Below are 230,686 nucleotides of genomic sequence, written 5' to 3'. Positions count from 1 at the left end.
CATCCGGCGCCGGTGGTGGCGGCGGCACAGCACCTCGTAACCGACCTCGCCCGCCTCCTGGTTGACGTCCCCGACGACCACCTGGGCGCCCTCGACCACCATCTCCCCGCCGACCGTGCGGGCGTTGTGCGTGGCGCGGGCGCCGCACCAGCACAGCGCCTCCACCTGGAGCACCTCGATGCGGTCGGCCAGTTCCACCAGCCGCTGGGAACCGGGGAACAGCTTGGAGCGGAAGTCGGTGGTGATGCCGAAGGCGAAGACGTCCACGCCGAGGTCGTCCACCACGCGAGCGAGCTGGTCGATCTGGGCGGGCGCGAGGAACTGCGCCTCGTCCGCGATCACGTAGTCGATCCGGCCGCCCTGCGAGAGGTGGTCCACGACGTAGACGTACAGGTCCTGGTCGTCGGCGACCTCGACGGCGTCGGTGACCAGGCCGAGGCGGGAGGACAGCTTGCCCGCGCCGGCGCGGTCGTTGCGGGTGAATATCATGCCGGCCAGGCCGCGCGCGGAGCGGTTGTGCTCGATCTGGAGAGCCAGCGTCGACTTCCCGCAGTCCATCGTTCCGGAGAAGAACACCAGCTCGGGCATGAGGAGTTGAGCACCTTTCGGCGAGGGGAGGAAAGCGGTGGGGGGTCAGGAGCGTACTTCGAGCAGCGGGACCAGCTGCTCGTCGGGGGTCATCGAACCGTGGTTGCCCACCAGCGCGGACTCCTTCGGCTCCCGCTCGGAGGCGATGATCAGGACGTCGTCGTACGCGGCCGCGATCACGTCCCCGAGCCGGGCGTACACCCGCTCGTCCACGTGCGGCCCGAACCAGCCGGCCTGGATCGCCTCGTCCCGCGAGGCCACCCAGAACTGCTCCCCCAGCACCTCGCGCCAGCAGGTCAGCACGTCGTTGTGGGCGCCCGGCACCGCGTACACGTGCCGGGCCCGCCCCTCGCCGCCCAACAGGGCGACACCGGCGCGCAGTTCCCAGTCCGTGTCGAAGTCGATGCGGTGCTCGTCGTCGAACGGCACGTCGATCATGCCGTGATCGGCGGTGACGTAGAGCGCGCTGCGCGGGGGCAGCTGCTCGGCGAGGCGCTGGGCCAGCCGGTCGACGTACATCAGCTGGCCGCGCCAGGTGTCGGAGGCGACGCCGTAGCGGTGGCCGGAGCCGTCGAGTTCGGCGTAGTACGTGTACACCAGCGAGCGGTCCCCGGCGGCCAGCTGCTCGGCGGCCAGGTCCACCCGGTCCTCGCCGGACAGCCTGCCGTGGAAGCTGCCGCCGCTGAGCGCGACCTTGGTGAGCGGGGTGCGCTCGAAGGCGGGCGAGGACACCTGGGCGGCGTGCACCCCGGCGTCGTGGGCCAGCTGGAAGACGGTGGGGTACGGCTGCCAGCGGCGCGGGTCGGTGTACGGCTGCCAGCGCAGCTGGTTCATCAGCGCGCCGGTGGCCGGGTCGCGGACCGTGTAGCCGGGCAGGCCGTGCGCGCCGGGCGGCAGGCCGGTGCCGACGGAGGCCAGGGAGGCGGCGGTGGTCGCCGGGTAGCCCGCGGTGAGCGGGCGGCCGGTGCCGCCGCGGGAGCTGCCGAGCAGCGAGGTGAGGAAGGGGGCCTCGTCGGGGTGGGCGCGCAGCTGCTCCCAGCCGAGACCGTCGACCAGGAAGACACAGGCCCGGTCGACCGGGGCCAGCTCGGTGATCGTCGCGGACATGCCGGGGACGCCCATGCCGGCGGCGAGGGTCGGCAGCAGGTCGGCGAGGGAGCCGGTGCCGTACTGGGGCAGCGGCGCGGTGTCGAGGGCGAGGGGTTCCGGGTGGTCCCAGGCGGAGAGCTGGGACATCAGCGGGCGATGTCCGCGGTCGCCTCCGAGATGGCCTGCGCGAAGGCGAGCGCCTCGCGCACCGTCTCCGGGCCGTCCCCGGCCTCGCTGACGCGCAGGCTGAGGTCGTCCGCCGTGGAGTTGCCGGTGTAGCCGTGGTCGGCGTCGCAGTTGGGGTCGCCGCAGGCGGCGGGCTCCAGGTCGATCCGGCTCACCGCGCCCCAGCCGATGGTCAGCACGACCTCGCGGGGCAGGGTGCCCGGGGTGTACTGCTCGGGGTTGGCCACCACCCGGCTGACCACGACGGAGGAGATCCGGCTGAGCTTGACCGACTCGGTGGAGGTGGTGGCGTACGGCGTCGGGGAGGTGCCGTCGGCGGCCTGCTCGTCGGTGTGGCTGACGATGAAGCGGTTGGCGGTGAGGACCAGGACGGTCACATGGCGGCGTACCTCGTTCTGGTCGAACGTGGTCTCCTGGTGGACCAGGTACGACCGGATGGGCTCGCCGCCCACCGCGGCCTCCACCGCCTCGGCCACGAGGGCCGGGTAGTAGCCGCTGCGCTCGATCGCCGCGCGCAGCCCCTGGGTCGTCGTACTGGTCTTGGCCATGGCGTCCATCCTAGTCCGTGGCCAAGGGGGGTCAGGGCCGCCCGCGACCACGGGACACGCCGCGGTCACGGGACCGCGGGCCTCCCGGGGACACGCGGAGGAACACCGGGGCACCGGCCCGTGGCGGACCGTCCGCGGGAGGGCCGGGGGCGGGGCGCGGGGCGCGGGGCGCGGATGTCCGCGACGGGGGCGGGCGGGGAGGGAGTCCAGGCGGGGCCTCGGGGCCTCGGGGGCCGAGAAGCCGGACGGCGCGGGAGCCGCAAGGCCCGGAGGCCGGAAGGCGGAGGCCGGGAGCGTCGAGGTGGTGGAAGGAGCGGCGGGCCCGCTCCCCTCCCCCGTCAGTACACGGGCATCGTGCGGGGCCCGTGGTCGTCCCGGGCCGGGGGTGGGGCGAGGCGGACGGTCGCGCCGAGGACGTTGGCGCCGCGGGGGGCCACGACGACCGGTTCCAGGGTGACCGCGACCACCTCGGGGTGGTCGTCGACCAGCCGGGACACCCGCAGCAGCAGTTCCTCGAGGGCGGGGGTGTCCACGGGGGTGGAGCCGCGCCAGCCGAAGAGCAGGGGCGCGGTGCGGATCGTGCGCACCAGCGCGGTCGCGTCCCGGTCGGTGACCGGGATCAGCCGGTGCGCCGTGTCGTCCAGCAGCTGGGAGACCGCGCCGGCCAGGCCGAAGGACAGCACGGCCCCGGCCGCCGGGTCGATCACGGCCCGTACGACGGTGTCGACGCCCCTGGGCGCCATCCCCTGCACCACCGGCCGCAGCTCCTCGGGCTTGCCGAACAGTTCGGACAACTCGGCGTAGGCCCGCCGCAGTTGGTCCTCGTCGGCCAGGTCCAGGCGGACCCCGCCCAGGTCGGCGCGGTGCCTGAGGTGGGGGGCGGTCGCCTTCAGGGCCACCGGGTAGCCGAGATCGCGGGCGGCCTCGGCGGCGGCGTCGGGGGTGGGCGCGGGCAGGGCGCGGCGCACCCGGATGCCGTACTTGCCGAGCAGCTCGCAGGTCTCGGCCTCGGAGATCGTGAGCCCCTCGCCGCGTGCCAGCAGTTCCCCGATCAGCCGCGCTACGCCCTTCTCGTCGATGTCCTCGTACTCCGGCACCCTTCCGGGGTCCATCGCCTCCCTGCGCCACTGCCCGTAGCGGACGGCCTCGGCGAGGGCCCGGACGGCGCGTTCGGCGGCGGGGTAGGCGGGGATGAGCCGGGCTCCTTCAGGCGGGGAGACCGCGGTGGGCGGTCGTTCCGCCGGGCGGGGCGGCCGGGCGCCGCCCGGGTCGCCGGGTGCCCTGTCCGCGGCGGTCGGCGCGGTGCTCGCCGCCGCCGACAGCGCCTGCGCCAGTCCGCCCAGCTCCACGTGCACCACCAGCACCGGCTTCCCCGGCGCCGCCGCCGCGGCGGACCGCAGCGCCTCCGCCAGCTCCGCGTCCCCCGGCGACGCCTCGCCGATCGCCGGGATCGCCGTCACCACGACGGAGTCGTTGGTGTCGTCGGCCAGCGCCGCGCTCAGCGCCCGGTGGAAGTCCTCCGCGCTCGCCCCGGTCGTCAGGTCCAGGGGCCGCGCCGGCCGCAGCCCCTCCGCCAGGCAGCGGTCGTACGTCAGGACGCCCAGCGACTCGGAGTTGCCGAGGATCGCCACGCGCGGTCCGGCGGGCAGCGGCTGGCGGGCGAGCAGCAGCCCCGCGTCGACCAGTTCGGTGATGGTGTCGACCCGGATCACCCCGGCCTGGCGGAGCAGCGCGGACACCGTCGCGTGCGGCAGCCGGGTGGCACGCACCGCGTGGCCCTGGGGCGCCGTGCCGGTGCCCTGCACCACGACGAGGGGTTTCGCCGCCGCCGTCCGGCGGGCGAGCCGAGTGAACTTGCGGGGGTTGCCGATGGTCTCCAGGTACATCAGGACGACATCGGTGTCCGGGTCCTCGTACCAGTACTGGAGGACGTCGTTGCCGGAGACGTCGGCGCGGTTGCCGGCGGAGACGAAGGTGGAGACGCCGCTGACCCCGGTGACGCCGCCGCCGCGCCGGTGCAGCCGGGAGAGCAGCGCGATGCCGATGGCGCCGGACTGGGCGAACATGCCGATGCGGCCGGGGCGTGGCATCTCGGGCGCGAGGGAGGCGTTCAGCCGTACGCCGGCGGCGGTGTTGATGACGCCGAACGCGTTGGGCCCGATGATCCGCATGCCGTACGCCCGCGCCTGCCGCACGAGCGCCCGCTGCCGCTCCTTGCCCTCGGGCCCGCTCTCGGCGTACCCGGCGCTGAGCACGACGAGCCCCTGGACGCCGTGTTCCCCGCACTCGGCGACCACGGCGGGCACGTACTCGGCCGGTACGGCGACGACGGCGAGGTCCACCGGGCCGTCGATGTCCCGCACGCACTGGTACGCGCCCACCCCGTCGACCTCCGCGAGGTCCGCGGGGAAGGCCTTGTTCACGGCGTACAGCCGGCCCGCGTACCCGCCGTCCCTGATGTTGGCCAGGACACTGCGGCCCACCCCGCCGGGGGCGCGGCCGACGCCGATCACCGCGACGGAGCCGGGGGCGAGGAGCCGCTGCACCGAGCGGGCCTCGGCGCGCTGCTCGCGAGCGCGCTGCACGGCGAGCGAGCGGTCGGTGGGCTCGATGTCGAACTCCAGGCGGACGACGCCGTCCTCGAAGCTGCGCTTCTGGGTGTAGCCGGCGTCCGTGAAGACCTTGATCATCTTGGTGTTGGCGGGCAGCACCTCGGCGGTGAAGCGGCGGATGCCCCGCTCGCGGGCGACGGCCGCGATGTGCTCCAGGAGCGCGGAGGCCACTCCCCTGCCCTGGTGGGCGTCCTGCACCAGGAAGGCGACCTCCGCCTCGTCGGCGGGCGCGGACGCGGGGGTGCCGCCGGCACCGATGCGGTCGTAGCGCACCGTGGCGATGAACTCGCCGCCCACGGTGGCCGCTAGGCCGACCCGGTCGACGAAGTCGTGGTGGGTGAAGCGGTGCACGTCCTTGGCGGACAGGCGGGGATAGGGCGCGAAGAAGCGGTAGTACTTGGACTCGTCCGACACCTGCTCGTAGAAGTGGACCAGGCGGTCGGCGTCGTCGACGGTGATGGGCCGGATGCGGGCGGTGCCCCCGTCCCGCAGCACCACGTCCGCCTCCCAGTGCGCGGGGTACTCGTACCGGCCCTGCGGTTCCGCCGAGGTTCGCATGCGCCCCAGAGTACGGCTAGCGTCCGGCAACGGCGCGGGGCAGTCTGTGGAGACGGCCGCCGGGCCGAGGGGCGGTCACGACGGCACCGTGGAGGGGGTGCGCAGCCCCTCTCCAGGCATGGTTCACCATATGGAAGACTGGTCTAGACAACCTTGAAGAGTGAAGGGCAGCAACACATGGCTGAGCGCCGCGTCAACGTCGGCTGGGCCGAGGGCCTCCACGCCCGCCCCGCCTCCATCTTCGTCCGGGCCGCGACGGCCGCGGGCATCCCGGTGACGATCTCCAAGGCCGGTGGCACCCCGGTCAACGCGGCCAGCATGCTCGGCGTCCTGGGTCTGGGCGCCCAGGGCGGCGAGGAGATCGTGCTCGCCTCCGACGCCGAGGGCGCCGAGGCCGCCCTGGACCGGCTGGCCAAGCTGGTCGCCGAGGGTCTGGAAGAGCTGCCCGAGACCGTCTGAGCGGCATCGGACCTTCGAGGAACCGGGCTTCGGCGCGGTGGCGTGACGCCCGGTTCTGCACTGCCGTGACGCCCGGTCCGGGCCGGTCCGCCGGCTCGGACCGGGCAGGGTGGCGGGCCGCCCCGCTGCCGCCCCGACCGCACGACGCCGGTCGGGCAAGACGGGTACGGGCGACCGCGCCGGTGCGGTGGGCGCACGGAGGCGTATTTCGCGATTTCCGGCGTTTTCACGACGGAACGCCCACCCCATTCACCCGGGTCGGTAATTAACGGCACCGAAGAAATAGGGGAATACCGGCCCACGAAATACCCACCCCTTTGTATACGGCACCCGTGTTAATTCTGTGCGCCGGACATGTTTACGGCATGTTGCGAAGTCCTCACACGCTCGGCGCCACCGGGCACGCGCAGCCGGTGCTCGGCCGCCGCCCGCTCGGCGTGCAGCGCGGTCACCGCGCGGGCGCGCGCTCCGTCGCCGCGCGCCACCGCGTCCACGATCGCGCCGTGCTCGGCCCAGGTGCCGACCGGGTCCGACGGCGCGTCGAGCACGTACATCCAGGCGATCTTGTGGCGCAGCTGGAGGAGGGTGGAGGTCAGCGAGGGGCTGCCGCAGGCCTGGGCCAGCGTCTCGTGGAACCAGCCGTCCAGTGCGCGCAGTTCCTCGCTGTCGCCCCGCCTGGCGCGCTCCTGCCCCAGCCTGACCAGCCCGCGCAGCACCTTCAGGTGCGCCCCGGTGCGCCGCCGGGCGGCCCGGGCGGCGCCGAGCGGTTCCAGGAGCAGGCGCATCTCCAGCAGGTCGGCGGCCTCTTGCTCGCTCGGTTCGGCCACACAGGCGCCCGCGTGCCGGCGCGTCACCACGAAGCCCTCCGCCTCCAGGGTGCGCAGCGCCTCGCGCACGGGGACGCGCGAGACCCCGTAGCGGCGGGCCAGCACCTCCTCGGTGAGACGGCCGCCGCGTTCCAGGACGCCGGCGACGATGTCGTCCCGGATCGCCGTGCACACCGACTGCGCCGGAATACGCATGACCGACCTCCGCCTTGATCCCCGCGACACGACGCCGACGACGGACGCGTTTTTCCCATGACTCTATTCCGGTGACTCTATTCCACCGCGCCGCCTTTTCCGACGGCGGGCCGGAATCCGGGGATATTTTTTGGACAACGGCGACCGGAACACCGCGGGAAAGGCGAAAGCCCCGGCTCGGTGGCCGGGGCTTCGGATGCCGTGCGGGGGCGTGCGGGCTCGTCAGACGTCCACGCCGTGGTTGCGCAGGTAGGCGACGGGGTCGACGTCCGAGCCGTAGTCGGGGCTGGTGCGCGCCTCGAAGTGCAGGTGCGGACCGGTGACGTTGCCGGTGGCGCCGGACAGGCCGATCTGCTGGCCCGCGGTGACCTGCTGGCCCACCGTGACGCCGATGGACGACAGATGGCCGTACTGGGTGTACATGCCGTCGGCCATGCGGATCACTATCTGGTTGCCGTACGCCCCGCCCCAGCCGGTGGAGACGACGGTGCCGACGCCGACCGCGTGCACCGGGGTGCCGCTGGCCGCGTGGAAGTCGATGCCGGTGTGGGACCCGGAGGACCACAGCGAACTGCTGGCCTCGTAGCCGGTGGACACGTAGGAGTGCGCGATCGGGGCGACGAAGGCGTTCAGCCGCCTGCGCTCGGCCTCGCGGGCGGCGCGGGCCTCCGCCTCGCGCGCCTCCTCCACCCGCTTGGCAGCGGCCTCCTGGGCCGCCTTGCGCTCGGCGGCCCGCTGCTGGGCGCTGGCCTGCGCGTCGATCTGCTGGGCGACGTCGTCGCTCGCGGCGAGTACGGGGGTGAGACCGGTCTGCTCCGCGGGGCGCTCGGCGGCGAGCGCCGGAGAGGCCGCGAGGGTGCCGATGACGCCGGTGGTCGTCAGGGCCGCGACGCCGGCCGCCTGGGCGGTGGTTCGCTTGACCCGGCCGGGCTTGCGGTGCTTCCCGGTGGCGCACATGAACGCCATGGAGTGGCTGGTCCTTTCCTTCCCTCTCGCCTACCGGGTTAGCTGACGGGTTCGGAGCAGGAAGGTCTCCTACGGGCTCCCTCGCGTCACGCGCGGGTGCCCGATTCACCCCAGGGACGTGTGGGTCCCCGGCTCCCCTGGCTCGCGCCGTACGGGGACTCGGCGATGGCTGCCCGGTGCCGCGGGTGCGGCGCACTGCCCGACGAACAGCCTGGACGAAGCTATGCGGACCGGCTCCCGATTCCCAAACAGATCGGGGTTTTTGTAGCGCATCCCACAGGGCAGACGGGCAACCTCCGCCCCAATTCGGACATCTGAGGGAGAGAGTGGAACAACAGGGGCCCTGACGACCCGTAGGTCGCCAGGGCCCCGTCCCCTGTGTGCCGTTACTGCCGCTACTCGGCCGCCACCACGGTGACGTCGCCGATGCCCAGCGCCTCGACCGGCGCCTTGATCTGCGCAGCGTCACCGACCAGGACGGTCACCAGGCGGTCCACCGGGAAGGCGTTGACGACGGCCGCGGTCGCCTCCACCGTGCCCGTGGCGGCCAGTTGCCGGTACAGCGTCGCCTGGAAGTCGTCGGGCAGGTGCTGCTCGACCTGGTCGGCGAGGGTGCTCGCGACGGCCGCCGCGGTCTCGTACTTCAGCGGCGCGACCCCGACGAGGTTCTGCACGGCGACGTCCCGCTCGGCGTCGGTCAGGCCCTCCGCCGCGAGGGTGCGCAGCACCTTCCACAGGTCGTCGAGGGCGGGGCCGGTGTTGGGCGTGTCCACGGAGCCGCTGATGGCGAGCATCGACGCGCCGGTGCCGTCCGGGGCGGAGCGCAGGACCTGGCCGAAGGAGCGCACCCCGTAGGTGTAGCCCTTCTCCTCGCGCAGCACGCGGTCCAGGCGGGAGGTGAGGGTGCCGCCGAGGCAGTAGGTGCCGAGCACCTGGGCGGGCCACACCCGGTCGTGCCGGTCCGGGCCGATCCGGCCGATGAGCAGCTGCGTCTGGACGGCGCCGGGCCTGTCCACGATGACGACGCGTCCGGTGTCGTCGGCCGTCACCGCAGGCACGGGCCGGGGCTCGCCGGGCGTGCCGGTCCAGGCGCCCAGGGTGTCGGCGAGCAGCGCGTCCAGGTCGATGCCGGTGAGGTCGCCGACCACCACGGCGGTGGCCGTGCCGGGGCGCACATGGCGCTCGTAGAAGGCGCGCACGGCGGGCGCGTCGATCTTCTCGACGGTCTCCTCGGTGCCCTGGCGCGGCCGGGACATGCGCGAGGCCGCCGGGAACAGCTCCTTGGACAGCTCCTTGGCGGCACGGCGGGCGGGGTTGGCCAGCTCGTGCGGGATCTCGTCCAGGCGGTTGCGGACCAGGCGCTCGATCTCGCTCTCGGCGAAGGCGGGAGCCCGCAGCGCGTCGGCGACCAGGCCGAGGCCCTTGGCCAGGCGGGAGGCGGGGACCTCCAGGCTGAGCCGGACGCCGGGGTGGTCGGCGTGCGCGTCGAGGGTGGCGCCCGCGCGCTCCAGCTCGGCGGCGAACTCCTCGGCGGAGTGCCGGTCGGTGCCCTCGGAGAAGGCGCGCGCCATGATGGTGGCCACGCCGTCCAGGCCGGCCGGCTCGGCGTCCAGGGGCGCGTCGAGCAGCACCTCCACCGCGACGACCTGCTGGCCGGGGCGGTGGCAGCGCAGCACGGTCAGGCCGTTGTCGAGCGCGGCGCGCTCGGGGGCCGGGAAGGCCCAGGGCCTGGCCTCGCCGGGCTGTGGCCGGGGGTGGAAGTCCATGGTGGCGAGCTGCTCGGTCACTTGGCCGTCTCCTCGTTCTCGTTCCCGGCCTCTACGGTGGCTTCCGACTCGGGGTCCTCGGGCAGGTCGGCGTCCTCGACGTTCTCCGGGGACTTGGGCTCGTAGACCAGGACCGCGCGGTTGTCGGGGCGCAGGCGGGCCTTGGCGACCTCCCGGACCTCCTCCGGGGTCACCTCCAGGATGCGCGGCACGGCGTTCAGGGCGAGCTGCGGGTCGCCGAACAGGACGGCGTAGCGGCACAGTTCGTCGGCGCGGCCCGCGACCGTGCCGAGCCGGTCCAGCCACTCGCGCTCCAACTGGGCCTGGGCGCGCTCCATTTCCTCGGCGGTGGGGCCTTCCTCGGCGAACCGGGCCAGCTCCTCGTCGATGGCGGCCTCGATGACCGGCACCTCCACGTCGCCGGAGGTCTTCACGTCCAGCCAGCCCATGGAGGGCGCGCCGGCCAGGCGCAGCAGGCCGAAGCCGGCCGCGACGGCCGTGCGGTCGCGGCGCACCAGCCGGTTGTAGAGCCGGGAGGACTCGCCGCCGCCGAGGACGGTCAGGGCGAGGTCGGCCGCGTCGCAGGCGCGCGTACCGTCGTGCGGCAGCCGGTAGGAGGCCATCAGGGCGCGCGCCGGGACCTCCTCGACGACGACCTCGCGCAGCTGCTCGCCGATGACGTCCGGCAGGGAGCCGTCCCGGGGCGCGGGCTTGCCGTCGTGGGCCGGGATGGAGCCGAAGTACTTCTCCACCCAGGCGAGCGTCTGCTCGGGGTCGATGTCGCCGACCACGGAGAGCACCGCGTTGTTCGGCGCGTAGTAGGTGCGGAAGAACTGGCGGGCGTCCTCCAGGGTGGCCGCGTCCAGGTCCGCCATGGAGCCGATCGGCGTGTGGTGGTAGGGGTGGCCCTCGGGGTACGACATGGCGGTCAGCCGCTCGAAGGCCGTTCCGTAGGGAACGTTGTCGTAACGCTGGCGGCGCTCGTTCTTCACGACGTCCCGCTGGTTCTCCATGGACTCGTCGTCCAGGGCGGTCAGCAGGGAGCCCATGCGGTCGGCCTCCAGCCAGAGCGCCAGCTCCAGCTGGTGGGCGGGCATGGTCTCGAAGTAGTTGGTGCGCTCGAAGCTGGTGGTGCCGTTGAGCGAGCCGCCGGCGCCCTGCACCAGTTCGAAGTGGCCGTTGCCCTTGACCTGCCCCGAGCCCTGGAACATCAGGTGCTCGAAAAGGTGGGCCAGGCCGGTGCGCCCCTTGACCTCGTGGCGGGAGCCGACGTCGTACCAAAGGCAGACGGCCGCCACGGGGGTCAGGTGGTCCTCGGAGAGCACCACGCGCAGACCGTTGGCCAGGCGGTGCTCGGTCGCTGTCAGGCCCCCGGAGCCTGCCTCGGCTGTGGTCGTGTGACCCATGGGCATGTACGTCCCTTCGCGAGCGGAGGCGGTTGTGGAAACCGCGTTTTTCCTGCCGTTCCTGCCACTGTATGCAAAGCGTGCGAGGCCCCGGCGAAGTTCCCGCGGCACGTACGCCCACAGCGGATCGCGTAGCCTGCGTCGGACCCGGATCCGTGATCGCCCGGGGCGCCGGGCGAGCCGCGCGGGCCGGGGTGCGGACAGGGGGCCGGGCGGAGCGCCGTCCGGCCCCGCGGCCGGACGCGGCAGGGTCGGGGGCCGTTCGCGGACGGGTCGTGGAGCCCGCCGGGGACGGCTCGTGGACCGGGTCGCGGCCCGGCTTGTCAGTGCCCCGGTCCACAATGGTCCGCGACAGATCCGTCAACCGCTTCAGCAAGAGCGAGCCGAAGGGTGCGCGCCCCGAAGGCGAGCGACCAGATCAGGAGGAGCCGGCAGCGATGGCCCGCCGCAGCACGAAGACCCCGCCGCCCGACGATTCGTACGAGGAGAAGATCCTCGACATCGACGTCGTGGACGAGATGCGTGGCTCCTACCTCGAGTACGCGTACTCGGTCATCTACTCGCGCGCCCTGCCGGACGCCCGTGACGGTCTCAAGCCGGTGCACCGCCGGATCGTCTACCAGATGAACGAGATGGGCCTGCGCCCCGAGCGCGGCTATGTGAAGTGCGCCCGTGTCGTCGGCGAGGTCATGGGCAAGCTGCACCCGCACGGCGACGCGTCGATCTACGACGCCCTGGTGCGCATGGCCCAGCCCTTCTCCATGCGCGTGCCGCTGGTCGACGGCCACGGCAACTTCGGTTCGCTGGGCAACGACGACCCGCCGGCCGCCATGCGGTACACCGAGTGCCGGATGGCCGAGGCGACGAGCCTGATGACCGAGTCGATCGACGAGGACACGGTCGACTTCGCGCCGAACTACGACGGCCAGGAGCAGGAGCCGGTGGCGCTGCCCGCCGCCTTCCCGAACCTGCTGGTCAACGGCTCCTCGGGCATCGCGGTCGGCATGGCCACGAACATGCCGCCGCACAATCTGCGCGAGGTCGTCGCCGCCGCCCGCCATCTGATCAGGCACCCGAACGCGGACCTGGACGCGCTGATGAAGCACGTCCCGGGCCCCGATCTGCCCACCGGCGGCCGGATCGTCGGCCTGGACGGCATCCGGGACGCGTACGCGACCGGCCGCGGCACGTTCAAGATGCGCGCGACGGTCTCGGTCGAGCCCGTGACCGCCCGCCGCAAGGGCCTGGTGATCACCGAACTGCCGTTCGCGGTCGGCCCGGAGAAGGTCATCGCGAAGATCAAGGACCTGGTCAACGCCAAGAAGGTCCAGGGCATCGCGGACGTCAAGGACCTCACCGACCGCGAGCACGGACTGCGCCTGGTCATCGAGATCAAGAACGGCTTCGTGCCCGAGGCCATCCTGGAGCAGCTCTACAAGCTGACGCCGATGGAGGAGTCCTTCGGCATCAACAACGTGGCCCTGGTGGACGGCCAGCCGCTCACCCTCGGCCTGAAGGAGCTGCTGGAGGTCTACCTCGACCACCGCTTCGACGTGGTGCGCCGCCGCAGCGAGTTCCGGCGCGGCAAGAAGAGCGACCGGCTGCACCTGGTCGAGGGTCTGCTCACCGCCCTGGTCGACATCGACGAGGTCATCCGGCTGATCCGGTCCAGCGACAACTCCGCGCAGGCCAAGGAGCGCCTGATGGGGCGCTTCTCGCTGAGCGAGGTGCAGACGCAGTACATCCTCGACACGCCGCTGCGCCGGCTCACCAAGTACGACCGCATCGAGCTGGAGGCGGAGAAGGACAAGCTCACCGAGGAGATCGCGGAGCTGACCCGGATCCTGGAGTCCGACGCGGAGCTGCGCAAGCTGGTCTCGGCCGAACTGGCCGTCGTCGCCAAGAAGTTCGGCACCGACCGGCGCACGGTCCTGCTGGAGTCGGCGGGCGCCCCCGCCGTGGCCGTGCCGCTCCAGGTGGCCGACGACCCCTGCCGGGTGCTGCTGTCCTCCACGGGCCTGCTGGCGCGTACCGCGACGGCCGAGCCGTTCCCGGAGCAGGCGGGCGCCAAGCGGGCCAAGCACGATGTGATCGTCTCGGCGGTGCCGGCGACCGCGCGCGGGGAGATCGGCGCGGTGACGTCGGCGGGCCGGCTGCTGCGGATCAACGTGGTCGATCTGCCGCAGTTGCCGGACACCGCGGGCGCGCCGAACCTCTCCGGGGGCGCGCCGCTGGCGGAGTTCGTCTCCCTGGAGGACGACGAGACGGTGGTGTGCCTGACCACGCTGGACGAGTCGTCCCCGGGCCTCGCGCTCGGCACCGAGCAGGGTGTGGTCAAGCGTGTGGTGCCCGACTACCCGTCCAACAAGGAGGAGTTGGAGGTCATCACGCTGAAGGAGGGCGACCGGATCGTCGGCGCGGTGGAGCTGCGCACCGGCGAGGAGGACCTGGTCTTCATCACGGACGACGCGCAGTTGCTGCGTTTCCAGGCCTCCATCGTGCGTCCGCAGGGCCGCCCGGCGGGCGGTATGGCGGGCATCAAGCTCGCCGAGGGCGTGCGGGTCATCTCGTTCACGGCCGTCGATCCGGCCGTCGACGCGGTGGTGTTCACCGTGGCGGGCTCGCGCGGCACGCTGGACGACTCGGTGCAGACGACGGCCAAGCTGACCCCGTTCGACCAGTACCCGCGCAAGGGCCGGGCGACCGGCGGAGTGCGCTGCCAGCGGTTCCTGAAGGGCGAGGACTGCCTCGCGCTGGCCTGGGCGGGCCCGGCGCCCGCCCGCGCGGCGCAGAAGAACGGCAGCCCCGCGGAGCTGCCGGAGCCGGACCCGCGCCGGGACGGCTCGGGCACCTCGCTGCCCAAGACGGTCTCGGTGGTCGCGGGTCCGGTGTTCTGACCGCCGCGGGCCGCGTTCTAGCCCTCGTAGGTCTCCTCCGTGTCCGGCTCCTCCTCGGAGCCCTGGACGTAGCGCAGGACGCCCCACATGCCGTGCTCGTCGGCGTGTGGGGCGTCGCTCGCGCAGCCCCGCAGTTCCTTGCCGAGCGTCTCGGTGTCGATGCCGGAGCCGATCAGCACCAGTTGGGTGCGGCGGTCCTCGGCGGGCGGCCAGGGCTCGGGGTAGAAGCGCAGGAACCGGCCGACGGCGTGCACGGCATAGCGGTTGCGGGGGTCGCACGGGCCGAAGTCGACATGTCCCTTGATCCGGTACAGCCCCTCTGGCCTGCTGTCCAGGAAGCGCATCAGGCGGCGCGGATCCATGGGGGCGCCGGAGGTGAAGGACAGGCTGTCGTAGCCGGTGTGCAGATGCCCGGTGTGCTCGTGCGCGCCGCGGTCGTGCAGGTCGTCGAAGGACAGCTGGCCGATGCGCTCCTCGCTCGGCCGGCAGTCGAAGAGGAACTCGGGGTCGACCCGGCCGTAGGTGGCGGGAGCGACGGCGGCCCGGTCGGTCAGGGAGCGCACCAGGGTGAGCACCCGTTCGGGGTCGGCGGCCCGGTCGAGCTTGTTGACGACCACCAGGTCGGCGAGGGCGAGGTGCCGGTCGATCTCGGGGTGCTTGGCGCGGGTGTCGTCGAACTCGGCCGCGTCCACGACCTCGACCAGGCCGCCGTAGACGATGTCGGGGTGCTCGCTGGCGAGCACCATGCGCACCAGTTCCTGCGGTTCGGCGAGTCCGCTGGCCTCGATGACGATCACGTCGATGCCGGCGGCGGGCGCGGCGAGCCGGTCCAGGTAGCCGTCGAGTTCACTGGCGTCCACGGCACAGCACAGGCAGCCGTTGCCGAGGGAGACGGTGGAGTCGCCGAGGGCGCCGGCGACGGCCAGGGCGTCGATCTCGATCGCGCCGAAGTCGTTGACGATCGCCCCGATCCTGCTGCCCGCGCTGTGGTGCAGCAGGTGGTTGAGGAGCGTGGTCTTCCCCGAGCCGAGGAAGCCGGCCAGTACGACGACCGGGATCTGCCGAGGACGACGGCTGCCGTCCGCACTGTGCGCCAAGCTGTTCCCCAAGGGGCGACCTCTCTCCTGTGAACCGGCTGCGGACCAGGATAAAAGGGTTCCCGGGGGCGGCTCGTCTAGGCCGCGGGAACCGCGACGGGCGCCTCGGGGCCGACGTAGCGGGCCACCGGACGGATGATCTTCGGGTCGGCCGCCTGTTCGAGGAGGTTGGCGCTCCAGCCGACGACCCGTGCGGCCGCGAAGGTGGGGGTGAACATCTCGCGGGGCAGGCCGCACAGTTCCATGACCACCCCGGCGTAGAACTCCACGTTGGTGTGGAGTTCGCGGCCCGGCTTCAGCTCGGCGAGGATGGCCTCGACCCGGCGTTCGACCTCGACGGCGAAGTCCACCCGGGGGCCGCCGAAGCCGAGGGCGATCTCCCGGAGCATGCGCGAGCGGGGGTCCTCGGTGCGGTAGACCGCGTGTCCGAAGCCCATGATCCGGTCGCCGGCCAGCACCCGTTCCCGGATCCACGGGTCGATGCGCTCCGGGGTGCCGATCGCGTCCAGGGTGTCCAGGGCCCGGCTGGGCGCGCCTCCGTGCAGCGGGCCGGACAGTGCGCCCACGGCCCCGGTGAGACAGGCCGCGACGTCGGCGCCGGTGGAGGCGACGACCCGCGCGGTGAACGTTGACGCATTGAATCCGTGGTCAATGGTGGAGATCAAGTATTGCTCGACGGCACGGGCCCGGCGCTCCTCGGGTTCCGAACCGGTCAGCATGTAGAGGTAGTTCGCCGCGTACGACAGGTCGTCGCGTGGCTCCACCGGGTCGAGCCCCCGTCCCAGCCGGTACAAGGCGGTGAGCAGGGTGGGCACGGCCGCGCACGCGGCCAGCGTGTCGGCGCGGCGCCGCTCGGCGTCCAGGTCGTACAGCGGCCGGAAGCCGCGGGCGGCACCCAGCAGGGACAGTGCCGTGCGCAGGCCGGCCAGTGGGCCGGAGCGGCGGCTCGCGGCGGCGATCGCGGGCAGGGCGGCCCGGACCTCCTCGGGCAGCCGGCGCAGTGCCGCGGTCTCGGCGGCGAAGGGGGCGGCGCGTTCGGCGCCGGGCAGCGCCCCGTGCACGAGGAGATGCCAGACGTCCTCGAAGCGCCGGGTGCGCGCGAGGTCGACGGCCGAGTACTGCCGGTAGTGGTAGAAGCCCTCCCGCCCCCGGACGTCGCCGATCTCCGTCTCGGTGACGACGACGCCGGCGAGGCCCCGCGGCACGTCGACAAGGGGCGTCGCGGTCCTGTTGATGGCCATGTCTCTCCTCCTGTGGACTTGATCCGACTGTCCATGCTTGACGAATATCCTGTCAATATTGATTGGATCAATGCTCAGCGAGATGTCCATCAAGATGTGCAGAGGCCGCTACCGTGACCCTCATGCGCGATCACGAACCCGTTCCCAACCGCCCCGGGCGAAGGCTGACCACCAAGGAGACCGCCGAGCTGCTCGGCGTGAAGCCCGAGACGGTCTACGCGTATGTGAGCCGCGGCCTGCTGAGCAGCAGGCGCGAGCCCGGCGGCCGCGCCAGCACCTTCGAGGCGCGCGAGGTGGAGGAACTGGCCCGGCGCAACCGCCGCGAGAGCGCCGGGGTCCCCGGCTCGGGCGGCGACCTCTCGGTGCGTACCCGGATCACGCTGATCGAGGCGGACCGGTACTACTACCGCGGTGTCGACGCCACCGAACTGGCCGCCCGCCACTCCTACGAGGAGGTCGCGGAGTGGCTGTGGACCGGCCGGCTCGCCCCCGGGACGGCCTTCACCGCGCCGGAGGAGACCCTGCGCGTCGCCCGCCGGGCCGTCAAGGCACTGCCCGAGCACACTTCCCCCACCGATCGGCTGCGGGTCGCGACGATCGCCGCGTCGGCCGAGGACCCGCTGCGCTTCGATCTGTCCGGGGACGCCGTGCTGAACACGGCGCGTGTGCTCATCCCCACCATGGTGGCCGCGCTGCCGCCGGTCCTGCGCGATCCCGGTGACGACGTACCGCTCGCCCACCGCCTGTGGGCGCGGCTGACCGGCCTCCCGGCCGACGAGGACGCCCTGCGCGTGCTGGACGCCGCGCTCGCCCTGCTCGCCGACCACGACCTGGCCGCCTCCACGCTGGCCGTCCGGGTGGCCGCCTCGGCCCGGGCGCACGCGTACGCGGCCGTCTCCGCCGGGCTCGGCGTCCTGGAGGGCCCGCTGCACGGCGCCAGCAGCGGCCTCGCCCACCGGATGCTGCTGGACGTGCTCGAACTGGGCACCGCCGCCCCGGTGATCGCCGACGAACTGCGCGCCGGCCGCCGCATCCCCGGCCTCGGCCACCGTCTGTACACCGGCGAGGACCCCCGCGCCCGGGTCCTGTTCGGCCTGCTGGAACGGCTTCCGCGCGCGGAGTCCGCGCTGCTCGCGGCCCGCGACATCGTCGCCACGACCGCCCGGCACACCCCGCTGCACGCCAACGTCGACCTGGCGCTCGCGGTGTTCACCGCCTCCTTCGGCATGCCGGCCACCGCCGGCGAGACGATCTTCGCCGTGGCCCGCACGGCCGGCTGGATCGCGCACGCCCTGGAGGAGTACGACGAGCGCCCGCTGCGCATGCGCCCCGTGGGCCACTACGTCGGCCCGCGCCCGCCCCAGCCCTTCCCGGGACCGCGCTAGCCGAGCCTCCCGCCGGGCCCCGTCCCCCACCCCTCTACCGGACACGACACGGCCCGGCCGGAAGTCGACCTACCGCAAGTCAGGTTAGGCTCACCTCTGTGAGTAGGTGCGCGACCGTCTCCCGAAGCCTCGACGAGCCCCTTTCGGCAACGGCAGCCACGGCGACGACATGGCTGCTGCTGGAACAGCCCGGCCCGTGGGGCGCCAAGGCGCTCACTTCCAGCCATCTGGACCCGGCGGTGGGCCGGGCCCTGGAGGCGGCGGCCGACGGCACTGGCGTGCGCGTCGCCCTCATCCGGCGCCCCGGCCGCCACGCCGACCCCGGCCCCTCCGAGATCCGGCGGGTGTACGCCGCCCACACCGTGCCGGGACGGGTGTGGCTGCACGGCGCCGTCACCCGCGATCCGCGCCGGCTGCTCGACCTGGACCTGCCCGCCCTCGCAGCGGGCGACCACCGTTCCTTCGCCGCGGTGCTCGGCGGGCGCCCGCACACCGGCGACCCGCTCGCCCTCGTGTGCACCAACGGCAAGCGCGACCGCTGCTGCGCCCTCCAGGGCCGCCCGCTCGCCGCCGAGCTGGCCGCCGCCGGGGAAAACGGGGTCTGGGAGGTCACCCATCTGGGTGGACATCGCTTCGCGCCGACGGTGCTCGTCCTGCCGTACGGCTACGTCTACGGACGTGCCGGGACCGCCACCGTCAAGGCGGCCCTGGACGGGGTCCGGGAGGGCCGGGTGGCGGTCGAGGGGTGCCGTGGCTGCTCCGCCTTCGAACGGCCGGGGCAGGCCGCCGAACTGGCGGTGCGTTCGGTGGCGGGCGAGCACCGGGCGGGCGTGCTGGGCGTCGTGCGCACGGATGGCGCGGCGCCGCGCTGGGAGGTCACCGTCGTCCATGCCGACGGGCGCCGCTGGCGGGTCACCGTGGCGCGCGGGGCGTCGTTGCCGCCGCGCCAGGAGAGCTGCGGCGCCGCGGTGCTCGGCACTCCGGCCCGGATGAACGTGGTGGCGGTGCGCGAAGTGCGGCCGACGGCGCTGGCGAGCTGAACCGCGCGCCGGGCGGAGCCCGTACTGTCCTCCCATGAGCCACACTCCCTCCGCACGCCGTCTGCGTCTCGGTATGCCACGGCGGGTGTTCTCGCAGGTGCTGCTGATGCAGGTCACGCTCGCCGCGGGAGTCGCGGTGCTGGCGACCGGCCTGTTCCTCGCGCCGCTGAGCAAACAGCTGGACCACGAGGCGATGCGGCGCGCGCTGGCCATCGCCGAGACCACCGCCCAGGACCCGCAGATCGCCCAGGGACTGCTGAGCACCCCGCCGACCAAGGACGGGCCGGTGCAGCAGGAGGCCGAGCGGATCCGGCGGGCCACCCACGCCGAGTACATCGTGGTGCTGGACCGGCACTGGGTGCGCTGGTCGCACCCGACGACCTCGCAGATCGGCCACAAGGTCTCCACGAGCCCCTCCGACGCCCTGGCGGGCAAAGAGGTCATGGAGATCGACCGGGGCACCCTGGGACGCTCCGCACGGGGCAAGGTGCCGCTGTACGACGCCGATCACCACGTCATCGGGGCGGTCTCGGTCGGCATCGCCTACGACAGCGTGCGCGCCCGCCTGATCAGCGCCATCCCCGGGCTGCTCGCCTACGCCGGGGGCGCGCTCGCGGTGGGCGCGCTGGCCGCCTGGCTGATCTCCCGCAGGGTGCAGCGGCAGACCCGTGACCTGGCCTTCTCCGACATCTCGGCGCTCCTCGCCGAACGCGAGGCGATGCTGCACGGCATCCGGGAGGGCGTGGTCGCGCTGGATCGCGGCGGCCGGATCCGCCTGCTCAACGACGAGGCGCGGCGGCTGCTGGGCATCGGCGACGAGGCGGTGGGCCGCACTCCCGACGAGGCGCTCGGCGCGGGCCGCACGACCGATGTGCTCGCCGGGCGGGTGACCGGGACCGATCTGCTGACGGTGCGCGGCCGACGGGTGCTGGTCGCCAACCGGATGCCCACCGACGACGGCGGTGCGGTCGCCACCCTGCGCGACCGCACCGAGCTGGAGCAGCTGGGGCGCGAACTGGACTCCACGCGCGGGCTGATCGACGCCCTGCGTGCCCAGGACCACGAGCACGCCAACCGCATGCACACCCTGCTCGGGCTGCTGGAACTGGAGATGTACGACGACGCGGTGGAGTTCGTCGGCGAGGTGGTCGGGGACCACCGGGTCACGTCCGAACAGATCACCGAGAAGATCCACGACCCACTGCTGGCCGCGCTGCTGGTCGGCAAGGCGACCGTGGCGGCCGAGCGCGGGGTGGCCCTGTGGGTGTCGGAGCGCAGCCGGCTCCCGGACCGGCTGGTCGATCCGCGGGGGCTGGTCACCGTGGTCGGCAACCTCGTGGACAACGCCCTGGACGCGGTCGCGGGCACCCCGCACGCGCGCGTGGAGGTCGAGTTGCGCACCGACGGCCGCACGGTCGTGCTCCGGGTGCGCGACACGGGCCCCGGGATCCCGCCCGACCAGCGGGAGTTGGTGTTCACCGAGGGATGGTCGACCAAGCGGCCACCCGCGCACGGCAAGCGGGGCCTCGGGCTGTCGCTGGTGCGCCGGCTCGCCGAGCGCCAGGGCGGCAGCGCCACCGTGGGCACCGCCGGCGGGGGCGGCGCGGAGTTCACGGTGGTGCTGCCGGAGGCGCTGAGCGAACCGGAGCTGGAGCCCCCGGCGCACGGCGGGCGACAGCTGACCGCGGAGCCGCCCGCAGGCCGTGCGGGTTGACGGCCGGTCGGGCTTACTTGGCCGCCTTGGCGAACTCCGTGGTGTACGTCTTGCTCAGGTCGACGTTGGCGTTCTTGATGTTGGGGTTGAACGCCTTGAGCACCTTCTCCACGGTCTCCGGCCCGTTCTGCGGCATCACGCCGTCGTCGGTGAACATCGGCAGGGTGCTCTTGATGGACTGGGTGTAGAGCGCCTTGTCGCCCTGGGAGTAGTCGGCGGGCATCTTGGCGGCGATCTCGTCGGCGCTGTGGGTGGACATCCACTTGAGCGTCTTGACGAATGCGTTGACCAACTTCTGGACGGTGTCCTTGTGTCCGTTCACCCAGTCCGTCTGCATGTACAGACTCGACGACGGGTACGGCCCGCCCAGCGCCTGCTGCGACCCCTCGGGGGTGCGCATGTCGAGCAGGATCTTGCCCGCCTTCTTGTCCAGGATCGTCGCCACCGTCGGGTCGGTGGTCATGCCGCCGTCGATCGAGCCCTTCTGCAGGGCGGCTATGAACGTCGGGCCCGCGCCCACGGCGACCGGGGTGAACTCGCTGACCTTCACGCCGTTCTTGACCGCCAGGTACTTGGTGAGGAAGTCGGTCGAGGAACCGAGTCCGGTCACGCCCAGCTTGCGGCCCTTGAAGTCCTTGGGCGAGGTGAGGTCGCCCGCGGCCTTGTCGGAGACGACCTCCACCTCGCCCGGCGCGCGCGAGAACTGGACGACGGACTCGACCGACTTGCCCTTCGTCTGGAGGTCGAGGGTGTGGTCGTAGAAGCCGACCGCGCCCTGCACCTGCCCGGCGACGAGCGCGGTCTCGGCCTGGACACCGGCGGGTTCGGTCATGAGCTGGACGTTCAGACCCTCGTCCTGGAAGTAGCCGAGGCGCTGCGTGAGCATCGCGGGCATGTAGATGACCTTGTCCAGCCCACCGACCATGATCTTGACGGTCTCGCCCTTGCCGCCGCCCCCGCTGCCGGTGTCGGCCGAGGAACCGGCCGCGTCGTTGGCGCAGGCGGTGAGCGAGGTGAGGGCGAGCAGGCCGGCGGCCAGGCAGGCGTGTCGGGCGGTCTTGCGCATGGCGGTTCACGTCCTTGTGAGTGGGCGGTGCGGGGAGGGCGTGGGGGGTGGTGCGGGGCGCCGGCGGATCAGCTGTCGGAACCGGCGGGCTTCCAGCGGAAGATGCGGCGCTCGGCGAAGGTCAGCAGGCCCTCCGCGGCGAGTGCGACGACGGCGAGGATGACCATCGCGGCGTACACACCGGCCGCGTTGAAGGTGTTCTGCGACTGCGCGACGAGCAGGCCGATGCCCTTGGTCGCACCGATGTACTCGCCGACGATGGCGCCGATCAGCGCGAAACCGAAGCTGACATGGAGGCTGGTGAAGATCCAGGAGGTGGCCGACGGAATGACCACCTGGAGGGTCACCCTGCGGTCGGTCGCGCCCAGGATGCGCGCGTTGGACACCAGGTTGCGGTCCACCTCGCGGGCTCCCTGGAAGGCGTTGAAGAACACTGGGAAGAAGACCAGCACCACGGCCGAGGCGACCTTGGAGGAGGGACCGAGCCCGAACCAGATCAGGAAGATGGGCGCGAGCACGATCCTCGGTATGGAGTTGAGCACCTTGATGTATGGACCAAGAACCTCGGCCAGCAAGCCGATCCGCCCGAGCGCGATGCCGAGCAGCACACCGGCGACCACACCGATCACCCAGCCGAGCAGGGCCTCGTAGAGCGTGTACCAGATCTGCTCGCCCAGGGAGCCGAGCGCGGTGCCGTGCATGACCCAGGTGGAGATCTGGTCCCAGATCTTGGAGGGCATCGAGAAGTTGAACGGATCGATGACCTTCGCCCGGGACAGCACCTCCCACAGCCCGAGGACCGCGACCAGAAGGACGCCCCGCGCGGTGTTGACGAGGAGCCTGCGGCGGCGGGCGGCCTGGGCCCGGCTGCGGGCGCGGTCGGAGACCTGGGCGCCGTCGGCGACCGGGGTGGTGAGAACCTCAGGCGACATGCGCGGCACCCCTCTCGCGGGTGATGCGGACCTCTTCGCCGAGGGACTCCCAGATCTCCCGGTAGATCTCGATGAAGCGCGGCTCCAGACGGACCGACTCGACCTTGCGCGGCCGGGGCAGGTCGATCTCGAAGACCTGCTTCACCGTCGCGGGCCCGGCGGTCATCACGACGACCTTGTCGGCCAGCGCGATGGACTCCTCCAGGTCGTGGGTGACGAAGACGACGGAGGCGCCCGTGCCCTCCCACAGCTCCAGCAGCTCGTCCGACATCAGCGCCCGGGTCTGCACGTCGAGCGCTGAGAAGGGCTCGTCCATCAGCAGGATCTCGGGGTCGTTGACGAAGGTGGCGGCGAGGGCGACACGCTTGCGCTGACCGCCCGAGAGCTGGTGCGGATAGCGGTCCTCGAAGGCCGCGAGCCCGACCCGGGCGAGCCATTCGCGGGCCTTCTCACGGGCCTCCGCCTTGGGCACTCCCCGGAACCGCGGGCCGGCCATCACGTTGGACAGGACCGTGCGCCAGGGGAAGGTGGCGTCCTGCTGGAAGACGAAACCGACCTTGCCGCCGACACCGTCGACCGGCTCCCCGGCCACCAGCACGTCGCCCTCGGTGGGCTCCTCGAGCCCGCTGACCAGGGTCAGCGTGGTGGACTTGCCGCAGCCCGTCGGCCCCACGACGGCCACGAACTCACCGCGCTCCACGGTGAGATCCAGGCCGCGCACGGCCGTGTGCAGTCCCCCGGACGGGGTCCTGAAGGTCTTGCTCGCGCCCCGCAGCTCGATGGCGGGGCTGGTGTGTGCGCTCATGGCCCGGGACGGTAGGTGCGGCCCGGCCCGTGCAGCAGTCTTGTGTGCGCAAGCCGTTCTTTTGCTCGCAAGCACCTGTTGTGCTCTTTTTGCTCGCGCTACAACTGCGGAGCCGCAAACACAGGCTTGGTGCTCGCCGGCCTTGGAGGAGAGGCCTGATGATCGACGTCCTGGTGGTCGACGACGACTTCCGTGTCGCTGAGATAAACGCGAAGTACGTGGGAAAGGTTCCCGGGTTCCGGGTGGCCGCCCGCGCGCACAGTGCCGCCCAGGCGCTGGCCGCCGTCGAACGCGGCGCCATCGACCTGGTGCTGCTCGACCACTATCTGCCGGACCGTACCGGCCTGGAACTCGTCCACCGCATGCGGGAGCAGGGCCAGGGCACGGACGTCATCATGATCACGGCGGCCGGGGACGTCGCCACCGTGCAGCAGGCGATGCGCCTGGGCGCCCTGCACTATCTGGTCAAACCGTTCACCTTCGCCGCGCTGCGCGCCCGACTGGACTCGTACGCGGCACTGCGCCGCACGGTCGACCGGGTGGGCGGCCGGGGGGTGACCGGCCAGGAGCAGGTGGACCGGATCTTCGGCGCGCTGCGCACGGCCCCCGTCCCCTCCGCACCCGGACACACCGCTCCCACCGCGGACCTGATATGCGACGTCCTGTACGGCGCCGACCACCCGCTGTCCGCCCACGAGGTCGCCGCCCGCACCGGCCTGAGCCGCTCCACCGCCCAGCGCTACCTCCGCCATCTGGAACAGGCCGGCCGGCTGCGCCTCTCCCTGAAGTACGGCGACACCGGCCGCCCGGAACACCGGTACGCGTGGGTGGCGCCGTGACCGCTCACCAGGGCCTGTCTTCCGGATCCTGCCGAGCCGAGCCGACCTGATCCGGAAGAAGGACGCTAGGCCGCCCCCGCACCGGTGAGGGAACGCACTTCCGTCTCGGCGTACTTGGCGTCGTCCGGGGTTTCGTCGGAGGTGACCGTGCCCAGCCAGCCGGCCAGGAAACCGAGCGGGATGGAGACGATGCCCGGGTTCTGCAACGGGAAGTACTGGAAGTCCACGCCCGGGAACAGCGAACCGGGGCAGCCGGACACCATCGGGGACAGCAGCACCAGTCCGAGCGCCGGTACCAGTCCGCCGTACACGGCCCACACCGCGCCGCGGGTGGTGAAGCCGCGCCAGAACAGCGAGTACATCAGCACCGGCAGATTCGCCGACGCGGCGACCGCGAAGGCGAGTCCGACCAGGTAGGCGACGTTGAGGTCCCGGGCGAGCAGGCCGAGCGCGATCGCCACGGCGCCGATGCCCACGGCGGCGAACCGCGCCACCGCCACCTCGCCGCGGGCCCCGCCGCGCGGGCGCCGCAGCGACGCGTACAGGTCGTGGGCCACGGAGGCGGAGGAGGCGAGCGTGAGGCCGGCGACCACCGCGAGGATGGTGGCGAAGGCGACGGCGGCGACCACCGCGAACAGAACCGTTCCTCCCGTGGAGCCCGCGCCGCCGCCCAGATCGAGGGCGAGCAGGGGCACCGCCGTGTTCCCTGCCGCGTTGGAACGGCGCAGCGCCCCCGGCCCCACGATCGCCGCGGCCCCGAACCCAAGGAGGACGGTCATCAGATAGAAGCCGCCGATCAGAGCGATGGACCACACCGCGGACCGGCGGGCGGCGCGCGCGGTCGGCACCGTGTAGAAGCGGGAGAGGATGTGCGGCAGCCCGGCCGTGCCCAGCACCAGCGCGAGGCCCAGGCTGATGAAGTCGAGACGGGCGGTCCAGTCGCCGCCGTACTTCAGGCCTGGTGCCAGGAAGGCGTCCCCGTGCCCGCTGCGCTGCGCGGCCGTGAGCAGCAGCCGGTCGGCGTCACCGTGGAAGCGCAGCAGCAGGAGCACGGTCAGCGCGGCGGTCCCGCCGAGCAGCAGCACGGCCTTGACGATCTGGATCCAGGTGGTGGCCCGCATTCCGCCCAGCGACACATAGACCACCATCAGCGCGCCGACCCCGACGACCGTCCACGCCTGCGCGGCCCCGCCGGTCCGCCCGAGCAGCAGTGACACCAGGCTGCCCGCGCCGACCATCTGCGCCACCAGGTACAGCACGGACACCGTGACCGAGGAGGTGCCGGCCGCGATCCGCACCGGGCGCTCGCGCATCCGCGCGGCCAGCACGTCGGCCAGGGTGAACCGCCCGCAGTTGCGGACCAGTTCGGCCACCAGGAACAGCACGACCAGCCACGCCACGAGAAAGCCCACCACATACAGCAGCCCGTCGTAGCCGTAGAGCGCGATCAGCCCGGTGACGCCGAGGAAGGAGGCGGCCGAGAGGTAGTCGCCCGCGATGGCAAAACCATTCTCCATCGGGGAGAACAGCCGCCCGCCGGCGTAGAACTCCTCCGCCGAACCGCGCCGCCGCCGGCTCGCCCATGTCGTGATCCCGAGGGTGACCGCCACGAAACCGCTGAACAGCAGCAGTGCCAGGGTCTGGTGGTCGCCGGTCACAAGGCGCCTCCCCGCGCCTCCCGGGCCAGCTCCTGGGTGTCCCAGCGCAGCTCCAGCGCGGCCCGGTCCCGCCGCAGCCGGGCGTGCCGGGAGTAGGCCCAGGCGAACAGGAACGTGGTGAGGAACTGCCCGAGCCCCGCGAGCATCCCCACGTTCACCGCGCCCGCGACGGGCCGTGCCATCAGTCCCGGCGCGGTGGTCGCCGCGATCACATAGGCCACATACCAGCCGAGGAAGACCGCGACGCCCGGCACCACGAACCGCCGGTACCTGCCGCGCACCTCCCGGAAGGCCGCGCTGCGCTGCACCTCGGCGTACACCTCGCGGGCGTCCCTGGCCGCGGCCCGCTCCCGCCCGCGCGGGGGCGGTACGGCGGACACGGGCGCCTCGGTGCGGTCCGGCTCTCCCCAGCCCGGCTCCGGCGCGGTGGACCAGGGGTCCTCGTGCCGCGCGGCCCGGGCGGTGCTTCCGTGGTCGTTCGCGTGCTCGGCCGAGCTCCCGGGACCGCTCCCCGCTTCGTGGGCGCGATCGTTGCTTGACTGCATGTCCCAGGATGGGCAGACCGGGAAGTTCCACGACTCTTCTTCTCCGGGCTCTTCACCCCATCAGGTGACTCATCCCGTGGGCGGCCGCACCAGGCCCTTGCCATAGGCGTAACGCACCGCCTGCGCCCGGTCCTTGAGGCCCGTCTTCGCGAACAGGTTGTTGATGTGGGTCTTCACGGTCGCGGTCGAGACATGCAGCCGACGGGCGATCTCCTGGTTGCTGAGCCCCTCGGCGATCAGCACCAGGACCTCGGTCTCGCGCGTGGTCAGCCCGTCCGGCGGGGCGGGTGCGACCGTGACCGGCGCGTGGGGCTCGGGCTGCGACAGCCGCTCCAGCAGCCGGCGCTGGACGCTCGGCGACAGCCCCGCCTCCCCCGACAGCACGCTCTCCACGGCCCGTACGATCTCCTCGCCGCCCGCGTCCTTGGTCAGATACCCCCGGGCCCCGGCGCGCAGCGCGGGGAACAGCGACTCGTCGTCCGCGTACGTGGTGAGCACCACGACCTGGGTCCCGGGGTACCGCTCCCGGATCCGCCGGGTGGCCTCCACGCCGTCGCAGCGGGGCATCCTGAGGTCCATCAGGACCACGTCCGGGGCCAGCTCCCCGACCAGCCGCACCGCCTCCTCGCCGTCCCCGGCAGCGCCGATGACCTCGATCCCGGGCAGCAGCCCGAGCAGCATGACGATGCCTTCCCGGACCACGGTCTGGTCGTCGGCGACCACCACGCGCGCCGGCTTCTTCTCCCCCTCCGTCCCGGTCATACGGGCACCTTCAGCGTCACCACGAACCCCTCCTCGTCCGGCCCCGCGTCCAGCGAACCGCCCAGCAGTTCGGCGCGCTCACGCATACCGAGCAGACCGTACCCGCCTCCGGAGCCGGTGAGATCGCCAGGCCGTCCACCCGAGTCCCGCACGTTCAGCGTCACTTGGTGTTCGCTGTAGTCGAGCCGCAGGTCCACCTTGGCGCCCTGGGCGTGCTTGCGGACGTTGGTCAGCGCCTCCTGGGCGACCCTGCGTACGGCCTGGGAGGCCTCGGCGGGCAGGGGCCTGGGCTCACCCGTGACGGTGACCGCCGCGCCCTCGGCTCCGCTGACGAGTTCGCCGAGGAAGTCCTCCAGCGGCGTCAGTTCGCCCCGCAGCGCGGACAGGGCCTGTCTGGTCTCGGCGAGGCCGTCGCGGGCCATGCCCCGGGCGGCCACCACCCGCTCCAGGATCCGCTCACGGTCGGCGCCCGTCTCGATCAGCAGCCGCGCCGCTTCCAGGTGCACGAGCTGCGCGGAGAGGCTGTGGGCGAGCACGTCGTGGATCTCGCGGGCGATCCTGGCGCGCTCGCCGAGTGCCGCCGACTGGGCTTCCGCGGCCCGGGCGGCCCGCTCCTGGTCGAGCAGCCGCTGCGCGTTGCCGCGGGCCTCCGCGTCCAGGCGCATGACGTAGCCGGCGAGGGCCATGCCCGTCACGGAGGCGGCCGTGGTCAGCCAGACGTCGTGGTTGAAGGCGGAGTAGGCGGCGAGCCCCACCGAGGTCACGGGGGTCGCGGCGGCGAGCGGCAGCCGCTCCAGGGCGGTGATGCCGCAGCCGCACCAGACCACGAGGGCCAGCGCGGTGAATCCGGAGGCCTCGGCTGCGACGGCGAGGCCCATGAGGGCGGCCAGCAGTACGAGGGAGGGCACCAGGCGGTGCTGGTAGGTGGTGCGGAAGAAGCCCCAGGCGAGGAAGCCGGCGGCGACGACCCCGGCGGCCGCGGCGAGCCCGGTCCAGACACCGGCGTGCTTCTGGTTGTAGGCGCCCCACAGCAGCAGACCGATCACCAGGACCCGGACGGCCCAGGCGAGCAGACGGCGGGGCCGGGTGGTGCCGGCGCGGCCGAGCGCTTCTCTCGACGGCCACCGCGTCCAGGCGTTCTCACTCACGCGCGCTCCTTCTCCGCGGGCCTGCTGCCGTCACCGTACGCCGTGGTGAAACGGGGCGAGGCGCCGAGCGGCGGGGTGGACAGGGCGGCCGGGGCGAAGAGGGTACGCGCTCGCCAGGTCAGGATCCCGCCGCGGACCAGCAGGGAGCCGGCGAAGCCGAGCATCAGGGCGGAGCTGTGCTGGTGCAGGCCGAGCGCGGCGCCGAGGCCGTAGACGCCGATGCGCAGGGCGATGCCCGCGATCCACACGGCCGCGCTCGCCTTGGTGCTCTTGGTCCACACGACGCCGTCCGGCTCCGTCCAGACGCGGGTGGTCCAGGCCCAGCCCGCGCCCATGGCCAGGCCGATGAGGAGTTCCACGGCGAGCAGCGCGGCGGATTCCGCCCGGTGGTGCACGTCCAGGAGGCCGGGCTCGCGCAGCGCTATGACACCGAGGATCACCGGCAGCAGCCACCAGCGTCGGTCCGTGTTGATCGGGCGGGCACGGAACTGCCGTACCAGCACGAGCGCGACGACGGCCACGACCACCACTGCGTTGGTGAGCCCCACCATCGGATCCTCCGTGAGCTTGAAGACGGTGCCGGCGGCGGGCGCTGCCGACGCTTCGAAGTTACGGAAATCCGCAGGTCGGGAGATCGGAGCCCGGGTGGATCACAGGTGGAGATCTTCGACGGCTGTTCTCCACCCCCGGGTGGAGAAGAAGTGCCGAGGGCTCCGGGCGTGCCCGGCCCGGGGCCCGAGGCCCGTTCCGGCCACCGCTCCCGGCCCTGGCCCCGGCACACCCGGCCGCCCTGTGCCCCGGCCGACGCGGTGCGGCGGGCGGTCCGGGCCCGCCGCCGCGTCAGCCGGCGCGGCGCGTCACGCGTCGATGCGGGAGCGGTCCAGGGTGGCGGCGGAGCTGGAGATGAACTCCTTGCGCGGGGCCACGTCATTGCCCATCAGCAGGTCGAAGACCTTCTCCGCGGCGTCCAGGTCGGACAGGTTGATGCGCCGCAGGGTGCGGTGGCGGGGGTCCATCGTGGTCTCGGCCAGCTGGTCGGCGTCCATCTCGCCGAGGCCCTTGTAGCGCTGGATGGAGTCCTTGTAGCGGATGCCCTTGCTCTGGAACTCCATGAGCTTGTCGCGCAGCTCCCGGTCCGAGTACGTGTAGACGTACTTGTCCTGGCCCTTCTTCGGCTGGACGATCTCGATGCGGTGCAGCGGGGGCACCGCGGCGAAGACCCGGCCGGCCTCGACCATGGGCCGCATGTAGCGCTGGAACAGTGTGAGCAGCAGACAGCGGATGTGGGAGCCGTCCACATCGGCGTCGGTCATCATGATGATCTTGCCGTAGCGGGCCTGGTCGATGTCGAAGGTGCGGCCCGAGCCCGCTCCTATGACCTGGATGATCGCGCCGCACTCGGCGTTCTTGAGCATGTCGGTCACGGACGACCGCTGCACGTTGAGGATCTTGCCGCGGATGGGCAGCAGGGCCTGGAACTCGGAGTTCCGCGCCAGCTTGGCCGTACCGAGCGCGGAGTCGCCCTCGACGATGAACAGCTCGCTGCGGTCGACGTCGTCGCTGCGGCAGTCGGCGAGCTTGGCCGGCAGGGACGAGGACTCCAGGGCGGTCTTGCGCCGCTGGGCGTCCTTGTGCTGGCGGGCCGCGACACGGGTGCGGGCGGCGGCGACCACCTTCTCCATGACCACGCGGGCCTGGGCCGCGGCGTCCCGCTTGGTGGCCGTCAGGAACGCCTTCAGTTCCTTGGAGACCACGTTGTTCACGATGCGGCGGGCCGCCGAGGTGCCGAGGACCTCCTTGGTCTGGCCCTCGAACTGCGGCTCGGCCAGGCGCACGGTGACGACCGCGGTGAGGCCCTCCAGGGCGTCGTCCTTGACGACGTTGTCCTCGGCGACGCGCAGCAGCTTCTTGGCGCGCAGCACGTCGTTCATCGTCTGAGTGAGGGCCTGCTCGAAGCCGGAGACGTGGGTGCCGCCCTTGGGGGTGGCGATGATGTTGACGAAGGAGCGCACGGTGGTGTCGTAGCCGGTGCCCCAGCGCAGCGCCACGTCCACGCCGAGTTCGCGGGCGACCTCGGTGGGCGTCATCTGGCCGTGTTCGTCCAGGACCGGCACGGTCTCCTTGAAGGTGCCCTTGCCGGAGAAGCGGAGCACGTCGCAGACCGGCTTGTCGTTCGCCAGGTACTCGCAGAACTCGCTGATGCCGCCGTCGAAGCGGAAGGACTCCTCGCCCTTGCTGCCGCCCTCGCCGAGGCCGTACTCGTCGCGGACGACGATGGTCAGGCCGGGCACCAGGAAGGCGGTCTGCCGGGCGCGCTGGTGCAGCGTGTCCAGGGACAGCTTGGCGTCCTTGAGGAAGATCTGCCGGTCGGCCCAGTAGCGCACGCGGGTGCCGGTGCGGGTCTTGGGGATCTTCTTGGCCTTGCGCAGACCGCTCTTGGCCTCGAACTTCGCGTCCGCGCCGGCGCCCGAGAAGGCGCCCGGCACACCGCGCCGGAAGCTGATCGCGTGCGTGCTGCCGCTCCGGTCCACCTCGACGTCCAGGCGGGCGGAGAGCGCGTTGACCACGGAGGCGCCGACGCCGTGCAGGCCGCCGGAGGCCGCGTAGGAGCCGCCGCCGAACTTGCCGCCCGCGTGGAGCTTGGTCATGACGACCTCCACGCCGGACAGGCCGGTCTTGGGCTCCACGTCCACCGGGATGCCACGGCCGTTGTCGCGCACCTCCACGGAGCCGTCGTCGTGGAGGATCACCTCGATGTGGTCGCAGTAGCCGCCGAGGGCCTCGTCCACCGAGTTGTCGATGATCTCCCACAGGCAGTGCATGAGACCGCGGCTGTCGGTCGAGCCGATGTACATGCCGGGGCGCTTGCGCACGGCTTCGAGGCCCTCAAGGACGAGCAGGTGCCGCGCGGTGTAGTTGGAACCGTCCCGGTCTGCTCCTGCCAGCAGCGCTGTGGACGGCACGGACGTATCGGCGGTCACGCGGTTCGCTCCTCGCTGAATTTCAGATTGCCCCCTTCTGGGTAAGGGGGAGGCTTCGGTCGCCGGACAGAGGGTACCGAGGCCTGGTAGAGCCGGTGTAACGCCACCCTCGTCGGCAACTCAGACTAGTCCAGACTCGCATGCACGTTCGATCCCTCGTTGGGGTGAAGTGCATATCACGTTCCCTTGGAGGCATGAACCATTTAGGCTCCGGGCACGTCCTCATGAACAACCGGCAACCCGGCCGGGAGGACCGAGATACTAGACAGCGCGAAACCGTAAGCACCCAAGAGACGCACTACGGCACATTCGCCGCCAACCGGCAGCAGACAGCCGCCCCGGAAAAGTTTTTTCGAAAAAAAGCCACGAGCGGGAACGTTTTCGGGCTGGTTGGATGTTGACCCTGGTACGACAGCTCGTCGAGCTAGAGAAGAGGCGACGTGACTACTGTTCTGACCCCCGCGAGCCCGCTGACGGCCGCTGACCGCTGCGACCGCTGCGGCGCCCAGGCATACCTGCGCGTCGTCCTGCTCAGCGGCGGAGAGCTGCTCTTCTGCGCCCACCACGGTCGCAAGTTCGAGCCAGAACTCAAGAAGATCGCCGCTGAGATACAGGACGAGACGGAGCGGCTCACCTCCGCTCCGAACACCGCTTCCGAAGAAGAGCGCTGAATCTCGCGCAGACGACGAGCCAGCCCCGGCCCAGGCCGGTGAACGGGCGGCCGCTCCCTCTGGGAGCAGCCGCCCGTGCTCGTACGTCGCGCAAGGCCCTCAGGAGACCCTCTGGGGCCTCCCCGGGGCCTTGGCGGACGATTTACCGCCCCGGCCGTCCTCCGACGCCAGGGCGCGTACGACCTCGGAGACCCGCGTGTAGACGCCGGGGCTCCCCGGCCGCCCGCAGCCGCTGCCCCAGGACACGAGCCCGATCAGCCGCCCGTCGGCCACCAGCGGGCCTCCACTGTCCCCCTGACACGCGTCCGGGCCTCCGGCGGCCTCTCCGGCGCACAGCATGCTGCCGGCCCGGTAGACGCCCTCTGGGCCGCCCGGATAGGCCCGGCTGCAACGGTCGTCGGCGAGCACGTGCACGTTCGCGGCATGCAGCCGGTGCGCGTAGGCACCGCCGCCCGTCAGGTCACCCCAGCCGGTGACCAGAGCCTTGGTGCCCGGCTTATAGGCCGCGTCCCCCGGGCCCGCCATCCCGATGACCGCGCTCTGCGGCAGCGGCTCGGCGAGGGTGACGACGGCGAAGTCGCCCGAGTTCGTCGCACTGTCGAAGCCCGGGTTGGCCCGGACCTCCCGTACGGCGATCTCCTGCCCCTCGTCCGACAGCAGGTCCGTGCGGCCCGCGATGACCTTCAGGTCGCGCACGCGGTCCGGCGGTGCGCCGAGGACGTCCTCGGTCATGCAGTGGGCGGCCGTGAGCACGGTGGTGCGGGCGATCGCCACCCCGCCGCAGAACTGGCCCGCCCGGGTGCCTCCGAACCGGTCACGGCTCGACAGCGCCACCGTCCACGGGGCCTGCGAGACATCGATCGGGAATCCCCCGACGACCACGCTTGCGGGCGCCGCGGGGGACGCCGGGGACGCGCCCACCAGGGGTATGGCGGCGACGGCGGCCGCCAGGACCAGCGGCCGGATCAGTGCGCGGACAAGGGAACGGCGCATCTGCACTCCTCACTCAGGGTGGGTACCGGAGAACCCAGAGTGATCCACAAGAGCGCCGCTCGCAGCCCGAAGGCCCGATTCCCCCCAGGGGAACCGGGCCTTCTTCGTCGTACGAGCGGACTAGTCGAGGTAGTCGCGCAGCACCTGGGAGCGCGACGGGTGGCGCAGCTTCGACATGGTCTTGGACTCGATCTGACGGATGCGCTCACGCGTCACGCCGTAGACCTTGCCGATCTCGTCGAGGGTCTTCGGCTGACCGTCGGTGAGACCGAAGCGCATGGAGACGACGCCGGCCTCGCGCTCGGAGAGGGTGTCCAGGACGGAGTGCAGCTGCTCCTGGAGGAGGGTGAAGCTGACGGCGTCGGCGGGGACGACGGCCTCGGAGTCCTCGATGAGGTCACCGAACTCGCTGTCGCCGTCCTCGCCCAGCGGGGTGTGCAGCGAGATGGGCTCACGGCCGTACTTCTGGACCTCGATGACCTTCTCCGGGGTCATGTCGAGCTCCTTGGCCAGCTCCTCCGGGGTGGGCTCGCGGCCCAGGTCCTGGAGCATCTGGCGCTGCACGCGCGCGAGCTTGTTGATGACCTCGACCATGTGCACCGGGATACGGATGGTGCGGGCCTGGTCGGCCATGGCGCGGGTGATCGCCTGACGGATCCACCAGGTGGCGTACGTGGAGAACTTGTAGCCCTTGGTGTAGTCGAACTTCTCGACCGCGCGGATCAGACCGAGGTTGCCCTCCTGGATGAGGTCCAGGAAGAGCATGCCGCGGCCGGTGTAGCGCTTGGCCAGGGAGACCACCAGACGGAGGTTGGCCTCCAGCAGGTGGTTCTTGGCGCGGCGGCCGTCCTCGGCGATGATCTCCAGCTCGCGCTTGAGCTTCGGGGCGAGCTTGTCCGAGTTGGCCAGCTTGTCCTCGGCGAACAGACCCGCCTCGATGCGCTTGGCGAGCTCGACCTCCTGCTCGGCGTTGAGCAGGGGGACCTTGCCGATCTGCTTCAGGTAGTCCTTGACCGGGTCGGCGGTGGCGCCGGCCGCGGCGACCTGCTGGGCGGGCGCGTCGTCCTCGTCCTCGTCGGAGAGGACGAAGCCGGCGCTCTCGGTACCCTCGGGCTCGTCGCCGACCTTGGTGTCCTCGAGGACCTCGTCCTCGAGAAGCTCGACGTCGTCCTTCTTGGCCGTGGTCTTCTTCGCGGCCGTCTTCTTGGCCGTGGTCTTCTTGGCGGTCGCCTTCTTCGCCGTGGTCTTCTTGGCGGCGGCCTTCTTGGCCGCGCCTTCCTCGGTGGGGTCGGCCGACGCGGCGGACACCGCGGGGGCGGCCGTGGTGGCGGTGGCCTTCCTGGTGGTCACCGTCTTCGCCGCGACCGTCTTGGTGGCGGTGCGCTTGGCCGGGCTCTTCGCTGCGACGCTCTTTCGGGTGCGCTTGGGCTCTGCTGCACTGACCATCAGCGTCACACCCTCTTCCTCAAGAATCTGGTTGAGGCTGCGCAGTACGTTCTTCCACTGAGTGGCCGGGATCTGGTCAGCTTCGAAGGCCCGACGCACATCGTCGCCGGCGATCTGCCCCTCAGCCTTTCCCCGCTCAATGAGCGCCATGACAGAGACGGACTCGGCGATCTCCGGCGGGAGCGTACGGGATGTGCTGGCCGACACGAACAACCTCTCGGAACGTTGGAAAACGGCTTCCGGCACCGTCCACTGCGGACGGGAGCCGACCACCGGCCTGGGGATGGGCCGACGGCGCGGGCGCGGGCCGGGAGGATTCACAGCGCCTTGTCCGGCGTCCGTATTCCCTCCGCGGCTGTCACCTCTTAGGTCATCGCGCTGTCCCCATGAGTGTTACGCCCATTCTGCGTGGCCCGAGTCACACCCCGTAAGCGAACAAAACCAGTCGGACATGGGCAAAAGAGAACGCCTGACGCGTCGGCCGGGTCAGGGAGGTCGCACGTGAGGCCGGGCCCGTGCGGGGCAGCGCCGGGTCCTGCCGGACCGCCTCGCACCACGGAGTCCCGTCGGACCACGGCGCACCGCCGGGTCCCGTCGGGTCGCATCGCACCGCCGGGTCCCGCCGGACTGCTGAGGATCCGGCGGGCACCGGCGACGGCCACGGCAACCGGGCCCGGCACGTCATGGGAACCGACGTCGCACACCGGCGATCACACCGCCGCGCGGGTCAGTGCTCGCGCGGGGCGGGGACCACCCGCTCCACCTCGGGGTGGACCGTGAGCAGTTGCCGCATGGCCGTCTCCGCCGCGCCGCCGTCGCCGGTCCCGAGGGCGTCGACGATCCGCGCGTGCTGCGCGAGGGACGCCTCGTTCGGCCGGTCGCACGCCGTGACCGGGCCGCCGGAGACCTGGAGGGCGGCGGCGACGATGCCGGAGAGGTGCTCCAGCATGCGGTTGCCGGCGATCTGGATGAGCAGCGTGTGGAACTCGTTGTCGGCGCGCGAGTAGGTGAGCGCGTCGCCCTGCGCCATGGCGTGGCTCATGATCTCGACCATGTCGCACAGGCGCTGCTGCACCTCCTCGCGGCCGTGTCCGGCGGCGAGACGGGCGGCGAGCGGCTCGATGGTCCAGCGCAGCTCGCTGAGCTCGCGCCGCTGGTCGTCGCGCTGGGGGCCGAAGGCCCGCCACTCGATGATGTCCGGGTCGAGGAGGTTCCAGTCGCTGACCGGACGCACGCGTGTGCCGACGTTCGGGCGGGCGCTGACCAGGCCCTTGGCCTCCAGGACACGAAGGGACTCGCGGACGACGGTGCGGGAGACCTCGAAGCGCTGGCCGATCTCCTCGGGCACCAGCGGACGGTCCGCGCCCAGATCGCCGGAGACGATCATCTGACCGAGTTGCTGGACGAGTTGGCCGTGCAGCCCCCGGCCGCGGTTGCCCGCGGCCCGCCGGCCGACCCGGCCCAGCTCGGATTCCCCTCCGTCCCAGGCGGGCGCTCCGACGCGTTCGCCCACCGGGGCGTCGCCGTAGGAGTAGCGGTCGAGTTCGCCCGGGCCGGCCAGACCGGAGTCTGACGAGCGGGCGGCGGTCATCATGGTGTGCGCAAGGGTACTCACGAGTCCTTTGTCGGCGCCGTCTCCAACTCCCTTGAGGTCTTTGGTGAAAAGCACACGAAAGGGTGATCGCTCACACCGTCGCAATTGACGCCTTATCGGAAGGAAACGAGCCATCGGCGAGGAGTTGTGGGCACAAGCCGGATCAGAAGCGTAAGGGCAACGGTCATCAGGTCCTGGTTCGCAGCGTCGTGAACAGATACGCGCACAGCAGTGCCGTCAGGGACAACACCAGTGCGCCGCCCACGGGTTGGACGAGCAGTCGCGCCATCGCCAGCAGGTAGCGGTCCCCTCCGAACGGCCACTGGAGCAGGAACACCTCCCGCGAGCGCGCGGGGAGATCGGCCGCCATCCCCACGGCCGCGCCCCGAAGTCCCCGGTGGACAAGGGGTACGACGACCACGGGCACGGCGAGGACGGCGGCGAGGCCGGCCGAGGTGGACCGGAAGACACCGGCGGCGAGCACGCCGGCCCACGCGCACCCGGTCATGAGGGCGAACCAACTCGCGGTCAGCGAAAGCCAGTCCTCGGGGACCTGTGTCGCCTCCCGGCCGTGGACCAGGTGGAGCGCCTCGGCGTCGCAGCCCACGGTGAGGAAGGCGAGCAGGGCAGCGGTGGTTCCGGAGACGAGGAGTTTGGCGGCCAGCAGCCCGAGCCTGCGGGGCACGGTGCCGCGGTCGGCCGCCAGTGCGGGGTGGCGGAACTCGTCCCCGAAGGCCAGCGCGCCGAGCAGTCCGGCCGCGAGCGCGGCGGGCGGCAGCGGCAGTTCGCGTGGCCACGCGGCGAACAGCCGGGCCTGCGGGGTGTGGCCGATTCCGGCCAGCACCACGGCGGTGAGCACGGAGATCACGAGCGCGGCGCCGCAGACGAAGAACCCGGTGCCGACACCCGCGGCCCGCCGGAGTTCGTAGCGCAGCGGGCACAGCGGGGCGGGGGCGGGACGAACCGAGATGAGGGGCGGAAGGGCGGAGGTGTCGAGGGCGCGGGCGCCTTCGGTCCGGGCGTCCGCGGTGCGTGGCGTCCGGAAGCCGGGCTTTCTGGCTCCTGGCAGGTAGGCGCGCAGGGCGGAGAGGCCCGCCGCGGCCATGCGGCCGCCGGCGGTCTCCGGCCCCCGGCCGTGCGGCTTCCCGGAGCGGGACGTGCTCTCGGTACCTGCCGTCACCGGATGCCGTCGCGCGTCGGGGTGCTCGGGCGCGGAGGACCGGGCGGGGGCTTCTGCGGGCGCCGTCCGGTCGTCGAGGACGGTCCGCACCTGCGGCACCGCTTCCGGTCGGCGGGAGGTGTGCGGTCCGTCCTCGGCGGGACCGGCCGGCTCGCCGGACCCGACGGACGCGACCAGATCGGCCCGCCGGTCCTGCGGCGACGGGTCCGGTGCGGAGAAGCCGAACACGATCTTCCCGCTCTTCGCCGTGGCCCGCCGTTCCCCGGGCCCGGAGCCGGGCGCGGTCCGGGGCATGCCCGGCGGCGGGCCGGGGACGACCGGTCCGTGGTCGGTCGCGGCGCCGTCCGCACCGGGTCCGCTGTCGGCGCCCGGCCCCATGTCGCCCACCTCGTCGGCGAGTTGGTGGACGAGGATGCCGTGGCGGAAGGCCGTCTCGCCGATGTCGGCGGTCGTGGTGCCGTACACGGAAAGGCGGTTGCCGCCCTCGTGCACGACCTCGACGGAACGGCGGCCGGTGCGCGCCTCCTTGGCGAGTACGGCCGCGAGGCGCCGGGCGTACGGGGTGCGTACGGCCACACGCGGCCGCAGCCGGGTACGGGCGAACTCCTCGGCCACCTGGTCGGCGACGAGCCGGCCGGCGTCGAGGGTGACGACCCGGTCGGCGGTGCGCGCGGCCTCCCTCGGGTCGCCCGTGGCCAGCAGCACGGTGCCACCCTGGTCGGCGTGGGCACGCAGCATGTCGTGCAGCCACTGCGCCTCCCGGGCGCAGAGGCCGCGGGCGGGGTCGTCCAGGACGAGCGTGTGCGGGTCGGGCAGCAGGGCGCAGGCCAGGCCGAGCCTGCGGTCCATGCCGCGGGACAGCGTGCCGAGGCGTTCCTCGCGGAAGCTGACGAGTCCGACGGCTTCGAGGAGTTCGTCGGCTCGGCGTGCCGGGACGCCCGACGCCGCGCAGAGCATGCGCAGATGACCGCGGACCGTACGGGCCGGGTGCCCCGGCACGTCGCCGAGGAGCACGCCGACCTCACGCGCCGGGTGGGCGATCCGGTGCAGGGGCCACCCCCTGAAGTAGGTGATCCCGCGCCCGTGCTCCAGGGCGAGCATCAGCCTCAAAGTGGTGGTCTTGCCCGCGCCGGCGGTACCCAGGAGCACGGTGATCTGCCCGGCGCGCGCCTCGAAGGAGACGTCGTCGACGGCGGGCGGCTGCGCCTTGCGGGAGGTGCTGGTCAGTCCGAAGGCCTGGATCACCTGCAGCAAGATAGCGTGCGTTGTCCGGTTTTTTCGTGTATGGGCGGATTAGGGGGCGGGTGCCGCTCCCGCGAGCCGGTCCGTGTCCTCCGTTCGGTGCAACAAGGCCCCCCCAGCCCCGCCCGGCCGGGTCCGCGCCGGTCAGACCTCGGGGCGCAGCATCGGGGGGTTGAGCAGGGTGGCGCCCCCGGCCCTGAAGAGCTGGGCGGGGCGGCCGCCCTGGCGTGTGGTGGTGCCCCCCGTCGGCACGAGGAACCCGGGGGTCCCGGTGACCTTGCGGTGGAAGTTGCGCGGGTCGAGGGCCACCCCCCACACGGCCTCGTACACCCGGCGCAGCTCTCCGACGGTGAACTCGGGCGGGCAGAACGCGGTGGCCAGCGACGAGTACTCGATCTTGGACCTGGCCCGTTCGACGCCGTCGGCGAGGATCCGGGCGTGGTCGAAGGCCAGTGGGGCGAGGGGCTCGCCGTCCCGGCCGTAACCGCCCTGCTGGAGCAGTTCGTCGACCGGCGCCCAGCGCGCGTTGCTGGCGTCGCCGCCCGCGCGGGGTGCGGGCAGGTCGGGGGCGAGCGCCAGGTGCGCGACGCTGACGACCCGCATCCGGGGGTCGCGGTCGGGGTCTCCGTAGGTGGCCAGCTGCTCCAGGTGCGCCCCGTTGTCCTGCGCGGGGGACGAGGGGTCGTGCGCCCGCAGCCCGGTCTCCTCGGCCAGCTCGCGCGCCGCCGCCTGGGACAGGTCCTCGTCGGCCCGTACGAAACCACCGGGCAGCGCCCATCGTCCCTGGAAGGGGGACTCGCCCCGGCGTACCGCCATCGCGCACAGCGAATGACGGCGAACGGTCAGCACGACCAGGTCCACGGTGACAGCGAAGGGCGGAAAGGCTGACGGGTCGTAGGACATGCCGCGATCATAGTCGTCTGCCTGACGATAAACACGTCGTTCGCCGGGCCCGCACGCGCTGCTTCCGCTTCGTCGGATTATGGACGGCGACCGCCGCTCCCGTCCAGGTCAGGCGGTGATCATCCTGCGTCCTCCGCCTCCGGTTCCCGGGAGAGTCCTGCCGCCGGGGCGCCGGTGACGGTGGTCTCGCCGGGGCCCTTGGCGCGGCCGCGCGTGCCGCCGGGGTGCCGGGCGGCACGACTCGGGGGCTGGTCGGTGGCCGGGCGGGAGGCGGCGGGCCGACGTCGGCCTCCTGCCGCGCGGCTCGCGGTCGTTCGGGGCGCGGGCGTCCGGGTCGCGGGCGAGCCGTCGCCGCCGGTGGTCGCGGAACGCGTCCGGCGCCGTCGGCGACCGCTCGCGCCGGCGTCCGGCTCGCCGGAGGGTCCCGAAGCCCTCGGTTCCGCGGATTCCGCGGGCTTGTCGACTTCCATGGGCTCCACGCCCTTCGCCTTCACCGCGGCTCCCGGGGGTTCCGCGCGCGTACCGGCAGGGTCTGGTTTCGCGTCGGGCGCGTCCCCGGGCCGCACACCGCGCAGGCAGCGGCGGATGGACTCCGGGTCGAGTCCTTCGTTGCAGGCCTGGTGCAGGAGGCGGGCGAACAGGTAGTCCGGGTCGGCGCCGAGGGCCATGGCCAGTGCCTCGCGGGCCTCGAGTTCGTCGCCCGTGGACCAGGCGACCCAGCCGGCCAGGGTCAGCGGGGCGGCGGCGTGCTCGCCGTAGGGGCCGACGCAGCGGCGAGCGAGGGAACGCCAGAGGCGCAGCGCCGGCTGGGCCGCGTCGCCCTCCATCCACGCGGCGGCCCGGTCGCGGGTGTTGCGGTCCTGGAGGCCGAGGATCAGCAGGGCCGCCTCGTCGTGCCCGATCAGGCCGTCGTCGCGCAGGTCTGCCGGGAGCGTCCCGGCGACCGGGGCCGCCGCCGACAGACGGCGCAGGAGGCGCTCGGCGAGGGCGAGGGTCTCCTCGGCCACCTGGGCGCGCCCCGACTCGTCGAGGATGCGGGGCACGAGGTCCATGCCGGCCGTGTCCAGGGCCATCTCCTGCTCCAGTGCCGCGGTGGTCTCCCAGGGCTGGAGCCGGGCGCGCAACTCCTTGAGCGTGCCCCGGACTTGGAAGCCGGCGTAGGTGGCCGCGGCGGCGAGCACGGAGGTGCCGGGCAGGCCCATCGGGGTGCCGTCCTGCGGGCAGCAGTCCGCGACGGGGCAGCAGTACGACCAGAAGCGGCCGTCCGAGATGCACAGGGCCTCGATGACCGGCACGTCGAGGTCGCCGCACTGGACGCGCATCAGATGGGCGAGGCGGGCGAGCCGGCGTTTGACGTCGCGGCCGGTCTCCCCCGGGGCCGGCTCCTGGCAGACGTAGGCCACCATCTGCTCGGGCTTGGCGCCGCGCCGTTCGCTGCCGGTGACCAGGCCGCGGGCCAGTTGGCGGGCGGCTTCCTCCCAGTCCTCCTCGTGGGCGGGGATGCCGAGCCGGGCCCGGCCGCCGAACCTGCCCTTGCCGCCTCGGTCGTGCAGCGCGACCAGGATCATGCTGTCCTCCGGGCGGTAGCCCAGCAGGTAGGGCAGGGCGTCGGCCAGCTCGGCCGGGGTGCGCAGGGTGACCTGCTCGGTGTGCGCGGACGGATCGGCCGGGGATTCATCGCCCGGGATACCACTGTTTTCGAAGGATCCGGTGGTTTCGCTGTGATTCGTCATGCGCCGACGATCTCGCGGATCCCGGATTCCCGCTGGAGCCTGTGGACAACTCGAATCAGGGACACGACAACCCTCGGGCGGTTGTCCACAGATCCGCGTCCGGCCGGTCCGTTCGGGGACGCCACGGGCGCCGCCCGGCCGCGTGAGGACTTCGCAGGGCGTGGTGGAGCGGCCGGCGGCCTGGGCGGTCCGCGGCACGGCGGGGATGCGTGATCGCGCGGGAGAGGGCAGGGGTTCTCCCGCTGCCCTGCGCGGCGGCGAGCGCCTCGGTCGGCTCCGGGACCTTTCAGCCCGCCGCCGCGAGCACCAGTGGCAGGACCTGGTCGGCTCCGTTCTGCCTCAGCAGGCGGGCGGCGACCGCGAGGGTCCAGCCGGAGTCGGTGTAGTCGTCCACGAGCAGGACCGGTCCCGGGGTGCGGGCCAGGGCGTCGGCCAGGTCCTCGGGGAGGGTGAAGGCGCCGGCCAGCGCGCGGAGCCGTTGGGCGGAGTTGCTGCGTCGCGCCGCGTGCGCGCCGTTCGGCCCGGTGTACGCCAGGCTGCCGAGGTAAGGGAGCCGCCCGATGTTCGCGACTCCCTGGGCGAGGGACGCGACCAGCCGGGGGCGGGTCAGGGACGGTACCGCGACGACTCCGACCGGCCTGGAGGAGGCGTCCGGGCCGTCCGACATCCAGCCGCCCGGAGAGCGCGCCCAGTCCGCGAGGACCGTCACCACCGCCTTCAGCACATCCTCGGGGACCGGCTCGTCGGGCGCCTGCTCGGACAGCAGTGGCCGCAGCCGATTGCCCCAGCCGATGTCGGAGAGCCGCCCCAGCGCCCGGCCGGTGGAACACTGCTGCTGGGCCGGGATGCGCCCCTTGAGGTCGACGCCCAGCGCGGGCATGCCCGTCGGCCACATCCGGCGCGGCTCGACCTCCACCCCCGGGCGGCCGAGTTCCTTCGTCGCCCCCGCGAGGGTCTCCGCCGAGACGGCGGGGTCGGCCCAGGCACCCGCGCAGTTGTCGCAGCGACCGCACGGCGCGGCCTCCTCGTCGTCGAGCTGGCGACGCAGGAACTCCATGCGGCACTCGCTGGTGGTGACGTAGGAGCGCATCGCCTGCTGCTCGGCCGCGCGCTGCCGGGCCACCCGTGCGTACCGCTCGGTGTCGTACACCCAGCCGGAACCCGTGGCCGTCCATCCGCCCTTCACCCGCCGCACGGCGCCGTCCACGTCCAGCACCTTCAGCATCGTCTCCAGCCGGCTGCGCCGCAGATCCACCGAGCCTTCCAGGGCCGGCACGGACAGTGGCCGTCCCGCCTCGGCGAGGGCCGCGAGGGTCTGGCGCACCTGTTCCTCGGGCGGGAAGGCGGTCTCGGCGAAGTAGCGCCAGATCGCCTCGTCCTCCTTGCCCGGCAGCAACAGCACCTCCGCGTGCTTCACGCCGCGTCCCGCGCGACCCACCTGCTGGTAGTAGGCGATCGGTGAGGACGGCGAGCCGAGGTGGACCACGAAGCCCAGGTCCGGCTTGTCGAAGCCCATCCCCAGCGCGGAGGTGGCCACCAGCGCCTTGACCCGGTTGTGCAGCAGGTCGTCCTCGGCCTGCTGCCGGTCCGCGTTCTCCGTCCTGCCCGTGTACGAGGCCACCTCGAGACCGCGCTGCCGCAGGAACGCGGTGGCCTCCTCGGCGGCGGCCACGGTGAGTGTGTAGATGATCCCGGAACCGGGCAGCTCGTCCAGGTGCTCGGCCAGCCACGCCATCCGGTGCGCCGCGTCCGGCAGCCGCACCACGCCCAGCCGCAGGCTCTCCCGGTCGAGGGGACCGCGCAGCACCAGTGCCTCGCCGGCACCGGTGCCCAGCTGCTCGGCCACGTCCGCCGTGACCCGGGCGTTGGCGGTCGCCGTGGTGGCCAGCACCGGCACCCCCGGGGCGAGCTCGGCCAGCATCGCCCGCAGCCTGCGGTAGTCGGGGCGGAAGTCGTGGCCCCAGTCGGAGATGCAGTGCGCCTCGTCCACCACCAGCAGGCCCGTCGTCGCCGCGAGCTTGGGCAGCATGTGCTCACGGAAGTCCACCGAATTGAGGCGTTCCGGGCTCACCAGGAGAACGTCGACGTCACCGCGGTCGACCTCCCCGTGGATGGTCTCCCACTCCTCCGGATTGGCCGAGTTGATGGTCCGCGCATGGATACCGGCCCGCGCCGCCGACTCGACCTGGTTGCGCATCAACGCCAGCAGCGGGGAGACGATCACCGTAGGTCCGGAGCCGCGTCGGCGCAGCAGGGCGGTGGCCACGAAGTACACCGCGGACTTGCCCCACCCCGTGCGCTGCACCACCAGGGCGCGGCGGCGCTCCACCACCAGCGCCGCCACCGCCTGCCACTGGTCCTCCCGCAGCCGCGCCGCCCCCGTCGGATCACCGACCAGCTCGGCGAGGATGGCGTCGGCTTCGGCACGCAGCTCCAGATCGTTCATGCCTCCATGCAACCCGACGGCACGGACAATCGGCCACTTCACCCGGCGTGACGGACGGCATGCCCTCCGGTATCGTCCGCGCGCCCGGGCCCATGCGTCAGCGGCCTGACCTGTGGGTAGGGATATAAGCGACGCACCATCCGATAACCGGCGGCGGCCCCAATTGCTCGTTGCCGCATCCCAGTTCGACAGGAAGAATTGAGATCCGCTCCCCGCACGGTCCGCCCGTGATCCGGCCGGGCTCCACTGTGGTGCGCGCTCCCGAATCCGACCTCGCCCGCAGTGTGGGCGCGTAGCCGAAGGGAGGAACGTGACCTTCGGATTCGCCTCGTCCTCGGCGGCCTCGTTGTCGACCTCCACCGCTTCCGCGGGCCGCCTGCTGGAGCCGGCGGAGTGGGCCGCCGCCGGAATTCCCCTGCTGCGCAACCCGCGTGAGGTCGTCAGCGGGCTCCACGCCCGTCATCATCCGAGGCCGTCCACGGCGATCGTGGCCGTCCTCGATCCGGAGGAGCGGCTGTGCGCCAGCGCCTCGTTCAGCCCCCGCGCCGCCCCGGCGGACGGCTGGATGTTGCGCAACGCGCTGCTGTCCCAACTGCGCCGGGTCATTCCGCATGATCTGCGCCGCCGTACCCCGGTGCGCACCGCCGTCCTGCTCTACTGCCGCGAGGGCGACGCGCGTTGGACCGAGGAGGACGGCGCCTGGATGTGGGGGCTGCGCGACGCCTGCACGCTGCACGGGCTGCGCTGCGGGGCGTACATCACGCTGACCCACGACGGCTGGCAGGTGCTCGGCGAGGGCCGCGGCGGCCGTCGCCCCAACGCCCATTCGGCGCCGGAGCCCTTCGCCACGGCGGACGCCCCGCCGCCCGCGCCGCGTACCGGCGGACCGGTCTCCGAGGTGCTGCGCCGGGCCGCTGCCCGCTGAGGGTACGGCCGCACCGGGCCGGTCGGCGTAGGCGCGGTACCGGCTCGTGGCCGATCCGCGTACGCCCGGCGCCCACGCGGGACGAGCCCATGGGCGCAGGGCGCCCCCTACGAGCCACCGACCGCGTCATGGACATACGACACCCATAACGAACGGTGCGCGGACGCACGACGCCCGCTCGGGCGACCGACCGATCCGCGGCCCTACGGCACCGGCACCCGCTCTGCCCCCACCGGCCGGGCCGGACGCCGCCGACGGAAGGTCCCCCCTCCCGCTGCGGGCGTCCTGGGCACCAACCGGGTGGTACCGCGGGGCAGTCGGAGCGCGCCGGGCGCGGCCGATCCGGTGGGCGCGGCCCGAGGGCCGTACCGCCTTCCGGCGATCATTCCCACCCGGGGCGATCCGGCGCGGCGCTCCCGTTGCCCGGGGACGCCGGAGGCCGCTTCGTGCGGTGACCGCTCGGACGGCTCGCCGCCCGGGCTCGCCGAGCCCCGGCCCCTGGCTGCCTCCCGGCCGCCCGGGTTTCCGGGTGCCCGGGGTGCCTGGGCGCGCCGGGTCAGACGCCGATGCCCAGCACCCCGTTGATCTGCTGCGGGTCACCGCAGACGATCAGCAGGGCACCGGCCCGGGAGTGGGCCAGCGGGAGGGCGGTGCCGGCGGCGGAGGCCGGGCCCCCGTTGACGGCCACGACGACCACCGGACGGGACGCGGCACGGGAGGCGATGGCGGCGTCCGTGTAGAAGACGTCGTCACCGGCGTCGTGCTGCGCCCAGTAGGACGCTTCGCCGAAGGACAGTTCGTGCTCGGCCCACGGGTGCTGGGCACCGGTGGTGATCACGAGTACGTCGCCGGGGGCCCGGCCCGAGTCCAGCAACAGGTCGACGGCCTCTTCGGCGGCGTCGAGCGCACCCTCGGCCGAGGCCGGGATCAGCTGGATCTGCGGGCCGGCCACGGCGGCGGGAGCGGCCGGACCGGACGGGCCCGGCTTGGCCGGAGCCACGTCACGCGGCGTGCGCTGCACCGGCGGCGTGGGCCGCTGAGGGCCGGGACGACCGGGGCGGGACGGCGCCGCGGGGCGGGGGCCGGGTACGGGGCGAGGGGTCGGCGCGGTGCGGCCGCTGGCCGGTGTGGCGCGGGGACCCTGGGCACTCTCGTGAATCTGAGGCTCCTCGGGAATGAGAGGCATGAGCTGATTTTTATCAAACGTTGAAACGGCACTGACGACGGGGTGGCACATCAGTGCGAGCGGAACGATCAGAAATCGAAGCCGAGCTGACCCTCGATCTCCGGAACGTTTCCGTCCGCCCACGTGCGGGCCTTCTTGAGATGCCGCCACTGGGGCAGCGCATCAAGATACGCCCACGACAAACGGTGGTGCGGGGTGGGGCCCCGCTCTTCCAGTGCGGCTTTGTGCACGGGCGACGGATACCCGGCGTTGTCCGCAAACCCGAAGTCTGCATGGTCGGCACCCAGTTCGGCCATCATTTTGTCGCGCTGAACCTTGGCGATCACGGAGGCCGCCGCGACGGCGACGCACGACCGATCGCCCTTGATCACCGTGCGCACCCGCCATGGGGCACCGAGGTAGTCGTGTTTCCCGTCGAGGATGACGGCGTCGGGACGGACGGGCAAGGCCTCCAGGGCGCGGACCGCGGCGAGCCGCAGCGCGGCCGTCATCCCCATGCCGTCGATCTCCTCCGGGGAAGCATGCCCCAGCGCGTACGAGGTCACCCATGCCCGCAGGATCTCGTCCAGTTCGGTGCGTCGCTTGAGGGTCAGCAGCTTGGAGTCGGTCAGGCCCGCGGGCGGTCGGCGCAGTCCGGTGACCGCCGCGCAGACGGTGACGGGTCCGGCCCAGGCGCCGCGCCCCACCTCGTCGACACCGGCGATGACCTTCGCTCCGGTCGTGGCGCGCAGGGAGCGCTCGACGGTGTGTGTAGGAGGTTCGTACGGCATGGCGCCCTTAGGTTACGCCGCCGGGATGGCCCGGCGACACCCCGGTCTCCCCCGCGGCCACGGGAGCGCCGCGAGGGAGACCGACGTTCCGGAACCCGGGTCACCATATTTGCAGGTGCATATCGATCAGTGGGTTCGGAATCCGGCGGAGGGCAGGGGCGCCGGCTTGCCTCGGATCAATAGCAACTTGCGCTCGACCGAGGGGGATTCCGGTTGCCGGGCGACCCGCTCCACAAGGGCGTTCCTCGTCTTCGGGATCGCGCTCGTGAATTACTCCTTCTTCTCGGCGGTGAGGGCTCGGTTCGCCTCCCTCAGCCTGGTGATCTCGTCCCGGATCGGTTGCAGCACCTCGTCCAGTTCGGCCGGGGTGAAGCGGGGGGTGATGTGTTTGGGGCAGTTCCAGCTGAGGCCCTCGACGGTGATGGTGACGAGCCGTTCCAGGCGGCCGTCGGTGCGTGGCCGGGCGAGCCGGCCGGCCAGGGCAGGGGCCTCGTCGGCGTCCTGCCAGCGGGCGCGGCCGAGCAGTTTCAGCCGGGTGCGGTAGGCGTAGTCCATCAGGAAGAGGGCGACCCGGTCGTTGTGCCGCAGGTTTCCGGCGGTGATGAACTGCCGGTTGCCGCCCACGTCGGCGAAGGCCACGGTGTGCTCGTCCAGCACGTGCAGGAAGCCGGGCGGGCCCCCGCGGTGCTGGATGTAGGGCCAGCCGGTCTCGCTGACGGTGGCCATGTAGAAGCTGTCGCGTTCGGCGATGAACTGCTGCTCCACCGGTCCGAGCGGGTCGGGTTCGTCGGGTCCGTCCAGTTGCCGCAGCATGGCCTGGCCGCTGCCGTTGCGTTCTTGGACGTCGCGGACCGAGCCGGTGTACGCGATGCGGGCGAAACGGGTCATGGAGTGTCTCCGTTCCTTCGGCTGTCCTCCGGTCCGCGGGCCGCTCAGTGCCCCGGCTGGAGGAGGAGTTTGCCGGTGGTGGTGCCGGACTGGAGGTCGGCGTGGGCGCGGGCGGCCCGGTCGAAGCCGTACCGGCCGCCGATCGTGGTCTTCAGCACGCCCTCGCGCAGCCAGCCGAAGACGTCGGCGGCGCGGTCGGCCAGTTCGGCGGGGTCGGTGGCGTGGTCGACCAGGGTGGGGCGGGTGAGGAACAGCGAGCCGCGGGGCGCGAGCGACTGCGGGTCGAGCGGTGGGACGGGCCCGGAGGCGGCGCCGACCAGCACGAACATCCCACGGGGCCGCAGCGCGGCGAGGCCCGCCTCGAAGGTGTCCTTGCCGATGCCGTCGTAGACGACGTCCACTCCCCTGCCGTCGGTGCGGTCGAGGACCTGCCGGGTCAGGTCGTCGGCGGCGCCGCGGACGATGACGTGGTGGGCGCCGGCCGCCTCGGCCGCGGCGGTCTTGCCGGGCGTGGAGACGGTGCCGATGACGCGGGCGCCCCGGCGGACGAGCAGGCGCACCAGGTGCTGTCCGAGGCCGCCGGCCGCGGAGTGCACGAGCGCGGTCTCGCCCTCGGCCGCCCGGTAGGTGGAGGTCGTCAGGTAGTGGGCGGTCAGCCCCTGGAGCATGGCCGCGGCGGCGTCGCTGTCGGAGATGCCGTCCGGGACGCGCACCGCGGCGCGGGCGGGCACCGCGACGAGTTCGGCGTAGGAGGCGGGGGCCGCGCACCAGGCGACGCGGTCGCCGGGCCGGAACCCGGCGACGTCCGCGCCGGTGGCCACGACCGTGCCCGCGCCCTCGCTGCCGGGGACGAAGGGGGCGCGCAGCGCGGCGCGGCCCTCGCGTTCGTAGACGTCCTTGTAGTTGACGCCGGCGGCGGTCAGGCGGACCAGCAGGTCGCCGGGGCCCGGCCGGGGGTCGGGGCGTTCGGTCTCGGTGAGTACGTCGGGGCCGCCGTGCCGCTCGGCCACTACTGCGCGCATGGGGGCGCTCCTTGCCGTTCTGTCGCTGGGTTTGCGGAGGGGCGGCGGGGCCGTGCCGTCGGTGGTCCGTCCGGCACGGCCCCGCCCGGTGCGGGTTGGTCAGGCGGTCTCCTTGCGCGGCACGTACGCGACGCTCAGGCCGATGATGGCGAAGAAGCAGAGCGCCACCAGGACGACACTCACGCGCAGGCCGAGCATGGTGTCGTGCATGCCGATCAGGGAGCCGAGCAGTGCCACGCCCATCGCCATGCCGACCTGGCGGGCGGTGTTGAGGACGCCGGAGCCGAGGCCGGCGTAGGCCGGGTCGATGGCCAGCAGGGCGGCGGCGTTGAGGCTGGGCGAGAACACTCCGCAGCCGAGGCCGGTCAGGCCGGTGCCGATGGCGAACAGCGGCCAGGTGCTCTGGTCGGTGACGCCGAGCAGCAGGGCGCTGCCGATGAAGGAGGACAGGGCGCCGGTCCACAGCAGGAACCGCGGACCGCGGTGCACGAGGCGGCGGTTGAGGACGATGGTGCCGAACACCCAGGCGATGCCGAAGGGCAGGAAGTACACGCCGGTCTTCTCCGCGCTCAGGCCCCACTGCTGCTGGAGGTAGATGGCGAGCATGAACTGGAGGCCGTATCCGCCGAACTGGAAGGCGAAGCCGTTGGTGATGGAGGCGGAGAACGCGGCGCGGCGGAAGACGGCCAGCGGCAGCATCGGGTGCTGGGAGCGGGACTCGACGGCGACGAAGGTGATCGCGGTGACGACGGCGACGGCGAGCAGGACGAGCGGGACGGGGGCGAGCCAGCCCAGCGAGCCGCCCTCGATCAGGTAGGCGACGATCGCGGAGAGGGCGATGATGCCGGTCAGCTGGCCGGGCAGGTCGGCGGCGCGGGCCTCGCGCCGGGGGGTCTCGCCGGCGTAGCGCTGGGCGAGGTAGAGGGTGATCAGGCCGACGGGCACGTTGATGAGGAAGATCGAGCGCCAGCCGAGGAGTTCGGTCAGCGCGCCGCCGCCGATCGGGCCGGCGACGAGGGCGAGTCCGCCGGTGGCGCCCCACACGGTGATGGCCTTGGCGCGCTCGATCGGGTCGGGGTAGGTGCGGGCGATGATCGCCAGGGTGGTGGGCAGCAGACCGCCGGCCGCGATGCCCTGGAGGAAGCGGGCCACCACCAGGACCGTCAGGTTCGGGCTGAGCGCGCACAGCAGGGACGCGGCGGTGAACGCGGCGAGCGAGGAGACGAACAGCCGGCGGGCGCCCCAGCGGTCGCTGATGCTGCCGGCGGTGAGCAGGATGCTGGCCAGCGGGATGGTGTAGATGGTGACGACCCACTGGAGGGCGGCCATCGAGCCGTGCACGTCCCGCTCGATGGCGGGCAGGGCGATGTTCAGGGCGCTGCCGTCCAGCAGGATCATGAAGAAGCCGAGGCAGACGGCGGCGAGGGCGAGGGCGGTGTGGCGCGCGCTGCGCACCGGCGCGGCGGGAGCGGCCGGCGTGGCGGGCGTGCCTATCGGCTGGCGTGCCGTGCTCGTCGGCGAGTCGGGGACGGTGGTCATGGGGTGAACCTTCTTTCGGCGGTGCCGGGGCGGGGTCCGGCGAGCGGGGTGGTGCGAGGGTTCGGCGGGGTGGTGCGACGGTTCGGCAGGGCGGTGACCCTGTTCGCGAGGGGTGCCGCGCCCCGGGCAGCGGGGGTTGGCGGCGGACGGTCGGGTCACGCCCTGAGATGGGCCAGGGCGCTCTTCGCGGCCTCGGTGGCGCGGCGGAACGCCGCCTGGTCCTGCTGGGCGCGGGCGAGCACATAGCCGCCCTGGACGGTGGCGATGACGAGCGAGGCCATGGCCGCGACGTCGGTGTCCGGGCGCAGTTCGCCGCTGCGCACGCCCTCGGCGAGCACATCGGCGATGCGCTGCTGGAGCCAGGTGAAGAACTCCTCCACGGGGGCGCGCAGCCGGTCGTCGGCGACGACGTCGGGGTCCTGGACGAGCCGGCCGACACGGCAGCCGGCGAGCGGGGTGCGTTCCATGTCGAGGTAGGCGCCGACCCGTTCCAGGGCCGTCGTGCCGCTGTCCAGCGCCGTCTCCGTGGCGAGCCGCAGCTGGCCCGCGGAGTGCCGCATGGCGGTGACGGCCAGGTCGGCCTTGCCGGAGAAGTGGTGGTACATGCTCCCCTGTCCGGCGTGGGAGCGCTTCTGGATCATCGCCGGGCTGGTCGCCGCGTAGCCGCGTTCCCAGAGCAACTCGGCGGCGGCCTCGACGAGGTGTTCCTTCGTCGCCTTCATGACTCGACTGTACATACTAGTAGGTACAGAGCGCAAGGCAGAGCCCCCACCGACTTGCGGCAGGGGCTCTGACGTGCGGTTTCCATGGAAGATCAGGCGGCGCTCAGCCGCACGGCCAGCTCCTCCCGCAGCACCAGCAGCGCCACCTTGCCCGCGCTGTTGTACGGGATGCGCTCGGCCTCGGTGACCCTGGCCGGGCCGGCGAACCGCCCGAGGACCTCACCGGCCCGGGCCAGGGCCCGGTCCCGCAGCTCGGGGGCCAGTCCGGGCCGCAGCACCACCACCGCGACCGCGCCCGTGTCCGCGCCGTCCAGACCCGAGGTGACGCACACATCGCGCACCGCCGGGTCCTCCTTGATGGCCCCCTCCACGCGTACGACGTCGAGGCGGGGCTCGGAGCGTGCCGTGATGTAGAGCCGCCCGTCGTCGCCGAGGTAGCCGTAGTCGCTGGTCAGGATGTGCCGACGGCCGTCCAGTTCGACGGTGTCCAGCGGCCGGTGCACGTACTCGTCCATGGCGTACGCGCTGTCGATCGCCAGCAATCCCACCCGGCCGGGCGGCAGTTCGCCGAGGGTGTCGGGGTCGAGCGCGCGGACCGTCACGCCCGGCATGAAGCGGCCCGCCGCGTACGGGGCGGCGGCCAGGTCGGCCGGATCGGCCATGGTGTTGATGCCGGTCTCGGTGGTCGCGTAGTACACGTACAGCAGGTCGCCGAGGCGGGCCCGGGTCTGGTCGATGGTGCGCGGGCTGATGTGCCGGCCGCCGGTGAGCAGGAAGCGCAGCGCGGTCAGATCGGCGCCCCGGTGGGTGGTGGTGGCCGCCTCCAGCACCCGGTCGAGGAACGGCGGCACGAAGAACGCGCCGGTCAGCCGCTCCGTGGCCAGCACCTCCACGGCCGCCTCGGCGTCCGGCGGGCCGAGCCGCACCGTGGCGCCGAGCGCGAGGGCGGCGCCCGCCCACACGTGTCCGGAGGCGAAGGCGAGGGGCGAGGTGATCAGGAAGGAGTCGCCGGGGCCGAACGCGAAGCGGTCCCGCAGGAAGGCGACCCGCTGGTTCTCGGTGCGCTTGCGGCGCACGAACAGCTTCGGGGTTCCGGTGGTGCCGCTGGTGAAGCCCAGTGCGCTGAACGGGGGTTGGACCCAGGGGGCCGGCTGGTGTTCGCCCTCGGCGACGGCCAGGTAGTGCGTGACCCGGGTGTCGAACGCGGGGAACGCCACCAGGTCGAGCAGTACGGCGGTGTCGCCCCAGCGCGGCCAGAAGTCCTGCGGCAGGTTCGGCAGCGAGCTGTCCACCACGATGAACGTGGGCTCCACGGCGGCCAGTTGCTCGCCGATCGTGGCGCCGTCCCGCTCCGGGTCGACCCCCACCCACGGGATGCCCAGCGAGGTCAGCGCGGCGGTGGCCACCACGACGCGCACGGTGTTGCCCGCGATCACCATCGCCCGGTGGGACTCGTCGGCGTCCAGCGAGCGGGTCAGCCAGGCCCGCACCGCCGCCACCCGGTCCGCCAGCTCCGCCCAGGTCAGCGTCTCCTGGCCGTCGCTGACCGCCACGCGGTCCGGTGCCGTCGCGGCATGCTTTCGTACAGCCTCAAGCGTGATCATTGCCGTCTCCTCGGGGGGTGTCAGCCGGCCAGCGGGACAGTGGTCGCCGTCTCGCGGCGGGCCGCGTCGTCGGCGTCGAGACGGGCGAGCCGCGCCATGCCCTGGCGCAGGCACGAACGGGCGATGGAGTCGCCCTGGAGCAGCGTGCGGGAGTTGACGTGCGGACGGGCGCCGATGGCCGTGACCCACTGCACGGACTCGACCGGCGGGCCGTAGCTGAAGCGGGCCGGGTGCGGGGTGCCGTCGCCGCGCACCACCTGGAACGTCGACTCGGTCACGTCCAGGCCGCCGGTCTCGTACCCGCCGCCGTCGGCGTCCGGGATGAAGTGCGCCCGGCACTCCCCCGCCGCGCGCAGCGAGGCGAGCAGCGGATCGGTGGCCCGGCGGACGTCGGTGAGCGGCAGATGCGCCTCCACCAGCGCGGTGGCCCGCACCTCGGTGCCGGGCACGTCCGGGGAGGAGGCCAGGAAGACACCGTCGTCCTCCTCGGCGCTCACCTTCATCCGGGGGCCGAGCGGTTCGACGATCCCCGCCCGCACCAGCGCCAGCAGCTGGGCCACCCGGGTGGCCGGCGGGCCGCTGGCCGCGTAGTTGTTCAGGCCGCTGAACCAGCGGTCGATGTGGTCGCGGTACGAGGCGCCGCTGATGCCCTGGTGGGAGATGACCGCCCGCACCTCCTCGCGCAGGTCGCGCATCACCGCGGCGGCCGCCTTCACCGCGCTGCGCTCCGGGCCGAGCCTGGAGTGCCGCAGGTCCTCGGCCAGTTGGGCGGTGATCCAGTCCCGGAAGGCGGCCTGCCCTGCGAAGCCGATCCCGTCCGCCGGACGGTCCAGGCGCTTCCAGTCGAACCTCAGCTCCGGGTCGGGCACCAGTTCCTCGATGAGCCGCTCCATCCGGGGGCTGCCCCACCGCAGGCCGGGGAACTCGGCCACCAGCCGGGCGTGCCCCTCGGGTGCGGTGTCCTTCAGCAGCGCCCGGTAGTACACCCAGGCGACCTCCTTGGCGACCAGCGGGAACAGGTCCCGCAGGAAGTCGGTGCGTCCGGTGCCGGCGCCGAGCCGCAGCTCGGCTATCTCGGTGGCCGTGATGAAGTCCGGCTTGTAGCGGGGTACGACCTCCTGTTTGATCTCCGCCCGGGCCCGGTAGGGCATGCCGCGCCCGGAGCCCGCGTACATCACCGGCTCCTCGCCGCTGGGCAGGTAGCGCAGGCCGTCGCCCTCGGTGACGAAGTGACCGCCGCGGCCCTCGCTGAGCAGGATCATGTAGTCGTAGAAGTTGAGGCCGAGGCCGCGCACGATGACCGGCTCGCCGGCCGCGACCCAGGAAAGGTCCGCCTCGGCGGGGCTGTTGGGGGCCACGTAGTGCAGTCCGTGCCGGGCCGCGAAGTCGATGAGGTGCTGCTCGCGGGTGGTGGGCGCCACGTCGTAGTGGCCCTGGGCGAGCACCACGGCGTCCACCCGCAGCGGCAGGTCCTCGCCCGCCAGCCGCACCTCCTGCATCCCGTCCGGGGACTCCGTGACGGAGACCGCCCGGGTCTGGTGCACGCTGACGGACACCCCGGCCGGGGCGCGCTCCACGATGTGCCGGAACGACCAGCCCAGGTACTCGCCCTGGAAGGCGCGGGAGGCGTACGACCAGGCCTCCATCTGCGCCGCCTCGGCCTTCGCCTCGTCGCTGACGTCGGTCACCAGGCCGTCCGCGACCATCCGGGCCCACTGGTACTGGGTGGGGCCGGGGGTCAGCGGCCCCTCGCAGGTGACGGTCTGGTCGGTGAAGACGGTGACGTCGCCGGCGACGGTGTTCATCAGCAGCTCGCGCGGCTGGTCGAACTTCCACACCCGGCCGCCGCCGACCGGGTAGGGATCGACGACGTGGACGTGGACGTCCTGGCCCGGGCTGAGCAGCAGCGCGTTGGCGCAGACGCGTTCCAGCGCGACGGTGCCGCGGGGGCCGGCGCCGACGATGCAGATGTCGATGGTGCGAGTGGACATGGCGGTCTCCCTGCGAAGTGGGTGGGGGCGGGATCAGGCGAGGACGGTCCAGGTGTCGGTGCCGGTCAGGAGGCTGGTCAGGTCGCCCTTGCCGTGCCGGTCGACCGCGGCGTCCAGCTGGGCGTTGAGGGCGGCGTCGTAGACGGTCCTTTCGGTGTCGCGGAAGACGCCGACGGGGGTGGGGTCGGTCAGGCGGGAGAGGGCGAAGGCGGTGGTGGGGTCGTGCGCCCCGCTGTCGTGGACGACGAGGTCCGCCTCGTTCTCCGGGGTCACGGTGACGACGTCGAGGCCCCCGGTCCGCGGGTCGCGCACGACGCCGCGCGTGCCGTCGGCGCCGAAGCGGATGGGCCGGCCGTGTTCCAGCCGGATCAGCGCCTCCTCTGCCCGCTGGCGGTCCTTGAGGGCGTCGAAGGCGCCGTCGTTGAAGATGCTGCAGTTCTGGTAGATCTCGACCAGGGCGGTGCCCGGGTGTTCGGCGGCGGCGCGCAGCACGCCGGTGAGGTGCTTGCGGTCGGAGTCGATGGTCCGGGCCACGAAGGTGGCTTCGGCGCCGAGGGCCAGCGAGACGGGGTTGAAGGGCGCGTCGACCGAGCCCATCGGCGTGGACTTGGTGATCTTCCCGGTCTCGGAGGTGGGGGAGTACTGGCCCTTGGTCAGGCCGTAGATGCGGTTGTTGAAGAGCAGGATCTTGAGGTTGACGTTGCGGCGCAGGGCGTGGATCAGGTGGTTGCCGCCGATGGACAGCGCGTCGCCGTCGCCCGTGACCACCCACACCGACAGGTCGGGGCGGGAGCCGGCGAGGCCGGTGGCGATGGCGGGGGCGCGGCCGTGGATGGAGTGCATCCCGTAGGTGTTCATGTAGTACGGGAAGCGGGAGGAGCAGCCGATGCCGGAGACGAAGACGATGTTCTCCCGGGCCAGGCCGAGTTCGGGCATGAAGCCCTGTACGGCGGCGAGGATCGCGTAGTCACCGCAGCCCGGGCACCAGCGCACCTCCTGGTCCGACTTGAAGTCCTTGGCCGTCTGCCTGGCCTCGGCCTTGGGGACCAGCTGCAGCAGTGGGTTGCCGGTGTCAGTCATCGATGGCCTCCTTCAGCGCCGTGGCGAGCTGCTCCGCCTTGAACGGCATGCCGTTGACCTGCGTGAGCGCCCGGGCGTCCACCAGCCAGCGGGCGCGCAACAGTTGGGTGAGCTGGCCGAGGTTCATCTCCGGCACGAGCACGGTGCGGTAGCCGGACAGCACGGTGCCGAGGTTCGCGGGGAAGGGGTTCAGGTGCCGCAGATGGGCCTGGGCGATCCGGCCGCCCTCGGCGCGCACCCGCCGTACCGCCGCCGTGATCGGCCCGTAGGTGGAGCCCCAGCCGAGCACCAGGGTGTCCGCCGCGCCGCCGGGGTCGTCCACGGTGACATCGGGTACGGCGATGCCGTCGATCTTGGCCTGGCGGGTGCGGACCATGAAGTCGTGGTTGGCCGGGTCGTAGGAGATGTTGCCCGTGCCGTCCTGCTTCTCGATGCCGCCGATGCGGTGCTCCAGGCCCGGGGTGCCCGGCACCGCCCAGGGACGGGCCAGCGTCACCGGGTCGCGCAGGTACGGCCAGAACTCCCCGTCGTGGTTGGGCTCGGTGGCGAACGGCACCCGCAGGTCCGGGAGTTCGCCGGGCTCCGGGATCCGCCAGGGCTCCGAGCCGTTGGCGAGGTAGCCGTCGGACAGCAGGAACACCGGGGTGCGGTAGGTGAGGGCGATCCGGGCGGCGTCCAGGGCGGCGGTGAAGCACTCCCCCGGGGTGGCCGGCGCCACCACCGGCACCGGGGCCTCGCCGTTGCGGCCGTACATCGCCTGCAGGAGGTCGGCCTGCTCGGTCTTGGTCGGCAGTCCGGTCGAGGGGCCGCCGCGCTGGATGTCCACGATGACCAGCGGCAGTTCCAGGGAGACGGCCAGCCCGATCGTCTCCGACTTCAGGGCGACGCCCGGTCCCGAGGTGGTCGTCACCGCCAGGGAGCCCCCGAAGGAGGCGCCCAGCGCGGCACCGATCGCGGCGATCTCGTCCTCCGCCTGGAAGGTCCGCACGCCGAAGTTCTTGTGCTTGCTCAGCTCGTGCAGGATGTCGGAGGCCGGGGTGATCGGGTACGAGCCCAGGAACAGCGGGAGTTCCGCCTGGTGGGAGGCGCTGACCAGACCGTAGGACAGGGCGAGGTTGCCGGAGATGTTGCGGTAGGTGCCGGGGGTGAACGCCCGGCTCGCCGGGGCCACTTCGTACGAGACCGCGAAGTCCTCCGTGGTCTCGCCGAAGTTCCAGCCCGCGCGGAAGGCGGCGATGTTCGCCTCCGCTATCTCGGGACGCCGCGCGAACTTGGTCCGCAGGAAGCGTTCGGTGCCGTCGGTCGGCCGGTGGTACAGCCACGACAGCAGGCCGAGCGCGAACATGTTCTTCGCCCGCTCCGCCTCCTTGCGGGTCAGCGGGAAGCCGGACAGCGCGCCCACCGTCAGCGTGGTCAGCGGCACCGGGTGCACCGTGAACGCGGCGAGCGAGTCGTCGTCCAGCGGCGAGCCGTCGTACCCGGCCTTGGCCAGGTTGCGGGGCGTGAACTCGTCGGTGTCGACGATGATCTCGGCGCCGCGCGGCAGGTCGCCCGTGTTCGCCTTCAGGGCGGCCGGGTTCATCGCCACCAGCACGTCGGGCGCGTCACCCGGGGTGAGGATGTCGTGGTCGGCGAAGTGCACCTGGAACGAGGAGACGCCGGGCAGGGTGCCCGCGGGGGCACGGATCTCCGCCGGGAAGTTCGGCAGCGTCGACAGGTCGTTGCCGAACGACGCGGTCTCGGAGGTGAACCGGTCCCCGGTCAGCTGCATCCCGTCGCCGGAGTCGCCCGCGAAGCGGATGACCACGCGGTCGAGGGTCCGGGTCGTCTTGCGGTCCCCGGTGTCTTCGGTGTGCTGTTCCCGCGGCGGCGCGGCGGGTTCCGCGGCGATGGTCACGACGTCCCCTCACGGTCGCTCTCCCCGAACAGGGTGAGGAAGTAGTTGATGTCTCCGGTCAGATCCGCCAGCAGGGAGCCGAGTCCCGGGTCCGCGCCGCCGGCCTCGGCGCGGCGCAGCAGTTCGTCGTTGCGGCGCACCGCGCGCCGGGACAGGGGCAGCGAACCGGCGGACAGATAGCGGATGGCGCCTTCGGCGTCCCGCTTCGGGATGATCTCCGACTTCGCGTACCGGCTCGCGCTGAACGGGATGTCCAGCGTGCCGCGCTCCAGCGCCTGCGCCACCGCGGCCTTCAGGTCCGGCTGCTCCAGCAGGGGTTCGACGATGTCGGCGACCTCGGCGAGGATCCACTCCTGTTCCTCGGCGACCCGGTCCGCGTCCACCGCGACGAAGTCCAGCAGCGGGGAGTTGGCGCGGGCGGCCAGGCGCAGTCCCTCAACGTTGGCGCGGGTGTCGGGGATGCCGTACGCCTCCTGGTAGGTCTTGGTGATCAGCTTGGAGGCGCCGCCGAGCCGGGCGACGAGCGCGCCGTAGAAGATGAGGTCCTCGGCGTGGTCGCGGCCCCTGGGGAAGACGCCCATGAACTCGTGGAACACGGCGTGCACCTGGACGCCCTCGGGCAGGTAGCGGCGGGCCAGCAGCGGGATGGTGCGCAGCGCCGCCACGTCCTGCACCAGGTGGCCGCTCTGCGGGTAGGCCACCGAGATGCAGCGCACCCCGGCCCGGGCGGCCAGCACGGCCTCCACCACGCTGATCGCGAGGCTGATCGACGGCGGGACCAGGACGGCGGTCAGCGTGCCGAACAGCTCCCGGTCGATGATCAGCCCGAGTTCGGCGAGCCGGCCGCACACCCGGTCCACGTCCTCCCAGGCGGCGAGCGACTCCGCGACCGGCACCGCCTTGGAGTAGGGCAGGTTGTAGGAGATGCCGCCGCCCTCGAAGGAGGTGATGCCGGAGGCCACCGAGACGTCGAACAGGGCGCGGGCGTCGGGCGAGCCGTGGCGGATCTCCAGCGGCGCGGCGACGGCTTCGTTGAGGTCCCGGCCGCGCTGCCAGCCGTGGGTGACCAGCGGATAGCCGTTGAGGTCCCGGGGGTCGCGGTTGAGGGTGCGCAGCGCCTGCTCGAACCGCTTGAGGCGGGTGTGCGCGTCGATGGTCAGGGTCAGGATGTCGGGCGCCGCCTGGGCCTCCAGGTCCCGCAGCAGGGCCTTCATCTCCTCGTGGCCGCCGACTCCGCAGCGCGGCTGGATCGCCACCCGGCCGGACTCGCGGGCGTCCTGGAGCACCTGGGCGGCCGTGGGCTTGCCGAGGGACGCGACGTAGGCGACGGAGTCCTCCAGCGGCGGGAGGGACTCGGCGCCGGGGACGCTGTGGGGGGCCTCCCCGGCGCGGTCCGCGCCGAGGAGGACGATCTTGCTCGTCATGACACGGCCAGCAGCGGCTCGGCCACCGGGCGGGTGGCGCGCAGTTCGTCGAGCACGGCGGGCAGGGCGGCCGGGTCGTTCACGATGCGGTCGACGCCGAGCCGGTAGAGCCGCTCCAGGGCAGCGGGGTCCTTCTTGCTGCCCACCGAGAGGTTGCCGCCGACGATGACGGGGCACCGGATCGCGCCCTCGGCCTTGGTGGCGGCCAGGTCACGGAGGTCCTCGTGGATATGGCCGTTGAGACTCCCGATGACCACCGCCTCGGCATCGGGATGCTCCCGGCAGGCTTCCGCGAACTCCTCGACCGGGGTGCAGGTGCCGAGATTGACGACGGTGTAGCCGATGCCGCGAAGGGCGTGGGCGATCAGGTGGTTGGCCACGGCGTGTGCGTCGCTCGCGGCCACACCCAGGATGATCTTCCGCTGCTGCATGGGGGCTCCTGTGGGTGGGAGGTGGCGGGTGGGGCGGGTCTCGGGTCGGTACGGGGTCTCAGTCGTCGAAGGCGGCGAAGAGCTCGCGCTTGCTGACGTGCGGGAGCCGGGCGATGTCGTACTCCGCCGGGTCCGCCACGGCCAGGGAGTCGAAGACGTAGTTGATGGCGGGGACCAGTCCCCACACCTCGTGGTACTCGGGCCAGCCCTTGTGGCCGGCCTCGATGTCGCGCTTGCGGGCGAAGAGGTAGTCGGCCCACTCCCGGCTGGAGGGGTAGCGGTGGTGGTAGTCGTGGACCACGGTGTCGCCGGTGAGCACGAGGTAGCGGGTCGGGGCGTGCACGAACAGCATGCGCAGCGCCCAGCGGACCCAGGCGAGGGCGCGGCGGCCGGCCGGCAGTGTGGCCGAGGGGGCGGGTTCACCGATGAAGATGGCGTTGGTGAGACCGGCGAAGTAGTCGCGGCCGCGCCGGACTTCGGTGCCGGCCACCGGGAAGGTGTGCTTGACGCACAGCCGCAGGGTGTTGCTGACCTGGAACAGCGGCAGCAGCGGCACGAACCACGCGAGCAGCAGGGCCGGCCAGGTGCCGGTGGCGATGGTGGCGGCGGCCAGGGCGGTGTAGAGCACGACCGCGGTGACCCGCTCGCTGCGGGCGGCGGTGCTCCAGAAGGAGCGCACGCGGGAGACGGAGAAGGCCAGGTGGAAGCGCGGGGAGAGGAGCTTGCCGACGACCCGGCGCCACATCTGGCGGCGCGTCATCCCGGGGCTCAGTTCGAGGCTGACGAGGAACGCCTGGACGGTGGGGTCCCGCAGCGTCATGTGGTGGGCGGCGTGGTGGTCGCTGACGTGCTCGCGGCTGTAGCGCTCGAAGTTCTGGATGACCAGCAGGCTGGAGATGGCCCGTCCGATGACGATGTCCAGGCGGCGGCGCCGGTACATGTTCCGGTGCGAGCACTGGTGGTAGACCATCATGCGCAGGTTGCGCAGGCCGTGCAGGGTGAGCGCCCAGCCGGGGAGCAGGGCGAGGAGCCACCAGCCGCCGAGCGCCCAGGCGGCCGAGCCGACGGCGGTGCCGGCGAGCATCGCGAGCACCGCGGCGGCCAGGTGGAAGGTCGGGGTCCACGGCAGCCCGGTCTGCTCGGACAGCGGTTTGCCGGTGAAGACGGTGAGCGGGTACTGCAGGAAACCGGGCAGGGCCCGCATGGTTTCCCGGGGATCGGCGGGGTCGGGTGCGCCCTGTGCACGGGCGCTTCTTGTCTCGACATCGGTGAGGGACACGCGTCATCTCCTTGTCCGGGGAGTGGGCGTTCCGGCAGCGCAGGCCGAAATGGCTGCGGAATTCCGCGGGGGAATGGGAAAGTGGACTTCGCCGACGGCGTGCTGTACACGGTGCCGCGGCAAAGCGGAGGCCAGCAGGGCATGGTGAACCCCCTGGCCGCCACGGGGACGGCTCAGCCTCTCCGGCGCGATCCGGAGCGGTGCGCCGGGAACTTTTCTATCCCGAGTGGCCCTGGCTGTGAATTGGACTTTCGTTCATGACGCGGTAGGCGTGGGCGACGAGACCCGCCTGCAGCCTGGATTCCACCTGGAGTTTGCTCAGCACTTGCGCGACATGCGCCTTGACGGTGCGTTCGGTGACCCGGAGCCGGGCGGCGATGCTGCGGTTGGAATGGCCGGCGCCGAGCATCAGGAACACCTGGCGCTCGCGCACCGACAGGTGGACGACCCCGGCCAGCGCCTCGGACCAGTCCGGCAGTACGTCGATGGGATCGGTGCCGTCGTCGGCGTACGCGACGGCTCTGGACCTTAACGGTGCGTCGGACATCTCTGCTCCCCCGTCGTGCCCTGATGATCATTTATGAACGACAAGACAAGAGTAGACTGACATGCATAAGAAGACGCAAGTACAAGTATTCGGTGACCTGGATCACAGCCAACAGGGAAGAAATGCGGACAGACACCCACCAACCAGGCCACACTGTCTCGCGATTCGGGACAGCGCCCGAGACACAGTTATGAGCCTCTGGGTCAATCTTGGTTGGGCGTGTAAGTTTGCATCGCACTTGCACCGCGCACCCCAACCCGCCTTGTCCGATTCCGGGCGAGGCGGTCGTGTTTGTTCTCAATCGGCTCTGATCGAAGGTGAACGTACGTGGAGCGCTTCTCGAGCGCAGGTGGCACTCCCATAGCCGTCATCGGTATGGGATGCCGTTTTCCCCGCGCCAACAGCACCGGCGAATTCTGGGACCTCCTCATGGCCAACTCCGAGGCCGTGACCCGGATTCCCGAGGACCGGTTCAACATCGACGACCATTACTCCGGCCGGGCACCCCGTCCCGGCAAGACCGTCTCCCGGGACGGCGGCTTCCTCGACGGGGCCTTCTCCTTCGACGCGGGATTCTTCGGGATATCCCCGGTCGAGGCCAGAAGCATGGATCCCCAGCAGCGGATCCTGCTGCACGTCGTATGGGAGGCACTGGAATCGGCGGGAATCGCGCCGTCCAGTCTTGCCGGTTCGCGTACCGGCGTCTTCGTGGGCCAGGCCACCGCCGAATACGGCGAATCCGGGCAGCCGGCCGAAGGGCCCGGCGTCCGCGACACCGTGGGCGGACGGCTGCGCGCGGTCACCGCCGGCCGGGTCTCCTACGCGCTCGACCTGCGCGGACCGAGCCTGGTGCTGGACACCGCGTGCTCCTCCTCGCTGGTGGCCGTGCACACCGCCCGGCAGAGCCTGCTGACCGGCGAGAGCGGCCTCGCGATCGCGGCCGGCGTCAACATCATCGTGTCCCCGCAGGACTCCATCGCCTACTCGCAGGGCGGCATGCTGTCGCCGGACGGGCGGTGCCGGTTCGGGGACGCCTCGGCCGACGGGTTCGTGCGCAGCGAGGGCATCGGCGCGGTCGTCCTCAAGCCGCTGCCCGACGCGCTGCGCGACGGGGATCCGGTGCTCGCCCTGCTGCTCGGCAGCGCGGTCACCAACGACGGCCAGGGCAGTGGCCTGTTGCTGAAGCCGTCGGTGTCCGGGCAGGCCCAGATGCTGCGGGACGCCTGCCACAGCGCGGGGATCGAGCCCGCCCGGCTGGACTACGTCGAGGCGCACGGCACCGGGACGCCGACCGGCGACACCGTGGAACTGAGCGCGCTGGCGGAGGCGACGGGCGGTGAACGGCCCCTGCGCTGCGGCTCCGTGAAGACCAACATCGGGCACGCCGAGGCCGCCGCCGGCATCGCCGGGCTGATCAAGGCGGTGCTGATCGCCCGCCACGGCGTCATCCCCGCCTCGCTGCACCTGACCGAGCCGCACCCGCTGCTCACCGGCGAGCGGCCGGCCGTCCGCGTCGTCACCGAGAACACCCCGCTCGACAAGGCCGGTCCCCAGGCCCTGCTGGGCGTGAGCTCCTTCGGGCTGTCCGGCACCAACGCCCATGTCGTCATCGGCGAGTTCGTCGACGACCGGCAGTCGGCCGAGCCGGTGGTGCCCGCGGTCCCCGGCCCCCGCCTCCTGGTGCTCTCCGCCCGCTCGGCCGCGGCCCTGCGCCGCCTGGCCGCGGCGTACGCGGACCACCTCGGCCCGGACGGCGCGGGCCGCGGCCAGTCGCTGGCGGACATCTGCGCGACCGCGGCCACGCGCCGGGACGCGGGCCCGCACCGGCTCTGGGCCACCGGCACCTCGCACGACGAACTCGCGGACGTGTTAAGGGCGTTGGCGGCGGGCGAGCAGAGCCCGCACGGCGGCGTCGGCGAGGCGGGGTTCAGCGGTCCGCGGCGCGCCGTGTTCGTCTTCTCCGGACAGGGCTCGCAGTGGCTCGGCATGGGCCGGGGCCTGCTCGCCTCCAACGAGGCGTTCCGGACCGTCCTGCGCGCCTGCGACCAGGCCATTCGCGAGGAACTCGACTGGTCCGTCGAGGAGTTGCTGACCACGGACGCCGATCGCTTCCCCGGCGGGGTGGAGATCGTGCAGCCCGCGCTGTGGGTGGTGCAGGTGGCGCTGGCGGCGGCCTGGCGGGACCTCGGCGTGGTGCCGGAGGTGTGCGTCGGGCACAGCATGGGAGAGGTGGCGGCGGCCTGTGTCAGCGGGGCGCTGTCGCTGCGGGACGCGGTGGCGGTGATCTGCCGTCGCAGCCGACTGATGCGACGCGTGGCGGGCGGAGGCGCCATGCTCGTCGTGGAGTTGTCCGCGGACCGGGCCCACGAGGCCGTCTCCCGGATACCGTCGGTGTGCGTGGCCGCGGAGAACTCCCCCACCTGCACGGTGCTCGCCGGCGACCCGCGGGCCCTCGCGGAGCTGACGGCCCGGCTGGAGGCGGACGGGGTGCTGTGCCGGCCGGTGAACGTCGACGTCGCCTCGCACTCCCCCCAGATGCGTCCCCTGCATCCCGAACTGGCCGCCGAACTGGACGGGTTGACGCCCGGCCCGGCCGCCACCGGTCTGTTCTCCACCGTCCGCTGCACCGAGCTGGCGGGACCGGAACTGGACCCCGGCTACTGGGCGGACAACCTGTGCGAGCCGGTGCGGTTCCGGGAGGCGGTCTCCGGCCTGGCCGCCACCGACCCGGTGGAGAACGTCTTCCTGGAGATCAGCCCCCACCCGGTGCTCACCGCCTCGGTCGCCGACACCCTGGCCCACGACGGCGCGCCCGGCACCGCCGTGCCCTCGCTGCGCCGCGACACCGACGAGACGGCCGAACTGGTGCGCGCGGCGGGCCGGTTCTTCGCCGCCGGCGGCCGGATCGACTGGACGCGGTGGTACGGCCATCCGGTGCGGCCGGTGCCGCTGCCCCACTACCCGTGGGAGCGCACCGAGTTCCGGCAGGCCCCGGCCGCCCCGCGCCCGGCGCGGACCGTCCTGGAGACCCGGGTGGAGCTGGGCCGGTGGGGCATCGCCGCGTGGGCGGAGCAGCTGAGCGTGGCCGGGCTGACCGTGCTGCCGCCCGCCGTGCAGATCGCCGCCGTGCTCGACGCGGCCGCCGAGAAGCTGCCCGGCACGATGTACGCGGTGCGCGACGTCCGGCTCGCCCCCGCTCCGGTCCTCCTCCCGGACCCGTCGGCCGCCGTGCTGGCCGTCGCCCTGGAACGGGGCGGGGACGGGTGGCGGGCGGTCGTGGAACTGGAGCAGCCGGACGGCACCGAGCGGACCTTCTGCGCCACCGCGTCGCTCACCCCGGTGGACGACAGCGACGGCCGCCGGGCACTCCGCGAGCTGGACGGCGCCCTGGCCCGCTGCCACACGTACCTGTCCGCCGCCGGGTTCCGGGAACTGGCCGGGACGTGCGGGCTGGAGATCGGCGAGACGTCCGGCGCAGTGGAGCAGGTGTGGCGCCGGCGCGGTGAGGCGGTGGCCCGGATCCGGCTGGCCAAACCGGCGCCGGGACTGTGGGAGGCGGTGCTGCTGCCGCTGGTCGCGGCCTGGCCGCAGGCGCGCCGCGGCGAGGAGGACCGGGGCTTCGTGCCGACCGGCTTCGACAGTGTGCAGCTGTACGGCGAGCTGACGGACGACCTGTGGAGCCTGGCCGTCGTCGCCCCCGGGTCCGACGCCCGGCAGGCGCGCGGCGACGTGCTGGTGCTCGACGGGGACGGGCGGGTGCTGGCGGAGTTCCGCGGGATCGCCCTGCGGCGCCCGGGGCGGCCGGCCGGCCCGGCGGCCTCCCTGATGCGCGCGCTGCCGGCCCGGCTGGGCGCGCCCCGGCGCGGTCCCGCGCGTCCGCTGCTGTCCCGGTTCGCCACCATGATCCGTCCGCCGGCGGCCCGGCATGCGCCGCGGTTCGGCGAGGCTCCGGTCCGGCCCGCCGCGCCGCCGCGGGCGGAGCACCGCGCCGTGGTCCCGGCCGCGGTGCCGTCGGCCGGGGTGAGGGAGGAGGCGGTCACGCCAGACGCGGTCACCGCGCGCGTGGACCCGGCGGACGCGATCCTCACGGCGGCGTCCGAGGTACTCGGGGTGTCCCGGGCCGATCTGGACCCGCGCCGTTCGCTGCGCGATCTGGGGCTCGACTCGCTCATGGCCCTCCAGCTGCGCAAGCGGCTCCAGACCGGCTGCGGTGTGGAGATCACCGCGGGCCGGCTGCTCGGCGCGGAGAGTCTGGAGCGGATCGTCCGGGGCCTGGCGGCGCCCACGCCCGTGTGATCCGTCCGGCAGCCGGCTTCGGGGCCGTCACGTCCAACGGGCGTGACGGCCCCGGCACTTATCCGGAAGTGATACTCGCCCCCATAGTTAGACTGTGGTATAAAAATCAGTGTCAAAGCCTAGACGCTACTCAGCGTGGGCAGCCCCGTGAAGCGGAGATGAACATGGCTCCTGGTCCGTCAGGCGGGACGCAGTCGCCCGGTCGACGCGAACGCAACAAACAGCGCGTCAAAGAACGCCTCTACTCATCCGCGTTGTCCCTGTTCACGGAGCAGGGCTACGACCGCACCTCGGTGGACGAGATCGCGGAACGCGCCGATGTCGCCCGGGGGACGTTCTTCAACTACTTCCAGCGCAAGGAAGACGTCATCAGTGCCTGGGGGGAGGAGCGGCGAACCAAATTGCTCACCTATCTGGAACAGGAAGACGTCCACGGTTCGCACGCCGTCGCCCAGCTGGTGCGATGTATGTCGGTGCTGGCCCGGATCAACGAGGAGGAGCAGGAGGTCACCGCGGCCATGCTCTCCGCCTGGGTGAAGGCGGGCCGGCCGCTGAGCGAGGAACCGTACGTCGCCGAGATATTCGCCGACATCGTCGCCTCCGGCGCTCGCTCCGGTGAACTCGACCCCGACCTCGTACCCGAGCGCGTCGGCAATCTGCTGCGCGACGTCTACTTCGGCGCCCTGTACCGCTGGTCCCAGCACGCCCACAACGAGCGGCCCGGGGAACTGGACGACGAGTTGCAGGCGGTACTGAAGGTGCTTCTGCACGGCATCGCCACCGTGGAGCACGCCCACCACGTCTGACGGGGGCGCGGCAGCCGGTGGGATCCCCGCCGTACCCGGGGAGCCCGGGCCCGCCGCGACCGAGCCGGACCCCACTCCGGCCCCTCCCGGCCGCTGTCCGTCACAGCTCCCGCGGCACCCAGTCCGGCAGGGCCTCGGCCCGCTGCGCCCACTCCGCGGGCGGCGCCGCCTTCCCCGCCGCGAGCACGCCGCCCACGATGGCGCAGGTGGTGTCCACATCGCCACCGACCCGGGCCGTCGTCCAGAACGCCGCCTCGAAGTCGCCGAGGCACCGCGCGGCGGACCACAGGGCGAAGGGCACGGTGTCATGGGCCGTCCTGCGGCGCCCGCACCCCAGTACGGCGGCGACCGTGGTCGCGTCACCGTAGTCGAGCATGTCCCGGGCACGGCGCAGCCCCTGCCCGACCGCGCTCTTCGGCACGAGCGCGATGACGCCGTCGAGCAGTTCCCCGGGTCCGGGCGGACCGTCCGGCGCGCCGGCCAGCGCCGCGGCCGCCGCCACCGCCATGGCACCGACCACCGCCTCCCGGTGCTGGTGCGTGGGATAGGCGGAGATCTCCGCCTGATGGGTGGCCTGCTCCGGGTCGTCCGCGTACCAGGCGCCCAGGGGCGCGGTCCGCATCGCCGCGCCGCTGCCCCAGGAGCCCTGCCCGTGGAAGAGCGCCGCGGCGGGCCCGCGCCAGTCCTCGCCCGCGCGCACGAGTGCCAGCAGCCGGCTCGCCGTGGGGCCGTAGCCCCGGTCCGGATCGTGGTGATCGGCGAAGGAGCGGGCCAGGGCGTCCTGGTCGACGCGCTGGTGGGCGGCGAGCACGGCGAGGACGGAACAGGCCATCTCGGTGTCGTCGGTCCACCGCCAGGGCCCCGGCGGCAGCTCGCGCCGCTTCAGCAGGGCGTGCTGGGCGGGCACGAAGAACTGGGCACCCAGGGCGTCCCCGACGGCCAGTCCGCGCAGGCTCGCCAGGGCGCGCTCATGGCGTTCACGGGGTGAGAAAGGTGCGGTCATGGCTCTGCCACTCTATCCGGTGGCCCAGTCCGGCACCGGTTCGCGCCAGCGCTCGAAGGGCCGGTCGAGCGTGTACTTGCCGTCGTCGCCGAGCAGCAGCATCCGCATCTCGGCGTTCCCCGGGTTGGACAGCGACTCGAACTCGGCGACCGTCCAGTGGAACCAGCGCATGCAGAAAAGCCGCATCGCGAGCCCATGGGTCACCAGCAGCACGTTGGGCGGGTGGTCCGGCGCCTCGAAGCTGCGGAAGAGACTCTCCAGGAAGCCACCGACCCGGTCGTAGACGTCGGCGCCGGACTCGCCCTGCGGGAACCGGAAGAAGAAGTGGCCGTAGGCGTCGCGGTAGGTCTTCTGCAGCCGGACGTCGTCACAGTCCTGCCAGTTTCCCCAGTCCTGCTCGCGCAGCCGGGGTTCCTCGCGCACGCGTATGAGGTCGGGGTCGAGCTGGAAGGCGCGCAGTGTCTCGTGGGTACGGCGGTACGGCGAGACGTACACGCTCACCCGCTCCGGGCCGAACAGCTCCCGGAGCCGTTTGCCGGTCTCCTCGGCCTGCCGCCGGCCGCGCTCGGTCAGCGCCAAGGCGTGGTCCGGCTCCCGCTCGTACACGGAGTCGTCGATGTTGCCCGTCGACTCGCCGTGCCGGACAAGAACAATGCGCCGTGGTCGTGCCATGCCAAAACCCTAGAGCGAGCGGCGCACGGGCGGGCACTCGGACCGGGCCCGTACAGCGTAGATCACACGTTTGATTCGCCGACCCGCTCGGTGGGAAATCCAAACCGGCCGCCCGAGCCGGCCGGGCCGGCCCGAAGGGGCGGCTCGCTCACACCGTCCAGGTCGGTTCCATGTCCACGATGTCCCCGGTGAGCGCCGCGATGTCCGCCTCGGTCTGAGCGCGCAGCGCGAGCCGTTCCACCCGTTCGGTGCGGTACTTGCCGTGCTCGGCCGCCGCCCGCCACATCGACAGGATCAGGAACTCCTGCCCGGGCGCCTCGCCGAACATCCCGCGGATCATGCCGGGCGAGCCCGCCACGGCAGGGTTCCAGACCTTCTCCTGCATCAGCGTGAAGTGCTCCGCCCGCTCCTCGTGGACCCGGCAGTGGGCCAGCCTGAGCAGGTCGGCGTCGGTGAACCGCGGCTCGAAGCCCGTCTTCACGTCGAAGCGGTACTCGAACAGCTTGACCTGGGCGTCCTTGAACGTGCCGGACTGGGCCGCCGCCAGCCGGTCGTGGGAGCGGGCCATGAAGGAGTCGTAGAAGGCGCGGCTCTCCCAGAAGGCGACGATGTGCGCCACCCCCGGCCGATGCCGGCTCCATCCTCCGCCCTGTCCCCGGAATCCCGGCTCACCCAGAAGCCCCGCCCATTTCCGCTGCCCTCGCTCGAACCCCCGGCGGTCCACCACGGTGCAGCGAGTCCACTTGACCAGCACCGCGCCATCGTAAGGCCACCGGACGTGGCGCCGGTCACGCTCCGCGGGAGTTCGCCCGCGCACTCACCCTCGTGTGCATGGCACGATGGGCAAGCATCCCCGACCTCACGGGAGTTGGGGACGACGTGCCCACAGGGAAGGGGAGGCCCGGTGACCGGATTCGGCAAGGGACTGCACAAGGTCGAGGTCGCGCTCAAGTGGGACCCCAGTCCCACGGGACAGGCGCCCACCGATCTCGACATCATCGCCGCGACGTTCGAGTCGGGCGACGCCTACGGCACTCCGGCGTACCTGGTGCACTTCGACAGCCGGTCGCCGGACGGCACCATCTTCCTCAACCGGGACAGCACCGACGGCCGCGGCTTCGGCTGGGACGAGGTCATGACCCTGGAGGTGGACCGGCTCAGCGAGCGATACACACGCGTGGTGGTGGGCGTCGTCATCCAGCAGCAGCCCGTGCGCCGCACGTTCGGCGAGGTGCTGAACCCGGCCATGCGCGTGCGGGAGGGCTACACGGTGCTGTCCGAGGACGACTTCACCTCGGTCCGCGACGCCACGGCGGCCACCATCGCGGAGTTCGTGCGCAACGAGGCCGGCGAGTGGAACTTCCGGCCGGGCGTCCACGGCTTCGACGAGGACCCGGACACGTTCACCCATGTCATGGGGCGGGCCCACCAGTCCTGAACGACACCTCGGGCACGGGTGAGGGGCGCCGACCACCGGTCGGCGCCCCTCACACTCGGGTACTTCGGCGCCTCAGCGCCTCAGCGGCAGGCCGTCAGCTGCAGCCGCTGGTGGAGCCGCAGCCCTCGCAGATGTAGCAGGAACCGGCGCGCTGCATCTTCGTACCGCAGGAGAAGCACAGCGGGGCGTCGGCCTGGATGCCCAGCTGCATCTCGACCAGCTCGGCGCTGGTGTGGGCCTGCTTCGGGGCGGGCTTGGCCGCCTCGCTCTCGGCCTTCGGCGCGGCGACGGCCTTCAGCTCCTGGGCGCGCGGCGCGGACTGGGCCAGGCCCTCCACGTCGACCTCGTCGTCGGCCGGCTCGTACGAACCGGTCTCCAGGTGACGCTGGCGCTCCTCGGCGGAGTGGATGCCGAGCGCGGAGCGGGTCTCGAAGGGCAGGAAGTCCAGCGCCAGGCGGCGGAAGATGTAGTCCACGATGGACTGCGCCATCCGCACGTCCGGGTCGTCCGTCATACCGGCCGGCTCGAAGCGCATGTTGGTGAACTTCGAGACGTAGGTCTCCAGCGGCACGCCGTACTGGAGGCCGACGGAGACGGCGATGGAGAAGGCGTCCATCATGCCGGCGAGGGTGGAACCCTGCTTCGACATCTTCAGGAAGACCTCGCCGAGACCGTCGTCCGGGTAGGAGTTCGCGGTCATGTAGCCCTCGGCACCGCCGACGGTGAAGGACGTGGTGATGCCGGGACGTCCCTTCGGGAGGCGCTTGCGGACCGGACGGTACTCGACGACCTTCTCGACCGCCGTGCGGATCGTGTCCTCGGCCTTCTCGGCGATCTCGGCCTTCTCGTCCTTCTTCTTGGCGGACAGCGGCTGGCCGACCTTGCAGTTGTCGCGGTAGATCGCGAGCGCCTTGACGCCGAGCTTCCAGGCCTCGAAGTAGATCTCCTCGACCTCCTCGACGGTCGCCGTCTCCGGCATGTTGACCGTCTTGGAGATGGCGCCGGAGATCCACGGCTGGATCGCGGCCATCATGCGGACGTGGCCCATCGGGGAGATGGCGCGCTCGCCCATGGCGCAGTCGAACACCTCGTAGTGCTCCTGCTTGAGACCGGGGGCGTCGATCACATTGCCGTTCTCGGCGATGTGGGCGACGATCGCCTCGATCTGCTCCTCCTGGTAGCCCAGGCGGCGCAGGGCCTGCGGGACGGTGCCGTTGACGATCTGCATCGAGCCGCCGCCGACCAGCTTCTTGAACTTCACCAGCGCGAGGTCGGGCTCGACACCGGTGGTGTCGCAGGACATCGCCAGACCGATGGTGCCGGTCGGGGCGAGGACGGACGCCTGGGCGTTGCGGAAGCCGTTCTTCTCGCCGAGGCGCAGCACATCCTGCCAGGCCTCCGTGGCGGCGGCCCACACCGGGGTGTCCAGGTCGTCCATGCGCACGGCGGTGCCGTTGGCGTCGGCGTGCTGCTTCATGACGCGCTTGTGGGCGTCGGCGTTGCGGGCGTAGCCGTCGTAGGTGCCGACGACCGCGGCCAGTTCGGCGGAGCGGCGGTAGGCCGTGCCGGTCATCAGGGAGGTGATGGCGCCGGCCAGGGCGCGGCCGCCGTCGGAGTCGTACGCGTGACCGGTGGCCATCAGCAGCGCGCCGAGGTTGGCGTAGCCGATGCCGAGCTGGCGGAAGGCGCGGGTGTTCTCGCCGATCTTCTGGGTCGGGAAGTCCGCGAAGCAGATCGAGATGTCCATCGCGGTGATGACCAGCTCGACGACCTTCTGGAACCGCTCGGTCTGGAAGGACTGGTGGCCCTGACCGTCGTCCTTGAGGAACTTCATCAGGTTCAGCGAGGCCAGGTTGCAGGACGTGTTGTCCAGGTGCATGTACTCGCTGCACGGGTTCGACGCGGTGATCCGGCCGGACTCGGGGCAGGTGTGCCAGTTGTTGATCGTGTCGTCGTACTGGATGCCCGGGTCGGCGCAGGCCCAGGCGGCCTCGGCGATCTTGCGGAAGAGCGCCTTGGCGTCGACCTCCTCGATGACCTCGCCGGTCATCCGGGCGCGCAGCCCGAAGTTGCCGCCCTCCTCGACCGCCTTCATGAACTCGTCGTTCACCCGGACCGAGTTGTTGGCGTTCTGGTACTGGACGGAGGTGATGTCGTCCCCGCCCAGGTCCATGTCGAAGCCCGCGTCGCGCAGGACGCGGATCTTCTCCTCCTCCTTGACCTTGGTCTCGATGAAGTCCTCGATGTCGGGGTGGTCGACGTCGAGCACGACCATCTTGGCCGCGCGGCGGGTGGCGCCACCCGACTTGATGGTGCCGGCGGAGGCGTCGGCGCCGCGCATGAAGGAGACCGGGCCGGAGGCGTTGCCGCCGGAGGACAGCAGCTCCTTGGAGGAGCGGATGCGGGAGAGGTTCAGGCCGGCACCGGAGCCGCCCTTGAAGATCATCCCCTCTTCCTTGTACCAGTCGAGGATCGACTCCATGGAGTCGTCGACGGACAGGATGAAGCAGGCCGAGACCTGCTGCGGCTGCGCCGTGCCCACGTTGAACCACACGGGGCTGTTGAAGCTGAAGATCTGGTGCAGGAGGGCATAGGCCAGCTCGTGCTCGAAGATCTCGGCGTCGGCGGGCGAGGCGAAGTACTTGTGGTCCTCGCCGGCCTTCCGGTACGTCTTCACGATGCGGTCGATCAGCTGCTTGAGGCTGGTCTCGCGCTGCGGGGTGCCGACGGCGCCCCGGAAGTACTTGCTGGTGACGATGTTGACCGCGTTCACCGACCAGAATTCGGGGAACTCGACGCCACGCTGCTCGAAGTTGACCGAGCCGTCGCGCCAGTTGGTCATGACGACGTCACGGCTCACCCACTCGACCTCGTCGTACGGGTGTACGCCGGGCGTGGTGTGGATGCGCTCGATGTGCAGTCCCTTGCTTCCCGCCTTGCCGCCCTTGGCGCGGGAACCTCGTGCCGGACCGCTCGCCGTCTCTGTCATGCCGCCTCCCTGTACGGGCAAAAACGCCCTGAAGTGCCCCGTTTGTTCCCGTGGCACGGTGTTCTGTCATGTGTCGCGGGCACCCTCAGCTGCCGCCCGCAACAGGTCTTGGTCGCCGCCTCGCGGCAGGAGTCCGGGCCCTCTCCCGGTCTCCGGCGCGCCGCTCAGTCGGCGGCGTGCGCGGGTTCGGGGACCTGGCCGGCCCCGCCCGTCCCGCGCTTGTCCTCCCGGCATCCCGCCGCCGTGTCCGTCTCGCCGTCCTCGTCCGCTGCGGGACCCTGCGCCGTCCGCCTCAGCTCCGCGATGGCGGCCTCGAAGTCCTCGAGCGAGTCGAACGCCCGGTAGACCGAGGCGAACCGCAGATAGGCGACGAGGTCGAGCTCCTGCAACGGGCCGAGTATGGCCAGACCCACGTCATGGGTGGTCAGCTCGGCGCTGCCGGTGGCCCGCACCGCCTCCTCGACCCGCTGGCCGAGCTGGGCCAGCGCGTCCTCGGTGACGGGACGCCCCTGGCACGCCTTGCGCACACCGTTGATGACCTTCGTACGGCTGAAGGGCTCGGTGACTCCGGACCGCTTCACCACCATGAGCGAGCACGTCTCCACGGTCGTGAAACGACGGGAGCAGTCGGGGCACTGGCGGCGCCTGCGGATCGACGTGCCGTCGTCGGTCGTACGGCTGTCGACCACGCGGCTGTCGGGGTGCCTGCAGAAGGGGCAGTGCATGATCTCCAACCCTCCTCACAGCAGACTCGATGACCTCACGAGTCCCACAGGACCCGCGAAGCAGCCCTAAGCATAGGCGATCGTGGAACCGCCTCGAACCGGGGGGACCACAACTTGTGGGCTGCTGTAGCCATCCAACCACTACATGTGGGGATCGACTCATTCTTCGAGGCCGGATCGCGTGTCGCGCGGGAAAGGCCGCGGAAAGCGGCCCGAAGGACACGCGGGCGCGTGTCCGTACCGCTGTGACGCTTACGAAGATACGGTGAGCGCCGCACGGAGGATGCGTAGGACTCCGGCGCAGAAACGGCCCCCTGGTCCCGGCGGGCCGGGCTCCGGATGGCAGACTGGGGAAGCACCCACGAGGTCGGCGACCCCGGCGGGGCGGACCATCAACGTACAACGAAGAACGCTTTCGTCCGCCCGGTGCCGCGTCAGCTCATACACCGAAACACGCGATCGCAACAGGTGAATCGCACTTTTTCACTCGAACGTGTGTTTGGCGCAACCTTTCGAAAGCAACTACCGTTGTCCAGCAGGGAGACCATCGAGAGGGGCCGACGTGACCACCACCGCAGACAGTGCCATCATCACCGCCCAGGACCGCTCCCAGGGCCGGGTCGAGCCGGTACACGCGATGAACGAAGCCACGAATCCCGAGGGACCCAAGCGCTCCCTGCCGGGCCGACCTCCAGGCATCCGGGCGGACAGCTCGGGGCTCACGGACCGGCAGCGCCGGGTGATCGAGGTCATCAGGGACTCGGTGCAGCGGCGGGGCTACCCGCCGTCGATGCGGGAGATCGGCCAGGCCGTCGGCCTCTCCAGCACCTCCTCCGTGGCACACCAGCTGATGGCACTGGAGCGCAAGGGCTTCCTGCGCCGCGACCCGCACCGCCCGCGCGCCTACGAGGTGCGCGGCTCCGACCAGGCCGTGTCCATGCAGCCCACGGACACCAGCGGCAAGCCCGCCGCGTCGTACGTCCCGCTGGTCGGCCGGATCGCCGCCGGTGGCCCGATCCTCGCGGAGGAGTCCGTCGAGGACGTCTTCCCCCTCCCCCGCCAGCTCGTCGGCGACGGCGAGCTGTTCGTCCTCAAGGTCGTCGGCGACTCCATGATCGAGGCGGCGATCTGCGACGGCGACTGGGTCACCGTCCGCCGCCAGCCCGTCGCCGAGAACGGCGACATCGTCGCCGCCATGCTCGACGGCGAAGCCACCGTGAAGCGCTTCAAGCGCGAGGACGGCCACGTCTGGCTCCTCCCGCACAACGCGGCCTACGAGCCCATCCCCGGCGACGACGCCACCATCCTGGGCAAGGTGGTCGCCGTACTGCGGCGCGTGTGACGCCCGCGGCGAGCGGACCCCGCTCGCCCTCCCTGACCGGGCCCCGGAACCCCTGCGCCGGTTCCGGGGCCCTGCCTTGTGCCGCGGGCCCCGCTCACTCGGCTCCCGCGGCCTCCGACTGCTTCGCCGCCGCGTCGATCGCCGCGAGCGACCTGCGCACCTGGTCGCGGTCCGTGGTGTACCAGAAGTCCGGCAGCGACGCCTTGAGATACGAGCCGTAGCGCGCCGTGGCGAGGCGCTGGTCCAGTACGGCGACCACGCCCCGGTCGCCCGAGGCGCGCACCAGCCGGCCGGCGCCCTGGGCCATCAGCAAGGCGGCATGGGTGGCGGCCACCGCCATGAAGCCGTTGCCGCCCGCGTCCTCCACCGCCTTCTGCCGGGCGCTCATCAGCGGGTCGTCGGGACGCGGGAACGGGATCTTGTCCATGACGACCAGCTGGCAGCTGGGTCCGGGCACATCGACGCCCTGCCACAGCGACAGCGTGCCGAACAGACAGGTCCTGGGGTCGGCCGCGAAGTTCTTGATCAGCTCGCCGAGCGTCTCCTCGCCCTGGAGCAGGATCGGGTACTCGGGGATGCGCGCACGCAGCTCCTCCGCGGCGAGCTGGGCCGCCCGCATGGACGAGAACAGCCCGAGGGTGCGGCCCCCGGCCGCCTGGATCAGCTCCGTCAGCTCGTCGAGCATGTCGCCCCGCTCGCCGTCCCGCGCGGGCCGGGCCAGATGCTTGGCGACGTACAGGATGCCCTGCTTGCGGTAGTCGAACGGCGAACCGACGTCGACGCCCTTCCACTGCGGCAGGTCGTCGCCCTCCATGCCCTCCGGGCCGAGCCCCAGCGAGGCGCCGACGCCGTTGAAGTCGCCGCCCAGCTTGAGCGTGGCGGAGGTGAGGATCACGGCGCGGTCGGCGAACAGCTTCTCCCGCAGCAGGCCCGAGACCGACATGGGGGCGACGCGCAGGGAGGCGCCGAAGCGGTCGTGGCGTTCGTACCAGACGACGTCCCACTCGGAGCCGTTCAGCACCCGTTCCGCCACGTCGTGGACCGTCTCGACCGAGGCCAGGGCCTGCTTGCGGACGGCGTCCTCGTCCTGGACCGACTTGTCGCGGGTGGCGCCGATCGCGGAGATCACCGTACGGGCGGCGTCCCGCAGCGTCATCAGGGCGTACCCCAGGTCCTCCGGGATCTCCTCCAGCCGTCCGGGCAGCGCCAGCTCCATCAGCCGCTCGAAGCCCTCGGCGGCGGTCTGCAACTGGTCGGCGGCCTTCTCGTTGACGAGCTTCGCGGCGCGGCGCACGGCACGGTTGACCTGGCCCGGGGTCAGCTCGCCGGTGGCGACGCCGGTGACCCGGGAGACCAGTTCGTGCGCCTCGTCCACGATCAGCACCTCGTGCTGGGGCAGCACCGGGGCGCCCTCGATGGCGTCGATGGCCAGCAGCGCGTGATTGGTGACCACGACCTCGGCGAGCTTGGCGCGCTCCCGGGCCGCCTCCGCGAAGCACTCGGCGCCGTACGCGCACTTCGTGGCGCCGAGGCACTCCCGCGAGGACACCGACACCTGCGCCCAGGCGCGGTCCGAGACGCCCGGGGTGAGGTCGTCACGGTCGCCGGTCTCCGTCTCGTCCGACCAGTCCCGAAGCCGCAGCAGGTCCTGGCCCAGCTTGCTGGTGGGCGCGGCGGCCTCGAACTGGTCGAAGAGGCCGTCCTCCTCGTCCTGCGGCATGCCCTCGTGCAGCCGGTGCAGGCACAGGTAGTTGGAGCGGCCCTTGAGCATCGCGAACTCCGGGCGGCGGCGCAGCAGCGGGTGCAGGGCGTCGACCGTGCGCGGCAGGTCCCGCTCGACCAGCTGGCGCTGGAGCGCGAGGGTGGCCGTCGCCACGATCACCCGTTCTCCGTGCGCGAGCGCGGGCACGAGGTAGCCCAGCGACTTTCCGGTGCCGGTGCCGGCCTGGACCAGCAGATGGGATCCGTCGTCGATCGCCTCGGCGACCGATTCGGCCATGGTCACCTGGCCGGGGCGCTCCGTGCCGCCGACGGCTGTGACGGCGGCATGCAGGAGTTCGGAGAGTGAGGGCTTCGTCATAGCCCGACCAACCCTACGGCCCGGCACCGACAAACGGATGCCGTTCCCACCCATGGTGACCCCCCGATCACGTGTCGCTACAGCACATCGCGCAGCTCCCGGTCCCTGATCATCAGCGCGGCCCGCTTGCCGGGCAGGTCGGCCTCGGCCGCGTACCGGAAGCCGGCGCGCAGGAACGCGGCGACGGAGGGGGTGTTGCGCAGGTCCGGTTCCGCCACGACCCGCGCGCAGTGCGGCCGCCGGTCCAGGATGAGGTCGGCCACGGCCCGCAGCAGGGCGGAGCCCAGCCCGCGGCCCCGGTCGCCGGCGCCGCCGAGGAGGAGGTGGATCCCGGTGTCGTGCGGTCCGACCGGGCAGTGGCGGGCGAGCGGGTCCAGGTCCGCGCGGTAGATCTCCCAGTAGCTCATCGGGGTGCCGTCCAGCACGCCCAGGCACGGCACGCTGCGTCCGTCGCCGTCGAGTTGGGCGCGCACGTGGTCCTCGGTCAGGCACCGGGGCCCGGCCAGTTCCCAGAACTCGGCGACGGCGGGGTCGCACATCCAGCCGTGCACCAGGGGCAGGTCCCGGTCGAGGAGTACGGGCGTCAACCGGAACACGCCGACGGGGGTGGCCACGGGACCCCAGTCGTGGAGGCGGTCGAGGAGATCGGTGGCCGCGAGGGTGGGAGACACGGTGCGCTCCGCTCTGCGCTGACGAAGTGGCTCAAGGGTGCAGGGGGTTGTCGATGGTGACGTAGACGGACTGGGTGTCGACCGGTCCGACGAGTTCGTCCATGCCGTGCAGCCGCGTCAGCAGATTGGCCTTGCAGCGCAGGGTGGGCGAGTCGAGCAGCCGGCCGGGCACGGGGGTGCGCAGGGCCGCGGGCCCGGTGGCGAGGCCGGCGAGGAAGCGGCGGAAGGCGGCGAGGAGCAGCCGCTCGTCGGCGAGGTGCTGGGAGCCGAAGGCGCCGATCAGGCCGAGGACGTTGTTGACGGCGAGGTAGTAGGCGAGGCGTTCGTCGGCGACCTCGTCGGCGACGAAGGTGTCGCTGTGCTCGCCGATGCCGGGCAGCCGGGCGGCGAGTTCGGCGCGCCGGGAGTCGCGGAAGTAGTAGCCCTGGTTGTCGCGGTAGCGGCCGCCCGCCGGCCAGCCGTCGCCGTCGAGCAGGACCAGGGTGTTCTGCTGGTGGGCTTCGAGGGCGACGCCGGCCTCCGCGTCCAGCCAGAACACCGGGCGGACGACCTGTTCCAGATAACGCAGGAACCACTCGGTGGCGACGGCGGCCCGGGGCCGGCCGGTGCGCACGGCGAGCCGCGCCACCAGTACGGACAGCCGGGACCGCATGGCCGGCGGCTGCCCTTCGGCCGCGGCGTGGGGGGCCGGTTCGGCGAGCGGCCGGGGCGAGACGAGCCCGGCGAGGCAGCAGGCGTCGTCGGCCGGGGTGAACGGGTTGTGCCGGATCACCACGTCCAGGCCGGGTACGGGCCGGCCGTCCGGGTCGTCCACGGCGAGCCATGCCGGGTCGCGCACGATGTCGAAGCCGGGGTGGACGGCGGCCCACTGCCTGGACAGTCCCGTGCGCAGCAGCCGGTGCACCTCGACGCCGCGGCGCAGTTCCTTGCGCAGGTTCTCCCGGCGGGAGTTGGTGATCCGCAGGCCCAGCGACAGCTTGAGCATCGCGGGGGCGCCGCGGCGGTGGACGGTACGGACGGAGGAGGTGGGGCGCCAGGCGGGTCCGTGCGGGCCGAGGTCCCTGAGCAGTCCCGAGTCGAGCAGGGCGGCGACGGCGGGGCGGTGCCGTACCTCGCGGGCCTGCCAGGGGTGCAGGGGCAGGGCGGTGTGGCCGTCGGGCAGGGGCAGCGCGGTGCCCGCGAGGTGCCGGGTGAGGCGGCCGGCGGGGACGGGGCGCCCGCGCTCCGTCCAGGCCGAGTCGGTGGCGAGCAGGGCGGGGGCCACGGCCATCCAGTGCAGCGGAAAGGCTCCGCGCGACTCCGGTGAGTACAGCTCGCCCTCCGCCTCGGTCAGTCCCTCCCGGCTCTTGGGTGTCGGGTGCAGGGGGTGGCCGAGGAGGAGTGCCTGTTCGGCGTTCAGGAAGAGGTCGGGGCCGTCGGCGGGGTGCTCTCGCCGGTCGCGGATGAAGGTGGCGGTGCGGCGCAGGCTGTCGGCGACCCGGGCCACGAGGTCGCCGTCGTCTGCGGCGGGGCCCTCCCTGGTGAGCAGCGCCGCGAGGGTGACGGCGTCGACGGGCGGGGCGGTCTCGGGCGCGCCGGCGAGCCGGGGCGGTCCGAAGCGGTGCCAGCCGGTCGGGGACCAGTAGCGCACCGGGACGAGCAGACCGGCTCCGCTGGCGGGGAGGGCGATGCGCAGGGTGCCGTCGGCGGGGGCGCGCAGACCGGTCTCGCGGACCCAGCAGCGCAGCAGGTTCTCCACGGCGGCGGCCTGCGCCGCGGCGCCCGGTGCGCGATCGTCCAGCGCGTCGGCGCCGGGCTCGGTCCGCCGGGCGGGGTCCGCGTGCCGCCTGCGCTGCTGCGGAACCGACTCGGCGACGGGGGTACGGGAGCCGGACTCGCCGTGTTCGTCGGGGGCGGGGGTGGCGTTCATGGGGGTCCTCGGGACGGGGCGGATGACGGAGCGGTCTGGAAGGCGGGTCGGGCGGCTTGGGAGGGCGGCCCCCGCGCGGGCCGGGGCGGGGCTCGGCTCGCAGCGGCCGGACGGCGCGGGCCGCGGGCTGCCCTCGCGGGGCGCCGGGACGCGTCGCGGGTCCCGGGCCTCGGGCGGGCGGACATGCCGGTCGGTCGCGCCGCTCAGGCCGCGCGCGGCGCCGGACCGCCTCGGCGGTCCGGCGCGCCGTGGCCGGCGAAACCGTCGGGTGGGTCCGGGGTGACCGCATCCCGCCGACGGCGCCACTGCGGACCGGGGGTCCCGGCCCCGGCCCGGCGCGGCACGGTCGCCCCGGACGCTCCGGGCGAGGCGGGCCGGCCGGGCACCGTCACCCCCGGCACGGCGCCGTGTCCCCTTTTCGGGGTCCGGGCGGGCCGCAGGTCTCGTGGTCGCGGGCCACCGTCGCCACCGCGTCGGTCAGCCGGTCCAGTACGGCCGTCGCCTGTTCGTCGCTGATCGTGAGCGGTGGCAGCAGCCGGACCACGGCGCCGTGCCGGCCGCCGAGTTCCACGATGAGCCCGCGCCGCAGACACTCCCGCCGCACGGCCTCGGCGAGTTCGGGCGCGGCGGGGCGTGGCATCCGGGCGGCCTGCGGTCCGGGCGGGGGCGTGTACGGGCCGTGCGCGGCGAAGTCCCCGCCGCCCGGCCCGGCTTCCGGGCCCGGGGCGTCGCCCTGCCCGCGGGCCACCTCCTCGGCACCCGGCTCCACCATCTCCACCCCGATCATCAGCCCCCGCCCCCGCACCTCGCCCACGCACGCCGACCCGCCGATGTCCGACCGGAGTCGTGCCAGCATTCGGGCGCCCAGCCGCCCCGCCCGTTCGGCGAGCCCGTGCTCACGGACGTACGCCAGCGTCGCGGTCCCCGCGGCCATGGCCAGCTGGTTGCCGCGGAAGGTGCCCGCGTGGGCGCCGGGTTCCCAGACGTCGAGGTCGTCGCGGTAGACGAGCACGGCCAGCGGAAGGCTGCCGCCGATGGCCTTGGACAGCACCATGACGTCGGGGGTGATCCCGCTGTGGTCGACGGCCCAGAAGGCGCCGGTGCGGCCGACGCCGGTCTGCACCTCGTCGGCGATCAGCGGGACGCCCCGGTCCGCGGTGATCCGCCGCATCCGGCGCAGCCAGTCGTCCGGGGCCGGGAGCACCCCACCCTCGCCCTGCACCGGTTCGAGGATCATCCCGGCGGGCAGCGGCACACCGGACTTGGGGTCGTCCAGCAGCGACTCGGTCCAGCGGGCGGCGAGTTCGGCGCCGCGCGGGCCGCCGACGCCGAACGGGCAGCGGTAGTCCTGCGGGTAGGGCAGCCGGACGGCCCGGACCTCGCGCGCACCGCCGGAGACGGCGAGGGCGCCGGCGGTCATGCCGTGGTACGCGCCGGTGAAGGCGAGGAGTCCGCTGCGCCCGGTCGCGGCCCGCACCAGTTTGAGCGCGGCCTCCACGGCGTCCGTGCCGGCCGGTCCGCAGAACTGCACCCGGGCGCGGTCGGCGAGGCCCGGCGGCAGGGTGCGGAACAGTTCGGTGACGAAGGCGTCCTTGACCGGTGTCGCGAGGTCCAGGACGGTCAACGGTGCGCCGGAGTCGAGGACTTGGCGGATGGCCTGCAGCACCACCGGGTGGTTGTGGCCGAGGGCGAGGGTGCCGGCGCCGGAGAGGCAGTCCAGGTAACGGCGGCCGTCGGCGCCCTCGATGGTGAGGCCGCGCGCCCGCACCGGCACGATGGGCAGGGCCCGCGCATAGGTGCGCGCCGAGGACTCGCGCGCCGACTGGCGCCGCAGGATCCCCTCGTGCGCGTCTTCCGCCCTCGACTCCGTAACGGCCACGACTCGCTGTCCTCCCGCTGTGCGCCCATCGCCTACAACCGTTCATCGCGCGGCGGGTTACGGCTTTCCTCCGGATCGATGCGCGTCAGGGGCGCGCGCTCGTAGCGAAACCGTTGCCGTTCCGGCGGAAGTCCCGCACGGCGAACGCATAGGGTGTGATGCCGTTCCGAGAAGGTCGTGGGCCGGCCCGAACTCGCCACCGGCGGGCGGCAGGTGCCACGGCCGAGCGCCGAGTTCCGTCATCACACGGGGAGTCAAGAGCATGCGATCCATACGGCCGTCGTCCACCGCCCGGCAGGGGAGGGGCCGCCGCACCCGCCGCGCCTCGTCCTCGCTGGCGGCGGTCGCCCTCGCCTCGGCGCTGGCGCTGACCGCCACCGCCTGCGGTGGCGACGACCAAGCCGACGGCAACCCGTCCGCCTCCGCCGCCGCGGCGGGCAGCGGCGACGGCAAGGTCAGGATCCCGGACGACCTGAGGCAGAAGCTGAAGGAGCACGGGATCGACGTCGACAAGTGGAAGAACGGCGCCTGGAAGGACTGGAACAGGAAGGACTGGCTGCGCGAGGCCAACGACTTCGTCAACCCGATCATCAAGGGGCTGTGGGACCCGAACCGGATGCGGCACGCGGGCGACCCGGACAAGGGCGTCGACGACAACGACATCTCCGGTGACCAGGGCGTGACCGATCCGACGCCGGCACCGGTGCAGGCGCGGCAGGTCGCGGCGCCGTACCACGTGAACGCGGCCACCTCGGGCAAGGTGTTCTTCGACTCCCCCGAGGGCCACATGGTGTGCTCGGGCACGGTCGTGGAGGACCCGGCGCACCCGGGCAAGTCCAACCTCGTCTGGACGGCGGGCCACTGCGTGCACGCGGGCAAGAGCGGCGGCTGGTACCGCAACCTCGCGTTCGTGCCGTCGTACAACAACGCGGCCCGGTCCGTCGACCAGTTGCAGAACGCCGCCCGGTCCGACATCGCCCCGTACAGCGTCTGGTGGGCGGATGCCGCGCAGACCTCCCAGCAGTGGATCGACCAGGGCGGCGAGACGGGCGGCAACGGTGCCCCGTACGACTTCGCGGTCATCCATGTGACGCCGGAGCAGGGCAGCGGCGGCAAGTCGCTGGAGGAGACGGTGGGCGGGGCGCTCCCGGTGGACTTCGACGCGCCGGCCGTGCCGAAGGTGCGGACCATGACGGCGTCGGGGTACCCGGCTGCGCCGCCGTACGACGGTCAGCTGCTGTACCGCTGCGAGGACAAGCCTGGCCGGCTGTCGATCGACCAGTCCGCCCCGACGATGTACCGGATCGGCTGCTCGATGACCGGTGGCGCCTCCGGCGGCGGCTGGGTGGAGACCGGTGCGGACGGCAAGCCGAAGCTGGTGTCCAACACCTCGATCGGACCGGTGACCGCGGGCTGGCTGGCCGGTCCCCGGCTGGGCGACGTCGCCAAGGGCGTGTACCAGTCGGTGAGCGAGAGGTTCGCCGGGCGGTAGCCCCGGCGGAGGCCGCGCCGGCCACGGCCGCGCGACGACGAAGGCCCGCCACCCCGGGGGGTGGCGGGCCTTGGTGTCGCGGTGGGTCAGCCCGCGGAGACCGGCGTGTACGGCGCCAGGTCCGCGGCCAGTTCCTCGTGCACCCGGACCTTGAGCAGGGTGCCCTCCGCGGTGTGCTCCTCGGAGATCACCTCGCCCTCGGTGTGGGCGCGGGCGACGAGCTTGCCGTGGGTGTACGGCACCAGCGCCTCGATCTCGACCGAGGGTCGGGGCAGCTCGTCGTCGATCAGGGCGAGCAGTTCGGCGATGCCCTGGCCGGTGCGGGCCGAGACGGCGATGGCGCGCTTCTCGACCCTGAGCAGCCGCTGGAGGACCAGCGGGTCGGCGGCGTCCGCCTTGTTGATCACGACGATCTCGGGCACGTCGGTGGCGCCGACGTCCCGGATGACCTCGCGCACGGCGGCCAGCTGCTCCTCCGGGACGGGGTGCGAACCGTCCACCACGTGCAGGATCAGGTCGGAGTCGCCGACTTCCTCCATGGTGGAGCGGAACGCCTCGACCAGGTGGTGGGGCAGGTGCCGGACGAAGCCGACGGTGTCCGCCAGGGTGTACAGCCGCCCGCTCGGGGTCTCCGCGCGGCGCACGGTCGGGTCCAGGGTCGCGAACAGCGCGTTCTCGACCAGGACGCCCGCGCCGGTGAGCCGGTTGAGCAGGGAGGACTTGCCGGCGTTGGTGTAGCCCGCGATGGCGACGGAGGGCACCTTGTTGCGGCGGCGCTCCTGGCGCTTGATCTCGCGGCCGGTCTTCATGTCCGCGATCTCCCGGCGCATCTTCGCCATCTTCTCGCGGATCCGGCGCCGGTCCGTCTCGATCTTGGTCTCACCGGGACCACGCGTGGCGAGGCCGCCGCGACCGCCACCCATCTGCCGGGACAGCGACTGGCCCCAGCCGCGCAGCCTCGGCAGCATGTACTGCATCTGGGCGAGCGCGACCTGCGCCTTGCCCTCGCGGGACTTGGCGTGCTGGGCGAAGATGTCGAGGATCAGGGCCGTACGGTCGATGACCTTGACCTTGACGACGTCCTCCAGCTGGATCAGCTGGCCGGGGCTCAGCTCACCGTCGCAGATCACGGTGTCCGCGCCGGTTTCGAGGACGATGTCACGCAGCTCGGCGGCCTTGCCGGAGCCGATGTAGGTGGCCGCGTCGGGCTTGTCGCGGCGCTGGATGACGCCGTCGAGCACGAGCGCGCCCGCGGTCTCCGCGAGGGCGGCCAGCTCCGCGAGGGAGTTGTCCGCGTCCTGCGCGGTGCCGGTGGTCCACACGCCGACGAGCACGACCCGCTCCAGGCGGAGCTGGCGGTACTCGACCTCGGTGACGTCCTCCAGCTCGGTGGACAGGCCCACCACGCGGCGCAGGGCCGCGCGCTCGGACCGGTCGAACTGGTCTCCGTCCCGCTCGCCGTCGATCTCGTGGCTCCAGGCGACGTCCTCTTCCATCAGGGCATCGGCCCGAAGACCCTCGGGGTAGGCGTGCGCGAGGCGCTTGGCGTCCTGGGAAGGGGAAGAAGAGGAGGTCATTGGATCCTTACGTCGATGGGAGTCGTTACGGCGTCGGCACGGCGGTCACGGCGTGCCGCTCATGAGGGACAACGCACGGGTACCCCGGGAGATTCCCGTGTCCCGTGCCGCGCCGACCCGAAGATGGTCGCACGAGGCGGCGCGTCCCGTCACCGTGTTATCGCGGGGCCCGGCGCGGCCCCGCGCGGTCATTTGTGGGCCGGGCGCTGCGCCGCCTTCACGCTCGGGTCCTGCTTCCAGTCGGGGTGGCCGGGCATCGGCGGGGTCTTCTCGTCGTACAGCCAGGCGTGCAGGAAGCCGCCGAGGTCGCGGCCGGCGACGGCGGAGGCCAGCTCGATGAAGTCGCCGGTGGAGGCGTTGGCGTCGCGGTGGTCGCGGACCCAGAGCCGCTCCAGGCGCTCGAAGGCGGGGCGGCCGATCTCCTGTCGCAGGGCGTAGAGGGCCAGGGCGGCGCCGTCGTAGACGCTGGGCCGGAAGATGCTGATCTTCTGGCCGGGCACCGGGGGCTTGGGCCGGGCGGGCGGGCCGCCGGAGGCGCGCCAGCCGTCGGAGGCGGCGTAGGCGGCCTTCATCCGGTCGGCCATCGGGCGGTGCGCCTTCTCTTCGGCGTACAGCGCCTCGTACCAGGTCGCGTGTCCCTCGTTCAGCCAGACGTCGGACCAGGTGCGGGGGCTGACGCTGTCGCCGAACCACTGGTGGGACAGCTCGTGCACCATGACCGACTCGACGTACCAGGCGGGGTAGGCGGGCTCGGTGAACAGCCTCTTCTCGAAGAGGGAGAGGGTCTGTGTCTCCAGTTCGAACCCGGTGGTGGCGTTCGCCATGATCACGCCGTAGTTCTCGAACGGGTACCGGCCGACCTTGCTCTCCATCCAGGCGATCTGGTCGGGCGTCTTGGCGAGCCAGGGTTCGAGGGCCTCGCGGTCGGCGCTGGGCACCACGTCGCGCAGGGGCAGCCCGTGGGGGCCCTCGCGGCGCGGTACGGCGGAGCGGCCGATGGAGACCTGGGCCAGCTCGGTGGCCATGGGGTGCTGGGTGCGGTAGGTCCAGGTGGTCTCCCCGCCCGCGCGCCGGATGCCGCCGGGCAGGCCGTTGGCCACCACGGTGTAGGCGTTCGGCGCGGTGACCCGGAAGGTGAACACGGCCTTGTCGGACGGGTGGTCGTTGCACGGGAAGACCATGTGGGCGGCGTCGGCCTGGTTCGCCATGACCAGGCCGTCGGTGGTGCGCACCCAGCCGCCGTCGCCCTTCTGGTCCTCGGCGGGCACGGGGTCGCTGGTGTGCCGCACGGTGATCCGCACCCAGTCGCCCCGGTGCAGTCGCTCGGCGGGGGTGACGACCAGGTCCTCGTCGGCACCGGTGAACCGCGCGGGCACCCCGTCGACCTTCACGGACCGCACGGTGCCGTGCGTGAAGTCCAGGTTGAGGCGGTCGAGGTCGGCGGTGACCCAGGCGTCGATGGTGGTGACGGCCTGGAGCGGCTTGTCGTTGGTGCCGGGATAGGTCAGGTCGACGTCGTACGACGTGACGTCGTAGCCGGGGTTGCCGAGGGTCGGGTAGAGCCGGTCGCCGATGCCGAGCGGTACGGGCGGCGCCGCGGCGGCGACCAGGCAGACGGAGCACAGGGTGGCGGCGGAGGCGAGCAGGGCGGCCTTCCGGCGCCGGGCGACAGGGCCGGGAGCGCCCCGGCGGCGGGGGTTGAGCAGCATGGACCACCGCTACCAGTGCCCGCGCCCGTCCCCGGGCCGACGCGCACCCACCCCACCCGAACGGATGGTCCCCGGGCCGCCGTTCTCCGCAGATCCGCTCCCCGCGCCCGGGCGCCCGCCCCGGCGCGGGGCCCTCTCACCAGCCCTGTGACTGAGGGCGGGCGCGGTCCACGTCGTAGACGCCGGGGACGTCGCGCATGGCGCGCATGAGGGCCGGCAGGCCGGCGGCGTCGGGGAGTTGCAGGGTGTAGGTGTGCCGTACCCGTTGCTGGCTCGGGGGTTCCACCGTGGCGGAGACGATGTCGCCGCCCGCCAGGGCGATGGCCTCGGTGAGGTCGGCGAGCAGGTGCGGGCGGCCGAACGATTCGGCGACCAGGGTGACCCGGCACGCGGTGGAATCCCCCCAGCGCACCCCGGTCTCCGCGCGCCCCTTGCTCTTCATGTGCGCCACCGCCGCGCACTCCACTCGGTGCACGGTCACCACTCCCCCGCGTACCGGGAAGCCGGTGATCTCGTCCGGCGGCACGGGAGTACAGCAGCCGGCGAGGCGGACGGTGGCCCCGGGCAGGTCGGTGCGCACGTCGGCGTCCCCGGGGGGCCCGGCGGGTCCGGTGCCGCCGGCGCGCCGCTCGGGGAGGCCGGTGGCGGCGCGGTAGCCGCCCGGCTCCTCGGCCGGGGCTCCCCCGTCGGGATGTGTGGCCAGCCACCGCTGGATGGCGATGCGGGCGGCCGGGGTGTGGGCGTGCTCCAGCCACTCGCGGGACGGCTCCGAGGCGGGGTCCTGGCCCATGAGGAGTTCGACGGTGTCGCCGTCCTTGAGGACGGTGCTGAGGGTCGCCAGCCGGCCGTTGACGCGGGCGCCGATGCACGCGTGCGCGTCCTCGCCGTACTGCCCGTACGCCGCGTCCACGCAGGTGGCGCCCTCGGGCAGGCCCAGTGTGCCGCCGTCGGGGCGGAAGACGGTGATCTCGCGGTCCTGGGCGAGGTCCTCGCGCAGGGTGGACCAGAAGGTGTCGGGGTCGGGCGCGGCCCGCTGCCATTCCAGGAGGCGTGAGAGCCAGCCGGGGCGGGTGGGATCGGCGCGCTCGCCGTCGGCGGGGTCGTCGGCGCCGGGCGCGTAGGGGTTGCCGAGGGCGACGACGCCGGCCTCGGCGACCTGGTGCATCTGGTGGGTGCGGATGAGGACTTCGACCACCTGGCCGTCCGGGCGCGCGACAGCGGTGTGCAGCGACTGGTACAGGTTGAACTTCGGTACGGCGATGAAGTCCTTGAACTCCGAGACCACCGGCGTCATACAGGTGTGCAGTTCGCCGAGCACGCCGTAGCAGTCGGCGTCCTCCGCCACCAGCACCAGCAGCCGGCCGAAGTCGGCGCCGCGCAACCGCCCGCGTTTGCGGGCCACCCGGTGCACGGAGACGAAGTGGCGGGGCCGGATGAGGACTTCGGCGTTGATGTCGGCCTCGCGCAGCACCGCGCGCATCTCGTCGGCGACCTCGGCGAGGGGGTCGTCCGGGCGGGCCGCGTTCCGGGCGATGAGTTCCCTGGTGTGCGCGTACTCCTCGGGGTGGAGGATGGCGAAGACCAGGTCCTCCAGTTCGGTCTTCAGCGCCTGCACGCCGAGGCGTTCGGCGAGCGGGATGAGGACGTCCCGGGTGACCCCGGCGATCCGTGCCTGCTTCTCCGGGCGCATCACGCCGAGGGTGCGCATGTTGTGCAGCCGGTCGGCGAGTTTGATCGACATCACGCGCACGTCGCTGCCGGTGGCGACGAGCATCTTGCGGAAGGTCTCGGGTTCGGCGGCGGCGCCGTAGTCGACCTTCTCCAGCTTGGTGACGCCGTCGACCAGGTACCGCACCTCCTCCCCGAACTGCTCGCGCACCTGGTCCAGGGTCACGTCGGTGTCCTCGACGGTGTCGTGGAGCAGGGAGGCGGTCAGGGTCGTGGTCTCGGCGCCGAGTTCGGCGAGGATGAGGGTCACGGCGAGCGGGTGGGTGATGTACGGCTCGCCGCTCTTGCGCGTCTGGCCGCGGTGCGAGGACTCGGCCAGCACGTAGGCGCGGCGCAGGGGTTCGAGGTCGGCGTCGGGATGGTGGGCGCGGTGCGCCTCCACCACATGGCCGATCGCGTCAGGCAGTCTGTCCCGGGCGGCGGGCCCCAGCAGTGCGGCCCGGCCGAGCCGGCGCAGGTCGATCCTGGGCCGGGACCTGCGGCGGGCCGCCGCGGGTGCCACGGCGGCCGTCGGGGCCGTGGGCACTACCGGGATGGGGGTCGGGGGGTTCGTGGCCTCCGCACTCATGGGCACCTCCGGCTCGTGGACCGGCGGACGGAGCCCCAGGGCATGCGCGGCTCAGGGTGGCGCGTTCCCCCGTCCGTGCCGGTGCTTGATGCTATCGAGCCCGACACGTGCGACCGACCGCCTCTCGCCGACCGTGAAACGGATCACCCATTCGAGCGACGAAAAAGAGGTTTAAGGTTTGCGCCACCTGGCCTGGGATCGTCCGTGGATTCGATCCGGTCGGGTGCCCCGGGACCGCTGTTCCGGGGCATCCGGAGCCGTTCGGACGGCGGTTTCGCCAGGTCAGCGCAGCGCGTTTGCCAGCCACTCGGCGTCGATCTCGCCCTCGGCGACGATCACGGCGGGGCCGGTCATCTCGATCTGCCCGTCCGGTCGTTCGGTGATGACGAGCCGGCCGCCGGGCAGGTCCACGGTGTACGTCGCCGGGGTGCCGGTGACGGCCGGGTCGACGCCGTCACGGCGGGCGGCGGCCACGGCGACGGCGCAGGCGCCGGTGCCGCAGGAACGGGTCTCCCCGGAGCCGCGCTCGTGCACCCGCATGGCGACGTGCCGGGGTCCGCGGTCGACGACGAACTCGACGTTGACCCCGTCCGGGTAGGCGCCCTCGGGGCTCACCGGCGGCGCGCTGTACAGATCCCCCGCGTGCCCGAGGTCGGACACGAAGGCGACCGCGTGCGGGTTGCCCATGTTCACGTTCCGCGCGGGCCAGCTGCGCTCGCCGACACACACCGTGACGTCCCCTTCGGGCAGCCGGGCGCTGCCCATGCCCACGGTCACGTCCCCGTCCTTGGCGATGTGGACGCTCTTGACGCCGCCGCGGGTGGCGATCGCGTGGTCGCCCTCGGTGACGTGCCCGGCGCGCTGGAGGTAGCGGGCGAACACCCGGACGCCGTTGCCGCACATCTCCGCGACCGAGCCGTCGCTGTTGCGGTAGTCCATGAACCACTCGGCCTCGCCGGCCATCGCCTGGGCCTCCGGGTGCGCGGCGGAGCGCACGACGTGCAGCACGCCGTCCCCGCCGATGCCGGCCCTGCGGTCGCACAGGGCGGCCACGGCGGCCGGGGACAGCTCGATGGCGTTGTCGGGGTCCGGGACGATCACGAAGTCGTTCTCGGTGCCGTGACCCTTGAGGAAGGCGATCCGCGTGCTCATCCCTCGATCGTACGGGGTGGACACGGCGAGGGCCCGGGCCCGGGCCCGGGCCCCGGCGGCGGTCAGCGCAGCCGGGCCACGCGCCACACGGCGAGTACGGCCACGACGGCGACCAGCACCGCGTACCCGAGGACGACCCGCCAGTCCGGGCGGCGGCCGGAGCCGCGCGGGGGCAGGCCCGGCCAGGTGTGGCCCACCCGGCGGGCGGCCATCATGCCCCAGCCGGCGGCACAGCTGCAGATCAGCAGGCCGAGCATGGCGATGACCGCGCCGCTGTCGCCGTCGAAGGCGAGCGGGAAGGCGAACATCAGGGAGCCGAGCGCGGAGAGGCCCACGATCGGCGCGAGCTGCCAGAGGCGCAGCCGGCGCTGCGGGCGCAGTTCGACCTCGACCTCGGGGCCGCTGGTGTACATCTCCTCGGGCGCCGGGCCGTCCTCGGTCACGCCGTCCGTGGTCTCGTCGAGCCCGTCGTCGGCCAGCGCGTCCTCGTCGTCGGACGGCCGGGACAGGTCCTCGGCCGGGCGGTCCTCACCGCCGGACGGCCGGGACAGGTGGTCCTCGCCCTCGGCGAGCCCGGTCACACCCTCGGCGGGGCGGTCCTCGCCCTGGTGCGGTTCGTCACGCTCGGTGGTGACGTGCTCGGCACTTGGTGCGGTGTCACGAGGGCCGGCCTCCATCGCCACGCGCCCTCCCAACTAGGACTCCACTTGGTCGATCGAAGCTCGATGATGGCACGGCGCCGAAGGCCCCGATGACCGGCGGCGCATCCCGATGCCATCACGTGATCAGGCTGTAACCGGTCGTTCGACCAACGTCAGGGCCTGCCGCGGAAGTTCCCCGCGGTCGGCCTCGGCCCCGCTCAGCCAGTGCACGCGGGGGTCGCGCCGGAACCAGGAATCCTGCCGGCGCGCGAAGCGCTTGGTGGCCCGCACGGTCTCGGCGCGCGCCTCCGCTTCGGTGCACTCGCCGCCGAGCGCGGCGAGCACCTGCTGGTAGCCCAGCGCGCGCGAGGCCGTGCGCCCCTCGCGCAGGCCGCGCGCCTCCAGCGCGCGCACCTCGTCCACCAGCCCGGCCTCCCACATCCGGTCGACACGCCGGGTGATCCGGTCGTCCAGCTCCGGGCGGGCCACGTCGACGCCGATCTGGACGGTGTCGTACACCGAGTCGTGGCCGGGGAGATTGGCGGTGAAGGGCTGGCCGGTGATCTCGATCACCTCCAGGGCCCGGACGATCCGGCGGCCGTTGCTGGGCAGGATCGCGCGGCCGGCCTCGGGGTCGGCGGCGGCGAGCCGGGCGTGCAGCGCGCCGGAGCCGCGCAGCGCCAGTTCCTCCTCCAGGCGGGCGCGCACCTCGGGGTCGGTGCCGGGGAACTCCAGGTTGTCGACGGCCCCGCGGACGTACAGACCGGAGCCGCCGACCAGGATCGGCCAGCGGCCCTCGGCGAGCAGCGCGTCGATGCGGGCGCGGGCCAGTTTCTGGTACTCGGCGACCGAGGCGGTGACCGTGACGTCCCAGATGTCCAGCAGGTGGTGCGGGATGCCGCCGCGCTCCTCGGGCGTCAGCTTGGCGGTGCCGATGTCCATCCCGCGGTACAGCTGCATCGAGTCGGCGTTGACGACCTCGCCGCCGAGTCGCTGGGCGAGGAAGACGCCGAGATCGGACTTTCCGGCCGCGGTGGGTCCGACGACGGCGATGACGCGGGGGACGAGGGATGCGCTGCTCACGGCACCAGTCTCGCAAACCTTGCGACGAGGTCTCGAACGAGTTACGTGACGGGGCGGTCGCCGGGTCGTTGCCCGACGTGAGGTGCCGTCCGCGGGCTGCCCGGGGCGGTGACCCGGGCGACGCGAGCGTACGCACCGCGTGACGCGGGAATTCCCCCGCGCGAGTACCGTATGGAGTGACTATGGGCGTGTTTGCACGACTCCTCGGCAGGTCGAAGGCGACTCGGGAGGCGTCGGCCGCCGCGGCGAAGGCCGGTACGGAGCCGGTGGGGGCCGAGGCGGAGGAATCGCGGTCGGCGCGGTCGGGGGCGAAGGGAGCCGGGGCGGCACAGGCAGCGGGATCCTTCGGGCGTGACGGGGAAGGTTCGGGGCAGGATGCCAACGAAGGGCGTGCGGACGTGACGGCGCGGCAGGGTGCCGACGCGGAGGACGCGTCCGAGGGCTCCGGGATCCCCCGGCAGCAGTCCGCCGAGGAGGCGGCCGACAGCGAGACCGGCGAGGGCGTCCGCAAGTAACCGTTCCGCGAGGCAATCCCGCGGGCAGTCCCGCAAGGGAAGGTGGATCATGGGTCTGTTTGACAACATGAAGGCCAAGCTCGGCCCGGCCAAGGACAAGGTGTCCGACCTCGCGCGCCAGCACGGGGACAAGGTGCAGCACGGCATCGACAAGGCCGCGAAGGCCGTCGACGAGCGGACCAAGGGCAAGTACAGCGACAAGATCCAGGCGGGCACCGGCAAGGCCAAGGACGCGGTGGACCGCCTCGCGCAGAAGGACGGCGGCCCGGACGCGGCGCCGGGCGCCCACCCGAACCCGCCCACCCCGCCGCAGGGCCCGCCGCCGGCCTCCTGACCGGGGGGATTCCCCCGGACCGGTGGCCGCCGGATCTCAGGACCAGGTGGCGACCAGATAGCCGACGCCGTAGGGCGCGTCCTCGTGCAGCAGTGCGCCGTCGAGGTCCGCGCCCTCGGCGGCGCCCGCGAGGATCTGCCAGGGGGCGCGGCCGGACGCCTTCAGTTCGCGGGCGAGCCCCGCGTCCAGCGCCCGCACGGCCGCGAGGTCGGCCGCGCCCAGTGCCCGGGCGGCCGCCGCGTCGAACGGCTCCGCCCGCTCGTCCAGATAGCCCGGCGCCTTGACCGTGCGGCAGGCGCTGGCGTCCCCCATGACCAGCAGCGCCACGCGCCCGGCCCGGGCCGCGAGTTCCCGCCCGGTCTCCGCGCACCGCTCGGGCGCGAGCGTCTCCTCGACGCCGAGCCCCTCGGCCGGGACGTCCCACCGGCCGGTCCGCTCCAGCAGCCAGGCGCCGACCGCAAGCGACGACGGCAACGCGGGCCCCTTGACGGCCCCTTGGCCCAGCCGGACGTCCAGCTCCACCCCGAACCCCCGGAACGACCCCGGCGCGCCCTGCGGGAACGCCCCGCCCCCGCCCTGCCCGGCGGGGCCGACCACCACCAGCAGATCCGGGCGGGCGGCCGCGAGCACGCCGAGCGCGTCCGTGCACGCCGCGCGCAGGGCGTCCAGTTCGAAAGCGGCGCCCGCGGCGACCTCGGGCACGAGCAGCGGCGGGCAGGGGCAGACGGCGGCGGCGACAAGCATGATCGGCAGCGTAACGCGGGCCCGGCGCGCACGGGCAGCCCCCAGCGGATGCGCGAGCCGCTCCCCCTCCTGGCCGCCTGTCCGGACGGTCACCGCCCGGACGGGCGCCGCGGTCAGTCGCAGCCGCAGCCGCTCGCGACGGCCGGCAGCGGGGCCGGAACGCCGACCTTCGGCAGGCCGAGCATGACGCCGGCCGGCTTGGCGGCCTCTTCGGCGGTGCGCTTCGCCCAGGCGTCGCCCGCGCGCGTGCGGCGCACGCCGAGCACGGCGCCCTCGGCGAGCAGGTGGTGCGGGGCGGCGTACGTCACCTCGACCGTGACCACGTCACCGGGGCGGACCTCCTGCTCCGGCTTGGTGAAGTGGACCAGGCGGTTGTCGGGGGCGCGGCCGGAGAGCCGGTGGGTGGCGCCGTCCTTGCGGCCCTCGCCCTCGGCCACCATCAGTTCGAGGGTGCGGCCGACCTGCTTCTTGTTCTCCTCCCAGGAGATCTCCTCCTGGAGGGCGACCAGCCGCTCGTAGCGCGCCTGGACGACCTCCTTGGGGATCTGGTTCTCCATGGTCGCGGCCGGGGTGCCGGGGCGCTTGGAGTACTGGAAGGTGAAGGCCTGCGCGAACCGCGCCTCGCGGACCACGTGCAGGGTCTGCTCGAAGTCCTCCTCGGTCTCGCCGGGGAAGCCCACGATGATGTCGGTGGTGATGGCCGCGTGCGGGATGGCGGCGCGCACCTTCTCGATGATGCCGAGGTAGCGCTCCTGCCGGTACGAGCGGCGCATGGCCTTGAGGATCGGGTCCGAGCCGGACTGGAGCGGCATGTGCAGCTGCGGCATCACGTTCGGCGTCTCGGCCATGGCGGCGATGACGTCGTCGGTGAAGTCGCGCGGGTGCGGGGAGGTGAAGCGGACGCGCTCCAAGCCGTCGATCGTGCCGCAGGCGCGCAGCAGCTTGCTGAAGGCCTCGCGGTCGCCGATGTCGGAGCCGTAGGCGTTGACGTTCTGGCCGAGCAGGGTGATCTCGGAGACGCCCTCGGCGACCAGCGCCTCGACCTCGGCGAGGATGTCGCCGGGGCGGCGGTCCTTCTCCTTGCCGCGCAGCGCGGGGACGATGCAGAAGGTGCAGGTGTTGTTGCAGCCGACGGAGATCGACACCCAGGCCGCGTAGGCGCTCTCGCGCCGGGTCGGCAGGGTGGAGGGGAACGCCTCCAGGGACTCGGCGATCTCGACCTGCGCCTCCTCCTGCACGCGGGCGCGCTCCAGCAGGACGGGCAGCTTGCCGATGTTGTGCGTGCCGAAGACGACGTCCACCCAGGGCGCCTTCTTGACGATGGTGTCGCGGTCCTTCTGCGCGAGGCAGCCGCCGACCGCGATCTGCATGCCGGGCCGGGAGGCCTTCTTCGGGGCGAGCCGGCCGAGGTTGCCGTACAGCCGGTTGTCGGCGTTCTCGCGCACCGCGCAGGTGTTGAAGACGACCACGTCCGCGTCGCCGTCGGCGCCCTCCGGCGCCCGTACGTACCCGGCGTCCTCCAGCAGACCGGCCAATCGCTCGGAATCGTGGACGTTCATCTGGCACCCATAGGTGCGGATCTCGTAGCTCTTGGGTGCGGGCACGTCCACTGCGGGGCTCCGGTCGCTGCTGCTGGTCATGGGTCAAGGGTAGGCGGTCCCGGACGCGCCGCGGCCCGCCCTGTGGACAACCCGGGCCCGCCCCGGCCGGGACCCCGGGCAGGCGTGGCCGGGCGGGAAAAAGGCGGTGGTGGACCGGGCGCCGGTCCGCCTAAGGTCGCCGGATGAGCATGCGAACCTTCCGTGTCACCGTGCGCGGTGTCTTCGACGGACTCACCGAGGACCAGCGGGCCGCGCTGCTGGCGGACGCCGCCGCCCATGACGTGCTGCGCGCCGCCTTCACCCCCGAGGGCACCCTGACCTACGACATCGCCGCCCGTCCCGCCTTCGTCTTCCGCTTCTCCGCCACCGGGGAGGAAGAGGAGGACATCCTGGAGGCGACCGAGCGGGCCGAGGCGGCGGCCGAGGCGTGGCTGACCGAGCGCGGCTACGGCTTCAGGAGCCTCCGCTCCTCGGCCGAGGACCTCTCCCAGGCACCCCTGAGCAAGCGGCAGCGCCGCGCGGCCCGTTCGGTGGAGGCATGAAAGAGCGCCGCTTCTCGCCCATGAACTTGAGCACTCAAGGAATGCACAAGGAAAGGCCGGGCCGTGAGTGACACCCTGGACGCGGCCCTGCGGCTGATGCGGGCCCAGGCGGCACTGGCGCGGCGGTTCGACGCCCGGCTGGGCGGGCTGCACGGGGTGAGCCTCGCGGACTTCACGCTGCTGCTCCGGCTGAGCCAGGCGCCCGGCGGCCGGATGCGCCGGGTCGACCTCGCCGAGGCGCTGGGGCTGACCGCCTCCGGGGTCACCCGGGCACTGGCTCCCCTGGAGCGGATCGGTCTGGTGACCCGGGAACCGGACGCCCGGGACGCGCGGGTGGCCTACGCGTCGCTGACCGGGACGGGCCGCGAACGGCTGTCCCAAATGCGGGCCACGGCCGAGGAGACGGCCGACGAGCTGTTCGCCGCCCCGGCCTGGGACGAGCGGGACGTTCCGCTGCTCGCGGGTCTGCTGTCCCGGCTCGGTGGCACGGGCCTGCGTCCCTGACGCGGCCTGACCCGAACGAAAGACCCTGGGGCCTCTCGTCTGGATCTTGCCGGGCTCGATCCAAACGAAAGACCCTAGGCGCCGACCTCCGTCGCCCCGTCCCGCGCCGCCGGCTCCCAGCCCTGGCGGCGCAGGACGGATGACACGTCGGGGGCCCGGTAGAAGTCGCCCTTGAGGACCTTGCCGTCGGCCCGGCGCGCGATCTGGCCGTCGGGGCCGAGCTTGCTCATGTTGGCGCGGTGGATCTCGGCGATCACCTCGTCCAGGTCGATGCCGTGGACCAGGGCGGTGCCGTACGCGACGTAGACCACGTCGGCCAGTTCGTGCGCCAGCCTGTCCAGCGGGCCCTCGACGGCGACCTCCTCGACCTCCGCGGCCTCCTCGGCGAGCATCTTCCAGCGGTGGGCGGCCAGTTCGGGGGACACCTCGGCCGGCGTGCTGCGGACGTCGAGGCCGAAGGCGTGGTGGAACTCGCGGACCAGGTCGGCGGGGGAAGTGCTCATGCGACGACTCTAGTGGCGCCCGCCGCCCGGACCGGGCCGCCGTACCGCCCCGGCCCTGGTCAGCGCCGTACCCCGCCTGGCAGGATCACCGCCATGTCCAAGCTGTTCCCCCGGATCGGCAGTCGCCGGGCGCTGCAGGGCGCGGCCGCCGGCGCCGTCGCCCTCGGCCTGCTGCTGTGGTGGCTGCTGCCCCTGGGCGAGAAGCCGCCGAGCGGGACGATCGTCTTCAGCACCGGCACCTCCAAGGGCGTCTACCAGGAGTACGGCGAGCGGCTGCGCAGCGAGCTGGCCAAGGACATGCCCGGCCTGAAGGTGAAGCTGCTCCACAGCGCGGGCTCCCAGGAGAACGTCCAGCGGGTGGCGACCGGGAAGGCCGACTTCACCATCGCGGCGGCCGACGCGGTGCAGACGTACGAGGTGGCGCACGGCAGAGGTGCCGGGCAGCTGCGCGGGGTGGCCCGGCTCTACGACGACTACGTGCACCTCATAGTGCGCAGCGACTCGGGCATCCGGAGCGTGCGCGACCTGCGGCACAAACGGGTGGCGACCGGGCTGCCCGATTCCGGGGTGAAGCTGATCGCCGACCGGGTGCTGCGCGCCGCCGGCATCGATCCGCTCAAGGACATCACCCCGGCCGCCGACGGCATCGACATCGGGCCCGACCAGCTCGAACAGGGCCGCATCGACGCGTTCTTCTGGTCGGGCGGCCTGCCCACCAGGGGACTGGTCTCCCTGGCCCGAAAGGGCGCCTTCCGGTTCGTCCCGATCGAGGCCGACCTGGTCGCCAAGCTGCACGCGCAGGGGGAGGAAACGCGCTACTACCGGGCCACCAACATGCCCGAGTCGGCGTACCCGGGCGTCCAGCAGGGCGAGGAGGTGCCGACGATCGCGGTGTCCAACCTGCTGATGACCCGCGCGGACATGGACCCGCGGCTCACCGAGTGGGTGACCCGCACGGTGATCAAGAGCCGGGACGGCATCGGCGCCCATGTCCACTCCGCCCAGCTGGTCGACCTGCGCACCGCCATCTACACCGATCCGATACCCCTCCAGGAGGGCGCGCGGCGCTACTACCGCTCGGTCAAGCCCTGAGCGTTCGCACCGCCCGCTCGTCCGCCCCGGCGCCTTCCGCGTGCCTCGGCACCGACACCGTCACCCGCAGCCCGCGCGGCTCGTGCCGGCCGTACTCGATCGAGCCGCCGCCGGCCGCGAGGAGGGCCCGGGTGATGGACAGTCCGAGGCCGGAGCCCTTGACGTTCTGGTGGCGGCCGCTGCGCCAGAAACGGTCGCCCACGCGCGCGAGTTCCTCGTCGGTGAGGCCGGGTCCGGTGTCGGTGACGACGACCTTCGCGGTGTCGCCGCCGAAGGAGACGGTGACCTCGACCCGGCCGCCCTCGGGGGTGAACTTCACCGCGTTGTCGATCACCGCGTCCAGCGCGCTGGACAGGGCGATCGGATCGGCCCAGCCGGTGGTGGCCGGGCAGTCGCCGGTCAGCAGCACGCCCTTGGCCTCGGCGGCCGGTGCCCAGGCGGCCAGCCGTTCCCGCGCCAGCTCGCCGATGTCGGTCAGGCACAGCTCGGCCTCGGCGTGCTCGGCGAGCGCCAGGTCGAGCAGGTCGTCCAGCACCTGGGCGAGGCGCTTGCCCTCGGTGCGGACCGAGGCGATCTCCTCGTTGTCCTCCGGGAGTTCGAGTGCCAGCAGTTCGATGCGCAGCAGCAGCGCCGACAGCGGGTTGCGCAACTGGTGCGAGGCGTCGGCGACGAAGGCGCGCTGCTGCTCCAGCACGTCCTCGACATGGTCCGCCATCTCGTTGAACGACCGGGCCAGGCGCCGCAGTTCCGGCGGCCCGCCGGCCGCCGCCACCCGGGACTTCAGACGCCCGGTGGCGATGTCGTGGGTGGTGGCGTCCAGGACCCGGACCGGTCTGAGCACCCACCCGGTCAGCCGCAGCGCCGCGCCGACGGCCAGCAGCATGGCCGCGCTCTCACCGGCCGCGATGAGCAGCCAGTCGTGCAGGGTCCGCGAACGCAGCGACCCGGTCGGCGAGTCGGTGACGACGACCGCGATCACGTCGCCGTCCCGGATCACCGGTGAGGCGACGACCAGCCGGCCGCGCCGCCAGGGCCACACCTGCTCGGGATCGTGGCTGCGCCGGCTGAGCAGCGCCTCGTCGAAGGCCGAGCGCACCTCCCCCGTCTGCGGTACGAACCAGTCGCCGGGCGCGTTGGCCATGGCGGAGCCGTTGCGGTAGAAGACGCCCGCCCGAATGCCGTAGACGTCGTGGTAGCTGTCCAGTTCGCTGCGCAGGGTCTCCCAGCGCTCGTCCGTGCTGGTGCGCCGGGAGCCGCTGGGCCCGTCGGTGACGAACTGGGCGAGGGCGGCGAAGCGCGCCGTGTCGTCGATCCGGTCCACGACGACCTTCTGCTGCTCGGCGGCGGCCATGCTGGCGGCCAGCGGTATGCCGAGGGCGAGGAGTACGGCCGCCATCAGGACGATGAGCAGCGGCAGCAGCCGTGTGCGCACCCGGCCCCGCTAGGCGGCCGGGGCGACGAGACGGTAGCCGACGCCGCGTACGGTCTCGATCAGGGCGGGCATGCGCAGCTTGGCGCGCAGGGAGGCGACGTGCACCTCCAGGGTGCGGCCGGTGCCCTCCCAGCTGGTGCGCCAGACCTCGCTGATGATCTGCTCCCGCCGGAAGACCACACCGGGGCGCTGGGCGAGCAGCGCGAGCAGATCGAACTCCTTGCGGGTCAGCTGGACGACCGAACCGTCCACGCTGACCTGCCGGGTGGGCAGTTCGATGCGCACCACTCCGAGGCGCACGCTGCTCTCCCCGCCCTGCGCGGCCTCCTCGTGGGTGGTGCGCCGGCTGACGGCGTGGATCCGGGCGAGCAGTTCCCCGGTGTCGTAGGGCTTGACCACGTAGTCGTCGGCGCCCAGGTTGAGCCCGTGGATGCGCGAGCGCACGTCGGAGCGGGCCGTGACCATGATGACCGGGGTGCTGGTGCGCTTGCGGATCTTGCCGCAGACCTCGTAGCCGTCCTGGTCGGGCAGGCCGAGGTCGAGCAGGACCACGCCGAAGCCTTCGCCCTCCGGGACGAGCGCCTGGAGGGCCTCCTCGCCGTTGCGCGCGTGGGTGACGTCGAATCCGTGCCGCTTGAGCACGGCGGACAGGGCCGCGGCGACGTGGTTGTCGTCCTCGACGAGCAGCAGTCTCATCCCGGCCCCCTCCGGTTCAGCGGTCGTACGGAAACGGTTCGTGTCCGCCCGGTAGATCGAATGCACGAGCGCGTGCACCAAGGCAGTGACGCCGATGGAGCCGGACCCCGTCAAGAGGGTTCCGGTCGCCGCCCGCTTCCGTTATCCGGCCGATATCCATCCGGTCACATGGTGCTACAAGATGTCGCCGACGGTTGTCCGATCGTGATGCTCAGATCTCCCTCAGATGTGATGACGCAGGTCACAGCCCGTCATTACTGTCCTCCGAAACCGAGGAGGACGGAGCCGGAAAGCGATGACCGAAGTACAGGTGGCCAAGGAGGACAGGGCCGCTTCCGACGAACTGGTCGTCCTGAAGAGCGTCAACAAGCACTTCGGCGCGTTGCACGTGCTCCAGGACATCGACCTGACGATCGACCGCGGCGAGGTGGTGGTGGTCATCGGGCCCTCCGGGTCCGGCAAGTCGACCTTGTGCCGCACCATCAACCGCCTGGAGACGATCGACTCGGGCACCATCACGATCGACGGCAAGCCCCTGCCGCACGAGGGCCGGGAGCTGGCGCGGCTGCGCGCCGACGTCGGGATGGTCTTCCAGTCCTTCAACCTCTTCGCGCACAAGACCGTGCTCGAGAACGTGATGCTGGGCCAGATCAAGGTCCGCAAGGCGGACAAGAAGGCGGCCGAGGAGAAGGCGCGGGCCCTGCTGGACCGGGTCGGGGTGGGCACCCAGGCCGACAAGTACCCCGCGCAGCTGTCCGGCGGCCAGCAGCAGCGTGTCGCCATCGCCCGGGCGCTGGCAATGAACCCGAAGGTGATGCTCTTCGACGAGCCGACCTCGGCCCTCGACCCCGAGATGATCAACGAGGTCCTGGACGTCATGCAGCAGCTGGCGCGTGAGGGCATGACGATGATCGTCGTCACCCACGAGATGGGCTTCGCGCGGTCGGCCGCCAACCGCGTGGTCTTCATGGCGGACGGCCGGATCCTCGAACAGGCCACGCCCGAGCAGTTCTTCAGCAACCCGCGCAGCGACCGGGCCAAGGACTTCCTGTCCAAGATCCTGCACCACTGAGGGTGCGGGCGGCCGTGGCCGCCGCGCCCGCCCGGGTCGGTTCCCGACGGATCTCGGCCGCCCTTTTGACGGACCTCGTTCTCACACTTCGAAGGATGTTCAGCATGCAGCTCCGCAAGGTCACCGCCGCCTCGGCCGTCGTCCTCGCCCTCGCCCTGTCCGCCACCGCGTGCGGCGGCGACAAGAAGGACGACACGGGTTCCTCCGGCGGCAAGAAGATCGCCATCGGCATCAAGTTCGACCAGCCGGGCCTCGGCCAGAAGACCCCGCAGGGCTACTCGGGCTTCGACGTCGACGTGGCCACCTATGTCGCCAAGAAGCTCGGTTACGGCCCCGACCAGATCGAGTGGAAGGAGTCGAAGAGCGCCGACCGCGAGACCATGCTGCAGCGCGGTGACGTGCAGTTCATCGCCGCCACCTACTCGATCACCCCGGAGCGCGAGCAGAAGGTCGACTTCGCCGGCCCCTACCTGCTGGCCCACCAGGACGTGCTGCTGCGCGCCGACGAGTCGGGCATCAAGGCCGCGGGCGACCTGAACGGCAAGAAGCTGTGTTCGGTCTCCGGGTCGACCTCGGCGCAGAACCTCAAGGCCAAGCTGGCCCCGAAGGCGAACCTCCAGACCTACCCGACCTACTCCGCCTGCCTGTCCGGCCTGCAGAGCGGCGCCATCGACGCCCTCACCACGGACGACTCGATCCTCGCCGGTTACGCCGCCCAGGCCCAGTTCAAGGGCAAGTTCAAGCTCGGCGGCCTCAAGATGACCAACGAGAACTACGGCATCGGCGTCAAGAAGGGCAGCGACCTCAAGGCCAAGATCAACAAGGCCCTTGAGTCGATGGTGTCCGACGGTTCCTGGGAGGCGGCCGTGAAGAAGAACTTCGGCCCGGCCAACTACCACTACGAGCCCGCGCCGAAGATCGGCGACATCAAGAGCTGAGGCAACGCCCTGCCGGTGCGCCGCCCCTGACGGCGGCGCACCGCGGCATCCCTACACGCGGAAGCGCGGGAGATCGTGTTCGATTTTCTAGGACATTACGACGTACTGGGCGCCTTCTGGAAGACGGTGCAGCTCACCCTGCTGTCCGCCGTGGGCTCCCTGGTCTGGGGCACCCTGCTGGCCGCCATGCGGGTGGGCCCGGTACCGCTGATGCGCGGTTTCGGCACCGCCTACGTGAACATCGTGCGGAACATCCCGCTCACGGTGATCATCCTCTTCTCCTCGCTCGGTCTGAACCAGACGCTGGGCGTCAACCTGGGCGCCAAGGGCTTCGAAACGATCAACTTCCGGCTTGCCGTGCTCGGTCTGATCGTCTACACCTCGGCCTTCGTGTGCGAGGCGATCCGCGCCGGCATCAACACGGTGCCGGTCGGCCAGGCGGAGGCGGCGCGGGCCATCGGTCTCGGCTTCTCCCAGGTGCTGGGGCTGGTCGTGCTCCCGCAGGCCTTCCGCGCGGCCGTGGGCCCGCTGACCAACGTGCTGATCGCGTTGACGAAGAACACGACGGTGGCCGCCGCGATCGGCGTGGCGGAGGCAGCCCTGCTGATGAAGTCGATGATCGAGAACGAGGCACAACTGCTGGCGATCTCGGCGGTCATCGCCTTCGGGTTCGTCTGCCTGACCCTGCCGACCGGGCTGATCCTCGGCTGGGTGGGCAAGAAGGTGGCGGTGAAGCGATGAGTTCGGTCCTGTTCGACACGCCGGGGCCCCGCGCCAAGCGGCGCAACATCCTGTACACGGCGGGCTTCCTGGTCGTCCTCGCGGCCGTCGTCTGGTTCGTGTACTCCGCCCTGGACGAGAAGGGACAGCTGGCCTGGTCCCTGTGGAAGCCGTTCTTCACCAGCGCCGAGGCGTACACGACGTACATCTGGCCCGGCCTGGAGAACACCCTGGAGGCCGCGGCGCTGGCGATGGTCATCGCGCTTCCGCTGGGTGCCGTGCTCGGCATCGCCCGGCTCTCGGACCACGTCTGGGTGCGGGCCACGGCCGCGGTCGTGGTGGAGTTCTTCCGCGCGATCCCCGTGCTGGTCCTGATGATCTTCGGGCTGGCGCTCTTCGCCCAGTACACCGGCGTGAGTTCGGACGACCGGCCCTTCTACGCGGTCGTCACCGGCCTGGTGCTCTACAACGCGTCGGTGCTCGCGGAGATCGTCCGCTCGGGCATCCTCTCGCTGCCCAAGGGCCAGTCCGAGGCGGCTCAGGCGATCGGTCTGCGCAAGGGGCAGATGATGCGGCTGGTGCTGCTGCCGCAGTCGGTCACCGTGATGCTCCCGGCCATCGTCAGCCAGCTGGTGGTCATCGTGAAGGACACCGCCCTCGGCGGCGCGGTCCTCACCTTCCCCGAACTGCTGGCCTCGGCGAACACCATGAGCGGCTACTACGGCAACATCATCGCCTCGCTCACCGTCGTGGCCGTGATCTACGTGGTCATCAACTTCTCGCTGACCTCCTTCGCGCACTGGCTGGAGGGCCGGCTGCGGCGCGGCAAGAAGTCGACCGGGGCGGTGCTGGGCGTCCAGGACGTCGCGGACGTCGCGGGTACGGCGGCGACGGGCGCCGATCCGGCCGGTGGTCCCGCCGGCACCGGTGACATCGTCGGCACCAAGAAGTGACGATCATTCAAGTCGCATGATTCGGCCGGGGGCGGTGGCATGATCGCCACCGCCCCCGAGGGTCACTTGACGCATACTCCCCCAATGGGTTGCATACGTTCTGTGATCGTGCACCCGGCCTCACCTTGCTGTTCACCCACCGCCGTCGAGGCATCGCCGCGGACGGGGGGCGCCGCGCCGTGGACCCGGTGATCATCGTCGGAGCGGGGCCCGTCGGGCTCACGCTCGCCCTGGCGCTGGCCCGCCAGGAGGTGCCGTCCGTCGTCCTGGACGAGGGCCCGGGCAAGGAGGAGGCCCGCCCGGCGCGCACCGCCGTGCTCTTCGAGGACACGGCCGCCCTGCTGGCCCGGCTCACCGGTGCCGATCTCGCCGCGCACGGGGTGCGCTGGACCGGCTGGCGGTCGCTGCGGCGCAAGCAGGTGGTGAGCGAGATCGCCTTCGCCGAGGACGAGCCCGCTCCGCTGCACATCGCCCAGCATGTGATCACCGGGCTGCTGCGGGCGGCCGCGGCCGGGGAACCGCTGGTGGAGATCGCCACGGACAGCCGCCTGGACTCGATCGAGCAGGAGCCCTCCGGTGTCACCGCGCACACCCGTGGCCCCAAGGGCACCTGGTGGCGCGGCAGTTACCTGGTGGGCTGCGACGGCACCCGGTCCACCGTGCGCAAACTCCAGGACATTCGCTTCCCCGGCCGTACCGCGGTGGAGCGGCACGCGGTGGCCGCGCTGCGCACGGAACTCCCGTGGGAGGGCGAGGCGTTGCTCCACCGGTCGCCGCCGTGGCGGTCGTCCGGTCCGTTCGCCGGGGAGGTGACCGCCCGCCCCCTCCCGGACGGCGTGTGGCGCCTGGACTGGCTGCTGCCGCCGGGCAAGGACCTGGTCACCCCCGAACTCCTCGTGACCCGCGTCCGCGAGACCCTCGCGGGCTGGACCGACGGCTCCACACCGCCGTACGACCTGCTCGACACCGGCGTCCACACGGTGCACCACCGACTGGCCCGGCGGTGGCGCGACGGCCGTGTCTTCCTCGCCGGGGACGCGGCGCACCTGCTCGGCGCGCTGGGCACCCAGGGGCTGGACGAAGGGCTGCGGGACGCCGACAACCTCTCCTGGAAGCTGGCCCCGGCCTGGCACCACGGGCCGCACGAGCGGCTGCTCGACAGCTACCAGGCCGAGCGGCGCGCCGCGGTCGCCGCCCGGCTGCGCGCCGCCGACCAGGCGCTGCCGGCGCTGCGTGGCGGGGGCGGGCTGCGCCACCTCGTGCCGGTGAAGGCCCGCAACCAGGACGCACTGCTCGCCGACGGCCACCTGGGGCGGGGAACGCTCGGCGCGCCGGGGGCGTACACCGGATCCCCGCTCACGCCCCGTCACCTGGAGGGCGAGATTTCCGTCGACACCCCGCGCGGCGCACCGGTAGCCGATGTGCGGGTCACGGCGGAGGACGGCTCGTTGGTCCGGCTGCGCGACCGCCTCGGCCACGGCGCCCTCCTGGTCGTCCTGGTCGCCCCGGGCACCGGCGTCTGGGACCGCAAACACTGGGTCTCCGCCGGTATGATGCCCCGTCTCGCCGCGGCCGTCACCGCCCTCCCGCACCCCGCCGAACTCCTGGTCGCCGAGAACTACCCGGGCGCTCCCGCCCACAGCGTTCTGCTGGTCCGCCCCGACGGCCATCTGGTCACCGCGCTGAGCGGAGTGCGCCCGGCCGACCTGTACACGGCGGCCGAGGCCACCGTGGGCGGACCCGTGGAGGAAGGGGCGGAGGGGGCGCAGGCGCAGGCCGGGGTGCGCTGAGCACCGGTTCCGGGGCGCGCGGGCCGTGTTGCGCCGGGGCCCGCCGCACCGTGAGCCCCGGCCGCACCTCCGTGAGCCCCGTCACGCTCTGTCCACATGGTGACGGTCGGTTGACCCGCCCCCGGTGGCGTGCTGTACTCCCGATCGTGACCGACACCTGTGTGCGCCTGTGGCGGAGGGTCCATATGGACCTCGTCCGCTATGCGGGCTGCGTGTGTCGGCCGTCCTGCTGAATTCGCCACCCCTTTTTTCTTCCGGGCGCCGTCGTGCGCCCGTTCCGCGAACCCTCTTCAGGACGGTGCACGTGTCCCTCTCGTCTCCTTCGACGTCTCCTTCCGTGTCCCCCGCGCCCGCTTCGGCGCCCGCCTCCCCGCCCACGCAGGCGGACCTCCTCGACTTCGTACGACGCACGGCGGCCGACACCGAACTGCTCGCCTCCCTCCCGCTCGACCCCGAGGGCCGCACCTGGGTGCGGCTGACGGGCCCCGGCGGCAGCGAGGCGTGGCTGATCGGCTGGCCCCCCGGCAGCGGCACCGGCTGGCACGACCACGCCGAGTCGGTCGGCGCCTTCCTCACCGCCTCGGGCGAGCTCAGGGAGAACGCGCTCGCCGCCCGGCTGCCCACCGACGGCTGGAAGACCCTGGAACTCGCCGAGGGCGTGGACCGCGAACGGCGGCTGCCCGCCGGACAGGGCCGCGCCTTCGGCCGCCACCATGTGCACGAGGTGCTCAACGAGTCCCCGGACCGACACGCCGTCTCCGTGCACGCCTACTACCCGCCCCTCCCCCGGATCCGTCGTTACAGTCGCTCCGGCCAGGTGCTGCGCCTGGAGCAGGTCGAACGCCCGGAGGACTGGCAGTGAGCCCCACCCCATCCCCGCACCCGGTCGGCATCGACGAACTGCTGGAGCGGGTGCGCGCCGGCTACCGGCGCGTCGAGGCGCGAGAGGCGTACGAGACGGCGCGCGCCGGCGAGGCCCTGCTGGTCGACATCCGGTACGCGGCCCTGCGCGAGCGGGACGGGCTGATCCCCGGAGCCCTCGTGATCGAGCGCAACGAGCTGGAGTGGCGCCTCGATCCCCGGGGCAGCCACCGTCTGCCCGAGGCCACCGGCCACGACCTGCGCATCGTGCTGGTCTGCAACGAGGGCTACGCCTCCTCGCTCGCCGCCGCCTCCCTCCACCAGCTCGGCCTCCACCGGGCCACCGACCTGGTCGGCGGCTTCCAGTCCTGGCGGGCTGCCGGTCTGCCGGTGGCGCCGGCGGGGGCCTGAGCGCTACTCCTTCGCCGTGGCCGCCGTCACCGCCGGCACCCGCAGCGCCACCCGTCCCGGCAGGGCGCCGGCCACGAGGGCGAGGAGGCCGGCGACCGCGACGACGGCGACATAGAGGAGCGGGGTGACCGAGGGTGCCGCCCGGCCGGTCATCCCGACGCTGAACGCGGTGAGCACGGCGAGGGCGATGCCGCTGCCGAGCGCGGTGGCCAGGAACAGCAGGGACAGCGACTCGGTGCGCAGCATGCGCAGCACCTGGCGCCGGGTCGCGCCCGCGAGCCGCAGCAGGGCGAACTCCCGTATCCGTTCGGCCACCGACATGGCCAGCGTGTTGACCACCGCGATGGCGGTGAAGGCCAGCACCAGGCCCATGGCGAGGTAGTTGACCTCGGCGTTCGTCTGCTCATGAGCGGCACCGAGCGCCTGCGCGCCGGCCGGTGAGGAGACGCGCAGCGCCGGGAAGGCGCGCAGGTCGGCCGCGAGCCGGCGCTGGGGGCGGGGCGTGCTGACGAGGAGGGACGCGGCGAGCGGGTCGTCGACGTGGCGGGCGACGAGGTCGTGGGCGAAGGTGAGGTCGCCGAAGCCGAGGCCCCGGGCGTAGACGGCGGCGACGGTCAGCGTGGCGGGTGTGCCGTCGCCGAGTGTGAGTCTCAGGGTGCTGCCGGGCCGCAGATGCTGCTGCCGGGCGGCGAGTCCGCTGACGGCGACCGTGCCGGGGCCGAGCGCGTCGAGGGAGCCGGCGGTGACGTCCGGGTCCCAGGTGCGGGTCAGGCCCGCGGGGGTGACGCCCTGTGCCGGGTACTTGTCGAGACCCACGCGGACGGTCGTCCGCACGACTTCGGTGACCGTGTCGTGCCGTGCGCGCAGTCGTTCCGCGGCCTCCCCGGGCACGCCGGGCCCCTGCCCGGTCACCACCCAGTCGGCCCGGACGCCCTCGCGGACCTGGGCGCGCGCCGCGTCGCCGAGTGTGGTCTGCACGAACAGCACCGTGCAGGTCATGCCGACGAGCAGGGTGAGCGGGGTGACGACGGACGCCATGCGGGCGGCGTTGCCGCGCAGATTGGCGGTGGCGAGGCGGCCGCCGTGACCGGTGAGCCGCAGCGGCGGGGCGAGCAGCACCGCGGCTGCCCTGACCAGGAGCGGCCCGAGCAGGGCGACGCAGACGCACAGCACCACGACGGCGAGGAGGGTCACGGGGGTCGAGGCGGCCTCGGTGCGCAGGGAGGTGAGCAGCGCGACGAGGACGGCCCCGCCGGCGAGACACACCAGCCCGGCGGCGGCCCGGCCCCGGCCGGGGCGGGTGCGCTCGACCGCGGCCTCCGCGAGCGCCTCGGCCGGTCGTATCCGGGTGATCCGGCGGGAGGCGATCCGGGCCGCCGCCCAGGCGCCGAGCAGGGTGGCGGTGAGCGCGGCGAGCGGCGGGAAGAGGCCGGCGGAGCGCTCCAGCGTGGCGGGTACGGCGCCCAGGGCGACGAATCGGGCGTACAGCCAGCCGCCCAGCGGGAGCCCGAGCAGCGCGCCGGCCGTGCCCGCGGCCGCGCCGACGATCAGTGCCTCCCGGCCGAGCAGCCCGCGGATCTGTCCGGGCGTGGCGGCAACGGCGCGGAGCAGGGCGAGTTCACGGTGGCGCTGCTGGACGGTGAGCGCGAAGGTGCCGACGACCACGAGGACCGCCACCAGCAGCGAGGTGCCGCCCATGGCCGCGCCCATGCTGACGAGCCGGGTACGGGCGGCGGCCGCGTCCAGGAACTCGACGGGGCCGCGGGCGTCACCGGTGCTGACCCGTGCGGTGGTGCCTTCCAGCGTCCGCGCCACGGCCTGCCGCACCCGCTGCGGGTCCGTCCCCGTGGCCGGCAGCACTCCGAAGGCGGTGACCTGTCCGGGGTGCGCGGCCAGCCGGCGGGCCTCGGCGGCGGAGAAGAACAGGGACGTCTGGTGGCGTACGGCGGTGGCCGCCGTGGCGATGCCGGTGATCCGGTAGCCGCGCGGGGCGCTCGTGGACTGCACGGTGAGCCGGGCGCCGGGGCGCAGCCGGGCCCGGGCGGCGAGGTCGGCGTCCACGACCAGTTCGTCGGCGGCTCTGGGCGCGCGGCCCGCGCTCAGCCGGTACGGCGTCAGAGCCGCGGAGTCCCAGGCGTGCCCATAGGCGGTTCGGCCGCCGGTGCCCGCGGGCACCAACGGCTGGGCGAGGAAGGTGAGTTCGGGGACGACTCGGGCCACCCCCGGAGTGCGGGCGATCCTGTCTCCCAACCGCTCGGACAGCCAGGCCCGTTCGGCGATGGGCTTCGCCTTGTGCTTGACCTTGGTCTTGCCGTGCCGGTGCTTGACGGTGGTCCGGTGCACGGACTGGTCGGCAGAGACCACGACCGGCGCGGCCGCGTAGCGCTCGGTACGGATGGCGCCGCGCAGGCCGGTGTCGAGGAGCGACCCGCAGGCACTGATCAGGGCGGCCGCGCACATCAGGGCGATGAAGGCCCCGAGAAATCCCGCTGTGCGGGCGCGGACGGTCCGCAGGGCGTATCGCAGCATCATCGGGGCGGGCTCTCCTCCGCTGGGCGGCCGGCAGGACCGCGCTGACCGTCCCAGGGCCGGTCTGGCGCGCTCCGCGGGGCGTGCCACCACTCTCGCCGGTACGGAGGTGCCGGCACACTGCGGTGTCCCGGTGTCCCGGGCGGGGGTTAACCCCCCGGCGGCGGGCCCGGCCCGCCCGTCGTCACAGGTCGGGCTCGCCCAGGAAGTCGGTGTCCTCGCCCTCTTCCTCCAGTGCCCGGCGGACGATGCGCAGGGACATTCCCTCCGGGTATCCCTTGCGGGCGAGCATGCCGGCGAGGCGGCGGATGCGCTTGTCGCGGTCGAGGCCCCGGGTGGCGCGCAGCTTGCGGGCGACGAGCTCCCGGGCGGTCGCCTCCTCCTGGTCGGAGTCGAGCTGCCCGACGGCCTCGTCGATCAGCGCCGAGTCGACCCCCTTGGTGCGCAGTTCCCGGGCGAGGGCGCGCCGGGCGAGCCCCCGGCCGTGGTGGCGGGACTCCACCCAGGCGTCCGCGAACGCGCCGTCGTCGATCAGTCCGACCTCCTCGAACCGCGACAGCACCTCCTCGGCCACGTCCTCGGGGATCTCCCGCTTGCGCAGGGCGTCCGCGAGCTGTTTGCGGGTGCGCGGGGTCCCGGTGAGCAGGCGCAGGCAGATCGCCCGTGCCCGCTCGACCGGGTCCCCGGAAGACTCCCCCCGCTCGGCCCTCGACGAGGAAGGGGCGCCTTCGTCCTCACCACCGGGCGGGTCCCCGAAGCCGCGCCGACGGCGCCCCCGCCTGCCCCGGGAGCCCGGATCAGTCGGGCCGCCCCCGTGCAGCCCGCCGCTCCCGTCGCCCGGCCAGATGCCGTCCCCGTGTCCGTCGTGCCCGTCGTGTCCGCCGGTCGCGTACGCGTCGCCGTCACCGCCCGGGGCGAAGGCCGGGTGGCCCCCGGTGCCCCTCCCCCGCGGGACACCGGGGGTGGCGTGCTCGTACTCGGCCCAGTCGGTTCGTCGTGTCACGGTCAGCTCTTGGCAACGGCGGCCTTGGGCTTGGCGGCCTTGGCGGCCGTCTTGGCGGTGTCCTCGGCCTCCGGGGCGGTGGCCGCGGCGTCCGCGACGGGCTCGGCCGACGGCTCCTCCGGCCGGACACCCACGCCCAGCTTCTCCTTGATCTTCTTCTCGATCTCGTTGGCCAGGTCGGGGTTGTCCTTGAGGAAGTTGCGCGCGTTCTCCTTGCCCTGGCCGAGCTGGTCGCCCTCGTACGTGTACCAGGCGCCGGCCTTGCGCACGAAGCCGTGCTCCACGCCCATGTCGATCAGGCCGCCCTCGCGGCTGATGCCCTGGCCGTAGAGGATGTCGAACTCGGCCTGCTTGAAGGGCGGCGCGACCTTGTTCTTGACGACCTTGCAGCGGGTGCGGTTGCCGACCGCTTCCGTGCCGTCCTTCAGGGTCTCGATGCGGCGGATGTCGATGCGCACCGAGGCGTAGAACTTCAGCGCCCGGCCACCGGTCGTGGTCTCCGGCGAGCCGAACATGACGCCGATCTTCTCGCGGAGCTGGTTGATGAAGATGGCGGTGGTCTTGGACTGGTTGAGCGCGCTGGTGATCTTCCGCAGCGCCTGGCTCATCAGCCGGGCCTGGAGACCCACGTGGCTGTCGCCCATCTCGCCCTCGATCTCCGCGCGCGGCACGAGCGCGGCGACGGAGTCGATGACGATCAGGTCGAGCGCGCCGGAGCGGACCAGCATGTCCACGATCTCCAGCGCCTGCTCGCCGTTGTCCGGCTGGGACAGGATCAGGTTGTCGATGTCGACGCCGAGCTTGCGCGCGTACTCGGGGTCCAGGGCGTGCTCCGCGTCCACGAACGCGACCTGGCCGCCCGCCTTCTGCGCGTTCGCCACGGCGTGCAGCGTCAGGGTCGTCTTACCGGAGGACTCCGGTCCGTAGATCTCGACGACACGGCCGCGGGGCAGGCCGCCGACGCCGAGCGCCACGTCCAGCGCGGTCGAGCCGGTCGAGATGACCTCGATGGGCTCCTTCGACCGCTCGCCCATGCGCATGACCGCGCCCTTGCCGAATTGCCGTTCAATCTGTGCGAGCGCGGCGTCGAGCGCCTTCTCGCGGTCGGTTCCTGCCATGGGTTCCACCCGGTTTGCTTGAGTCGTTCGCTTCACGTCAAAGACGCTAACGCCTGCCACTGACAACGCGCCCCGACGCCGGCCCGGCCTGTGGATAACTGGAGGGCATATCCACCCAGACCATGGCCAAATCCCCCGCCCACGGTCCCGCCGGAGCCTTCATAAGAATGGATGTTCGATTTTCGTGTCAAGCGACGCACCCCGATGCCGCGGAGCACCGGACGGACGGATCACTCGCCCCCACGGCCCGACGCGGGCGAGCCGAGCATCGCCTTGAGGATGCGCTGCAACTCGACGCGGTCCTGGGGAGTGACCCTCGCCAGCCTGCGGTCGTACTCCGCCGCCAGGGCCGCAAGCGCTCGATCGCGCGCCCGCGTGCCCTCGGCGGTCAGTACGAGCCGATGACGCCGCAAGTCCGCCTCGTCGATCTCACGGCGGAGGAACCCCTTGGCGACGAGGTTGCGAACGTAGACCGTCACGCTCGCCTTGGGCAGCAACAGCGCGGTCGCGATCTCGGCCGGGTACGGCGACGCCTCCACCTCGGCCAGGACGAAGAACTCCTTCGTCTCCAAACCGAGCTCGGCCAGCTCCCGCGTGCAGGCATCCATCACGACGCCCAGCAGCCGCTGGTTCAGCGTCCACAGCTGCGCCCCGTCCACCGACATGCGAGCCTCCGTCCAGGCGGTACAGTTTCGTATTGGTTCCATATCGTACTAGGCGCTGTCTTGTACTGGACTCCCATGGAACAACGTCCTCACGGAGGAAGCCACGCATGCTTCTGCACCTCACGATCCCGCGCGGTCCCCTCGAACTCGCCGCAGACCTCCACCTGCCCGACGACGCCCACAGCGGTACACCGCTGCCCGCCGTGGTGCTGTCCACTCCCGGCAGCAGCGTGAAGGAGCAGATCGGCGCCAACTACGCCTCCCGTCTCGCCGCGCGCGGCATCGCGGCGCTCGTCTTCGACCCCGCCCACCAGGGCGAGAGTCAGGGCGAGCCCCGCGACCTCGAAGATCCCTACCGCCGCGGTGAGGACATCACCTACGCCATCGACACGCTCACCACGACCCCCGGCATCGACCCGCAGCGCATCGGCGTCCTCGGCATCTGCGCCGGTGGGGGCTACGCCGTGCACACCGCCCGCACGGACCACCGCATCAAAGCGGTCGGCACGGTCGTCCCCGTCAACATCGGCGCCGCGTTCCGCGGCTTCCAGCCCGACGGTCCGGTCGCGGCCCTCGACGCCCTCGCGGACGCACGTACCGAAGAGGTCCGCTCCGGCGAGACGGCCCGTGTGAACTGGCTGCCCGACACCCTTGAGGACGCCACGGCCGCGGGTCTGACCGACATCGACACCATCCAGGCGATCACCTACTACCGCACCGAGCGCGGCGGTCACGAGCGCTCCACGAATCGGCGTCTCTTGCGCAGCGACTCCCTCCTGCTGGGCTATGACGCGTTCCACCTGGCCGATCGGCTCATGACCCAGCCGCTCCAGGTGATCCTCGCCGGACGCATCGGCAACACCGGCTCCTACGACACCGGCATGCAGCTGTGGAAGCTGGCCCCCAACCCCGTCGACCTCATGGTGATCGACGGCGCCGGCCACTACGAGATGTACGACGAACCCGAATACGTCGACGCTACCGTCGAACGACTCACCGGCTTCTACGCGAACAACCTGTAAGGCATCCGGACCGGCGAACCGATGCGGTCACGGACCGCTCGGCCTTCGGCGGCACGGGAACCCCGCCCGCGCGGGACGTCACCGCCGCGTGCGGGCGGCCCTGATCCGCGCGAGCATCCCGGGACCGGCCGGGGTGCGGACGCGGTGGCCGTTCACCCGGGGGTCGTCGGTGACGTCGTACCGCTTCACATAGGCGCCCAGGAACGCCTGGAGGGTGGCCACCGCTGGGATGGCGATCAGCGCGCCGACGGCGCCGAGCAGGGCGGTGCCGACGATGACCGAGCCGAAGGCGACGGCCGGGTGGATGTCGACGCTCTTGGCGGTCAGCTTGGGCTGGAGCATGTAGTTCTCGAACTGCTGGTAGATCACGACGAAGACCAGCACCCACACCGCGTACCAGGGCGCGACGGTGAACGCGATCAGCATCGGCAGGGCGCCCGCGAGATAGGTGCCGATGGTGGGGACGAACTGCGAGACCAGGCCCACCCAGACACCGAGCACGGGCGCGTACGGCACGCCCAGGGCCTGGAGCAGGATGTAGTGCGCGATCCCGGAGACGAGCGCCATCAGGCCGCGCGAGTAGAGGTAGCCGCCCGTCTTGTCGACGGCGATCTCCCAGGCGCGCAGCACCTCCGCCTGGCGGGCCGGCGGCAGCACGGAGCACAGCGCACGGCGCAGCCGGGGCCCGTCGGCGGCGAAGTAGAACGAGAACAGCGCGACGGTCAGCATCTGGAAGAGGCCGCCGAGCACCTGCTGGGAGACGTCGAGCACACCGGCCGCGCTGTTCTGCGCGTACTTGCGCAGCCAGTCGGAGCGCAGCACCCCCTCCTGGACGTCGACCCGCTTGAGGTTGGTGTGGAAAGTCGCGTTGGTCCAGTGGATGAGGGAGTCCAGGTAGTCCGGGAAGCCCTCGATCATCTTGATGATCTGCCCGGCCAGCATCGAGCCGAGCAGGGTGACGAATCCCGCGGCGGCGACGGTCAGCAGGAAGAAGACCAGGAAGGTGGCGAGCCCCCTGCGCATGCCGCGGGCGGCCATCCGGCTCACCGCGGGTTCGACCGCCAGGGCCAGGAAGAACGCGATCAGGATGTTGATCAGCAGCCCGGTGAGCTGGTGGAAGGCCCAGCTGCCCAGCTGGAAGGCGGCGATCAGCGCGAGCGCGAGCACCATGGCGCGCGGCAGCCAGCGCGGCATGCGGGCCTGCGGCGCGCCGGCCCCGGGGGCCGGTGGGCGGTCGGTCCCCGGCGTAGCGGCCGGGATCGCGGGCCGGGTCGGCTGCTCGATGTCCTCGTCAGTGCGTGCCACCCGCCAAGTCTCACCCACGCCGCTGACAAACGGCGCCCACCTGCGGTTTTCGTGACCGTACGGTGCCGTGGCGTCGACCTCGCGACGGGCTTACGGGGCATTTCGCCCCAGACCGGTCCGCCTCGGTGCCGTTCCCTCAGCGCCGCTCCGCCGGCACGTCCATGACGGTGCACACCACCCGCCACACGTCCTTGGCCGCCCAGCCGGCGTCCAGGGCCTCGTTCACCGTGCGCCCGCCCAGCTCCGTCATCACGTGGTCGCGCGCGAACGTGTCGGCGTACCCGGGACCGAAGTGCTCCGCCATCCGCTGCCAGAAGACCGTCAACCGCATGAATCCAGTATCCCGCCCCTGAGAGTGGGGCCCGCCCGGGACCGCTTGCCAAGGCCGCTTTCCGTCCTACGGTCTGACGCATGGCCGATACCGGAGCTTCCCCACTCCCCGCCGCGCCCCCGGCGCGCTCCCCGCTCTTCAGCGCCGAGCAGTTCGTGTGGCTCACCGCGCGCGTGCTGGAGCAGCGGTTGTTCGCGTACCACTTCCTGCGCGGCGCGCCGGACGCGGTGGAGGCGGCGCTGGACGCCTATCGCAACGAGGACGGCGGATACGGGCACGCGCTGGAGCCCGACCTGCGCGGCCCTGTGAGCCAGCCCCTGCACACCGCGCACGCGCTGCGTGTGCTGGACGCCGTCGGGCGCTGCGGCGGGCAGCGGGTGGAGCGCGTGTGCCGCTATCTGACCTCCGTCTCCACGGCGGACGGCGCGCTGCCCGCGGTCCACCCGAGCCAGCGCGGATACCCGGCGGCGCCGTTCGTCCCGGTCGTCGACGACCCGCCCAGCGATCTGCTGGCCACCGGTCCGGTGGTGGGGCTGCTGCACCGCAACGAGGTCTGGCACGCCTGGCTGTTCCGGGCCACCGACTTCTGCTGGCAGGCCGTGGAGAACCTGGAGAAGTCGCATCCTTACGAGGTGCAGGCCGCCGTGGCCTTCCTGGACTGCGTTCCCGACCGCCCGCGCGCGCAGGCCGCCGCGGACCGGCTGGGCCGCCTGGTGCGCGAGCAGCGGCTCGTGGCACTGGACCCGGAGCGGCTCGACGCCTGCCCGGTGGCCCCCGGTTACGCCCCGGGGGAGCACCATTTCCCGCACGACTTCGCCAAGAGCCCTGCCTCGCTCGCGCGCGCGTGGTTCACCGACGAGGAGATGGCGCGCTCCCTGGACCACCTGGCCGCCGAGCAGCAGCCGGACGGCGGCTGGCCCGTCCGCCGGCACCGCTGGGCACCGGTGCCCGCGCTGGAGGCGCGCCCCATGGTGACGATCGAGGCGCTGCGCACCCTGAGGGCGTACGGCCGCTTCGTGGGCTGATCCGGCTCGGAACGGTGGCCGCCCCTCCTGGGCCCGGACTCGCCTTCCTCCCGGCGCGCCCGCCGCTCAGCCGCCCAGGGCCCGCACGCCCGCCGTCACGACCACGGCCGCCGCGACGACCACCAGGAACGGCGCGCGCAGCACCAGGGCCACGGCGGCCGCCCCGAGACCCGCGGCCCGGGCGTCCAGCACCAGCGCATGCCCCTGGGCGAACGTCTGCTGCGCGGTGAGCGCGGCCAGGAGGGCGACGGGCAGCAGGGCCGCGAGCCGCCGCACCAGCGGCCGTTCGATGACATGGGCCGGCACCAGCAGACCCGCGAGCTTGACGGCGTAGCAGCCGAGCACGGTCAGGCCGATCGCGATCCAGGTGTTCACCGGGCCTCCGCCTCCTCGGGCGCGTCCTTCGGGCCGCGGCCCGCGCGCCGCCCCGGCACGAACAGAGCGAGCGGCGCGGCCAGCGCCGCCACCAGGACCGGCACGCCGGCCGGCAGCACGGGCAGCAGACCGAGGCCGAGCAGCACCGCGAGGCCCGCGACCGCGCGCTCGGTCGCCGTCGTCAGCATCGGCGCGAGCAGGGCCAGGAACACGGCCGGTCCGGCCGCGTCCAGGCCCCACGCGCGCGTGTCGCCGATCGCCTTCGCGCCCAGGGCGCCGAGCAGGGTGGTGAGGTTCCACAGCACGTACAGGGTGAGTCCGGTGACCGTGAAGCCGATCCGGGCGGCCCGCCGGGTGGGCTGCGCCAGGGTGACCGCCGTGGTCTCGTCGATCACCCACTGGGCGGCGAGGGGCCGCGCCGCGCGCGGCAGCGCGAGCAGTTGGGACAGGCGCAGTCCGTAGAAGGCGTTGCGGACGCCCAGGAAGAAGGCCCCGGCCGCGGCGGTGTAGGGGTTGCCTCCGGCGGCGAGGGCGCCGACCAGGGCGAACTGGGAGGCGCCGGTGAAGACCAGGAGGCTCAGTGCGCAGGTCTGCAGGAGCCCGATTCCGCTGCCGGCCGAGGTCACCCCGAAGGCGAACCCGGACAGGCCCACGGCGATGCCGACGCCGAGGGCGTCCCGTACGACGGCGGCGTCGGGCTTCGCCGCGCCGCCGGATATGTCCATTGTTGCTGTCTGCTGTGCCACACGGGGACCGTATGTTCGAACGTCAGTCCCGGTCTTGTACGTTCTTGCGCTCGCGCTGGTAGGCGCCCGGGGGGACGCCGACGATGCGGGCGAAGTGCCGGTTGAGGTGCGGCTGGTCGGTGAAGCCGACGGCGACGGCCGCCTCGGCCGGCCGGATCCCCTGGTCCAGCAGCAGCCGTGCGCGCCGCACCCGGGCGTCGGTCAGCCAGGTGTGCGGCGGCATGCCGTAGGTCTCGCGGAACGCCCGCAGGAGTGCGAAGGGGCTGGTGCCGAGGTCGGTGGCCAGTCGCTCCAGGGTCGGCGGCCCGGCCATGTGCTCCTCCAGCACGGCACGCGCGCGGGCCGCGATCCCGGCCCCTGCCGTGCGCGGCCGCCGCTCGGGCAGCGGGCCCCCGTTCAGCCGCAGCAGCCGGGTCACGGCGAGTCGCAGCAGGGTGTCGGCGGCCAGCGCGTTGCCCTGCTCGGCGGCGCGCAGCACCTGGTGGACGAGGCGGACGGTGGCGGGGTCGTCGAGGACGGGACTGACGAAGCCCGGGGTGCCGCGCAGCGTCGTGGTCTCCGCCGCTATCGCCGCCACCACCTCGGGCGAGGGGTAGACGGCGCCGTACCGCCAGCCCTCGGGCACCCCGGCCCGGCCGGTGTGCGGGGTGTCCGGGTTGACCAGCGCGAGGGCTCCCGCGCCCGCGGACACGTCGGAGCCGCCGTGGTGGAACACCTCGACGCCGTCGGCGATGGCGGCGATCACGAAGTTCTCGTGGGTGTGCCGGACGAAGGTCTTGTGGACGTACCGGGCGCGCAGCAGGTCGACGCCGGGCAGCTCCTCGTAGCGCCAGTGCCGCGCCCGCTCCACCGCCCGCCGCTCCCGCTCGCGGGGCGGCCGGTCGTGCCGCCGTCCGGCCGTTCCTGCCATAGGACCATTCTCCGTCCGGCCGTTCCCGTCTCCCGTCCCGCGGCCATTCTCCGTCCGGCCGGCCGCGCCCCCACGGCCGTTTTCCGCCCCGCCGACCGCCCCGCGGCCCCGCCCGCTCGTCAGGGTGGGGTATTTGCCCAGGTCAGCACGATTGTCAGTGGTCGGGTGCAGGATGGACGCATGGTCAGCTCAGCACATCGGGCCCTCGACGGCTTCTCTCCCGCGACCCGCGGCTGGTTCACGGGGGCGTTCTCCGCGCCCACCGCGGCCCAGGCGGGCGCGTGGCAGGCCATCCAGGCGGGCTCGGACGTGCTGGTGGTCGCGCCGACGGGCTCCGGCAAGACGCTGGCCGCGTTCCTGGCCGCCCTGGACCAGCTGGCCTCGGCCCCGCCGCCGGCCGACCCCAGGAAGCGCTGCCGGGTGCTGTACGTCTCACCGCTCAAGGCGCTCGCGGTCGATGTCGAGCGCAATCTGCGCAGCCCGCTGACCGGTATCCGCCAGGAGTCCGTCCGGCTGGGGCTGCCCGAGCCCGAGATCAAGGTCGGCATCCGCTCGGGCGACACCCCGGCCGCCGAGCGCCGCGCCCTGTCCACCCGCCCGCCGGACATCCTGATCACCACCCCCGAGTCGCTCTTCCTGATGCTCACCTCGGCCACCCGCGACGCGCTCACGGGCGTGGAGACCGTGATCCTGGACGAGGTGCACGCGGTCGCGGGCACCAAGCGCGGCGCGCATCTCGCGCTCTCCCTGGAGCGCCTCGACGAACTGCTGCCGAAGCCCGCCCGGCGGATCGGCCTGTCGGCGACCGTGCGCCCGGTGGACGAGGTGGCGCGCTACCTCTCGCCGCACCGCAAGGTGGAGATCGTCCAGCCGGACTCCGGCAAGGAGTTCGACCTCTCGGTGGTCGTCCCGGTCGAGGACATGGGCGAACTGGGCGGCTCCCCCGCCACCGACGCGGCCGAGGGCGGCGAGCGGCCGTCGATCTGGCCGCAGGTCGAGGAACGGATCGCCGACCTGGTGCAGTCGCACCGCTCCACCATCGTCTTCGCCAACTCCCGGCGCCTGGCCGAGCGGCTGTGCAACCGGCTCAACGAGATCGCGTACGAGCGCGCGACCGGCGAGCCGCTGACCGAGCACCACGCGCCGGCCCAGCTGATGGGCGGCTCGGGCGCGGCCCAGGGCGCGCCCCCGGTGATCGCCCGCGCCCACCACGGCTCGGTGTCCAAGGAGCAGCGCGCGCTGGTCGAGGAGGACCTGAAGGCGGGCCGGCTGCCCGCGGTGGTCGCCACCTCCAGCCTGGAGCTGGGCATCGACATGGGCGCGGTCGATCTCGTCGTCCAGGTGGAGTCCCCGCCCTCGGTCGCCTCCGGGCTCCAGCGCGTGGGCCGCGCCGGGCACCAGGTGGGCGCCGTCTCCACCGGTGTGGTCTTCCCCAAGTACCGGGGCGACCTGGTGCAGGCGGCGGTGGTCACCGAGCGGATGCGCACGGGCACCATCGAGTCCCTGAAGGTGCCCGCGAACCCGCTGGACGTGCTCGCCCAGCAGCTCGTGGCGATGACGGCGCTGGACACCTGGCAGTTCGACGACCTGCTTGCCCTGGTGCGCCGCGCGGCCCCGTTCGCCTCCCTCCCGGAGTCGGCGTTCACGGCGGTCCTGGACATGCTCGCCGGGCGCTATCCGTCGGACGCGTTCGCCGAACTGCGCCCCCGGGTGGTGTGGGACCGGGTGGCCGGCACCATCACCGGCCGGCCCGGCGCCCAGCGGCTGGCCGTCACCTCCGGCGGCACCATCCCGGACCGGGGCCTGTTCGGGGTCTTCCTCGCCGGCAGCGACCCCAAGAAGGGCGGCGGCCGGGTCGGCGAGCTGGACGAGGAGATGGTCTACGAGTCCCGTGTGGGCGACGTCTTCACACTGGGCACCAGTTCCTGGCGCATCGAGGACATCACCCGCGACCGGGTGCTGGTCTCGCCCGCGCCGGGCGTGCCGGGCCGGCTGCCGTTCTGGAAGGGCGACCAGCTGGGCCGCCCCCTCGAACTGGGCCGCGCGGTCGGCGCGTTCCTGCGCGAGGTCGGCTCACTGTCCAAGGACGACGCCCGGCTGCGGCTGCTCACCGCGGGCCTGGACGCGTGGGCGGCGGACAACGTGCTGTCCTACCTGGAGGAACAGCGCGAGGCCTGCGGCCACGTACCGGACGACCGCACGATCGTGGTGGAGCGCTTCCGTGACGAGCTGGGCGACTGGCGAGTGGTCGTCCACTCCCCCTTCGGCGCGCAGGTGCACGCGCCCTGGGCGCTGGCGCTCGGCGCCCGGCTGTCCGAGCGGTACGGCATGGACGCGCAGGTCATGCACGCCGACGACGGCATCGTGCTGCGCCTGCCCGACGCCGATCTGATGAGCCTGGACCTGCTCGACCACGATCCCATGAGGGCGGGCACCGAGTACGACAGCGAGCAGGCGCCCGTGGGCGCGGCGGACGTCGCCTTCGACAAGGGCGAGGTCGACCAGGTCGTCACCGACCAGGTCGGCGGCTCGGCCCTGTTCGCCTCCCGGTTCCGCGAGTGCGCCGCGCGCGCCCTGCTGCTGCCGCGCCGCAACCCGGGCAAGCGGACCCCGCTGTGGCAGCAGCGCCAGCGGGCCGCCCAACTGCTCCAGGTGGCGAGCGAGTTCGGCTCGTTCCCGATCGTCTTGGAGGCGGTCCGCGAATGCCTCCAGGACGTCTTCGACGTTCCCGGGCTGGCCGAGCTGATGGGCGACATCGAGTCCCGCAAGGTGCGCCTGGTCGAGGTCACGACCCCGGAGCCGTCCCCGTTCGCCCGCTCCCTGCTGTTCGGTTACGTCGCCCAGTTCCTGTACGAGGGCGACTCCCCGCTGGCCGAGCGCCGGGCCGCCGCACTGTCCCTGGACTCCCGGCTGCTGGCCGAGCTGCTGGGCCAGGCGGAGCTGCGCGAGCTGCTCGACGCCGATGTGCTGACCGAGCTGGAGCGCGAACTCCAGTGGCTGACCGACGACCGCCGGGTCAAGGACGTGGAGGGCGTCGCCGACGTGCTGCGGGTGCTCGGGCCGCTCACCGAGGCCGAGCTGGTCGCGCGCGGTGCCGATCCGCACTGGGTGCGGGAGCTGGCCGGGGCCCGCCGGGCGATCAAGGTCCGGATCGCCGGCGCCGACCACTGGGCGGCGATCGAGGACGCGGGCCGGCTGCGCGACGCGCTCGGCACCGCGCTGCCCGTCGGCGTCCCCGAGGCCTTCACCGAGCCGGTCAAGGACCCCCTGGGCGACCTCCTCGCGCGCTACGCCCGTACGCACGGCCCGTTCACCTCGGCCACCGCGGCCGACCGCTTCGGCCTGGGCGTGGCGATCACCGACGGCGCCCTCCAGCGGCTCGCCGCGAGCGGCCGGGTGGTGCAGGGCGAGTTCCATCCCGCGGGCATCGGCCAGGAGTGGTGTGACGCGACCGTGCTGCGGCGGCTGCGCCGCCGCTCCCTGGCGGCCCTGCGGCACGAACTGGAACCCGTGCCGCCCGCCGCGCTCGCCCAGTTCCTGCCCCAGTGGCAGCACATCGGCAAAGGGCACGGCCTGCGGGGCATCGACGGACTGGTGCGCGCCGTCGAGCAGTTGCAGGGCGCCTCCGTGCCCGCCTCCGCGCTGGAGAAACTGGTCCTGCCGTCCCGCGTGGCCCACTACACCCCGTCGATGCTGGACGAGTTGACCGCGGCCGGCGAGGTGGTGTGGGCCGGCGCGGGCGCGCTGCCCGGCAAGGACGGCTGGGTCTCGCTCTATCTGGCGGACGCGGCCCCGCTGTTGCTGCCGCCCCCGCATCCGCTGGAGCTGACCGCGCTCCACCAGTCCGTCCTGGACGCGCTGTCCGGCGGCTACGGCCTGTTCTTCCGGCAGATCGCCGACCAGGTCCGCGCCACCACCCACCCCGACGCCACGGACCCCCAACTCGCCGACGCCCTGTGGGACCTGGCCTGGTCGGGCCGGCTCACCAACGACACGTTGGCGCCGATGCGGGCGCTGCTGGGCTCGGGCCGTACGGCGGGTTCGACCGCCCACCGTGCCAAGCGCTCCGTGCCGCGCGGGCGTTACGGCTCCCTGACGGCCGCCGCCCGCACCGCCTCCCGTACCGGGCCGCCGACCGTCGCGGGGCGTTGGTCGCTGCTGCCCGTGGCCGAGCCGGACGCCACCGTGCGCGCGCACGCGCTGGCCCGCACCCTGCTGGACCGGCACGGCGTGGTGACCCGGGGAGCGGTCGCCGCGGAGGGCGTGGAGGGCGGCTTCTCGGCGGTCTACCGGGTGCTGTCCGCCTTCGAGGAGAGCGGCCAGGCCAGGCGCGGTTACGTGGTCGAGGGGCTGGGCGCGGCCCAGTTCGCCATGGACGGCGCGGTGGACCGGCTGCGCGCGGTCTCCAACGCCCGCGAACGGGGCGAGGCCGCACTGCCCGCCCCGGCCCCGCCCGACGGCTTCACCCCCGCCGGCCCGGACGGCTTCCCCGGTACCGACGACGCTCCCCACGGCCACACCCCGTCCGGCGCCGACGGCGGTTTCGCCCACCCCGGGCTCGACGACGACTTCACCTGGCCCCCGGCCGGTCTGCCGCCCGCCGCTCCCGGTGAGTACGTCTCGCCCCGCGATCTGCCCGACCCCTTCTCCGCCCCCGGCTACGGCGGCCCCCGGGGCGGCGGGGCCGGCGGTTACGGCGCGGCCCCGTTCGGGGGGTACGGCGAGTATCGCACCCGGGGCCGTTCCCCCGACCCGCGTGCCGTGGTGCTCGCCGCCGCCGACCCGGCGAACGCCTACGGCGCGGCCCTGCCCTGGCCCGAGCCGCCGACCGGGGCCGGCCACAAGCCGGGCCGCAAGGCGGGCTCCCTGGTCGTCCTGGTGGAGGGCGAGCTGACCCTCTACATGGAGCGCGGCGGCAAGACGCTCCTGGCCTGGCCCGTCACCCCCGACACCGCGGCCGCCGACGACCCCCGCCTGCGTGCGGCCGCCGAGGCCCTCGCCGAGGCCGCCCGCGCCGGCTCCCTCGGCACGGTCACGGTCGAGCGGATCAACGGCGCTCCGGCCCTGACCTCCCCGACGGGCGCCCTCCTGGAAGGGGCGGGCTTCGTGGCCACGCCGCGGGGCCTGCGCCTGAGAGCGTGAGCCCCGTCCCCGCGGCCCGCCGCCCGGCCGTGGCACCCTTGGACCCATGCCCGAAGGTGACACGGTCTGGCAGGCCGCGCGGCGGCTGCACGAGGCCCTCGCGGGCAAGGCGCTGACCCGCAGCGACTTCCGGGTGCCGAAGTACGCCACGGTCGACCTCACCGGCCGTCGGGTGCTGGATACCGTCGCGCGCGGCAAGCACCTGCTCACCCGTTTCGAGGGCGGCCTGACGCTGCACACGCATCTGCGGATGGAGGGCGCCTGGAAGGTGTACGGCACGGGCGAGCGCTGGCGGGGCGGACCGGCGCACCAGATCCGCGCGATCCTCGCCGCCGCCGACCGCACGGCCGTCGGCTACCGCCTCCAGGTCCTGGAACTGCTGCGCACCACCGAGGAGGAGCGGGTCGTCGGTCATCTCGGACCCGATCTGCTCGGCCCGGACTGGGACCCGGAGCGTGCCCTGGCCCGGCTGCTCGCGGACCCGGCCCGCCCGCTCGGCGAGGCCCTGCTGGACCAGCGCAATCTGGCCGGAATCGGCAACATCTACAAGAGCGAGCTGTGCTTCCTGCTCGGCGTCACCCCCTGGCTGCCGGTCGGCGCGCTGCCCGCGGATCGCGCCGAGAAGCTGCCGGGCCTCGCCCAGCGGCTGCTGGAGGCCAACCGCGACCGCCCGGTCCGCCAGACCACCGGGCTGCGCCACCACGACCTGTTCGTCTACGGCCGCGCGCCCCGCCCCTGTCTGCGCTGCCGCACCTCGGTCCGCGTGGCCGACCAGGGCGACGGCTCCCAGGACCGCCCCACCTACTGGTGCCCCACCTGCCAGACGGGCCCCGCCCCGGCCCCGGACGCGCCCCAGCGCTGGCGCGAGCGCCACCGCCGCACCCCCACCTGACCGCCCGTCGCCCACCGACCGGCGACCACCGACCGGCGACCACCGACCGGCGACCGGCGACCGGCGACCGGCGACCGGCGACCGGCGACCGGCGACCGGCGACCGGCGACCGGCGACCGGCGACCGGCGACCGGCGACGGTATACGGGATACGGGCCACCGTTCCCAACCGACCGAACGACCTCACCCGAACGAGTTCACGCACGAGATCACGCAGACGCCCGCCCCGTTCACGCCCCTCACCCGCCGCACGAAACCGCGCCTGCCCCTCCGTGAACAACCCCAGCCCCCGGTCCGCCCGCGCAGCCGGACCGCATGCACTACGGCCCGGAGATCTCACCCGAACGAGACCTCGCCACCCTCGCGTCTGTCACCCCCTCCTCCGCTTCCCCATCCGCCCTCGTCCCCCTCACCCCCGTCTCCCCCGCCCGCCAAGCCGTCGCCCAGCGCCCGGAGTCCAGCGCGCCCGCCGCCCGCCCCTTGGGCGCGCAGTGCACCGGCAGCACGCTCAGTCCCCACCCGCCGGCCGCGACGGCCGCTTCCAGAACGCCCGCGCCCTGCCCCAGGGCGAGCCGCAGCACAGCCCACCACCACACGGCGCCGCATCCCAGCGCCACCGTCCGGCGCACCGTACGCCCGGTCATGCCCGCCACCACCTTCCACCGGACGCCGCGCCCCGCCGTGCCCGCCGCGCACCGGGCGCGTCAGGGGCTCGTGGTCGCGGCGCCGGGCCGCCGGCCCGGCCCGTACCGGGCCCCGAGCCGCACCGGCAATCGCTACGCGTTCTCCGCCTGGAACATCCAGTGGTGCTTCTCCAGGTCCGCGGTGATCCCGATGAAGATGTCCTGGGTGACCGGGTCCGGCTCGGCCGTGGCCCGCACCCGCTCCCGCATCCGGCCGATCACCGCGCCGAGGGCGTCCACCATCGCGCCGACCGCGTCCCCGTCCTTGATCCAGCCCGACGGGGTGGTCTTGATGCCGCTGGCGGAGGCCACCGTGGCGGCACGGCCGTCGGGCGGGATGCCCAGCGCCGAGGCGCGCTCGGCCACCGTGTCGGAGTGGGTGCGGGCGGAGGCGACGACCTCGTCCAGCTGGAGGTGGACCGACCGGAAGCGGGGCCCGACGATGTTCCAGTGGATCTGCTTGCCGGCCAGGGACAGGTCCACCAGATCGACCAGGGCGCCCTGCAACGCCTCGGACACGGTCTTCAGGTCCGCGTCGGCCAACGGGCTCTTCACGACGTACATCCGCTTCCTCCGGCGGTCGGGCGGCCCTGACGGCCGTCACGTCCCTCCACCATGACCGCCCGGCTGGATACCGGCAAACGGACGCATACCGGGCAGACACCATGCGTCACCGACGCACCTTCGGCACCGTCGCCCCCACGGGCACCATGCGGAGGACCGTGCGCAGCACAAAGCCCCGGCCGCGCTCCCGGGTTGGATCCCGGGAGCCCCGGCCGGGGCCTCACTGTGTCTGTCGGTCGGACCGCCGGAAAACTCAGGCGGCGACCACGTCCACCGCCTTCGCGGGTGCCTTGATGGTCACCCGTTCCGGTGGCACACCGGTCACCGAGACAGAACCCAGCATCGGACGGACCGGCGTGGGCACGGGCTCGGTGGCCGCGGCGGACTGGGCCAGCTCGGCGAGCGCCAGCTCGTCGCTCACTTCTCGCATGAGTTCCGACATCCGTACGTCCAGCGCGTCGCAGATGGCGGAGAGCAGCTCGGAGGAAGCCTCCTTCTGCCCCCGCTCCACCTCGGAGAGATAGCCGAGTGAGACTCGGGCGGACGAGGAGACTTCGCGCAGAGTACGGCCCTGGCGTTGGCGCTGCCGACGCAGCACGTCACCCAGCAGGCGACGGAGCAGAATCATCGGTGGCTCCCTCCTCGGACCGCGTAGCCGCATCCTTCACGCCCCACCGTACCGCCTCGCGCTGCGGCCGTGCGGGGAGCGATGTCGTGTTCACTCAGGGCTGCAAACATCAAAACCCCCCGTTCCGTTCCGTATCCTGTGCCCGCTCATTCCCATACTGTTCGCCCGCAATCTGCTCCAGGAGCAGTGCGAGTACGCTCCGTACACTCTCCATACGAATTTCCGTACGGCTGCCGTTCAACCGCAGGGCCTGCACTTTTCCGCCACCGGCGGAAGAGTCGGCGGCCGTCAGCGGTCCGTCGACGGCCACGAAGACCGTGCCGACGGGTTGGCCGTCCTGTGGGTCGGGGCCGGCGACCCCGGTGGTCGCGATGCCCCAGTCGGCCCCCAGAGCCTTCCGCACCCCGGCCGCCATCTGACCCGCGACCTGCGGGTCCACCGCTCCCTGCCGCTCCAGCAGGGTGGCGTCGACGCCCAGCAACCGGTGCTTCAGCTCGGTGGCGTAGGCGGTGACCGAGCCCCGGAACACCTTGGACGCTCCGGGCACCGCGGTGATCTCCGCCGCGACCAGTCCACCTGTGAGCGACTCGGCGACGGCGAGGGTCTCGCCCCTCACCGTCAGTAGTCTCACCAGGTCGGTGGCCGGAGAACTCACGCTTTCTTCTCCTCCAACGCCGCCGCGCGCTCGGCAATTCCCCGCCGGCGCAGCACAATGGCCTGTCTTACATAGTCGAGACCGGTGGCAACGGTCAGTACGACCGCCGCCGCCATCACCCAGAACCGCAGTGTGGCCAGCCATCCCGTCAACGCCAGAACGTACATCCCGACCGCGACACCCTGAGTGAGGGTCTTGAGCTTGCCGCCGCGGCTGGCCGGGATCACGCCATAGCGAATGACCAGAAAACGCAGCAGGGTGATGCCGAGTTCCCGGCCGAGGATCACGATCGTCACCCACCACGGCAGATCGCCGAGGGACGACAGACAGATCAGCGCCGCCCCCATGATCGCCTTGTCGGCGATGGGGTCGGCGATCTTGCCGAAGTCGGTGACCAGGTTGTAGGTGCGCGCCAGGTGACCGTCGAACAGGTCGGTGATCATGGCGATGGCGAAGGCCGCCCAGGCGAGGGAGCGCCAGGCCGGGTCGTACCCGCCGCCCGCCAGCATCAGCGCCACGAAGCCCGGCACCAGCACCAGCCGGAGCATGGTCAGCAGATTGGCGACGTTCCAGACGCTCGCCTGGTTGACCGCCGCGGCGGTGATCTTCCCGCCGCGTGCGGGCCGCCCGTCGGCCGACGGACCGGCGCCGGGGACGGATTCGGGTGCGGGACCGGAGACCTCGGGAGCCACGCCGTCGGCAGCGGCGGCACCCCGGGCGCCGTGCGCGCCGGAGGAGCCGCCCGCGGCGGATGCCGGGACTCCGGTCATCTGCCCGCCTCCTCACTACACGCGAGCGACCCGGTCAGCGGCTCGGCCACCAGGTCGACACCTTCCGTACCGACCACCTTCGCCTCGACCATACGTCCGACCGCAAGGCCCTCGCCGCTCGTGAGCAGCACCTGGCCGTCGGTCTCGGGCGCCTGGTGCGCGGCGCGGCCGTACACGCCCTCCTCGTCGTCCACCGACTCCACCAGGACGTGCACGCTCTCGCCGACGCGCTCCTCGGCGCGCTGCGAGACCAGTTCCTCGGCGAGCCGGGACATGTGGGCCAGACGCTCGGCGACGACGTCCTCGTCCAGCTTGTTGTCGTAGGTGGCCGCCTCGGTGCCCTCCTCGTCGGAGTAGCCGAAGACGCCGATGGCGTCCAGGCGGGCGCCGGTCAGGAACCGCTCCAGCTCCGCCAGGTCCGCCTCGCTCTCGCCGGGGAAGCCGACGATGAAGTTGGAGCGCACACCGGCCTGGGGGGCCTTGGAGCGGATGGTGTCGAGCAGTTCGAGGAAGCGGTCGGTGTCGCCGAAGCGGCGCATCGCGCGCAGCACGCCGGGCGCGGAGTGCTGGAAGGACAGGTCGAAGTACGGCGCGACCTTGGGCGTCGAGGTGAGCACGTCGATCAGCCCGGGGCGCATCTCGGCCGGCTGGAGGTAGCTGACCCGGATCCGCTCGATGCCGTCGATGCCGGCCAGCTCGGGCAGCAGGGACTCCAGCAGGCGGATGTCGCCCAGGTCCTTGCCGTAGGAGGTGTTGTTCTCGGAGACCAGCATGATCTCCTTCACGCCCTGCTCGGCCAGCCAGCGCGACTCGTTGAGCACATCGCTGGGACGGCGGGAGATGAAGGAGCCGCGGAAGGACGGGATGGCGCAGAAGGAGCAGCGCCGGTCGCAGCCGGAGGCGAGCTTCACCGAGGCCACCGGGGAGCCGTCCAGACGGCGGCGCAGCGGCGCGCGGGGGCCGGAGGCGGGGGCCACGCCCTCCGGGAGGTCGGCCGGGCCGTGGCCGGGCAGCGCGACGGCGGCCGCCGAGTCCTGGCGCTCGGCCGGGCTGATCGGCAGCAGCTTGCGGCGGTCGCGCGGGGTGTGGGAGGCGTGGATGCCGCCGGACAGGATGGTCTGCAGGCGGTCGGAGATGTCCGCGTAGTCGTCGAAGCCGAGCACGCCGTCGGCCTCGGGCAGCGCCTCGGCGAGCTCCTTGCCGTACCGCTCGGCCATGCAGCCCACCGCCACGACGGCCTGGGTTCTGCCGTGGTCCTTGAGGTCGTTGGCCTCCAGGAGGGCGTCGACGGAGTCCTTCTTGGCGGCTTCGACGAAGCCACAGGTGTTGACCACGGCGACGTCGGCGTCCGCGGCGTCCTCGACGAGCTGCCAGCCGTCCGCCTCCAAACGGCCTGCGAGCTCCTCGGAGTCCACCTCGTTACGAGCGCAGCCGAGAGTGACGAGTGCGACGGTACGGCGTTCAGGCATGGGCTCAAGAGTACTTTGTCTCACCGACAGCCCTTGTCGACGGGGTTGGCCGAACCCGGCCGACCCCGTCGGCGACGTGCCGCCGAGGGCGGTCAGCCCGCTACCGGGTCGCCCTTGGTGTAGGTCAGGCGCTCCACGGCGCCGGGCCGGAAGTTGTCCTCGATCTTCTTGCCGTTGACGTACAGCTCGATCGCGCCGGCGTCCCCGAGGATGAGGTTGATCTTGGTGTTGTCCTGGAACGTCTTGGACTGGCCCTTGTCCAGCAGGCCGTCGAAGAGCATCCGGCCGTTGTGGTCCTTGGCCGAGATCCAGCTGCGTCCGTTGGGCGCGCTGACCTGGACGGTCACCTTGTCCTGCGGGGCGGCCGCGATGGCGCTGTCGGTGGGCTCCGGGGTCGGGTCTGCGGGCTTGTCCTTGGTCGGCGCGGGCGAGGCCGCCTTGCTGGCGGCGGGTGTGGAGCCCTCGGCCAGCTGCGACTTCGCGTCGCTGCTGCCGTCGCCGCCCTTGACGGCGGTGAAGCCGACGAAACCGATCACGACGACGATGGCGGCGACCATGGCCGCGGTCCAGTTCGGGCCGCGCCGCTCGGGCCGGATCCGCTCGGCCTCGAACAGGGGCGCGGCCGGGGTGGGCGCGGGCCGGCCGCCGTGTTCCGCGTCGTACTGGGCGACGAGCGGCTCGGGATCGAGATGGACGGCCCTGGCCAGCGTGCGGATGTGGCCGCGCGCGTACACGGCACCGCCACAGGGGCCGAAGTCGTCCGCCTCGATGGCGTGCACGATGGCGAGGCGGACACGAGTGGCGCTGCTGACGTCGTCCACGGTGAGCCCGGCCGCGATCCGCGCCTGCTGGAGGGCACGGCCCACGGAGATTCGGGCTTCCTGGGACTCGTCTGGGAAGGGACGCTCGTCTTCAGGGGAGTTGCCGATGGACACGGGGGCGCCTTTCGAGCGTGTAGCCACCTGTGCTGGAAGCTCAGTCTAGGGGGGGTACGAAAGGGTGGGGCAACCGGGCGGTACGACTTTCTACGCCATCGGAATGGCCCGACAATCCGGTGGCTGGACAGGCGCGTGCCCCGCAACGGGAGGCTCACCCGTCCTCTCGCTCAACTTGACGTGGGACAAAGGGAAACGGTTGCCCGCCGCTCTCTAACGGGTGGATCACGACGACGGTCGAGCACGGCGGGCCCGCCGCCCGGCAGACCTCGCATGAACCGGGCGGCTCTTCGTACTATCCCTCAGTCTCACCGCGGATCAGGGCGAGCACGCCGTCCAGTTCATCCGGTTTCACCAGAACGTCACGCGCCTTGGAGCCCTCGCTGGGTCCCACGATGTTGCGGGACTCCATGAGGTCCATGAGCCGGCCGGCCTTGGCGAAGCCGACGCGCAGCTTGCGCTGGAGCATGGACGTGGAGCCGAACTGGGTGGAGACGACCAGCTCGGCCGCCTGGCACAGCAGGTCGAGGTCGTCGCCGATGTCCTCGTCGATCTCCTTCTTCTGCTTGGTGCCGACCGTGACGTCCTCCCGGAAGACCGGGGTCATCTGCTCCTTGCAGTGCCGGACGACGTCCGCGACCTCCTCCTCGGTCACGAAGGCGCCCTGCATACGGGTCGGCTTGTTGGCGCCCATCGGCAGGAAGAGGCCGTCGCCCTTGCCGATCAGCTTCTCGGCGCCGGGCTGGTCCAGGATGACGCGGGAGTCGGCCAGCGAGGAGGTGGCGAAGGCGAGCCGGGAGGGCACATTGGCCTTGATCAGACCGGTGACCACGTCGACGGAGGGGCGCTGGGTGGCGAGCACCAGATGGATGCCGGCCGCGCGGGCGAGCTGGGTGATGCGTACGATCGCGTCCTCGACGTCGCGCGGGGCGACCATCATCAGGTCGGCCAGCTCGTCCACGATCACCAGCAGGTAGGGGTACGGCTGGAGCTCGCGCTCGCTGCCCTCCGGCGGCTTGACCTTGCCCTCGCGCACGGCGCGGTTGAAGTCGTCGATGTGCCGGTAGCCGTAGGCCGCGAGATCGTCGTAGCGCAGGTCCATCTCGCGCACCACCCACTGCAGCGCCTCGGCGGCCCGCTTGGGGTTGGTGATGATCGGCGTGATCAGGTGCGGGATGCCCTCGTAGGCGGTCAGCTCGACCCGCTTGGGGTCGACCAGGATCATCCGCACGTCCTCCGGGGTCGCCCGCATCATGATCGAGGTGATCAGACAGTTGATGCAGGACGACTTGCCGGAGCCGGTGGCGCCCGCGACCAGCATGTGCGGCATCTTCGCCAGCGAGTGCATGACGTAGCCGCCCTCGACGTCCTTGCCGAAGGCGACCAGCATCGGGTCGTCGTCCTCGGCGGACTCGGCGAGGCGCAGCACGTCGCCGAGGTTGACCATCTCCCGGTCGGTGTTGGGGATCTCGATGCCCACCGCGGACTTGCCGGGGATGGGGCTGATGATCCGCACGTCGGGGCTGGCGACGGCGTACGCGATGTTCTTGGTGAGCGCGGTGATCCGCTCCACCTTGACGGCGGGTCCGAGTTCCACCTCGTAGCGGGTGACCGTCGGGCCCCGGGTGAAGCCGGTGACGGCGGCGTCGACCTTGAACTCGGCGAAGACCTGGGTGAGCGCGGCGACTATGGCGTCGTTGGCGGCGCTGCGGGCCTTGCCGGGGCCGCCGCGCCGGAGCAGGTCCAGGGCGGGCAGCGCGTAGGTGATGTCCCCGGACAGCTGTAGCTGCTCGGCCCGGGAGGGCAGGTCGCGGGGCTTGTCGGGGGCCTTCTTGGTGAGGTCGGGTACGACGGACCCGCTCTCGGTCTTCCGCTGCTCGGGGCGCGCGGCCGGGACCGGCTTGGCGGGCGGCTCGGCGGCCGGGACCGGGGTGGTCTCCTCCCGGTCGCCGACGCTGACGCCCTGGGTGAGGTCGGCGACCAGCGGGGAGGGCGGCATGCCGTGCAGGACGGCGCCGTCGAGCGCGGCGGCGGCAGCGGCGGCCACGTCCACGGCGTCCATCTGCCGCTGCGGGTCCGGCTGGGGCACCGCGGAGCGCCTGGGGCGGCCGCGGCGGCGGGTGAGGGCCTCTTCCTCGGCGCCGTCCGGGTCGTACGCCCCCGGCCCGGCCGAGCGCTTGCGGGAGCGGGCGGGCAGCGCCTCGCGCCACTGCTCCTCGTAGCGCTCGTCGTCCTCGGTGTACTCCTCCGCCTCGTGGTCGTGCAGGACGCCCAGCCGCACACCCAGGGCACGCAGCCGCTGCGGGATGGCGTTGACGGGGGTCGCGGTGACCACGAGCAGCCCGAAGACGGTCAGCAGCACCAGCAGGGGCACAGCGAGCATCTCGGTCAGGGCGTACGTCAGCGGGGTGGCCGCGGCCCAGCCGATGAGGCCGCCGGCGTCCCTTATGGCCTGCATGCCGTCGCCGCGAGCGGGCGAGCCGCACGCGATGTGCACCTGGCCGAGCACGCCGATGACGAGCGCGGACAGGCCGATCACGATCCGCCCGTTGGCCTCGGGTTTCTCCGGGTGCCGGATCAGCCGTACGGCGATCACCGCGAGCAGTATCGGCACCAGCAGGTCGAGCCGGCCGAAGGCACCGGTGACCAGGACCTCCACCAGATCGCCGACCGGGCCCTTGAGGTCGGCCCAGGTGCCGGCGGCGACGATCAGCGCGATGCCGAGCAGCAGCAGCGCGATGCCGTCCTTGCGGTGGGCCGGGTCGAGGTTCCGCGCGCCCTGTCCTATGCCGCGGAAGACCGCGCCGACCGCGTGCGCGAGACCGAGCCAGAGGGCGCGCACCAGTCGGAACAGCCCCCCGGTGGGGCTCGGCGCCGGCTTCGGCGGGACCTTCTTCGCCGCGGTCTTCCTGGCCGGCGCCTTCTTGGCGGGCGCCTTCTTGGCCGGGGCCTTCTTCACGACGGCCTTCCGCGCCGGAGCCTTCGCGGGAGCGACCGCCTTCTTCGCGGGCTGCTTCTTGGCTGCGGAGGGACGTGAGGCCATGGAACTGAGGTTACCGGGGGAGACGACAGCGGACACGTGTGCCCACAGCTTCACCCGTTCGTGTCGCCCCGGCCGGGGCCGGGAACTGACGTGGGCTCATGGGCAACGGGGCACCGGCCCCGATCAGTTGGGCGACGACAACGCCGAGCCACCGGCCCCGGTGCCGGGCTCCAGCGCGTCGAGGGCGCGGCGCAACCCGGTGAGTTTCCGCTCCAGATGGGCCGCCGTGGCCACCGCGGCCGCGTCCGCCGAATCGTCGTCCAACTGCTTGGACAGCGCCTCGGCCTGCTCCTCGACGGCCGCGAGCCGCGCGGACAGCTCGGCGAGCAGCCCGGCCGACTCCTTGCCGCCGACCGCGCCCTTGCCGCCCTCCAACTGGAGCCGCAGCAGCGCCGCCTGTTCACGCAGCTGGCAGTTCTTCATGTACAGCTCGACGAACACCGAGACCTTGGCGCGCAGCACCCACGGGTCGAACGGCTTGGAGATGTAGTCCACCGCGCCGGCCGCGTAGCCCCGGAAGGTGTGGTGCGGGCCGTGGTTGATCGCGGTGAGGAAGATGATCGGGATGTCGCGGGTCCGCTCGCGCCGCTTGATGTGCGCCGCGGTCTCGAACCCGTCCATGCCCGGCATCTGGACGTCCAGCAGAATGACCGCGAAATCGTCCGTGAGCAGCGCTTTGAGCGCTTCCTCCCCGCTCGATGCCCGCACCAGCGTCTGATCGAGCGCAGAGAGGATGGCCTCCAGCGCCAGCAGATTCTCCGGCCGGTCATCGACCAGGAGGATCTTGGCCTTCTGCACCATGGCCCGCCCTCCTCGCCCCGGCGGTACACCGGGCGCCGCCCCAGGGGACGACTCCCTTTCGCCGCCCGTCCTTGTGCCGGTCATCGTAGCCGCACCCCGCTCGTCGCCACACCCTGTCACCGCGATGTCACCGCGCACGTAGCGGAAACGCGGCGGGAACCCGGATGGTTCCCGGAACCCCACGTTCCCATACGTCCGCACCCACCTTAGGCGGGCGGCTGCCCGCGCCCGCCTCGGGTTCCCCGGTGTTCACGGCATGGTCGGCCGATCCCGTCACTTCCCCCGCATCCACTGCTGGAGCACGCCGAGCAGGTGATCCGAATCGACCGGCTTGGTCACGTAGTCGGACGCGCCCGCCTCGATCGCCTTCTCCCGGTCGCCCTTCATCGCCTTCGCGGTCAGCGCGATGATCGGCAGCCCGGCGAACTGCGGCATCCTGCGGATCGCCGTCGTCGTCGCGTAGCCGTCCATCTCGGGCATCATGATGTCCATCAGGACGACCGCCACGTCGTCGTGCTGCTCCAGGACCTCGATGCCCTCCCGGCCGTTCTCGGCGTACAGCACCGACAGGCCGTGCTGCTCCAGGACGCTGGTGAGCGCGAAGACGTTGCGGATGTCGTCGTCGACGATCAGCACCTTCTGCCCGCCGAAGAGCACGCCGTGCGCGGACGGCGGCGCGCTGTCCTGCTCGGGCACCGCCGTCCACTGCTCGGCGCGCTGCTCCCCCTGCGGCAGGCTCCGCCGACGGCGCCGGAACAGCGCCGCGGGGCCGTTCTGCATGTCCATGTACGACTTGACCTCGGCCGGCGTCTCGATCTCGGAGGCGGACAGCTGCGAGGACTGCTCCGCGTCCGAGGCGCCCAGGTCACCGCCCTCCGGCGGGGCCACGGACTGCTGGTAGCCCTGCGGCGGCAGCTCGCTCGGGTACAGCGGCAGGTACAGCGTGAACGTGGAGCCGCGGCCCGGTTCGCTCTGCGCGTGGATCTCACCGCCGAGCAGCTGCGCGATCTCCCGCGAGATGGACAGGCCGAGCCCCGTGCCGCCGTACTTGCGGCTGGTGGTGCCGTCCGCCTGCTTGAACGCCTCGAAGATCACCCGCATCTTGCTGGCCGCGATGCCGATGCCGGTGTCCGTCACCGAGAACGCGATCAGCTCGCCCTCCGGATCGGTCAGCGACCCGGCCTCCAGCAACTGCTCCCGGATCTTCTGCGGCACGTCCGCGCCCGCCGGCCGGATGACCAGCTCCACCGACCCCGAGTCGGTGAACTTCACCGCGTTGGACAGCAGGTTGCGCAGCACCTGGAGCAGCCGCTGCTCGTCGGTGTGCAGGGTCGCGGGCAGCTCCGGGGAGACCCGCACCGACAGGTCGAGGCCCTTCTCCGCGGTCAGCGGCCGGAAGGTGGCCTCCACGTAGTCCACGAGCTGGACGAGCGCGATCCGGGTCGGCGAGACGTCCATCTTGCCCGCCTCGACCTTCGCCAGGTCCAGGATGTCGTTGATCAGCTGGAGCAGGTCGGATCCGGCACCATGGATGGTCTCGGCGAACTCGACCTGCTTGGGCGAGAGATTGCCCTCGGCGTTGTCGGCGAGCAGCTTGGCCAGGATCAGCAGCGAGTTCAGCGGTGTGCGCAGCTCGTGCGACATGTTGGCCAGGAACTCGCTCTTGTAGCGCATCGACACCGCGAGTTGCTCGGCGCGCTCCTCCAGGACCTGCCGGGCCTCCTCGATCTCGGTGTTCTTCACCTCGATGTCCCGGTTCTGCCGGGCCAGCAGCTCGGCCTTCTCCTCCAGTTCGGCGTTGGACGCCTGGAGCGCCTTCTGCCGGTTCTCCAACTCCTCGGAACGTTCCCGCAGTTGCTCGGTCAGCTCCTGCGACTGCTTGAGCAGCTGCTCGGTCTTGGTGTTGACCGAGATGGTGTTGACGCTGGTCGCGATGACCTCGGCGATCTGGTTGAGGAAGTCCTTCTGGATCTGGGTGAACTTCGTGAACGAGGCCAGCTCGATCACGCCGAGCACCTTGTCCTCGAACAGCACCGGCAACACGATCACCTGGGCCGGCGGGGCCTCGCCGAGCCCGGAGGAGATCTTCAGATAGCCGCTGGGCGCGTCCGAGACCAGGATGGTGCGCTTCTCCTGGGCGGCCGTCCCGACCAGCGCCTCACCGGGCCGGAACGACGTCGGCATGGAGCCCATCGAATAGCCGTAGGAGCCGAGCATCCGCAGCTCGTAGGCGCTCTTGCCGTCGCCTGCGGCCTCGCCCTCCATGAGCGGCATCGCCAGGAAGAACGCGCCGTGCTGCGCGGAGACCACCGGCGTCAGCTCGCTCATGATCAGCGACGCGACGTCCTGGAGGTCCCGGCGGCCCTGCATCAGGGCGGAGATGCGGGCCAGGTTGCCCTTGAGCCAGTCCTGCTCCTTGTTCGCGATCGTGGTGTCGCGCAGGTTGGCGATCATCTTGTTGATGTAGTCCTGGAGTTCCTGGATCTCGCCGGACGCGTCGACGTCGATCTTCAGGTTCAGGTCGCCGCGGGTCACCGCGGTCGCCACCCGCGCGATGGCGCGCACCTGCCGGGTCAGGTTCCCGGCCATCTCGTTCACCGACTCGGTCAGGTCCCGCCAGGTGCCGTCCACGTCCCGCACCCGTGCCTGACCACCGAGCTGGCCCTCGGTGCCCACCTCGCGGGCCACCCGGGTGACCTCCTCGGCGAAGCTGGACAGCTGGTCCACCATGGTGTTGATCGTCGTCTTCAGCTCGAGGATCTCGCCGCGCGCGTCGATGTCGATCTTCTTGGTCAGGTCGCCCTTGGCGATGGCCGTGGTGACCATCGCGATGTTGCGCACCTGGCCGGTCAGGTTGGACGCCATCTGGTTCACCGACTCGGTGAGGTCCTTCCAGGTGCCCGCCACGCCCGGCACGTGCGCCTGGCCGCCCAGGATGCCGTCCGTGCCCACCTCACGGGCCACCTTGGTGACCTGGTCGGCGAACGAACTCAGCGTCTTGACCATGGTGTTGATGGTGTCGGCGAGCTGCGCGACCTCACCGCGCGCCTCGATCGTCACCTGCCGCGTCAGATCACCGTTGGCGACCGCCGCCGCCACCTGGGAGATGTTCCGCACCTGCATGGTCAGGTTGTTGGCCATGAGGTTGACGTTGTTGCTCAGGTCCTTCCAGATGCCCGTGACACCCGGCACGTGCGCCTGGCCGCCGAGGATTCCCTCGGTGCCCACCTCGCGCGCCACCCGGGTCACCTGCTCGGCGAAGCTGGACAGCTGGTCGACCATGGTGTTGACCGTGGTGACCAGCTCCAGGATCTCCCCCTTGGCGTCGACCGTGATCTTCTTCGACAGGTCGCCCTTGGCGACCGCGGTCGTGACCTCGGCGATGTTGCGCACCTGGATCGTCAGGTTGTTCGCCATGAAGTTCACCGACTGTGTGAGGTCCTTCCAGGTGCCGGAGACCCCCTGCACCTCGGCCTGACCGCCGAGGATGCCCTCCGTACCCACCTCACGGGCCACCCTGGTGACCTCCTGGGCGAACGACGACAGCTGGTCCACCATCGTGTTCAGGGTGTTCTTCAGCTCCAGGATCTCCCCGCGCGCGTCCACGGTGATCTTCTGGGAGAGGTCACCGCGCGCCACCGCGGTGGCGACCTGCGCGATGTTGCGCACCTGGGCCGTCAGGTTCCCGGCCATGCCGTTCACCGAGTCCGTCAGGTCCCGCCACACGCCGGCGACGCCGGGCACCTGCGCCTGACCGCCCAGCCGGCCCTCGGTGCCCACGTCCCGCGCCACGCGGGTCACCTGGTCGGCGAACGCGGACAGCTGGTCGACCATCGTGTTGATCGTGTTCTTCAGCTCGAGGATCTCGCCGCGCGCGTCGACGTCGATCTTCTGCGACAGATCGCCGTTGGCCACCGCCGTGGTCACCTGGGCGATGTTGCGCACCTGCGACGTGAGGTTCCCGGCCATGAAGTTGACGGAGTCCGTCAGCTCCTTCCAGGTACCCGAGACGCCGTCCACCCGCGCCTGACCGCCCAGCCGGCCCTCGGTGCCCACGTCCCGCGCCATCCGCGTCACCTGGTCGGCGAAGCTCGACAGCTGGTCCACCATGGTGTTCACGGTGTTCTTCAGCTTGAGCATCTCGCCGGAGACGTCCACGGTGACCTTCTGCGACAGATCGCCGTTGGCCACCGCCGTGGTCACCTGGGCGATGTTGCGCACCTGCCCGGTGAGGTTGCGGAACGCCGTGTTGACCGAGTCCGTCAGGTCCTTCCACGTTCCGGCCGCCCCCGGCACCTGCGCCTGGCCGCCCAGCTCGCCCTCGACGCCGATCTCCCGCGCCACCCGCGTCACCTCGGCACCGAACGCGGACAGCTGGTCCACCATGCCGTTGACGGTGTTCTTCAGTTCCAGCATCTCGCCGGCCACGTCCACCGTGACCTTCTGCGACAGGTCGCCGCTGGCCACCGCGGTCGTCACGGCGGCGATGTCCCGCACCTGTGTGGTCAGGTTCCGGAACACCGTGTTGACCGAGTCCGTCAGGTCCTTCCAGGTTCCCGCCGCGCCCGGCACGTTCGCCTGACCGCCGAGCCGGCCCTCGGCGCCGACCTCGTTGGCGACGCGCGTCACCTCGTCCGCGAAGATCCGCAGCGTCTCGGTCATCTGGTTGATGGTCTGGGCGAGCTGCGCCACCTCGCCGCGCGCCTGGACGGTCACCTTCTGCGACAGGTCGCCGTTGGCGACGGCCGTGGTCACCTGCGAGATCCCGCGCACCTGGGCGGTGAGGTTGCCGGCCATCGTGTTGACGGAGTCGGTCAGCTCCTGCCACACGCCGGCCACCTCGGGCACCTGCGCCCGGCCGCCGAGGATGCCCTCGGTGCCCACTTCCCGGGCCACCCGCGTGACCTCCGAGGAGAAGGCGGACAGCTGGTCCACCATCGTGTTGACGGTGTTCTTCAGCTCCAGCATCTCGCCGGCGACGTGCACGGTCACCTTGCGCGACAGATCGCCCTTGGCGACCGCCGTCGTCACCAGGGCGATGTCGCGCACCTGGGCGGTGAGCCGGTCCGCCATGGTGTTGACGGACTCGGTCAGGTCCTTCCAGGAACCCGACATCCCGCGCACGCGCGCCTGGCCGCCCAGCTTGCCTTCGGTGCCGACCTCGCTGGCCACCCGCGTGACCTCGTCGGTGAACGTCGACAACTGGTCGACCAGGTTGTTGACCGTGCGGCCGACCTTCAGGAACTCGCCCCGCAGCGGATGCCCGGTGCCGCCGTCCGGCGCCTGCGCCCGCAGCTCCATGCGCGGCGACAGATCGCCCTCCGCGACCGCCGTGAGCACCCGGCCGACCTCCGACACGGGCCGCACCAGGTCGTCGACCAGCGCGTTCGAGTGGTCGATGGCCGTCGCCCAGGAGCCCTCGCAGGCCCCCGTCTCCAGCCGCTCGGTGAGTTTGCCCTCGCGGCCCACCATCCGCCGCACCCGCGCCAGCTCGCCGGTCAGGTGCAGATTGCGGTCGGCCACCTCGTTGAAGACCGCCGCGATCTCCGACATCACGCCGTCCCCGGACACCGTCAGCCGTTTACGGAAGTTCCCGTCGCGCATCGCCACGAGAGCCGCCAGCAGGCGGTTCAGGGCAGCGGTGTCCACCTCGGTGGTACCGCCGCTCCTGCCCAGGGACGGTCCGCCCTTCGCGCGCGTCTTCGTGCCACGCGTCGCTGCGCCAGACTCCACTGTGTCCCTCCCGGGGGATCGACCCTTACTGCCGTATGCGGCCGCTTCGGCCCGGCACGCCGGTCATCGGCGTACCGGGTACGTCCGCGTACCCGTTACTGCTGCGTATTTCTGCCAGACGAGATCCGGCCACACCAGGGGCTGCTGCCCGTCGTACACGGAACACACGCGGTGCGACCCGACCTTCATCAGAAGCTTGCCCAGTGTTTCACCCTGCCCGAACCAGGCCATAACAGTTCGGCAGCTTCGCACATCGTCCGCACACCCTGGGGGGTAAACACCGGCGACCGGCATCCGCTCGGACCGCGAAGGTAAGTAACCTTGCATCCGGCTGTCCAGCCGCACCGGTCCCGACCGGCCTGGGCGGTGGCACGAGAACGAGCGGGCATCGGAGGGGCGGCCGCAGACCATGACCACCGGAGTGATTCCCGGGGGACAGACCCCGGAGCGGCGGCCGACCGACCCGCGGATGCCACAGCAGCAGCGGCACGACCCGGCCGGCCGGTCAGCCCCGCACGACGACAACCGGCCGAGGAGTTCTGTGATCACCGCGCGCGCGGCCGCCAGTTTCGAGCCCGTCGGACGATCCGTGGCGACCGCCCGGGCCTTCGTCCGCGACACCCTCCAGGGCTGGGGCTTCGCCGATATCGTCGACGACGCCGTCGTCCTCACCAGCGAACTGGTGACCAACGCGGTCGTGCACGCCGGCACCCACGCCGAGGTGCTCTGTCTGCGCACCGAGGACGGTGTGCGCATCGAGGTCTCCGACCACTATCCCGAGCGCGAGGTCCCGCTCCAGACCTCCGCCCACCCGATGGCCGGCCCCGACCGCGAGGGCGGCCGCGGCCTCCAGCTCTGCGCGGCCCTCGCCACCCGCTGGGGCGTCGACTACACCCCGACCCACAAGCACGTCTGGTTCCAGCTGAACCTGCCCGAGCGGCCGGTCGGCACCCGTACCGCGGGCCCCGCGCTCCCCACCGATCTGCTTCCGCTGGCCGACGGCCGGGTCCGCGTCGCCGTCGTCCAGGTCGACCGCAAGGGCGCCGTCACCGCCTGGAACGAGGACGCCGAGGAACTCTTCGGCCACCCGGCCGCCGAGGCCATCGGCAGGCCCCTCACCGAACTCGCCGCCTGGCCGCACACCCCGGGTACCGGCACCGGTGTCGCCGAGGCCCTGCGGCTTTCCCGCTGGGAGGGCAGTTACGGCATTCGCGGCGCCGACGGCCGGGTCGTCCAGGTGTACGCCTCCCATCTCAGGGTCCGCGACACCGGCGGCGAGCCCTCCACCGTCTGCCTGCTGGTGCGTGACCACGAGCGCGCCGTGCTGCAGACGCCCGCGCGGGTCCCGGCCGGCGACCAGAGCACGGCGCAGGATGGCCAGAACGCGGACCCCTTCGAGGTGTTCATCGGCTCCCCCGCCCCGGACGACCTGGACGGTCTGCTCCAGCGCACCGTGGAGCGCGCCCGCGACATGCTCGACGGCGACTCCGCGTTCCTGCTGCTGGCGACCGACGACGAGACCGAGCTGGAGGTGCGTGCCTCCACCGGGTTGCCCTCCGCCCGCCAGCGTTTCGCCCGCGTTCCCGTGGAGGCGGGTCCCGGCCGCTACGGTTCGGCGCGCATGCCCGCCGTCCACGACGACCTCGGCGCCGTCCCGGGCGCCGTCCCGCTGCTGACCGGCACGGGCATGCGCTCGGTGGTCACGGTTCCGCTCAAGGTCGAGGGGCGCCTCACCGGTTCCCTCGGTGTGGCGGCCGAGGCGCCGGGCCGCTACTCGAACGAGGAGGCGCTGCGCCTCCAGTTCGCCGCCGACCGGATCGCCCTCGCCGTGGAGTCGGCCCGCCTGGGTGAGCTGGAGCGGCTGCGCCGCGGCTCCCTGAGCTTCCTGGTCGAGGCGTCCGACCTGCTGGCCGGCACCCTGGACCGCGACCAGACGCTGGCCCTCATGGCGCAGATGACGGTTCCGACGCTGGCCACCTGGTGCGCGGTGTACACCATCGCCGACCAGGCCTCGGAGCCGTATCTGTCGTATGTCCTGCACGAGGACGAGGAACTCATCGACGGCATCAAGTCGTTGCTGTCCAAGGTCGCCCCGCCGGACCCGGTGCCGACGCCCGGCGCCCGTGTCTGGACGGTTCCGGGCGAGGTCGCCCACCAGGCCGCCCTGCGCACCTCGATGCGCAGCCTGGGCCTGGCCGGTGGTCCCACGCACCGGGTCGCCTCGGGTATCGGTCCGACCTTGGCGACGGCCTCCGCCGTCGGCGGTGAAACGGTCGTCCTGCCGCTGGTGGCCCGCAACCGGGTCATCGGCATGCTGGTGCTCGGCAAGCCCACCGACGAGCACTTCCGGCAGGAGATCCTGGAGCTGGCCGAGGACTTGTCCCGCCGGGCCGCCCTGGCCTTGGACAACGCCCGTCTGTATTCGGAGCGCACCGCCATCAGCCAGGCCCTCCAGCGCAGTCTGCTGCCGCCGGGCACGCCGGACATCGAGGGCGTGGAGGTGGAGGTCATCTACCGCGCGGCCGGCGAGGGCAACGAGGTGGGTGGTGACTTCTACGACTTGTTCCCCATCGGCAACGGCGCCTACGGTTTCGCCATCGGCGACGTCTGCGGTACGGGTCCCAACGCGGCGGCGGTCACCGGCCTGGCCCGGCATGCCCTGCGTCTGCTGGCCCGCGAGGGCCTCAGCGGTCCGGCGGTCCTGGAGCGGCTGAACTCGGCCATTCTGGACGAGGGCGACCGCAGTCGTTTTCTGACGCTGCTGTACGGCGAGATGCGCCCGCAGGAGGACGGCAGTGCCGAGTTGAAGGTGGTCTGCGCCGGCCATCCGCTCCCGCTTCGGCTGCGGCAGGACGGCACGGTGACTCCGGCCGCCGAACCCCAGCCGCTGCTGGGCGTGATCGAGGACCTGGAGCTGTACGAGGAGACGGTCACTCTCGATCCCGGTGATGTGCTGCTCTGTGTCACGGACGGCGTGACCGAGCGCCGGGAGGGCACGCGGATGCTGGGTGACGATGGTCTCGCCGATGTCCTTACGACCTGCACGGGTTTGACGGCGGGTGCGGTCGCTGCCCGGATCATGCGCGCGGTGGAGCGTTTCGCGTCCGATGCTCCGTCGGACGACATGGCGATTCTGGCGATGCGGGTCCCGGGGATCCACCGGGACGCGTGAGGGCATACGAAAAGACCCCGCCCATCCGGGCGGGGTCTTTTTGGCTGAGCCCCCAAACGGAATCGAACCGTTGACCTTCTCCTTACCATGGAGACGCTCTGCCGACTGAGCTATAGGGGCCTGTCGTTTTGGAGGTTTCCCTCGCGGCGACAAGAAAACTGTACCCCGAAGTGGCCTGACTTCCCAAATTCGTTCGGCGGGCGGTCAGAAGGCGGGCTGGAGCAGTCCGCCGAGGGTGTTGCAGGCGGCGGCGATCCGCTGCATCTCACGCTTTGTCAGGGTGGCTTCGACGGGCAGCGCGAGGGTTTCGTCGGCGGCCTGTTCGGTCTGCGGCAGGGACACGTTCCGGCGGAATTCGGGCAGCCGGTGCACGGGTGTCTTGACCGGCACCCGGCAGTCGACGCCTTTGGCCCGTAGGGCGCGTGCGAAGGCGTCCCGGTCCGGCCGGCCGTTGCCGGGGACGCGTACGACGTACTGCTGGTAGGTGTGTCCGTCGCCGCCGTCGGGGGTGCGCACGCCCTTCAGCTTGGCGTCGAGGTAGGCGGCCCGCTCCCGGCGCTGCGCGGTCTCGTCGTACGGCGCCTCGGGTTCGCCGTGTTCCAGGACCAGCAGCTGGTGCCGTTGTCCGAGGGCGTGCATCCGTCGGATGTCGGCCCGCCGTCCGAAGCGGTGGACGACAACGACGGCCGCGGTGCGGTGGGTTAGGGCCGCTGCCACGGCTGCCGGGTCGAGGCAGTAGGTGAGGGGGTCTATGTCGGCGAACACCGGGAGCGCGCCGGCCAGGGTGACGGCCTGGGCCACTTCGACGTTCCCGAAGGCCGGTACGACGACCTCGTCTCCGGCTCCGACGCCGGCCGCCCTGAGCATTTCGGAGGTTCCCATGGGAGGGATGCTGGGCGCGCAACGTGAACGACACGTTACGCACAACAGAAAAAGGTCGGACCCTGAACCGAAGTTCAGGATCCGACCTTTTCTAAAAGGAGTTCGGCGGCGTCCTACTCTCCCACAGGGTCCCCCCTGCAGTACCATCGGCGCTGTGAGGCTTAGCTTCCGGGTTCGGAATGTAACCGGGCGTTTCCCTCACGCTATAACCACCGAAACACTATGAAACTGACAACCAGCACAATGGTTGTTCGTGGTTTCAGAACCAACACAGTGGACGCGAGCAACTGAGGACAAGCCCTCGGCCTATTAGTACCGGTCACCTCCACCAGTTACCTGGCTTCCAGATCCGGCCTATCAACCCAGTCGTCTACTGGGAGCCTTACCCCATCAAGTGGGTGGGAGTCCTCATCTCGAAGCAGGCTTCCCGCTTAGATGCTTTCAGCGGTTATCCCTCCCGAACGTAGCCAACCAGCCATGCCCTTGGCAGAACAACTGGCACACCAGAGGTTCGTCCGTCCCGGTCCTCTCGTACTAGGGACAGCCCTTCTCAAGACTCCTACGCGCACAGCGGATAGGGACCGAACTGTCTCACGACGTTCTAAACCCAGCTCGCGTACCGCTTTAATGGGCGAACAGCCCAACCCTTGGGACCGACTCCAGCCCCAGGATGCGACGAGCCGACATCGAGGTGCCAAACCATCCCGTCGATATGGACTCTTGGGGAAGATCAGCCTGTTATCCCCGGGGTACCTTTTATCCGTTGAGCGACGGCGCTTCCACAAGCCACCGCCGGATCACTAGTCCCGACTTTCGTCCCTGCTCGACCCGTCGGTCTCACAGTCAAGCTCCCTTGTGCACTTACACTCAACACCTGATTGCCAACCAGGCTGAGGGAACCTTTGGGCGCCTCCGTTACCCTTTAGGAGGCAACCGCCCCAGTTAAACTACCCATCAGACACTGTCCCTGATCCGGATCACGGACCCAGGTTAGACATCCAGCACGACCAGACTGGTATTTCAACGACGACTCCACAACCACTGGCGTGGCCGCTTCACAGTCTCCCAGCTATCCTACACAAGCCGAACCGAACACCAATATCAAACTGTAGTAAAGGTCCCGGGGTCTTTCCGTCCTGCTGCGCGAAACGAGCATCTTTACTCGTAGTGCAATTTCACCGGGCCTATGGTTGAGACAGTCGAGAAGTCGTTACGCCATTCGTGCAGGTCGGAACTTACCCGACAAGGAATTTCGCTACCTTAGGATGGTTATAGTTACCACCGCCGTTTACTGGCGCTTAAGTTCTCAGCTTCGCCCCACCGAAGTGAAGCTAACCGGTCCCCTTAACGTTCCAGCACCGGGCAGGCGTCAGTCCGTATACATCGCCTTACGGCTTCGCACGGACCTGTGTTTTTAGTAAACAGTCGCTTCTCGCTGGTCTCTGCGGCCACCCCCAGCTCGAACAGCAAGTGCTCTCACCAGGTGTGGCCCCCCTTCTCCCGAAGTTACGGGGGCATTTTGCCGAGTTCCTTAACCATAGTTCACCCGAACGCCTCGGTATTCTCTACCTGACCACCTGAGTCGGTTTAGGGTACGGGCCGCCATGAAACTCGCTAGAGGCTTTTCTCGACAGCATAGGATCATCCACTTCACCACAATCGGCTCGGCATCAGGTCTCAGCCGTATGCAAGGCGGATTTACCTACCACTCGGCCTACACCCTTACCCCGGGACAACCACCGCCCGGGATGGACTACCTTCCTGCGTCACCCCATCACTCACCTACTAACCGCTTGGTTCAGCGGCTCCACCACTCCCCTTTGCCCGAAGGCTCCGGGGCGGCTTCACGGCCTTAGCATCACGATGCTCGATGTTTGACGCTTCACAGCGGGTACCGGAATATCAACCGGTTATCCATCGACTACGCCTGTCGGCCTCGCCTTAGGTCCCGACTTACCCTGGGCAGATCAGCTTGACCCAGGAACCCTTAGTCAATCGGCGCACACGTTTCTCACGTGTGAATCGCTACTCATGCCTGCATTCTCACTCGTCAACCGTCCACAACTACCTTCCGGTGCTGCTTCACCCGGCAGACGACGCTCCCCTACCCATCACAACACCCGTTAGGGCTATATGCTGCAATGACACGACTTCGGCGGTACGCTTGAGCCCCGCTACATTGTCGGCGCGGAATCACTAGACCAGTGAGCTATTACGCACTCTTTCAAGGGTGGCTGCTTCTAAGCCAACCTCCTGGTTGTCTGTGCGACTCCACATCCTTTCCCACTTAGCGTACGCTTAGGGGCCTTAGTCGATGCTCTGGGCTGTTTCCCTCTCGACCATGGAGCTTATCCCCCACAGTCTCACTGCCGCGCTCTCACTTACCGGCATTCGGAGTTTGGCTAAGGTCAGTAACCCGGTAGGGCCCATCGCCTATCCAGTGCTCTACCTCCGGCAAGAAACACACGACGCTGCACCTAAATGCATTTCGGGGAGAACCAGCTATCACGGAGTTTGATTGGCCTTTCACCCCTAACCACAGGTCATCCCCCAGGTTTTCAACCCTGGTGGGTTCGGTCCTCCACGAAGTCTTACCTCCGCTTCAACCTGCCCATGGCTAGATCACTCCGCTTCGGGTCTTGAGCGTGCTACTAAAAACGCCCTATTCGGACTCGCTTTCGCTACGGCTTCCCCACCCGGGTTAACCTCGCAACACACCGCAAACTCGCAGGCTCATTCTTCAAAAGGCACGCAGTCACGAGAATGTGCAAGCACATTCCGACGCTCCCACGGCTTGTAGGCACACGGTTTCAGGTACTATTTCACTCCCCTCCCGGGGTACTTTTCACCATTCCCTCACGGTACTATCCGCTATCGGTCACCAGGGAATATTTAGGCTTAGCGGGTGGTCCCGCCAGATTCACACGGGATTTCTCGGGCCCCGTGCTACTTGGGTGTCTCTCAAGCAAGCCGCTGACATTTCGACTACGGGGGTCTTACCCTCTACGCCGGACCTTTCGCATGTCCTTCGCCTACATCAACGGTTTCTAACTCGCCCTACGGCCGGCAGACCGTAGAAGAGAGATCCCACAACCCCGCACACGCAACCCCTGCCGGGTCTCACACGCATACGGTTTGGCCTCATCCGGTTTCGCTCGCCACTACTCCCGGAATCACGGTTGTTTTCTCTTCCTGAGGGTACTGAGATGTTTCACTTCCCCTCGTTCCCTCCACACTGCCTATGTGTTCAGCAGCGGGTGACAGCCCATGACGACTGCCGGGTTTCCCCATTCGGAAACCCCCGGATCAAAGCCTGGTTGACGACTCCCCGGGGACTATCGCGGCCTCCCACGTCCTTCATCGGTTCCTGGTGCCAAGGCATCCACCGTGCGCCCTTAAAAACTTGGCCACAGATGCTCGCGTCCACTGTGCAGTTCTCAAACAACGACCAGCCACCCATCACCCCGAACCAAAGATCCGAGTGCACTGGGGCCGGCGACTGAGGAGAAGATCATTCCCTCAGACACCCAACAGCGTGCCCGACACCCTCGCCGCCCTCTCATCCGTTCCACGCCGAAGCAGTACTAGGAAGAAGAGCCATCCGAAAAGCGCCGAGTAGTCAACGTTCCACCCATGAGCAACCAGCATCAGACATTCGCTGATGTACTGGCCTCTGACCAGGCCGAAACCCGGTAAGAAGTGCTCCTTAGAAAGGAGGTGATCCAGCCGCACCTTCCGGTACGGCTACCTTGTTACGACTTCGTCCCAATCGCCAGTCCCACCTTCGACAGCTCCCTCCCACAAGGGGTTGGGCCACCGGCTTCGGGTGTTACCGACTTTCGTGACGTGACGGGCGGTGTGTACAAGGCCCGGGAACGTATTCACCGCAGCAATGCTGATCTGCGATTACTAGCGACTCCGACTTCATGGGGTCGAGTTGCAGACCCCAATCCGAACTGAGACCGGCTTTTTGAGATTCGCTCCACCTCACGGTATCGCAGCTCATTGTACCGGCCATTGTAGCACGTGTGCAGCCCAAGACATAAGGGGCATGATGACTTGACGTCGTCCCCACCTTCCTCCGAGTTGACCCCGGCGGTCTCCCGTGAGTCCCCAGCACCACAAGGGCCTGCTGGCAACACGGGACAAGGGTTGCGCTCGTTGCGGGACTTAACCCAACATCTCACGACACGAGCTGACGACAGCCATGCACCACCTGTACACCGACCACAAGGGGGGCACTATCTCTAATGCTTTCCGGTGTATGTCAAGCCTTGGTAAGGTTCTTCGCGTTGCGTCGAATTAAGCCACATGCTCCGCCGCTTGTGCGGGCCCCCGTCAATTCCTTTGAGTTTTAGCCTTGCGGCCGTACTCCCCAGGCGGGGCACTTAATGCGTTAGCTGCGGCACGGACAACGTGGAATGTTGCCCACACCTAGTGCCCACCGTTTACGGCGTGGACTACCAGGGTATCTAATCCTGTTCGCTCCCCACGCTTTCGCTCCTCAGCGTCAGTATCGGCCCAGAGATCCGCCTTCGCCACCGGTGTTCCTCCTGATATCTGCGCATTTCACCGCTACACCAGGAATTCCGATCTCCCCTACCGAACTCTAGCCTGCCCGTATCGACTGCAGACCCGGGGTTAAGCCCCGGGCTTTCACAACCGACGTGACAAGCCGCCTACGAGCTCTTTACGCCCAATAATTCCGGACAACGCTTGCGCCCTACGTATTACCGCGGCTGCTGGCACGTAGTTAGCCGGCGCTTCTTCTGCAGGTACCGTCACTCTCGCTTCTTCCCTGCTGAAAGAGGTTTACAACCCGAAGGCCGTCATCCCTCACGCGGCGTCGCTGCATCAGGCTTTCGCCCATTGTGCAATATTCCCCACTGCTGCCTCCCGTAGGAGTCTGGGCCGTGTCTCAGTCCCAGTGTGGCCGGTCGCCCTCTCAGGCCGGCTACCCGTCGTCGCCTTGGTGAGCCATTACCTCACCAACAAGCTGATAGGCCGCGGGCTCATCCTGCACCGCCGGAGCTTTACACCATCAAGGATGCCCAAGACGGTCATATCCGGTATTAGACCCCGTTTCCAGGGCTTGTCCCAGAGTGCAGGGCAGATTGCCCACGTGTTACTCACCCGTTCGCCACTAATCCACCCCGAAGGGCTTCATCGTTCGACTTGCATGTGTTAAGCACGCCGCCAGCGTTCGTCCTGAGCCAGGATCAAACTCTCCGTGAATGTTTACTCGGCCAAAAAATAATTCAGCCGGTGAGACACACACGGGAGCGGAACGACCGGAGGAATAGTCCGGTCGTCCTCAGCGTCCTCGCTGTGTTTTTTCAAAGGAACCTCGACCATCGGTGATCCGATGGACGGGGTATCAACATATCTGGCGTTGACTTTTGGCACGCTGTTGAGTTCTCAAGGAACGGTCGCTTCCTTTGTACTCACCCTCTCGGGCTTTCCTCCGGGCGCTTCCCTTCGGTGTTTCCGACTCTATCAGATCTTTTCTCGACCCGATTTCCTCGGTGCTTTCCAGGTTCCCGCTTCCGCGTTCCCCTTTCCGGCGGTTCCGACTTTATCAGAAGTTCTGAGTCGGTTTTCCCATCCGGTCCGGGGCTCCGTGTCCAGCGCGTGAAGTGCTGGGGTTCCCAACCGGGCGGGGTCGTAAACGTACTGGAGCGGGGCTCCCCGATGCAAATCGAGGCGCCCCGCTCCTGGTCACAGCCGACGGGTCGTCAGACCTCCACGACCACAGGGAGGATCATCGGCCTGCGGCGGTAGGTGTCCGAGACCCACTTGCCGAGGGTGCGGCGGATCAGCTGCTGGAGCTGGTGCGGCTCCACGACGCCGTCCTGGGCGGACCGCTCCAAGGCGTCGTTGATCTTCGGGACGACACCGGCGAAGGCCGAGTCCTCGATGCCCGAGCCGCGGGCCTGGATGTGCGGACCACCCGTGATCTTTCCGGTGGAGGAGTCCACCACCACGAAGACCGAGATGATGCCCTCGTCGCCGAGGATCTTGCGGTCCTTGAGCGCCGGCTCGCCGACGTCGCCGACGGAGAGGCCGTCGACGTAGACGTAACCCGCCTGCACCTTGCCGGAGATCTTGGCCTTGCCCTCGACCATGTCGACCACCACGCCGTCCTCGGCGATGACGATCCGGTCGTGCGGAACGCCCGTGAGCGCTCCCAGCTCGGCGTTGGCGCGCAGATGGCGCCATTCGCCGTGCACCGGCATCAGGTTCCTGGGGCGGCAGATGTTGTAGAAGTACAGCAGCTCGCCCGCGGAGGCATGGCCGGAAACGTGCACCTTGGCGTTGCCCTTGTGGACGACGTTGGCGCCCCAGCGGGTCAGGCCGTTGATCACGCGGTAGACCGCGTTCTCGTTCCCGGGGATCAGCGACGAGGCCAGGATGACCGTGTCACCGTCGACGATGCGGATCTGGTGGTCCCGGTTGGCCATCCGGGACAGGGCGGCCATCGGTTCGCCCTGGGAGCCCGTGCAGACCAGGACCACCTCGTGGTCGGGCAGGTCGTCGAGCGACTTGACGTCGACCACCAGACCCGGCGGGACCTTCAGATAGCCGAGATCACGGGCGATGCCCATGTTGCGGACCATGGAGCGGCCGACGAAGGCGACCCTGCGGCCGTACTCGTGCGCCGCGTCCAGGATCTGCTGGATGCGGTGGACGTGGCTGGCGAAGCTCGCCACGATGATCCGCTTGCGGGCGCCGGCGAAGACCTGGCGCAGCACGTTGGAGATGTCGCGCTCGTGCGGCGTGAAGCCGGGGACCTCGGCGTTGGTGGAGTCGGTCAGCAGGAGGTCGATGCCCTCCTCGCTGAGCCGCGCGAACGCGTGCAGGTCGGTGAGGCGGTTGTCCAGCGGAAGCTGGTCCATCTTGAAGTCGCCGGTGTGCACCACCATGCCGGCGGGGGTGCGGATCGCGACGGCCAGGGCGTCCGGGATGGAGTGGTTGACGGCGATGAACTCGCAGTCGAAGGGGCCGATGCGCTCGCGGTTGCCCTCCGCCACCTCCAGCGTGTACGGCCGGATGCGATGCTCCTGGAGCTTGGCCTCGATCAGGGCGAGGGTCAGCTTGGAGCCGATCAGCGGGATGTCCGGCTTCTCGCGGAGCAGAAAGGGGACACCGCCGATGTGGTCCTCGTGGCCATGGGTGAGGACGATGCCCTCGATGTCGTCGAGGCGGTCCCGGATGGACGAGAAGTCCGGCAGGATCAGGTCGACTCCGGGCTGCTCCTCCTCGGGGAAGAGCACTCCGCAGTCGACGATCAGCAGGCGGCCGCCGTACTCGAAGACCGTCATGTTCCGGCCGATCTCGCCGAGGCCGCCGAGCGGGGTGACGCGCAGGCCGCCCTCGGGCAGCGGCGGGGGCGGGCCGAGTTCAGGATGCGGATGACTCAAAAGACTCTCCTCAAACCACGCGCGCCACGTACCGGTACGGCACGTGGCGCGCATGACGTTCGTGCGAAGCAGTTGTCGTTGTGGGATGCGGGCACCGGCGGCCCGCGTATGCCGTTGTCTGTTCGGTTGTCTCTTCAGTTGTCTCTTCGGTGATAAGCCCGGAGGCTTCTGGACCGCCTGGGTCCGGGTCGTGCGAAGTCTGTTGCTAGAGCTGTACCCCGCCGGCGGCAAGATCGATCTTGAGCTGCTCGATCTCTTCGGGCGAACACTCGACCATGGGCGAGCGCAGCGGCCCGCCGGGCAGTCCCAGCAGGCCGAGCGCGGCCTTGGTGGTCATGACGCCCTGGGTGCGGAACATGCCGGTGTAGACCGGGAGCAGCTTCTGGTGGATCTCGGCGGCCTTGACCACGTCACCGGAGGTGTACGCCTCGACCAGGGCGCGCAGGTCCGGGGTGACCAGGTGGCCGACGACCGAGACGAACCCGACCGCGCCCACGGAGAGCAGGGGCAGGTTCAGCATGTCGTCGCCGGAGTACCAGGCCAGGCCGGACTGGGCGATGGCCCAGCTGGCGCGGCCGAGGTCGCCCTTGGCGTCCTTGTTGGCGACGATCCGGGGGTGCTCGGCGAGCCGGACGAGCGTCTCGGTGTTGATCGGGACGCCGCTGCGGCCGGGGATGTCGTAGAGCATGTTCGGCAGCCCGGTGGCGTCGGCGACGGCCGTGAAGTGCCGGTACAGGCCCTCCTGCGGGGGCTTGTTGTAGTACGGCGTGACGACCAGGAGGCCGTGGGCGCCGATGCGCTCGGCCTCGCGGGCCAGCTCGATGCTGTGGTGGGTGTCGTTGGTGCCGACGCCCGCCACCACGTGGGCCCGGTCGCCGACCGCCTCGAGTACGGCTCGTACGAGGTCCGCTTTCTCCGCGTCGCTGGTGGTGGGGGACTCGCCGGTGGTGCCGTTGACGATCAGGCCGTCGTTGCCTGCGTCCACCAGGTGGGCGGCGAGCCGCTGCGCGCCGTCGAGGTCGAGTGCGCCGTCCGCCGTGAAGGGCGTGACCATGGCGGTGAGGACCCGCCCGAAGGGGGTCTGCGGAGTCGAGGTCGGAGCCATGGGTAACACGCTACTCGGTGCTCCGTGCGCGGTCTGCCCTTGGGGGGCCGGGTAAGTCAGGACAAATATGGAACCCGGCACTGCCTGCTCGGGGGTTCAAGCAGTGCCGGGTCCGTTTGATCAGGCTAGATGAACTTCTCCAAATGCCGCAATACGGACACTTCAGGAGGCTGACCCGTACATCCGTTCCGCGCTCCGGAACGGCGTCCCGTCAGGGGGCCACGCGCCCGTTGGCGTTGTAGGCGGCGTACGTCAGCGGCATGAGCTTCGCCCACTGGGCCTCCATCTTCTCGCCCACCATCTCGATCTCCCGCTGCGGGAAGGACGGCACCTTGGCCAGCTCGTGCTGGGTGCGCAGGCCGAGGAAGTGCATCAGGGAGCGCGCGTTGCAGGTGGCGTACATCGAGGAGTACAGGCCGACGGGGAGCACCGAGCGGGCGACCTCCCGGGCGACGCCCTCGTCGAGCAGCTTCCGGTAGGACGCGTAGGCCTGCCGGTACGACTCCTCCAGGGTGCCGCTCACCGCGGCGTGCTGCTCCGGGGTGCCCTCGACGAAGACGTACTTGCCGGGGCGGCCCTGCTGCACGAGCTTGCGGGCGGTGTCCGGGACGTAGAAGACGGGCTGGAGCTCCCGGTAGCGGCCGGACTCCTCGTTGTACGACCAGCCGACCCGGTGCCGCATGAACTCGCGGAAGACGAAGATCGGGGCGCTGATGAAGAAGGTCATCGAGTTGTGCTCGAACGGGCTGCCGTGCCGGTCGCGCATCAGGTAGTTGATCAGGCCCTTGGAGCGCTCGGGGTCCTTCTTCAGCTCGTCCAGGGACTGCTCGCCCGCGGTGGAGACGCGGGCGGCGAAGAGGACGTCGGCGTCCGAAGCGCTGGACTTCACCAGCTCGACGGTGACATCGCTGCGGAACGTGAGCGACTCGGGGGTGGTCACGGGGGTTGGGGTCCTTCCCATCACTTCGGTGGTTCGCGCCCACCTTACGGGGCACCCGGCGGGGCCGGTGCGGGGCCTCACCCCGGAGAACCCGCCGACGATTTTTTCGGACATGGGCACCTTTTGCCGTACTCGATCGTCTGTACCGGTGAAGCCTGCACGTTCGACCTCAAACCATGAGAGGAGTGGCACCGCGATGTCCCGTCGGAGCGAGCCCGTCCCCTTCGCCTTCCTCGCCGAAGCCGACACGTTCCGCAGCAATGTGACTCCCCCGCCGCGGCAGCGGGGGTCCTTCGGCGAGATAGCCGGGCGCTGGCTGCTGGGTCTGACCGTCGTGGCCGGACTGGTGGGCTCCCTGCTCCTCGGCATGCCGGCGCTGTCCACTCCGTCCGGTCCGCCGGCACCCCAGTCGCAGGCGTCCCAGGGGCACCGCTGACCCTTACGGCGGCGCAAGGCTGGTGAGCGGCAGGCGGGCCGGATAGCCTCACCGGGCACAGCCCCCGTGAGGACCGAGTGAGGAACAGCCGTGCCCCTGCCCTTCCTGACGGCCGACCGCACCTTCGAGTCGGCCTCCGAGAGCGCGCTGCCGTACGACGACCGGGACCGCTGGCGGCGTCCCTACCGGCCCGGCCCCTGGCGGGTGGGCTTGGCCGCGCTGGTGCTCATGGTCGCCTCGTTCGTGCTGTTCGCGGCGGTGCTGATCGCGCTGACCGGCTCGGCCTCCTTCGCCGCGGTGGTCCTCGGCGTGGGTCTGCTGGTGATCGCGGGTGCGCTGCGGCTGCTGCGCGTGGGCGTCTGGGTGAGCGCGCGCGGGCTGCGCCGGGTGGGCTTCGTGATGACGCGTACGGTGCCGTGGGCGCGGGTGGTGTCCGTACGGACGGTGCAGCAGCCGGTGCGCTGGCTGGGGCTGCCGAGGACGGTGCAGGGCCAGGCGTTGACGCTGTCGCGCAAGGACCGTCCGGCCGCGGAGACCCCGGCTCTGCTGACCACGCACACCCTGGACTTCGTGGGGCGCCCGGCGGCCTTCGAGCGGGCGGCGGACGTGGTGGAGGCGTGGGCCGCGGAGGCGGGCCGGGGCCACTGAGTCCCGCCGCGTGACACCGCGGGCCGGGTGGGGCGGGGACGCCCGTGCGGCCCGGCGGGACGCGGCGGCGCGGCCGGCCCGTCGCTCGTCCGCGGCCGGGCCGGCTGTGCAGGTCAGGCGTCCGTCGGGGTGCGGCCCGCGTGCAGGGCGATCGCCCGTTGCATGGCCTTGCGGGCGCGGGGGGTGTCGCGGGCGTCGTGGTAGGCCACGGCCAGGCGGAACCAGCAGCGCCAGTCGTCCGGGGAGGACTCGGTCTCGGCCTTGCGCTTGGCGAAGACCTCGTCGGCCGAGTCGCGGTCGATCCGGCCGCCGGGGGTGCGCCGGAGCTCGTCCACGGGCAGGCCGCCCTCCGCGTCGAGTTCGGCGGCGAGCTGGTTGGCCCGGCGGACGAACTGGGTGTTCTTCCACAGGAACCACAGCCCGATGACCGGCAGGATCAGCACCGCGACCCCGAACGTCACGGTGAGGACCGTGCCGGTCTCGATGAGCAGCACACCGCGGCTGCCGACCAGGACGAAGTAGAAGACCAGGACGGCGGCCGTGATGAGGTAGTTGATCTTCGCGCGCATCGCAGGGACCGTCTCAGCTCAGGTCGAGGAAGTGCTCCAGGCCGAAGGTCAGGCCGGGAGTGGTCACCACGCGGCGGACGCCGAGCAGGATGCCCGGCATGAAGCTGCTGTGGTGCAGGGAGTCGTGGCGGATGGTGAGGGTCTCGCCCTCGGCGCCGAGCAGCACCTCCTGGTGGGCCAGGAGGCCGCGCAGCCGTACGGCGTGCACGGGGACGCCGTCCACGCTCGCGCCCCGGGCGCCGTCCAGCGCGGTGACCGTGGCGTCCGGCGCGGGGGCGGTGCCGGCCGCCCGGCGGGCCTCGGCGATGAGCTGCGCGGTGCGGGTGGCCGTACCGGACGGCGCGTCCACCTTGTTGGGGTGGTGCAGCTCGACCACCTCGACCGACTCGAAGTACGGCGCGGCGATCTGCGCGAACTTCATGGTCAGCACGGCCCCGATGGAGAAGTTCGGGGCGATGAGCACGCCGGTCTGCGGGGACCGGTCGAGCCAGCCCGTCAGCTGCGCGAGGCGCTCCTCGGTCCAGCCGGTCGTGCCGACGACCGCGTGGATGCCGTGGCGCACGCAGAAGTCGAGGTTGCCCATGACCGAGGCGGGGGTGGTCAGTTCGACGGCGACCTGGGCGCCGGTCTCCGCCAGCGTCTCCAGCTTGTCGCCCCGGCCGAGGGCGGCCACCAGCTCCATGTCCTCGGCGGCCTCGACCGCCCTGACCGCCTCGGAGCCGATCCGGCCCTTGGCGCCGAGGACCGCCACGCGCAGCTTGCTCATCCTTGCTTCCTCACGATCCTTGCTGACTTGCCGACTTGTCGATTCCGAGGGTCAGGCGACGGCGTCGTGCAGTCGCGCGGCCTGTTTGTCCTTCAGCGGGCCGATGACCGACAGCGACGGACGCCTGCCCAGGATGTCGCGGGCGACCGAGCGCACCTCGTCCGGGGTGACCGCGGCTATCTTCGCCAGCATGTCGTCCACCGACATCTGCTCGCCCCAGCACAGCTCGCTCTTGCCGATACGGTTCATCAGCGCGCCGGTGTCCTCCAGGCCGAGGACGGTGGAGCCCCGCAACTGGCCGATGGCGCGGGTGATCTCGTCGTCGGTCAGCCCGTTGGCGGCCACGTGGTCGAGTTCGTCGCGGCAGATCCGCAGCACGTCGTGCACCTGGCTGGGCCGGCAGCCGGCGTAGACGCCGAACAGGCCGCAGTCGGCGAAGCCCGACGTGTACGAGTACACGCTGTAGGCGAGGCCGCGCTTCTCCCGGACCTCCTGGAAGAGCCGCGAGGACATCCCGCCGCCCAGGGCGGTGTTGAGGACGCCCATGGCCCAGCGGCGGTCGTCGGTGCGGGCGAGGCCCGGCATGCCGAGCACGACGTGCGCCTGCTCGGTCTTGCGGCCGAGCAGTTCGACCTTGCCGAAGGTCCGGATGGTGCGGCTGCCGTGGCGCGGTGCGATGGGCTGCGCGTCCGGGTTCTTCAGCGCGCCCGCCTTCTCGAAGGCCGCGCGGACCTGTCGTACGACCTTGTTGTGGTCGACGTTGCCGGCACAGGCGACCACCAGGTGGGTGGGGTCGTAGTGCTTGCGGTAGAAGCGGCGGATGCGGTCGGCGGTGAGGGCGTTGACGGTGTCCACGGTGCCGAGGACCGGGCGGCCGAGGGCGTTGTTCCCGAACATGGTGTGCGCGAACAGGTCGTGCACGCAGTCGCCCGGGTCGTCCTCGGTCATCGCGATCTCTTCGAGGATGGCGCCGCGTTCGACGTCGACGTCCTCCTCGACGATGAGCGAGCCGGTCAGCATGTCGCAGACGACGTCGATGGCGAGCGGCAGGTCGGTGTCGAGTACGCGTGCGTAGTAGCACGTGTACTCCTTGGCCGTGAACGCGTTCATCTCGCCGCCGACGGCGTCGATGGCGGCGGAGATGTCCAGCGCGGAGCGGCGCTCGGTGCCCTTGAAGAGCAGGTGCTCCAGGTAGTGCGTGGCGCCGTTCAGGGCGGGGGTCTCGTCACGGGAGCCGACGTGGGCCCAGATGCCGAAGGTGGCGGAGCGGACCGACGGCAGGGTCTCGGTGACGACGCGCAGGCCCCCGGGGAGGGTGGTCTTGCGGACGGTGCCGATGCCGCCGGTGCCCTTGATCAGGGTTTGGGTACGGGCGACGGCCCGCGCCTCCGAGGAGGAGCGGGCCGTCACCTTCGAGCCACGGGACGTCACTGCTCGGCGTCGTCCTTCGCCTCGTCGCCGTCCTCGCCCTCGATCACCGGGACGAGGGACAGCTTGCCGCGGGAGTCGATCTCGGCGATCTCGACCTGGACCTTCTGGCCCACGCCGAGGACGTCCTCGACGTTCTCCACGCGCTTGCCGCCGGCGAGCTTGCGGATCTGCGAGATGTGCAGCAGACCGTCCTTGCCGGGCAGCAGGGAGACGAACGCACCGAAGGTGGTCGTCTTGACGACCGTACCGAGGTAGCGCTCCCCGACCTCGGGCATCGTCGGGTTGGCGATGCCGTTGATCGTGGCGCGGGCGGCCTCGGCGGAGGGGCCGTCGGCGGCACCGATGTAGATCGTGCCATCGTCCTCGATGGTGATCTCGGCGCCGGTGTCCTCCTGGATCTGGTTGATCATCTTGCCCTTGGGGCCGATGACCTCACCGATCTTGTCGACCGGGATCTTGACGGTGATGATCCGCGGGGCGTGCGGGCTCATCTCGTCGGGCCGGTCGATGGCCTCCATCATCACGTCGAGGATGTGGAGGCGGGCGTCGCGGGCCTGCTTGAGGGCCGCGGCCAGGACGGAGGCCGGGATGCCGTCCAGCTTGGTGTCGAGCTGGAGGGCGGTCACGAAGTCCTTGGTGCCGGCGACCTTGAAGTCCATGTCGCCGAAGGCGTCCTCCGCACCGAGGATGTCGGTGAGGGTGACGTAGTGCGTCTCGCCGTCGATCTCCTGGGAGATCAGACCCATGGCGATACCGGCGACCGGGGCCTTCAGCGGCACACCGGCGTTCAGCAGCGACATGGTGGAGGCGCAGACGGAGCCCATGGACGTCGAGCCGTTGGAGCCGAGGGCCTCGGACACCTGGCGGATCGCGTAGGGGAACTCCTCGCGGCTCGGCAGCACCGGCACGAGCGCGCGCTCGGCGAGGGCGCCGTGGCCGATCTCGCGGCGCTTCGGGGAGCCGACGCGGCCGGTCTCGCCGGTGGAGTACGGCGGGAAGTTGTAGTTGTGCATGTAGCGCTTGCGGGTCACCGGGGAGAGGGTGTCCAGCTGCTGCTCCATGCGGAGCATGTTGAGGGTGGTGACGCCCAGGATCTGGGTCTCGCCACGCTCGAACAGCGCGGAGCCGTGCACCCGCGGGATGGCCTCGACCTCGGCGGCCAGGGTGCGGATGTCGGTGACACCGCGGCCGTCGATGCGCTTCTTCTCCTTGATGACGCGCTCACGGACCAGGGTCTTGGTCAGCGAGCGGTACGCGGCGGAGATCTCCTTCTCGCGGCCCTCGAACTCCGGCAGCAGCTTCTCGGCGGCCAGAGCCTTGACGCGGTCCAGCTCGGCCTCGCGCTCCTGCTTGCCGGCGATGGTGAGCGCCTGGGCGAGCTCGGGCTTGACCGCGGCGGTCAGCGCCTCCAGCACGTCGTCCTGGTAGTCCAGGAAGATCGGGAACTCGCCGGTCGGCTTGGCGGCCTTGGCGGCGAGGTCGGACTGGGCGCGGCACAGGACCTTGATGAACGGCTTCGCGGCCTCCAGACCGGCGGCGACGACCTCCTCGGTCGGCGCCTCGACGCCACCCTCGACCAGCTGGATGGTCTTCTCGGTGGCCTCGGCCTCGACCATCATGATCGCGACGTCGCCGTCCTCCAGGACGCGGCCCGCGACGACCATGTCGAAGACGGCGTCCTCGAGCTCGGTGTGCGTCGGGAAGGCCACCCACTGGCCGCGGATCAGCGCGACGCGGACGCCGCCGATCGGGCCGGAGAAGGGCAGGCCGGCCAGCTGCGTGGACGCGGACGCGGCGTTGATCGCGACGACGTCGTACAGGTGGTCGGGGTTGAGCGCCATGACGGTGCAGACGACCTGGATCTCGTTGCGCAGGCCCTTCTTGAAGGACGGGCGCAGCGGACGGTCGATCAGGCGGCAGGTGAGGATCGCGTCCTCGCTCGGCCGGCCCTCGCGGCGGAAGAAGCTGCCGGGGATCTTGCCGGCGGCGTACATCCGCTCCTCGACGTCCACCGTGAGGGGGAAGAAGTCGAGCTGGTCCTTGGGGTTCTTGGAGGCGGTGGTGGCCGACAGCACCATGGTGTCGTCGTCCAGGTACGCCACGGCGGAGCCGGCGGCCTGCTTGGCCAGGCGGCCCGTCTCGAAGCGGATGGTGCGGGTACCGAAGGCGCCGTTGTCGATGACGGCCTCGGCGTAGTGGGTCTCGTTCTCCACTAGCGTTTTCTCCTCGTCTTCGTCCCGGGACTGCCCGTGTGGCAGGGGGACGGTGGTGGAGAAGCGCGCCTGCTGTGCGGGCCGGTCTTCGATCGAAGCACCCGGGGCTCGCTTCCCCCCGGGGGCCACTACCGAGGACCGGCGGCGGCGTGGTGCGCTTCTCCTCGTTCTGTGTCGTGCGTATTGCGTTGTGCTACCACACTACAAAGCGTGAGTGACACCGCGCACGTTCCCGCACGTACAGCAAAGGGAGCGGCTCCCGAGTCCTGTCGGGAACCGCTCCCCTCACGGCGTCCTTACTTGGCGCCCGCCGCACCGCGGCGGATGCCGAGGCGGTCGACCAGCGCACGGAAGCGCTGGATGTCCTTCTTCGCCAGGTACTGCAGCAGGCGACGGCGCTGACCGACCAGGATCAGCAGGCCACGACGGCTGTGGTGGTCGTGCTTGTGGGTCTTGAGGTGCTCGGTCAGGTCGGAGATCCGACGGGACAGCAGAGCGACCTGGACCTCGGGGGAGCCGGTGTCACCCTCCTTGGTACCGAACTCGGCGATGATCTGCTTCTTCGTAGCGGCGTCGAGCGACACGCGTACTCCTCATAGTCTGTTGAGAGCCACCGAGTGCCCCCGGTCTACATCTCGGGAGAGCTTCCGTTACTCGGGAGGCGGGGATCCGCTGCGCGCGGCCTCCAGGGCACAGGGCTCCGGGGGTGCGTACACGAACGGCCGTCACTCAGGGTACCAGGCGGCGGCAGGCCCCTTTCCCCGGGGCGCCGAGCGTCCCCTCGGGCCTGCCCGTGGCCACTAGGGTGAGCGCCGGGACCGTACGCAAACGTCGGGAAGGGGTCGCCGCACCATGGTGGAGACGGAAGCGGAGATCAAGGCACGCAAGGAGCGCGAGCGCGACGAGCTGTACGCGCTCGACATCTCGGGCGTCGAGTGGCACTGCGCCCCGGGCACCGAGGAGCACGAGGAGCGCGTGGAGATCGCGTACCTCCCCGAAGGGGCCGTCGCGATGCGTTCCTCCCTCGACCCGGACACGGTGCTGCGCTACACGGAGGCGGAGTGGCGGGCGTTCGTGCTGGGGGCGCGGGACGGGGAGTTCGACCTGAAGCCCATGACGCACGACGCGGGGCCGGAGGCGCGGTAGGCGCTGTGCCGGGGTGGGGCGGCACGCGTCGTGCCGCCCCTTTCGTGTGCCGGGGGTCAGTGCTTCAGGCCGGCGGTGCCGACGCCGAACACCGAGATGACCGGGCCCGCCTTCCCCGGGTCCTCGCGCTCCAGCCGGTACGGGGCGAAGAAGGCGCGGCCGTGCTCGTACAGCAGGACCGAGAACTGCGGGTCGTCCTCCACCTTCCCGTCGAACGTCTTGTCCTCCTCCGTCGGCAGGCGGAACAGGAGGAACGGGGTCTCCTCGCCGGTGCGCGGGTTCCAGTCGACGATGGCCGCGGGCTGCACCTCGTCCATGCTGGCGCGGTAGACGATCAGGTCGTCGCCGTTCATGCGGACGGGGAGGACCGACTGGAACTTGCGGCCGCTGAACGTGGCGACGGCGGTGCCCTTGCGGACGTCGAACGCCGTGATGTGGTTCGCCGGCTTGAAGGGGTCGTCGGAGTCCTTGCTCCTGACGAAGACCCGGTCGCGGCCGGCCACGATGCCGGAGCACTTGTCGACGACGCCGAAGAAGCCGGAGGTCTCCGGATCGCAGTAGGGCTCGTAGTTCTTCAGCGAGATGGTGGCCAGCCGCTCGCCGTCGCGGGGGTCCAGGGTGATCAGGTCGGTGACCAGGACGTCCCCGGCGGCGACGGCGAGCACGGGCGGGTCGGAGGACGGCAGGAAGACCTCCTGGACGCCCTTGCTGACCGAGTAGCTCCAGGCGACCTTGCCGGTGCGCGGTGCGAGCTTCTCCACCCGGTAGGTGCGCTCGCCGGCCTGCTTGCAGGTGACCAGGGCCAGCAGCGCGGGGCCGCCGGCGTAGCCCGCGTCGTGGCACTGCGAGGTGGCGAGGGTGGTGTTCCACAGCCGCTTGCCGCTGTCCGTGTCGTACGCCGCCGAGCCCTGCCCCCAGGCGACGGCCACCACGCCCCGGGTCAGGGCGACGTTGGTGTTGGTGACGTAGGCGAACTCGGAGGCCGGTATCTTCCGCTGCCAGAGTTTCCTGCCGGTGTTCAGGTCGACCATGAGCACCTGGTCGCAGGAGCTCCCCGAGGTCTGGATCACGACCGGGGTCCGGCCGTCGACCGTGACGTCGCGGCTGACGGCGCAGACGGGGCCGTCGAGGTCCAGCTTCCAGGCCCGGTTGTCGGTGTCCAGCGAGCCGCCGATCCGGTAGCCGGCGATCCAGTTGGAGACGGTCCGGGCGACGATCTTGTCCGTGGCCCAGGTTCCGGGCGCGTACCGGAACTTGTTGGCGAGGACGTTCTCCTCGTGGTCGACGACGATCTGCCCCTCCGGGGAGACGGGCGCCTTCTCCACGCTCTCGCGGCCGTCGCGCACGTCGTCGGGGGCCTGCTTCGCCGCCTTGGCGTCGCCGTGCCCCGCGCCGCCGGCCGAGTGGTACCAGAGCAGCCCCGCGCCGGCGCACAGCACGACCGCGACGACCGCCGCGAACACGCCCAGGAGGCGTCGGCGGCGCCGGCTGCGCGACTGGTCGGCGGCCAGCGCCGACTGGGTGTACATGGACGGGGGTGGGCCGAAGCTCACGCTGCGAGATCCTTCTCTTGGCCGCCCCCGCGGGGGCGGGTGGGCCGACGGGGGGTGCCTCGGGTCACTTGCTGGTCATCGCGCGGGCCGCGGCGTACACGTCGAACACGGCGAGCGCGAGGGGTACCAGCGTGAGCAGCACGAAGCCCTCGACGATCTCCAGGAACCGGCCCCAGAAGGGGCTCAGGCCGCGGCGCGGGACGATGAGTCCGAGGGCCGCCACGAGGGCCGCGCCGGCCGCGATCGCGGCGGCGAGCCAGACGGCGCGAATGTCGAGGCCGGAGCGGTCGCCGGTGAGGGCGTCGCGCAGGATGGACTGCGGCGGGTTGAGCGCCAGGCCGAGACCGAGCAGGACGAGCGAGCCGAGTCCGGCCGCCAGCAGCGGGGCGACCTGGCCGGTGTAGCGGAAGAGCTGGGCGCGCATGAGGAGCGCGACGGCCGTGGCGAGGGCGAGCAGCTGGGCCCAGATGTCGTCGGAGAAGCCGAGCACCGCGGTCGAGGCGAGGGCGGTGAGCGCGCAGCCGGCGACGAGCCCGACCAGGATCTCGTGGCCGCGGCGGGCCTGGGCCTCGATCCGCTTCATGTCGACCGGCTCCTGCACGGCGGTCTCCGTGCCGTAGACGCTGCTCTGGGCGGCGTTCGGCGGCTCGAAGCCGATGGGCAGCCGGGCGAAGCGCATGGACAGCCCGGGCAGGAAGGCGAGGCCGCCGACCGCGAGGGGCGCGCACAGGGCGGCGATCTCCTTCGGCGTCCAGTGCACGAGGATGGCCGTGAACACGGTGACCAGGCCGAGCGCGGAGGCGAGGACGAAGGCGACGAACGGGGCGTCGCCGCCCGGTGTGCACAGCGTCAGGACGACGGCGGCGAGCAGCACGGCCGCGCAGGCGAGCAGGAACTGGAGTTTCCCGATGCCCTGGCCGTGGGCGAGGGGGAGCAGTCCGGAACCGCCCACGGCGGCGTTGGGCAGGGCGCCCAGGCCCAGGGCGATGGCCGCGCCCCGGTCGTCGTAGACCCGGCCGCGCACGGCGGCGAAGACGACCAGGAGCACCGCGGCGACACCCGCGAGGACACCGGGCAGGCTGTGCATGTCGTGCCCGGGGTCCGCCTGCCAGGTGACGAAGGCGAGCAGGGCCGCCAGGACGCCCGCGCCGACGAGTCCGGCGACGCGGGTGAGGTCGTCGCTCCACAGGGTCCGGTGCCGGGTCACCGAGGAGGCGACCGCCTCGGAGACGTCGTCGAAGACGGCCGGCGGCAGCGACTCGGAGAAGGGGCGCAGGGTGAGCAGTTCGCCGTCGAGAATCCGCTGCGCGGCGAAGGACCGTGCGCTGTCGAGGACGGTGCCGTCCCGGCGTACGAGGTGGTAGCCGACCGGTGCGCCCTCGGCGGGCTCCTGCCGGGAGAGCCTGAGGATCTCCGGGTAGATGTCGGCGACCGGGATGTCGTCGGGCAGCGCCACGTCGATCCGGCTGTCGGGCGCGACGATCGTGACCCGGCAGAAACCGAGCCCCGACCCGGACCCCGTGCCGGGCACCGCTGTTCCCGTGGTCGTCGTGGTCACCTCGTACTCCCCCTCAGTGATGATTCTGCGCCCGTGATGTGAAAATCCTGCTCCATCCCCGGGGCGGACACCCGAGAATCGACGCAGAGGGCGTCGCCCGGCTCCGCCAGGGGTGGCGTGCGGAGACGCCTCGCACGGAATACCCCGGTTCGCGGGGTGGGTTCGCGTGTGCTCAAGCGAACACCCGGCACCCTACCCCGCACCGGTCTTTCGTGGAGTCAGTAGGATCACGCGGCGGCCTGCGTCCGTCCGTCAACGGGGGACGGACCTCATTCTTGGGGCCCGGCAAAGGAATTGGGGAGCAGTGAGTCACATCGTCGTGAAGCGCCCGCCTCGGGCGCTGCCGTCCGAAGTGCCCACGGGGGAGGTCGTTCTCCAGCCTCCTCCGGAATTGCCCCGGGGGCCGCAGGAAAGCGTCCTCATGCAATTGCTGCCGACACTCGGCATGGGCGGCTCGGTGGTCTTCTTCTTCACGAACGGACAGCCGTTCATGAAGATCATGGGCATGGTGATGATCGCGTCCACCGTCGCCATGTCCATCGCGATGGTGATCCGCTTCCGGCGTGGCTCCCAGGGCCAACTCGCCGATGTGCGGCGCGACTACATGCGCTACCTGTCGCAGACCCGCAGCGCCGCCGTGGCCACCGCCAAGGCCCAGCGCGACGCGCAGTACTACCTGCACCCCTCGCCCGAGCAGTTGTGGGCGCTGGTCGCCGAGGGCAGCCGGGTGTGGGAACGCAGGCCCGGCGACGAGGACTTCGCGCAGGTGCGCATCGGGCTGGGCGCCCAGGAGCTGGCCACGCCGCTCATCGCCCCGGAGGCCGGTCCGGCGGGGCGGCTGGAGCCGCTCACGGCGGGCGCCATGGAGCGGTTCGTCGACGTCCACGGCACCCTGGGCGACCTGCCGATGGCGGTCTCGCTGCGCGCCTTCTACCACGTCACCGTCAGCGGTGACGCGGACTCCGCGCGCTCCTGTGTGCGCGCCCTGACCGGCTCGCTGGCCGCGCTGCACTCCCCCGAGGACCTGATCGTCGCCGTGGCGGCCGGCCGGGACACGCTCCCGCAGTGGGAGTGGGTCAAGTGGCTGCCGCACGCGCAGGCGGCCGACGCCGTGGACGGTGCGGGCTCGCGCCGGCTGATCGGCTCCGACGCCCGCGAGCTGGAGGACCTGCTGGCCGACCGCCTCGCCGGCCGGCCGCGGTTCCACCCGAGCGGCGCGCCGCTGCTGGAGGAGCCCCACATCGTCCTCGTCCTCGACGGCGTCTCCCTGCCGCCGGACTCCGTCCTGTCCAACCTGGAGGGGCTCCAGGGCGTGACGGTGATCGAGGTCGTGCCCGGGGAACTCGCCACCGCCCGCGGCGACCTGTGGATCGACGCGCAGCCCACCGTGCTGCGCCTGGAGTCGGCGAGCGGTGAGGTCTACGAGGGCACGCCGGACGCCCTGTCGTACGAGTCCGCCGAGGCCCTCGCCCGCCAGCTGGCCCCGCTGCGCCTCGCCTCCGGCGGTGACGACGACGAACCGCTGCTCGCCAACCTGGAGTTCACCGAGCTGCTGAACCTGGGCGACGCGGCGTCCGTCGATCCACAGCGCACCTGGCGGCCGCGCGGGCTCGCCGAGCGGCTGCGGGTGCCGATCGGTGTCGGCGTGGACGGCCGCCCGGTGATGCTGGACCTCAAGGAGGCCGCCCAGGAGGGCATGGGCCCGCACGGTCTGTGCGTGGGCGCCACCGGTTCCGGCAAGTCGGAACTGCTGCGCACCCTGGTGCTGGGCCTCGCGGTCACCCACTCCTCGGAGACCCTGAACTTCGTCCTCGCCGACTTCAAGGGCGGCGCGACCTTCGCCGGCATGGCGCAGATGCCGCACGTGGCGGCGGTCATCACCAACCTGGCCGACGACCTCACCCTGGTCGACCGCATGGGCGACTCGATCCGCGGCGAGCTGAACCGCCGCCAGGAGCTGCTGCGCGACGCGGGCAACTACGCCAACATCCACGACTACGAGAAGGCGCGCGCGGCCGGCGCCCCGCTGCAGCCGATCCCCTCGCTCGTGCTGGTGATCGACGAGTTCAGCGAACTGCTCACCGCGAAGCCGGACTTCATCGAGATGTTCGTGCAGATCGGCCGCATCGGCCGTTCGCTGGGCGTGCATCTGCTGCTGGCCTCGCAGCGCCTGGAGGAGGGCCGGCTGCGCGGCCTGGAGACGTATCTGTCGTACCGGATCGGTCTGCGCACCTTCTCCGCGGCCGAGTCCCGCGCGGCCCTCGGCGTCCCGGACGCCTACGAACTCCCGAACGTGCCCGGTTCCGGCTTCCTGAAGTTCGGCACGGACGAAATGGTCCGCTTCAAGGCGGCGTACGTCTCCGGGGTGTACCGCTCCGGGGGCCGGCAGTCCGCTTCGGCCGGGGGGCCGCTGCCCGTCGACCGGCGGCCGGTGCTGTTCACCGCCGCGGCGGTGCCCGTGCGGTACGCGCCGGTGCCGCAGCAGCGGACGGAACCGACCGCGCAGGTCGACGACGCCCTCGCGGACACCGTCCTCGACGTGATCGTGCGCCGGCTGGAGGCGCAGGGGCCCGCGGCGCACCGGGTGTGGCTGCCGCCGCTGGACAGCCCGCCCTCGCTGGACGGGCTGCTGCCCAAGCTCACGGCCGTCCCGGGGCGCGGTCTCACCCAACCCGGCTACGAGGGCGCGGGGCGCCTCGTCGTCCCCGTGGGCCTGGTCGACAAGCCGTACGAGCAGCGCCGTGAGCCGCTGTGGCTGGACTTCTCCGGCGCCGCGGGCCATCTGCAGCTGCTGGGCGGCCCGCAGTCCGGCAAGTCCACCTTGATGCGGTCGCTGATCTGCGCCTTCGCTCTGACGCACACTCCGCAGGAGGTGCAGTTCTACGGCCTGGACTTCGGTGGCGGCGGTATGGCGGCGGTGGCCGGCCTTCCGCACGTGGGCGGGATCGCCTCCCGCCTGGACCCGGAGCGGGTGCGGCGCACGGTGTCCGAGGTCTTCGGTGTGCTGCGGCGCCGCGAGGAGTACTTCCGGACGGCGGGCATCGCCTCGATCCAGGACTTCCGCGCCCGGCGCGAGCGGGGCGAGATCTCGGTCACCGACCAGCCGTGGGGCGATGTCTTCCTGGTGATCGACGGCTGGGGCAACTTCCGCACAGACTACGACAGTCTGGAGCCGGCCGTCCTGGAGATCGCGGCGCGCGGCCTCGGATACGGCATCCACCTGGTGCTGACGGCGTCGCGTTCGATGGAGGTCCGCGCCAACCTCAAGGACCACCTGATGAACCGCCTCGAACTGCGGCTCGGCGACACCATGGACTCCGAGATCGACCGCAAGGTGGCGGCGAACGTGCCGGCGGGCGTGCCGGGGCGTGGTGTGTCGCCGCAGAAGCTGCACTTCATGGCGGCGGTGCCACGGATCGACGGCCTCACCTCCGACACGGACCTGGCCGACGCGACGGCGGCCCTGGCGGCCGAGGTCTCCCGGCACTGGCAGGCGCCGGGCGCACCGCAGGTGCGGATGCTGCCCCGGGAGCTTCCGGCGGAGCAGTTGCCCTCCGGGGACCGCTTCCCGCGGCAGGGCGTGGCCTTCGGCATCGACGAGAACGACCTGGAGCCGGTCTTCGTCGACTTCGAGCAGGACCCGTTCTTCCTGGTGTTCGGCGAGAGCGAGTCGGGCAAGTCGAATCTGCTGCGGCTGCTCATCACGCAGCTGACGCGGCGCTACTCGGGCGACGAGGCGAAGTTCTTCGTGGTCGACAACCGGCGGTCCCTGCTGGATGTCACGCCGGCCTCGCACCTGGCCGAGTACATCCCGATGTCCAACGCCATGGACCACCACATGGTGGCCCTCGCCGACCTGATGAAGCGGCGCACGCCCACCGCCGATGTCACCGCCCAGCAGTTGCGGGAGCGCAGCTGGTGGCGGGGTCCGACGGTGTACGTGGTCGTGGACGACTACGACCTGGTGTCCACGTCCAGCGGCAACCCGCTGGGCGGTCTGGTCGAACTGCTGCCGTTCGCCCGTGACGTCGGCGTGCGGTTCATCATCGCCCGCTCCACCGCGGGCGCGGGCCGGGCCTCCTTCGAGGCCTTCATGCAGCGCATGACCGAGCTCGGCGCCCAGGGCGTGGTGCTGTCCGGCGACCCGAGCGAGGGCGACCTCCTGGGCGGGGTACGGCCGCGGCCGATGCCGACGGGACGCGGTGTCTTCGTCTCGCGCAGGAAGGGGAAGATGCTGGTGCAGACGGGACTGGTGGACGTCGAGTACTGACGCCCTTGTCGAGAGCCGCACACACGGACGCTCCCGGCGCTGGTCCTCAGCACCGGGAGCGTCCGCGCGGCGCCGGCCCGCCAGGGCGGCCGAACGTCACGGACGAGGGGTGGGTACCTCCCGCGCGTACCCACCCCTCGCCGTGCTCAAGGCGTCCGACTCACTCGAAGTAGCTGGCGCCCTTGAGGTCGCCACCGCGGTAGTCACCGCCGGCGGCGTGCACCCGCTGCGTGATGGAGAGCAGCGCCTGGTGGATGCCGCTGGCGTGCTGGTCCCACGCCTTCGACTTGCGCTGGAAGGCCTCGTACGCCTCGCCGCCCCAGCCCTCGGCCACGTCGAGGACGCCCTTCTTCAGCGCGCTGAGGTCGTCTTCCAGCTTCTTGGCCACGTTGCCCAGCTCGGTGGCGAGCGAGTCCAGGGCGCCGTACTTGACGGTCAGATCCTGGTAGTGCGGATCGGTCATGTCTTCTTCCTCTTCCTTCGGATCCGGTCAGTACAGGTTGAGCGCCGAGGTGCTCGCGCCGGCGTCCACCTCGATCTTGTTGATCGTCGAGTGGAGCTCGTCCTCGAGCTTGGTCTTGTCGGCCTTGTTGAGACGGATGCCCTCGAGGAAGTCCTCGAGCATGCGGCCGATGGCGGCCATGTGCTCGTTGATCTCGTGCTGCTTCGTCTTGAACGCGTTGGCGCCGTGGCCGGTCCAGTGGGTCTCGATCATGTCGATCGTGCCCTGGAGCTTGCCGAGGCTGGTCTTGACCGACTCGTAGCGGTCGATGACGTTCGTCTGGAGCTTTTGTGCGTGGTCATCATGAAACTTACGGCCGTCGGCCATGTCGGCACTCCCCTTCGTGAGAGCTGTGCTTCTTGTGACTGCGCATCACCGAGTGGTGACGCCTTTCGTGTGAACCGTCAGGCACGTCGTCGTGACCGGATGACAGCGAAGACCGCGCCACCGATCACCACCAGTGCGGCGGCCGCTCCGACGACCACCCACGTCAGGGTGCTGCCGGACGACTTGGAGCTTGCGTCGGCGGCGGAGGTTTCGCCGCCGGAGGGGGACTTGGCGGGGGCGGAAGCGGAGGGCGAGGTCTTCGGCTTGGCGACCCCGTCCTCCACGGCGAGAGGATCGACGTTCGCCGGGCCCGGGTTGTAGTGGGGGTTCTCCAGCACCTTCCGGGGACGGACGATGCCGTAGCCGAGGTAGTTGCTGGGGGTCTCCTTGGGCCACTCCCGACCGGCGGTGTCGATCAGCGAGCGGAGGACCTGGTTGGCGGTCCAGTCGGGGTGAGCGGACCAGATGAGGGCGGCGGAGGCGGAGGCGATGGCGGTGGCGTCACTGGTTCCGTACCCGTGTGAGCAGTACGAGCGGAAACTCGCATCACACCAGGAGGGCAGGTTCACTCCAGGAGCTGCCAAATCGACGGCGTATCCGTGGTTCGAGAACTTTCCTACCTTGCCCGTCTTGTCCACCGCAGCAACCCCGACGACATGGGGATAGGAAACCGGGTACCCGGGGTTGTTCTTCGTCTGCGCCTCATTGCCTGAGGCCGCGAACATCAACTTTCCCTTTGAGGCGGCGTATTTGACCGCCGCCTCCTCATCGTCATAACTGGCGAAGCTACCGATGGACATATTGATGATCTTGGCGTCGCTGTCCGCGATGGCCTTGATCACTGCACCCACTCGAGGAGCCTTGTTCCGCTCGGACAGGCTCATCCCCTCGATCGCAATGCGATAGGGCACGATCTTGGCGTCAGGAGCAAGGCCTTTCATCCCTCCGCCGTGCCCGGTACCGGCGATGATTTCGGCCATCGTCGTGCCATGGCCGATCAAGTCCGAAGTGGCTCCATAGGAAACGGATTTCGGCACTTCATCGCCCAGCACCTGCCCCTGGAGTGACGGGGTCGAGGGATTGACACCCGAATCGACGACGGCGACCTTGACCCCTTTACCCGTGCTCGCCTTCCACATCTCGTCGGCCTGCATGGCCGACAGGTACCACTGCTGGGACTGGACGTCGGCGGCAGCTGCGCTCGGGGCCAGGCCCACCGGCAGAGCCATCAGTGCGCCGAGTGCTGCGCACGCGGCGGTCACTCGTCTCATGCTCGCTGACAACATGCCTCTCGTACGTCCTCGCTTCATCTCGTTAGTCGCGCTCCGGCGCCTGCCGCCGGTTCGACTTCTTCTTGTCACGGTCCCGCATGGAGCCTCGGGCCGTCGGACGGTCCGGGACGTGTTCATCGGACGCACGAGCGCCATTCCTTGCCGTCGGCGTCTTGCCGTTGGACGCTCCGACCACACCGCCGGTGGACACAGGCCTGCGCGAAGCGTGTGTCTCGCCGCCCTCCTGCTCGGATGCCCTGATCACTCCACGCTGTCCGGGGCGCTCGACGGCGCGTGGATCACGCGAGGCGGACTCGCCGCCGATGACCGTGCCACGGGGCACCCTGGAGCCGCTCGTGCCCTGTGCAGGCGACGTGGCCGGCCGACCCCCGATGACACCGCTGGTACGCGCCGTCCCGGTCGGTCCCGTACGACCGACGGGTTCGGCCGGCGTGCCCACAGGCTTGGGTGTTCCGCCGACGACACTGCGACCGACCGGACCCCGGCCTACCGGAGCCTTGCCCATCGGGGTCTGCCCCATGGGCGTCCTGCCCACGGGCGAGACGGGACCACGTGTCCCGGCCTGGCCCGGTACGAAAGGCTGCCGCACGCCCCCTACGGGCCCACGTCGTGCACCGGTTCCGAGTTCGCGCTCTTCGGCGGCGGGAACGGACATCCGGGGCGGACTCACCGAAATCCGTCCCCCACCCGCTCCGCCCCGCCCCACGGGCGTCCCCAGGTTCGGGACCACAGGGCCGGTGGGGAAGGGAGGAACCGGCCCCCCGCCGCCTCCACCGGGAGCGGGCACGGTCGGCGGCGCGACCGGGACCGTGGGCTTCACGGTGTCCGGGGGGAGCGTATTCACGCTGTCGATGCTGGTCCCCACGTGGGACGGGGGATCCACACGCACATGCTGACTCGGCGGCGTCACTACGTGGTGCGGTTTCGGGTCGGTGTCGACGGGCGTTCCGTCACCGGGAGCCGTCGGCGTGACAACGTGGTCCCGCACGGCCGCGGCCACGGGCGTGTGTGAGAGTGAAGGGCGACCCCCGGCGCCCCCGGTGCTCTCTCCTCCCTTGCCCTTGGCGCCGATGGCCGCCTCCGGCACCCCCATGTCCGGCATCTTCCCGAACGTGGGCCCGTCCTGCGCCCGCAGGTTCTGCTCCGAGACCGCGTAGTAAGACGCCAGCTTGTTCATCAGGTTGACGGCTTCTTGGCGGTTGTTCTCGACATGCCGGGCCAGCAAGCCGTCCGGGTCCGCCTTGATCTGCTCTGCCAGCGGGAGGTTCTTGGGCCGGGTGTCGCGGGGCGGCATGGAGCGCTGTACGGAGTCGAGGCCGATACCTGCCGCGGAGACCTGGGTGGCCACGGTGTCCGCGAAGAAGCCGAGCTCGTACGAGTGGTTGACGAGATCGCTGGCCCAGTTGTGGAACGCGGTGGCCGCCTCGCCGTGCCAGTCGATCCGGCCGATGTTCCCCAGCAGCTCGTCGGCGGCGCTCCAGATGGCGTCGCGTGCGTCCCAGAAACCGTTGGCGGCGTTCTCCAGGTCCTTCGGACGCGCGGAAGCCACCATGTCGATCATGTCGTTCAGCTCGTGGTTCTCGAAGTCGCTGACACCACAGCTGCTGCTGCTCGGCGACTTGAGGCTCGGCGCGGCGCACTGGCCGCTCTGCAGGTTCGAGTTCGCCTGCTTGATCTGCTGCTCCGCCGCCCACCGATCAAACTGGTGCACGTCCGGTCGAGTGTGCTGGTCACCCATTAGAAGCCCCCGCTAACCTGCTTGTCGTTGGTGCGCTTCTGGCCCTCGGGCGCATCGGTGTGCTGCTCGTTGATCTCCATGCGGATCTCGTGGAAGCGGCGCCGTTGATCGTCGTCCAGGTTGGCGAAACCGATGTCCGCACCGTGCACGGCGATCTGCATCGCCTCGATCTGCAACGCCAGCCTCTGGGAGAGCGTCGTGAGGCGGTCGTGGACGCGCGTGTACTGGCTGTGCAGGCCCGTGGCCTCGGGGAACACGCCCTTGGAATAGAACGAATCGGCGGTGAGCGTGTGCATCGCCAGCTTCTTCGCCGAACCGGGCGAATCCTCGAACGTCTTCAGTACCGCGTCCACACGTGTCTTGAAGGTCTTCAGTGCCTCCAGACCAACCTTCAGTCCGCCCGCGCCGTCGTCAGGCCGCACGTTGCGCCACCCCCCGTTTCCATCCCCTGCTTGAGGCGGCAGCACTCCTCAAGCTTTCGTTTCTGCGATGCAATCACTCTAGTCAAGGCGACTGACAGTCCCAACTCACTTGTGTGACAGGACTGCTGCAGTCAGCGACCTTCACATGTCGTTCACGGCCCCGGACGAGCCGGTCCCTCTGCTCACCGACCTTCTGCGCGCGTCGCGGATCGCCACCGCCATCCCCGCCAGTGCGGCCACCAACACGGCGGCGCCCACGGCGACGTAGGTCGCCAGGCGGGCGTTGCGTTCGTCCGCCGTCTCGCCGAGCACCAGGCGGGCCGGGGTCGGGGCCTTGGCCCGGGTGAGGCCCTCCTGGGGGGTGGGCTTCTCGATGGGGTGGTCGTCGTCCGTCAGGGCGCGGACGGGGTCGACCACGCCCCAGCCGACCAGGTGGTCGTGGCCGGCGACCGAACGCTCCGCGGTCTGTTCGATCTGGGCGATGACCTCGCGGGCCGTCCAGTCGGGGTGTTTGGCCTTGATGAGCGCGGCGACCCCGGCGACGTACGGGGCGGAGAAGCTGGTGCCGCTGTCGGAGCAGTGGCCGCCCTTGGGCACCGTGGAGATCATGTCGACGCCGGGGGCGGCCACGCCCACGAAGTCGCCGGACTGGGAGAAGGCCGCGCGCTCGTTGTTGCGGTCCGAGGCGGCGACCGCGAGGACGCCCGGGTAGGACGCGGGGTAGGTGCGCTTGTCGTTGCCGTCGAGGCCGTCGTTGCCCGCGGAGGCGACCACCACGATCTGGTGCCGGAGGGCGTCGTCGACCGCCCGTCTGAGGCCGTCGGCCGGCTGCACGGCGTTCGCGGTGTCCTGGGAGATGTTGATGACCTGGGCCTTCTCCCGGATCGCGTGCTCGATCGCCGCGGCGAGGGTCTGCGCGGTGCCGTCGCCGTCCGCGTCGTTCTGCTTGATCGGGATGATGGTCGCCTCGGGCGCGAGGCCGACGAATCCCGTTCCCTGCAGGGGGCGGGCGGCGATGATGCCCGCCACCCGGGTGCCGTGCCCCACGGTGTCGGTCGTGCCGTCCGCCTTGCCGCGGTCGATCTTCTGTCCCTTGCCGTTCTTGTCCGGCAGCAGGTTCGCCCCGCTCGACGCGTCCACGGCGTGGGTCAGCTGGGGGTTCTTGGTGTCCACCCCGGTGTCGATGACCGCGACCCGCACGTTCCTGCCCTTGGACTGGCTCCACAGCTCGTCCAGCAGGACGCGTTGCAGGGCCCACGGGCGCCCGGGATACATCTTGTTGGGGAAGTTGCACTGGTCGCTGAAGGAGTCCGCGGCGGCGGGCGGCGCCAGGGCGACCGTGGCGGTGCACAGCGCGGCGGCCGCGATCGCGGCGGTGCGGAGCGGACGCGAGGACGACGGCGCGTAGGACACGTGGCTCCTCCTACGAACCCTGCGGCTGGCTCGCCGCGGTGGTCGACAGGCGGGGCCCCGTCGGCAGGAACAGGGACCAGGCGGCGGGGATCGGGGCGGGGTTCAGGCCCGCGTACCCGAGCCGGGTCTGGGCCAGTTGGGCCTCCTGCCGCAGCTCCTTGCGCTGCTTGTCCGTCATGCCGTACTCGGTGCCGGTGGAGTCGCTGTCGGCGTTGGACTGCATGGCGTAGCGCAGGCCGGTGTCCGTGACCAGGAAGACCCCGCCGACCTTGGTGTCCGTGCCCTGGAACTGGCGGTAGAGCTGGCCGGACCCGGGGGTCACATAGGCGCTCGACGACCCGGTGGGCAGCGTGGCGGGGAAGTCGGTGCCCGCCCAGGTGCTCAGGGTGGTGGTGCCGTGGCCGGGGTCGACGTGGTCGAGGACGTTGCAGACGGTGTCGCGGCTGCCGCTCCCGGAGCCCGCGTCGTTGACGACCTTCGGAGTGAGACTCGGCCACTTGCGGTCGGCCGCGAAGGGGGTCGCGCCGGGCACGAACGCGCCCGCGCTGACGTCGAGGGCCTTGCCCGCCTGGCCGAGGTGGACGAGGGCCGCGCTGTTGAGGAGCAGCTTCGCGGTGAAGTCCGAGACGGGCAGGACCTTGCCCTGTTCGACGATGTAGTACTGCTGGCGGTCGCCGTCGGGGGCCCGCAGCACCATGCCGACCCGGTTGGCGGCGGTCGGCAGGCTGCCCTGGACACCGGCGGGCGCGGTCGCGGTTCCCTCGATCCGCGGAAACTCGATCCGGTCCCCCTTGTGCAGGGTGTCGAGCCAGTCGCCGGTGACGCGCTGGGGCTGCCGGTTCGCGCCGACCAGCGTGCGCAGCAGCAGTTCGTCGTTCTTGTCGACCTCGTACGCGGTGCCGTGCGCGTCCACGATGTAGCGCCGGCCGTCCGGGGCGGCGACGTACAGGATGTCCCCGCCGCCGAGCTTCTCGCTGGGGCTCTCGGTCTTCTTCAGGTCGCGGGCGGCCAGGACGAACGCGGCCTTCTGGATGGCTCCGCCTCCCGCGCTCGGGCGTTCGCAGACGGCCCAGCGCTTCTTGGCGCCGGCCTCCTGGCTGGAGGGCAGCCGGTCGGGGGCGTAGGGGATGCCGATGGTGACGCCGTGCGGGATCTTGCCGTTGTCGAGGATCGACTCGTCGACGGTGACCACCTCGCCCTTGCCGTCGGCGAGGAGGAGTTTCGCCGAGGCCATGTTGAGCACCGGGTGCAGCTCGGTCTTGCCGTCCGTCTTGAGGACGACGTACCGGGTGGTGGACTTGCTGGCGATGATCACCTTCTCGCCGGGGGTGTCCCAGCCCTGCGGCGCGGTCGGCCGGAACATGCCCCAGGCGCCGAAGACGGCCAGGACGACCACGCCGGCGATGGTGCCGGGCAGGATCGCGCGCAGGGGCTTGGGGGCTCCTTCTTCCGAGCCGTCGGAGGAGGGCTGGACGAACGCCGCGAGCATGCGCCGCTTCGCAAAGGTGTAGGCGTTGAGTTGATCCCGCCGAGATGCCATCTGCCCCTGATTCTCCCCGTGTGCCGTCCGGATGCCGGTCGGAGACGACCGTCTCCGGCACCGCGTTGTCGGACCGAGCCCCTACTATGCCTGGTGTCCGATCGGTTCCGTGGAGCAGGTAGGGTACCGGGGCTCTCAAGGCCTCTGCCCAGGGGCGGAATTGCTGGGAGTTGTGAGGAAAATGGGGGGATGAGTTGAGGGCTTCCGGGACGCGGGCTCGTACGCGCGGGCACGGGCGGGCAGCCGCCCCTTCGGCGGCCGGTCCGGAACCGGCCGGGTCGCGGCCGGCGCCGCCCCGGGAACAGCGGCCCCCGAACACGGCGCCTTCGGCCGTCCGTCCGGCGCTGTCCGGCTCATTCCGCATGCAACGGCTCGTGCTGCCGGAACTCGCGCTGGCCGTGCTCGTCGTCGGCTGGGTCGTCGGCCCGGTCGCCATGGTGCCCGCCGCGGTCCTCGCCGTGCTGCTGGTGGCGCTCGCGTTCGTCCGGCGCCGCGGCCGGTCGCTGCCCGAATGGCTCACCACCGCGCGGGAGTTGAAGGCGCGGCAGCGCCGGGCCGCGACCACCCCGATACCGCCGGGCACCGAGCCCTCGCTGGTGCCCGCCCTCGAGTGCGAGCCGAGCCTGCGCACCTACTCCTACGCCCCCCGCGACCGCCGCCCCGTCGGCATCGTCGGGGACGGCACGTTCGTCACCGCCGTGTTGCAGGTGGAGGCGGACGCGACGGCGTTGCGGGCGGAGCGGAGCCGGCAGCCGCTGCCGCTGGGGCTGGTGCGGGACGCGCTGGAGGTGGACGGGATACGGCTGGAGTCGGCGCAGACGGTGCTGCACACACAGCCGGCGCCGGCGCTGCATCTGCCGCAGCAGTCCGTGGCCGTCGCCAACTACCTCCCCTTGCAGGAGCAGACGGGCGCTCCGGCCGTGCGCATCACCTGGATCGCGCTGAAGCTGGACCCGGAGGCCTGCGCGGAGGCCGTGGCCGCGCGGGGCGGCGGGCTGCTCGGGGCGCAGAAGTGCGTCGTGCGGGTCGCGGACCATCTGGCGAGCCGGCTGACCGGGGCGGGCTTCAGGGCGCGCGTGCTCGACGAGGAGGAGCTGATCGCCGCGCTCGCCACCTCGGCGTGCGCCAATCCGCTGGTCACGGCGGAGGCGGGGCGCAGCGAGGTGCGGGAGCGGCGTACCGAGGAGTCCGGCCGCAGCTGGCGCTGCGACAACCGGCGGCACACCACCTACTGGGTGCGGCGCTGGCCCCAACTGGGCGGCGGCCGGGGCGAGTCGTTGCCGCAGTTCGTCGCCCGGGTGACGGCGATACCGGCGCTCGCCACCACCTTCAGCCTCACTCTCGCGCGCGGCGACCGGCAGGAGGTGTCGCTGTGCGGGCACCTGCGGGTGACCGGCCGCAGCGACGACGAACTCGTCGCTGCGCGGCGCGCGCTGGAGGCGGCGGCCCGTGGGGCCGGGGCCGGTCTGGCCCGTCTCGACCGTGAGCAACTGCCCGGCATGCTGGCCACACTGCCCCTCGGAGGTGCGCGGTGACGATGACGAACCAGCCGGCCTCGTCGAAGAGCCGGCAGACGGCGGGCAGCGAGCCCGCGGTGCGGGGGCTGGGCGAGCGGCTGCGGCACGGCCTCGGGCTGCTCGGGCCCCGGCACGGCCGGCACGCGCTGTCCGCCGACCTGCTGGACACCCTCGCCCTGCCCATCGGTGACGACGGCGTGGTGGCCGGGGTGGACGCCGAGGGCCAGCCGGCCGTGCTGGGCATCAACCGGCCCACGCCGTACGACGTGGTGCTGATCGGCGGTCTGTGGACGGCGCAGGTGCTGGCGCTGCGGTCGGCGGCCACCGGCGCGCGGGTGGCCGTGGAGACCGGCCGGCCGCAGGCCTGGATGCAGATGGTGCACGCCATGGGCGGCGGGCAGAACGGCCTGTCCGTGTACGACGTCGGGCGGGTACCGCCGCAGGGCGCCTCGGCCGGTACGCCGGTCCTGGTGGTGCGGGACTGCGGCATGCGGCCGCCGCGCGGCCGTGTGGTGTCCGGCCCCTGGCAGTCGGTGCTGACCCTGCTGCCGTATCTCAGTCCGGTCGCGCCCCGGTTGCTGCGGCAGGCGCGGCTCGCCGGCATCCAGCGGGTCTCCCCGGACGAGGCGGCCGAACTCGGCCGCACCATGGGCCTGACGCGCACCGAGGTGGAGACGCTGCCCGCGCTGCCGGACGGCGTCACCCTGTGGTGTACCGACCGCGATCGGCAGTATGTGCTGACCCAGCCCACCGATGCCGAGACCGGATTGCTCGGCACGCCCCGGCGCATGGACTGAACTGCCCTTGTCCGTCCCGTTTGTTCGTCTTCCCCCTCTTTCCCGTTCGCCGTTCCTCTTCCGTTTGCTCCCGGTTTCGTGCGACAACTCGGTTGACGGGCACGGTGCTTCGCCGTGCCTTCTCGGCCGGTTGCGCAAGCCGACAGGCGGGCGGGCCTGCCGAGGGGCGGCTCGTGGTGATTAGGCTGGGAGCGGGCGTGATGGCAGGACCCGTGGAGCGGACTGCCCCTGACGACTACGGACGACTCGAACGACACGACATGGTCGCCCCGGCACGGCATGAGGGTGCTCGACCACACCAGGAGGAACTGTGAGCAGCGATCGGGACGGGATGCGCGGGGGCTGGGCCACACCCGGCGATGACCAGCCCGACGCGGAGGCCGTCGAGACCACCGGTGAGTTCACCATCGACTACGCTCCCCCCGCCTGGTACACGCAGAACGCGTCCAACCCCGCGGGTTCCGACGGCGGCGGTTCGATCGGGGGCCCGGGCGGTGTGAGCGGCGCCGGGGGCTTCGCCGAGCAGGGTGCGGCCGGGGCCGGTGGCCCGGGGAGCGCCGCGGTCGCGCCGTTCTCCTCGTCGCCGGGTACGACGGCGCCGGACGCCGGGGCGACTCCGCCGCCGCCCACCGCGCCGCCGGTCGGTACGCCGCCGCAGGGGACGCCGTTCGCTCCGCCGGCCGAGGGTTCCGTTCCGATGCCGAGGCTGCCCGACGGGTTCGAGTTGCAGCAGCCGCAGCAGCCGTCCCAGCCACCGCAAGCCCAGCCGCGGACCGAGCCCGAGGCCCCGGCCGCCGTCGAGCCCGAGACCGGCAACGGGGATCTGGAGAGCGGGGCCACCATGCGGTTCTCCGCCGTCGCCCTGAAGCGGGAGATGGCCGAGCTCGCCGAGCAGGCCGCCGCCATGCAGAAGGCCGCCGCGGAGTCCGAGGCCCGGTCGGGTGCCGGTTCCCGGTCCGACTCCCCGTCCGATTCGGGTTCCCCGTCCGATTCCGTTTCCGACTCCGGGTCCGGTTCCGGTTCGCAGTCCGGTGACGGGGCCGAGTCCGAGTCCGAGCCCGGCGCGGAAGAGGCCGTGGACGCGGCCGTCACGGAGGACGCGACCGAGGAGGAGGGCTCCCCGGCCGAGGGCGCGCAGACGGACGGCGGCGCCGCGGGTACCGATGTCTCCGACGCCGCGGACGGCGCGCCGGAGGACGCTGACGACGACGGTTCCGGCCGGGAGGAGGCCACCGCGGAAGCCGGGCCCGGCGAGGAGGCGGCACCGCGGGACGCCGTACCGGCGAACGGCACCACCCCCCAGGACGCCGTACCCGCGAACGGCACCGTGCCTCAGGACGCCGCCGCCCAGCCCGCTGCGCCCGCCCCGGCACCGCAGGGCTTCCCGCCCGCGTGGACGCCGCCGCCCGCGCCGCAGAGCGGTGTGCCGCCGCTGCCGCCGTCGTACCAGCCCGCCGCCCCGGCGCCCGCGGCCCAGTGGCCCACGCAGCAGCCGATGCCGCAGCAGGCCGGACCGCAGCAGCCCATGCCCCAGCCCCAGCCGCCCGCCCCGCAGCAGCCCGGGCCCCAGCAGCCCGCCCCGGCGCAGGGCCAGCAGCCGCCGTTCCAGCCGCAGGCGCCGCAGCCCGCACCCGCCGCCTGGAACCAGCCTGGGCAGCCGGGTCAGCCGGGCCAACCAGGACAGCCGGGTGTGCCCCCTCAGCCGTACCAGCCCGGCATGCCCCCTCCCCCGCCCCCCGCCCAGCCGGGCCCCCAGAGCGGCCCGCAGGCCGGTCCCGCCGGTGCCTACGGCTTCCCGCAGCCCCAGGCCCAGCCGCCGGCGCCCAACGCCCCTTCCCCGGCCGCCGGTTACGGGTTCCCGCAGCCCAGCGCGCCTCATGCCCCCAACGGGCCCGCGCAGCAGGGTGGTTACGGATTCCCCCCGTCGGACAACCCGGCGCAGCCCGGTGGTTACGGCTTCCCGCAGTCGCCGGAGCAGCAGCCGCAGCCCCAGCCGCCCGTCGACCCCCGCGCCGGGGCCGCCTGGCCGCAGCCGATCCAGCACGACCAGCGGCAGCCCACCAACCCCGGCGCCGCGCCGCTGGGTTACACGGCCGCCGTGGAGCTGTCCTCGGACCGGCTGCTGAACAACCGGCGGCAGAAGGCGAAGAGCGGCCGGCCCGCGGTGGGCGGTTCCCGCTTCAAGCTGGGCGGCAAGAAGGAGGAGGCCGAGCGGCAGCGGAAGCTGGAGCTGATCCGCACGCCGGTGCTGTCCTGCTACCGGATCGCGGTCATCAGCCTCAAGGGCGGCGTGGGCAAGACCACCACGACCACCGCGCTCGGCTCCACCCTGGCCACCGAGCGGCAGGACAAGATCCTCGCCATCGACGCCAACCCGGACGCCGGCACGCTCGGCCGGCGGGTGCGCCGGGAGACCGGGGCCACCATCCGCGACCTGGTCCAGGCGATCCCGTACCTCAACTCGTACATGGACATCCGCCGGTTCACCTCGCAGGCGCCGTCCGGTCTGGAGATCATCGCCAACGACGTGGACCCGGCCGTGTCCACCACGTTCAACGACGAGGACTACCGGCGCGCGATCGACGTGCTCGGCCGCCAGTACCCGATCATCCTGACCGACTCGGGCACCGGTCTGCTGTACAGCGCCATGCGCGGCGTGCTCGACCTCGCCGACCAGCTCATCATCATCTCCACGCCGTCCGTGGACGGTGCGTCCAGCGCCAGCACGACGCTGGACTGGCTGGCCGCGCACGGGTACTCGGACCTGGTGTCCCGCTCCCTGACCGTGATCTCCGGGGTCCGCGAGACCGGCAAGATGATCAAGGTCGAGGACATCGTGGCGCACTTCGAGACCCGTACCCGCGGGGTCGTGGTCGTGCCCTTCGACGAGCATCTGGCCGCCGGTGCCGAGGTGGACCTCGACATGATGCGGCCGCGCACCCGCGAGGCGTACTTCAACCTCGCCGCGATGATCGCCGAGGACTTCGTGCGGCACCAGCAGGCGCACGGGCTGTGGACCAGCGACGGCAACCCGCCGCCGGTGGCCGCCCCGCCGATGCCGGGCCAGCAGATGCCGGGGCAGCCGATGCCCGGCCAGCCCGCGCCCGGTCAGCCGTACCCGCAGGTCCCCGGTCAGCCGTACCCCGGCCAGCCGGGCCAGCCCTATCCGCCGCAGGGACAGCAGCCCTACCCGCCCCAGCAGGCGCCCTACCCGCCGCAGCAGGGCCGGCCGCCGTACCCGGGCCAGCCGTACCCCCAGGGTCAGCCGCCGCAGCAGTAGCGCCGCGCACGGCATACGCAAGGGCGGCCGGTGCTCCTCGCACCGGCCGCCCTTCGCCGTCTCCACGGCACGGGACACGCGCCGTCGTCAGTCGGATCGCGCGGATCAGCCCTCCGCCGCCACGATCTCCCGGCACCGCGACACATCCGCCGTCATCTGCTCCAGCAGCGCCTCGAGCGACTCGAACTTCGCCTGGCCGCGGACGTAGGCGAGGAAGTCGACGGCGACATGCAGGCCGTACAGGTCGAGGCCGACGCGGTCGATGGCGTACGCCTCCACCGTGCGCTCGGTGCCGTCGAACTGCGGGTTGGTGCCCACCGAGATGGCGGCCGGCATGACCTCGCCCTGGGCGTGCAGATAGCCGGCGTACACGCCGTCGGCGGGGACGGCGGTGTGCGGCAGCGTCTCCACGTTGGCCGTGGGGAAGCCCAGCTCACGGCCGCGCTGGGCGCCGCGTACGACGACGCCCTCCACCCGGTGCGGGCGGCCCAGGATCTCCCGGGCGCCCTCGACGTCGCCCTGGGCGATCAGGCGCCGGGTGAGGGTCGAGGAGAACGGCTGTCCGCCGCCCGCCGTGCCGGACACGTACAGGTCGACGACCTCGACCTCGAAGTCGTAGACCTTGCCCTGTTCGGCGAGGAACTCCACGTTGCCCGCGGCCTTGTGGCCGAAGCGGAAGTTCGGTCCCTCCACGACCGCCTTGGCGTGCAGCTTGTCCACCAGGACCTTCACCACGAAGTCGGCGGGCGACAGCTTGGAGAACTCGGTGGTGAAGGGGAGGATCAGCACCGCGTCGACGCCCAGCCCGGCCATCAGCTCGCAGCGGCGGTGGTGCGCGGCGAGCAGCGGCGGGTGGCTGCCGGGGCGCACGACCTCGCTGGGGTGCGGGTCGAAGGTGACGACGACGGCCGGGACGCCCAGTTCCCGGGCGCGGTCGACGGCGTGCTTGATGATCAGCTGGTGGCCGCGGTGGACACCGTCGTAGGAACCGATGGTGACGACGCTGCGCCCCCAGTCCTCGGGGATGTCCTCCAAGCCACGCCAGCGCTGCACTGTGACCGCTCCTCGACCCGTGTCCGTGTCCACCTTGACTCTTGTGCAGGTCTAAGGGTGCCATGCCGGGTGCGCGGGGCCCGCATCGGTAGGTGTGCTGTGACCTGGCGCACGTCGCTCTGAGCGGCGTGGGAGCCGTCTCAGGCCGGTACCCGGGCGCCCGCCAGGTTCTCCAGGGTGCGGCGGGTGCCGGGGCCCACGACGGCGGCCCAGTCGTCCGGGGCGTCGGCGAGCCAGTGGGTCATCCGGGCGGCGAAGCCGGGGACGTGCCGGCCCAGGTCGACCAGGGCGCGGTCGAAGCGGGTGGCGCCCTCCGGGGTGCGGCCGAGGAGCAGTCCGGTGCGGTGGACCAGGCCGCGTTCCGCGTGGCCTTCGCCGCCCGCCGCCGCGTGCAGGACGGCATCGAGGACGGACGGCTCCCGCTCGCGGTCGAGCAGGAACTGCAGGAGTTCGCGGCGCGGTGAGCCGGGGGCGGTGAGGACGGTGGCGAGGGCGGCCCGCAGTGGCTCGGGGCCGTCCTTGAGCAGGCCGGTGACCAGGGGGAACAGCGCCGGGTGGGTGGGGACCCGGGCCAGCCTGCGGTCGACGGCGGCGGCGACGCGGCCGGCGGTCTCCGGGTGCGGCCGCACCGCCTCGCGCAGCAGGGTGGCCGCGCGGCGGGCGAGGGCCGGGGTGGTGGCGTCGGCGAGCAGGCGCCGCAGGCACCGGGTCGCCTCCCGGTGCGGGCCGCGCAGCCGGGTCCGGAAGGCCTCCAGGACCGGTTCCGGATGTGTGGTCAGGGCGGGCAACAGGGCGGTCGGGGGGATGAGCGGGTCGCCGTCGGCGAAGTGGCGCAGTGCCTCGGTCAGATGCCGTTCGCGGGTGCCCGGGTCGCCGGCCAGGAGGGCGTGGGCGGCGCCGTGCAGGGCGGGGTCGGCGGGGCGGGCGAGCAGGGTGCGGGCGGCGCGGCAGAGCAGTTCCCGGTCGGCGGCGCCGCGCACGTGCGGGGCGGCGCGCAGCCCGAGGGTCGCCGCGGCCGTGTGCCGGGCGGGTGTGTCCTCGCGTGCCCAGCGGTCCACGGCCCGGCAGAGCGCGGACGGCTCCTCCTCCGCGAGCACGGCCAGCAGTTCCTCGGCGCGCGGGTGACCGCCGCCCGCCAGCACCTCGGTCAGCTCGTCCAGGGCGGCGTGCCGATGGGTGTGCAGCAGGGCCTGCGCGGCGGTCGCCACGGTGGCGTGCGGGGTCGCGGGCAGCGGCCGTTCGTCCGTGAACCAGCGGACCAGCTGCGGCTGTACGGCACGCGGGTCGGCGGCGAGCAGCCGGGCCACGGCGTCGAGGTAGCGCTCGCCGGGCGCGGGCGGCGCCTGGTCGGCGAGGACGAGCCGGCGCAGCAGGTCCAGGCGTTCGGCGCCGGACAGCGGCAGGGCGGTCCAGAACGCCGGGCCGAACTCGCCCGGCACCGGCCGCCGTTCCGCCCGCCAGGCCACCAGCCGCTCGGCGAGCAGTCGCAGCACCTCGGTGTACGGCGTCGCGTCCGGTACCTGGAGCAGGGTCCCGGCGAGCAGCCGGGCGGCCCACCAGGAGCCGGTGTCCAGATCCAGGGCGTCCACCAACTCGCGCAGCCGGAAGGCGAGTTGGCGTTCGCCTTGGCGGTGGCCCAGGTGCAGCAGGGCCTGCGCCACGGGTCCCACGCGGTGGTGCGGCACGGGCGGCGCGTCCCCCGGGCCGGTCCGCGCGTCGCGGGCGCGGTGCACCAAGGTGTGCAGGGCCTCGTCCAGGTCGAGGTGCATGCCCTGGAGCCAGTCGGCCAGTTCCTCGTGGGCGAAGCGGTAGCCTCGGCCGGCCGGCACCAGCAGGCCCTCGGCGAGCACGGCGGAGGCCCAGCCGGTGCCGCCGCCGAGCCGGGCGGGGGCCGGTCCCCAGGGGAACACCGCCTCGAAGGCCGCCCGGTCCAGCTGCCCCGGCCCGATGCTCCGCCGGGCGGCCTCGTGCACCTGGCCGGCGACCCGTGCGGCGAGCCGTCGTACGGCGGTGCCGCGCAGCCCCCGCTCGGCGGCGAGCCGCACCGCGACGCGCAGGCACACCAGGTCGAGGTGGGCCGCGAACACCTGGTGCCGGTCCACGGGTCCGGCGGGCGGCGGCGCCGTCGGGAGCGCGGCCCACACCTCGGACAGCAGGCGCAGGGTGAGCGGGTGCCGGGCGTCCCGCCGCGCGGGCAGGCTCTCGGGGATGCCGTACCGGGCCCGCGCCCGGCGGGCCTCCCCGGCGTCGAGGTCGCCCACGCGCACGGACGGCGGCGACCCGGGGACCGCCTGCTCCCAGTACTCCTCGCGGCAGGCCACCACCAGCCGGGCGCCGACCGCCCGGAGCCACGCGGTCGTGCCGTCGGTCCACTCGCGCAGCCGGTCGGCGGGCGCGCAGGGCATCTCCTCAGGGCCGTCGAGCAGGAGCAGCAGCGGGCGGCCCGCGCGGGCGGCGAGACGGGCCACCTGCTCGGGGGTAACGTCCGCGAGGTCGAGGCGACGGGCGGCGGCGATGATGCGGGCGGCGCGCTCCAGGGCGCGGCGGGCGGCGTCGGCCACCGAGGCGTCGGTCTCCGCCAGGTCGGCGCCGCGCAGCCAGAGGGTGGGGGCGGGCCGCTCGCCCCGGGCGCGGCGGGCGGCGAACGCCGCCAGCTCCGTGGTCCGGCCGCTGCCCGGGGCGCCGACCAGCCCGAGCACGGGGTGCTCGTCCTCGGCGAAGCCGTCCAGCCGTCGTGCCAGGTCGGCGCGTTCGACGGGCTCCACGACGGGTCCGGGCGGGCCGTCCTGGCCCACCGAGGTGGCGGTCAGCTCCAGGACACCGGCCAGGTTGAGGTCGGCGCCGTAGGCGGGCACGGTGGCCGCGTTGCGGGCGAGCAGCTCGGCGAGGGGGCCGTCGGCGGGGTGCGGCGGCACCGCGAAGCAGGCGTCGCGGTGCGGGGCGTGCAGTGCGGTGCCGACCACTCCGAGGACGGCGCCGGTACGGGTGTCCAGCACCGGTCCCCCGGCCGCCCCGCCGCCGGCGCGCAGCGCGTCCCGGCCCGCCGTGCCGATGGCCAGTTCCAGCGCGGTCATGAGGTGGCGGCCGTACGACACCTCGGCGGCGGCCAGCACCCGGGCCTCCCGCCAGCAGCCGGCCGCGATCCGCACGTACGTCCCGGCCCCGGTCTCCTCCCGCGCGGCCAGCGGCAGCGGGGGCGCGCCCAGGCCCTCGGTGCGCACCAGGGCCAGGCCGCGCTCGGGCAGCTCGGTCACGGCGTCGGCGCCGACCACCTGGGTGCGGTCCCCGGCGCGCAGCACCAGCCGGTCGAGGCCGGCCACGGCCTCGTGGCTGGTGAGCAGGGTGCCGTGGTGGTCGGCGAGGAAACCGAGGCCGCGGGGGCGGCCGGCGGGGTCGTGGATGCGGACGAGGGGGTCGGCCCCGGTGGTGGGGACGGCCGGGAGGGGGGTGTGCGAGCGGACGACGGCCCCTGGTGCCGTCCGCGGGCCCCAGTCCGGGTCCATGCCGCCGGTCGCGCGGTACGAGGACTCGCGCGAGCCGGGTGCCGGGTCCCTGCCGTCGGCCGTGTCCCCGCCCTGGGGGGCGAAGGCCCGCCCGTCCCGGGCCGCGTCCGTCGCGTCCGGCGCGTGTGCCCGCCCGTGCCGGGCCGTCCGCTCCGTGTCACGCGGTTCCGCCCTGCTCACCGTGCCGCCCGTGCCGTGCGCCGGCTCGTCGCGGGCGCTGTCGGATCGCGGGATTCGTGTCGTCATGGTCGTGCCTCCCCGCCCGTGCCCCGTGCCTGTGCCGACGGTAGGCACGCGATGATCGTCGAGGCGGGGCGGACGCGGAACGCGCCCCCTTCCGCTCCCCCGGTTCACTCCGAGCGCCCGGCCGCTCGGGTGAATACGCGGGGGCGGCTGGATATCCCTAGGAGTGGGGGGAGGGGGAACCGTGGGGCGGCGGCAGGGGGCAGGCACCCCGTGCCCGGCCGCCGCTCCACGGGCGAGTGCTCCGGCTCAGCCGAAGACGGCGAGGCTCTTGGCCTTGCCCTTGTGCAGTTCCACGAGCGCCAGGAAGCGGCCCTCGGGGTCGAACACGGCGACGGGACCGGCGTCCGCGTACTCGTCGGGCATGTCCAGGCGGACCCCGTTCAGCAGCAGCCGGGCGCGACGGGTGTCCACCTCCCAGCGCGGGAAGGCGGCCGTGGCGGCCTCCGCGATCGGCATCACGGTCAGCTCCTGCTGGAGCTGGTCCAGCGTCTTGGCCGCGTCCAGCTTGTACGGCCCCACGCGCGTGCGGCGCAGCGCCGTCAGATGGCCGCCGACGCCCAGGTCGGCGCCCAGGTCTCGGGCGAGGGCGCGGATGTAGGTGCCAGAGGAGCAGACGACGGAGACGACCAGGTCCAGTACGGCGGTGCCGTCCTCGGCGACCGCGTCCCGGATGTCGTACACCGTGAAGGAGGAGACGGTCACGGGCCGGGCCGGGATCTCGAAGTCCTCGCCCTCCCGGGCCCGCTTGTAGGACCGGACGCCGTCGATCTTGATGGCGCTGACCTTGGACGGCACCTGCATGATGTCGCCGGTCAGCTTGGCGATGCCGGCGTCGATGGCCGCCCGGGTCACCTTGGAGGCGTCGGTGGACGAGGTGATCTCGCCCTCGGCGTCGTCGGTGAGGGTGTTCTGGCCCAGGCGTACGGTGCCCAGGTACTCCTTCTCGGTCAGCGCGAGGTGCCCGAGGAGCTTGGTGGCCCGCTCGACGCCGAGGACCAGGACGCCGGTCGCCATGGGGTCGAGGGTGCCCGCGTGGCCGACCCGGCGGGTCCGGGCGATCCCGCGCATCTTGGCGACCACGTCGTGCGAAGTGAAGCCCGACGGCTTGTCGACGATGACAAGGCCGTCGGGCGTGGTGTGCTTCTGGGTCATTCCGCGGCGTCGCCGTCCGTCTCGTCGTCCGCCGGCTTGCGGTAGGGGTCCGCGCCGCCCGCGTAGCTGGCGCCCGCGGACGTCTCGCGCACCTTGGCGTCGGACTGCCGGGCCTTGTCGAGAAGGTCCTCGATGGTCCGGGCGGTGTCCGGCAGGGCATCCGCGACGAAGGTCAGGGTCGGCGTGAACTTCACGCCGGCCGCACGGCCCACCTCGGAGCGCAGGATGCCCTTGGCGCTCTCCAGGCCCGCCGCGGCGGCCTTCCGCTCCTCGTCGTCCCCGTACACCGTGTAGAAGACGGTCGCCTCCCGCAGGTCACCCGTGACCCGGGTGTCCGTGATGGTGACGTGCGAGCCGAGCCGCGGGTCCTTGATCCCGCGCTGCAGCTTCTGGGCCACCACCTCTCGGATGAGGTCCGCCAGCCTTTTCGCCCGCGCGTTGTCGGCCACTGGTCCAGCTCCCGTTCTTTCCTGATTCCTTGGTCTTCGATCCGTGGTCTTCGATCCGCGGTCCGGGTCAGTCGTCGTCGCCGTGGAAGCGGCGGCGTACGGACAGCAGCTCCACCTCGGGGCGGGCGGCGACCAGCCGTTCGCACCGGTCCAGTACGTCGGTGAGGTGCGCCGCGTCTCCGGAGACCACGGCGAGGCCGATGATCGCCCGTCGGTGGAGGTCCATGTGGTCCACCTCCGCCGCGCTCACCGCGTACTTCCGCTGGAGTTCGGCCACGATCGGGCGGACGACGGAACGCTTTTCCTTCAGCGAGTGGACGTCGCCGAGGAGGAGGTCGAAGGACAGAGTCCCCACGTACATGTGTGTTGCCGGTTCACCCGCCGGTACGGGATCGATGGCCCCTGGGCCGGGTGGCCGGGGACATCAAGAAACGGTACCGCGTACCCGCCGGTGGCTCGACAGGGTTTCGGCGCGGGCGGGCGGCCGGCTGCTCCGGGCCCCGCCCGGGGCCCTGACATGGCCCGCAACGGCGCGCTGGCCGACGGGACCGGAAGGTCCCGTCGGCCAGCGGCAACCGGTGGCTGTTACGCCCGCGGCTTCTCGCGCATCTCGTACGTCGCGATGACGTCGTCGACCTTGATGTCGTTGAAGTTGCCGAGGTTGATACCGCCCTCGAACCCTTCGCGGATCTCGGTGACGTCGTCCTTGAAGCGACGCAGGCCCTCGATGGTGAGGTTCTCCGCGACCACCTTGCCGTCCCGGATGAGCCGGGCCTTGGTGTTGCGGCGGACCTCGCCGGACCGGATGAGGACACCGGCGATGTTGCCCAGCTTGGACGACTTGAAGACCTCGCGGATCTCCGCCGTACCGAGCTCGACCTCTTCGTACTCCGGCTTGAGCATGCCCTTGAGGGCCGCCTCGATCTCCTCGATCGCCTGGTAGATGACCGAGTAGTACCGGACGTCCACGCCCTCGCGCTCGGCCATCTGCGCGGCACGGCCGGCCGCACGGACGTTGAAGCCGATGACGATGGCGTCGGAGCCCATGGCCAGGTCGATGTCGGACTCCGTGACCGCACCGACGCCGCGGTGCAGGACGCGGATGTCGACCTCTTCGCCGACGTCCAGCTGGAGCAGCGAGGACTCGAGGGCCTCGACCGAACCGGAAGCGTCACCCTTGATGATCAGGTTCAGCTGCTGGACCTCGCCGGCCTTCAGCACCTTGTCCAGGTCCTCGAGGGACACACGGCGCGTGCGCTTGGCGAAGGCCGCGTTGCGCTCGCGGGCGGCGCGCTTCTCCGCGATCTGACGGGCCGTACGGTCCTCGTCCACCACGATGAAGTTGTCGCCGGCACCCGGGACGTTGGTCAGGCCCAGGACCTGGACCGGCGTCGACGGGCCCGCCTCGGCCACGTTGTTGCCGCTGTCGTCCAGCATCGCGCGGACACGGCCGTACGCGTCGCCGACCACCATGGTGTCGCCGACCCGCAGCGTGCCTCGCTGCACCAGGACCGTGGCGACCGCACCGCGGCCGCGGTCCAGGCGGGACTCGATCGAGATGCCCTGCGCGTCCTGGTGCGGGTTGGCCCGCAGGTCGAGCGAGGCGTCGGCCGTGAGGATCACGGCCTCCAGCAGCGAGTCGATGTGCAGACCCTGCTTGGCGGAGATGTCGACGAACATCGTGTCGCCGCCGTACTCCTCGGCCACCAGGCCGTACTCGGTCAGCTGACCGCGCACCTTGGTCGGGTCCGCGCCCTCGACGTCGATCTTGTTGACCGCGACCACGATCGGCACGTCGGCCGCCTTGGCGTGGTTGAGCGCCTCGACCGTCTGCGGCATGACGCCGTCGTTGGCCGCGACGACCAGGATCGCGATGTCCGTCGACTTCGCACCGCGGGCACGCATGGCGGTGAACGCCTCGTGACCCGGGGTGTCGATGAAGGTGATCGCGCGGTCCTCGCCGTTGACCTCGGTCGCGACCTGGTAGGCACCGATGTGCTGGGTGATGCCGCCGGCCTCGCCCGCGATGACGTTCGTCTTGCGGATGGCGTCGAGCAGTCGGGTCTTACCGTGGTCGACGTGACCCATGACGGTCACGACCGGCGGACGGACGACCAGGTCCTCCTCGGTGCCCTCGTCCTCGCCGAACTCCAGGTCGAAGGACTCGAGCAGCTCGCGGTCCTCCTCCTCGGGGCTGACGATCTGGACGTTGTAGTTCATCTCGTCGGCCAGGAGCTGCAGCGTCTCGTCGGAGACGGACTGCGTGGCCGTGACCATCTCGCCGAGGTTCATCATGACCGCGACGAGGGACGCCGGGTTGGCGTTGATCTTCTCCGCGAAGTCGGTGAGCGACGCGCCGCGGGAGAGACGGATGGTCTCGCCGTTGCCGCGCGGCAGCATCACGCCGCCGACGCTCGGGGCCTGCATGGCCTCGTACTCCTGGCGACGCTGCCGCTTCGACTTGCGACCGCGACGCGCGGGACCGCCGGGACGGCCGAAGGCGCCCTGCGTGCCACCACGGCCACCGGGACCGCCGGGACGGCCGCCGAAGCCGGGACGACCGCCGCCACCGGGGCCGCCGCCGAAGCCACCGCCACCGGGACGACCGGCGAAACCGCCGCCGCCACCCGGACGGGCACCGCCGCCGCCACCACCGGGACGACCGGCGAAGCCGGGACGGCCACCGCCGCCGCCACCGGGACGACCGGCACCGGCCGGACCACGGCCGCCGGGGCCGGGACGCGGGCCGGCAGCGGGACGCTGCGGCATCATGCCGGGGTTCGGACGCGGGCCGCCGGGACGGGGACCGCCCTGCGGACGGGGCATCGAGCCCGGAGTCGGACGCGGACCGCCGGGAGCCTGCGGACGCGGACCGCCGCCCTGGGCGCCGGGCGCCTGCGGACGGGGGCCGGCGCCGGGGGCGCCGCCGGGACGCGGACCACCCTGCGGACGGGGCGCCTGCGGGCGCGCCATGCCGGTGGAGCCGCCGGAGGTGAAGGGGTTGTTGCCCGGGCGCGGACCGGACGGACGGGCACCCGGACGCGGGGCCTGGCCACCGGGACGCGGCGCGCCCTGGCCGGAACGGCCCTGGCCCTGACCGGGACCGCCGGGGCGGGCGCCGGGCTTGGGGGCACCGGGACGGGCGCCGGGACGCGGACCCTGCGCGGCCGGGGCCTGCGGGGTCTGGGCGGCCGGGGCCGGCGGAGCGGTGAACTCCGGGGCGGCCGGGGCCGGGCGCGGCGCGGGCTTCGGACCCGGAACGGGACGCGGGCCCGGGGCCGGCGCGGGCGCCGACGGGGCCGCCGGCTGCTGCGCGGCGGGCGTCGCGGGCTTGGGAGCCGCCGGCCTCGGAGCAGCCGGACGGGCCGCCTGCGCCGGAGAGGGCGCGGCGGGCTTGGGGGAAGCCTTGCGCGGGGCGGGCTTGGCGGACTTGCCATTGCCACCCTGGAAGGCGTCGGTCAGCTTGCGTACAACCGGCGCTTCGATGGTCGAAGACGCCGAACGGACGAATTCACCGAGTTCCTGGAGCTTGGCCATGACGACCTTGCTCTCGACACCGAACTCCTTGGCGAGTTCGTAGACCCGGACCTTAGCCACTTCGCTCCTTTGAGGTCCGGGTGAAGCCGGACCGTCGCTAGTTCATGGGCGTACTCATCGCGTACTCATCGAGTGCTCATCGCAATCTCGACCTGCTTTCGACTCGCGAGGTACCAAACCGAACGGTGTTCCGTACGGCATGTCTTACGTCGTTGCCTGCTCGGCAACTGTTGCCTGCTCGACGTGTCGGCGCAACGCCTTTGTGTCGAGCGCTCCCGGGGCGCGCAGTGCCCGCGGCAACGCCCGGCGGCGTACCGCCTGGTCGAGACAGACCAGGGCGGGGTGCAGATACGCACCCCGGCCGGGCAGCGTACCGCGAGGATCGGGGACGCATGCGTCCTCGCTCCGCACGATCCGCAGGAGATCGTTCTTGGCCGCCCGCTCCCGGCACCCCACACAGGTGCGTTCAGGGCATGCTCCGGCGTGCGTCCGGCCAGACACGGCTAAGTCTACCTCCCCGCACCGACCTCACCCCTTCGGGGCAAAGATCGAACGGCTGTTGTCCATAATCCAAGCCCCACACGGCCTGGATCTATTCCCCGGCGGCGACTTCGGCCGCCGCCCGGTGTCCGGGGCCCTACTCCGCCGCCTGCTCGGTGTCGGGCCGGATGTCGATGCGCCAGCCGGTGAGCCGGGCGGCGAGGCGGGCGTTCTGGCCCTCCTTGCCGATCGCCAGCGACAGCTGGTAGTCCGGCACGGTCACCCGGGCGGAGCGGGCGGCCAGGTCGACGACCTCGACCTTGCTCACCCGAGCGGGTGACAGGGCGTTCGCCACCATCTCGGCCGGGTCGTCCGACCAGTCGACGATGTCGATCTTCTCGCCGTTCAGCTCGCCCATCACATTGCGCACCCGGCCGCCCATCGGGCCGATGCAGGCGCCCTTGGCGTTCAGGCCCGAGCGGGTGGAGCGGACGGCGATCTTGGTGCGGTGGCCGGCCTCGCGGGCGATGGCCGCGATCTCCACCGAGCCGTCGGCGATCTCCGGCACCTCCAGGGCGAAGAGCTTCTTCACCAGGTTGGGGTGGGTGCGGGAGAGGGTCACGGACGGTCCGCGCACGCCCTTGGCGACCCGGACGACGTACGACCGCAGCCGCTGGCCGTGCGGGTAGGTCTCGCCGGGCACCTGCTCCTGCACCGGCAGGATGGCCTCCAGCTTGCCGATGTCGACCAGCACGTTCTTCGGGTCGCGGCCCTGCTGGACCACGCCGGTGACGATGTCGCCCTCGCGCCCCGCGTACTCGCCGAGCGTCGCGTCGTCCTCCGCGTCGCGCAGTCGCTGGAGGATCACCTGCTTGGCGGTGGTGGCGGCGATCCGGCCGAAGCCCGAGGGGGTGTCGTCGAACTCGCGCGGCTCCTGCCCCTCTTCCAGGTCCTCGGGCTCCTCCTTCGCCCACACGGTCACATGCCCGGTCTCCCGGTTGAGCTCCACGCGCGCGTGTCGGCGGCTTCCCTCGGTGCGGTGGTAGGCGATGAGGAGGGCCGACTCGATCGCCTCGACCAGCAGGTCGAAGGAGATCTCCTTCTCCCTGACCAAGCCCCGCAGGGCGCTCATGTCGATGTCCACGGCTACGCCTCCTCCTCTTCCTTCTTGTCCTTCTTGTCCTTGCGGTTGAACTCGACCTGCACGCGCGCCTTTTCGATCTCCGGGAAGGCGAGGCGGCGGTGGGTGGCCTTGCGGCCCTTGACGCCGGGCACCTCGACGTCGAGGCCCTCGTCGTCCACGGTCAGGATCCGGGCGACCAGCTCGCCGCCCTCGGTCAGCTGGAACTTCACGAGCCGGTCGGTGGCGCGCACGAAGTGCCGGTGCTCGGTGAGGGGGCGCTCCGCGCCGGGGGTTCCGACCTCCAGGTCGTACGCGTCCTCACCCATCGCGTTGGTCTCGTCCAGCTTCGCCGAGAGCGCACGGCTCACATCGGCGATCGCGTCCAGGTCCGCCCCGGAGTCGGAGTCGACGACCACGCGCAGCACCCGCTTGCGTCCGACGGAGTCGACGGCGATCTCTTCGAGATCCAGCCCCTGGGAGGTGACGAGCGGTTCGAGCAGCTCTCGCAGCCTCTCGCTCTGGGTGGTGCTCATCCGGGTGACTCCTCGGCCGCGTGTGCTGTTGTGGGATGGGTCGCGTGTCTGGTCAAAGGGTATCCGGTCGCGGGGAGTGTTGCCGTCCACCTGTGGACGCCCCGGGCCGGGCGGCGGGCGGCGGGACGGGTGAGCCCCGGTGGTGGCGGACGGTGCCGGTGAGTGGCTTCGGACAGGTGCGCGGGTACGGTGATCACGGGCGCGCCGTCGGCCGCCGCTCATCGTGTTGTCGTAGCTCTTCTTGTCGTACGAGTTCTCCGAGTCCGAGGACGTCTGCCGTGCCGTACCCCTCGCCACCGCGCACCCCCTCGGGGCCGCGCCGAAGAACCCTGCTCGCCTCGGCCGCCGGTGCCGCCCTGCTGGCCGGCTGCACGGCCGGCGCGGACTCCGGCGGCACCGGCCCCTCGGCCACCGTCCGGGCCCGCGCCCGGGCGGCCGAGGACAGCAGGGCGCTGCTGGCGCGCTACGACGCGGTGCTCGCGGCCTTCCCGGGCCTCACGCCCCGGCTGCACCCGCTGCGTACCGAGGTAGCGGCGCACCTCGCCGCGTTCACGCAGGGCACGACCCCCACGGCGACCGCCTCGGGTTCCGCCTCCCCGGCCCCCGCCGCCTCCTCGTCTCCCTCCCCCGTGCCGGCGACCGAGAAGGACGCCCTGGCCTCGCTCGCCGCGGCCGAGCGGACGCTCGCCGACCGGCGGGCCCGGGAGCTGCTGGACGTACCCGGCGAGCCGGCACGGCTGCTGGCCTCGGTGGCGGCGGCCGGGGCCGCGCACGCGTACCTGCTGACCACGGGGGGAACCAAGTGAGCGACGAGTCCGGACGGTCGGCCGAACTGACCGCGTTGCAGGCCGCGTTGGCGGCGGAGCACGCGGCGGTGTACGGGTACGGCGTGGTCGGCGGCCGGATCGACGACCGGCGCCGCACCGCGGCGAAGGCCGCGTACGACGCCCACCGGGCGCGCCGGGACGCGCTGGCACGCGAGGTACGGGACCTGGGCGGCAGGCCGGTGGCGGCGAGCGCCGCCTACGCGCTGCCGTTCTCGGTGCGCGACTCCGCCGACGCGGTGCGGCTCGCCGCCCGGCTGGAGGAGCGGGTGGCCGGGGTCTACGCCGACCTGGTGCGGGCGGCGACCGGGACGCGGCGCGCCTCGGCCGCGGCGTCGCTGCGGGAGGCGGCGGTACGGGCGGTGGGCTGGAGCGGGCACGGCGTAGCCTTCCCGGGGCTCGCCGAGCGGGCGGGCGAGGGCACCGGGGCGGCGGGTACGACACCGTCGGGTTCCGCCACGGCGACCCGCTGACCACAGGATCCACGAGGAAGGGAACGGCTCGCGCATGGCTTTCGAACCGCCGCGGCGCCTGGTGCGGGCGCTCGGGGAGACGGCACCGGCCGGCGACGCCTGGCTGGCCCGGCTGCCCGAGGCGGCCGAAGCGGCCGTGGCGCGGCGGGAGTTGACCGTCGAGCGGGTGCAGGTGCCGGGCGGCCGCAGCAGTCTGGTGCTGCTGGTCCGGCTGCCGGACGGTACGCCGGCCGTGCTGAAGCTGGCCCCGCCGCGGGCCCGGCCGGAGAGCGAGCGGGCGGCGCTGGCGCACTGGGGCGGCCTGGGCGCCGTGCTGCTGCTGTCGGCGGACGCGCGGGACGGCGCGGAGGGGGTGCTGGTCCTCGAACGGCTGCACCCGGACGTCTCGGTGCGGTCGCTGCCGGAGGCGAAGGCCCTGCTGGAGGCGGCGGGCACGCTGCGCCGGCTGTGGGTGACGCCGCCCGCGGGTCATGCCTTCGAGACCGTGGCGGAGCGCACCGGGCGGCAGGCGGCGGCGATGTCCGCGGACGCGCGGCGGGAGCCTGAGCTGGCCCCGCTGGTCGACGCGGCGCTGGCGGCACGGGAGGCACTGCTGGCGGATCCGCCCGAGGAACGGTTGCTGCACGGCACGTTCCGGCAGAGCAAGGTGCTCGCCGGGGACCGGATGCCGTGGCTCGCGGTGGGGCCCGATCCGGTGGTCGGCGAGCACGCCTTCGACCTGGCGCGGCTGGTCCGGGACCGGGTGGAGGACCTGATCGCCTCGCCCTCGGGCGCGTCCATCACCCGGCGGCGGATCAAGCGGCTCGCGGAGTCGCTGGAGGTGGACCAGGAGCGGCTGCGCGGCTGGACGCTGTTCCGGGCGGTGGAGTCCGGGGTGCGGGCGCTGCGCGTGGGACGGCCGCGGGACGGCGAACTGCTGCTGGAGTTCGCCGGGTGGCTGTAGGCGTCGCCGCGGGGTGAGACGGGCCGCGGGACGGGCAGAGGGTCCCCGTGCCCGAAGGGGCGCGGGGACCCTCGTCCGGTGTCACGCCGTGAGACGCGCGATCGCGTCCTCGACCGACAGCTCCTCGCGCTCGCCGCTCTTGCGGTCCTTCAGCTCCAGGACGCCCTCGGCCGAGCGGCGGCCGGCGACGAGGATCTGGGGCACGCCGATCAGCTCGGCGTCGGTGAACTTGACGCCCGGGGAGACACCGGCGCGGTCGTCCACCAGGACGCGCACGCCCGCGGCGGCCAGCTTCTCGGCGACGTCGAGGGCCAGCTCGGTCTGCAGGGCCTTGCCGGCGGCGACCACGTGGACGTCGGCCGGGGCGATCTCCTTGGGCCAGCACAGGCCCTGCTCGTCGGCGGTCTGCTCGGCGAGCGCGGCGACGGCGCGGGAGACGCCGATGCCGTAGGAGCCCATGGTGACGCGGACCGGCTTGCCGTTCTGGCCGAGCACGTCGAGCTTGAGGGCGTCGGCGTACTTGCGGCCCAGCTGGAAGATGTGGCCGATCTCGATGGCGCGGTCCAGCTTCAGGCCGGTGCCGCACTTCGGGCAGGGGTCGCCCTCCTGGACCACCACGACGTCCACGTAGGCGTCGACCTCGAAGTCACGGCCGGCCACGACGTTCTTGGCGTGCGTGTTCTCCTTGTTGGCGCCGGTGATCCAGGCGGTGCCGGGGGCCACGCGCGGGTCGGCGATGTAGGTGACCTTCTCGCCGAGGCCCTGCGGTCCGACGTAGCCGCGCACGAGGTCGGGGCGGCCGGCGAAGTCCGACTCGGTGACCATCTCGACGGTGGCCGGGGCGAAGTGCGCCTCGACCTTGCCCATGTCGACCTCGCGGTCTCCGGGCACGCCCACCGCGACGATCTCGCCGTCCACCTTGACCAGCAGGTTCTTCAGGGTGGCGGAGGCCGGGACGCCGAGCGAGGCGGCCAGGGTCTCGATGGTCGGGGTGTCGGGGGTGGGGATCTCCTCCAGTGCGGGCACGGCCGAGCCGTCGACCGGCTGGAGGGTGTAGGTGATCGCCTCGGTGTTGGCGGCGAAGTCGCAGTTCGGGCAGTCCGCGAAGGTGTCCTCGCCGGCCTCGGCGGGGGCCAGGAACTCCTCCGACTTGGAGCCGCCCATGGCGCCGGCGGTGGCCGCGACGATGCGGTAGTCGAGGCCGAGGCGGGCGAAGACGCGCTGGTAGGCCTGGCGGTGCAGGGCGTAGGACTGGTCGAGTCCCTCGTCGGCGAGGTCGAAGGAGTACGAGTCCTTCATCAGGAACTCGCGGCCGCGCAGGATGCCGGCGCGGGGGCGGGCCTCGTCGCGGAACTTGGTCTGGATCTGGTAGAGGATCACCGGCAGGTCCTTGTAGGACGTGCACTGGTCCTTGACGAGGAGGGTGAAGATCTCCTCGTGGGTGGGGCCGAGGAGGTAGTCGCCGCCCTTGCGGTCCTTGAGCCGGAACAGCTCCTGGCCGTACTCGTCCCAGCGGCCGGTGGCGTCGTACGGCTCGCGGGGCAGCAGGGCGGGAAGCAGCACCTCCTGGGCGCCGATGGCGTCCATCTCCTCGCGCACCACCCGCTCCACATTGGCGAGGACCTTCTTGCCCAGCGGCAGCCAGGACCAGATGCCGGCGGCGGTGCGGCGGACGTAACCGGCGCGGACGAGGAGCTTGTGGCTGAGGACCTCGGCGTCCGCCGGGTCGTCGCGCAGCGTCTTCGCCATCAACTGGGACATGCGCTGGACCGGTGCGTTGGCCATGGTTCTCGTACTCCTGCCAGATATGGGTGATGGCATAGGAGGTTAGCCGGGCCTGCCGCGAGGGCGGAAATCGGTTATCGCCTGCGCAGCGGCAGGGGGGCGCCCATCACGGCGTACGGGCGCGGCGCGCTCGGGAAGTGGACCTGGCGGGCGAGGTCGACGTAGCCGAGGGAGTGGTAGAGGCCGCGGGCGGGGCTGTCGGTGTCGATCGCGGAGAGGATCGAGCGGGGCTCGGTGGCGGAGTCCGTGATCGTGGTGATCAGCCGGCGGCCGATGCCCCGGTTCTGGTGGCCGGGCAGCACGTGCAGCTCGGTGATCACGAAGGAGTCGTCCAGCCAGAAGTCGTTGCCGGCCGCGCGCAGATACGGTTCGACGACGGTCGACCACCAGTGGGTGCGGGAGTTCGGCATGCCGTAGACGAAACCGACCAGGCGTCCCTCGGCGGTCGCGCCGAGGGCGCGGGCGCCCGGGAACTGCATGTGGCGCTGGACGATCTGACGGCGTACGGCGACTTCGTCCGGGCCGAGGCCGAACGCCACCGCTTGGACCGCCAGTGCCTCGTCCACGCGGGCCGACAGGTCCAGGGGGGCGATCGTGAGATCCATGCGGGGAGGGTACCGGGGTTCAGAAGAGCACACTCATGAAGGCGCCTATCTCCTGGAACCCCACCTTGCGGTAGGTGCGGCGCGCGGCGGTGTTGAAGTCGTTGACGTAGAGGCTGACCACGGGGGCCACGTCGGCCAGCGCGTAGCGCAGGACCGCGGCCATGGCGGGGGCGGCGAGGCCCTTGCCCCGGTGCTCGGGGGCCACCCACACGCCCTGGATCTGGCAGGCATGGGGGGTCGCCGCGCCGATCTCGGCCTTGAAGAGGACCTTGCCGTCCTTGTCCAGGCGGGCGAAGGAGCGCCCGGAGCCGACGAGTTCGGCGACCCGGGCCTGGTAGAGCAGTCCACCGTCGCCGGCCAGCGGGGAGACGCCGACCTCCTCGGTGAACATCGCCACGCACGCCGGCATGATCGTCTCCATCTCGTCCTTGCGGACGCGGCGGACATAGGGGTCCGGGGCGACGGTGTCGGGCATGTGGTCGGTGACCATCAGCGGCTGGCGGGACCTGACCTCGCGGGCGGGGCCCCAGTGCGGCTCCAGCAGCTGCCAGAGTTCGGCGGTGGCGTCCGCCGGGCCGACGATGGAGGAGCAGCGCCGGCCGGCCCGCCGGGCGCGCTCGGCGAAGGCGCGCACGGCGCGCGGGGTGGCGCAGATGGGGACCAGGTTGGCGCCCGCGTAGCACAGGGACGTCAGCATGCCGTCCTCGTACCAGCCCCACATCTCGCCGCCGAGGCGCCAGGGGTCGAGCCCGGCGACCCGGACGCGCGCGGTCACGAAGGCGTTCGCGACCGGCTCGCGGTCGAGAACGGCGAGCGCGGCGTCGAGGTCGCTCGGATCGAGCACCCGTGAGGTGGTCTGGGTCAACACGTGCGGGGGCCTCACCCTGGGGGTTCTGCTGATCTCCGCACTATAACCGCGCGGGCTGTGCCGTGCGCCCCCCGGCCGGGAAGCTGCTTCCGGCCGGCGGGTGCGGGCCGGGCCGCGGGGTTCAGCCCGCGACCGACACCGACGGCTCGCCGGACGCCACGCCCTCGTCCTGCATCTTCTCGGCCAGCTTCATGGCCTCCTCGATGAGGGTCTCCACGATCTTGGACTCGGGGACGGTCTTGATGACCTCACCCTTGACGAAGATCTGGCCCTTGCCGTTGCCGGAGGCGACGCCGAGGTCGGCCTCGCGGGCCTCGCCGGGGCCGTTGACGACACAGCCCATGACGGCGACGCGGAGCGGGACCTCCATGCCGGTCAGTCCGGCGGTGACCTCTTCGGCGAGCTTGTAGACGTCGACCTGGGCGCGGCCGCAGGACGGGCAGGAGACGATCTCCAGGCCGCGCTGGCGCAGGTTCAGGGACTCCAGGATCTGGATGCCGACCTTGACCTCCTCGGCCGGGGGCGCGGACAGCGAGACGCGGATGGTGTCGCCGATGCCCTGGGAGAGGAGGGCGCCGAAGGCGACGGCCGACTTGATGGTGCCCTGGAAGGCGGGGCCGGCCTCGGTGACGCCGAGGTGGAGGGGGTAGTCGCACTGCTCGGCGAGCTGCCGGTAGGCCTCGATCATCACGACCGGGTCGTTGTGCTTGACGGAGATCTTGATATCGCGGAAGTCGTGCTCCTCGAAGAGGGACGCCTCCCACAGCGCCGACTCGACCAGCGCCTCCGGCGTGGCCTTGCCGTACTTCTGGAGCAGGCGCTTGTCCAGGGAGCCGGCGTTCACACCGATGCGGATCGGGGTGCCGTGGTCCTTGGCGGCCTGGGCGATCTCCTTGACCTGGTCGTCGAACTTCTTGATGTTGCCGGGGTTGACGCGGACCGCGGCGCAGCCGGCCTCGATGGCGGCGAAGACGTACTTGGGCTGGAAGTGGATGTCCGCGATCACCGGGATCTGCGACTTGCGCGCGATGGTGGCGAGCGCGTCGGCGTCGTCCTGGGTGGGGCAGGCGACGCGCACGATCTGGCAGCCGGACGCGGTCAGCTCGGCGATCTGCTGGAGGGTGGCGCCGATGTCGGACGTGCGGGTGGTGGTCATCGACTGGACCGAGACGGGTGCGTCTCCGCCGACCGGCACGCTTCCGACCTGGATCTGCCGGCTCTTGCGGCGCTCGGCGAGCTTGGTCGGAACGGACGGCATGCCGAGAGAAATCGCAGTCATCTGCTGTGCAACCCCAAGTCGTGGATCAAGGTCCGGTCCCGTGATACGGCGGGCTCCGAGATCCGAGATTACGGCACCGGCGTACGCCCCGGCACATCCCACCCGAGAAACCCACTCATTGGAATGCGGCCCGGAACTTCCCCGTGTCCCGGGCCGCTCGCCTCCCGGCGGCTAGGAGATCTTGACCGGGTTGACGACGTCCGCGATGAGCACCAGGACGGTGAAGCAGACGAAGATCCCGGCCACCACGTACGCCACCGGCATCAGCTTGGCCACGTCGAACGGGCCGGGGTCCGGGCGGCGCAGCACCCGGGCCAGGTTGCGGCGCAGGGCCTCCCACAGGGCGCCGGCGATGTGGCCGCCGTCGAGCGGGAGCAGCGGGAGCATGTTGAACAGGAACAGCGAGAGGTTGAAGCCGGCGAGCAGCATCACGAACATCGCCACCTGCTGGGAGGCGGGGATGTGCAGGGTGGCGATGTCGCCGGTGATGCGGGCCGCGCCGACGATGCCGACCGGGGAGTCGGGCTGGCGCGGGCCGTCGCCGAAGGCGGCGTTCCACAGGGCCGGGATCTTGCCGGGCAGCGCGGCCAGGGAGTCGACGGCGTCACCGACGCGGTCGGTCATCCAGGTCACGGAGTCGCCGAAGCCCAGCTTCTGCACGCCGGTGGCGGAGCTGAAGCCGAGGAACCCGGCCTTGACGTACTTGCCCTGCACGTAGGTGCCGCTGGAGTCCTTCTGGGCGACCAGGTTGGTGGCGATCTTGGCGTGCAGGGTGAGCTGCCTGCCGTCGCGCTCCACGACGATCGGCACGTTCTTGCCGGCGCTGTCGCGGATCAGGTCGGAGAGGGTGTTCCAGTCCTTGGTGGGCGTGCCCGCGAAGGAGACGATCTTGTCGCGCTTCTGGATGCCGGCGGCCGCGGCCGGGGAGGCCGGGTCGGTCTTCTTGCAGGTGTCGCGGTTCTCGCTCTGCGCGATGACGCAGGGCGAGACGGAGGAGACGGTGGTGGTCTGCTGCTGGATGCCGAAGCCCATCAGGACCGTGAAGAACAGGCCGACCGCGAGGACCAGGTTCATGAACGGGCCCGCGAACATGACGATGACCCGCTTCCACGGCTTGCGGGTGTAGAACATGCGGGTCTCGTCGCCGGGCTGGAGCTCCTCGTAGGCCGCCGAACGGGCGTCCTCGATCATCCCGCGCCACGGCGAGGTGGAGCGGGCGGAGATCCGGCCGGTGTTGTCCGGCGGGAACATGCCGATCATGCGGATGTAGCCGCCCAGCGGGATGGCCTTGATGCCGTACTCGGTGTCGCCCTTCCTGCGCGACCACACGGTCGGGCCGAAGCCGACCATGTACTGCGGGACGCGGATGCCGAAGAGCTTGGCCGTGGACAGGTGCCCCAGCTCGTGCCACGCGATCGAGACGAGCAGGCCGAGCGCGAAGACCACTATGCCGAGGATGAACATCAAGGTCGTCATGCACGCGCCTCCGCGGTCGCCGTCGTGGCTGTGATCTCACGGGCCCGGGCACGCGCCCAGGTCTCCGCTTCGAGGACGTCCGACACCGTGAGCGAAGTTCCCGTGGCCGGGGTGCCGTGTTCCTCGACGACCCGGGTGACGGTCTCCATGATCCCGTTGAAGGGCAGCGCGCCGTTCAGGAACGCCCCGACGCACTCCTCGTTGGCCGCATTGAACACCGCCGGCGCCGTTCCCGCGAGCCGTCCGACGTGCCGGGCGAGATTCACCGAGGGGAAGGCCTCGCTGTCCAGCGGGAAGAACTCCCAGGTGGAGGCCTTGCTCCAGTCGAAGGCGGGCGCCGCGTCCGGGATCCGTTCGGGCCAGCCCAGCCCGATGGCGATCGGCCCGCGCATGTCCGGCGGGGTCGCCTGGGCGAGCGTGGAGCCGTCGGTGAACTCGACCATCGAGTGGACGTACGACTGCGGGTGCACGACCACCTCGATGCGTTCGAAGGGGATGTCGTACAGCAGGTGCGCCTCGATGACCTCCAGGCCCTTGTTGACGAGGGTCGCGGAGTTGACGGTGATCACCGGGCCCATCGCCCAGGTGGGGTGGGCGAGGGCGTCCTGCACGGTGACGTCGGCCAGGTCCGCCTTGGTGCGGCCGCGGAAGGGGCCGCCGGAGGCGGTGACGACCAGCTTGCGCACATCGGCGCGGGTGCCGCAGGCGAGGGCCTGGAAGAGGGCGGCGTGCTCGGAGTCGACGGGGATGATCTGCCCGGGCTTGGCCAGCGCCTTGACCAGCGGACCGCCGACGATCAGCGACTCCTTGTTGGCGAGCGCCAGGGTGTGGCCCGCCTCCAGGGCGGCCAGAGTGGGCGCGAGGCCGATGGAGCCGGTGATGCCGTTCAGCACGGTGTGGCAGTCGGAGGCGGCGACCTGGGTGGCCGCCTCCGGCCCCGCGAGGATCTCGGGCAGCGGCTCGCCGGGGCCGTACTCCGCGGCGAGCGCCTCGCGCAGGGCGGGTACGGCGTCCTCGCGGGCGACCGCGACGGCGCGCACCCGCAGCCGGCGCGCCTGCTCGGCGAGAAGGGAGATCCGGCCGCCGTTGGCGGACAGCGCGGTGACGCGGAAGCGGTCCGGATTGCGCAGCACGAGGTCGATGGCCTGGGTGCCGATGGATCCGGTGGAGCCGAGGACCACCACGTCCTTGGGGCCGTCGCCCGCGAGGGGGTCGTAGACGAGGTGGGGATCGGCGAGGGGTGCCGGATGGGCAGGGCTGTCGGTCATCCCCCCATTGTGGCCGCAAGCGGTGACGGTCAGGACAGGGTGTCCCCCGGAGTGGTGTGTCCGAATGTGAAGTAGACGTGAATGTCATGTGATAACACTTCGGTCTGCGCTTTCGCGCCACCGACCTTCTGCCTTTTTCGCGGACGGCATCCTGGGGGGATATCTCATGCGGACCATACGGCTGCGCGCCGCCCTGCCCGCCCTCGCCGGTGCGGCCCTGCTCGCCGGCACCCTGCTCAGCACCCCGGCCGAGGCCGCGGGCGGCGTGCGGATCCACCACGTCTGGTTCGACAGCCCCGGCTCGGACAACCGCTCGAACACGAGCCTGAACGCCGAGTGGGTGCAGATCAAGAACACCGGCGGCTCGGCCGTCTCGCTCAAGGGCTGGGTGCTCAAGGACGCCTCGAACCACAAGTACGTCTTCCCGAACGTCAAGATCGGCGCCGGGAAGTACATGAAGATCCATACCGGCGGCGGCAAGGACACCACGACGGACAAGTACCAGGGCCGCCGCGCCTACGTCTGGAACAACGACAAGGACACCGCCACGCTGACCAGGGCGAGCGGCGCCAAGGTCTCCTCCTGCTCCTGGACGACGCGGGACCCGAGCGACAAGTACTGCTGATCCGCCCGGGCCGGTGCCGTCCGGGCCCGGCCCGGCGCGCCGCGTCAGTCGCCGTAGGGCCGGCGGGCGTTGTCGGCGGTGGACGGTCCGGGGGTCGCGTCGGCGATCCACGGGCCGTCCCCGGACGGGTCCACGACGCCCTCCTCCAGCCAGGTGTAGGCGCCGCCGAGGACGCCCTTGACCACCTTGCGGTCGAGGTCGTCGGTGTTGGTCCACAGCCGGGCGAACAGCTCCTCGACGCGGACGCGGGCCTGGCGGCAGAAGGCGTCGGCCAGCTGGTAGGCCTCGCGCCCGTGTTCGTCCCGGGTGCGCAGCCGCTCGGCCCGCACGCAGGCCGCGCTCATCGCGAACAGCTCCGCGCCGATGTCCACGATCCGCCCGAGGAAGTTCTGCCTGGTCTCCATCCGGCCCTGCCAGCGGGACATGCCGTAGAAGGTGGAGCGGGCCAGCCTGCGGGCGGCGCGCTCGATGTAGCGCAGATGGCAGGACAGGTCGACGCCGTGCCGGAACTCGCCGTACGAGGTGGGCAGCTGCCCCGGTCCGGCCAGCAGTCTCGGCAGCCACTTGGCGTAGAACACGCCCGCGTGCGCCCCCGCCCTCGCCTTGTCGGGCAGGGACTTCGACGGGTCGATGAGATCGCCGGCGACCGAGAGGTGGGCGTCCACCGCCTCGCGTGCGATCAGCAGGTGCATGATCTCCGTGGAGCCCTCGAAGATGCGGTTGATGCGCAGGTCGCGCAGCATCTGCTCGGCGGGGACGGCCCGCTCGCCGCGCGCCTGGAGGGAGGCGGCGGTCTCGTAGCCGCGTCCGCCGCGGATCTGGACCAGTTCGTCGGCCATCCGCCAGGCCATCTCGGAGCCGTAGAGCTTGGCGAGGGCGGCCTCGATGCGGATGTCGTTGCGGTCCTCGTCGGCCATCTGGGAGGACAGGTCCAGCACCGCCTCCAGGGCGAAGGTGGTGGCCGCGATGAAGCTGATCTTGGCGCCCACGGCCTCGTGGAGTGCGACCGGCTTGCCCCACTGCTCCCGCTCCGCCGACCATTCACGGGCGATTTTCAGACACCATTTGCCGGCGCCCGCGCACAGTGCGGGCAGGGAGAGGCGGCCGGTGTTGAGCGTGGTGAGCGCGATCTTCAGGCCCGCGCCCTCGGGGCCCACGCGGTGGGCGGCCGGGACCCGCACCCGGTGGAAGCGGGTGACGCCGTTCTCGATGCCCCGCAGCCCCATGAAGGCGTTGCGGTGCTCGACGGTGATCCCCTCGGAGGCCGCCTCCACCACGAACGCGGTGATGCCGCCCGGGTGCCCCTCGGACTTCGGCACCCGCGCCATGACGACCAGGAGATCGGCGACGACCCCGTTGGTGGTCCACAGCTTCACGCCGTCCAGGACGTACTCGTCGCCGTCCGGGACCGCCGTGGTGGCGAGGCGCGCCGGATCGGAGCCGACGTCCGGCTCGGTGAGCAGGAAGGCGGAGATGTCGGTGCGCGCGCAGCGCGGCAGGAAGGCGTCCTTCTGCTCCTGGGTGCCGAACATCTTCAGCGGCTGGGGCACGCCGATCGACTGGTGCGCGGAGAGCAGCGCGCCCACCGCCGGGCTCGCGGAGCCGACCAGGGCGAGCGCCTTGTTGTAGTACAGCTGGGTGAGGCCGAGACCGCCGTACTTCGGGTCGATCTTCATGCCGAGCGCGCCGAGCTCCTTCAGGCCGGCCACGACCTCGTCGGGTATGCGGGCCTCGCGCTCGATGCGGGCGGAGTCGATCTGCGTCTCGCAGAAGGCGCGCAGCTTGGCCAGGAACTCCTCGCCGCGCCGTACGGACTCCTCGGCGGGCAGCGGGTGCGGGTGGACGAGGTCCAGCCGGAAGCGCCCGAGGAACAGCTCCTTGGCGAAACTGGGCTTGCGCCAGTCCCGCTCCCGCGCGGCCTCCGCGACCTGCCGGGCCTCGCTCTCGGTGACGGTGCTGCGGTGCGTGGTAGGTGCGGACATGGAGGTTCACCTCGCCGCGAAGAGGGACGACTGGGACCGTTCGTTACCGACCAGTGCTACTGGGTCGTTGGTACCCGAAAAGGGACGGCCCCGCCACTCCTCGCGGGGATGACGGGGCCGTTCGGGTCGGTTCCAGCGGGCAGGGGTTTGCTTCCGGCGGGCGCCCTCCCTCCGCCTCCCGGGTTCACTCCGGCGACGGCGGCCGTCCGCGGCGACCTCCTCGACGTCTACGCCGAGGTACGCGCTCCCCTGCTCCATCTGCCGAACTACGCCATCACAGCCTTCGGGGAGCGCCTGGACCGCCACGGCGCGGAGCCGGGCTTCGCCGCTGTCCTCGCCTACGCGGACGGCCAGCCGATCGGCTACGCCTACGCCAACACCATCGAGCACGGAGACCGGTACTGGCAGCGCACCACAGCGCCTCCGGCCGACCAGTACACCCAGCAGCCTGCCATCGCGCTCAAGGAGATCGGCGTCCGCCCGGCCTGGCGCGGCACCGGCTCCGCCCGCCGCATTCACGACGAACTGCTCCTCACCCGCGACGAACCGTACGTGACGCTCATGGTCAACAAGGCCGCCGGCGACCGCAAGGTCCACGCGGTCTACCGATCATGGGGCTACGCGGACATCGGGCAGAGCCAGCCCTCCCCGACCTCGCCGCTCCTCACCGTGATGATCCGCGCCACCCGCTGATCGAGCCGGACCACGGGCCCGTAAACCCGCGCAGGGCGGCGCCTGGACGTGCGCAACGGGCGGCCCTCCGGGAACACGGGGACCGCTCGCACTCCTGGTGCGCGCCCTGCTGACCACATTCAGTAGCGGGTCAGGTCTACGACCACATCGCACAGGGGATCGTCGGTCGGCTTCTGGTCATACTCGTTTTCGAGGTAACCGGCCGTGATTCCGCCCAGCAGACCGGGGCCGGTGTGGCTGATGATCACGTCAGCGCCGTAGGTGATGCTTCCGTCAGGTGCTGTGAGGTACAGCCGCATGCGGTCGCTGCCGGTGATCAGCAGCCCCTTGAAGACGGGGAGATCGGGCGTGTGGTCGGCGACAAGGGCGCGGACGATCCCGGGGAGATCCTCGAAGACCGCTTGGTGGCGGCCCTGGCCCGGAGCCGTCACAGCTTCGCCCAGGCCGGGCACTTGTTCGCCGGCTGGTTCTTGCAGAACGCGTTGATGACGCCGATGGTCTGCCCGCTACCGGCGTCGTACTTCCCGTCTTTGGTCTTGCGCGAGTACTGAACGATGACCACGATTTTCACCATCCTGGGCCGGGGTACGCCGGTCTCGAACGCTACCCCGCCGTACGTGAGGCGTCCGTGATGGTCGTCGGTCTCGGGGTGTTCCTTGACGACGGCCGCGATCGTTCCGCATTTCTTGATGTTGTGGCGGCCGGTGAAGTGCTGCCAGCCGAAATCGGCGTTCCCGTACCGGGTGACGATCTTCCGGCCCTGAGGGTCCTTGGCCTGGCACTTGATGCGGCGGTCCCAGGGATGCGGCTGCGCGGCGCTGGGAGCCGCAGAAGCGGCAGACCCTGCCGACAGGGAGGCCACGACTGATAACGCTGCCGCGACTACTTCGATCTTCCTCATGCCGTGATCACATCATTGGCTCTTCCGCGAGAACAATGACAAATCCGGACGATGCCGCCGAGATGGCGCGAGGGACTTGGCGAGCGCCGCGCAGCTACTACCGGGCGCTCACGTAGCGGACGCTGCTGCCGTACCGGGCGACCACGGAGTCCATGCACCACTGGCACAGCGGGCGCCCGCCGGCATCGTACCGGTGGGTGGGCCGCCGGCATCCGGAGCACGGCCCGGTCAGGCCGGGCGCTCGCGCAGCCGAGGGATCCGGCTCCGGCACCGGGGGCGGGGCATTCTCAGATCGCTCATCGCGGTCCTGTTCCTGGCGGGAAGGCGTCGCCGCCGTTCGAACAGAAGAGAACTACTCTGACGGCATCCACTGTCAGTGACGTCTCGTAACGTAGAGGCATGCCCGTTCACCCCGGCCTCACGGCCAGGTCGCCCCTGCACAGGACCGGCTCAACGAGGAGATCCGGCAGCTCATGGACCAGGAGCCGAGCAGGCAGCGCTCCGACCGCTACTACCGCGCGCTGCTCGCATGGGCGGACGGCCCCGGCGACGAAACCCCCGAGGCGGCCTGAGACACGACCGCGCCCCCGCCGGGGGTTCACCTCGACGGGGGCGCGGTCATTCACCAGGCGGGAACCTGAGCGTATCGGGAGCCAGACTACCGACGCCCTCCGACATCGGCCCTGACCAGCGAAGAGGCCACCTTGAGCTTGGGCAGCCGCGGCGGCCGCGCGTTCCAGGCCCGCGCGAACTCGCTGAATGCCCACGTCGCCGGCGTGCGCGCGGCCCGTCTCGGCGCAGTTCCGGCACGAGATCGGCTCGTCCACGCCCCCGCGGGTGCACACCCGCTGACCGTCGCGCAGTGCGTGCCGGTTCCACGGGTGCCCGCAGGCCGGGCACGGCTCGGCGGATCTGGCGGGCCGCCCGCTGCGGGCTCGGGTACGGGCGCCGGTTGGCCCGCGTGTACGGCCTCACGGTGTCCCCCAGCCGGTTCGCCGGCTCCTCGCCGGAGTGTGCTTCGACGAAGTGCCGGCGGATCGCCGCCTCGATCCGCTGCTTCCGCTCGTCCTCGCGCGCGGCCGCGTGTTCGCTCAGGATGCGCGAGCACTCCGCGGGGCTGGCGGTCAGCGGGACCGGCGGCAGCGTGAACGGCTCGGCGGACGGCCACTCCTCGTGGGACCAGCCGCACCCCAGCGCACACGGGAACCGCAACACCTGGGGTGGTTCACGGGTACGGGCAGATGAACGGCGGGATGATGCTCGGCTCCGGTGGCGGCGCCTCCGCGGCCGCGCGCCGGGCCGCTTCCACCTCGGCGCGGGGCCTGACGACAGTGTGACAGCAGCCCGTTTTTGCGCCGGGCGGGCCTGGAGGACGTGGACGTCGAGACGTCGCAGCTGATCGAGTGGCGGGGTGGTGGGCCGGAGGTGTGGGCCCCTCGGGCGTGACAGCAGGAAGCCCCCCGTCGCTCGGAGCGGCGGGGGGCTTCTGCGTGGACGCACCGATGGTTGCTCGGTCATCGGCTGTGGCGCCTTCCCGAAAGATGCCAACAGCGAGGGCGGCAGGATGGTTGCGCTGTGCGCTTGCCGTGGGTGACGGTCTCGGTCTTGGCTGCCATGCTGGCGCCCCGACCCCCCGCTCTTGGAGCCGGGGCGCTCACGGGGGCGGCCGGACGCCTGGGGGGCGGCGTCCGGCCGCTGGGGGGGGATCGGGCGACCGTAGCAGTGGGGGCGCGGTGGGTGCGCGAGGCTGCGGCGTTTTGCGTGGATGGTGCCCCGGTGGGTGCGTTGTCCGCTGGATCCCGCACCGGTGCCCTGGTTGCCTGACGTGACGAAGCCGCCCGCAGCCGGCGAGCGGGGCAGGGCGCGCGCGGGTTATCCGTCCGGCATTTTCTGCCCAAGGGTCGGTCAAGCTGTCGACGGCTGCCTCGTTGGGGTGCATACCGCCCGGTTCTCGGTGTGCGCCTGCTTCAGGTCGCTACGTTCTGCCGTCTGAATGCTGATCAGGAAGGCACATCACGACATGCGTACGCGTATCTGGCTGGCGGGCGTTGCTGTTGTTGCGGCGGCGCTGACGGGCTGCTCGGGGGCCGCCACCAGCACGGACGGCGGCCGGAAGGACACCGGCGCTTCTCACTCCGCGCAGGCGCCGGCGGAGGACTCGGCGAAGAAGGACGTCAAGATCACTCGCAGCGGGTTCGAGAACCATCCGGTCTGGGGTGAGCACGCGTACGTCACGCACTACACGATCACCAACCACGGCCCGGCCGCCGCCGACTACTTCGTGCAGCTGGAGTACCTGGACTCGGACGGTGACGTTCTAGGGACGACCGGAGTCGACGCCACCAAGCTCGGGCCGAACAAGACGAACACCGGTGACACGGCCCCGGTTGATGCGGAGATCACCAACGGCAAGATGTCCGACATCAAGAGCGTGCGGGTCTCCGAGGTCAGCCGTACCGATCCCTGACCCAGGGCCTGGGCGGCTGGGCGACTTCGGCATACGCCCGTGCCCGCCCGGCCCGTACCTGCGGGCGGCGCCGGTACCGGGCCGGGCGGGGGTACGTCCGTCAGTAGTCGGTGAGATCCACGATCACGTCGCAGTGCGGATCGTCGGAAGGCTGGTGCAGATGCTCGTTCGCCAGGAACGCCGGGGAGACCAGAGAGCCGAGCAAGCCGGGCCCCGTGTGGCTGATCAGCACGTCCACACCGTATGTTCGGTCTCGCTCGGGTGAACGGAAGTAGAGGCGCATCCGGTCGTTGCCCGTGATGACCGCGCCGATGAACAGCGGCTTCCACGACACGTGCATGGTGACGAAGGAGCGCACGAGATCGAGCAGGCGCGCCGTGGCCGCCTGCTCGGTCTCTGGTTCAGGAGAATTCACAGCTTGGCCCATGCCGGACACTTGTTCCCTGGTTGGTTGTGGCAGTACGCCGTGATGACGCCGATCTTCTGACCGCGCCCGGCATCGTAGCGGCCGTCCGTACTCTTCTGCGTGTACTGCACGACGACCGTGGACTTCACCTGTCGCGGCCTCGGCACGCCCGTCTCGAACTCGATCCCGTCGTACTCCAGGTGCCCGTGGTGGTCGTCCCGGTCCACGCGGCCGTGGAGGGCCGCATACAGGGTGGAGCACTTCTTGATGTTGTGGCGGCCGGTGAAGTGGTACCAGCCCAGGTCCGAGTTCCCGTAGCGGGTGACGATGTTCCTGCCGTCCGGGTCCTTCGTCTGGCACTTGACCCGCTTGTCCCACGGATGCGGTTGGGCGGGCAGCGGAGCAGCACTGGCAGCCCCCGACGCCAGCGAAGCTGGCTAACGTCATGGCGGCAGTGAGCGTCATGATCTTCTTCATGAAGGTGAGCACATCACCAGGTACACGACATACAACAGGCGTGGCGCCGGCGAGGACCTGCCGCCACTCCTCCACGGTCTTGCTGGGCAGATAGGCGGTACGGATGCCGTGGCCGCCGATCGCGGCCTGGATGGTGAAGCGGGCGAGGACGTCGCCCAAGGCCGCCACAAGGTCGGCGTTGCGGCGCTGCAGCGCGAGGTGCTCGTGCGCGGGGACGGTGCCGTGGACGAGATGCAGCAGACGAAGCGGTTCTTCGTCCGTCTGGTCCGGTTCGCTGACCTGCGTGTTCTGGTCGGGTTGGACGAGCTCGGCGAGGCCTGCGCGAGGTTCGTCCACTGGCTGCGGCTCGTGGGCGTCCATCTCCCGGCGCAGGGCCGCGAATCCTTCGGCGAACGCGGCGCCAGCGAGGCCGCGGGGCACTCGGGCACGGTACTCGAACCGGGACCCGGACCTTCCGGTGACCGGGCTGTCCGGACTCCTGTACTTGGACACCGTCCGGCCGATGTCCGCGCTGGTCAGCTCACATCCGTTCTCCCCGGCGTCCAGCGGCCAGAGGACGATGCCGCCCATGTCCGGACGGTCGTCCTCCTCTTTGAGGATCGAGGAGAGCAGCCCGTGCAGGCCCCGCAGGGTCTCCGACGACATCACCTTGAGCTTCGAGCCACGCTTGACCTTGGTCTGCTTCATCAGGTTGACCCAGGCCGCGACGGTCGCCTTGCTGAAGTGCTCGGTGCTGCGGACATCACAGTTCCCGAAGGTCGGGTTGCGGTAGACCTCGACCGCGCGCAGCCGCTGATCCTTATAGCGCTTGCTCGCGGTGCGGTTGGTGATGCACTCCCGGGCCCAGTTGTCGAACCGGTAGCGCAACTCGTCGCCGGCCGACGGGTCGATGTAGCCCTGGCCCTTCACCCAGCCTGCGGGCCAGTTCTGCCCGGCCTCATCGACAGCGCTCTTGAACACCTCGGCCGCGGCCAGGCCTTCCTCATCACCGTCGAAGCGCTCGGTCTGCCAGCCGTCTCCGCCGGGGGCTCGCCACTTCACCTGGTAACTGGTGATCTCCCCGGCCTTGTTCGTGCGCGGAACAACGCCCGCCATGGGCCGGAAGAGCAGCGCCCTGTTCCCATTGTGTTCCCACAAGCCTGCGAATCCTAGCCACAGTTGGGCTGTTCAAGCAGGTGGAGCGGGGTGAGCAGCGGAACGGCCGCAGCCCCCGCACAGTGGGCTGCGGCCGTTCCGTTCCGGCCTGTCCGTGGCAGGCCGGAACTCGGGGGATCCCGCCGACGCCGGCCGGCTCCGCCGGACAGGTCCGTCCTCGGTGGGTCAGAGCGCGAGGCCGGTGAGGACCAGGACGCGCTCGTAGGTGTAGTCCTCCATCGCGGAGCGGACGCCCTCGCGGCCCACGCCGGACTGCTTGGCGCCGCCGTACGGCATCTGGTCGGCGCGGTAGGAGGGGACGTCGCCGATGATCACGCCGCCGACCTCGAGGGCGCGGTGGGCGCGGAAGGCGGCCTGGAGGTCGTGGGTGAACACGCCCGCCTGGAGGCCGTACTTGGAGTCGTTGACCGCGGCGAACGCCTCGGCCTCGCCGTCCACCTTCTGCACGGACAGGACCGGACCGAAGACCTCCTCGTGGGCGAGGGTGACGTCCGCGGGGAGGTCGGTGAGCACGGTCGGCGCGTACGAGGCGCCGTCGCGCACACCACCGGTGAGCAGCGTGGCGCCGGCCTCGACGGCCTCCGTCACCCAGGACTCCACACGCTTGGCGGCGTCCTCGCTGACCAGCGGGCCGACGTCGGTCTTGTCGTCGTTCGGGTCACCGGTGACCTGGGCCTCGACGGCGGCCACGATGCGCGGCAGCAGCCGGTCGTACACGGCGGCGTCGGCGATCACGCGCTGTACGGAGATGCAGGACTGGCCGCCCTGGTAGTTGGAGAAGGTCGCGATGCGGTTCGCGGCCCAGTCCAGGTCGGCGTCGGAGGCGTAGTCGCCGAGGACCACGGCCGCGCCGTTGCCGCCGAGCTCCAGCGTGCAGTGCTTGCGCGGCACCGAGTCCATGATCGCGTAACCGACCTTCTCGGAACCGGTGAAGGAGATGACCGGCAGGCGCTCGTCCTGGACCAGGGCGGGCATCTTGTCGTTCGGAACCGGAAGGATCGACCAGGAGCCGGCCGGCAGGTCGGTCTCCGCCAGCAGCTCGCCGATGACCAGGCCGGACAGCGGGGTGGCCGGGGCCGGCTTGAGGATGATCGGAGCGCCGGCCGCGATCGCCGGTGCGACCTTGTGGGCGCACAGGTTCAGCGGGAAGTTGAACGGCGCGATGCCGAGCACGACGCCCCGGGGGAAGCGCCGGGTGAGGGCGAGGCGGCCCTGGCCGCCGGCGTCGGTGTCGAGCCGCTGGGCGTCGCCGCCGTTGAACCGGCGGGCCTCCTCCGCGGCGAAGCGGAACACGGAGGCGGCGCGGCCGACCTCGCCGCGGGCCCACTTGATGGGCTTGCCGTTCTCGGCGGAGATCAGCCGGCCGATCTCCTCGGTGCGCTCGACCAGGCGCTTGGCCACGTGGTCGAGGGCGGCGGCGCGCACGTGGGCCGGGGTCGCGGCGAACTCGTCCCGGACGGCGTACGCGGCGGCCACAGCCTCCTCGACCTGGGCGTCGGTCGGCACGCTGACGGTGCCGACGAGCCGGCCGTCCCACGACGAGGTGACGTCGAAGGTGTCGTCGCCGGTGGCCTGGCGGCCGGCGAGCCAGAAGGCGTGGGTGGAAGTCATGTGCGATTCCCGGCCTTTCCGCGTTTGGGGGCGTCCTTGGCTTTCGTGCTCCACGGTAGGGCGGCGGGGACCGGGGGTCGCTTGTCCGTGCCGTAGCAGTGGGCGGCCCCGCTACTACTGATTGGACTACTGCCGGCCGCTCGGTGGACCCCTACTCCGCGGACGTGGCCTTCAGGGCGAGCCACAGCTCCATGCGGACGTCGGGGTCGTCCAGCGAGCGCCCCAGGATCTCCTCGACCCGGCGCATCCGGTAGCGCAGCGTGTGCCGGTGCACGCCCAGGTCGGCGGCGGCCGCGTCCCACTGCCCGTGCCGGGACAGCCAGGCCCGCAGGGAGGCGACCAGGTCCCCGCGGCCGGTGGCGTCGTGCTCGTGCAACGCGCGCAGCAGTCCGTCGGCGAACGCCTTCACCGCGTCGTCGGCGAGCAGCGGCAGCACCGAACCCGCGGCCAGCTGTTCGTGCTCCACCAGCACCCGGCCCCGGCGCCGGGCCACCGACAGCGACTGCAAGGCTTGCTTGTAGGCGGCCGCGGCGGCGATCGGACCGGCCGGCGCGGACAGCCCGACGACGACGTCGTCCTCGTCGGCGGCGGTGTGCTCGGGCAGCGCGCGGGCCGCCTCCAGCTCCGCCGCCCAGCCGGTGCAGGCAGCCACCGCGGCACCGCCGTCCGCGGCCAGCGCCACCAGCCGCTCCCCCTCGGGCACCACCAGGACCGCCTCGCCGGAGCGCGCGGCGGCCGCTTCCACGTTCTCCGCGAGGACGCCGAGCCGGTCGCCTCCTCCCGGGCCGCGCGGCCCGGGCACCGGCTCGGCGACGATCATCCGGAACGGCGCGTCCAGCAGCCCGCCGTACAGGTCCCCGGCGACGGCGCGGGCGTGGTCGGGCTCCCCGGCCAGCAGCATGCGCAGGACGGCGGTGCCGATGCGCTGCTCGGCGGCGTGCAGGGAGCGGGAGCGCTCGGTGGTGAGGGTGAGCAGGGCGATGGCGGAGTGCACGGCGTACCGCTCGGCGGTGCCGAGGGCGGCGGCGGTACCCACCGCGAGCGCGGCGCGCGGGCGGCGGCCGGTGCCCAGGGAGTGGAGTTCGACCCGGTCCTCGTGTTCGGGGCCGCCGACCACGGAGGAGGCGGGGGCGGGCCGCTCGCGCAGCCGTTCCACCTCCCCGGTGATCCGGGCGGCGCGGCGACCGGCCCACTCGGGGGCCGCGGCGACGACGGTGCCCGAGGCGTCGTACAGCGCCGCCCACCCGTCGACCTGCGCGGCGAGCGCGGCGAGCAGGCCCTCGGGGCCCGAGTTCAGGGCCTGCTTGGTCAGTTCGCGCTGGGCGGCGAAGCCCGCGGTGACCGCGCGGTACTGGTCGGCGGCGATGGCGGCGGAGACGGCCTTGCTGATGGCGAGGAAGGGGGTGCGGCGGGGCACCTCCAGCAGCGGCAGCGGCTCCTGTGCGCAGGCGTCGACGAGCGCCTCGGGGATCTCCTCGTAGTTGACCCCGACGGCGAACCCCAGCCCGACCACGCCCGCGCCGGCCAGCCGCCGCACGTACCGGCGCATGGCCTCGGGGTCCTCCGCGTCCAGCTTGAGCGCGGTGATCAGCAGCAGCTCGCCGCCCTCCATGTACGGCACGGGGTCGGCCAGCTCGCTGACGTGTGCCCAGCGCACGGGCACGTCGAGGCGGTCCTCGCCGGCGCGCACGGTCAGCTTCAGCGCCGAGTGGTGGACGAGCGAGGCGAGGGTCGGGGGCATGGGGCCTTCACGGTGGTGGCGGAGTGGTGCGTCTTGGCCGCCGCGTATGAACGGCGTACGCCGATTCTGCCTCACCGTACGATCGCCCGCTGGCCCTCAGCCCCGCAGATCCACCAGCAACGGCGGCGCGTGCTCCCCCCGCACACTGCTCAACGACAACACCGCGTGCCCGGCCGGCACCCCGTGCGCCAACTCGGACGCGGACCAGCGCTCGCGTTCGACTTGGCGGACGGTGACGGCCTCGGTCGTCACCGCCTTGCCCGTGATCAGCTTGCGCAGGGCGTGGATCGCGCGGGTCATCGGCTGGTCCGCGAACACCGTGTGCCGGGCCACGTCCCGGGTCTCCACCCACTGGGTGCCCCAGGCGTCCGCGAACCTGCTGCCGTCCCAGGTGGTGACCCCCGCGAAGGCCATGCGGCAGCCGACAGCGGCGTACAGCGGCCCGTGCAGCGCCTCGGGGACGTCACCGACGGTGCGCAGAGCGAGCACCACGCCCGCGTTGCGGGAGCGCAGGCGCTGAATGCGCCGCACTGAGTCGGCCGTCACCGCGCCGGTGGCGTCGTCCAGGACGAGGCAGGCGAAGTGCGCCCGCTCGCCCGTCGTCGCCACGACGCCGAACTGCGCGAGCACCAGCCTGGTGACGATCCGGGACGCCTCCTCGTGTCCGCGGTCGGGCAGATCGATGCGGACCCGCAGCGGATGGTGGGCGACGGCGCCCAGCGAGAACGGCCGGGTCCTGCCTCCCTCGGCGCCGAAGAACCCGGCGAACGCAGGCCGGTCCAGCACCGCGAGCCTGTCGGCCAGGACCGGGCCGGGGTCGCCCGGGCTGCCCGCCTGCCGGACGCGTGCCTCGAGTTCGCGGCGCATCACCGTGTGCTCGTCCCCCGCGAGCCCCGCCCGCAGCGCGCCCAGGGCCGACGGATCGCCCTCCAGCAGTTCGCGCAGCTCGGGCAGGGTCGGAAAGCGTCCGTGCACCGCCCGGTACGGGCCGAGGAGCTGGGCGAGTGCGGTGCCGGCCCGCTGTCCGCTCACCGTGTCCAGGTCGCCGACCAGGCCCTCGGCGAGGAAGGCGGCCGCCTCGTCCGGGTCGTCGGATTCCGCGTACGGGTCGAGGTCGTGCACGGAAGCGGGGTCGCCGAGGCGTACGACGACGTCGAAGGCGGAGTCGGGACCGAGTGGGGTACCGGCCGCGCAGACGGCGACGACGGTGCACTGCCCGGCGAGTGCCTGGAGGCCGAGCGACTCGACGACGGGACGGATCAGATGGCGGGTCTTGCCCGAGCCCGAGGGCCCGACGGCCAGCAGCGAGGTGCCCAGGGTGTCCGGTGCGAGCGCGGCACCGGCGCCGCCGTAGGCGAGCGGAGTGCGCTCGCCCGCAACCCACCGGCCGAGGAGCACCTGACCGACGAGCAGGTCGTGCCGAGCGGTCCGACCCGGCAGATCGCGAGCGCCTGAGGGATGGACCCAGGCGGCGGCGCCCTCGCGCAGCACCGTGTCGGTGAACGCCGACAGCCGCGCGCGGGCCCGGGCCGCGGTCCACATGTGACCGATCCTGGAGCAGTCCACGTCGTTCATCCGGCCGGCGTGCACCTCGGCGGTGAGCAGGTCGGCGGCCTGGTGCTGGCCCGCCTCCCGCAGCTCTGGCCAGTGCGAGGGCCGTCGTTCGACGGCCGGCAGCACCGGTCCGGCGGTCTTCGCCCGCTCACGCGCCGCGAGCAGCTCCTTCGCGTACGGCCACCAACCGCCGATCCGGGCGAAGGGCCACAGCACCAGCAGGGTGATCAGCGCGTAGAGACCGTCGGTGAACGCCACCGAACCGAACATGGTGTAGCTGCCCGTGACGAGGACGATGAGGGAGAACACCGGATCCTGGACGGGCAGTGCGTCCCAGCCCAGGCCGAAGGCCTTGGGGAACACGAAGGCGAGCACGATGAGCGCGCCCAGGGCCGCGATGAGGGCGCGTGCGGGCTGTGGGCGACGGGTGATGACGTGCCGGACGATGTCGCGCCAACTGCCCAGGCGGGCCATGGCGAAGACGAGGATCGCGAAGAACACGCCGTTGGCGACCGTGATGGCCTCGGCGCCCTGGTACCCCTTGGGCGACGTGGTCCCCGCCCACCACCAGCCGTCCGGTGTGAGCAGCTTCAGGACGGCCCACTGGTAGGGAATGCTGCCGTGCCGCCACAGCGACCACACGAGCAGCCCCGCCGCCAGGGGAACGAAGAAGCCGACGATGGTGACGGGGGCCAGGCGCTGCTCCTGGCGCGGGCTCTTGGGCCGGCGGTAGCCCTGACGCCAGATGCCCGGCTCGGCGTCCGGCCGCGGCTCGTCGAGCCAGTCGGCGACCGGGGAGCGGGGGTGCGCGGACGGCGGGGCGTGGTCGACGGACGGTACGCGCGGCGCCCCCGCAGGAGGCGGTGGCACGGCCGGCGCCCGCGTCGGCAGCGGCGGCACGGCCGCCTCCCTCGGCGGTGACGGATGCGGCACCGGGCCGGTGCCGCTGTCGCGTGTGTTCCGTTTTCCCTCGTTCTGCATCCGCCCTGCCCCCTGACCAGCCGCTCCGTGCACCGTCAGCGAGCAATGTAGTGCCCCGGGATGGGGAGTTCACCGCATACACGGCCGTCGGCGCGGACGGCCGGTCCCGTGGGGTCATACGCTCGCTATGTCCACCGCGGACAAGGGCGGGGCGGGACAACGCCCACATGGAGCATGCCCAGGGGCCCGTACCCGTCCTAGCCTGCGAAAAGAAGGCAAGCGTCCGTAATACCCCCAGGAGCCCCGCATGACCGCACTTCCGCAGGAGCGCCGCGTCGTCACCGCCATCCCCGGCCCGAAGTCGCAGGAGCTGCAGGCCCGCCGTACGGCCGTGGTCGCCCAGGGCGTGGGCTCCACGCTGCCGGTCTTCGTCACGCGCGCCGGCGGCGGTGTCATCGAGGACGTCGACGGCAACAGCCTGATCGACTTCGGCTCCGGTATCGCCGTGACCAGCGTCGGCGCCTCCGCCGAGGCCGTCGTGCGCCGCGCCTCCGCCCAGCTGGCCGACTTCACCCACACCTGTTTCATGGTCACCCCGTACGAGGGCTACGTCGCCGTCGCCGAGGCGCTGGCCGAGCTCACCCCGGGTGACCACGCCAAGAAGTCCGCGCTGTTCAACTCCGGTGCCGAGGCCGTCGAGAACGCCGTCAAGATCGCGCGCGCGTACACCAAGCGGCAGGCCGTCGTGGTGTTCGACCACGGGTACCACGGACGCACCAACCTCACCATGGCGCTGACGGCGAAGAACATGCCGTACAAGCACGGCTTCGGCCCGTTCGCGCCGGAGGTGTACCGCGTCCCGGTCGCCTACGGCTACCGCTGGCCGACCGGTGCGGAGAACGCCGGCCCCGAGGCCGCCAAGCAGGCCATCGACCAGATCACCAAGCAGGTCGGCCCGGACAACGTGGCCGCGATCATCATCGAGCCGGTGCTCGGCGAGGGCGGCTTCATCGAGCCGGCCAAGGGCTTCCTGCCCGCCATCCGCCAGTTCGCCGCCGACAACGGGATCGTGTTCGTCGCCGACGAGATCCAGTCCGGTTTCTGCCGGACCGGGCAGTGGTTCGCCTGTGAGGACGAGGGCATCGTCCCGGACCTGATCACCACCGCCAAGGGCATCGCCGGTGGTCTGCCGCTCGCCGCCGTGACCGGCCGCGCCGAGATCATGGACGCCGCGCACGCCGGCGGCCTCGGTGGCACGTACGGCGGCAACCCCGTCGCCTGCGCCGGTGCGCTCGGTGCCATCGAGACCATGAAGGAGCTGGACCTCAACGGCAAGGCCAAGCGCATCGAGGAGATCATGAAGGGTCGCCTCGCCGCCATGGCCGAGAAGTTCGACGTCATCGGCGAGGTGCGCGGCCGCGGCGCGATGATCGCCATCGAGCTGGTCAAGGACCGCACCACCAAGGAGCCGAACCCGGAGGCGACCGCGGCGCTGGCCAAGGCCTGCCACGCGGAGGGCGTGCTGGTGCTCACCTGCGGCACCTACGGCAACGTGGTCCGCTTCCTGCCTCCGCTGGTCATCGGCGAGGACCTGCTCAACGAGGGCCTCGACGTCGTCGAGCAGGCCCTGGCCCGCATCTGAGGCTCCGGTTCCGGCTGCGGCAGGCCGTGTGAAGAAGGTGTGCGAGGTGGATGACGGGTCGGGAATCCGTCTGCCCAAGCGCCGCGGCCTGTCGTAGGTTCTACCCAGATGAGAGATACACCCCGTCCACGGGGGACCGTGGGCGACTTCAGGCCGGGGCCTCCCCAGCTCCGACCTGGTCGTGCCTTCGCGCACACAACCGGCTCCTGACGCCGGGATCTCCTCACCGATCGGACGGTCGCCGCCCCAAACCCCCCGGGGCGCGCGACGTTCCGGTCCGGACGGCCGCCCCGTGACCACCCCCCCTGTTCCGGGGCGGCCGACCTCCTTCTCCCGGCCGGCCCCGCCGTCCCCCGGCGGGCCCCGCCCCCTTTCGCGCCGCAGCCGCCTGCCAAGCTGGGCCCTGTGTCGAACCCAGCCCGCCGCGCCCTGCTCCTCGGTGTCCCGGCCGTCCTCTTCGCCCTGATCACCTGGCAGGTCGTCGCGCACGGCCCGCTGCTGCGCGCGGACGCCCGGCTCAGCCGGGCCCTGGTCCGTCCGGACGGGTTCTCCGCGTTCCTCTCCGACCTCGGCAACGTCCAGGTCGCCGTGCCGGTCCTCGCCGCCGCCGTCGGGTACGCGCTGTGGCGGGGGCGCGGAGCGGGTCTCGCGCGCTGGTGGCTGCCGCCGGCCGCCGCGGCCGTGCTGATGGCGCTGCTCCCGGCGGTCGTGGTGCCGCTGAAGGACTGGGCCGCGCGGCCGGGGACCCCCGTGGTGCCCCCGGCCGTCGGCTACTACCCCTCCGGGCACACGGCGACGGCGACCGTCGCCTACGGCTCGGCGACCCTGCTGCTGCTGTCCTGGCTCCGCTCCCGCGCCGCCCGCCGGGCCGTGCTCGCGCTCTGCGCGGTCCTCGTCCTCGGCGTCGGCTACGGCCTCGTCCGCCACGGCTACCACTGGCCGCTGGACGTGCTGGCGAGCTGGTGCCTGAGCGCGGTGCTGCTGACCGCGCTCGCGGCGGTGCCCGGGGTCAGCCGAAGTAGCCGTCGAACGTCTTCTGGAACTCCCAGTTCGAGTAGCGGTCCCAGTTGATCGACCAGGTCATCAGGCCGCGCAGGCCCGGCCAGGTGCCGTGGGTGGTGTACGAGCCGCAGTTCGTCCTCTTCGTCAGGCAGTCCAGGGTCTTGGTGACCTCGGCGGGGGCCACGTAGCCGTTGCCCGCGTTGGTGGAGGCCGGCATGCCGATCGCCACCTGGTCGGGGCGCAGCGGCGGGAAGACGTTGTTCGGGTCGCCGGCCACCGGGAAGCCGGTGAGCAGCATGTCGGTCATGGCGATGTGGAAGTCGGCGCCGCCCATGGAGTGGTACTGGTTGTCCAGGCCCATGATCGGGCCGGAGTTGTAGTCCTGGACGTGCAGCAGGGTGAGGTCGTCGCGCAGGGCGTAGATCACCGGGAGGTAGGCGCCGCAGCGCGGGTCCTGGCCGCCCCACTTGCCGGTGCCGTAGTACTGGTAGCCGTTCTGCACGAAGAAGGTCTCCGGCGCCATGGTCAGCACGAACGAGGAGCCGTACTTGGCCTTCAGGGTCTTCAGCGCGGAGATGAGGTTGACGATCACGGGTGTGGTGGGGTTCTTGAAGTCCGTGTCGTTCGTGTCCAGGGACAGCGAGTGGCCCTCGAAGTCGATGTCGAGGCCGTCCAGCCCATAGGTGTCGATGATCTTCGAGACGGAGGAGACGAAGGCGTCCCGGGCCGCCGTGGTGGTCAGCTGGACCTGGCCGTTCTGGCCGCCGATGGAGATCAGCACCTTCTTGCCGGCCGCCTGCTTGGCCTTGACGGCCGCCTTGAAGTCGGCGTCGCTCTCCGCGTTGGGGCAGTCGGTGACCGGGCAGCGCTTGAACTCGACGTCCCCGGAGGTGGCCGAGGTCGGCTCGGCGAAGGCCAGGTCGATGACGTCCCAGCTGTCGGGGACGTCCGCGAGCCGGGTGTAGCCGGAGCCGTTGGCGAAGCTGGCGTGGAGGTAGCCGACCAGGGCGTGCGCCGGGAGGCCGGCCGAACCGCCGCCCGGCCCGCCGCCCGAGCCGCCCGCGGCCGTCGTCACCGTCACCGCGGCCGATTTCGCGGACTCCCCCGCGGAGTTGAGGGCCGTGACCTGGAAGCTGTACGCGGTCGAGGCGGTGAGGCCGGTGACGGTCGCCGAAGTCCCGCTCGCCGTCTGGACCTTGACCCCGTCGCGGTAGACGGCGTACCCGGTGGCGCCGGACACCGCCGACCAGGACAGGGCGACGGAGGAGGCGGTGACGGAGGAGGCGGTCAGCCCGCCGGGCACGGCGGGGGGCTGCGTGGTGCCGCTGCCGCCGGGGCCGACGAGCGAGATGTCGTCGGCGTTGTAGGCGCCGGTGCCGTACCAACCGTGGGTGTACAGCGTCACCTTGGTGGTGGAGGGACCGGTGGTGAAGGTGGTGGCCAGCTTCTGCCAGTCCGGTGCCGACTGGGTCCAGGCGGAGACGTCGGTGGTGCCGGTGCCGCTCGCGCCGAGGTAGACGTAGGAGCCGCGGACGTAACCGGACAGCGTGTACTGCGCGTTCGGCTGGACGGTCACCGTCTGTGTGCACTGGGCGTTGTCACTGCCCGCCGGTGTGGCCTGGAGCGCGGAACTCCCGCTGTGTACGGGCGAGTTGACGGTGGTGCCGGCCGAGCAGGTCCAGCCGGCCAGGCCGGACTCGAAGCCGCCGTTCTGGACCACGTCCGCGTCGGCCGCGTGGGCGGTCGACGCGAGCGCGGTGAGGCCGGGCACGGCCAGCGCCGTCGCGGTGAGGAGGGCGAGCAGGGGTCTGGTGCGGTCCACGAATGCCTCCGGGCAGGGGGGAGTTGGAGGGTGGAGCGGCACTCAATTTGGTCCAGACCAATCCCGGTGTCAAGGCGTCCGGGCGTCACCCGTCCTCGCCGGTGCCCGTGAACAGCCCGGCCGCCGCCTCGTGCATCGCCAGCTCCAGCAGCGCCGGGTCGGTCAGGGTGCCCGAGCCGTCCGGCGGCACCAGCCAGCGCACCCCGCGGGCCGTACGGCCCGGGTGCGGTACGACGATCCAGGTGCCGGCCCCCGCGGTGCGGACCCCGGTGCCGAGCCAGCGGCCCGCGGTGCCCGGCGGCACGAAGAACCCGACCCGGTTGTCGCCGAAGTCGGCGAGCACCGGGCCGGTCCGGTCGAGCATCCGGGTCAGCACGTCCAGGGTCGGATAGCCCAGGTGGGCCGGCAGGATCAGCACGTCCCAGGCGCGCCCGGCGGGCAGCAGCGCGATCCCGTGCGGGCTGCGCTCCCACTCCCAGCGGCAGGACTCGGGGTCCGGCGCCACGGCCGCCAGCCACTCCACCGCCGTCTTCGTCCCCGTCATCAGCGGGCCTCCCTCTCTCCGGATGGGTGACGCGGTCGCGTCGGAAGGAGAGAGGGAGGCCGCCCGGGAGCATTACGCGACTTCCGAACCCCCGGTAAGTGACATAGGTCACAGTCCTTGGTCATATCGTCCAGGCGTGAGACCGGCGCGCACCGGCTAGCTGTCGAAGCCCAGCCCCAGCCGGTCCATCGTGCGCAGCCACAGGTTCCGCCGGCCGCCATGGGCGTCCGCGCGGGCCAGGGACCACTTGGTGAGGGCGATGCCGGTCCAGGCGAACGGCTCCGGCGGGAACGGCAGCGGCCGCTTGCGCACCATCTCCAGTTCGGTGCGCTCGGTGCGCTCCCCGTCCAGCAGGTCCAGCATCACGTTGGCGCCGAAGCGGGTCGCGCCGACGCCGAGGCCGGTGTAGCCCGCGGCGTACGCCACCTTGTCCTGGTGGGCGGTGCCGAAGAACGCCGAGAAGCGGGAGCAGGTGTCGATCGCACCGCCCCAGGCGTGGGTGAAGCGCAGGCCCTCCAGCTGCGGGAAGCAGGTGAAGAAGTGCCCCGCGAGCTTGGCGTACGTCTCCGGGCGGTCGTCGTACTCCGCCCGCACCCGGCCGCCGTAGTGGTGGACGGCGTCGTAACCGCCCCACAGGATCCGGTTGTCGGCGGACAGCCGGAAGTAGTGGAACTGGTTGGCGCTGTCCCCCAGCCCCTGTCTGCCCCGCCAGCCGACGGCCGACAGCTGTTCGGGGCTCAGCGGCTCGGTCATCAGCGCGTAGTCGTAGACCGGGACGGTGTATGAGCGCACCCGCCGCAGCAGGCTGGGGAAGATGTTGGTGCCGAGCGCCACCTTGCGGGCCCGTACGGCGCCGTAGGGGGTGCGTACGGCCATCCCGGCGCCGTACTGCCTCAGGGTGAGCGCGGGCGTGTGCTCGTACACCCGCACCCCGAGCCGGAGGCACGCGCGTTTCAGGCCCCAGGCGAGCTTCGCCGGGTGCAGCATGGCCACGCCCCGGCGGTCCCACAGACCGGCCTGGAAGGTCGGCGAGTCCACCTCGGCGCGCACGGCGTCGGCGTCCAGGAAGTCGATCCCGTCCGCGAGGCCCCGCTCGCGCAGCTCCCGGTGCCAGTCGCGCAGCTCCCGGGCCTGGTAGGTCTCGGTGGCCACGTCGATCTCGCCGGTGCGCTCGAAGTCGCAGTCGATGCCGTACCGGGCCACGGCCGCCTCGATCTCGTCGAGGTTGCGCCGGCCCAGCTCCTCCAGTGTGTGGATCTCGTCGGGCCAGCGGGTCAGGCCGTTGGGCAGGCCGTGGGTGAGGGAGGCGGCGCAGAAGCCGCCGTTGCGGCCGGAGGCGGCCCAGCCCACCTCGCGGCCTTCCAGCAGGACCACGTCCCGCCGCGGGTCGCGCTCCTTGGCGCACAGCGCGGTCCACAGTCCGCTGTAGCCGCCGCCCACGACCAGCAGGTCGCAGGTCTCGGGGCCGGTCAGGGCGGGCTCGGGCTGCGGCTTCCCGGGGTCTTCCAGCCAGTACGGGACCGGCTGGGCTTCGGAAAGAGAGGCGATCCAGTTGTCTTTGCCACGACTCATGGCGCTTGGGGCCATGATTTCAACTCCCTACAGGGCTTTGCGCTTCTCGGCTTACGCCTTCTGGTGGTTACGGCGGTTCGTGATCAGCATCGACACCAGAACGAACAGCACCGCGAGGAGGAACATCGCCGTGCCGATCACATTGATCTGCACGGGCGTTCCGCGCTGCGCCGAACCCCACACGAACATGGGGAAGGTGACGGTCGAACCGGCGTTGAAATTGGTGATGATGAAATCGTCGAAGGACAGCGCGAAGGACAGCAGCGCGCCCGCGGCGATTCCGGGTGCCGCGATCGGCAGGGTGACCCGCAGGAAGGTCTGCGCGGGACCGGCGTACAGGTCCCGGGCGGCCTCCTCCAGACGCGGGTCCATCGACATCACACGCGCCTTGACCGCGGTGACGACGAAGCTGAGACAGAACATGATGTGCGCGATCAGGATCGTCCAGAAGCCCAGCTGCGCACCCAGGTTGAGGAAGAGGGTGAGCAGCGAGGCGGCCATGACGACCTCGGGCATCGCCATCGGCAGGAAGATCAGCGAGTTGATGGCGCCGCGGGCGCGGAAGCGGTAGCGGACCAGCGCGAAGGCGATCATCGTGCCGAGGACGGTGGCGCCGAGCGTCGCCCAGACGGCGATCTGGAGGCTGATGGACAGCGAGCCGCACAGGTCGGCGACGCCGCACGGCTGTTTCCAGGCGTCCAGGGAGAACCGCTGCCACTGGTAGTTGAAGCGCCCCTTCGGTTTGTTGAAGGAGAACACCGTGACGACGACGTTCGGCAGCAGCAGGTAGGCGAGGGTGAACAGTCCCGCGATGACGACGAGATGCCGCTTGAGCCAGTTGACGACGGGCATTTAGACCAGGTCCTCCGTCCCGGACCGGCGGATGTAGATGGTCACCATGGCCAGGATCGCGGCCATGAGGATGAAGGAGAGGGCCGCGGCCGTCGGATAGTCCAGGATGCGCAGGAACTGCGTCTGGATCACATTGCCGATCATGCGGGTGTCGGTGGAGCCGAGGAGTTCGGAGTTGACGTAGTCACCGGCCGCCGGGATGAACGTGAGCAGCGTGCCGGAGACCACGCCCGGCATCGACAGCGGGAAGGTCACCTTGCGGAAGGTGGTCCACGGCTTGGCGTACAGGTCGCCGGCCGCCTCGTGCAGCCGTCCGTCGATCCGCTCCAGCGAGGTGTACAGCGGCAGGATCATGAACGGCAGGAAGTTGTACGTCAGTCCGCACACCACCGCGAGCGGGGTGGCCAGCACCCGGTCGCCGGCCGTCCAGCCGAGCCAGTTGGTGAGGTCCAGGACGTGCAGCGAGTTCAGCGCGTGCACGATCGGGCCGTTGTCCGCGAGGATCGTCTTCCAGGCCAGGGTGCGGATCAGGAAGCTGGTGAAGAACGGCGCGATCACCAGGATCATGATCAGGTTGCGCCAGCGGCCCGCGCGGAACGCGATCAGATAGGCCAGGGGGTAGCCGAGCAGCAGGCACAGCACGGTGGCGCCGGCCGCGTAGCACAGGGAGCGCAGGAACTGCGGCCAGTACTCGGACAGGGCGTCCCAGTAGGTCGCGAAGTGCCAGGTGACCTTGTAGCCCTCCTCCAGGGAGCCCGTCTGCACGGACGTGGAGGCCTGGTAGACCAGGGGCAGTGCGAAGAAGACGATCAGCCACAGGATGCCGGGCAGCAGCAGCCAGTACGGCGTGAACCGGCCGCGTTTGCGGGGGGCCTTGACCTCCGGTTCGGCGGGGGCGAGCGGCGGGGGCGCCTCGGTGAGCGTCGGCATCAGGCGGCGACCTCTTCCTCGGTGCCCGCGTCGATGGCCTGGGTCGCGTCGAGGCCGAAGGTGTGCGCGGGGCTCCAGTGCAGGACGACGTCCGCACCGGGAACCAGCCGGGCGTCCCGCTCGACGTTCTGGACGTAGACCGAGAGTCCGGCGCAGGCCGGGCTGTCGATGACGTACTGGGTGGAGACGCCGATGAAGCTGGCGTCGGCGATCTTCCCGGTGAGGCGGTTGCGGCCCTGCGGGACGGCGCCCGCGTCGTCGGCGTGGGCGAGCGCGATCTTCTCGGGGCGGATGCCGACCAGCACCTTGCCGCCGGCCGGGGCGGGGGCGCTGCACCGCGCGGCGGGCAGCACCAGCTTGTCGCCGCCGGCCCTGACCACGACGTCCTCGCCGTCCTTGGTGTCGACCTCGGCCTCGATCAGGTTGGAGGTGCCGAGGAAGTTGGCGACGAAGGTGGTCCTCGGGTTCTCGTACAGGTCGGTGGGCGCGCCCAGTTGCTCGACGCGGCCGCCGTTCATCACCGCGACCGTGTCGGCCATGGTCATGGCCTCCTCCTGGTCGTGCGTGACATGGATGAAGGTGATGCCGACCTCGGTCTGGATGCGCTTGAGCTCCAGCTGCATCTGGCGGCGCAGCTTCAGGTCGAGGGCGCCGAGCGGCTCGTCGAGCAGCAGCACCTTGGGGTGGTTGATCAGCGCGCGGGCGACGGCGACGCGCTGCTGCTGGCCGCCGGAGAGCTGGTGCGGCTTCTTGCGCGCCTGCTCGCCGAGCTGGACCAGCTCCAGCATGTCCTCCACCTGCTTCTTGACGCTCTTGACGCCGCGCCGGCGCAGCCCGAAGGCGACGTTCTCGAAGATGTCGAGGTGCGGGAAGAGCGCGTAGGACTGGAAGACCGTGTTGACCGGCCGTTTGTACGGCGGCAGGTGGGTGACGTCCTGGTCGCCGAGGTGCACGGTGCCGCTCGTCGGCTGCTCCAGGCCCGCGATCATGCGCAGGGTGGTGGTCTTGCCGCAGCCGGACGCGCCGAGCAGGGCGAAGAAGGAGCCCTGGGGAACGGTCAGGTCCAGCGGGTGTACGGCGGTGAAGGCGCCGTAGGTCTTGCCGATACCGCAGAGGCGGACGTCGCCGCTGTTGTCTGTCGTCATCGTGGTCGTCACGCCCCTGTGAGCTTCGAGAACTTCTGCTGGTAGGCGGTCTCTTCCTTCTGCGTCAGGGCGCGGAAGGCATGGGACTTCGCCTGCATCGCCTTGTCGGGCACGATCAGCGGATTGGTCGCGGCCGACTTGTCGATCCTGGAGAGATAGGGAACCACTCCCGCGACGGGGCTCACGTAGTTGACGTAGGCGGCGAGTTCGGCGGCGGGCCCGGGCTCGTAGTAGTAGTCGATGAGCCGCTCGGCGTTCGTCTTGTGGCGGGCCTTGTTCGGGACCATCAGGTTGTCGGTCGACGTCATGTAGCCGCTGTCCGGGATGACGTAGTCGACGTCCGGGTTGTCCGCCTGGAGCTGGACGATGTCGCCGCCCCAGGCGACACAGGCGGCGATGTCGCCCTTGGCCAGGTCGGACGTGTAGTCGTTGCCGGTGAAGCGGCGGATCTGGCCCTTGTCGACGGCCTTCTGGACGCGGGCGATGGCCGCGTCGTAGTCGTCGTCGGTGAACTTGGCCGGGTCCTTGCCCATGTCGAGCAGCACCATGCCGATGGTGTCGCGCATCTCGGTCAGCATGCCGACGCGGCCCTTGAGCCTGGGGTTGTCGAGCAGGTCGGAGACCGACTTCACCTCGATGCCGCCGAGGGCCTTCTTGTTGAAGGCGACGACGGTGGAGATGCCCTGCCAGGGGTAGGAGTAGGCGCGGCCGGGGTCCCAGTCGGGGTCGCGGAACTGGTCCGACAGGTTGGCGAAGGCGTGCGGCAGGTTGGCCGCGTCGAGTTTCTGGACGTACCCGAGCCGGATCATGCGGGCGGCGAGCCAGTCGGTGAGCACGACGAGGTCGCGGCCGGTGTCCTGGCCGGCGGCGAGTTCCGGCTGGATCTTGCCGAAGAACTCGTCGTTGTCGTTGATGTCCTCGGTGTACTTGACCTGGATGCCGGACCGCTTGGCGAACGCGTCGAGCGTGGGGTGGCGCTTGCCCTTGCCGTCCACGTCGATGTACTCGGGCCAGTTGGAGAAGTCGACGACCTTCTCGTCGGCCGAGTGGTCGTCGGCGGACACGCCGCCCTGGTTCTTGGTCGCGGCGGGGATGCCGCAGGCGCTCAGGGTCCCGAGTCCGCCGATCGCGAGCGCGCCCCCGGCGGAGGCGCGCAGCAGCGAACGGCGGGTCAGCGCGGCCCTGCCGCTGCGGAAACTACGGCGTATGGCGGCCCGTTCGACCGCGGTCAGGCGGTCGGGCTCGTAACTCTCCATGCGCGTGGTGGCCTTTCGGAGGGGAGGGGGTACCCGGCGACGAGCGGGCCGCGGGTGGGGGAGGTGCCGCGGCCGAGGGGGGTGGCGGCTCCTACCGGTCGCCGAAGATCGTGCGGTGCCAGTCCTTGCGGGCCACCGCCGTATTGTCGAACATTACGTGCTTGACCTGCGTGTATTCCTCGAAGGAGTACATCGACATGTCCTTGCCGAAGCCGGACGCCTTGTAGCCTCCGTGCGGCATCTCGCTGATGATCGGGATGTGATCGTTGATCCAGACGCAGCCCGCCTTGATGTCGCGGGTGGCGCGGTTGGCCCGGTAGACGCTGCCGGTCCAGGTGGAGGCGGCGAGACCGTAGGGGGTGTCGTTGGCCAGCCGGATGCCCTCGTCGTCGCTGTCGAAGGGCAGGACGACGAGGACCGGGCCGAAGATCTCGGACTGGACGACCTCGCTGTCCTGGGGGGCGTCGGCGATCAGGGTGGGCCGGTAGTAGGCGCCCTTCGCCAGGTCGCCGCCGGGGGCCTCGCCGCCGGTCACCACGCGGGCGTAGGCGCGGGCGCGGTCCACGAAGCCGGCGACCCGGTCGCGCTGAGCGTGCGAGACGAGGGGGCCGAGGTCGGTGCCGGGGGCGAACGGGTCGCCGAGCCGCACGGTCTCCATCAGGGCGGCGGTGCGCGCGACGAACTCCTCGTACAGCGGCCGCTGTACGTAGGCGCGGGTGGCGGCGGTGCAGTCCTGGCCGGTGTTGATGAGCGCGCCGGCGACGGCGCCGTGGACGGCGGCCTCCAGGTCGGCGTCGTCGAAGACGACGAACGGGGCCTTGCCGCCCAGTTCCAGGTGGAGCCGCTTGACGGTCGCGGTGGCGACCTCGGCGACGCGCTTGCCCACGCCGGTGGACCCGGTGAAGGAGGTCATCGCCACGTCGGGGTGGCCGACCAGGTGCTCGCCGGCCTCCCGGCCGGTGCCGGTGACGATGTTGATCACACCGTCCGGCAGGCCCGCGTCGGTGGCGGCGCGGGCGAACAGCAGGGAGGTCAGCGGGGTCGGCTCGGCGGGCTTCAGCACGATGGTGTTGCCCGCCGCGATCGCCGGGAGCACCTTCCAGGCGGCCATCTGGAGCGGGTAGTTCCAGGGCGCGATGGACCCGACGACGCCGATCGGCTCGCGCCGGACGTACGACGTGTGGTCGCCGGAGTACTCGCCGGCCGACTGCCCCTGGAGGTGCCGGGCGGCACCGGCGAAGAAGGCGGTGTTGTCGACGGTCCCCGGGACGTCGAACTCGCGGCTGAGCTTCAGCGGCTTCCCGCACTGGAGTGACTCCGCGCGGGCGAACTCCTCGGCCCGGTCGGCGAGCACGGCGGCGAAGCGGTGCAGGGCGTCCGAGCGCTCGCCCGGGGTGGCCGAGGCCCAGCCGGGGAAGGCCGCGCGCGCGGCGGCGACGGCCGCGTCGACGTCGTCGGTGCCGGCCAGGTCGTAGGTGAGCACCTCGGTGCCGGTGGCCGGGTCGACCACGGCGTGGGTGCGGCCCGAAGTGCCCCTGGTCAGGCGGCCGGCGATGAACTGCGCGCCGTCGGCGAAACGGTCCTCGGCGGGAAATCGTTCCTGGGTGGCGGTGCCGGGGTTGTGCATGTCGCTCTCCTCCGCCCTGCACCCCGGACAAGGGGTGGGTGGCGTAGCTCCAGCTCGATTTGAGTGCCGATCCTGACAGAGCCATTAGCCTCCAACAAGTGATTCCGTTGTTGCCTTTTGGTTACGCGACGGAATCTGTCGACCAGGTGTCGAGTCGGGTGTGGAAAAGGCGGACGGTGTGTCAGTGGTGCGTGCCAGACTCGCGTGCATGGGGAAGATCGACGGGCTGGAAGCCCTGGTCAGCGAGGTCCGTACGGGGTCCCGCGTGAAGTACCTGCACTTCTGGGGCCACCGTCCCCGACCGGATGGCACCATCGGCGCAAGCTGTCTCAGCCAGTGGTGGCCGTCGCCGTTCGTGGTGGGCGCACAGCGCTATGCGACGGCCGAGCACTGGATGATGGCGGGCAAGGCCCGGCTGTTCGGCGACGAGCGGGCGGAGGAGCGGGTGCTCTCCGCGGCCCATCCCGCCGAGGCCAAGAAGGCGGGCCGCCTGGTCCGCGACTTCGACGAGGCGATATGGGAGCGGGAGCGCTTCCGCATCGTGGTCGAGGGCAGCGTCCACAAATTCGCCTCCGACGACACCCTGCGCGCCTTCCTGCTGGGCACGGGCGACCGCGTCCTGGTCGAGGCGAGCCCGCTGGACCGGGTGTGGGGTATCGGCCTGGCGGCGACCGACGAGGCGGCGTCGGACCCGGAACACTGGCGCGGCCTGAACCTGCTGGGCTTCGCGCTGATGGAGGCCCGAGCGGAACTGGCCGGGCGGTAGGGCCGGGGCCTGGGGCCCGGGGGCTCCGGGGGCGGGCCCGGCCGGCCGGTCCGGTCCGCGATGCCGCGCCGGTCCGCGTGCTCGGGGCCGTACCCGACCGGCCGCCGGCGGGCCGGTGGCCCAGCGGGGCCGGGCGACCGGGGTGGGGCTCGGCGGCGCCGAGCCCGCAGGTCAGCGTCCCGTCGCCACCGTGGCCGTGAGGGAGTGGGCCGAGCCGTAGTAGGGGTCGGAGCTCGACGAGTCCTCGTTGAAGGCGCTGATGCCGATCACCAGCAGCAGCACGATCACGGCGACGCCGACGACGATGCCGATGACACCCATGATCAGGCCCGCCTGGGCCTGCCCGTGGTTGGTGGCCTCGCCGCGCTCGGCCCGTCGGCGGCCCTTGATGCCGAAGACCACCGCGAGGATGCCCAGCACCAGGGAGACGACGCCGTACAGGCAGAACAGGCAGATCGACAGGATGCCGAGCACCATCGCCGCGGTGCCCATGCCGTTCTGCGGGGCCATGGGCATGCCGGTCCAGCCGTAGCTCCCCGCCGGGTAGCCGGGGTAGCCGTACCCGCCGGGAGCGGGAGCCGGGGGCAGGCCGGGGCCGGTCGGCGCGATCGGCGGGGGCGGCACCGGCTCGCCCGCGCCGGGGACCGGGGCGCCGAACGCGGGCGGCGGCGGGGTGGGCGCGCCGAAGCCCTGGCCGGGCGGGGCGAAGTTCGGCTGCGCGTGACCGCCGGTCGGCAGGTCGGTCACGGTGGCCTGATCGTGCACGGAGGGCGGCTGCGCCGGGGCCGGTGCGGGGGGCTGGTGCTTCTCCAGCGACGGCCGCTGCTCGGGCGGCGCCCACGGGTCGTGGCCGCCTCCGGCCGCCCCACTGGACTGCGTTCCGTCTGTCACGCGCACTTCCCCCTCGGTCGTTCGTCCCGCCATGCTAAGGCCTCCCCGGCCCGCCCGGACCGGCCGGTCCCACCGCGGACGACCCCTTGCGGCACTGGTCCGCCGCCCCACGCCCACCGCCCCGGCCCGTGGCCCCGCTGCTGCCCCACCGCGCCCGCACCGTCGCACGGACCGCACCGTCCCGCCATCCCCCGTCACCGCCCCCGCCCTCGCCCTCGCCCTCGCCCTCGCCCGGGACCCGTGCCCCACCGCCGCCCCTCCCCCGGCCTACGATGTCCTTCGACGATCAGCCGATCACCCGCGCCGCGCCCCTGAGGGCCCGCCGGCGCCCTGCTCGGGGAGGACCCCTTGACCGACAGTTCCGTACCCGCCGCCGGCACGGCCGACCGCGACCTGCGGGCCTTCATCGCCGGACTGCCCAAGGCCGAACTGCACGTCCACCACGTGGGCTCCGCCTCCCCCCGCATCGTCTCGGAGCTGGCCGCCCGCCACCGGGACTCCAAGGTGCCCGCCGACCCCGAGGCGCTGGCCGAGTACTTCACCTTCACCGACTTCGCGCACTTCATCGAGGTGTACCTGTCGGTGGTGGACCTGATCCGCACGCCGGAGGACGTCCGGCTGCTCACCTACGAGGTGGCCCGCGACCTGGCCCGCCAGCAGGTGCGCTACGCCGAGCTGACGATCACGCCGTACTCCTCCACCCGGCGCGGCATAGACGAGCGGGCCTTCATGGCCGCGATCGAGGACGCCCGCAAGGCCGCCGAGGCCGACTTCGGCACCGCGCTGCGCTGGTGCTTCGACATCCCCGGGGAGGCCGGTCTGGAGTCCGCCGAGGAGACCGCCCGGCTCGCCACCGACGACCGGATCCGCCCGGAGGGGCTGGTGTCGTTCGGGCTGGGCGGCCCCGAGATCGGCGTGCCCCGCCCGCAGTTCAAGCCGTACTTCGACCGGGCCATCGCCGCCGGTCTGCACTCCGTGCCGCACGCCGGCGAGACCACCGGGCCGCAGACGGTGTGGGACGCGCTGGTCGAGCTGCGTGCCGAGCGCATCGGGCACGGCACCAGCTCCGCGCAGGACCCGGCGCTGCTCGCGCACCTCGCCGAGCGGCGCGTCCCGCTGGAGGTCTGCCCGACCTCCAACATCGCCACGCGCGCGGTCCGCAGCCTGGACGAGCACCCGATCAAGGAGTTCGCGAAGGCGGGCGTGCTGATCACGATCAACTCCGACGACCCGCCGATGTTCGGCACCGACCTCAACAACGAGTACGCGGTGGCCGCCCGCCTCCTCGACCTGGACGAGCGCGGCCTCGCGGACCTCGCCAGGAACGCCGTGGAGGCGTCCTTCCTGGACCCGGCGGGCAAGGCGCGGATCGGGACGGAGATCGACACGTACACCTCGCGTTGGCTCGCCGGCTGAGGCGCACCACAATGGGGGCCATGCACAACGTGACCGCCGTGGCCCACCGCGGCGACCCCTACCGCTTCCGCGAGAACACCGTCGACTCGCTGCGTTCCGCGCTCGACCGGGGCGCGGACGTGGTCGAGATCGACGTACGGCTCACCCGTGACGGCGTGCCCGTGCTACTGCACGACGACACCCTGGAGCGGCTGTGGGAGCTGGACCGGCCGCTGAGCGCGCTGTCCGCCGAGGAACTGCGCGGCCTCACCGGCGGCCGGGTGCCGACGCTGGCGCAGGCGCTGGCCGCGACCGGTGACAGCCGCGTGATGGTGGACCTGTGCGGGCGGGTCACCCGGCGGACGATGGACCGGATCCTGGACGTGGTCCGGCAGAGCGGGGCCGGGGAGCGGGTGTACTACAGCGCGGGCGCCGAGACCATGCTCACCGTCCGCGCCGCCGACCCGGCCGCCGAGATCGCCCTGACCTGGACGACGCTGGCCCCGCCCCGGCCCGCGCTGCTGGCCGCGATCCGCCCGC

At 71.8% G+C, this 230,686-nt stretch carries 174 protein-coding genes, 1 tRNA gene, 3 rRNA genes, 1 pseudogene and 1 riboswitch (2 of these 180 only partly in view); of the genes and pseudogenes, 48 read left to right on the top strand and 131 right to left on the bottom strand.

Annotation, left to right across the window (positions count from 1 at the left end; all coding sequences use genetic code 11):
* From ACSP97_RS26525 to ACSP97_RS26510, 4 genes are all read right to left on the bottom strand, one after another.
* Positions 1-588, bottom strand: partial view of a thymidine kinase gene (locus ACSP97_RS26525; RefSeq protein WP_355149317.1) — the 5' portion only. The gene continues 63 nt to the left of window position 1, outside the view; only the first 588 of its 651 coding nucleotides appear in the window; its start codon is at positions 586-588; the stop codon falls past the left edge of the window.
* A gap of 45 nt (positions 589-633) precedes the next feature.
* Complete coding sequence (locus ACSP97_RS26520) at positions 634-1,824, bottom strand: alkaline phosphatase family protein (protein WP_355524112.1); 1,191 nt, start codon at positions 1,822-1,824, stop codon at positions 634-636.
* Entirely contained in the window at positions 1,824-2,411 is a 588-nt protein-coding gene (locus ACSP97_RS26515) for a DUF5998 family protein (protein WP_355149313.1), read from the bottom strand. Before ACSP97_RS26515 ends, ACSP97_RS26520 begins: the two co-directional genes overlap by 1 nt.
* A gap of 338 nt (positions 2,412-2,749) precedes the next feature.
* Positions 2,750-5,581 carry a bifunctional acetate--CoA ligase family protein/GNAT family N-acetyltransferase gene (locus tag ACSP97_RS26510; protein ID WP_440554559.1) on the bottom strand — a complete coding sequence of 944 codons (2,832 nt, stop codon included), beginning with the start codon at positions 5,579-5,581 and terminating at the stop codon, positions 2,750-2,752.
* Between the two features lie 177 nt (positions 5,582-5,758).
* On the opposite strand from ACSP97_RS26510, the gene ACSP97_RS26505 reads away from it, so the two are divergent.
* Positions 5,759-6,040 carry an HPr family phosphocarrier protein gene (locus ACSP97_RS26505; RefSeq protein ID WP_146463492.1) on the top strand — a complete coding sequence of 94 codons (282 nt, stop codon included), beginning with the start codon at positions 5,759-5,761 and terminating at the stop codon, positions 6,038-6,040.
* A 335-nt stretch (positions 6,041-6,375) separates the two neighbouring features.
* Here ACSP97_RS26505 and ACSP97_RS26500 read toward each other — a convergent pair whose 3' ends face one another.
* The 4 genes from ACSP97_RS26500 to ACSP97_RS26485 all read right to left on the bottom strand — a co-directional run bounded on the left by ACSP97_RS26500 (position 6,376) and on the right by ACSP97_RS26485 (position 11,206).
* Positions 6,376-7,062, bottom strand: a complete 687-nt coding sequence (locus ACSP97_RS26500) for a GntR family transcriptional regulator (RefSeq protein WP_355149309.1) — start codon at positions 7,060-7,062, stop codon at positions 6,376-6,378.
* 222 nt (positions 7,063-7,284) lie between these two features.
* Positions 7,285-8,028, bottom strand: a complete 744-nt coding sequence (locus tag ACSP97_RS26495; RefSeq protein ID WP_355149307.1) for a M23 family metallopeptidase — start codon at positions 8,026-8,028, stop codon at positions 7,285-7,287.
* 12 nt (positions 8,029-8,040) lie between these two features.
* Positions 8,041-8,203: riboswitch (cyclic di-AMP (ydaO/yuaA leader) on the bottom strand.
* A 220-nt stretch (positions 8,204-8,423) separates the two neighbouring features.
* A complete protein-coding gene (locus tag ACSP97_RS26490; protein WP_355149455.1) occupies positions 8,424-9,794 on the bottom strand; it encodes a M16 family metallopeptidase in 1,371 nt (456 codons plus the stop codon).
* 17 nt (positions 9,795-9,811) lie between these two features.
* The gene (locus ACSP97_RS26485) at positions 9,812-11,206 is read right to left on the bottom strand and encodes a M16 family metallopeptidase (protein ID WP_355149305.1); all 1,395 of its coding nucleotides are present in this window, start codon (positions 11,204-11,206) and stop codon (positions 9,812-9,814) included.
* Positions 11,207-11,637: 431 nt separating this feature from the next.
* Here ACSP97_RS26485 and ACSP97_RS26480 point away from each other — a divergent pair, with 431 nt between their 5' ends.
* Complete coding sequence (locus ACSP97_RS26480) at positions 11,638-14,097, top strand: DNA gyrase/topoisomerase IV subunit A (RefSeq protein WP_440554555.1); 2,460 nt, start codon at positions 11,638-11,640, stop codon at positions 14,095-14,097.
* 17 nt (positions 14,098-14,114) lie between these two features.
* On the opposite strand, the gene ACSP97_RS26475 is transcribed toward ACSP97_RS26480, so the two are convergent.
* Together ACSP97_RS26475 and ACSP97_RS26470 are read right to left on the bottom strand one after the other, a co-directional pair.
* Complete coding sequence (locus ACSP97_RS26475) at positions 14,115-15,206, bottom strand: CobW family GTP-binding protein (RefSeq protein WP_388292748.1); 1,092 nt, start codon at positions 15,204-15,206, stop codon at positions 14,115-14,117.
* 65 nt (positions 15,207-15,271) lie between these two features.
* Complete coding sequence (locus ACSP97_RS26470) at positions 15,272-16,435, bottom strand: citrate synthase (protein WP_440554553.1); 1,164 nt, start codon at positions 16,433-16,435, stop codon at positions 15,272-15,274.
* Between the two features lie 122 nt (positions 16,436-16,557).
* Here ACSP97_RS26470 and ACSP97_RS26465 point away from each other — a divergent pair, with 122 nt between their 5' ends.
* The 3 genes from ACSP97_RS26465 (at position 16,558) to ACSP97_RS26455 (ending at position 20,574) form a co-directional block, all read left to right on the top strand.
* Positions 16,558-17,820 (top strand): citrate synthase, encoded by a 1,263-nt coding sequence (locus ACSP97_RS26465; RefSeq protein WP_355149297.1) that lies wholly within the window; start codon positions 16,558-16,560, stop codon positions 17,818-17,820.
* Between the two features lie 98 nt (positions 17,821-17,918).
* Complete coding sequence (locus ACSP97_RS26460) at positions 17,919-18,860, top strand: sucrase ferredoxin (protein WP_440554551.1); 942 nt, start codon at positions 17,919-17,921, stop codon at positions 18,858-18,860.
* A gap of 34 nt (positions 18,861-18,894) precedes the next feature.
* Positions 18,895-20,574: a sensor histidine kinase gene (locus ACSP97_RS26455; protein WP_355524131.1), complete on the top strand. Its 1,680-nt coding sequence runs from the start codon at positions 18,895-18,897 to the stop codon at positions 20,572-20,574.
* Positions 20,575-20,587: 13 nt separating this feature from the next.
* Here ACSP97_RS26455 and ACSP97_RS26450 read toward each other — a convergent pair whose 3' ends face one another.
* From ACSP97_RS26450 to ACSP97_RS26440, 3 genes are all read right to left on the bottom strand, one after another.
* Entirely contained in the window at positions 20,588-21,640 is a 1,053-nt protein-coding gene (locus ACSP97_RS26450) for an ABC transporter substrate-binding protein (RefSeq protein WP_440554549.1), read from the bottom strand.
* A 68-nt stretch (positions 21,641-21,708) separates the two neighbouring features.
* Positions 21,709-22,572, bottom strand: coding sequence for an ABC transporter permease (locus ACSP97_RS26445; protein WP_355328445.1), 864 nt, complete (start codon positions 22,570-22,572; stop codon positions 21,709-21,711).
* Entirely contained in the window at positions 22,562-23,377 is an 816-nt protein-coding gene (locus ACSP97_RS26440; RefSeq protein WP_355149288.1) for an ABC transporter ATP-binding protein, read from the bottom strand. The genes ACSP97_RS26445 and ACSP97_RS26440 overlap by 11 nt, the downstream gene beginning before the upstream one ends.
* A gap of 158 nt (positions 23,378-23,535) precedes the next feature.
* On the opposite strand from ACSP97_RS26440, the gene ACSP97_RS26435 reads away from it, so the two are divergent.
* Entirely contained in the window at positions 23,536-24,216 is a 681-nt protein-coding gene (locus ACSP97_RS26435; RefSeq protein ID WP_355149286.1) for a response regulator, read from the top strand.
* Between the two features lie 65 nt (positions 24,217-24,281).
* On the opposite strand, the gene ACSP97_RS26430 is transcribed toward ACSP97_RS26435, so the two are convergent.
* The 6 genes from ACSP97_RS26430 to ACSP97_RS26405 all read right to left on the bottom strand — a co-directional run bounded on the left by ACSP97_RS26430 (position 24,282) and on the right by ACSP97_RS26405 (position 31,310).
* Positions 24,282-25,874, bottom strand: coding sequence for a solute symporter family protein (locus tag ACSP97_RS26430; protein WP_440554546.1), 1,593 nt, complete (start codon positions 25,872-25,874; stop codon positions 24,282-24,284).
* Complete coding sequence (locus ACSP97_RS26425; RefSeq protein ID WP_355149282.1) at positions 25,871-26,419, bottom strand: DUF485 domain-containing protein; 549 nt, start codon at positions 26,417-26,419, stop codon at positions 25,871-25,873. The genes ACSP97_RS26430 and ACSP97_RS26425 overlap by 4 nt, the downstream gene beginning before the upstream one ends.
* A 69-nt stretch (positions 26,420-26,488) precedes the next feature.
* Complete coding sequence (locus tag ACSP97_RS26420) at positions 26,489-27,181, bottom strand: response regulator transcription factor (RefSeq protein WP_355149280.1); 693 nt, start codon at positions 27,179-27,181, stop codon at positions 26,489-26,491.
* The gene (locus ACSP97_RS26415) at positions 27,178-28,329 is read right to left on the bottom strand and encodes a sensor histidine kinase (protein WP_355149278.1); all 1,152 of its coding nucleotides are present in this window, start codon (positions 28,327-28,329) and stop codon (positions 27,178-27,180) included. Before ACSP97_RS26415 ends, ACSP97_RS26420 begins: the two co-directional genes overlap by 4 nt.
* Entirely contained in the window at positions 28,326-28,880 is a 555-nt protein-coding gene (locus ACSP97_RS26410) for a DUF1453 domain-containing protein (protein WP_364731841.1), read from the bottom strand. The genes ACSP97_RS26415 and ACSP97_RS26410 overlap by 4 nt, the downstream gene beginning before the upstream one ends.
* Before the next feature lie 306 nt (positions 28,881-29,186).
* Positions 29,187-31,310, bottom strand: a complete 2,124-nt coding sequence (locus ACSP97_RS26405; protein ID WP_355149274.1) for a DNA gyrase/topoisomerase IV subunit B — start codon at positions 31,308-31,310, stop codon at positions 29,187-29,189.
* Between the two features lie 440 nt (positions 31,311-31,750).
* On the opposite strand from ACSP97_RS26405, the gene ACSP97_RS26400 reads away from it, so the two are divergent.
* Positions 31,751-31,981: a DUF7455 domain-containing protein gene (locus tag ACSP97_RS26400; protein WP_146463514.1), complete on the top strand. Its 231-nt coding sequence runs from the start codon at positions 31,751-31,753 to the stop codon at positions 31,979-31,981.
* 99 nt (positions 31,982-32,080) lie between these two features.
* Here ACSP97_RS26400 and ACSP97_RS26395 read toward each other — a convergent pair whose 3' ends face one another.
* The 7 genes from ACSP97_RS26395 to ACSP97_RS26365 all read right to left on the bottom strand — a co-directional run bounded on the left by ACSP97_RS26395 (position 32,081) and on the right by ACSP97_RS26365 (position 43,518).
* Complete coding sequence (locus ACSP97_RS26395; RefSeq protein WP_358272231.1) at positions 32,081-32,974, bottom strand: serine protease; 894 nt, start codon at positions 32,972-32,974, stop codon at positions 32,081-32,083.
* Positions 32,975-33,094: 120 nt separating this feature from the next.
* A complete protein-coding gene (locus ACSP97_RS26390) occupies positions 33,095-34,627 on the bottom strand; it encodes an RNA polymerase sigma factor (RefSeq protein WP_355149270.1) in 1,533 nt (510 codons plus the stop codon).
* Positions 34,628-35,147: 520 nt separating this feature from the next.
* A complete protein-coding gene (locus ACSP97_RS26385; RefSeq protein WP_355149268.1) occupies positions 35,148-36,035 on the bottom strand; it encodes a FadR/GntR family transcriptional regulator in 888 nt (295 codons plus the stop codon).
* Positions 36,036-36,201: 166 nt separating this feature from the next.
* Positions 36,202-38,439, bottom strand: coding sequence for an ATP-binding cassette domain-containing protein (locus ACSP97_RS26380; protein ID WP_440554541.1), 2,238 nt, complete (start codon positions 38,437-38,439; stop codon positions 36,202-36,204).
* Positions 38,440-38,580: 141 nt separating this feature from the next.
* On the bottom strand, positions 38,581-39,339 hold the full coding sequence (locus ACSP97_RS26375; protein ID WP_355149264.1) for an NUDIX hydrolase: 759 nt from the start codon (positions 39,337-39,339) through the stop codon (positions 38,581-38,583).
* A 119-nt stretch (positions 39,340-39,458) separates the two neighbouring features.
* The gene (locus ACSP97_RS26370) at positions 39,459-41,072 is read right to left on the bottom strand and encodes a DUF4192 family protein (protein WP_440554539.1); all 1,614 of its coding nucleotides are present in this window, start codon (positions 41,070-41,072) and stop codon (positions 39,459-39,461) included.
* A 286-nt stretch (positions 41,073-41,358) separates the two neighbouring features.
* A complete protein-coding gene (locus tag ACSP97_RS26365; protein WP_358272222.1) occupies positions 41,359-43,518 on the bottom strand; it encodes a RecQ family ATP-dependent DNA helicase in 2,160 nt (719 codons plus the stop codon).
* A gap of 310 nt (positions 43,519-43,828) precedes the next feature.
* On the opposite strand from ACSP97_RS26365, the gene ACSP97_RS26360 reads away from it, so the two are divergent.
* The gene (locus ACSP97_RS26360; RefSeq protein WP_355149258.1) at positions 43,829-44,443 is read left to right on the top strand and encodes a hypothetical protein; all 615 of its coding nucleotides are present in this window, start codon (positions 43,829-43,831) and stop codon (positions 44,441-44,443) included.
* Between the two features lie 556 nt (positions 44,444-44,999).
* Here the strand turns inward: ACSP97_RS26360 and ACSP97_RS26355 are convergent.
* The 14 genes from ACSP97_RS26355 to ACSP97_RS26290 form a co-directional block, all read right to left on the bottom strand.
* The gene (locus tag ACSP97_RS26355) at positions 45,000-45,629 is read right to left on the bottom strand and encodes a hypothetical protein (RefSeq protein WP_440554536.1); all 630 of its coding nucleotides are present in this window, start codon (positions 45,627-45,629) and stop codon (positions 45,000-45,002) included.
* A gap of 68 nt (positions 45,630-45,697) precedes the next feature.
* Positions 45,698-46,399 carry a ribonuclease HII gene (locus ACSP97_RS26350; RefSeq protein ID WP_355149254.1) on the bottom strand — a complete coding sequence of 234 codons (702 nt, stop codon included), beginning with the start codon at positions 46,397-46,399 and terminating at the stop codon, positions 45,698-45,700.
* 270 nt (positions 46,400-46,669) lie between these two features.
* Positions 46,670-47,287 (bottom strand): pyridoxamine 5'-phosphate oxidase family protein, encoded by a 618-nt coding sequence (locus ACSP97_RS26345; RefSeq protein ID WP_440554534.1) that lies wholly within the window; start codon positions 47,285-47,287, stop codon positions 46,670-46,672.
* Between the two features lie 44 nt (positions 47,288-47,331).
* Positions 47,332-48,309 (bottom strand): quinone oxidoreductase family protein, encoded by a 978-nt coding sequence (locus ACSP97_RS26340; RefSeq protein WP_440554532.1) that lies wholly within the window; start codon positions 48,307-48,309, stop codon positions 47,332-47,334.
* A gap of 99 nt (positions 48,310-48,408) precedes the next feature.
* Positions 48,409-49,848: an MFS transporter gene (locus ACSP97_RS26335; protein ID WP_358303535.1), complete on the bottom strand. Its 1,440-nt coding sequence runs from the start codon at positions 49,846-49,848 to the stop codon at positions 48,409-48,411.
* A gap of 155 nt (positions 49,849-50,003) precedes the next feature.
* The gene (locus ACSP97_RS26330) at positions 50,004-50,570 is read right to left on the bottom strand and encodes a TetR family transcriptional regulator C-terminal domain-containing protein (protein WP_355149246.1); all 567 of its coding nucleotides are present in this window, start codon (positions 50,568-50,570) and stop codon (positions 50,004-50,006) included.
* A gap of 92 nt (positions 50,571-50,662) precedes the next feature.
* Positions 50,663-52,174: a class I adenylate-forming enzyme family protein gene (locus tag ACSP97_RS26325; RefSeq protein ID WP_355149244.1), complete on the bottom strand. Its 1,512-nt coding sequence runs from the start codon at positions 52,172-52,174 to the stop codon at positions 50,663-50,665.
* 20 nt (positions 52,175-52,194) lie between these two features.
* The gene (locus tag ACSP97_RS26320; protein ID WP_440554529.1) at positions 52,195-54,165 is read right to left on the bottom strand and encodes an FAD/NAD(P)-binding protein; all 1,971 of its coding nucleotides are present in this window, start codon (positions 54,163-54,165) and stop codon (positions 52,195-52,197) included.
* 33 nt (positions 54,166-54,198) lie between these two features.
* The gene (locus tag ACSP97_RS26315) at positions 54,199-55,245 is read right to left on the bottom strand and encodes a 2-oxoacid:ferredoxin oxidoreductase subunit beta (RefSeq protein WP_391871223.1); all 1,047 of its coding nucleotides are present in this window, start codon (positions 55,243-55,245) and stop codon (positions 54,199-54,201) included.
* Positions 55,238-57,136: a 2-oxoacid:acceptor oxidoreductase subunit alpha gene (locus ACSP97_RS26310; protein ID WP_382013354.1), complete on the bottom strand. Its 1,899-nt coding sequence runs from the start codon at positions 57,134-57,136 to the stop codon at positions 55,238-55,240. The genes ACSP97_RS26315 and ACSP97_RS26310 overlap by 8 nt, the downstream gene beginning before the upstream one ends.
* 2 nt (positions 57,137-57,138) lie before the next feature.
* Positions 57,139-58,566 (bottom strand): methylaspartate mutase, encoded by a 1,428-nt coding sequence (locus ACSP97_RS26305; RefSeq protein ID WP_355149236.1) that lies wholly within the window; start codon positions 58,564-58,566, stop codon positions 57,139-57,141.
* Positions 58,563-58,997, bottom strand: a complete 435-nt coding sequence (locus tag ACSP97_RS26300; RefSeq protein ID WP_070025973.1) for a cobalamin-dependent protein — start codon at positions 58,995-58,997, stop codon at positions 58,563-58,565. The genes ACSP97_RS26305 and ACSP97_RS26300 overlap by 4 nt, the downstream gene beginning before the upstream one ends.
* A gap of 58 nt (positions 58,998-59,055) precedes the next feature.
* Complete coding sequence (locus tag ACSP97_RS26295; protein WP_440554526.1) at positions 59,056-60,276, bottom strand: stearoyl-CoA 9-desaturase; 1,221 nt, start codon at positions 60,274-60,276, stop codon at positions 59,056-59,058.
* A gap of 217 nt (positions 60,277-60,493) precedes the next feature.
* On the bottom strand, positions 60,494-60,823 hold the full coding sequence (locus ACSP97_RS26290) for a helix-turn-helix domain-containing protein (protein ID WP_355149232.1): 330 nt from the start codon (positions 60,821-60,823) through the stop codon (positions 60,494-60,496).
* A gap of 375 nt (positions 60,824-61,198) precedes the next feature.
* Between ACSP97_RS26290 and ACSP97_RS26285 the strand changes: the two genes are divergently transcribed.
* Positions 61,199-65,119 carry a type I polyketide synthase gene (locus ACSP97_RS26285; RefSeq protein WP_440558480.1) on the top strand — a complete coding sequence of 1,307 codons (3,921 nt, stop codon included), beginning with the start codon at positions 61,199-61,201 and terminating at the stop codon, positions 65,117-65,119.
* Between the two features lie 254 nt (positions 65,120-65,373).
* The gene (locus tag ACSP97_RS26280; protein WP_355149228.1) at positions 65,374-65,925 is read left to right on the top strand and encodes a TetR/AcrR family transcriptional regulator; all 552 of its coding nucleotides are present in this window, start codon (positions 65,374-65,376) and stop codon (positions 65,923-65,925) included.
* Between the two features lie 100 nt (positions 65,926-66,025).
* On the opposite strand, the gene ACSP97_RS26275 is transcribed toward ACSP97_RS26280, so the two are convergent.
* The 3 genes from ACSP97_RS26275 to ACSP97_RS26265 all read right to left on the bottom strand — a co-directional run bounded on the left by ACSP97_RS26275 (position 66,026) and on the right by ACSP97_RS26265 (position 68,354).
* Positions 66,026-66,928, bottom strand: coding sequence for an ADP-ribosylglycohydrolase family protein (locus ACSP97_RS26275; protein WP_355328418.1), 903 nt, complete (start codon positions 66,926-66,928; stop codon positions 66,026-66,028).
* A 12-nt stretch (positions 66,929-66,940) separates the two neighbouring features.
* On the bottom strand, positions 66,941-67,600 hold the full coding sequence (locus ACSP97_RS26270; RefSeq protein ID WP_355149224.1) for a histidine phosphatase family protein: 660 nt from the start codon (positions 67,598-67,600) through the stop codon (positions 66,941-66,943).
* 148 nt (positions 67,601-67,748) lie between these two features.
* Positions 67,749-68,354: a YdbC family protein gene (locus ACSP97_RS26265; RefSeq protein ID WP_355149222.1), complete on the bottom strand. Its 606-nt coding sequence runs from the start codon at positions 68,352-68,354 to the stop codon at positions 67,749-67,751.
* Positions 68,355-68,504: 150 nt separating this feature from the next.
* On the opposite strand from ACSP97_RS26265, the gene ACSP97_RS26260 reads away from it, so the two are divergent.
* Entirely contained in the window at positions 68,505-69,038 is a 534-nt protein-coding gene (locus ACSP97_RS26260; RefSeq protein ID WP_355328417.1) for a TerD family protein, read from the top strand.
* A 94-nt stretch (positions 69,039-69,132) separates the two neighbouring features.
* Here the strand turns inward: ACSP97_RS26260 and ACSP97_RS26255 are convergent, their stop codons facing one another.
* Both ACSP97_RS26255 and nrdR read right to left on the bottom strand, forming a co-directional pair.
* The gene (locus tag ACSP97_RS26255) at positions 69,133-72,027 is read right to left on the bottom strand and encodes a vitamin B12-dependent ribonucleotide reductase (RefSeq protein WP_391871226.1); all 2,895 of its coding nucleotides are present in this window, start codon (positions 72,025-72,027) and stop codon (positions 69,133-69,135) included.
* Positions 72,028-72,191: 164 nt separating this feature from the next.
* Positions 72,192-72,752, bottom strand: a complete 561-nt coding sequence (gene nrdR / locus ACSP97_RS26250) for a transcriptional regulator NrdR (RefSeq protein WP_355149216.1) — start codon at positions 72,750-72,752, stop codon at positions 72,192-72,194.
* Between the two features lie 562 nt (positions 72,753-73,314).
* On the opposite strand from nrdR, the gene lexA reads away from it, so the two are divergent.
* Positions 73,315-74,094 (top strand): transcriptional repressor LexA, encoded by a 780-nt coding sequence (lexA, locus tag ACSP97_RS26245; protein ID WP_355149214.1) that lies wholly within the window; start codon positions 73,315-73,317, stop codon positions 74,092-74,094.
* 94 nt (positions 74,095-74,188) lie between these two features.
* On the opposite strand, the gene ACSP97_RS26240 is transcribed toward lexA, so the two are convergent.
* The 4 genes from ACSP97_RS26240 to ACSP97_RS26225 form a co-directional block, all read right to left on the bottom strand.
* Positions 74,189-76,174, bottom strand: coding sequence for an ATP-dependent DNA helicase (locus tag ACSP97_RS26240; protein WP_388292806.1), 1,986 nt, complete (start codon positions 76,172-76,174; stop codon positions 74,189-74,191).
* 77 nt (positions 76,175-76,251) lie between these two features.
* On the bottom strand, positions 76,252-76,845 hold the full coding sequence (locus ACSP97_RS26235; RefSeq protein WP_355524184.1) for a GNAT family N-acetyltransferase: 594 nt from the start codon (positions 76,843-76,845) through the stop codon (positions 76,252-76,254).
* Between the two features lie 31 nt (positions 76,846-76,876).
* Positions 76,877-78,754 carry an IucA/IucC family protein gene (locus ACSP97_RS26230; RefSeq protein ID WP_440554520.1) on the bottom strand — a complete coding sequence of 626 codons (1,878 nt, stop codon included), beginning with the start codon at positions 78,752-78,754 and terminating at the stop codon, positions 76,877-76,879.
* A gap of 388 nt (positions 78,755-79,142) precedes the next feature.
* Complete coding sequence (locus ACSP97_RS26225) at positions 79,143-80,633, bottom strand: diaminobutyrate--2-oxoglutarate transaminase family protein (RefSeq protein ID WP_440554518.1); 1,491 nt, start codon at positions 80,631-80,633, stop codon at positions 79,143-79,145.
* Positions 80,634-80,895: 262 nt separating this feature from the next.
* Here ACSP97_RS26225 and ACSP97_RS26220 point away from each other — a divergent pair, with 262 nt between their 5' ends.
* A complete protein-coding gene (locus ACSP97_RS26220) occupies positions 80,896-82,125 on the top strand; it encodes a trypsin-like serine peptidase (RefSeq protein ID WP_440554516.1) in 1,230 nt (409 codons plus the stop codon).
* Between the two features lie 86 nt (positions 82,126-82,211).
* On the opposite strand, the gene hflX is transcribed toward ACSP97_RS26220, so the two are convergent.
* From hflX to miaA, 6 genes are all read right to left on the bottom strand, one after another.
* Positions 82,212-83,702, bottom strand: a complete 1,491-nt coding sequence (gene hflX / locus ACSP97_RS26215; protein WP_146467067.1) for a GTPase HflX — start codon at positions 83,700-83,702, stop codon at positions 82,212-82,214.
* 188 nt (positions 83,703-83,890) lie between these two features.
* On the bottom strand, positions 83,891-85,411 hold the full coding sequence (locus ACSP97_RS26210; protein ID WP_358303558.1) for a M1 family metallopeptidase: 1,521 nt from the start codon (positions 85,409-85,411) through the stop codon (positions 83,891-83,893).
* Positions 85,412-85,547: 136 nt separating this feature from the next.
* Positions 85,548-87,707 (bottom strand): RelA/SpoT family protein, encoded by a 2,160-nt coding sequence (locus ACSP97_RS26205; RefSeq protein WP_355328405.1) that lies wholly within the window; start codon positions 87,705-87,707, stop codon positions 85,548-85,550.
* 282 nt (positions 87,708-87,989) lie between these two features.
* Positions 87,990-88,859 carry a diaminopimelate epimerase gene (gene dapF / locus ACSP97_RS26200; RefSeq protein ID WP_440554513.1) on the bottom strand — a complete coding sequence of 290 codons (870 nt, stop codon included), beginning with the start codon at positions 88,857-88,859 and terminating at the stop codon, positions 87,990-87,992.
* Positions 88,860-88,921: 62 nt separating this feature from the next.
* A complete protein-coding gene (locus ACSP97_RS26195) occupies positions 88,922-89,536 on the bottom strand; it encodes a hypothetical protein (protein WP_355149453.1) in 615 nt (204 codons plus the stop codon).
* A 108-nt stretch (positions 89,537-89,644) separates the two neighbouring features.
* Entirely contained in the window at positions 89,645-90,583 is a 939-nt protein-coding gene (gene miaA, locus ACSP97_RS26190) for a tRNA (adenosine(37)-N6)-dimethylallyltransferase MiaA (protein WP_355149196.1), read from the bottom strand.
* Positions 90,584-91,147: 564 nt separating this feature from the next.
* On the opposite strand from miaA, the gene ACSP97_RS26185 reads away from it, so the two are divergent.
* The gene (locus ACSP97_RS26185) at positions 91,148-91,432 is read left to right on the top strand and encodes an antitoxin (RefSeq protein ID WP_070025992.1); all 285 of its coding nucleotides are present in this window, start codon (positions 91,148-91,150) and stop codon (positions 91,430-91,432) included.
* 36 nt (positions 91,433-91,468) lie between these two features.
* Here the strand turns inward: ACSP97_RS26185 and ACSP97_RS26180 are convergent, their stop codons facing one another.
* Together ACSP97_RS26180 and miaB are read right to left on the bottom strand one after the other, a co-directional pair.
* Positions 91,469-92,176: a class III extradiol dioxygenase subunit B-like domain-containing protein gene (locus tag ACSP97_RS26180; protein WP_440554511.1), complete on the bottom strand. Its 708-nt coding sequence runs from the start codon at positions 92,174-92,176 to the stop codon at positions 91,469-91,471.
* 113 nt (positions 92,177-92,289) lie between these two features.
* Entirely contained in the window at positions 92,290-93,816 is a 1,527-nt protein-coding gene (gene miaB, locus ACSP97_RS26175; RefSeq protein WP_355328399.1) for a tRNA (N6-isopentenyl adenosine(37)-C2)-methylthiotransferase MiaB, read from the bottom strand.
* A 143-nt stretch (positions 93,817-93,959) separates the two neighbouring features.
* Between miaB and ACSP97_RS26170 the strand changes: the two genes are divergently transcribed.
* Both ACSP97_RS26170 and ACSP97_RS26165 read left to right on the top strand, forming a co-directional pair.
* Positions 93,960-94,319 carry a DUF6204 family protein gene (locus ACSP97_RS26170; protein WP_440554509.1) on the top strand — a complete coding sequence of 120 codons (360 nt, stop codon included), beginning with the start codon at positions 93,960-93,962 and terminating at the stop codon, positions 94,317-94,319.
* A gap of 63 nt (positions 94,320-94,382) precedes the next feature.
* Positions 94,383-94,823 carry a MarR family winged helix-turn-helix transcriptional regulator gene (locus tag ACSP97_RS26165; RefSeq protein WP_440554506.1) on the top strand — a complete coding sequence of 147 codons (441 nt, stop codon included), beginning with the start codon at positions 94,383-94,385 and terminating at the stop codon, positions 94,821-94,823.
* A gap of 74 nt (positions 94,824-94,897) precedes the next feature.
* Here ACSP97_RS26165 and ACSP97_RS26160 read toward each other — a convergent pair whose 3' ends face one another.
* Positions 94,898-95,326: a MazG nucleotide pyrophosphohydrolase domain-containing protein gene (locus ACSP97_RS26160; RefSeq protein WP_391871233.1), complete on the bottom strand. Its 429-nt coding sequence runs from the start codon at positions 95,324-95,326 to the stop codon at positions 94,898-94,900.
* A 93-nt stretch (positions 95,327-95,419) separates the two neighbouring features.
* Here ACSP97_RS26160 and ACSP97_RS26155 point away from each other — a divergent pair, with 93 nt between their 5' ends.
* The gene (locus ACSP97_RS26155; RefSeq protein WP_440554503.1) at positions 95,420-96,418 is read left to right on the top strand and encodes a TAXI family TRAP transporter solute-binding subunit; all 999 of its coding nucleotides are present in this window, start codon (positions 95,420-95,422) and stop codon (positions 96,416-96,418) included.
* Here the strand turns inward: ACSP97_RS26155 and ACSP97_RS26150 are convergent.
* Positions 96,408-97,850, bottom strand: a complete 1,443-nt coding sequence (locus ACSP97_RS26150) for a sensor histidine kinase (protein WP_440554502.1) — start codon at positions 97,848-97,850, stop codon at positions 96,408-96,410. The two genes, ACSP97_RS26155 and ACSP97_RS26150, sit on opposite strands and share 11 nt — an antisense overlap.
* Positions 97,851-97,859: 9 nt before the next feature.
* Entirely contained in the window at positions 97,860-98,546 is a 687-nt protein-coding gene (locus tag ACSP97_RS26145; RefSeq protein ID WP_355149180.1) for a response regulator transcription factor, read from the bottom strand.
* A gap of 295 nt (positions 98,547-98,841) precedes the next feature.
* Here ACSP97_RS26145 and ACSP97_RS26140 point away from each other — a divergent pair, with 295 nt between their 5' ends.
* The 8 genes from ACSP97_RS26140 (at position 98,842) to ACSP97_RS26105 (ending at position 105,291) form a co-directional block, all read left to right on the top strand.
* The gene (locus ACSP97_RS26140; protein WP_070026001.1) at positions 98,842-99,618 is read left to right on the top strand and encodes an amino acid ABC transporter ATP-binding protein; all 777 of its coding nucleotides are present in this window, start codon (positions 98,842-98,844) and stop codon (positions 99,616-99,618) included.
* A gap of 104 nt (positions 99,619-99,722) precedes the next feature.
* On the top strand, positions 99,723-100,556 hold the full coding sequence (locus ACSP97_RS26135) for a glutamate ABC transporter substrate-binding protein (protein ID WP_355328393.1): 834 nt from the start codon (positions 99,723-99,725) through the stop codon (positions 100,554-100,556).
* A gap of 75 nt (positions 100,557-100,631) precedes the next feature.
* The gene (locus tag ACSP97_RS26130; protein ID WP_355149176.1) at positions 100,632-101,297 is read left to right on the top strand and encodes an amino acid ABC transporter permease; all 666 of its coding nucleotides are present in this window, start codon (positions 100,632-100,634) and stop codon (positions 101,295-101,297) included.
* Complete coding sequence (locus ACSP97_RS26125; protein ID WP_355149174.1) at positions 101,294-102,229, top strand: amino acid ABC transporter permease; 936 nt, start codon at positions 101,294-101,296, stop codon at positions 102,227-102,229. The genes ACSP97_RS26130 and ACSP97_RS26125 overlap by 4 nt, the downstream gene beginning before the upstream one ends.
* A 179-nt stretch (positions 102,230-102,408) precedes the next feature.
* Positions 102,409-104,019: an FAD-dependent monooxygenase gene (locus ACSP97_RS26120; protein WP_440558479.1), complete on the top strand. Its 1,611-nt coding sequence runs from the start codon at positions 102,409-102,411 to the stop codon at positions 104,017-104,019.
* Positions 104,020-104,204: 185 nt separating this feature from the next.
* Complete coding sequence (locus ACSP97_RS26115; protein WP_309506048.1) at positions 104,205-104,252, top strand: hypothetical protein; 48 nt, start codon at positions 104,205-104,207, stop codon at positions 104,250-104,252.
* Between the two features lie 104 nt (positions 104,253-104,356).
* The gene (locus ACSP97_RS26110) at positions 104,357-104,881 is read left to right on the top strand and encodes a cysteine dioxygenase (protein ID WP_440554499.1); all 525 of its coding nucleotides are present in this window, start codon (positions 104,357-104,359) and stop codon (positions 104,879-104,881) included.
* The gene (locus ACSP97_RS26105; RefSeq protein ID WP_355149166.1) at positions 104,878-105,291 is read left to right on the top strand and encodes a rhodanese-like domain-containing protein; all 414 of its coding nucleotides are present in this window, start codon (positions 104,878-104,880) and stop codon (positions 105,289-105,291) included. The genes ACSP97_RS26110 and ACSP97_RS26105 overlap by 4 nt, the downstream gene beginning before the upstream one ends.
* A 3-nt stretch (positions 105,292-105,294) precedes the next feature.
* Here ACSP97_RS26105 and ACSP97_RS26100 read toward each other — a convergent pair whose 3' ends face one another.
* From ACSP97_RS26100 to ACSP97_RS26085, 4 genes are all read right to left on the bottom strand, one after another.
* Positions 105,295-107,823 carry an ABC transporter permease gene (locus ACSP97_RS26100; protein ID WP_440554497.1) on the bottom strand — a complete coding sequence of 843 codons (2,529 nt, stop codon included), beginning with the start codon at positions 107,821-107,823 and terminating at the stop codon, positions 105,295-105,297.
* A gap of 181 nt (positions 107,824-108,004) precedes the next feature.
* Positions 108,005-108,823 carry a recombination regulator RecX gene (gene recX / locus ACSP97_RS26095; RefSeq protein WP_440554495.1) on the bottom strand — a complete coding sequence of 273 codons (819 nt, stop codon included), beginning with the start codon at positions 108,821-108,823 and terminating at the stop codon, positions 108,005-108,007.
* A 2-nt stretch (positions 108,824-108,825) separates the two neighbouring features.
* Positions 108,826-109,941 carry a recombinase RecA gene (gene recA, locus ACSP97_RS26090; protein ID WP_440554493.1) on the bottom strand — a complete coding sequence of 372 codons (1,116 nt, stop codon included), beginning with the start codon at positions 109,939-109,941 and terminating at the stop codon, positions 108,826-108,828.
* A 230-nt stretch (positions 109,942-110,171) separates the two neighbouring features.
* Positions 110,172-110,606: a MarR family winged helix-turn-helix transcriptional regulator gene (locus ACSP97_RS26085; protein ID WP_358272172.1), complete on the bottom strand. Its 435-nt coding sequence runs from the start codon at positions 110,604-110,606 to the stop codon at positions 110,172-110,174.
* Between the two features lie 107 nt (positions 110,607-110,713).
* Here ACSP97_RS26085 and ACSP97_RS26080 point away from each other — a divergent pair, with 107 nt between their 5' ends.
* Entirely contained in the window at positions 110,714-111,628 is a 915-nt protein-coding gene (locus tag ACSP97_RS26080) for an alpha/beta hydrolase (protein ID WP_440554491.1), read from the top strand.
* Positions 111,629-111,706: 78 nt separating this feature from the next.
* On the opposite strand, the gene ACSP97_RS26075 is transcribed toward ACSP97_RS26080, so the two are convergent.
* Positions 111,707-112,933 (bottom strand): AI-2E family transporter, encoded by a 1,227-nt coding sequence (locus ACSP97_RS26075; RefSeq protein WP_382009441.1) that lies wholly within the window; start codon positions 112,931-112,933, stop codon positions 111,707-111,709.
* A gap of 136 nt (positions 112,934-113,069) precedes the next feature.
* On the bottom strand, positions 113,070-113,264 hold the full coding sequence (locus ACSP97_RS26070; RefSeq protein WP_070026009.1) for a DUF3046 domain-containing protein: 195 nt from the start codon (positions 113,262-113,264) through the stop codon (positions 113,070-113,072).
* Between the two features lie 80 nt (positions 113,265-113,344).
* Here ACSP97_RS26070 and ACSP97_RS26065 point away from each other — a divergent pair, with 80 nt between their 5' ends.
* Complete coding sequence (locus ACSP97_RS26065; protein WP_440554488.1) at positions 113,345-114,289, top strand: hypothetical protein; 945 nt, start codon at positions 113,345-113,347, stop codon at positions 114,287-114,289.
* 66 nt (positions 114,290-114,355) lie between these two features.
* Here the strand turns inward: ACSP97_RS26065 and ACSP97_RS26060 are convergent, their stop codons facing one another.
* The 3 genes from ACSP97_RS26060 to ACSP97_RS26050 are packed head-to-tail and all read right to left on the bottom strand — an operon-like array spanning position 114,356 to position 116,320.
* The gene (locus ACSP97_RS26060; RefSeq protein ID WP_285562895.1) at positions 114,356-114,664 is read right to left on the bottom strand and encodes an AzlD domain-containing protein; all 309 of its coding nucleotides are present in this window, start codon (positions 114,662-114,664) and stop codon (positions 114,356-114,358) included.
* The gene (locus tag ACSP97_RS26055; RefSeq protein ID WP_358272165.1) at positions 114,661-115,389 is read right to left on the bottom strand and encodes an AzlC family ABC transporter permease; all 729 of its coding nucleotides are present in this window, start codon (positions 115,387-115,389) and stop codon (positions 114,661-114,663) included. Before ACSP97_RS26055 ends, ACSP97_RS26060 begins: the two co-directional genes overlap by 4 nt.
* 43 nt (positions 115,390-115,432) lie before the next feature.
* Positions 115,433-116,320 carry an AraC family transcriptional regulator gene (locus tag ACSP97_RS26050; RefSeq protein WP_355149149.1) on the bottom strand — a complete coding sequence of 296 codons (888 nt, stop codon included), beginning with the start codon at positions 116,318-116,320 and terminating at the stop codon, positions 115,433-115,435.
* Between the two features lie 180 nt (positions 116,321-116,500).
* On the opposite strand from ACSP97_RS26050, the gene ACSP97_RS26045 reads away from it, so the two are divergent.
* Both ACSP97_RS26045 and ACSP97_RS26040 read left to right on the top strand, forming a co-directional pair.
* Positions 116,501-121,462 (top strand): ATP-dependent helicase, encoded by a 4,962-nt coding sequence (locus ACSP97_RS26045; protein ID WP_440554486.1) that lies wholly within the window; start codon positions 116,501-116,503, stop codon positions 121,460-121,462.
* Positions 121,463-121,508: 46 nt separating this feature from the next.
* Positions 121,509-122,354, top strand: coding sequence for an Fpg/Nei family DNA glycosylase (locus ACSP97_RS26040; protein WP_355149145.1), 846 nt, complete (start codon positions 121,509-121,511; stop codon positions 122,352-122,354).
* Between the two features lie 775 nt (positions 122,355-123,129).
* On the opposite strand, the gene ACSP97_RS26035 is transcribed toward ACSP97_RS26040, so the two are convergent.
* The 9 genes from ACSP97_RS26035 to ACSP97_RS25995 form a co-directional block, all read right to left on the bottom strand.
* Positions 123,130-123,600: a Dps family protein gene (locus tag ACSP97_RS26035; protein ID WP_355328367.1), complete on the bottom strand. Its 471-nt coding sequence runs from the start codon at positions 123,598-123,600 to the stop codon at positions 123,130-123,132.
* Between the two features lie 253 nt (positions 123,601-123,853).
* Complete coding sequence (locus ACSP97_RS26030) at positions 123,854-124,228, bottom strand: helix-turn-helix domain-containing protein (RefSeq protein ID WP_070026017.1); 375 nt, start codon at positions 124,226-124,228, stop codon at positions 123,854-123,856.
* Positions 124,229-124,337: 109 nt separating this feature from the next.
* Positions 124,338-124,883, bottom strand: coding sequence for a CinA family protein (locus ACSP97_RS26025; RefSeq protein ID WP_355149138.1), 546 nt, complete (start codon positions 124,881-124,883; stop codon positions 124,338-124,340).
* Positions 124,880-125,653 (bottom strand): CDP-diacylglycerol--glycerol-3-phosphate 3-phosphatidyltransferase, encoded by a 774-nt coding sequence (gene pgsA / locus ACSP97_RS26020; protein ID WP_355149136.1) that lies wholly within the window; start codon positions 125,651-125,653, stop codon positions 124,880-124,882. Before pgsA ends, ACSP97_RS26025 begins: the two co-directional genes overlap by 4 nt.
* Complete coding sequence (gene rimO, locus ACSP97_RS26015) at positions 125,650-127,122, bottom strand: 30S ribosomal protein S12 methylthiotransferase RimO (RefSeq protein ID WP_355149134.1); 1,473 nt, start codon at positions 127,120-127,122, stop codon at positions 125,650-125,652. Before rimO ends, pgsA begins: the two co-directional genes overlap by 4 nt.
* Before the next feature lie 92 nt (positions 127,123-127,214).
* A complete protein-coding gene (locus ACSP97_RS26010) occupies positions 127,215-128,057 on the bottom strand; it encodes a helix-turn-helix domain-containing protein (RefSeq protein WP_355149132.1) in 843 nt (280 codons plus the stop codon).
* Positions 128,058-128,352: 295 nt separating this feature from the next.
* Entirely contained in the window at positions 128,353-131,100 is a 2,748-nt protein-coding gene (locus ACSP97_RS26005; protein ID WP_358272153.1) for a DNA translocase FtsK, read from the bottom strand.
* A gap of 123 nt (positions 131,101-131,223) precedes the next feature.
* A complete protein-coding gene (locus tag ACSP97_RS26000; protein ID WP_070026022.1) occupies positions 131,224-131,901 on the bottom strand; it encodes a response regulator in 678 nt (225 codons plus the stop codon).
* Between the two features lie 273 nt (positions 131,902-132,174).
* Positions 132,175-137,634, bottom strand: coding sequence for a HAMP domain-containing protein (locus ACSP97_RS25995; protein WP_355328361.1), 5,460 nt, complete (start codon positions 137,632-137,634; stop codon positions 132,175-132,177).
* 409 nt (positions 137,635-138,043) lie between these two features.
* On the opposite strand from ACSP97_RS25995, the gene ACSP97_RS25990 reads away from it, so the two are divergent.
* Positions 138,044-140,806 carry a SpoIIE family protein phosphatase gene (locus tag ACSP97_RS25990; protein WP_388292857.1) on the top strand — a complete coding sequence of 921 codons (2,763 nt, stop codon included), beginning with the start codon at positions 138,044-138,046 and terminating at the stop codon, positions 140,804-140,806.
* 47 nt (positions 140,807-140,853) lie between these two features.
* Here the strand turns inward: ACSP97_RS25990 and ACSP97_RS25985 are convergent.
* The 8 genes from ACSP97_RS25985 to thyX form a co-directional block, all read right to left on the bottom strand.
* Positions 140,854-140,926 (bottom strand) — tRNA-Thr (locus ACSP97_RS25985).
* 84 nt (positions 140,927-141,010) lie between these two features.
* Entirely contained in the window at positions 141,011-141,673 is a 663-nt protein-coding gene (locus ACSP97_RS25980) for a DegT/DnrJ/EryC1/StrS family aminotransferase (protein WP_358272496.1), read from the bottom strand.
* A 115-nt stretch (positions 141,674-141,788) separates the two neighbouring features.
* Positions 141,789-141,905: ribosomal RNA gene (rrf, locus tag ACSP97_RS25975) — 5S ribosomal RNA — on the bottom strand.
* A 72-nt stretch (positions 141,906-141,977) separates the two neighbouring features.
* Positions 141,978-145,097 (bottom strand): 23S ribosomal RNA (locus ACSP97_RS25970).
* A 301-nt stretch (positions 145,098-145,398) separates the two neighbouring features.
* Positions 145,399-146,923 (bottom strand): 16S ribosomal RNA (locus ACSP97_RS25965).
* The 16S, 23S and 5S rRNA genes sit together here, the layout of an rRNA operon.
* A 500-nt stretch (positions 146,924-147,423) precedes the next feature.
* Complete coding sequence (locus tag ACSP97_RS25960; protein ID WP_355152466.1) at positions 147,424-149,109, bottom strand: ribonuclease J; 1,686 nt, start codon at positions 149,107-149,109, stop codon at positions 147,424-147,426.
* Between the two features lie 205 nt (positions 149,110-149,314).
* Complete coding sequence (gene dapA / locus ACSP97_RS25955; protein WP_355152464.1) at positions 149,315-150,214, bottom strand: 4-hydroxy-tetrahydrodipicolinate synthase; 900 nt, start codon at positions 150,212-150,214, stop codon at positions 149,315-149,317.
* A gap of 211 nt (positions 150,215-150,425) precedes the next feature.
* Positions 150,426-151,175 carry an FAD-dependent thymidylate synthase gene (gene thyX, locus ACSP97_RS25950; protein WP_355325126.1) on the bottom strand — a complete coding sequence of 250 codons (750 nt, stop codon included), beginning with the start codon at positions 151,173-151,175 and terminating at the stop codon, positions 150,426-150,428.
* A 175-nt stretch (positions 151,176-151,350) separates the two neighbouring features.
* On the opposite strand from thyX, the gene ACSP97_RS25945 reads away from it, so the two are divergent.
* Together ACSP97_RS25945 and ACSP97_RS25940 are read left to right on the top strand one after the other, a co-directional pair.
* Positions 151,351-151,590 carry a hypothetical protein gene (locus tag ACSP97_RS25945; RefSeq protein ID WP_070022117.1) on the top strand — a complete coding sequence of 80 codons (240 nt, stop codon included), beginning with the start codon at positions 151,351-151,353 and terminating at the stop codon, positions 151,588-151,590.
* Positions 151,591-151,680: 90 nt separating this feature from the next.
* Positions 151,681-152,238: a hypothetical protein gene (locus tag ACSP97_RS25940; protein WP_355325130.1), complete on the top strand. Its 558-nt coding sequence runs from the start codon at positions 151,681-151,683 to the stop codon at positions 152,236-152,238.
* A 113-nt stretch (positions 152,239-152,351) separates the two neighbouring features.
* Here ACSP97_RS25940 and ACSP97_RS25935 read toward each other — a convergent pair whose 3' ends face one another.
* The 5 genes from ACSP97_RS25935 to rpsO form a co-directional block, all read right to left on the bottom strand.
* Positions 152,352-152,807, bottom strand: coding sequence for a tetratricopeptide repeat protein (locus ACSP97_RS25935; protein WP_355325133.1), 456 nt, complete (start codon positions 152,805-152,807; stop codon positions 152,352-152,354).
* 13 nt (positions 152,808-152,820) lie between these two features.
* Positions 152,821-153,573: a 4-hydroxy-tetrahydrodipicolinate reductase gene (gene dapB, locus ACSP97_RS25930; RefSeq protein ID WP_355152455.1), complete on the bottom strand. Its 753-nt coding sequence runs from the start codon at positions 153,571-153,573 to the stop codon at positions 152,821-152,823.
* Positions 153,574-153,624: 51 nt separating this feature from the next.
* A complete protein-coding gene (locus ACSP97_RS25925; RefSeq protein WP_070022126.1) occupies positions 153,625-155,004 on the bottom strand; it encodes a M16 family metallopeptidase in 1,380 nt (459 codons plus the stop codon).
* Complete coding sequence (locus ACSP97_RS25920; RefSeq protein ID WP_355152452.1) at positions 155,001-157,217, bottom strand: polyribonucleotide nucleotidyltransferase; 2,217 nt, start codon at positions 157,215-157,217, stop codon at positions 155,001-155,003. The genes ACSP97_RS25925 and ACSP97_RS25920 overlap by 4 nt, the downstream gene beginning before the upstream one ends.
* A gap of 296 nt (positions 157,218-157,513) precedes the next feature.
* Positions 157,514-157,801, bottom strand: a complete 288-nt coding sequence (gene rpsO / locus ACSP97_RS25915; RefSeq protein WP_003997419.1) for a 30S ribosomal protein S15 — start codon at positions 157,799-157,801, stop codon at positions 157,514-157,516.
* A gap of 268 nt (positions 157,802-158,069) precedes the next feature.
* On the opposite strand from rpsO, the gene ACSP97_RS25910 reads away from it, so the two are divergent.
* Positions 158,070-158,363, top strand: a complete 294-nt coding sequence (locus ACSP97_RS25910) for a DUF397 domain-containing protein (protein WP_355532611.1) — start codon at positions 158,070-158,072, stop codon at positions 158,361-158,363.
* 56 nt (positions 158,364-158,419) lie between these two features.
* On the opposite strand, the gene ACSP97_RS25905 is transcribed toward ACSP97_RS25910, so the two are convergent.
* Both ACSP97_RS25905 and eccD read right to left on the bottom strand, forming a co-directional pair.
* Positions 158,420-159,916, bottom strand: a complete 1,497-nt coding sequence (locus tag ACSP97_RS25905) for an outer membrane protein assembly factor BamB family protein (RefSeq protein WP_440554477.1) — start codon at positions 159,914-159,916, stop codon at positions 158,420-158,422.
* Between the two features lie 64 nt (positions 159,917-159,980).
* A complete protein-coding gene (gene eccD, locus ACSP97_RS25900; protein ID WP_440554475.1) occupies positions 159,981-161,474 on the bottom strand; it encodes a type VII secretion integral membrane protein EccD in 1,494 nt (497 codons plus the stop codon).
* 304 nt (positions 161,475-161,778) lie between these two features.
* Between eccD and eccCa the strand changes: the two genes are divergently transcribed.
* Positions 161,779-165,744: a type VII secretion protein EccCa gene (gene eccCa / locus ACSP97_RS25895; RefSeq protein ID WP_440554473.1), complete on the top strand. Its 3,966-nt coding sequence runs from the start codon at positions 161,779-161,781 to the stop codon at positions 165,742-165,744.
* A gap of 160 nt (positions 165,745-165,904) precedes the next feature.
* Here the strand turns inward: eccCa and ACSP97_RS25890 are convergent, their stop codons facing one another.
* The 7 genes from ACSP97_RS25890 to eccB all read right to left on the bottom strand — a co-directional run bounded on the left by ACSP97_RS25890 (position 165,905) and on the right by eccB (position 172,978).
* Positions 165,905-166,207: a WXG100 family type VII secretion target gene (locus ACSP97_RS25890; protein ID WP_440554471.1), complete on the bottom strand. Its 303-nt coding sequence runs from the start codon at positions 166,205-166,207 to the stop codon at positions 165,905-165,907.
* A gap of 27 nt (positions 166,208-166,234) precedes the next feature.
* Positions 166,235-166,573, bottom strand: a complete 339-nt coding sequence (locus tag ACSP97_RS25885) for a WXG100 family type VII secretion target (RefSeq protein WP_070022136.1) — start codon at positions 166,571-166,573, stop codon at positions 166,235-166,237.
* A gap of 77 nt (positions 166,574-166,650) precedes the next feature.
* On the bottom strand, positions 166,651-167,844 hold the full coding sequence (locus ACSP97_RS25880) for a S8 family serine peptidase (protein WP_355152443.1): 1,194 nt from the start codon (positions 167,842-167,844) through the stop codon (positions 166,651-166,653).
* Between the two features lie 43 nt (positions 167,845-167,887).
* Positions 167,888-169,603 carry a hypothetical protein gene (locus ACSP97_RS25875; protein WP_440554468.1) on the bottom strand — a complete coding sequence of 572 codons (1,716 nt, stop codon included), beginning with the start codon at positions 169,601-169,603 and terminating at the stop codon, positions 167,888-167,890.
* Positions 169,603-170,025, bottom strand: a complete 423-nt coding sequence (locus ACSP97_RS25870) for a hypothetical protein (protein ID WP_355152439.1) — start codon at positions 170,023-170,025, stop codon at positions 169,603-169,605. The genes ACSP97_RS25875 and ACSP97_RS25870 overlap by 1 nt, the downstream gene beginning before the upstream one ends.
* 141 nt (positions 170,026-170,166) lie before the next feature.
* The gene (gene mycP / locus ACSP97_RS25865) at positions 170,167-171,438 is read right to left on the bottom strand and encodes a type VII secretion-associated serine protease mycosin (protein WP_382077307.1); all 1,272 of its coding nucleotides are present in this window, start codon (positions 171,436-171,438) and stop codon (positions 170,167-170,169) included.
* Positions 171,439-171,448: 10 nt separating this feature from the next.
* Positions 171,449-172,978, bottom strand: coding sequence for a type VII secretion protein EccB (eccB, locus tag ACSP97_RS25860; protein ID WP_440554465.1), 1,530 nt, complete (start codon positions 172,976-172,978; stop codon positions 171,449-171,451).
* A 362-nt stretch (positions 172,979-173,340) separates the two neighbouring features.
* Between eccB and eccE the strand changes: the two genes are divergently transcribed.
* From eccE to ACSP97_RS25845, 3 genes are all read left to right on the top strand, one after another.
* The gene (eccE, locus tag ACSP97_RS25855) at positions 173,341-174,513 is read left to right on the top strand and encodes a type VII secretion protein EccE (protein ID WP_355152435.1); all 1,173 of its coding nucleotides are present in this window, start codon (positions 173,341-173,343) and stop codon (positions 174,511-174,513) included.
* 2 nt (positions 174,514-174,515) lie between these two features.
* Positions 174,516-175,292 (top strand): hypothetical protein, encoded by a 777-nt coding sequence (locus ACSP97_RS25850; protein ID WP_358296678.1) that lies wholly within the window; start codon positions 174,516-174,518, stop codon positions 175,290-175,292.
* Positions 175,293-175,602: 310 nt separating this feature from the next.
* Entirely contained in the window at positions 175,603-178,572 is a 2,970-nt protein-coding gene (locus ACSP97_RS25845; protein ID WP_440554462.1) for an SCO5717 family growth-regulating ATPase, read from the top strand.
* Positions 178,573-178,677: 105 nt separating this feature from the next.
* Here the strand turns inward: ACSP97_RS25845 and ACSP97_RS25840 are convergent, their stop codons facing one another.
* The 9 genes from ACSP97_RS25840 to rimP all read right to left on the bottom strand — a co-directional run bounded on the left by ACSP97_RS25840 (position 178,678) and on the right by rimP (position 190,648).
* Positions 178,678-179,625 (bottom strand): bifunctional riboflavin kinase/FAD synthetase, encoded by a 948-nt coding sequence (locus ACSP97_RS25840; RefSeq protein WP_355152430.1) that lies wholly within the window; start codon positions 179,623-179,625, stop codon positions 178,678-178,680.
* 140 nt (positions 179,626-179,765) lie between these two features.
* Complete coding sequence (locus ACSP97_RS25835; RefSeq protein WP_440558478.1) at positions 179,766-183,128, bottom strand: trypsin-like peptidase domain-containing protein; 3,363 nt, start codon at positions 183,126-183,128, stop codon at positions 179,766-179,768.
* A gap of 492 nt (positions 183,129-183,620) precedes the next feature.
* Positions 183,621-184,526, bottom strand: coding sequence for a tRNA pseudouridine(55) synthase TruB (truB, locus tag ACSP97_RS25830; RefSeq protein WP_355325164.1), 906 nt, complete (start codon positions 184,524-184,526; stop codon positions 183,621-183,623).
* Positions 184,523-184,975 (bottom strand): 30S ribosome-binding factor RbfA, encoded by a 453-nt coding sequence (rbfA, locus tag ACSP97_RS25825; RefSeq protein ID WP_355152425.1) that lies wholly within the window; start codon positions 184,973-184,975, stop codon positions 184,523-184,525. The genes truB and rbfA overlap by 4 nt, the downstream gene beginning before the upstream one ends.
* Before the next feature lie 67 nt (positions 184,976-185,042).
* Positions 185,043-185,336 (bottom strand): DUF503 domain-containing protein, encoded by a 294-nt coding sequence (locus tag ACSP97_RS25820; RefSeq protein WP_355152423.1) that lies wholly within the window; start codon positions 185,334-185,336, stop codon positions 185,043-185,045.
* A 224-nt stretch (positions 185,337-185,560) separates the two neighbouring features.
* Positions 185,561-188,572, bottom strand: coding sequence for a translation initiation factor IF-2 (infB, locus tag ACSP97_RS25815; RefSeq protein WP_355152421.1), 3,012 nt, complete (start codon positions 188,570-188,572; stop codon positions 185,561-185,563).
* A 144-nt stretch (positions 188,573-188,716) separates the two neighbouring features.
* Complete coding sequence (locus ACSP97_RS25810) at positions 188,717-189,013, bottom strand: YlxR family protein (RefSeq protein WP_355152420.1); 297 nt, start codon at positions 189,011-189,013, stop codon at positions 188,717-188,719.
* Between the two features lie 136 nt (positions 189,014-189,149).
* Complete coding sequence (gene nusA, locus ACSP97_RS25805; RefSeq protein WP_355152419.1) at positions 189,150-190,136, bottom strand: transcription termination factor NusA; 987 nt, start codon at positions 190,134-190,136, stop codon at positions 189,150-189,152.
* 2 nt (positions 190,137-190,138) lie between these two features.
* The gene (gene rimP / locus ACSP97_RS25800) at positions 190,139-190,648 is read right to left on the bottom strand and encodes a ribosome maturation factor RimP (protein WP_180329165.1); all 510 of its coding nucleotides are present in this window, start codon (positions 190,646-190,648) and stop codon (positions 190,139-190,141) included.
* 278 nt (positions 190,649-190,926) lie between these two features.
* Between rimP and ACSP97_RS25795 the strand changes: the two genes are divergently transcribed.
* The 3 genes from ACSP97_RS25795 to ACSP97_RS25785 are packed head-to-tail and all read left to right on the top strand — an operon-like array spanning position 190,927 to position 192,888.
* Positions 190,927-191,454 (top strand): hypothetical protein, encoded by a 528-nt coding sequence (locus ACSP97_RS25795; protein ID WP_355325167.1) that lies wholly within the window; start codon positions 190,927-190,929, stop codon positions 191,452-191,454.
* Entirely contained in the window at positions 191,451-191,945 is a 495-nt protein-coding gene (locus ACSP97_RS25790) for a ferritin-like domain-containing protein (protein ID WP_355152413.1), read from the top strand. The genes ACSP97_RS25795 and ACSP97_RS25790 overlap by 4 nt, the downstream gene beginning before the upstream one ends.
* A gap of 34 nt (positions 191,946-191,979) precedes the next feature.
* Positions 191,980-192,888, top strand: coding sequence for an aminoglycoside phosphotransferase family protein (locus tag ACSP97_RS25785; RefSeq protein WP_355152411.1), 909 nt, complete (start codon positions 191,980-191,982; stop codon positions 192,886-192,888).
* Between the two features lie 81 nt (positions 192,889-192,969).
* On the opposite strand, the gene ACSP97_RS25780 is transcribed toward ACSP97_RS25785, so the two are convergent.
* The 6 genes from ACSP97_RS25780 to dxr all read right to left on the bottom strand — a co-directional run bounded on the left by ACSP97_RS25780 (position 192,970) and on the right by dxr (position 200,169).
* Complete coding sequence (locus ACSP97_RS25780; protein ID WP_358296661.1) at positions 192,970-194,673, bottom strand: proline--tRNA ligase; 1,704 nt, start codon at positions 194,671-194,673, stop codon at positions 192,970-192,972.
* A gap of 74 nt (positions 194,674-194,747) precedes the next feature.
* Positions 194,748-195,278 carry a GNAT family N-acetyltransferase gene (locus ACSP97_RS25775; protein WP_355152407.1) on the bottom strand — a complete coding sequence of 177 codons (531 nt, stop codon included), beginning with the start codon at positions 195,276-195,278 and terminating at the stop codon, positions 194,748-194,750.
* A gap of 19 nt (positions 195,279-195,297) precedes the next feature.
* A complete protein-coding gene (locus ACSP97_RS25770; RefSeq protein ID WP_355152405.1) occupies positions 195,298-196,146 on the bottom strand; it encodes a GNAT family N-acetyltransferase in 849 nt (282 codons plus the stop codon).
* Positions 196,147-196,267: 121 nt separating this feature from the next.
* Entirely contained in the window at positions 196,268-197,425 is a 1,158-nt protein-coding gene (gene ispG, locus ACSP97_RS25765) for a flavodoxin-dependent (E)-4-hydroxy-3-methylbut-2-enyl-diphosphate synthase (RefSeq protein ID WP_355152403.1), read from the bottom strand.
* A gap of 171 nt (positions 197,426-197,596) precedes the next feature.
* Positions 197,597-198,901 carry a M50 family metallopeptidase gene (locus ACSP97_RS25760; protein ID WP_355325173.1) on the bottom strand — a complete coding sequence of 435 codons (1,305 nt, stop codon included), beginning with the start codon at positions 198,899-198,901 and terminating at the stop codon, positions 197,597-197,599.
* On the bottom strand, positions 198,898-200,169 hold the full coding sequence (gene dxr, locus ACSP97_RS25755) for a 1-deoxy-D-xylulose-5-phosphate reductoisomerase (protein WP_440554454.1): 1,272 nt from the start codon (positions 200,167-200,169) through the stop codon (positions 198,898-198,900). Before dxr ends, ACSP97_RS25760 begins: the two co-directional genes overlap by 4 nt.
* A gap of 166 nt (positions 200,170-200,335) precedes the next feature.
* On the opposite strand from dxr, the gene ACSP97_RS25750 reads away from it, so the two are divergent.
* Positions 200,336-200,794 (top strand): lamin tail domain-containing protein, encoded by a 459-nt coding sequence (locus tag ACSP97_RS25750; RefSeq protein WP_355152398.1) that lies wholly within the window; start codon positions 200,336-200,338, stop codon positions 200,792-200,794.
* A gap of 44 nt (positions 200,795-200,838) precedes the next feature.
* Here ACSP97_RS25750 and ACSP97_RS25745 read toward each other — a convergent pair whose 3' ends face one another.
* A complete protein-coding gene (locus ACSP97_RS25745; protein ID WP_440554451.1) occupies positions 200,839-202,776 on the bottom strand; it encodes an acyl-CoA dehydrogenase family protein in 1,938 nt (645 codons plus the stop codon).
* A gap of 147 nt (positions 202,777-202,923) precedes the next feature.
* Between ACSP97_RS25745 and ACSP97_RS25740 the strand changes: the two genes are divergently transcribed.
* A complete protein-coding gene (locus ACSP97_RS25740) occupies positions 202,924-203,469 on the top strand; it encodes a GNAT family N-acetyltransferase (protein WP_440554449.1) in 546 nt (181 codons plus the stop codon).
* 119 nt (positions 203,470-203,588) lie between these two features.
* Here ACSP97_RS25740 and ACSP97_RS25735 read toward each other — a convergent pair whose 3' ends face one another.
* Entirely contained in the window at positions 203,589-203,921 is a 333-nt protein-coding gene (locus ACSP97_RS25735) for a hypothetical protein (RefSeq protein WP_391869595.1), read from the bottom strand.
* Positions 203,897-204,370, bottom strand: a complete 474-nt coding sequence (locus ACSP97_RS25730) for a hypothetical protein (RefSeq protein ID WP_440554447.1) — start codon at positions 204,368-204,370, stop codon at positions 203,897-203,899. Before ACSP97_RS25730 ends, ACSP97_RS25735 begins: the two co-directional genes overlap by 25 nt.
* Before the next feature lie 2,020 nt (positions 204,371-206,390).
* Here ACSP97_RS25730 and ACSP97_RS25725 point away from each other — a divergent pair.
* Positions 206,391-206,837, top strand: a complete 447-nt coding sequence (locus tag ACSP97_RS25725) for a hypothetical protein (RefSeq protein ID WP_440554445.1) — start codon at positions 206,391-206,393, stop codon at positions 206,835-206,837.
* A gap of 100 nt (positions 206,838-206,937) precedes the next feature.
* Here the strand turns inward: ACSP97_RS25725 and ACSP97_RS25720 are convergent, their stop codons facing one another.
* The 4 genes from ACSP97_RS25720 to ACSP97_RS25705 form a co-directional block, all read right to left on the bottom strand.
* The gene (locus ACSP97_RS25720) at positions 206,938-208,815 is read right to left on the bottom strand and encodes a hypothetical protein (protein WP_440554443.1); all 1,878 of its coding nucleotides are present in this window, start codon (positions 208,813-208,815) and stop codon (positions 206,938-206,940) included.
* A gap of 225 nt (positions 208,816-209,040) precedes the next feature.
* Positions 209,041-210,486, bottom strand: coding sequence for an aldehyde dehydrogenase family protein (locus tag ACSP97_RS25715; RefSeq protein WP_440554441.1), 1,446 nt, complete (start codon positions 210,484-210,486; stop codon positions 209,041-209,043).
* A gap of 151 nt (positions 210,487-210,637) precedes the next feature.
* Complete coding sequence (locus ACSP97_RS25710) at positions 210,638-212,227, bottom strand: PucR family transcriptional regulator (protein ID WP_358296627.1); 1,590 nt, start codon at positions 212,225-212,227, stop codon at positions 210,638-210,640.
* A 96-nt stretch (positions 212,228-212,323) separates the two neighbouring features.
* Positions 212,324-214,762, bottom strand: a complete 2,439-nt coding sequence (locus ACSP97_RS25705) for an ATP/GTP-binding protein (protein ID WP_440554439.1) — start codon at positions 214,760-214,762, stop codon at positions 212,324-212,326.
* Positions 214,763-215,009: 247 nt separating this feature from the next.
* Between ACSP97_RS25705 and gabT the strand changes: the two genes are divergently transcribed.
* Positions 215,010-216,344, top strand: a complete 1,335-nt coding sequence (gabT, locus tag ACSP97_RS25700; protein ID WP_358296621.1) for a 4-aminobutyrate--2-oxoglutarate transaminase — start codon at positions 215,010-215,012, stop codon at positions 216,342-216,344.
* A 396-nt stretch (positions 216,345-216,740) separates the two neighbouring features.
* Positions 216,741-217,415 carry a phosphatase PAP2 family protein gene (locus ACSP97_RS25695; protein ID WP_440558477.1) on the top strand — a complete coding sequence of 225 codons (675 nt, stop codon included), beginning with the start codon at positions 216,741-216,743 and terminating at the stop codon, positions 217,413-217,415.
* On the opposite strand, the gene ACSP97_RS25690 is transcribed toward ACSP97_RS25695, so the two are convergent.
* The 8 genes from ACSP97_RS25690 to ACSP97_RS25655 form a co-directional block, all read right to left on the bottom strand.
* Entirely contained in the window at positions 217,354-219,168 is a 1,815-nt protein-coding gene (locus ACSP97_RS25690; RefSeq protein ID WP_440554436.1) for a chitinase, read from the bottom strand. The two genes, ACSP97_RS25695 and ACSP97_RS25690, sit on opposite strands and share 62 nt — an antisense overlap.
* Before the next feature lie 85 nt (positions 219,169-219,253).
* Entirely contained in the window at positions 219,254-219,712 is a 459-nt protein-coding gene (locus tag ACSP97_RS25685) for a hypothetical protein (protein WP_440554434.1), read from the bottom strand.
* Between the two features lie 156 nt (positions 219,713-219,868).
* Complete coding sequence (locus ACSP97_RS25680) at positions 219,869-221,299, bottom strand: NAD(P)/FAD-dependent oxidoreductase (RefSeq protein WP_355152362.1); 1,431 nt, start codon at positions 221,297-221,299, stop codon at positions 219,869-219,871.
* A gap of 36 nt (positions 221,300-221,335) precedes the next feature.
* Complete coding sequence (locus ACSP97_RS25675; protein WP_355152361.1) at positions 221,336-222,136, bottom strand: ABC transporter permease; 801 nt, start codon at positions 222,134-222,136, stop codon at positions 221,336-221,338.
* Positions 222,137-223,066, bottom strand: coding sequence for an ABC transporter permease (locus ACSP97_RS25670; RefSeq protein ID WP_355325233.1), 930 nt, complete (start codon positions 223,064-223,066; stop codon positions 222,137-222,139). It abuts the gene before it with no gap.
* Positions 223,066-224,211, bottom strand: a complete 1,146-nt coding sequence (locus ACSP97_RS25665; RefSeq protein WP_355528960.1) for an ABC transporter ATP-binding protein — start codon at positions 224,209-224,211, stop codon at positions 223,066-223,068. Before ACSP97_RS25665 ends, ACSP97_RS25670 begins: the two co-directional genes overlap by 1 nt.
* Before the next feature lie 8 nt (positions 224,212-224,219).
* Positions 224,220-225,467 (bottom strand): polyamine ABC transporter substrate-binding protein, encoded by a 1,248-nt coding sequence (locus ACSP97_RS25660; RefSeq protein WP_355152359.1) that lies wholly within the window; start codon positions 225,465-225,467, stop codon positions 224,220-224,222.
* 91 nt (positions 225,468-225,558) lie between these two features.
* Entirely contained in the window at positions 225,559-227,094 is a 1,536-nt protein-coding gene (locus ACSP97_RS25655; RefSeq protein ID WP_391869601.1) for a gamma-aminobutyraldehyde dehydrogenase, read from the bottom strand.
* A gap of 208 nt (positions 227,095-227,302) precedes the next feature.
* Here ACSP97_RS25655 and ACSP97_RS25650 point away from each other — a divergent pair, with 208 nt between their 5' ends.
* The gene (locus tag ACSP97_RS25650; RefSeq protein WP_355152357.1) at positions 227,303-227,860 is read left to right on the top strand and encodes an NADAR family protein; all 558 of its coding nucleotides are present in this window, start codon (positions 227,303-227,305) and stop codon (positions 227,858-227,860) included.
* Between the two features lie 171 nt (positions 227,861-228,031).
* Here the strand turns inward: ACSP97_RS25650 and ACSP97_RS25645 are convergent, their stop codons facing one another.
* A complete protein-coding gene (locus ACSP97_RS25645; RefSeq protein WP_440554427.1) occupies positions 228,032-228,751 on the bottom strand; it encodes a DUF4190 domain-containing protein in 720 nt (239 codons plus the stop codon).
* 272 nt (positions 228,752-229,023) lie between these two features.
* On the opposite strand from ACSP97_RS25645, the pseudogene ACSP97_RS25640 reads away from it, so the two are divergent.
* Together ACSP97_RS25640 and ACSP97_RS25635 are read left to right on the top strand one after the other, a co-directional pair.
* Positions 229,024-230,167 (top strand): annotated as a pseudogene (locus ACSP97_RS25640) (adenosine deaminase).
* A 20-nt stretch (positions 230,168-230,187) separates the two neighbouring features.
* Positions 230,188-230,686 carry the 5' portion of a glycerophosphodiester phosphodiesterase gene (locus ACSP97_RS25635; protein WP_355152355.1) on the top strand. It continues 215 nt past the right edge of the window, so the window shows 499 of its 714 coding nt (coding positions 1-499); its start codon is at positions 230,188-230,190; the stop codon falls past the right edge of the window.

Origin of the sequence: Streptomyces sp. SCPE 10, assembly GCF_051980735.1 — a bacterium.
In the GTDB taxonomy this organism is placed as follows: Bacteria; Actinomycetota; Actinomycetes; order Streptomycetales; family Streptomycetaceae; genus Streptomyces; species Streptomyces misionensis.
Note: the sequence above shows the minus strand (reverse complement) of the source record. Positions and strands in the feature narration are given on the sequence as shown.

Bases quoted from the DNA above. Each gene is read 5' to 3' on its own strand.
- ACSP97_RS26520 (WP_355524112.1), bottom strand. From the start codon at position 1,824: ATGTCCCAGCTCTCCGCCTGGGACCACCCGGAACCCCTCGCCCTCGAC.
- ACSP97_RS26515 (WP_355149313.1), bottom strand. From the start codon at position 2,411: ATGGCCAAGACCAGTACGACGACCCAGGGGCTGCGCGCGGCGATCGAG.
- ACSP97_RS26510 (WP_440554559.1), bottom strand. From the start codon at position 5,581: ATGCGAACCTCGGCGGAACCGCAGGGCCGGTACGAGTACCCCGCGCAC.
- ACSP97_RS26505 (WP_146463492.1), top strand. From the start codon at position 5,759: ATGGCTGAGCGCCGCGTCAACGTCGGCTGGGCCGAGGGCCTCCACGCC.
- ACSP97_RS26500 (WP_355149309.1), bottom strand. From the start codon at position 7,062: ATGCGTATTCCGGCGCAGTCGGTGTGCACGGCGATCCGGGACGACATC.
- ACSP97_RS26495 (WP_355149307.1), bottom strand. From the start codon at position 8,028: ATGGCGTTCATGTGCGCCACCGGGAAGCACCGCAAGCCCGGCCGGGTC.
- ACSP97_RS26490 (WP_355149455.1), bottom strand. From the start codon at position 9,794: ATGGACTTCCACCCCCGGCCACAGCCCGGCGAGGCCAGGCCCTGGGCC.
- ACSP97_RS26485 (WP_355149305.1), bottom strand. From the start codon at position 11,206: ATGCCCATGGGTCACACGACCACAGCCGAGGCAGGCTCCGGGGGCCTG.
- ACSP97_RS26480 (WP_440554555.1), top strand. From the start codon at position 11,638: ATGGCCCGCCGCAGCACGAAGACCCCGCCGCCCGACGATTCGTACGAG.
- ACSP97_RS26470 (WP_440554553.1), bottom strand. From the start codon at position 16,435: ATGGCCATCAACAGGACCGCGACGCCCCTTGTCGACGTGCCGCGGGGC.
- ACSP97_RS26465 (WP_355149297.1), top strand. From the start codon at position 16,558: ATGCGCGATCACGAACCCGTTCCCAACCGCCCCGGGCGAAGGCTGACC.
- ACSP97_RS26455 (WP_355524131.1), top strand. From the start codon at position 18,895: ATGAGCCACACTCCCTCCGCACGCCGTCTGCGTCTCGGTATGCCACGG.
- ACSP97_RS26450 (WP_440554549.1), bottom strand. From the start codon at position 21,640: ATGCGCAAGACCGCCCGACACGCCTGCCTGGCCGCCGGCCTGCTCGCC.
- ACSP97_RS26445 (WP_355328445.1), bottom strand. From the start codon at position 22,572: ATGTCGCCTGAGGTTCTCACCACCCCGGTCGCCGACGGCGCCCAGGTC.
- ACSP97_RS26440 (WP_355149288.1), bottom strand. From the start codon at position 23,377: ATGAGCGCACACACCAGCCCCGCCATCGAGCTGCGGGGCGCGAGCAAG.
- ACSP97_RS26435 (WP_355149286.1), top strand. From the start codon at position 23,536: ATGATCGACGTCCTGGTGGTCGACGACGACTTCCGTGTCGCTGAGATA.
- ACSP97_RS26425 (WP_355149282.1), bottom strand. From the start codon at position 26,419: ATGCAGTCAAGCAACGATCGCGCCCACGAAGCGGGGAGCGGTCCCGGG.
- ACSP97_RS26420 (WP_355149280.1), bottom strand. From the start codon at position 27,181: ATGACCGGGACGGAGGGGGAGAAGAAGCCGGCGCGCGTGGTGGTCGCC.
- ACSP97_RS26410 (WP_364731841.1), bottom strand. From the start codon at position 28,880: ATGGTGGGGCTCACCAACGCAGTGGTGGTCGTGGCCGTCGTCGCGCTC.
- ACSP97_RS26395 (WP_358272231.1), bottom strand. From the start codon at position 32,974: ATGCGCCGTTCCCTTGTCCGCGCACTGATCCGGCCGCTGGTCCTGGCG.
- ACSP97_RS26375 (WP_355149264.1), bottom strand. From the start codon at position 39,339: ATGTCCTACGACCCGTCAGCCTTTCCGCCCTTCGCTGTCACCGTGGAC.
- ACSP97_RS26370 (WP_440554539.1), bottom strand. From the start codon at position 41,072: ATGACGAATCACAGCGAAACCACCGGATCCTTCGAAAACAGTGGTATC.
- ACSP97_RS26365 (WP_358272222.1), bottom strand. From the start codon at position 43,518: ATGAACGATCTGGAGCTGCGTGCCGAAGCCGACGCCATCCTCGCCGAG.
- ACSP97_RS26355 (WP_440554536.1), bottom strand. From the start codon at position 45,629: ATGCCTCTCATTCCCGAGGAGCCTCAGATTCACGAGAGTGCCCAGGGT.
- ACSP97_RS26350 (WP_355149254.1), bottom strand. From the start codon at position 46,399: ATGCCGTACGAACCTCCTACACACACCGTCGAGCGCTCCCTGCGCGCC.
- ACSP97_RS26345 (WP_440554534.1), bottom strand. From the start codon at position 47,287: ATGACCCGTTTCGCCCGCATCGCGTACACCGGCTCGGTCCGCGACGTC.
- ACSP97_RS26340 (WP_440554532.1), bottom strand. From the start codon at position 48,309: ATGCGCGCAGTAGTGGCCGAGCGGCACGGCGGCCCCGACGTACTCACC.
- ACSP97_RS26335 (WP_358303535.1), bottom strand. From the start codon at position 49,848: ATGACCACCGTCCCCGACTCGCCGACGAGCACGGCACGCCAGCCGATA.
- ACSP97_RS26330 (WP_355149246.1), bottom strand. From the start codon at position 50,570: ATGAAGGCGACGAAGGAACACCTCGTCGAGGCCGCCGCCGAGTTGCTC.
- ACSP97_RS26325 (WP_355149244.1), bottom strand. From the start codon at position 52,174: ATGATCACGCTTGAGGCTGTACGAAAGCATGCCGCGACGGCACCGGAC.
- ACSP97_RS26320 (WP_440554529.1), bottom strand. From the start codon at position 54,165: ATGTCCACTCGCACCATCGACATCTGCATCGTCGGCGCCGGCCCCCGC.
- ACSP97_RS26315 (WP_391871223.1), bottom strand. From the start codon at position 55,245: ATGACTGACACCGGCAACCCACTGCTGCAGCTGGTCCCCAAGGCCGAG.
- ACSP97_RS26305 (WP_355149236.1), bottom strand. From the start codon at position 58,566: ATGACGAGCAAGATCGTCCTCCTCGGCGCGGACCGCGCCGGGGAGGCC.
- ACSP97_RS26300 (WP_070025973.1), bottom strand. From the start codon at position 58,997: ATGCAGCAGCGGAAGATCATCCTGGGTGTGGCCGCGAGCGACGCACAC.
- ACSP97_RS26290 (WP_355149232.1), bottom strand. From the start codon at position 60,823: ATGTCCGACGCACCGTTAAGGTCCAGAGCCGTCGCGTACGCCGACGAC.
- ACSP97_RS26285 (WP_440558480.1), top strand. From the start codon at position 61,199: ATGGGATGCCGTTTTCCCCGCGCCAACAGCACCGGCGAATTCTGGGAC.
- ACSP97_RS26275 (WP_355328418.1), bottom strand. From the start codon at position 66,928: ATGACCGCACCTTTCTCACCCCGTGAACGCCATGAGCGCGCCCTGGCG.
- ACSP97_RS26270 (WP_355149224.1), bottom strand. From the start codon at position 67,600: ATGGCACGACCACGGCGCATTGTTCTTGTCCGGCACGGCGAGTCGACG.
- ACSP97_RS26255 (WP_391871226.1), bottom strand. From the start codon at position 72,027: ATGACAGAGACGGCGAGCGGTCCGGCACGAGGTTCCCGCGCCAAGGGC.
- nrdR (WP_355149216.1), bottom strand. From the start codon at position 72,752: ATGCACTGCCCCTTCTGCAGGCACCCCGACAGCCGCGTGGTCGACAGC.
- ACSP97_RS26240 (WP_388292806.1), bottom strand. From the start codon at position 76,174: ATGACGAAGCCCTCACTCTCCGAACTCCTGCATGCCGCCGTCACAGCC.
- ACSP97_RS26230 (WP_440554520.1), bottom strand. From the start codon at position 78,754: ATGAACGCCACCCCCGCCCCCGACGAACACGGCGAGTCCGGCTCCCGT.
- ACSP97_RS26220 (WP_440554516.1), top strand. From the start codon at position 80,896: ATGCGATCCATACGGCCGTCGTCCACCGCCCGGCAGGGGAGGGGCCGC.
- hflX (WP_146467067.1), bottom strand. From the start codon at position 83,702: ATGACCTCCTCTTCTTCCCCTTCCCAGGACGCCAAGCGCCTCGCGCAC.
- ACSP97_RS26210 (WP_358303558.1), bottom strand. From the start codon at position 85,411: ATGCTGCTCAACCCCCGCCGCCGGGGCGCTCCCGGCCCTGTCGCCCGG.
- ACSP97_RS26205 (WP_355328405.1), bottom strand. From the start codon at position 87,707: ATGAGTGCGGAGGCCACGAACCCCCCGACCCCCATCCCGGTAGTGCCC.
- dapF (WP_440554513.1), bottom strand. From the start codon at position 88,859: ATGAGCACGCGGATCGCCTTCCTCAAGGGTCACGGCACCGAGAACGAC.
- ACSP97_RS26195 (WP_355149453.1), bottom strand. From the start codon at position 89,536: ATGGAGGCCGGCCCTCGTGACACCGCACCAAGTGCCGAGCACGTCACC.
- ACSP97_RS26185 (WP_070025992.1), top strand. From the start codon at position 91,148: ATGGGTCTGTTTGACAACATGAAGGCCAAGCTCGGCCCGGCCAAGGAC.
- ACSP97_RS26180 (WP_440554511.1), bottom strand. From the start codon at position 92,176: ATGCTTGTCGCCGCCGCCGTCTGCCCCTGCCCGCCGCTGCTCGTGCCC.
- miaB (WP_355328399.1), bottom strand. From the start codon at position 93,816: ATGACCAGCAGCAGCGACCGGAGCCCCGCAGTGGACGTGCCCGCACCC.
- ACSP97_RS26170 (WP_440554509.1), top strand. From the start codon at position 93,960: ATGAGCATGCGAACCTTCCGTGTCACCGTGCGCGGTGTCTTCGACGGA.
- ACSP97_RS26160 (WP_391871233.1), bottom strand. From the start codon at position 95,326: ATGAGCACTTCCCCCGCCGACCTGGTCCGCGAGTTCCACCACGCCTTC.
- ACSP97_RS26155 (WP_440554503.1), top strand. From the start codon at position 95,420: ATGTCCAAGCTGTTCCCCCGGATCGGCAGTCGCCGGGCGCTGCAGGGC.
- ACSP97_RS26145 (WP_355149180.1), bottom strand. From the start codon at position 98,546: ATGAGACTGCTGCTCGTCGAGGACGACAACCACGTCGCCGCGGCCCTG.
- ACSP97_RS26140 (WP_070026001.1), top strand. From the start codon at position 98,842: ATGACCGAAGTACAGGTGGCCAAGGAGGACAGGGCCGCTTCCGACGAA.
- ACSP97_RS26135 (WP_355328393.1), top strand. From the start codon at position 99,723: ATGCAGCTCCGCAAGGTCACCGCCGCCTCGGCCGTCGTCCTCGCCCTC.
- ACSP97_RS26125 (WP_355149174.1), top strand. From the start codon at position 101,294: ATGAGTTCGGTCCTGTTCGACACGCCGGGGCCCCGCGCCAAGCGGCGC.
- ACSP97_RS26100 (WP_440554497.1), bottom strand. From the start codon at position 107,823: ATGATGCTGCGATACGCCCTGCGGACCGTCCGCGCCCGCACAGCGGGA.
- recA (WP_440554493.1), bottom strand. From the start codon at position 109,941: ATGGCAGGAACCGACCGCGAGAAGGCGCTCGACGCCGCGCTCGCACAG.
- ACSP97_RS26085 (WP_358272172.1), bottom strand. From the start codon at position 110,606: ATGTCGGTGGACGGGGCGCAGCTGTGGACGCTGAACCAGCGGCTGCTG.
- ACSP97_RS26080 (WP_440554491.1), top strand. From the start codon at position 110,714: ATGCTTCTGCACCTCACGATCCCGCGCGGTCCCCTCGAACTCGCCGCA.
- ACSP97_RS26070 (WP_070026009.1), bottom strand. From the start codon at position 113,264: ATGCGGTTGACGGTCTTCTGGCAGCGGATGGCGGAGCACTTCGGTCCC.
- ACSP97_RS26065 (WP_440554488.1), top strand. From the start codon at position 113,345: ATGGCCGATACCGGAGCTTCCCCACTCCCCGCCGCGCCCCCGGCGCGC.
- ACSP97_RS26055 (WP_358272165.1), bottom strand. From the start codon at position 115,389: ATGGACATATCCGGCGGCGCGGCGAAGCCCGACGCCGCCGTCGTACGG.
- ACSP97_RS26050 (WP_355149149.1), bottom strand. From the start codon at position 116,320: ATGGCAGGAACGGCCGGACGGCGGCACGACCGGCCGCCCCGCGAGCGG.
- ACSP97_RS26045 (WP_440554486.1), top strand. From the start codon at position 116,501: ATGGTCAGCTCAGCACATCGGGCCCTCGACGGCTTCTCTCCCGCGACC.
- ACSP97_RS26040 (WP_355149145.1), top strand. From the start codon at position 121,509: ATGCCCGAAGGTGACACGGTCTGGCAGGCCGCGCGGCGGCTGCACGAG.
- ACSP97_RS26035 (WP_355328367.1), bottom strand. From the start codon at position 123,600: ATGTACGTCGTGAAGAGCCCGTTGGCCGACGCGGACCTGAAGACCGTG.
- ACSP97_RS26030 (WP_070026017.1), bottom strand. From the start codon at position 124,228: ATGATTCTGCTCCGTCGCCTGCTGGGTGACGTGCTGCGTCGGCAGCGC.
- pgsA (WP_355149136.1), bottom strand. From the start codon at position 125,653: ATGACCGGAGTCCCGGCATCCGCCGCGGGCGGCTCCTCCGGCGCGCAC.
- rimO (WP_355149134.1), bottom strand. From the start codon at position 127,122: ATGCCTGAACGCCGTACCGTCGCACTCGTCACTCTCGGCTGCGCTCGT.
- ACSP97_RS26005 (WP_358272153.1), bottom strand. From the start codon at position 131,100: ATGGCCTCACGTCCCTCCGCAGCCAAGAAGCAGCCCGCGAAGAAGGCG.
- ACSP97_RS26000 (WP_070026022.1), bottom strand. From the start codon at position 131,901: ATGGTGCAGAAGGCCAAGATCCTCCTGGTCGATGACCGGCCGGAGAAT.
- ACSP97_RS25990 (WP_388292857.1), top strand. From the start codon at position 138,044: ATGACCACCGGAGTGATTCCCGGGGGACAGACCCCGGAGCGGCGGCCG.
- ACSP97_RS25980 (WP_358272496.1), bottom strand. From the start codon at position 141,673: ATGCTCAGGGCGGCCGGCGTCGGAGCCGGAGACGAGGTCGTCGTACCG.
- dapA (WP_355152464.1), bottom strand. From the start codon at position 150,214: ATGGCTCCGACCTCGACTCCGCAGACCCCCTTCGGGCGGGTCCTCACC.
- thyX (WP_355325126.1), bottom strand. From the start codon at position 151,175: ATGGGAAGGACCCCAACCCCCGTGACCACCCCCGAGTCGCTCACGTTC.
- ACSP97_RS25945 (WP_070022117.1), top strand. From the start codon at position 151,351: ATGTCCCGTCGGAGCGAGCCCGTCCCCTTCGCCTTCCTCGCCGAAGCC.
- ACSP97_RS25935 (WP_355325133.1), bottom strand. From the start codon at position 152,807: ATGCGCGCGAAGATCAACTACCTCATCACGGCCGCCGTCCTGGTCTTC.
- dapB (WP_355152455.1), bottom strand. From the start codon at position 153,573: ATGAGCAAGCTGCGCGTGGCGGTCCTCGGCGCCAAGGGCCGGATCGGC.
- ACSP97_RS25910 (WP_355532611.1), top strand. From the start codon at position 158,070: ATGGTGGAGACGGAAGCGGAGATCAAGGCACGCAAGGAGCGCGAGCGC.
- ACSP97_RS25890 (WP_440554471.1), bottom strand. From the start codon at position 166,207: ATGACCGATCCGCACTACCAGGATCTGACCGTCAAGTACGGCGCCCTG.
- ACSP97_RS25885 (WP_070022136.1), bottom strand. From the start codon at position 166,573: ATGGCCGACGGCCGTAAGTTTCATGATGACCACGCACAAAAGCTCCAG.
- ACSP97_RS25880 (WP_355152443.1), bottom strand. From the start codon at position 167,844: ATGAGACGAGTGACCGCCGCGTGCGCAGCACTCGGCGCACTGATGGCT.
- ACSP97_RS25875 (WP_440554468.1), bottom strand. From the start codon at position 169,603: ATGGGTGACCAGCACACTCGACCGGACGTGCACCAGTTTGATCGGTGG.
- eccB (WP_440554465.1), bottom strand. From the start codon at position 172,978: ATGGCATCTCGGCGGGATCAACTCAACGCCTACACCTTTGCGAAGCGG.
- eccE (WP_355152435.1), top strand. From the start codon at position 173,341: ATGCAACGGCTCGTGCTGCCGGAACTCGCGCTGGCCGTGCTCGTCGTC.
- ACSP97_RS25850 (WP_358296678.1), top strand. From the start codon at position 174,516: ATGACGAACCAGCCGGCCTCGTCGAAGAGCCGGCAGACGGCGGGCAGC.
- ACSP97_RS25835 (WP_440558478.1), bottom strand. From the start codon at position 183,128: ATGGACCCGGACTGGGGCCCGCGGACGGCACCAGGGGCCGTCGTCCGC.
- truB (WP_355325164.1), bottom strand. From the start codon at position 184,526: ATGACCCAGAAGCACACCACGCCCGACGGCCTTGTCATCGTCGACAAG.
- ACSP97_RS25820 (WP_355152423.1), bottom strand. From the start codon at position 185,336: ATGTACGTGGGGACTCTGTCCTTCGACCTCCTCCTCGGCGACGTCCAC.
- rimP (WP_180329165.1), bottom strand. From the start codon at position 190,648: ATGAGCACCACCCAGAGCGAGAGGCTGCGAGAGCTGCTCGAACCGCTC.
- ACSP97_RS25785 (WP_355152411.1), top strand. From the start codon at position 191,980: ATGGCTTTCGAACCGCCGCGGCGCCTGGTGCGGGCGCTCGGGGAGACG.
- ACSP97_RS25780 (WP_358296661.1), bottom strand. From the start codon at position 194,673: ATGGCCAACGCACCGGTCCAGCGCATGTCCCAGTTGATGGCGAAGACG.
- ACSP97_RS25775 (WP_355152407.1), bottom strand. From the start codon at position 195,278: ATGGATCTCACGATCGCCCCCCTGGACCTGTCGGCCCGCGTGGACGAG.
- ispG (WP_355152403.1), bottom strand. From the start codon at position 197,425: ATGACTGCGATTTCTCTCGGCATGCCGTCCGTTCCGACCAAGCTCGCC.
- ACSP97_RS25760 (WP_355325173.1), bottom strand. From the start codon at position 198,901: ATGACGACCTTGATGTTCATCCTCGGCATAGTGGTCTTCGCGCTCGGC.
- dxr (WP_440554454.1), bottom strand. From the start codon at position 200,169: ATGACCGACAGCCCTGCCCATCCGGCACCCCTCGCCGATCCCCACCTC.
- ACSP97_RS25750 (WP_355152398.1), top strand. From the start codon at position 200,336: ATGCGGACCATACGGCTGCGCGCCGCCCTGCCCGCCCTCGCCGGTGCG.
- ACSP97_RS25745 (WP_440554451.1), bottom strand. From the start codon at position 202,776: ATGTCCGCACCTACCACGCACCGCAGCACCGTCACCGAGAGCGAGGCC.
- ACSP97_RS25730 (WP_440554447.1), bottom strand. From the start codon at position 204,370: ATGAGGAAGATCGAAGTAGTCGCGGCAGCGTTATCAGTCGTGGCCTCC.
- ACSP97_RS25725 (WP_440554445.1), top strand. From the start codon at position 206,391: ATGCGTACGCGTATCTGGCTGGCGGGCGTTGCTGTTGTTGCGGCGGCG.
- ACSP97_RS25720 (WP_440554443.1), bottom strand. From the start codon at position 208,815: ATGGCGGGCGTTGTTCCGCGCACGAACAAGGCCGGGGAGATCACCAGT.
- ACSP97_RS25715 (WP_440554441.1), bottom strand. From the start codon at position 210,486: ATGACTTCCACCCACGCCTTCTGGCTCGCCGGCCGCCAGGCCACCGGC.
- ACSP97_RS25710 (WP_358296627.1), bottom strand. From the start codon at position 212,227: ATGCCCCCGACCCTCGCCTCGCTCGTCCACCACTCGGCGCTGAAGCTG.
- ACSP97_RS25705 (WP_440554439.1), bottom strand. From the start codon at position 214,762: ATGCAGAACGAGGGAAAACGGAACACACGCGACAGCGGCACCGGCCCG.
- gabT (WP_358296621.1), top strand. From the start codon at position 215,010: ATGACCGCACTTCCGCAGGAGCGCCGCGTCGTCACCGCCATCCCCGGC.
- ACSP97_RS25685 (WP_440554434.1), bottom strand. From the start codon at position 219,712: ATGACGGGGACGAAGACGGCGGTGGAGTGGCTGGCGGCCGTGGCGCCG.
- ACSP97_RS25680 (WP_355152362.1), bottom strand. From the start codon at position 221,299: ATGGCCCCAAGCGCCATGAGTCGTGGCAAAGACAACTGGATCGCCTCT.
- ACSP97_RS25675 (WP_355152361.1), bottom strand. From the start codon at position 222,136: ATGCCCGTCGTCAACTGGCTCAAGCGGCATCTCGTCGTCATCGCGGGA.
- ACSP97_RS25670 (WP_355325233.1), bottom strand. From the start codon at position 223,066: ATGCCGACGCTCACCGAGGCGCCCCCGCCGCTCGCCCCCGCCGAACCG.
- ACSP97_RS25665 (WP_355528960.1), bottom strand. From the start codon at position 224,211: ATGACGACAGACAACAGCGGCGACGTCCGCCTCTGCGGTATCGGCAAG.
- ACSP97_RS25660 (WP_355152359.1), bottom strand. From the start codon at position 225,467: ATGGAGAGTTACGAGCCCGACCGCCTGACCGCGGTCGAACGGGCCGCC.
- ACSP97_RS25655 (WP_391869601.1), bottom strand. From the start codon at position 227,094: ATGCACAACCCCGGCACCGCCACCCAGGAACGATTTCCCGCCGAGGAC.
- ACSP97_RS25650 (WP_355152357.1), top strand. From the start codon at position 227,303: ATGGGGAAGATCGACGGGCTGGAAGCCCTGGTCAGCGAGGTCCGTACG.